Origin of the sequence: Kitasatospora purpeofusca, from assembly GCF_000718025.1 — a bacterium.
GTDB lineage: Bacteria > Actinomycetota > Actinomycetes > Streptomycetales > Streptomycetaceae > Kitasatospora > Kitasatospora purpeofusca.
Genome location: NZ_JODS01000001.1, coordinates 167,179 through 394,158 on the forward strand (window position 1 = coordinate 167,179; position 226,980 = coordinate 394,158).

At 73.2% G+C, this 226,980-nt stretch carries 207 protein-coding genes, 2 tRNA genes and 5 pseudogenes (2 of these 214 cut by a window edge); 106 read left to right on the forward strand and 108 right to left on the reverse strand.

Translation table 11 applies throughout. The annotated features are described in order from the left end of the window. The 3 genes from IF01_RS43410 to IF01_RS41115 form a co-directional block, all read right to left on the reverse strand. Positions 1 to 403: the 5' end (the start) of a choice-of-anchor A family protein gene (locus IF01_RS43410; protein WP_051754792.1), read on the reverse strand. 2,033 nt of this gene lie to the left of the window's left edge; only the first 403 of its 2,436 coding nucleotides appear in the window; its start codon is at positions 401 to 403; its stop codon lies off the left edge, out of view. 152 nt (positions 404 to 555) lie between these two features. Continuing rightward, positions 556 to 807, reverse strand: coding sequence for a hypothetical protein (locus IF01_RS0100800; protein WP_030391225.1), 252 nt, complete (start codon positions 805 to 807; stop codon positions 556 to 558). A 121-nt stretch (positions 808 to 928) separates the two neighbouring features. Beyond that, positions 929 to 1,384, reverse strand: coding sequence for a hypothetical protein (locus IF01_RS41115; protein ID WP_030391226.1), 456 nt, complete (start codon positions 1,382 to 1,384; stop codon positions 929 to 931). A gap of 251 nt (positions 1,385 to 1,635) precedes the next feature. Here IF01_RS41115 and IF01_RS0100810 point away from each other — a divergent pair, with 251 nt between their 5' ends. Beyond that, on the forward strand, positions 1,636 to 2,052 hold the full coding sequence (locus IF01_RS0100810; protein ID WP_030391227.1) for a DUF3592 domain-containing protein: 417 nt from the start codon (positions 1,636 to 1,638) through the stop codon (positions 2,050 to 2,052). Between the two features lie 271 nt (positions 2,053 to 2,323). Next, positions 2,324 to 3,241 (forward strand): SGNH/GDSL hydrolase family protein, encoded by a 918-nt coding sequence (locus IF01_RS0100815; protein ID WP_094745438.1) that lies wholly within the window; start codon positions 2,324 to 2,326, stop codon positions 3,239 to 3,241. A gap of 82 nt (positions 3,242 to 3,323) precedes the next feature. On the opposite strand, the gene IF01_RS0100820 is transcribed toward IF01_RS0100815, so the two are convergent. Both IF01_RS0100820 and IF01_RS0100825 read right to left on the reverse strand, forming a co-directional pair. Continuing rightward, positions 3,324 to 5,747, reverse strand: coding sequence for a DUF8508 domain-containing protein (locus IF01_RS0100820; RefSeq protein WP_030391229.1), 2,424 nt, complete (start codon positions 5,745 to 5,747; stop codon positions 3,324 to 3,326). Positions 5,748 to 6,104: 357 nt separating this feature from the next. Beyond that, complete coding sequence (locus IF01_RS0100825) at positions 6,105 to 7,094, reverse strand: helix-turn-helix transcriptional regulator (protein ID WP_030391230.1); 990 nt, start codon at positions 7,092 to 7,094, stop codon at positions 6,105 to 6,107. Positions 7,095 to 7,466: 372 nt separating this feature from the next. On the opposite strand from IF01_RS0100825, the gene IF01_RS41120 reads away from it, so the two are divergent. From IF01_RS41120 to IF01_RS0100840, 3 genes are all read left to right on the forward strand, one after another. Further along, positions 7,467 to 7,691 carry a hypothetical protein gene (locus IF01_RS41120; RefSeq protein WP_037778601.1) on the forward strand — a complete coding sequence of 75 codons (225 nt, stop codon included), beginning with the start codon at positions 7,467 to 7,469 and terminating at the stop codon, positions 7,689 to 7,691. A gap of 7 nt (positions 7,692 to 7,698) precedes the next feature. Then, positions 7,699 to 7,971, forward strand: a complete 273-nt coding sequence (locus tag IF01_RS0100835) for a hypothetical protein (protein WP_157855133.1) — start codon at positions 7,699 to 7,701, stop codon at positions 7,969 to 7,971. Between the two features lie 233 nt (positions 7,972 to 8,204). Further along, complete coding sequence (locus IF01_RS0100840) at positions 8,205 to 14,411, forward strand: DNRLRE domain-containing protein (RefSeq protein WP_051754793.1); 6,207 nt, start codon at positions 8,205 to 8,207, stop codon at positions 14,409 to 14,411. A gap of 183 nt (positions 14,412 to 14,594) precedes the next feature. Here IF01_RS0100840 and nicT read toward each other — a convergent pair whose 3' ends face one another. Further along, positions 14,595 to 15,698, reverse strand: coding sequence for a Nickel transporter NicT (gene nicT / locus IF01_RS0100845; protein ID WP_030391233.1), 1,104 nt, complete (start codon positions 15,696 to 15,698; stop codon positions 14,595 to 14,597). Positions 15,699 to 15,983: 285 nt separating this feature from the next. Between nicT and IF01_RS0100850 the strand changes: the two genes are divergently transcribed. From IF01_RS0100850 to IF01_RS0100865, 4 genes are all read left to right on the forward strand, one after another. After that, positions 15,984 to 16,916, forward strand: coding sequence for a hypothetical protein (locus tag IF01_RS0100850; RefSeq protein ID WP_030391234.1), 933 nt, complete (start codon positions 15,984 to 15,986; stop codon positions 16,914 to 16,916). A gap of 198 nt (positions 16,917 to 17,114) precedes the next feature. Continuing rightward, the gene (locus IF01_RS0100855) at positions 17,115 to 18,998 is read left to right on the forward strand and encodes a CocE/NonD family hydrolase (protein WP_051754794.1); all 1,884 of its coding nucleotides are present in this window, start codon (positions 17,115 to 17,117) and stop codon (positions 18,996 to 18,998) included. A gap of 41 nt (positions 18,999 to 19,039) precedes the next feature. Continuing rightward, the gene (locus IF01_RS0100860; protein ID WP_037778602.1) at positions 19,040 to 19,522 is read left to right on the forward strand and encodes a hypothetical protein; all 483 of its coding nucleotides are present in this window, start codon (positions 19,040 to 19,042) and stop codon (positions 19,520 to 19,522) included. Then, entirely contained in the window at positions 19,519 to 19,872 is a 354-nt protein-coding gene (locus IF01_RS0100865) for a hypothetical protein (protein WP_030391237.1), read from the forward strand. Before IF01_RS0100860 ends, IF01_RS0100865 begins: the two co-directional genes overlap by 4 nt. 15 nt (positions 19,873 to 19,887) lie before the next feature. Here IF01_RS0100865 and IF01_RS0100870 read toward each other — a convergent pair whose 3' ends face one another. From IF01_RS0100870 to IF01_RS0100895, 6 genes are all read right to left on the reverse strand, one after another. Further along, positions 19,888 to 20,865, reverse strand: a complete 978-nt coding sequence (locus IF01_RS0100870; protein ID WP_030391238.1) for a phosphotransferase — start codon at positions 20,863 to 20,865, stop codon at positions 19,888 to 19,890. Between the two features lie 75 nt (positions 20,866 to 20,940). Further along, positions 20,941 to 22,290, reverse strand: a complete 1,350-nt coding sequence (locus tag IF01_RS0100875; protein ID WP_030391239.1) for a hypothetical protein — start codon at positions 22,288 to 22,290, stop codon at positions 20,941 to 20,943. Beyond that, on the reverse strand, positions 22,280 to 22,804 hold the full coding sequence (locus IF01_RS0100880; protein WP_030391240.1) for a SigE family RNA polymerase sigma factor: 525 nt from the start codon (positions 22,802 to 22,804) through the stop codon (positions 22,280 to 22,282). Before IF01_RS0100880 ends, IF01_RS0100875 begins: the two co-directional genes overlap by 11 nt. An 898-nt stretch (positions 22,805 to 23,702) precedes the next feature. Then, entirely contained in the window at positions 23,703 to 23,837 is a 135-nt protein-coding gene (locus tag IF01_RS50815; RefSeq protein ID WP_255360253.1) for a hypothetical protein, read from the reverse strand. Then, a complete protein-coding gene (locus tag IF01_RS0100890; protein ID WP_030391241.1) occupies positions 23,834 to 24,067 on the reverse strand; it encodes a hypothetical protein in 234 nt (77 codons plus the stop codon). Before IF01_RS0100890 ends, IF01_RS50815 begins: the two co-directional genes overlap by 4 nt. Beyond that, positions 24,064 to 24,438, reverse strand: coding sequence for an ATP-binding protein (locus IF01_RS0100895; RefSeq protein ID WP_051741938.1), 375 nt, complete (start codon positions 24,436 to 24,438; stop codon positions 24,064 to 24,066). The genes IF01_RS0100890 and IF01_RS0100895 overlap by 4 nt, the downstream gene beginning before the upstream one ends. 257 nt (positions 24,439 to 24,695) lie before the next feature. Here IF01_RS0100895 and IF01_RS0100900 point away from each other — a divergent pair, with 257 nt between their 5' ends. The 5 genes and pseudogenes from IF01_RS0100900 to IF01_RS46615 all read left to right on the forward strand — a co-directional run. Further along, the gene (locus IF01_RS0100900) at positions 24,696 to 25,544 is read left to right on the forward strand and encodes a helix-turn-helix domain-containing protein (protein ID WP_030391243.1); all 849 of its coding nucleotides are present in this window, start codon (positions 24,696 to 24,698) and stop codon (positions 25,542 to 25,544) included. Further along, a complete protein-coding gene (locus tag IF01_RS0100905) occupies positions 25,541 to 25,771 on the forward strand; it encodes a DUF397 domain-containing protein (RefSeq protein WP_037778603.1) in 231 nt (76 codons plus the stop codon). The genes IF01_RS0100900 and IF01_RS0100905 overlap by 4 nt, the downstream gene beginning before the upstream one ends. Before the next feature lie 97 nt (positions 25,772 to 25,868). Then, entirely contained in the window at positions 25,869 to 26,669 is an 801-nt protein-coding gene (locus IF01_RS43415; protein ID WP_051754795.1) for a class I SAM-dependent methyltransferase, read from the forward strand. A gap of 769 nt (positions 26,670 to 27,438) precedes the next feature. Next, complete coding sequence (locus tag IF01_RS46610; protein WP_157855134.1) at positions 27,439 to 28,041, forward strand: hypothetical protein; 603 nt, start codon at positions 27,439 to 27,441, stop codon at positions 28,039 to 28,041. A 49-nt stretch (positions 28,042 to 28,090) separates the two neighbouring features. After that, a pseudogene (locus IF01_RS46615) lies at positions 28,091 to 28,228 on the forward strand (IS5/IS1182 family transposase); the annotation flags it as partial. A 34-nt stretch (positions 28,229 to 28,262) separates the two neighbouring features. Here IF01_RS46615 and IF01_RS0100920 read toward each other — a convergent pair. Further along, positions 28,263 to 28,694, reverse strand: a complete 432-nt coding sequence (locus IF01_RS0100920) for a VOC family protein (RefSeq protein WP_030391247.1) — start codon at positions 28,692 to 28,694, stop codon at positions 28,263 to 28,265. A gap of 341 nt (positions 28,695 to 29,035) precedes the next feature. Beyond that, positions 29,036 to 29,644, reverse strand: coding sequence for a hypothetical protein (locus tag IF01_RS0100925; RefSeq protein WP_030391248.1), 609 nt, complete (start codon positions 29,642 to 29,644; stop codon positions 29,036 to 29,038). A 481-nt stretch (positions 29,645 to 30,125) separates the two neighbouring features. On the opposite strand from IF01_RS0100925, the gene IF01_RS48025 reads away from it, so the two are divergent. Continuing rightward, a tRNA-Arg gene (locus IF01_RS48025) sits at positions 30,126 to 30,243 on the forward strand. A gap of 569 nt (positions 30,244 to 30,812) precedes the next feature. On the opposite strand, the gene IF01_RS0100930 is transcribed toward IF01_RS48025, so the two are convergent. Further along, a complete protein-coding gene (locus IF01_RS0100930) occupies positions 30,813 to 31,562 on the reverse strand; it encodes a dienelactone hydrolase family protein (protein WP_030391249.1) in 750 nt (249 codons plus the stop codon). Between the two features lie 174 nt (positions 31,563 to 31,736). Here IF01_RS0100930 and IF01_RS0100935 point away from each other — a divergent pair, with 174 nt between their 5' ends. Continuing rightward, positions 31,737 to 32,615, forward strand: a complete 879-nt coding sequence (locus IF01_RS0100935) for a helix-turn-helix transcriptional regulator (RefSeq protein ID WP_037778605.1) — start codon at positions 31,737 to 31,739, stop codon at positions 32,613 to 32,615. 24 nt (positions 32,616 to 32,639) lie between these two features. Here IF01_RS0100935 and IF01_RS0100940 read toward each other — a convergent pair whose 3' ends face one another. Together IF01_RS0100940 and IF01_RS43420 are read right to left on the reverse strand one after the other, a co-directional pair. Then, positions 32,640 to 34,340 (reverse strand): serine/threonine-protein kinase, encoded by a 1,701-nt coding sequence (locus IF01_RS0100940; protein WP_341845473.1) that lies wholly within the window; start codon positions 34,338 to 34,340, stop codon positions 32,640 to 32,642. Then, positions 34,337 to 35,992 (reverse strand): serine/threonine-protein kinase, encoded by a 1,656-nt coding sequence (locus IF01_RS43420; protein WP_051754796.1) that lies wholly within the window; start codon positions 35,990 to 35,992, stop codon positions 34,337 to 34,339. The genes IF01_RS0100940 and IF01_RS43420 overlap by 4 nt, the downstream gene beginning before the upstream one ends. Before the next feature lie 239 nt (positions 35,993 to 36,231). Here IF01_RS43420 and IF01_RS0100950 point away from each other — a divergent pair, with 239 nt between their 5' ends. Continuing rightward, positions 36,232 to 37,383: a serine hydrolase domain-containing protein gene (locus IF01_RS0100950; RefSeq protein WP_030391253.1), complete on the forward strand. Its 1,152-nt coding sequence runs from the start codon at positions 36,232 to 36,234 to the stop codon at positions 37,381 to 37,383. 187 nt (positions 37,384 to 37,570) lie between these two features. Here IF01_RS0100950 and IF01_RS51760 read toward each other — a convergent pair. From IF01_RS51760 to IF01_RS0100970, 5 genes and pseudogenes are all read right to left on the reverse strand, one after another. Continuing rightward, positions 37,571 to 38,293: pseudogene (locus IF01_RS51760) on the reverse strand (Ig domain-containing protein); the annotation flags it as partial. A gap of 210 nt (positions 38,294 to 38,503) precedes the next feature. Beyond that, positions 38,504 to 39,121 (reverse strand): annotated as a pseudogene (locus tag IF01_RS51765) (trypsin-like peptidase domain-containing protein); the annotation flags it as partial. Between the two features lie 299 nt (positions 39,122 to 39,420). Further along, positions 39,421 to 40,230: a hypothetical protein gene (locus IF01_RS0100960; RefSeq protein ID WP_030391255.1), complete on the reverse strand. Its 810-nt coding sequence runs from the start codon at positions 40,228 to 40,230 to the stop codon at positions 39,421 to 39,423. Between the two features lie 85 nt (positions 40,231 to 40,315). Then, positions 40,316 to 41,566 (reverse strand): serine hydrolase domain-containing protein, encoded by a 1,251-nt coding sequence (locus IF01_RS0100965; protein WP_037778606.1) that lies wholly within the window; start codon positions 41,564 to 41,566, stop codon positions 40,316 to 40,318. A gap of 118 nt (positions 41,567 to 41,684) precedes the next feature. Further along, positions 41,685 to 42,692 (reverse strand): hypothetical protein, encoded by a 1,008-nt coding sequence (locus IF01_RS0100970; RefSeq protein ID WP_149030489.1) that lies wholly within the window; start codon positions 42,690 to 42,692, stop codon positions 41,685 to 41,687. 150 nt (positions 42,693 to 42,842) lie between these two features. Here IF01_RS0100970 and IF01_RS0100975 point away from each other — a divergent pair, with 150 nt between their 5' ends. Continuing rightward, positions 42,843 to 43,967, forward strand: a complete 1,125-nt coding sequence (locus tag IF01_RS0100975; RefSeq protein ID WP_030391258.1) for an alpha/beta hydrolase — start codon at positions 42,843 to 42,845, stop codon at positions 43,965 to 43,967. A 125-nt stretch (positions 43,968 to 44,092) separates the two neighbouring features. Next, complete coding sequence (locus IF01_RS0100980; protein ID WP_030391259.1) at positions 44,093 to 46,573, forward strand: ArnT family glycosyltransferase; 2,481 nt, start codon at positions 44,093 to 44,095, stop codon at positions 46,571 to 46,573. Positions 46,574 to 46,650: 77 nt separating this feature from the next. Here the strand turns inward: IF01_RS0100980 and IF01_RS0100985 are convergent, their stop codons facing one another. From IF01_RS0100985 to IF01_RS0101000, 4 genes are all read right to left on the reverse strand, one after another. Beyond that, positions 46,651 to 48,237, reverse strand: a complete 1,587-nt coding sequence (locus IF01_RS0100985; protein WP_030391260.1) for an alpha/beta hydrolase — start codon at positions 48,235 to 48,237, stop codon at positions 46,651 to 46,653. Positions 48,238 to 48,351: 114 nt separating this feature from the next. Next, positions 48,352 to 50,001 carry an alpha/beta hydrolase gene (locus IF01_RS0100990; protein ID WP_051754797.1) on the reverse strand — a complete coding sequence of 550 codons (1,650 nt, stop codon included), beginning with the start codon at positions 49,999 to 50,001 and terminating at the stop codon, positions 48,352 to 48,354. 61 nt (positions 50,002 to 50,062) lie between these two features. Next, on the reverse strand, positions 50,063 to 50,818 hold the full coding sequence (locus IF01_RS0100995) for an HNH endonuclease family protein (protein ID WP_030391262.1): 756 nt from the start codon (positions 50,816 to 50,818) through the stop codon (positions 50,063 to 50,065). A 142-nt stretch (positions 50,819 to 50,960) separates the two neighbouring features. Then, positions 50,961 to 51,875 (reverse strand): NAD-dependent epimerase/dehydratase family protein, encoded by a 915-nt coding sequence (locus IF01_RS0101000; RefSeq protein ID WP_030391263.1) that lies wholly within the window; start codon positions 51,873 to 51,875, stop codon positions 50,961 to 50,963. Positions 51,876 to 51,996: 121 nt separating this feature from the next. On the opposite strand from IF01_RS0101000, the gene IF01_RS0101005 reads away from it, so the two are divergent. Next, on the forward strand, positions 51,997 to 53,058 hold the full coding sequence (locus IF01_RS0101005; protein ID WP_078879555.1) for a GlxA family transcriptional regulator: 1,062 nt from the start codon (positions 51,997 to 51,999) through the stop codon (positions 53,056 to 53,058). A 7-nt stretch (positions 53,059 to 53,065) separates the two neighbouring features. On the opposite strand, the gene moaA is transcribed toward IF01_RS0101005, so the two are convergent. After that, on the reverse strand, positions 53,066 to 54,160 hold the full coding sequence (gene moaA, locus IF01_RS0101010; RefSeq protein WP_078879556.1) for a GTP 3',8-cyclase MoaA: 1,095 nt from the start codon (positions 54,158 to 54,160) through the stop codon (positions 53,066 to 53,068). A gap of 145 nt (positions 54,161 to 54,305) precedes the next feature. Here moaA and IF01_RS0101015 point away from each other — a divergent pair, with 145 nt between their 5' ends. The 5 genes from IF01_RS0101015 (at position 54,306) to IF01_RS0101035 (ending at position 59,545) form a co-directional block, all read left to right on the forward strand. After that, positions 54,306 to 54,905, forward strand: coding sequence for a nucleotidyltransferase family protein (locus tag IF01_RS0101015; protein WP_030391266.1), 600 nt, complete (start codon positions 54,306 to 54,308; stop codon positions 54,903 to 54,905). Positions 54,906 to 55,116: 211 nt separating this feature from the next. Continuing rightward, a complete protein-coding gene (locus IF01_RS0101020) occupies positions 55,117 to 55,989 on the forward strand; it encodes a hypothetical protein (RefSeq protein ID WP_082558706.1) in 873 nt (290 codons plus the stop codon). A gap of 198 nt (positions 55,990 to 56,187) precedes the next feature. After that, entirely contained in the window at positions 56,188 to 57,030 is an 843-nt protein-coding gene (locus IF01_RS0101025) for a hypothetical protein (protein WP_375340964.1), read from the forward strand. A gap of 214 nt (positions 57,031 to 57,244) precedes the next feature. After that, the gene (locus tag IF01_RS0101030) at positions 57,245 to 58,252 is read left to right on the forward strand and encodes a (2Fe-2S)-binding protein (protein ID WP_106981180.1); all 1,008 of its coding nucleotides are present in this window, start codon (positions 57,245 to 57,247) and stop codon (positions 58,250 to 58,252) included. Positions 58,253 to 58,477: 225 nt separating this feature from the next. Further along, a complete protein-coding gene (locus IF01_RS0101035; protein WP_030391270.1) occupies positions 58,478 to 59,545 on the forward strand; it encodes a DUF2637 domain-containing protein in 1,068 nt (355 codons plus the stop codon). A gap of 134 nt (positions 59,546 to 59,679) precedes the next feature. On the opposite strand, the gene IF01_RS0101040 is transcribed toward IF01_RS0101035, so the two are convergent. Both IF01_RS0101040 and IF01_RS0101045 read right to left on the reverse strand, forming a co-directional pair. Further along, positions 59,680 to 61,929, reverse strand: coding sequence for a SpoIIE family protein phosphatase (locus tag IF01_RS0101040; protein WP_051741945.1), 2,250 nt, complete (start codon positions 61,927 to 61,929; stop codon positions 59,680 to 59,682). A 282-nt stretch (positions 61,930 to 62,211) separates the two neighbouring features. Beyond that, on the reverse strand, positions 62,212 to 62,565 hold the full coding sequence (locus IF01_RS0101045) for an ATP-binding protein (protein WP_030391272.1): 354 nt from the start codon (positions 62,563 to 62,565) through the stop codon (positions 62,212 to 62,214). Between the two features lie 628 nt (positions 62,566 to 63,193). Here IF01_RS0101045 and IF01_RS41130 point away from each other — a divergent pair. The 3 genes and pseudogenes from IF01_RS41130 (at position 63,194) to IF01_RS0101060 (ending at position 66,707) form a co-directional block, all read left to right on the forward strand. After that, positions 63,194 to 63,903, forward strand: a pseudogene (locus IF01_RS41130) (urease subunit gamma). Then, complete coding sequence (locus tag IF01_RS0101055; RefSeq protein ID WP_030391273.1) at positions 63,900 to 65,603, forward strand: urease subunit alpha; 1,704 nt, start codon at positions 63,900 to 63,902, stop codon at positions 65,601 to 65,603. The pseudogene IF01_RS41130 and the gene IF01_RS0101055 overlap by 4 nt, the downstream one beginning before the upstream one ends. 60 nt (positions 65,604 to 65,663) lie before the next feature. Further along, a complete protein-coding gene (locus IF01_RS0101060; RefSeq protein WP_030391274.1) occupies positions 65,664 to 66,707 on the forward strand; it encodes an agmatine deiminase family protein in 1,044 nt (347 codons plus the stop codon). 34 nt (positions 66,708 to 66,741) lie between these two features. On the opposite strand, the gene IF01_RS0101065 is transcribed toward IF01_RS0101060, so the two are convergent. Beyond that, entirely contained in the window at positions 66,742 to 66,966 is a 225-nt protein-coding gene (locus tag IF01_RS0101065; protein WP_030391275.1) for a hypothetical protein, read from the reverse strand. Positions 66,967 to 67,110: 144 nt separating this feature from the next. Between IF01_RS0101065 and IF01_RS0101070 the strand changes: the two genes are divergently transcribed. After that, on the forward strand, positions 67,111 to 67,719 hold the full coding sequence (locus tag IF01_RS0101070) for a TetR/AcrR family transcriptional regulator (RefSeq protein ID WP_051741946.1): 609 nt from the start codon (positions 67,111 to 67,113) through the stop codon (positions 67,717 to 67,719). 15 nt (positions 67,720 to 67,734) lie between these two features. Here the strand turns inward: IF01_RS0101070 and IF01_RS0101075 are convergent, their stop codons facing one another. Further along, the gene (locus IF01_RS0101075) at positions 67,735 to 69,342 is read right to left on the reverse strand and encodes a PP2C family serine/threonine-protein phosphatase (protein ID WP_051754798.1); all 1,608 of its coding nucleotides are present in this window, start codon (positions 69,340 to 69,342) and stop codon (positions 67,735 to 67,737) included. A 293-nt stretch (positions 69,343 to 69,635) separates the two neighbouring features. Here IF01_RS0101075 and IF01_RS0101080 point away from each other — a divergent pair, with 293 nt between their 5' ends. From IF01_RS0101080 to IF01_RS0101090, 3 genes are all read left to right on the forward strand, one after another. Continuing rightward, the gene (locus IF01_RS0101080) at positions 69,636 to 70,184 is read left to right on the forward strand and encodes a hypothetical protein (RefSeq protein WP_149030491.1); all 549 of its coding nucleotides are present in this window, start codon (positions 69,636 to 69,638) and stop codon (positions 70,182 to 70,184) included. Positions 70,185 to 70,318: 134 nt separating this feature from the next. Next, the gene (locus IF01_RS0101085) at positions 70,319 to 70,999 is read left to right on the forward strand and encodes a thioredoxin-like domain-containing protein (protein WP_030391279.1); all 681 of its coding nucleotides are present in this window, start codon (positions 70,319 to 70,321) and stop codon (positions 70,997 to 70,999) included. Next, positions 70,996 to 71,730, forward strand: coding sequence for a DUF305 domain-containing protein (locus IF01_RS0101090; RefSeq protein WP_078879557.1), 735 nt, complete (start codon positions 70,996 to 70,998; stop codon positions 71,728 to 71,730). Before IF01_RS0101085 ends, IF01_RS0101090 begins: the two co-directional genes overlap by 4 nt. Positions 71,731 to 71,896: 166 nt before the next feature. On the opposite strand, the gene IF01_RS0101095 is transcribed toward IF01_RS0101090, so the two are convergent. Further along, positions 71,897 to 73,369 carry an MFS transporter gene (locus IF01_RS0101095; protein WP_030391281.1) on the reverse strand — a complete coding sequence of 491 codons (1,473 nt, stop codon included), beginning with the start codon at positions 73,367 to 73,369 and terminating at the stop codon, positions 71,897 to 71,899. A gap of 142 nt (positions 73,370 to 73,511) precedes the next feature. On the opposite strand from IF01_RS0101095, the gene IF01_RS0101100 reads away from it, so the two are divergent. Further along, positions 73,512 to 74,027, forward strand: coding sequence for a MarR family winged helix-turn-helix transcriptional regulator (locus IF01_RS0101100; protein WP_078879558.1), 516 nt, complete (start codon positions 73,512 to 73,514; stop codon positions 74,025 to 74,027). Positions 74,028 to 74,132: 105 nt separating this feature from the next. Further along, complete coding sequence (locus tag IF01_RS0101105) at positions 74,133 to 74,678, forward strand: GNAT family N-acetyltransferase (protein ID WP_030391283.1); 546 nt, start codon at positions 74,133 to 74,135, stop codon at positions 74,676 to 74,678. 37 nt (positions 74,679 to 74,715) lie between these two features. Here the strand turns inward: IF01_RS0101105 and IF01_RS0101110 are convergent, their stop codons facing one another. Both IF01_RS0101110 and IF01_RS0101115 read right to left on the reverse strand, forming a co-directional pair. Continuing rightward, the gene (locus IF01_RS0101110) at positions 74,716 to 75,228 is read right to left on the reverse strand and encodes a methylated-DNA--[protein]-cysteine S-methyltransferase (RefSeq protein WP_030391284.1); all 513 of its coding nucleotides are present in this window, start codon (positions 75,226 to 75,228) and stop codon (positions 74,716 to 74,718) included. Beyond that, complete coding sequence (locus IF01_RS0101115) at positions 75,225 to 76,796, reverse strand: DNA-3-methyladenine glycosylase 2 family protein (RefSeq protein ID WP_030391285.1); 1,572 nt, start codon at positions 76,794 to 76,796, stop codon at positions 75,225 to 75,227. The genes IF01_RS0101110 and IF01_RS0101115 overlap by 4 nt, the downstream gene beginning before the upstream one ends. 171 nt (positions 76,797 to 76,967) lie before the next feature. Between IF01_RS0101115 and IF01_RS0101120 the strand changes: the two genes are divergently transcribed. Continuing rightward, the gene (locus IF01_RS0101120; protein WP_375340965.1) at positions 76,968 to 77,423 is read left to right on the forward strand and encodes an ASCH domain-containing protein; all 456 of its coding nucleotides are present in this window, start codon (positions 76,968 to 76,970) and stop codon (positions 77,421 to 77,423) included. Positions 77,424 to 77,501: 78 nt separating this feature from the next. Here IF01_RS0101120 and rsgA read toward each other — a convergent pair whose 3' ends face one another. Beyond that, the gene (gene rsgA / locus IF01_RS0101125; protein WP_030391287.1) at positions 77,502 to 78,662 is read right to left on the reverse strand and encodes a ribosome small subunit-dependent GTPase A; all 1,161 of its coding nucleotides are present in this window, start codon (positions 78,660 to 78,662) and stop codon (positions 77,502 to 77,504) included. A 311-nt stretch (positions 78,663 to 78,973) separates the two neighbouring features. Further along, entirely contained in the window at positions 78,974 to 80,269 is a 1,296-nt protein-coding gene (locus IF01_RS0101135) for a YihY/virulence factor BrkB family protein (protein WP_078879560.1), read from the reverse strand. A gap of 313 nt (positions 80,270 to 80,582) precedes the next feature. On the opposite strand from IF01_RS0101135, the gene IF01_RS51320 reads away from it, so the two are divergent. From IF01_RS51320 to IF01_RS0101195, 12 genes are all read left to right on the forward strand, one after another. Beyond that, a complete protein-coding gene (locus IF01_RS51320) occupies positions 80,583 to 80,666 on the forward strand; it encodes a putative leader peptide (protein WP_310593185.1) in 84 nt (27 codons plus the stop codon). Positions 80,667 to 80,862: 196 nt separating this feature from the next. Beyond that, entirely contained in the window at positions 80,863 to 82,587 is a 1,725-nt protein-coding gene (locus IF01_RS0101140) for a nitrite/sulfite reductase (RefSeq protein ID WP_030391289.1), read from the forward strand. Then, the gene (locus IF01_RS0101145) at positions 82,584 to 82,763 is read left to right on the forward strand and encodes an eL43 family ribosomal protein (RefSeq protein ID WP_030391290.1); all 180 of its coding nucleotides are present in this window, start codon (positions 82,584 to 82,586) and stop codon (positions 82,761 to 82,763) included. Before IF01_RS0101140 ends, IF01_RS0101145 begins: the two co-directional genes overlap by 4 nt. Further along, entirely contained in the window at positions 82,744 to 83,445 is a 702-nt protein-coding gene (locus IF01_RS0101150) for a phosphoadenylyl-sulfate reductase (RefSeq protein WP_233290303.1), read from the forward strand. The genes IF01_RS0101145 and IF01_RS0101150 overlap by 20 nt, the downstream gene beginning before the upstream one ends. 50 nt (positions 83,446 to 83,495) lie before the next feature. Beyond that, positions 83,496 to 84,095, forward strand: coding sequence for an adenylyl-sulfate kinase (gene cysC, locus IF01_RS0101155; protein ID WP_255360254.1), 600 nt, complete (start codon positions 83,496 to 83,498; stop codon positions 84,093 to 84,095). After that, positions 84,092 to 85,048: a sulfate adenylyltransferase subunit CysD gene (gene cysD, locus IF01_RS0101160; protein ID WP_030391293.1), complete on the forward strand. Its 957-nt coding sequence runs from the start codon at positions 84,092 to 84,094 to the stop codon at positions 85,046 to 85,048. The genes cysC and cysD overlap by 4 nt, the downstream gene beginning before the upstream one ends. Beyond that, complete coding sequence (locus IF01_RS0101165; RefSeq protein WP_030391294.1) at positions 85,048 to 86,388, forward strand: sulfate adenylyltransferase subunit 1; 1,341 nt, start codon at positions 85,048 to 85,050, stop codon at positions 86,386 to 86,388. Before cysD ends, IF01_RS0101165 begins: the two co-directional genes overlap by 1 nt. 255 nt (positions 86,389 to 86,643) lie before the next feature. Further along, positions 86,644 to 87,825 carry an aliphatic sulfonate ABC transporter substrate-binding protein gene (locus IF01_RS0101175; protein WP_078879561.1) on the forward strand — a complete coding sequence of 394 codons (1,182 nt, stop codon included), beginning with the start codon at positions 86,644 to 86,646 and terminating at the stop codon, positions 87,823 to 87,825. 162 nt (positions 87,826 to 87,987) lie between these two features. Continuing rightward, positions 87,988 to 88,791, forward strand: coding sequence for an ABC transporter ATP-binding protein (locus IF01_RS0101180; RefSeq protein ID WP_030391296.1), 804 nt, complete (start codon positions 87,988 to 87,990; stop codon positions 88,789 to 88,791). Next, complete coding sequence (locus IF01_RS0101185; RefSeq protein WP_030391297.1) at positions 88,778 to 89,689, forward strand: ABC transporter permease; 912 nt, start codon at positions 88,778 to 88,780, stop codon at positions 89,687 to 89,689. The genes IF01_RS0101180 and IF01_RS0101185 overlap by 14 nt, the downstream gene beginning before the upstream one ends. A gap of 10 nt (positions 89,690 to 89,699) precedes the next feature. Continuing rightward, entirely contained in the window at positions 89,700 to 90,503 is an 804-nt protein-coding gene (locus tag IF01_RS0101190) for a sirohydrochlorin chelatase (RefSeq protein ID WP_030391298.1), read from the forward strand. Between the two features lie 41 nt (positions 90,504 to 90,544). After that, complete coding sequence (locus IF01_RS0101195) at positions 90,545 to 90,772, forward strand: hypothetical protein (RefSeq protein ID WP_030391299.1); 228 nt, start codon at positions 90,545 to 90,547, stop codon at positions 90,770 to 90,772. A 7-nt stretch (positions 90,773 to 90,779) separates the two neighbouring features. Here IF01_RS0101195 and IF01_RS0101200 read toward each other — a convergent pair whose 3' ends face one another. From IF01_RS0101200 to IF01_RS0101215, 4 genes are all read right to left on the reverse strand, one after another. Further along, entirely contained in the window at positions 90,780 to 91,190 is a 411-nt protein-coding gene (locus IF01_RS0101200; RefSeq protein ID WP_030391300.1) for a PIN domain-containing protein, read from the reverse strand. Then, on the reverse strand, positions 91,187 to 91,408 hold the full coding sequence (locus IF01_RS0101205; protein WP_030391301.1) for a type II toxin-antitoxin system VapB family antitoxin: 222 nt from the start codon (positions 91,406 to 91,408) through the stop codon (positions 91,187 to 91,189). Before IF01_RS0101205 ends, IF01_RS0101200 begins: the two co-directional genes overlap by 4 nt. A gap of 71 nt (positions 91,409 to 91,479) precedes the next feature. Continuing rightward, positions 91,480 to 91,800: a DMT family transporter gene (locus tag IF01_RS0101210; protein ID WP_030391302.1), complete on the reverse strand. Its 321-nt coding sequence runs from the start codon at positions 91,798 to 91,800 to the stop codon at positions 91,480 to 91,482. Positions 91,801 to 91,805: 5 nt separating this feature from the next. Beyond that, the gene (locus IF01_RS0101215; protein WP_030391303.1) at positions 91,806 to 92,474 is read right to left on the reverse strand and encodes an FMN-dependent NADH-azoreductase; all 669 of its coding nucleotides are present in this window, start codon (positions 92,472 to 92,474) and stop codon (positions 91,806 to 91,808) included. Positions 92,475 to 92,619: 145 nt separating this feature from the next. On the opposite strand from IF01_RS0101215, the gene IF01_RS0101220 reads away from it, so the two are divergent. Continuing rightward, positions 92,620 to 93,234: a TetR/AcrR family transcriptional regulator gene (locus IF01_RS0101220; protein ID WP_051741956.1), complete on the forward strand. Its 615-nt coding sequence runs from the start codon at positions 92,620 to 92,622 to the stop codon at positions 93,232 to 93,234. Between the two features lie 83 nt (positions 93,235 to 93,317). On the opposite strand, the gene IF01_RS0101225 is transcribed toward IF01_RS0101220, so the two are convergent. The 7 genes from IF01_RS0101225 to IF01_RS0101255 all read right to left on the reverse strand — a co-directional run bounded on the left by IF01_RS0101225 (position 93,318) and on the right by IF01_RS0101255 (position 101,130). Further along, complete coding sequence (locus IF01_RS0101225) at positions 93,318 to 93,695, reverse strand: hypothetical protein (protein WP_149030492.1); 378 nt, start codon at positions 93,693 to 93,695, stop codon at positions 93,318 to 93,320. A gap of 42 nt (positions 93,696 to 93,737) precedes the next feature. After that, positions 93,738 to 94,496, reverse strand: a complete 759-nt coding sequence (locus IF01_RS43425; protein WP_244215394.1) for a ricin-type beta-trefoil lectin domain protein — start codon at positions 94,494 to 94,496, stop codon at positions 93,738 to 93,740. Positions 94,497 to 94,538: 42 nt separating this feature from the next. After that, positions 94,539 to 95,309 carry a ricin-type beta-trefoil lectin domain protein gene (locus tag IF01_RS0101235; RefSeq protein WP_030391307.1) on the reverse strand — a complete coding sequence of 257 codons (771 nt, stop codon included), beginning with the start codon at positions 95,307 to 95,309 and terminating at the stop codon, positions 94,539 to 94,541. 48 nt (positions 95,310 to 95,357) lie between these two features. Then, positions 95,358 to 96,083, reverse strand: coding sequence for a ricin-type beta-trefoil lectin domain protein (locus tag IF01_RS51500; protein ID WP_051754801.1), 726 nt, complete (start codon positions 96,081 to 96,083; stop codon positions 95,358 to 95,360). A gap of 513 nt (positions 96,084 to 96,596) precedes the next feature. Further along, entirely contained in the window at positions 96,597 to 98,279 is a 1,683-nt protein-coding gene (locus tag IF01_RS0101245) for a DEAD/DEAH box helicase (RefSeq protein WP_078879562.1), read from the reverse strand. A 157-nt stretch (positions 98,280 to 98,436) separates the two neighbouring features. Next, positions 98,437 to 98,643 carry a cold-shock protein gene (locus IF01_RS0101250; protein ID WP_030391310.1) on the reverse strand — a complete coding sequence of 69 codons (207 nt, stop codon included), beginning with the start codon at positions 98,641 to 98,643 and terminating at the stop codon, positions 98,437 to 98,439. 300 nt (positions 98,644 to 98,943) lie between these two features. Next, positions 98,944 to 101,130, reverse strand: coding sequence for an MMPL family transporter (locus IF01_RS0101255; RefSeq protein WP_030391311.1), 2,187 nt, complete (start codon positions 101,128 to 101,130; stop codon positions 98,944 to 98,946). Between the two features lie 552 nt (positions 101,131 to 101,682). On the opposite strand from IF01_RS0101255, the gene IF01_RS0101260 reads away from it, so the two are divergent. From IF01_RS0101260 to IF01_RS0101275, 4 genes are all read left to right on the forward strand, one after another. Beyond that, the gene (locus IF01_RS0101260) at positions 101,683 to 103,968 is read left to right on the forward strand and encodes an MMPL family transporter (RefSeq protein ID WP_063764113.1); all 2,286 of its coding nucleotides are present in this window, start codon (positions 101,683 to 101,685) and stop codon (positions 103,966 to 103,968) included. A 132-nt stretch (positions 103,969 to 104,100) separates the two neighbouring features. After that, a complete protein-coding gene (locus IF01_RS0101265) occupies positions 104,101 to 104,994 on the forward strand; it encodes a phosphotransferase enzyme family protein (RefSeq protein WP_030391313.1) in 894 nt (297 codons plus the stop codon). Between the two features lie 63 nt (positions 104,995 to 105,057). Further along, positions 105,058 to 105,963 carry a DUF3592 domain-containing protein gene (locus IF01_RS0101270; protein ID WP_030391314.1) on the forward strand — a complete coding sequence of 302 codons (906 nt, stop codon included), beginning with the start codon at positions 105,058 to 105,060 and terminating at the stop codon, positions 105,961 to 105,963. 19 nt (positions 105,964 to 105,982) lie between these two features. After that, on the forward strand, positions 105,983 to 106,837 hold the full coding sequence (locus tag IF01_RS0101275; RefSeq protein WP_157855135.1) for a DUF3592 domain-containing protein: 855 nt from the start codon (positions 105,983 to 105,985) through the stop codon (positions 106,835 to 106,837). Here the strand turns inward: IF01_RS0101275 and IF01_RS0101280 are convergent. Beyond that, positions 106,809 to 107,510 (reverse strand): exonuclease domain-containing protein, encoded by a 702-nt coding sequence (locus IF01_RS0101280; protein WP_030391316.1) that lies wholly within the window; start codon positions 107,508 to 107,510, stop codon positions 106,809 to 106,811. The genes IF01_RS0101275 and IF01_RS0101280 overlap by 29 nt on opposite strands. A 229-nt stretch (positions 107,511 to 107,739) precedes the next feature. On the opposite strand from IF01_RS0101280, the gene IF01_RS0101285 reads away from it, so the two are divergent. The 3 genes from IF01_RS0101285 (at position 107,740) to IF01_RS0101295 (ending at position 110,272) form a co-directional block, all read left to right on the forward strand. After that, complete coding sequence (locus IF01_RS0101285; protein WP_030391317.1) at positions 107,740 to 108,048, forward strand: hypothetical protein; 309 nt, start codon at positions 107,740 to 107,742, stop codon at positions 108,046 to 108,048. Then, positions 108,045 to 109,694 carry an alpha/beta hydrolase gene (locus IF01_RS0101290; protein ID WP_051754802.1) on the forward strand — a complete coding sequence of 550 codons (1,650 nt, stop codon included), beginning with the start codon at positions 108,045 to 108,047 and terminating at the stop codon, positions 109,692 to 109,694. Before IF01_RS0101285 ends, IF01_RS0101290 begins: the two co-directional genes overlap by 4 nt. Before the next feature lie 116 nt (positions 109,695 to 109,810). Continuing rightward, positions 109,811 to 110,272: a hypothetical protein gene (locus tag IF01_RS0101295; RefSeq protein WP_157855136.1), complete on the forward strand. Its 462-nt coding sequence runs from the start codon at positions 109,811 to 109,813 to the stop codon at positions 110,270 to 110,272. On the opposite strand, the gene IF01_RS0101300 is transcribed toward IF01_RS0101295, so the two are convergent. After that, positions 110,269 to 111,534 carry a Dyp-type peroxidase gene (locus IF01_RS0101300; protein ID WP_030391320.1) on the reverse strand — a complete coding sequence of 422 codons (1,266 nt, stop codon included), beginning with the start codon at positions 111,532 to 111,534 and terminating at the stop codon, positions 110,269 to 110,271. The genes IF01_RS0101295 and IF01_RS0101300 overlap by 4 nt on opposite strands. 130 nt (positions 111,535 to 111,664) lie before the next feature. Next, positions 111,665 to 112,945, reverse strand: coding sequence for a DUF5919 domain-containing protein (locus IF01_RS0101305; protein WP_030391321.1), 1,281 nt, complete (start codon positions 112,943 to 112,945; stop codon positions 111,665 to 111,667). 605 nt (positions 112,946 to 113,550) lie between these two features. Here IF01_RS0101305 and glgX point away from each other — a divergent pair. The 4 genes from glgX (at position 113,551) to treZ (ending at position 121,073) form a co-directional block, all read left to right on the forward strand. Beyond that, positions 113,551 to 115,698 (forward strand): glycogen debranching protein GlgX, encoded by a 2,148-nt coding sequence (gene glgX, locus IF01_RS0101310; protein ID WP_030391322.1) that lies wholly within the window; start codon positions 113,551 to 113,553, stop codon positions 115,696 to 115,698. Positions 115,699 to 115,903: 205 nt separating this feature from the next. Continuing rightward, a complete protein-coding gene (locus tag IF01_RS0101315; RefSeq protein WP_030391323.1) occupies positions 115,904 to 116,659 on the forward strand; it encodes a hypothetical protein in 756 nt (251 codons plus the stop codon). A gap of 100 nt (positions 116,660 to 116,759) precedes the next feature. Beyond that, positions 116,760 to 119,300 carry an alpha-amylase family glycosyl hydrolase gene (locus IF01_RS0101320; protein ID WP_051754803.1) on the forward strand — a complete coding sequence of 847 codons (2,541 nt, stop codon included), beginning with the start codon at positions 116,760 to 116,762 and terminating at the stop codon, positions 119,298 to 119,300. Positions 119,301 to 119,354: 54 nt separating this feature from the next. After that, positions 119,355 to 121,073 (forward strand): malto-oligosyltrehalose trehalohydrolase, encoded by a 1,719-nt coding sequence (gene treZ / locus IF01_RS0101325; RefSeq protein WP_030391325.1) that lies wholly within the window; start codon positions 119,355 to 119,357, stop codon positions 121,071 to 121,073. A gap of 84 nt (positions 121,074 to 121,157) precedes the next feature. On the opposite strand, the gene IF01_RS0101330 is transcribed toward treZ, so the two are convergent. Further along, positions 121,158 to 122,051 (reverse strand): transketolase family protein, encoded by an 894-nt coding sequence (locus tag IF01_RS0101330; protein ID WP_030391326.1) that lies wholly within the window; start codon positions 122,049 to 122,051, stop codon positions 121,158 to 121,160. 22 nt (positions 122,052 to 122,073) lie between these two features. Continuing rightward, a complete protein-coding gene (locus IF01_RS0101335; RefSeq protein WP_030391327.1) occupies positions 122,074 to 122,778 on the reverse strand; it encodes a thiamine pyrophosphate-binding protein in 705 nt (234 codons plus the stop codon). A 55-nt stretch (positions 122,779 to 122,833) separates the two neighbouring features. On the opposite strand from IF01_RS0101335, the gene soxR reads away from it, so the two are divergent. From soxR to IF01_RS0101355, 4 genes are all read left to right on the forward strand, one after another. Then, positions 122,834 to 123,343 (forward strand): redox-sensitive transcriptional activator SoxR, encoded by a 510-nt coding sequence (soxR, locus tag IF01_RS0101340; RefSeq protein ID WP_037778608.1) that lies wholly within the window; start codon positions 122,834 to 122,836, stop codon positions 123,341 to 123,343. Between the two features lie 116 nt (positions 123,344 to 123,459). Next, positions 123,460 to 124,299, forward strand: coding sequence for a M23 family metallopeptidase (locus IF01_RS0101345; RefSeq protein WP_030391329.1), 840 nt, complete (start codon positions 123,460 to 123,462; stop codon positions 124,297 to 124,299). A 61-nt stretch (positions 124,300 to 124,360) separates the two neighbouring features. After that, positions 124,361 to 124,873, forward strand: coding sequence for a cupredoxin domain-containing protein (locus tag IF01_RS43435; protein ID WP_051754804.1), 513 nt, complete (start codon positions 124,361 to 124,363; stop codon positions 124,871 to 124,873). Positions 124,874 to 124,935: 62 nt separating this feature from the next. Then, complete coding sequence (locus tag IF01_RS0101355) at positions 124,936 to 125,673, forward strand: AAA family ATPase (RefSeq protein ID WP_030391331.1); 738 nt, start codon at positions 124,936 to 124,938, stop codon at positions 125,671 to 125,673. Between the two features lie 37 nt (positions 125,674 to 125,710). Here IF01_RS0101355 and IF01_RS0101360 read toward each other — a convergent pair whose 3' ends face one another. Then, a complete protein-coding gene (locus IF01_RS0101360) occupies positions 125,711 to 126,565 on the reverse strand; it encodes an oxidoreductase (RefSeq protein WP_030391332.1) in 855 nt (284 codons plus the stop codon). A 67-nt stretch (positions 126,566 to 126,632) separates the two neighbouring features. Between IF01_RS0101360 and IF01_RS0101365 the strand changes: the two genes are divergently transcribed. Next, the gene (locus IF01_RS0101365) at positions 126,633 to 127,301 is read left to right on the forward strand and encodes a helix-turn-helix domain-containing protein (protein WP_030391333.1); all 669 of its coding nucleotides are present in this window, start codon (positions 126,633 to 126,635) and stop codon (positions 127,299 to 127,301) included. 51 nt (positions 127,302 to 127,352) lie between these two features. Here the strand turns inward: IF01_RS0101365 and IF01_RS0101370 are convergent, their stop codons facing one another. Together IF01_RS0101370 and IF01_RS0101375 are read right to left on the reverse strand one after the other, a co-directional pair. Further along, positions 127,353 to 127,691: a hypothetical protein gene (locus tag IF01_RS0101370; protein ID WP_244215395.1), complete on the reverse strand. Its 339-nt coding sequence runs from the start codon at positions 127,689 to 127,691 to the stop codon at positions 127,353 to 127,355. A gap of 237 nt (positions 127,692 to 127,928) precedes the next feature. Further along, positions 127,929 to 128,345 carry an ATP-binding protein gene (locus tag IF01_RS0101375; protein WP_051754805.1) on the reverse strand — a complete coding sequence of 139 codons (417 nt, stop codon included), beginning with the start codon at positions 128,343 to 128,345 and terminating at the stop codon, positions 127,929 to 127,931. Between the two features lie 225 nt (positions 128,346 to 128,570). Here IF01_RS0101375 and IF01_RS0101380 point away from each other — a divergent pair, with 225 nt between their 5' ends. The 4 genes from IF01_RS0101380 to IF01_RS49550 all read left to right on the forward strand — a co-directional run bounded on the left by IF01_RS0101380 (position 128,571) and on the right by IF01_RS49550 (position 130,148). Further along, the gene (locus tag IF01_RS0101380; protein ID WP_051754806.1) at positions 128,571 to 129,425 is read left to right on the forward strand and encodes a helix-turn-helix domain-containing protein; all 855 of its coding nucleotides are present in this window, start codon (positions 128,571 to 128,573) and stop codon (positions 129,423 to 129,425) included. Continuing rightward, a complete protein-coding gene (locus IF01_RS0101385; protein WP_030391337.1) occupies positions 129,422 to 129,613 on the forward strand; it encodes a DUF397 domain-containing protein in 192 nt (63 codons plus the stop codon). Before IF01_RS0101380 ends, IF01_RS0101385 begins: the two co-directional genes overlap by 4 nt. A 43-nt stretch (positions 129,614 to 129,656) precedes the next feature. Further along, positions 129,657 to 129,884, forward strand: a complete 228-nt coding sequence (locus IF01_RS41145) for a DUF397 domain-containing protein (RefSeq protein WP_037778609.1) — start codon at positions 129,657 to 129,659, stop codon at positions 129,882 to 129,884. Between the two features lie 123 nt (positions 129,885 to 130,007). Next, complete coding sequence (locus IF01_RS49550; RefSeq protein WP_279617244.1) at positions 130,008 to 130,148, forward strand: DUF397 domain-containing protein; 141 nt, start codon at positions 130,008 to 130,010, stop codon at positions 130,146 to 130,148. Positions 130,149 to 130,255: 107 nt separating this feature from the next. Here the strand turns inward: IF01_RS49550 and IF01_RS0101400 are convergent, their stop codons facing one another. Continuing rightward, complete coding sequence (locus IF01_RS0101400; RefSeq protein ID WP_078879565.1) at positions 130,256 to 130,714, reverse strand: RICIN domain-containing protein; 459 nt, start codon at positions 130,712 to 130,714, stop codon at positions 130,256 to 130,258. A gap of 396 nt (positions 130,715 to 131,110) precedes the next feature. Here IF01_RS0101400 and IF01_RS0101405 point away from each other — a divergent pair, with 396 nt between their 5' ends. Then, positions 131,111 to 132,196 carry a DNA alkylation repair protein gene (locus tag IF01_RS0101405; protein WP_030391340.1) on the forward strand — a complete coding sequence of 362 codons (1,086 nt, stop codon included), beginning with the start codon at positions 131,111 to 131,113 and terminating at the stop codon, positions 132,194 to 132,196. On the opposite strand, the gene IF01_RS0101410 is transcribed toward IF01_RS0101405, so the two are convergent. Both IF01_RS0101410 and IF01_RS0101415 read right to left on the reverse strand, forming a co-directional pair. Next, positions 132,180 to 132,800, reverse strand: coding sequence for an ATP-binding protein (locus IF01_RS0101410; protein ID WP_030391341.1), 621 nt, complete (start codon positions 132,798 to 132,800; stop codon positions 132,180 to 132,182). The genes IF01_RS0101405 and IF01_RS0101410 overlap by 17 nt on opposite strands. Before the next feature lie 10 nt (positions 132,801 to 132,810). Then, complete coding sequence (locus IF01_RS0101415; protein WP_063764106.1) at positions 132,811 to 134,136, reverse strand: MFS transporter; 1,326 nt, start codon at positions 134,134 to 134,136, stop codon at positions 132,811 to 132,813. Positions 134,137 to 134,198: 62 nt separating this feature from the next. Here IF01_RS0101415 and IF01_RS0101420 point away from each other — a divergent pair, with 62 nt between their 5' ends. The 3 genes from IF01_RS0101420 to IF01_RS0101430 all read left to right on the forward strand — a co-directional run bounded on the left by IF01_RS0101420 (position 134,199) and on the right by IF01_RS0101430 (position 136,724). Next, entirely contained in the window at positions 134,199 to 134,594 is a 396-nt protein-coding gene (locus tag IF01_RS0101420; protein WP_037778610.1) for a MerR family transcriptional regulator, read from the forward strand. A 281-nt stretch (positions 134,595 to 134,875) separates the two neighbouring features. After that, entirely contained in the window at positions 134,876 to 135,610 is a 735-nt protein-coding gene (locus IF01_RS0101425) for a class I SAM-dependent methyltransferase (protein ID WP_030391344.1), read from the forward strand. A 97-nt stretch (positions 135,611 to 135,707) separates the two neighbouring features. Next, positions 135,708 to 136,724, forward strand: a complete 1,017-nt coding sequence (locus IF01_RS0101430; RefSeq protein ID WP_030391345.1) for a hypothetical protein — start codon at positions 135,708 to 135,710, stop codon at positions 136,722 to 136,724. Between the two features lie 178 nt (positions 136,725 to 136,902). On the opposite strand, the gene IF01_RS0101440 is transcribed toward IF01_RS0101430, so the two are convergent. Further along, entirely contained in the window at positions 136,903 to 137,373 is a 471-nt protein-coding gene (locus IF01_RS0101440; RefSeq protein WP_051754807.1) for an SsgA family sporulation/cell division regulator, read from the reverse strand. A 310-nt stretch (positions 137,374 to 137,683) separates the two neighbouring features. Here IF01_RS0101440 and IF01_RS0101445 point away from each other — a divergent pair, with 310 nt between their 5' ends. Together IF01_RS0101445 and IF01_RS0101450 are read left to right on the forward strand one after the other, a co-directional pair. Continuing rightward, positions 137,684 to 139,318, forward strand: a complete 1,635-nt coding sequence (locus IF01_RS0101445; protein ID WP_030391347.1) for an alpha/beta hydrolase — start codon at positions 137,684 to 137,686, stop codon at positions 139,316 to 139,318. Positions 139,319 to 139,400: 82 nt separating this feature from the next. Further along, entirely contained in the window at positions 139,401 to 139,808 is a 408-nt protein-coding gene (locus IF01_RS0101450; protein WP_030391348.1) for a hypothetical protein, read from the forward strand. 4 nt (positions 139,809 to 139,812) lie between these two features. Here IF01_RS0101450 and IF01_RS0101455 read toward each other — a convergent pair whose 3' ends face one another. Continuing rightward, a complete protein-coding gene (locus IF01_RS0101455) occupies positions 139,813 to 140,724 on the reverse strand; it encodes a LysR family transcriptional regulator (RefSeq protein ID WP_030391349.1) in 912 nt (303 codons plus the stop codon). A 77-nt stretch (positions 140,725 to 140,801) separates the two neighbouring features. Here IF01_RS0101455 and IF01_RS0101460 point away from each other — a divergent pair, with 77 nt between their 5' ends. Further along, positions 140,802 to 141,521, forward strand: coding sequence for a CTP synthase C-terminal region-related (seleno)protein (locus IF01_RS0101460; protein WP_030391350.1), 720 nt, complete (start codon positions 140,802 to 140,804; stop codon positions 141,519 to 141,521). A gap of 46 nt (positions 141,522 to 141,567) precedes the next feature. Here the strand turns inward: IF01_RS0101460 and coaE are convergent, their stop codons facing one another. Next, positions 141,568 to 142,161, reverse strand: coding sequence for a dephospho-CoA kinase (gene coaE / locus IF01_RS0101465; RefSeq protein ID WP_030391351.1), 594 nt, complete (start codon positions 142,159 to 142,161; stop codon positions 141,568 to 141,570). A 125-nt stretch (positions 142,162 to 142,286) separates the two neighbouring features. Then, positions 142,287 to 142,925 carry an MBL fold metallo-hydrolase gene (locus IF01_RS0101470; protein WP_030391352.1) on the reverse strand — a complete coding sequence of 213 codons (639 nt, stop codon included), beginning with the start codon at positions 142,923 to 142,925 and terminating at the stop codon, positions 142,287 to 142,289. 61 nt (positions 142,926 to 142,986) lie between these two features. Between IF01_RS0101470 and IF01_RS0101475 the strand changes: the two genes are divergently transcribed. Continuing rightward, entirely contained in the window at positions 142,987 to 143,412 is a 426-nt protein-coding gene (locus IF01_RS0101475; RefSeq protein ID WP_030391353.1) for a MarR family winged helix-turn-helix transcriptional regulator, read from the forward strand. An 84-nt stretch (positions 143,413 to 143,496) separates the two neighbouring features. On the opposite strand, the gene IF01_RS0101480 is transcribed toward IF01_RS0101475, so the two are convergent. Then, positions 143,497 to 145,707: an MMPL family transporter gene (locus IF01_RS0101480; RefSeq protein ID WP_051754808.1), complete on the reverse strand. Its 2,211-nt coding sequence runs from the start codon at positions 145,705 to 145,707 to the stop codon at positions 143,497 to 143,499. Between the two features lie 288 nt (positions 145,708 to 145,995). Then, on the reverse strand, positions 145,996 to 147,486 hold the full coding sequence (rpsA, locus tag IF01_RS0101485) for a 30S ribosomal protein S1 (RefSeq protein WP_030307517.1): 1,491 nt from the start codon (positions 147,484 to 147,486) through the stop codon (positions 145,996 to 145,998). Between the two features lie 414 nt (positions 147,487 to 147,900). Here rpsA and IF01_RS0101490 point away from each other — a divergent pair, with 414 nt between their 5' ends. The 6 genes from IF01_RS0101490 to IF01_RS49555 all read left to right on the forward strand — a co-directional run bounded on the left by IF01_RS0101490 (position 147,901) and on the right by IF01_RS49555 (position 156,423). Continuing rightward, positions 147,901 to 148,755 carry a class I SAM-dependent methyltransferase gene (locus tag IF01_RS0101490; protein ID WP_051754809.1) on the forward strand — a complete coding sequence of 285 codons (855 nt, stop codon included), beginning with the start codon at positions 147,901 to 147,903 and terminating at the stop codon, positions 148,753 to 148,755. Between the two features lie 5 nt (positions 148,756 to 148,760). Further along, positions 148,761 to 151,274 (forward strand): ATP-dependent helicase HrpB, encoded by a 2,514-nt coding sequence (gene hrpB / locus IF01_RS0101495; RefSeq protein WP_030391356.1) that lies wholly within the window; start codon positions 148,761 to 148,763, stop codon positions 151,272 to 151,274. A 58-nt stretch (positions 151,275 to 151,332) separates the two neighbouring features. Next, positions 151,333 to 152,001 (forward strand): HAD family hydrolase, encoded by a 669-nt coding sequence (locus IF01_RS0101500; RefSeq protein WP_030391357.1) that lies wholly within the window; start codon positions 151,333 to 151,335, stop codon positions 151,999 to 152,001. Between the two features lie 99 nt (positions 152,002 to 152,100). Further along, entirely contained in the window at positions 152,101 to 152,223 is a 123-nt protein-coding gene (locus IF01_RS45130) for a helix-turn-helix transcriptional regulator (protein ID WP_078879568.1), read from the forward strand. A 266-nt stretch (positions 152,224 to 152,489) separates the two neighbouring features. Further along, positions 152,490 to 154,163, forward strand: coding sequence for a phospholipase A2 (locus IF01_RS0101510; RefSeq protein WP_051754810.1), 1,674 nt, complete (start codon positions 152,490 to 152,492; stop codon positions 154,161 to 154,163). Positions 154,164 to 154,290: 127 nt separating this feature from the next. Further along, positions 154,291 to 156,423, forward strand: coding sequence for a S8 family serine peptidase (locus tag IF01_RS49555; protein WP_244215397.1), 2,133 nt, complete (start codon positions 154,291 to 154,293; stop codon positions 156,421 to 156,423). Positions 156,424 to 156,525: 102 nt separating this feature from the next. Here the strand turns inward: IF01_RS49555 and IF01_RS0101520 are convergent, their stop codons facing one another. The 4 genes from IF01_RS0101520 to polA all read right to left on the reverse strand — a co-directional run bounded on the left by IF01_RS0101520 (position 156,526) and on the right by polA (position 162,278). After that, a complete protein-coding gene (locus tag IF01_RS0101520; RefSeq protein WP_030391360.1) occupies positions 156,526 to 157,299 on the reverse strand; it encodes a GNAT family N-acetyltransferase in 774 nt (257 codons plus the stop codon). 107 nt (positions 157,300 to 157,406) lie between these two features. After that, positions 157,407 to 158,537 carry a DUF3103 family protein gene (locus tag IF01_RS0101525; RefSeq protein ID WP_030391361.1) on the reverse strand — a complete coding sequence of 377 codons (1,131 nt, stop codon included), beginning with the start codon at positions 158,535 to 158,537 and terminating at the stop codon, positions 157,407 to 157,409. Positions 158,538 to 158,821: 284 nt separating this feature from the next. Beyond that, positions 158,822 to 159,508, reverse strand: a complete 687-nt coding sequence (locus tag IF01_RS0101530) for a hypothetical protein (protein ID WP_030391362.1) — start codon at positions 159,506 to 159,508, stop codon at positions 158,822 to 158,824. 88 nt (positions 159,509 to 159,596) lie between these two features. Further along, positions 159,597 to 162,278 carry a DNA polymerase I gene (gene polA / locus IF01_RS0101535; protein ID WP_078879570.1) on the reverse strand — a complete coding sequence of 894 codons (2,682 nt, stop codon included), beginning with the start codon at positions 162,276 to 162,278 and terminating at the stop codon, positions 159,597 to 159,599. A 419-nt stretch (positions 162,279 to 162,697) separates the two neighbouring features. Here polA and IF01_RS0101540 point away from each other — a divergent pair, with 419 nt between their 5' ends. The 6 genes from IF01_RS0101540 (at position 162,698) to IF01_RS0101565 (ending at position 169,462) form a co-directional block, all read left to right on the forward strand. Beyond that, positions 162,698 to 163,111 (forward strand): PaaI family thioesterase, encoded by a 414-nt coding sequence (locus IF01_RS0101540; protein ID WP_045940274.1) that lies wholly within the window; start codon positions 162,698 to 162,700, stop codon positions 163,109 to 163,111. A 547-nt stretch (positions 163,112 to 163,658) separates the two neighbouring features. Next, positions 163,659 to 164,891, forward strand: coding sequence for a branched-chain amino acid ABC transporter substrate-binding protein (locus IF01_RS0101545; RefSeq protein ID WP_030391365.1), 1,233 nt, complete (start codon positions 163,659 to 163,661; stop codon positions 164,889 to 164,891). A 132-nt stretch (positions 164,892 to 165,023) separates the two neighbouring features. Beyond that, the gene (locus tag IF01_RS0101550) at positions 165,024 to 165,953 is read left to right on the forward strand and encodes a branched-chain amino acid ABC transporter permease (protein ID WP_030391366.1); all 930 of its coding nucleotides are present in this window, start codon (positions 165,024 to 165,026) and stop codon (positions 165,951 to 165,953) included. Positions 165,954 to 165,958: 5 nt separating this feature from the next. Beyond that, complete coding sequence (locus IF01_RS0101555; protein ID WP_063764116.1) at positions 165,959 to 167,896, forward strand: branched-chain amino acid ABC transporter permease; 1,938 nt, start codon at positions 165,959 to 165,961, stop codon at positions 167,894 to 167,896. 7 nt (positions 167,897 to 167,903) lie between these two features. Further along, complete coding sequence (locus tag IF01_RS0101560; RefSeq protein WP_030391368.1) at positions 167,904 to 168,749, forward strand: ABC transporter ATP-binding protein; 846 nt, start codon at positions 167,904 to 167,906, stop codon at positions 168,747 to 168,749. After that, positions 168,746 to 169,462, forward strand: coding sequence for an ABC transporter ATP-binding protein (locus IF01_RS0101565; protein ID WP_030391369.1), 717 nt, complete (start codon positions 168,746 to 168,748; stop codon positions 169,460 to 169,462). Before IF01_RS0101560 ends, IF01_RS0101565 begins: the two co-directional genes overlap by 4 nt. 69 nt (positions 169,463 to 169,531) lie before the next feature. On the opposite strand, the gene IF01_RS0101570 is transcribed toward IF01_RS0101565, so the two are convergent. Further along, on the reverse strand, positions 169,532 to 170,215 hold the full coding sequence (locus tag IF01_RS0101570) for an ANTAR domain-containing response regulator (protein WP_051741984.1): 684 nt from the start codon (positions 170,213 to 170,215) through the stop codon (positions 169,532 to 169,534). Positions 170,216 to 170,311: 96 nt separating this feature from the next. On the opposite strand from IF01_RS0101570, the gene IF01_RS0101575 reads away from it, so the two are divergent. Beyond that, a tRNA-Leu gene (locus IF01_RS0101575) sits at positions 170,312 to 170,386 on the forward strand. Between the two features lie 113 nt (positions 170,387 to 170,499). After that, positions 170,500 to 171,291, forward strand: coding sequence for a helix-turn-helix domain-containing protein (locus IF01_RS0101580; RefSeq protein WP_030391371.1), 792 nt, complete (start codon positions 170,500 to 170,502; stop codon positions 171,289 to 171,291). 130 nt (positions 171,292 to 171,421) lie between these two features. Here the strand turns inward: IF01_RS0101580 and IF01_RS0101585 are convergent, their stop codons facing one another. From IF01_RS0101585 to pyk, 3 genes are all read right to left on the reverse strand, one after another. Then, entirely contained in the window at positions 171,422 to 171,721 is a 300-nt protein-coding gene (locus tag IF01_RS0101585) for a helix-turn-helix domain-containing protein (RefSeq protein WP_030391372.1), read from the reverse strand. 5 nt (positions 171,722 to 171,726) lie between these two features. Then, positions 171,727 to 172,029 (reverse strand): type II toxin-antitoxin system RelE/ParE family toxin, encoded by a 303-nt coding sequence (locus tag IF01_RS41160; RefSeq protein ID WP_208624274.1) that lies wholly within the window; start codon positions 172,027 to 172,029, stop codon positions 171,727 to 171,729. 136 nt (positions 172,030 to 172,165) lie between these two features. Beyond that, positions 172,166 to 173,596 (reverse strand): pyruvate kinase, encoded by a 1,431-nt coding sequence (gene pyk / locus IF01_RS0101595; protein WP_030391373.1) that lies wholly within the window; start codon positions 173,594 to 173,596, stop codon positions 172,166 to 172,168. 274 nt (positions 173,597 to 173,870) lie between these two features. On the opposite strand from pyk, the gene IF01_RS0101600 reads away from it, so the two are divergent. The 3 genes from IF01_RS0101600 to IF01_RS46630 are packed head-to-tail and all read left to right on the forward strand — an operon-like array spanning position 173,871 to position 177,380. Further along, positions 173,871 to 174,998, forward strand: a complete 1,128-nt coding sequence (locus tag IF01_RS0101600; RefSeq protein ID WP_030391374.1) for a substrate-binding domain-containing protein — start codon at positions 173,871 to 173,873, stop codon at positions 174,996 to 174,998. Between the two features lie 29 nt (positions 174,999 to 175,027). Beyond that, on the forward strand, positions 175,028 to 176,671 hold the full coding sequence (locus tag IF01_RS0101605) for a VWA domain-containing protein (RefSeq protein ID WP_030391375.1): 1,644 nt from the start codon (positions 175,028 to 175,030) through the stop codon (positions 176,669 to 176,671). Continuing rightward, complete coding sequence (locus IF01_RS46630; protein WP_030391376.1) at positions 176,658 to 177,380, forward strand: hypothetical protein; 723 nt, start codon at positions 176,658 to 176,660, stop codon at positions 177,378 to 177,380. The genes IF01_RS0101605 and IF01_RS46630 overlap by 14 nt, the downstream gene beginning before the upstream one ends. A gap of 101 nt (positions 177,381 to 177,481) precedes the next feature. Here IF01_RS46630 and IF01_RS41165 read toward each other — a convergent pair whose 3' ends face one another. Further along, positions 177,482 to 180,655 (reverse strand): helix-turn-helix transcriptional regulator, encoded by a 3,174-nt coding sequence (locus IF01_RS41165; RefSeq protein ID WP_051754813.1) that lies wholly within the window; start codon positions 180,653 to 180,655, stop codon positions 177,482 to 177,484. A gap of 723 nt (positions 180,656 to 181,378) precedes the next feature. Between IF01_RS41165 and IF01_RS0101620 the strand changes: the two genes are divergently transcribed. From IF01_RS0101620 to IF01_RS0101640, 5 genes are all read left to right on the forward strand, one after another. Next, a complete protein-coding gene (locus IF01_RS0101620) occupies positions 181,379 to 181,996 on the forward strand; it encodes a helix-turn-helix transcriptional regulator (RefSeq protein ID WP_051742222.1) in 618 nt (205 codons plus the stop codon). Positions 181,997 to 182,298: 302 nt separating this feature from the next. After that, the gene (locus IF01_RS0101625) at positions 182,299 to 184,125 is read left to right on the forward strand and encodes a bifunctional metallophosphatase/5'-nucleotidase (protein ID WP_030391379.1); all 1,827 of its coding nucleotides are present in this window, start codon (positions 182,299 to 182,301) and stop codon (positions 184,123 to 184,125) included. Between the two features lie 121 nt (positions 184,126 to 184,246). Then, positions 184,247 to 184,687: a hypothetical protein gene (locus IF01_RS0101630; protein WP_030391380.1), complete on the forward strand. Its 441-nt coding sequence runs from the start codon at positions 184,247 to 184,249 to the stop codon at positions 184,685 to 184,687. A 382-nt stretch (positions 184,688 to 185,069) separates the two neighbouring features. After that, complete coding sequence (locus IF01_RS0101635) at positions 185,070 to 185,996, forward strand: NADP-dependent oxidoreductase (RefSeq protein ID WP_030391381.1); 927 nt, start codon at positions 185,070 to 185,072, stop codon at positions 185,994 to 185,996. 44 nt (positions 185,997 to 186,040) lie between these two features. Then, positions 186,041 to 186,973: an AraC family transcriptional regulator gene (locus tag IF01_RS0101640; protein ID WP_030391382.1), complete on the forward strand. Its 933-nt coding sequence runs from the start codon at positions 186,041 to 186,043 to the stop codon at positions 186,971 to 186,973. An 8-nt stretch (positions 186,974 to 186,981) separates the two neighbouring features. Here the strand turns inward: IF01_RS0101640 and IF01_RS0101645 are convergent, their stop codons facing one another. Together IF01_RS0101645 and IF01_RS0101650 are read right to left on the reverse strand one after the other, a co-directional pair. Beyond that, complete coding sequence (locus IF01_RS0101645; RefSeq protein WP_030391383.1) at positions 186,982 to 187,941, reverse strand: LLM class flavin-dependent oxidoreductase; 960 nt, start codon at positions 187,939 to 187,941, stop codon at positions 186,982 to 186,984. A gap of 91 nt (positions 187,942 to 188,032) precedes the next feature. Then, positions 188,033 to 188,485 (reverse strand): MarR family winged helix-turn-helix transcriptional regulator, encoded by a 453-nt coding sequence (locus IF01_RS0101650; protein ID WP_030391384.1) that lies wholly within the window; start codon positions 188,483 to 188,485, stop codon positions 188,033 to 188,035. 75 nt (positions 188,486 to 188,560) lie between these two features. On the opposite strand from IF01_RS0101650, the gene IF01_RS0101655 reads away from it, so the two are divergent. Then, the gene (locus IF01_RS0101655) at positions 188,561 to 189,142 is read left to right on the forward strand and encodes a Uma2 family endonuclease (RefSeq protein WP_030391385.1); all 582 of its coding nucleotides are present in this window, start codon (positions 188,561 to 188,563) and stop codon (positions 189,140 to 189,142) included. Here IF01_RS0101655 and IF01_RS0101660 read toward each other — a convergent pair. The 3 genes from IF01_RS0101660 to IF01_RS0101670 form a co-directional block, all read right to left on the reverse strand. Next, positions 189,139 to 189,993 carry an SAM-dependent methyltransferase gene (locus IF01_RS0101660; protein WP_030391386.1) on the reverse strand — a complete coding sequence of 285 codons (855 nt, stop codon included), beginning with the start codon at positions 189,991 to 189,993 and terminating at the stop codon, positions 189,139 to 189,141. The genes IF01_RS0101655 and IF01_RS0101660 overlap by 4 nt on opposite strands. Positions 189,994 to 190,081: 88 nt before the next feature. After that, complete coding sequence (locus IF01_RS0101665) at positions 190,082 to 191,539, reverse strand: aldehyde dehydrogenase family protein (protein ID WP_030391387.1); 1,458 nt, start codon at positions 191,537 to 191,539, stop codon at positions 190,082 to 190,084. Positions 191,540 to 191,628: 89 nt separating this feature from the next. Further along, positions 191,629 to 192,495, reverse strand: a complete 867-nt coding sequence (locus IF01_RS0101670) for a Sco1979 family transcriptional regulator (protein ID WP_030391388.1) — start codon at positions 192,493 to 192,495, stop codon at positions 191,629 to 191,631. Positions 192,496 to 192,828: 333 nt separating this feature from the next. Here IF01_RS0101670 and IF01_RS0101680 point away from each other — a divergent pair, with 333 nt between their 5' ends. Next, positions 192,829 to 193,158 carry a hypothetical protein gene (locus tag IF01_RS0101680; RefSeq protein WP_030391389.1) on the forward strand — a complete coding sequence of 110 codons (330 nt, stop codon included), beginning with the start codon at positions 192,829 to 192,831 and terminating at the stop codon, positions 193,156 to 193,158. A gap of 145 nt (positions 193,159 to 193,303) precedes the next feature. Here the strand turns inward: IF01_RS0101680 and IF01_RS0101685 are convergent, their stop codons facing one another. The 17 genes from IF01_RS0101685 to hisI all read right to left on the reverse strand — a co-directional run bounded on the left by IF01_RS0101685 (position 193,304) and on the right by hisI (position 211,446). Continuing rightward, entirely contained in the window at positions 193,304 to 194,764 is a 1,461-nt protein-coding gene (locus IF01_RS0101685; RefSeq protein ID WP_030391390.1) for a glutamate synthase subunit beta, read from the reverse strand. Further along, a complete protein-coding gene (gene gltB, locus IF01_RS0101690; RefSeq protein WP_199523370.1) occupies positions 194,757 to 199,358 on the reverse strand; it encodes a glutamate synthase large subunit in 4,602 nt (1,533 codons plus the stop codon). Before gltB ends, IF01_RS0101685 begins: the two co-directional genes overlap by 8 nt. 550 nt (positions 199,359 to 199,908) lie before the next feature. Continuing rightward, the gene (locus tag IF01_RS0101695; RefSeq protein ID WP_078879573.1) at positions 199,909 to 200,667 is read right to left on the reverse strand and encodes a VIT1/CCC1 transporter family protein; all 759 of its coding nucleotides are present in this window, start codon (positions 200,665 to 200,667) and stop codon (positions 199,909 to 199,911) included. A 136-nt stretch (positions 200,668 to 200,803) separates the two neighbouring features. Further along, positions 200,804 to 201,832: a prolipoprotein diacylglyceryl transferase gene (gene lgt, locus IF01_RS0101700; protein WP_030391393.1), complete on the reverse strand. Its 1,029-nt coding sequence runs from the start codon at positions 201,830 to 201,832 to the stop codon at positions 200,804 to 200,806. 165 nt (positions 201,833 to 201,997) lie between these two features. Next, a complete protein-coding gene (locus IF01_RS0101705) occupies positions 201,998 to 202,861 on the reverse strand; it encodes a DsbA family protein (RefSeq protein ID WP_030391394.1) in 864 nt (287 codons plus the stop codon). 57 nt (positions 202,862 to 202,918) lie between these two features. Further along, positions 202,919 to 203,380 carry a MauE/DoxX family redox-associated membrane protein gene (locus IF01_RS0101710; protein ID WP_030391395.1) on the reverse strand — a complete coding sequence of 154 codons (462 nt, stop codon included), beginning with the start codon at positions 203,378 to 203,380 and terminating at the stop codon, positions 202,919 to 202,921. 124 nt (positions 203,381 to 203,504) lie between these two features. Next, the gene (locus IF01_RS0101715) at positions 203,505 to 203,837 is read right to left on the reverse strand and encodes a hypothetical protein (RefSeq protein WP_030391396.1); all 333 of its coding nucleotides are present in this window, start codon (positions 203,835 to 203,837) and stop codon (positions 203,505 to 203,507) included. Positions 203,838 to 204,049: 212 nt separating this feature from the next. Next, complete coding sequence (trpA, locus tag IF01_RS0101720; RefSeq protein WP_030391397.1) at positions 204,050 to 204,859, reverse strand: tryptophan synthase subunit alpha; 810 nt, start codon at positions 204,857 to 204,859, stop codon at positions 204,050 to 204,052. A 2-nt stretch (positions 204,860 to 204,861) separates the two neighbouring features. Continuing rightward, positions 204,862 to 206,142: a tryptophan synthase subunit beta gene (gene trpB, locus IF01_RS0101725; RefSeq protein ID WP_051754814.1), complete on the reverse strand. Its 1,281-nt coding sequence runs from the start codon at positions 206,140 to 206,142 to the stop codon at positions 204,862 to 204,864. A gap of 54 nt (positions 206,143 to 206,196) precedes the next feature. Continuing rightward, positions 206,197 to 206,346, reverse strand: a complete 150-nt coding sequence (gene trpM, locus IF01_RS51505; protein WP_369826235.1) for a tryptophan biosynthesis modulator TrpM — start codon at positions 206,344 to 206,346, stop codon at positions 206,197 to 206,199. A gap of 10 nt (positions 206,347 to 206,356) precedes the next feature. Beyond that, positions 206,357 to 207,163, reverse strand: coding sequence for an indole-3-glycerol phosphate synthase TrpC (trpC, locus tag IF01_RS0101730; RefSeq protein WP_030391399.1), 807 nt, complete (start codon positions 207,161 to 207,163; stop codon positions 206,357 to 206,359). Positions 207,164 to 207,424: 261 nt separating this feature from the next. Continuing rightward, positions 207,425 to 207,877, reverse strand: a complete 453-nt coding sequence (locus IF01_RS0101740) for a DUF2752 domain-containing protein (protein ID WP_030391400.1) — start codon at positions 207,875 to 207,877, stop codon at positions 207,425 to 207,427. 84 nt (positions 207,878 to 207,961) lie between these two features. After that, positions 207,962 to 208,219, reverse strand: coding sequence for an HGxxPAAW family protein (locus tag IF01_RS0101745; RefSeq protein WP_030391401.1), 258 nt, complete (start codon positions 208,217 to 208,219; stop codon positions 207,962 to 207,964). A 145-nt stretch (positions 208,220 to 208,364) separates the two neighbouring features. Beyond that, on the reverse strand, positions 208,365 to 209,000 hold the full coding sequence (locus tag IF01_RS0101750; RefSeq protein WP_037778613.1) for a TIGR02234 family membrane protein: 636 nt from the start codon (positions 208,998 to 209,000) through the stop codon (positions 208,365 to 208,367). A 20-nt stretch (positions 209,001 to 209,020) separates the two neighbouring features. Continuing rightward, positions 209,021 to 209,467 (reverse strand): hypothetical protein, encoded by a 447-nt coding sequence (locus IF01_RS43445; protein WP_030391403.1) that lies wholly within the window; start codon positions 209,465 to 209,467, stop codon positions 209,021 to 209,023. A 54-nt stretch (positions 209,468 to 209,521) separates the two neighbouring features. Then, positions 209,522 to 211,036: an anthranilate synthase component I gene (locus IF01_RS0101760; RefSeq protein ID WP_030391404.1), complete on the reverse strand. Its 1,515-nt coding sequence runs from the start codon at positions 211,034 to 211,036 to the stop codon at positions 209,522 to 209,524. Between the two features lie 38 nt (positions 211,037 to 211,074). Further along, complete coding sequence (hisI, locus tag IF01_RS0101765) at positions 211,075 to 211,446, reverse strand: phosphoribosyl-AMP cyclohydrolase (protein WP_030391405.1); 372 nt, start codon at positions 211,444 to 211,446, stop codon at positions 211,075 to 211,077. 180 nt (positions 211,447 to 211,626) lie between these two features. Between hisI and IF01_RS41175 the strand changes: the two genes are divergently transcribed. The 3 genes from IF01_RS41175 (at position 211,627) to IF01_RS0101780 (ending at position 213,932) form a co-directional block, all read left to right on the forward strand. Beyond that, positions 211,627 to 212,316, forward strand: coding sequence for a hypothetical protein (locus IF01_RS41175; protein ID WP_157855137.1), 690 nt, complete (start codon positions 211,627 to 211,629; stop codon positions 212,314 to 212,316). 30 nt (positions 212,317 to 212,346) lie between these two features. After that, complete coding sequence (locus IF01_RS0101775) at positions 212,347 to 212,994, forward strand: TIGR03085 family metal-binding protein (protein ID WP_030391406.1); 648 nt, start codon at positions 212,347 to 212,349, stop codon at positions 212,992 to 212,994. A gap of 152 nt (positions 212,995 to 213,146) precedes the next feature. Then, positions 213,147 to 213,932 carry a VOC family protein gene (locus IF01_RS0101780; RefSeq protein ID WP_030391407.1) on the forward strand — a complete coding sequence of 262 codons (786 nt, stop codon included), beginning with the start codon at positions 213,147 to 213,149 and terminating at the stop codon, positions 213,930 to 213,932. A 77-nt stretch (positions 213,933 to 214,009) separates the two neighbouring features. On the opposite strand, the gene hisF is transcribed toward IF01_RS0101780, so the two are convergent. From hisF to hisD, 8 genes are read right to left on the reverse strand one after another with little or no spacing between them, the layout of a single operon-like run. Continuing rightward, complete coding sequence (gene hisF, locus IF01_RS0101785) at positions 214,010 to 214,780, reverse strand: imidazole glycerol phosphate synthase subunit HisF (RefSeq protein WP_030391408.1); 771 nt, start codon at positions 214,778 to 214,780, stop codon at positions 214,010 to 214,012. After that, a complete protein-coding gene (locus IF01_RS0101790) occupies positions 214,777 to 215,217 on the reverse strand; it encodes a Rid family hydrolase (RefSeq protein ID WP_030391409.1) in 441 nt (146 codons plus the stop codon). The genes hisF and IF01_RS0101790 overlap by 4 nt, the downstream gene beginning before the upstream one ends. Beyond that, positions 215,214 to 215,939 (reverse strand): bifunctional 1-(5-phosphoribosyl)-5-((5-phosphoribosylamino)methylideneamino)imidazole-4-carboxamide isomerase/phosphoribosylanthranilate isomerase PriA, encoded by a 726-nt coding sequence (gene priA / locus IF01_RS0101795; protein WP_030391410.1) that lies wholly within the window; start codon positions 215,937 to 215,939, stop codon positions 215,214 to 215,216. The genes IF01_RS0101790 and priA overlap by 4 nt, the downstream gene beginning before the upstream one ends. 20 nt (positions 215,940 to 215,959) lie before the next feature. Beyond that, complete coding sequence (gene hisH, locus IF01_RS0101800) at positions 215,960 to 216,595, reverse strand: imidazole glycerol phosphate synthase subunit HisH (RefSeq protein WP_030391411.1); 636 nt, start codon at positions 216,593 to 216,595, stop codon at positions 215,960 to 215,962. A gap of 45 nt (positions 216,596 to 216,640) precedes the next feature. Further along, positions 216,641 to 216,778, reverse strand: coding sequence for a CG2302 family histidine operon protein (locus IF01_RS48865; protein WP_037778773.1), 138 nt, complete (start codon positions 216,776 to 216,778; stop codon positions 216,641 to 216,643). Positions 216,779 to 216,789: 11 nt separating this feature from the next. Next, on the reverse strand, positions 216,790 to 217,383 hold the full coding sequence (gene hisB, locus IF01_RS0101810) for an imidazoleglycerol-phosphate dehydratase HisB (RefSeq protein ID WP_030391413.1): 594 nt from the start codon (positions 217,381 to 217,383) through the stop codon (positions 216,790 to 216,792). A gap of 5 nt (positions 217,384 to 217,388) precedes the next feature. Then, on the reverse strand, positions 217,389 to 218,489 hold the full coding sequence (locus tag IF01_RS0101815) for a histidinol-phosphate transaminase (protein WP_030391414.1): 1,101 nt from the start codon (positions 218,487 to 218,489) through the stop codon (positions 217,389 to 217,391). Next, on the reverse strand, positions 218,486 to 219,820 hold the full coding sequence (gene hisD / locus IF01_RS0101820) for a histidinol dehydrogenase (protein ID WP_030391415.1): 1,335 nt from the start codon (positions 219,818 to 219,820) through the stop codon (positions 218,486 to 218,488). The genes IF01_RS0101815 and hisD overlap by 4 nt, the downstream gene beginning before the upstream one ends. 93 nt (positions 219,821 to 219,913) lie before the next feature. Between hisD and IF01_RS0101825 the strand changes: the two genes are divergently transcribed. From IF01_RS0101825 to ybaK, 3 genes are all read left to right on the forward strand, one after another. Beyond that, the gene (locus tag IF01_RS0101825) at positions 219,914 to 221,494 is read left to right on the forward strand and encodes a hypothetical protein (protein ID WP_030391416.1); all 1,581 of its coding nucleotides are present in this window, start codon (positions 219,914 to 219,916) and stop codon (positions 221,492 to 221,494) included. A 101-nt stretch (positions 221,495 to 221,595) separates the two neighbouring features. Next, positions 221,596 to 222,333, forward strand: a complete 738-nt coding sequence (locus IF01_RS0101830; RefSeq protein ID WP_167349717.1) for an LON peptidase substrate-binding domain-containing protein — start codon at positions 221,596 to 221,598, stop codon at positions 222,331 to 222,333. A 62-nt stretch (positions 222,334 to 222,395) separates the two neighbouring features. Further along, on the forward strand, positions 222,396 to 222,890 hold the full coding sequence (ybaK, locus tag IF01_RS0101835; protein WP_030391418.1) for a Cys-tRNA(Pro) deacylase: 495 nt from the start codon (positions 222,396 to 222,398) through the stop codon (positions 222,888 to 222,890). 18 nt (positions 222,891 to 222,908) lie between these two features. Here the strand turns inward: ybaK and IF01_RS44890 are convergent, their stop codons facing one another. From IF01_RS44890 to IF01_RS0101855, 5 genes and pseudogenes are all read right to left on the reverse strand, one after another. Continuing rightward, complete coding sequence (locus IF01_RS44890; protein WP_063764107.1) at positions 222,909 to 223,733, reverse strand: hypothetical protein; 825 nt, start codon at positions 223,731 to 223,733, stop codon at positions 222,909 to 222,911. An 85-nt stretch (positions 223,734 to 223,818) separates the two neighbouring features. Beyond that, the gene (locus IF01_RS0101845) at positions 223,819 to 224,631 is read right to left on the reverse strand and encodes an ABC transporter permease (protein ID WP_030391420.1); all 813 of its coding nucleotides are present in this window, start codon (positions 224,629 to 224,631) and stop codon (positions 223,819 to 223,821) included. Beyond that, the gene (locus IF01_RS51875; RefSeq protein WP_494410585.1) at positions 224,628 to 225,005 is read right to left on the reverse strand and encodes a hypothetical protein; all 378 of its coding nucleotides are present in this window, start codon (positions 225,003 to 225,005) and stop codon (positions 224,628 to 224,630) included. The genes IF01_RS0101845 and IF01_RS51875 overlap by 4 nt, the downstream gene beginning before the upstream one ends. After that, positions 224,994 to 225,500 (reverse strand): annotated as a pseudogene (locus IF01_RS51880) (ABC transporter ATP-binding protein); the annotation flags it as partial. The pseudogene IF01_RS51880 and the gene IF01_RS51875, both read right to left, overlap by 12 nt. A gap of 273 nt (positions 225,501 to 225,773) precedes the next feature. Beyond that, a protein-coding gene (locus IF01_RS0101855) for an NYN domain-containing protein (RefSeq protein WP_030391422.1) crosses the window boundary here: on the reverse strand, positions 225,774 to 226,980 show its 3' portion. It continues 65 nt past the right edge of the window; 1,207 of the gene's 1,272 nt are visible here — the last part of the coding sequence; the start codon falls outside the window, past its right edge; it ends in the stop codon at positions 225,774 to 225,776.

Below are 226,980 nucleotides of genomic sequence, written 5' to 3' on the forward strand. Positions count from 1 at the left end.
CGGCGCCGTCCGGCGGCGGGACCCGGGAGCCGACGCCGGCGATGCCGACGTTGTAGATCGAGCTGACGCCGGCCTCCTTCGCCTGGTCGAAGGCGTTGAGGACGACGACGCGGCCCTCGGCCTCGGCGGCGCGGCCGCGGACCAGGAAGTCACCGCCGACGAAGACGTTGATGCCGTTGTCGCGGCCGGTGAACGGGCCGTTGTTGATAGAGGTGGGGTAAGTGGCGGGGCAGCTGCCGGGCACGCAGGGCCCGAGTCCGCCGGGCAGCGGGGCGGCCGCGGCGCTGATCGCGCCCGGGCCGAGCGCGAGGACGGGGACGAGGGCCGTGACGAGGGTGCACGGTACCGCGAGGGCACCGGCCCTTCGGCGGACGCGGGCGAGCAGTCGGTTGAGGGAAGCCATGCTCGTAGCGTCCGACAGTTTGTGCGAACGCGGTCACCGCTGGGGCGCCCTCCTACGCTGATGCGGTGAGCGGGCGCACCCGGCCGGACCAACCGTCACCGTCCGGAGCGGGGAAAGGGGCGCACCGACGGGGCCCGGGAGGCCCCGCGGCGTCAGGACGCTTCGTCCCAGGGCGAGGCCGCGCGGTTCCCGGTGCCGTCGCAGGTGCGGCAGATCTCGTCGCGGTAGGCGTGCTTGGCACCGCCCGCGTCGACCCGGTAGCGGACGTACACCCCGGTGCCGTCGCAGAGGAAGCAGTTGCCGCCGCCACCGCCGACCTCGGTGGTGCCGGTGCCCTGGCAGGTCCGGCAGCTGAGGCCGGCGGTGCGGCCGGTGCCCGCACAGATGCGGCAGACCGTGGTCATCGTCGTCCTCCTGTCGGCGCGCGGGGCCCGGAGCGTGTCCTTCGGGTCACGCCCTAGGTCATGCTAGGCCAGCCGTCCCCCGCGCGGGTCCGGGTCGGCGGGGTCGGCAGGGTCGGCGGGGTCAGCCCGGCAGGCCCTCGCCGACGCGGCGGGAGACCGAGATCTGCTGGAGGTCGAGCAGCCCCGGCGGTTCGGCGACACCGGGGCCGCCGGAGTGCACCCAGGTGGCGATCTCCTCGATCATGTCGTCCGCCAGGACCCAGCCCAGCCAGACCGGCCGGCCACCGGCCGCGCGGCCCTCGCTGGAGGGTCCGACCACGACGACGTTGGAGTGCGCGCAGGTGTCCAGGCACTTCACGGCGCGGACCCGGCCGGCGTCGCCGACCGCCGCGCGCAGCCGCTCGTACTGGCCGGCGTGGTCGACACCCGGGTGCTTCTCCTGGGTGCCGCAGCAGCAGCCCCGGCAGACGGTGACGGTCACCGGGGCCGCCGGGCCGCGTCCGCCCTGCTTGCCGGCCGAGCCCTGCTTCCCGGCCCCGCCCTGCTTGCCGATCCGGTCGCGCTCGCGACGGCTCATGGTTCCTCGGCCTCCTCGTTCCCCAGGGCCCGCCGCCGCGCCGGTGCGCGCGGCGGCCGCAGGCCGCTGCGGCCGACGATCACGGTGGAGCCCGCCGGCCGGGTGGCACCGGGACGGCAGCCGCAGCCTACCCGGCCACCGCCGAACGGCCGTCCCGGGTGTCCGCGTCGACATGAACTGGGCTCCAACAAAAGGGAGTTGGTGACGCACCTCTGGGCGCGGGCGCGGGCCCGGGCGTAGGCTGCACGACTGTGAACCTTCTCGCCCTCCTGATCGGGACGGTGTTCGCCGGCAGCGCGTACTGGACCGGGTCACGGGCCTCGCGGACGTTCCGGATCAACCGCTACGGCGCCCGCCACCGGGCCCGGGTGGTCTCCGTGACGAGCACGCCCGTGGGCGACGAGGGCGGCTACGAGGACACCGTCCGGGTGCGGTTCGAGGTCGCGGACGGCCCGGCGGTGGAGGCGGACACGTCGATCGCGCTGCGCGGGCCGACCGGGCTCGGCCCCGGCGACCCGGTCGAGGTCGCCCACCTCCCGCGCTTCCCGGAGAAGGTCGTCCTCCTCGGCTTCCCCAGCGCCGACGGCGTCGGGCTGCTGGGGTACTCGTGCGTGCTCTTCACCGTGATGACGGTGTTCTTCTTCTGGGTGGCCGCCCGCATCGCCTGACGACGCGGAACCCCCCACCCCGGCCGCGCCCACTTCCCCGGCGGGGCACCCGAATTCCGCTCCACCCCGTTTCGGAATGCATTTCGACACCCCTCGGAGCGAAATTCGGAATTCCCGCCGGAGCGCCTGCCGAAACCTCTGACGAATTTTCGGAAATGTATGCGCACAGCATGGACGACCGCGAAACCTGCCAGTAACTTACCTGTCAGTAGTAGCTGTGGCCCGGCTCGCACGACCCCCACCCACCCGTTTCTCTCCCCCAGGAGGAACCGTGCTCCGCCGTGCCCGGAATTCCCTGCTGCTCGCTTCCGCCGCGTTGGGCGCCGCACTCGCGATGACCGCCACCAGCGCGCAGGCCGCCACTCCCGCCCCCCACCGCTACGTGGCGCTCGGCGACTCCTACGCGGCCGGTGCGGGGGTTCCGAACCAGTCGGCCGGCCTCTGCCTGCGCTCCGACCGCAACTACGGCCACCTGGTCGCCGCCGCGCTGAACGCCGCCGCCTACCGCGACGTCACCTGCGCCGCCGCCAAGGTGAAGTCGATCACCGAGGCGCAGTACGACGCCTTCATCCGGGTCAACGATCCGCAGATCGACGCGGTGACCGCCGACACCGACCTGATCACCCTGGGGATCGGCGGCAACGACCTCGGCGACAGCGATCTCGGGATCGCCGACGTGATCGCGACCTGCATCGCGGGCGCCGTGGTCAACCCGCTCGGCACCCCGTGCACCGACGTCTACCACCACGGGTACTGGGACTGGTCCAGCTGGTCCTGGCAGTACGGCAACGACGACCTCGCCGACCGGATCGACCGGACCGGGCCGCGACTCGCCGACACCGTGAAGCGGCTGCGCGCCAAGGCCCCGAACGCCCGGATCCTGCTGGTCGGCTACCCCTCGGTGCTGCCCGCCGACGGCGCCTCCTGCGTCCTGCGCCAGCCGATCGCCCCGCGCGACATCCCGTACCTGCACGACGTGCTCGGCCGGCTGAACACGATGCTGCAGTCCACCGCCCGGGCCACCGGCGCCACCTATGTGGACACGGCCACGCCCACCCGCGGGCACGACGTCTGCTCGGCCGACCGCTGGGTGGAGGGCGCGCTGCCCGGCTCCCCGGCCGTCCCCTTCCACCCGAACGCGACCGGCGAGCGGGTCATGGCCGACGCCGTGCTCAAGGCCCTCGGGTAACGCCTCCGAAGAACACGCCCGAAAGCCCCGAGGGGCGGTGACCGGTCCCCGGTCACCGCCCCTCGGTCGTGCTCCGCCGGCCTCACGGCTTGATGCGGACCACCTGCGGGTCGTGGTCGCTCGCCTGCTGGGCGAACTCGGCGTTGATGTGCACCACGTCGTACTTGGCGTACCCGACCTCCGGGCTGACCAGGATGTGGTCCAGCACCTGCGAGTTGCCCTGGTAGACGTACGAGTACTGCTCCTTCTCCGGCAGCTCGTTCACCAGGTCGCGCAGCACGCCGTCCTTGGTGAGCGTGGTCAGCGCGGGCGAGAACTGGTAGTCGTTGAAGTCGCCGACCGACACCACCTTGGCGTTCTTGTCCGCGGCCAGCAGCTTGGCGACGAAGGCCTGCTCCACCGTGGCCTGGGCGACCCGCTGGACCTCCGAGGAGCGGGTCGGGGCCTGGAAGCGGCTGTCGATGCCCTGGTCGCCGCCCTTGCTGTTGAAGTGGTTGGCGATGACGAAGACCTTCTTGCCGCGGAAGGAGAACTGGCCGATCAGCGGCTTGCGGCTGTTGGTCCACGCCGCGTCGGCGGGGGCGATCCGGCCGGGCGAGGCGGTCAGCGAGGCGGCGGAGCCGGTGCCGGCCACGTCGACCGCGGTGGTGGCGGCGCCGCCGGGGATGTCGGTGAAAGAGACCCGCTGCGGGTTGAACAGGAAGACCTGGCGGATGTTGCCGCCGGGCTCGCCGCCGTCCTTGCCGTCCTCCGGGTCCACCGAGCGCCAGTCGTACGCCGGGCCGCCGGCCGCCTTGATCGCGGCGACGAACTTGGCCACGGTCTGGCTCGCGTCCACCGTGCCGTCGCTCTTGGCACCGTTGTTGTCCTGGATCTCCTCCAGGGCGACGATGTCGGGCGAACGCAGGTGGGTGACGACACCGGCGGCCACCTCGGCGAACTTGCTGTCGGGGTTGGTGGCGGCGAGGTTCTCCACGTTGTAGGTGGCGATGGAGAGCTCGCGGTCGGCGGTCGGGACGGTCACCTCGCGCTGGAGGTGGTTGTCCTGGAGCGCGCCGAGGTTGCCGGCGACCAGGGTGTAGCCGCCGAACTGGTTGTAGTCCAGCGGGCCGTTGGTGACGCCGGTCAGCACGTCGCCCACGTTGGCGACCGGGAAGGCCTGCTGGGAGACGGGCGCCTGCTGCTGCACCATCAGCCGGCCGACGTTCGGCTCCGCGTAGGACTCGTAGAGCACGCCGCCGCGCTGGCTCTTCTGGTCCTGCTTGTCGGCGGCGACCCACAGCTCGTTGTACTTGTCGGTGGCCTGGACCACCCGGACGTCGCGGACCTCGACGAGCATGCCCTCCAGCGACTCGTAGAAGTCGAGGGTGTACTTCTCCGGGTCCAGGGCGACGCCGTTGATCGTCCCGTCCGGGCCCGCCGCCGGGGTGTAGGTGCCCGGGATGTTGCGGGTGTCGACGACCACCGGGGCCGGCAGCGGGTTCCCGGAGGAGACCACGGTGACGGCCGGGTTGGTCAGCTGGGTGAGCGACTGCGAGCCGCCGTTGAAGTTCGGGTAGTACTCCGTCACCTTGCCGGTGACCAGCACCGAGTCGCCGACCTTGACGGTCGGGTTGGCGGAGCCGGTGTAGACGAAGACGCCCTCGCTGGTGGCCGGGTCGGCGTCCGGGTTCGGGTCCTGGATCCAGAAGCCCTTGGAGCCGTACGCGCGCACGCCGGTGACGATGCCGGGCACACCGGCGATGGTCTTGCCGGTGCGGTCGGACAGCCGGGTGCGGCCCTGGATGTCGTGGATCCGGACGGTGCCCGGCTCGGTCGGGCCGGTCGGGGTGGAGCCCTCGGCGACCTCGCCCTTGCTGTTGGTCGGCGACGGGGCGCCGGCCGCGAGGTCGGCGGCGTTGTCGTCGGTGTCCGGCAGGCCGGCCCTGCGGGCGACCGAGGCGGTGTTGGAGGCGCCGGCCACCGAGGCGGAGCCCTCGTGGACCACGGCGGTGCCGAAGCCGACCAGGTCGCGCACCCGCGGGTCGGCGGCGCAGTCGGCCGCGGTCTTGCAGGTCAGCGGGTCGGTGCCGCGGACCAGCGCGACGGTGCCGCTGGTGCCGGACAGCGCCAGCGAGCCGACCGCGTCCGGGGTGGGCAGCTCGACGGTGCCGGCCGCACCGGCGCCCTCGGCGACCAGGTAGCGCCCGCCGGGGGCGATCGAACCGGTCAGCGGGGTGACGCCCCACTGGGAGTTGGGGCCGGGAGCGGCCGATATGTACTGGACGCTCCAGCCGTCCAGGCCGAAGGCGGCGCCGCCCTTGTTGGCCAGCTCGACGAAGTCGTTCTTCAGCGTGGCGCCCGAGTTGCCGCCACCGCCGTAGACCTCGGAGATCAGCGCGTCCGCGGAGGGCGCGGCCACGGCGGCGGGCAGCGGGGCCAGCACCAGGGAGGCGGCCAGACCGGCCGGGACGACGGCCGCGCGCAGCAGGGCGCGGCGCGAGCGCGGACGGGGAGCGATGGGCATGGTCACCGGAACGGGGCTCCTAGCTCGGGTGGTGCACGGGGGTGGGTCGGCGGGGCGGGTCGGCCGGACGGGTCGACGGGACGGATCGGCGGAACGGGTCGGCCGGGCGGGTGGGCCGGGCGCATCGGCCGGTGTCCGGCCCGCCGCCCCGCTACCCGCGTAGAAATCCGCGCGGAAGTCGGAACCGCCCCCCGCAGCGCCCCAAAGATACGCGCGTAGAAAATGACCGGACAAGAGCCTGGAGGTGAACTTCTCCAGGATCTCCGGCACCGCGACGGACCGTTACCCCGAAGCTGTGACCCCGGCTACAGACAGCCGCTGCGAACAGCCGCTGCAACCGGCCGCTGCAACCGGCCTCTACAGCCAGCCGCGCTGAGCCGCCTTCAGGCCCGCCTCGAAGCGGCTGGCCGCCTCCAGACGCTCCATCAGCGCCGCCATCTGCCGCCGCACCGTCCGCACCGAGACACCCAGCCGCTTGGCCGCCGCGTCGTCGGTCAGCCCGGTGGAGAGCAGCCGCAGCAGCTCGCGCTCACCGGGGCTGAGGCCGGGGCCGGCGTCCTCGGGGCGCGGGTCCCCGCCGAGCGGGACGGCGGTCTCCCAGGTCTGCTCGAACAGCGCGACCAGCGAGGCGACGATCCCGGGCTCCTCGGTGCACAGGGCGCCGGCCCTGGTGTTCTCCGGGTCGATCGGCACCACGGCGGTGGTGCCGTCGAAGACCAGCATCCGCGGCGGCAGCACCGGGGCGGTGCGCACCCGTCCGCCCAGGCCGGTCATCCACTGGGTGTAGGCGAAGGTCTCCGGGTCGTTGCGGACGCTGTCCTGGTAGATGCTGCGCAGGCTGACGCCCCGTCTCAGCGCGTCCTCGTCCAGTGGGCGGGAGGCGGCCAGGCTGGCGGCGGACTGGGCGCCGCCGGGCATCACCGCCAGGCACTCGGTGGCCAGCCGGGCGGTCAGCGTCTCCAGCTTGGCCTGGATCGCGTCGAGGCCGACCAGGCGCTCGCCGCCGTCCACCAGGGTGGCCGAGCGGAGGGTGGCGTACTCGGCGACGGCCCGTGCCACGGCGGCCTTGGAGACGGCCAGCTCCTGCTGGCGGCGGGCGAGATCCTCCTCCTGGCGGCGCAGCAGCAGCTCCAGCCCGCGCTCCGGGCTGACCGGCCAGAGCGCACCGGGGCGTTCCCGGGAGGCGCGCAGCAGGGTCAGGTCGGCGAGGCGGTCGAGGGCCGCCCGGACGGCGGCCTCGGGGAGGTGGAGCCGTTCGCAGAGTTCGGTCACCCCGCCCTCCGGGTCCGCGAGCATCTCGCGGTAAACGGCTTCCGCGGTGGTGTCCACGCCCAGCAGTTCCAGCACGTCAACGACCCCTGATCGTCACGACATCGCGTCTTGTCGCGGCTCGCGATGGAATTCCGGTCCGCCCCGGCGACCCCCGATCCTTCCTCCGGTGCTCCCGCCGCCACAAGACGTGTTCCGGTCACCCGAACCGGACCGTCCGGTCTGTTCCGCAGAGGGATCGGGCCGCCCGCGCCACCCCGGGACCGCCGTCCCGGGGTTGCAGCAAGCTGCCTGGCCGGATGCTGCCCGGCGAAGCCCCTCCCGGCGCGGACCGTGTGACGGGAGGATGCAGTCTGCGGGCAACCACCCGACAGCGCGCACCGCCGCCCCGCCCCCGCACGACGCACCGCCACCTCGCCCTGAACCACCGTGCACAGAACAGGAACCGCCGTGCCGAAGCCCGTCCGGCTGCTCGCCGCCGCCGCCCTCGCGCTGACCCTCGCCGCCGTCGTCGCCCCCGCCGCCTCCGCGCAGGCCGCCCCGGCCGCCGTCGGCCCCGTGACCGCCCACGCCGACGGGACGGGGATCGGCTGGGACACCCCCGGTGTCCGGGAGACCGGAGGCATCGGCTGGGACTCCTCCCGCGCCGACGGTCCGGGCATCGGCTGGGACTGACCGTTCGGTGTTCGCCGTCCAATTGACTCTCCTGGACGTCTCGTCCGCGCCCGCCGTCGAGGCCGGACCCGCCGACGTCCAGGGCGCCCTGTGGGCGCGGGCGGTTCCGGGCGACGGCCTGGAACACGTCCGCGCCCGCTCCTTCCCGGGGGGCGTCGGCGTCGTGCTGTACGTCCGCGCCCCCGACCGGGAGGCGGCCGAGCTGAGGGCCTACGCCCTGCTCCGCCGCGCACTGGCGGAGGGTCCCGCGCGCCGCTTCACGGTGGCGGCTCCACCGTAGGCCGCGGGGCCCTCCGCCGGGCTCGCTCCCGCCTTCCGTCCTGATTTCGGACGGTTGCTCACTCCCGCAGGTTTGGCCGATTCATGCCTATGGCTTGACCGGCCCATTATTGACATGCCTATGCCCAAAAGCATGCCCGCGCACAGGTCCGGTCCCCGGGCCCGCACGGCCGTGCCCGAACGCGGACGCGTGTCGCCGTCGAACCCCCTCACCACAGATCGTCGAGGAGCTCCATGTCACAGCCGACCGGCACGCCACCCCGGCACCGCGCCGGGAACACCGTGCCAGCCGCCCCCGCGGCACGCCGCCGCAACGGCGTCCTGCGCAACACCGCCGTCGCTCTCGCCGTCGTACTCGCCACCCAGGCCGCCGTCGTCGTCATGACGACCGGCCAGGCCGTCGCGGTCACCCCCGAGGCCCCCGCACCCAAGCCCGGCAAGGCCCTCGGCCCGGCCGAGGCCAAGGACATCGCCACCGCCCACCTCAAGGCCCGGCTGGAGAACCGCCGGATCGAGGTGACCGACGAACGCGGCGAGTCCACCACCACCTGGATCAACCCGGACGGCACCACCACCCTGGACCTCGCCACCGGCCCCGTCCGCTTCAAGGACAAGGACGGCACCCTGCGGCCGATCGACGTGAACCTGGCCCAGCAGGCCGACGGTTCGGTCAAGGCCAAGGGCCACCCGCTCGGCCTCTCGCTGGCCGGTGCCACCGCGCCCGCCGCCGCGTCGAAGTTCAAGGCCGCCGGCGCCCCGGCCGGCGACCAGCAGGCCCCGGCCGTCCCCCTGGTCTCGCTGGACAACGGCAACGGCACCAGCATGTCGCTGTCCTGGCGCGGCACCCTCCCGGCCCCCGTCCTCGACGGCACCAGGGCCCGGTACCGGGACGCGCTCACCGCGACCGACCTGATCGTCGAGTCCACCCGGACCGGCTTCGAGCAGTTCCTGGAGCTCAAGGACCGCAGCGCGGTCGGCGCCAACGGCACCGTCACCATGACCCTGGACGCGGCCGGCCTGCGGGCCCGCCACAACGCGGACAACTCGGTCTCCTTCCTCGACCCGGCGACCGGCGAGGAGAAGGGCCAGCTGCCCGCCCCGGTGATGTGGGACGCCAAGGTCGACGAGCGCAGCGGCGACCACACCCGCACCGCCCCGGTGGGTCTGAAGGTCACCCAGAACGGCAACGCCGTCGACCTGACGCTCACGCCGGACGCCGCCTTCCTCAACGACCCGGCGACCACGTACCCGGTCACCGTCGACCCGGCGGTCAACATCGGCGTCGGCTTCGACACCTTCGTCCAGCAGGGCTACGCCACCGACGTCTCCGCGCAGACCGAACTCAAGCTGGGCAACAACGGCTCCGGCCAGATCGCCCGCTCCTTCCTGCAGTTCCCGATGGCGAAGATCAGCGGGAAGCAGATCACCAGCGGCAAGCTCAACCTGTGGAACTTCCACAGCTGGTCCTGCACCGCCAAGGGCTGGGACGTCTGGGACACCGGCAGCGCCACCACCGCCACCCGGTGGACCGCGCAGCCCGGCTGGAACCGCAAGTGGGCCACCTCCACCTCCACCAAGGGCTACTCCAGCTCCTGCAACGACGGCTGGGTCAACCAGGACATCACCTCGCTGGTGCAGGCCTGGGCCGGCAACGGCAACGCCAACAACACCCTGGGCATCCGCGCCACCGACGAGAGCGACCCGTACGGCTGGAAGAAGTTCAACTCCGGCAACGCGTCCGCCAACACGCCCTACCTGTCGGTGACGTACAACACCCCGCCGGCCGTCTCCACCCTGCTCGCCCCGGCCAACGGCGCGCTCACAGGCGACGCCACCCCGACCCTGTCCGCCAAGGCGACCGACCCCGACGGCGGCAACGTCCTGCTCGACTTCGAGGTCTGGACCGCCAACGGCACCGCCGCGCTGCAGTCCGGCCACACCGCCTACGCGGCCTCCGGCTCCACCTTCACCTGGACCCCCGGCACCGCGCTGCCCGCCGGCGCCTACAAGTGGCGCTCCCGCTCCTGGGACGGCACCGCCAACAGCGCCTGGTCCGCGTTCCGCACCTTCACCGTGGACACCACCGCGCCCGGCGCCACCACGATCGCCTCCGGGGACTTCCCGGCCGGCCAGTGGGCGGGCACCCCGGACGCCAACGGCGACTACAGCGGCACCTTCACCCTCACCCCGCCGGCCACCGACGTGAAGGACGTCCAGTACAAGCTGGACGGCGGCACCTGGGTCACCGCCGCGACCACCGGCGCCCCGGTCACCGCGAAGCTGACCTTCAAGGCCGGCGCCCACACCGTCACCGCGCACAGCCGGGACGCCGCGGGCAACGTCTCCGCCGACCGCACGTACACCTTCTACGCCGGCAAGGGCTCCGCCCTGGTCGCCCCCGGCGCGGGCGAGCGCCCGGCCCGCCGCACCTCGCTGCAGGCCGAGGGCAACAGCACCTACACCGGCGTGCGCTACCAGTACCGCCGCGGCGAGACGGACGCCTGGAAGGACGTCCCGACCGCCAACGTCACCACCACCGGCGGCCAGCCGGTCACCGCCTGGCCGTTCGCCGCCCCCGGCGGCAAGCCGGCCGCGCTGACCTGGAACATCACCGACACCCTGACCGAGAACGGCCCGGTCGACGTCCGCGCGGTCTTCACCGACGGCACCGCCACCGACGCCACCGAGCCCAACACCGTCACGGTGGACCGCAACGCCGGCACCGCCCCGGAGACCAAGGTCGGCCCCGGCGAGGTGAACACCCTCACCGGTGACCTGAACCTGTCCGCCACCGACGCCGAGGCCTTCGGCCTGCACGCCGAGCGCTCCTTCTCCTCCCGCCGGCCCACCAACGGCTCGGCCCAGGAGGGCCAGGCGGCGATCTTCGGCCCGCAGTGGAGCTCCGGCACCACCGCCGAGATCACCGACGCCGACTACTCCTACGTCCGGAAGACCTCGGCGACCTCCCTCTCGGTGGTCTCCGCCGACGGCTCCGAGACCGGCTTCACGGCCACCGGCGCGGGCGGCTGGAAGCCCGAGCCCGGCGCCGAGAACCTCACCCTGACCGGCGGCTTCACCGGGGCCTTCACCCTGAAGGACACCGAGGGCACCACGGTCGCCTTCACCAAGGTCGACCCGGCCGCCACCACCTGGCAGGCCACCTCCTCCTCGCTGCCCAGCGACAACTCCACCACCTCGGTGGTCCCGGAGAAGGTCGTCTCCGGCGGCAAGACCCTGGCCCGGCCGAAGTACGTGGTCGCGCCCACCTCGGCGACCGCCTCCGTCGACTGCGCCGCCGCGCCCGCCACGGCCGGCTGCCGGGTCCTGGAGTACGTCTACGCCGACGCCACCACCGCCACCGCGTCCGCCCTCGGCGACGTGACCGGCCAGGTGAAGCAGATCCGCCTCTGGTCCACCGACCCGGGCGCCTCCGCCGCCACCCCCGTCGTCGTCTCGCAGTACGCGTACGACGAGCAGGGCCGGCTGCGCGAGGTCTGGGACCCGCGCACCGGGACGGCGCAGAAGACCGCGTACGGCTACGACACGGCCGGCCGGGTCACCAGTGTGACCGAGCCCGGCGAGCTGCCGTGGACCCTGGAGTACGGCAAGGCCGGCAACGCGGCCACCGCCGGCGAGGGCATGCTGCTGGCCGCCTCCCGGCCCACCCTGAAGCAGGGCAGCAAGGACGTCACCGACGGCACCGCGACCACCTCGGTGGTCTACGACGTCCCGCTGAGCGGCGCCAACGCGCCCTACCCGCTGGCACCGTCCGACGTCGCGGCCTGGGGCCAGACCGACGCCCCGACCGACGCCACCGCCGTGCTGCCGCCCGACGCCGTCCCGTCGACCCACGACGGCAAGGCGCTCGGCACCGCCGCGTACAACCGGGCCTCGGTGACCTACACCAACGCCTCCGGCCGCGAGGTCAACACCGCCACCCCCGGCGGCGGCATCACCACCACCGAGTACAACGCCTTCGGCAGCCAGGTGCGGACCCTCTCCGCGGAGAACCGCGTCCTCGCCCTGGCCACCACCGGTGACGGCCTCAACAAGCTGCGCGCCCTCGGCATCGCCGGCCGCTCCACCGCGGACCGCGCCCAGGTGCTCTCCTCGACCTCGGTCCACTCGGCCGACGGCAAGCGGCTGCTCGAACAGTTCGACCCGCTGCAGCTGGTCACCCTTGAGCACGACCTCGCCGCCTCCGGCAGCTCCCCGGCGCTCACCGCCGGTGCCGAGGTCGCGGCCCGCGCCCACACCGTGAGCGGCTACGACGAGGGCCGCCCGGTCAACGCCGCCGTCAGCGACAAGGCCACCTCGGTGACCACCGGCGCCCGGATCGACGGCTACGCCGCCGACGCCGACACCCGGAAGACCGCCACCGGCTACGACTGGGCCCAGGGCCTGCCCACCCAGTCGGTCCAGGACCCGGCCGGCCTGAAGATCACCACCGCCACCGGCTACGACGCCAGCGGCCGGGTGACCTCGCAGAGCCGCCCGAACTCCACCGGCTCCGACGCGGCCACCACGGTGACCTCGTACTACGGTCCGACCGGCACCGGCGCCTGCGCCGGCCACCCGGAGTGGGCCGACCTGGTCTGCTCGATCGCCCCGGCCGCCCAGGTCACCGGCGGCGGCAGCAACCCGGCCCAGCTGCCCACGAAGACCTTCCAGTACGACCGCTGGGGCAACGTCTCGGTGCTCACCGAGACCGCCAACGGCGTCACCCGCACCACCACCCGCAGCTACGACGCGGCCGGCCGTCCGGTGAGGATCTCGGTCAGCGGCGGCACCGGCACCGCCGTCGCGGACACCGTGCTCGGCTACGACCCGGCCACCGGTGAGCTCGCCACCATCGACAACGGCCGGGCCACCATCACCCAGGGCTACGACAGGCTCGGCCGCCAGGTCTCCTACGACGACGGCGCCGGCAACGTCACCACCACCGAGTACGACCGGCTCGACCGCGTGGTGAAGAAGTCCGACTCGGTGCCGTCCACCGTCAGCTACGGCTACGACACCGCCAAGGACCCGCGCGGCCTGCCCACCTCGCTGACCGACTCGGTCGCGGGCACCTTCACCGCCACCTACGACGTCGAGGGCCGGCTGGTCACCCAGACCATGCCGGGCGGCAACACCCTGACCAACAGCTACGACAGCCGGGGCATCCAGACCGGCAAGACCTACACCAACCAGGCGGGCACCGTCCTGCTGGCCGACAACGCCGACCACACCGTCCACGGACAGCAGGCCGGCCGCACCCAGTCCGACGGCAACAGCACCACCAGCAGCTACACCTACGACTCCACCGGCCGCCTGACCAGGGCCGCCGACAGCACCGGCCTGGCCTGCGCGACCCGGACCTACACGTTCGACCGGAGCAGCAACCGGACCAACCGCACCACCGTCACCGACGACTGCGACCCGGCCACCCAGGACGCCGTCACCAAGGCCGAGAACCACGGCTACGACACCGCCGACCGCCTCACCGACGCGGGCTACGCGTACGACGCCTACGGCCGCACCACCGCCCTGCCGAAGGGCACCCAGCTGGGCTACTACGTCAACGACCTGGTGCGCACCGAGACCCTCGGCGACACCCGGAAGACCTGGGACCTGGACGCCTCCGGCCGCCTCGCGGTGAGCACCACGGAGACCAGGGGCACCGACGGCACCTGGGCCGCCACCGCCCAGGACACCAAGCACTTCGACGGCGGCACCGACAGCCCGTCCTGGTCCAAGGACGCGGCGGGCAAGCTCACCCGCAACGTGCTGGACCTGACCGGCCAGCTCACGGCCGCCACCGGCACCGACGGCGGCGCGGTCCTGCTGCTGACCAACCTGCACGGCGACGTCTCGGTCCAGATGTCGCCCGACGGCACCCAGGACCTCGCCGTCTACCACTACGACGAGTACGGCAACGTCGTCGACGCCACCGGCTCGACCGAGTACGGCTGGCTCGGCGGGGCGCAGCGCGAGGGCGACAGCCTCTCCGGCCTCACCCTGATGGGCGTCCGGCTGTACGACCCGTCCACCGGCCGGTTCCTGCAGACCGACCCGGTCCTGGAGGGCTCGCCGAACGCCTACGGCTACCCGGTCGACCCGATCACCATGGACGACCTGACCGGCATGTCCTGGCGCAAGAAGTGGGTCGCCTACTTCAGCCGGGCCGAGGGCAACACCATCGGCGTCCTGCTCTACGTCTCCGGCAAGATCAGCCAGGGCATCTCGAAGATCCTGCGGAAGCTCCCGCACTGGGCCGCCCGGGCCGCCGGCTACGTGCTGTGGGCGCTGGCCTACCTGATGAAGAAGGTGGGCAAGCAGTTCATCAAGGCCGCCAACAAGCGGGGCAGCCACGGGGTGCGGTTCACCTTCGGGATCTGGCGCTCCAGCCACTGGTGGGTGCCGGACCGTCCGATCTACCGGGTGGACCCGCGGTACTGAGCCGGACCGCTCGGCGGGTACCCGCGTGGAACCTCTGACCGGGGCTCCTGCGTTGTGACATCGGAAGACAGGTAAGGCCGGGCCCCGGAGGTTCTCCCCCGGGGCCCGGCCGCTTCCCGTTCGCGCGCTGCGGGCGCTGCCGGCGCTACTGCTCGCGCTGTTCCCGCGCCTCGCCGCGTTCGGCTACTCGCCCTTGTCGGCGGCCGCGGCGGCGAGTCCGGCGGACCACTTCTCCTCGACGTTGCCGAGCTTCCAGTAGGCGATCGCCGCCGCCCAGGTCAGCACGAACAGGCCGACGATGGCGTAGCCGACGAGGTTGAGGTCCAGCTCGCCGATCCAGGCGACCGGGCCGCTGCCGATGTCCAGCTTCTCGCCGAGCAGCCCGATCAGCTCGATCGAGCCGATGACCAGGGCCACCAGCACCGAGAGCCCGGTGACGGTCAGGTTGTAGTAGATCTTGCGGACCGGCTTGGAGAACGCCCACTCGTAGGCGAAGTTCATGAACGAGCCGTCGATGGTGTCCAGCAGGCTCATCCCGGCCGCGAACAGGACCGGCAGCACCAGCAGCGCGTACCAGGGCAGCTGGAACGCCGCCGCGCCGCCGGCCAGCACCAGCAGCGACACCTCGGTGGCGGTGTCGAAGCCCAGGCCGAACAGCAGCCCCACCGGGTACATGTGCCAGGGCTTGGTGACGGCCCTGGTCACCCGGCCGAGGATGCGGTTCATGAAGCCGCGCTTCTCCAGCTGGGCCTCCAGCTCGGCCTCGTCGTACTCGCCCTCGCGCATCCGCCGGAAGACCTTGAGGATGCCGTTGAACGCGCCCAGGTTGATCAGGCCGAGCGCCAGCAGGAAGGTGCCGGAGACGGTGACGCCGATCAGGCCGGTCGTCTCGTGCAGGGTGGAGCCGTCCTCCTCGACCTGGCCCGCCAGCGAGCGGATGCCGAGGGCGAGCAGGGCGCAGAGGCCGAAGACGATCGACGAGTGGCCCAGCGAGAACCAGAAGCCGACCGACAGCGGGCGCTTGCCCTGGCCCATCAGCTTGCGGGTGGTGTTGTCGATGGCGGCGATGTGGTCGGCGTCGAAGGCGTGCCGCATGCCGAGCGTGTACGCGGTGAGCCCCATGCCGGCGCCGAAGACCTGGCCGCCGACGTCGTAGTGCTGGGGCGCGATGACCGCGAGCAGGGTGAACCAGCCGATCACGTGCAGCGCGAGGATGAAGCCGCCCATACCTGCCAGGCGGATCCACTCCTCACGGGTGAGCCGGTCGCGCCAGCGGGGGCTGGTCATCGGGGGTCCTTTCGTGGGGCCGTAGCGGCTCCGGGACGCCGGAGCTGGGCCATCTTTCCTTCTGGTCGTAATTAGTTGCAAGTCATGCGCAATTACGACCTGGTTACCAGGTGGCGGACGAACAGGACGCCCCCGGACATGTCGCCGGGCCTTCCACCGGAGGGGCCCTGACAGAGATGGTCATGAACCGTACAAGCAGCCGTAACCCGACGCTCCCGGAAGACGCCGTTCTACGCGCGGATACTCGGTCGTCCCGCACCCCAACCCCTTCCGGAGGGACGGCACATGATGCTCCGTCGAAGCACGCTCGCGCTGGCCGCGTCCGCCCTGCTCGCCACCGGCCCGCTCGCGCTCACCGCCCCCGCCCCGGCCGCCGCCGCGACCTCGGCACTCCCCCACCGCGTCCTGTTCGACAACAGCAAGGGCGAGACCGCCGGCAACGCGGACTGGATCATCTCCACCGCCCAGCCCGACCCGCGCACCCAGAACGCCAACCCCACCACCGAGAAGAGCTGGACCGGCGCCCTCTCCGCCTGGGGCGTCGCCCTCCAGAAGACCGGCCAGTACAGCCTGAAGACCCTCCCGTCCGGCTCCACCATCAGCTACGGCACCGGCGCCGCGCTCGACCTGGCCAACTTCGACACCTTCGTGATCCCCGAGCCGAACATCCGCTTCTCCGCGGCGGAGAAGTCCGCGATCATCCGTTTCGTGCAGAACGGCGGCGGGCTGTTCCTCATCTCCGACCACGACCGGAGCGACCGCAACAACGACGGCTGGGACTCCCCGGCGATCATCAACGACCTGTTCACCAACAACGGTGTGAACAACAACGACCCGTTCGGCTTCTCGGTCGACATCAAGAACATCTCCACCGACAACCCGCGCGCCGTCAACGACGCCACCGACCCGGTGCTGCACGGCCCCTTCGGCACCGTCACCGGCTCGATCCTGCGCTCCGGCACCACCTTCACCCTCAAGCCGGCCGACAACCCCCAGGTCAAGGGCATCGTCTACCGCACCGGCTCGTCCGGGAACGCCGGCGCCTTCTTCGTCACCAGCGGCTACGGCAGCGGCCGGGTCGCCGCCTGGGGCGACAGCTCCCCCGCCGACGACGGCACCGGGCAGTCCGGCAACAACCTGTTCAACGGCTGGGACGACCCGGCCGGCACCAACGCCGCCCTCGCCCTCAACGCCACCGCCTGGCTGAGCAAGGCCTGAGGCCGCCCCGCTCCGGGGTGTCCCGCCCGCCACTTCCCGGAGCACTCCGCCCGCCGCGCGCCCGGCCCGTCCGCCGGGCGCGCGGTTCCCCCGCCGGGCACGCTCCGCCAGGCCTGCGGCCCCTCCCACCGGGCGGGCGTCCGCTTCCTCCCCTACTGTCGGAATGATCCGCACCGACGGGACCCGATGGGAGCGGCCATGCCCTCGTACCCGCACCGCACCACCCGCGAGGACCTGCGCGTCCCCCTCCCCGACGGCACCGAGCTGTACGCCCGCCTCTGGCGCCCCGCGACCGACGCGCCCGTCCCCGTCGTCCTGGAGTACTCCGCCGGCCGCCTCACCGACTGGACCGCCACCGAGGACGCCCGCCGCCACCCCTGGTTCGCCGGCCACGGCCACGCCGCCGTCCGGGTCGACGCCCGGGGCCACGGCAACTCCGCCGGCCTGCCGCCCACCGCCGCCTCCGCCGACCTGCTCGTCGAGGACGGCGCCGCAGTCGTCCGGTGGCTCGCCGGCCGCCCCTGGTGCAACGGACGGATCGGCCTGCTCGGCACCGGCCCGGCCGGGGCCCTCGCCCTGCGCATCGCCGCCCGCGTCCCGGACACCGTGCGTGCCGTCGTCACCGCCTGCCCCGACGGCCCGCACCGCCTCGGCGGCGCCGTCCTCGCCGCCGACGGCCACACCCGCGCCACCGCCCACCTCGCCGACGCCGCCCGCCCACCGGACCCGCTCTACGTCGGCGACGACTGGCGCGCCCTGTGGCTGGCCCGGCTCGACGCCCTCGAACCCCCGCTCGCCGACTGGCTGGACGCCCCCGCCGCCCCCGCGCCGGCCGCCGCCGTCCCCACCCTCGCCGTCGCCGGCTGGTCCGACCCGTCCGCCGCGGCGGTGCTCGCGCTCGCCGAACGGTCCACCGCCGCCACCCCCGTCCGCGCCGTCCTCGGCCCCTGGCCGCACGGACTCCCCGACGAACTCCTCCCCGAGGCCCTGCGCTGGTTCGACCACTGGCTGCGCGACGTCGACACCGGCGCCCCCGCCGCCCCCGCCCTGCGCAGCTGGCTCGGCACCCGCTGGTCCGCCGACGACCCCTGGCCGTCCCCCGGCGTCCGCCAGGTCGGCTACGGCCTCGACGGCCCGCTGCGCGCCGCCGGCACCGCCTCCGAGGACCGCTGGGTGCGCGTCCGCTCCCCCCAGCACACCGGACTCAACGCCGGCTCCTACGTCCCGCACGGCCGCCCCGCCGACCGGCCGCCGGACCAGCGCGAGGAGGACGGCCGCTCGGTCTGCTTCGACTCCCGGCCGCTGCCCGAACCGCTGGAACTGCACGGCTCCCCGACCCTGACCCTGCACCCGGACCCGCTGAGCGGCGGCGCCCTGGTCGCCGCCCGCCTCTGCACCGTCGCCCCGGACGGCACCTCGACCCTGCTCACCCGCGGTGTCCTCACCCTCCCGGCCGACCCCGTCGACCCCGCCGCCCCCGACCCGGTGCTCGCACTCGCCCCGGTCGGCGCCACCGTCCCGCCCGGCCACCGGCTGCGGCTCACCCTCTCCTCCACCTACTGGCCCTGGCTGTGGCCCGACGCCGACCCCGACGGCTTCGCCGTCGACCCCTCCCGCTCCACCCTCACCCTCCCCGTCCACGACCCGGCCACCAGCACCGACGCGGCCCCCTTCCGCTCCCCCACCCTCCCCCTGCCACCCCCGCTGCACCTCACCGAACCGCTCACCGCCCGCCCCGAACGCGTCACCGTCCACGACATCGGCCGCCGCGAATGGCGCACCGAACTCTCCCCCGCCACCGACGGCACCCGCACCCACCCCGACGGCCTGGTACGCGCCGAGCACACCGTCACCGCCTACCGCGTCCTCACCGCCACCCCCCTCAGCGCCCAGGCCCGCACCGACCGCACCCTCCGCCTCGAACGCCCCGCGCTGGGCTGGGACATCACCGTCCACACCCGCACCGAACTCCGTTGCGACGCCACCCACCTGCACGCCCACACCCAGCTCCGGGCGGAGGAGGCCGGCAACGTGGTGTTCGCGAAGGAGTGGCACCAGCGGATCCGGCGCGACGGCGGCTGATTCGACCCCGTCGGGCAGACATCCAAGCTACTGTGGATGTCATGACTGCGGCCTACGAGGAGATCCCGTTCAGCGAGCTGCTCCACCGGCCCGCTGCCACCACCAGCAGACTCGACGCTGTCCGCGCGCTCCGGCTCCGCCGCCGCGACGCCGGCGACCTCGCGCTGATGCGGGTCGACCAGCTGGAACAGGACAGCACCGTCATCGACTTCACCTCTCGGCTGCTCGGCGGACTGGTCCGGACCGGCAATACCGCCGCGCTCCGGGCCGCCCTGCCCGACGCCCTGCCCTGGGTGACATTCCTCCCCGCGGAGGACGTGGACCTGCTCATCGGGGAGCTGGTGGACGTGGCCCGCGGCGCGGTGTCGCTGGACAACCTCGCCCCGATCGCCGTGCTGCTCACACAGTGGCGCCACACCGCCGAGGTCCACGCCGACCCCGCCCTGTACGCCGCCCTGACCCAGGAGCCCGAGGGCGACCTCGGCCCCGCGCCCCTCCCGGGGCTCCCCGGGGAATCCGGGTGAGCCCCAAGCGCGGCGAGCGCGCCGCACCCCCTTCGGTCGGGGACGAGTACGACCTCCGGTTCGCCAACTCCGCTGCTGCCGAAGGATGGGAGCACCTGGCCCGTCACGCACCGACCGGACTCCGCCGCGCCTACGACCGCATCCGCGCCGCTCCGCGGGCCATCGACAACCCGGCCCGGCACCACCGGCTGCAGGGCAGGCTCGCAACCGCCGTATTCAAGGGCCGCGAACTGGAGCGGTGGCAGTACGAGGTCACCGGTGGCGGACGCATCTGGTACCCGGTCGACACCGAGAACAGCATCGCCTGGATCGTCCACGCCGGCCCGGGCCACCCCAAGGAAACAGACTGACGCCGTCCAGTTCCCTCACTCCACCAGGGTCAGCGCCGCCGCCAGGTTGTACTCGGCGATCTCCCGCATCGCGGCGCGGTGCGGGAAGTCGCCGTCGAGGAGGCGCAGCGGTCCGGCGACCAGGGACAGGCGGATCGCCAGCCCGTAGAGGTCCAGACGGTGCCGGTCCAGCCCTTCGGTGCCGCCCAGGCTCGGGTACTGGTCGCCGAAGCGGATCCGCAGGAAGACGTGCTCCCACTCGACGTCGAAGTGCATCAGCCCCTCGATGTCGATCAGCACCGGTTCGCCCGCCGCGTCCACCAGGACGTGGTCCGGGCCGAGTTCGCCGTGCACCAGTCCGTAACCGCCGTCGCGAGGAGCGACGGCCGCCGCGCGGGTGTGCAGGCCGTCCTCCAGGCGCCCCCGGGCGGCCGCGATCCGGTCGTCCCGGCCGGCCGCCTCCGCGAGGTCGGCGAACGCCCGCTCCAGCACCAGCTGGCCCGGTGAACTCCCCTTCGACACACCGCCGTTGTCCAGCAGCGCGAGCTTCCCCCAGTCGGGCGCGCGGTGCCCGGCCAGCACCCGAAGGGTGTCGGCGAGCCGCGCCAGCACCGGCGCCGCGGCCCGCGGGTCCCGCTCCAGCAGCGCCTCCAAACTCTCCCCGCCCGACCCGGTCACGTCCTCGACCACCGCGACGTCCGCCGGGAACCGGGTGCGGCTCCCGTCCAGCAGGTGCACCCGCGGCGTCCGGACCCCGAGCGCGGTCAGCCGTCGGTGCGCCGCCGCGAACAGCGCGACCCCGGAGGCGTGCGCCAACGGGTCGGCGTCGTCGGCCGGTTCGTCCGCGCTCGGCCAGTGGTTCTCGGCCGCGCTCCACACGTACGCGACCGCCGTGCCGCCGTCCTCGAACAGCAGCCGGTGGACACCCTTCTTGCTGCCCCCGCGCAGCCGCTCCGTCCCGGCCAGCCTCCGCCCTCCGCCGAACGCCTCGCGCGCCAACCCGGTCAGGTCCATTGCCGTTCCCCCTTGTCCTGCCGCTCCCCCCGTGCGGAGCGGCAGGACAGCATAGGGGAGGGGTCGGGGGACGGGTCACCTGCGCCAGTCGGGCGCCATGACCATGGCCCTCAGCTGCTCGACCGATAGGGCGGGTTGACCCGGACGGGGCGAAAGCTCGTCCTCGCCGTTCCCTTCACTGATCAGGATGTTCCGCCCGTCCGGGTAGTACACCCACGCCACCCAGTGCAGGAGCGGGTCGACGGCGCTCTTGCCGTTGCCGAACTGGTTCATGACGACCAACGTGCCGTCGGGCAGCTTCTGCCTGACCTCCAGCGGCGTCGGCGTGCTCTCCTCGGCCCCCTTCTTGAACTCGATTCCGCGAGCCCCGGCCGGCTCCACATGGATGGTCAGCCTGCTGGTCCGGCCCTCGTACTCGACCGTCACGGCGCCGTTCTCCGCGTCCCGTCCCACCTCCTTCGCGCCGGTGGGCAGCAGCCCGGCCAGCACCGCGGCCAGCTCCGGCAGCGAATCCCCGGGTGCGGGAGAGGCGATGCCGGGGGACGGCGGGACGGTCACGGGGGACGGCGGGGCGGTGGACGCGGTGGGCGTCGACGGCGGGGCGGTGGGTGTGGCGGCCGTCGAGGACGACTGCGCCGGCCCGGACACCTCGGGCGCGTTCGGGTTCGCCGGTATCTCCGCGACCACCCTCCCCCACTCCGGCGCGGTCACCACGGCGGCGAGCTGTGCCGCGTCCAGCGGCGGCAGCTCCCTGGTCGGGTTCGCCTGGTTCCCGTTGAACTCGACCAGCCTGATCACCGTGCCGTCCGGCCTCGCATAGATGCCCCGCCACTCGCGCTGGCCGGTGAACGTGGCGTCCCGGGCCTTGTCGATCACCAGCACCGACCCGTCCGGCCGAACGGTGCGGTCGCAGGAATCCTTCGGCCTCACCGCCGGGTCGATGCAGACGGCGGCCCACTCGGGCCTCTGCGTTCCGCGTTCGACGAAGTAGTGGATCGAGCTGACGCCCTTGCCGTCGTCGAAGTTGAACAGTCCCAGTGCCAGGTGCGGGTCACTCGACGGGCCCGCATTGCCCGGTGTCGACGCGGTCGCGTCCGTCACGGCGCCCGGCGGGAGGAGACCGGCCACCAGTCGCACCACTTCGTCACCGGTCATCGGCGGTTCCACGGCCGGACCGAACATGCCCAGGCCCGGACCTCCGGTGAACGCCCCCACACTGCCGACCGCCAGCACAGCGATCGCCGCACCGCCCGCCACCGCGGCCCGCCGCCGGTTGCGCCGGCGTCGCCCGAGGCGCTCGGCCCCGGCGGCCAGGGCGAACAGCCGCTCGTCGGGCGCCAGGGTGGCGGCCACGCGCAGCTCCCGGGCGAACCGCTCCTCGAACCCGGTCCCCAGGTTGCTCTCGAAGTCGCTCTCAACCGGCATGACGCAGCACCTCCTTGTCCATGAACGCCGCCCCGAGCTTGTCCCGCATCCGGGCCAGCGCCCGGCTGCTGCGCGAACGGACGGCGACGCTGCTCAGCCGCATCGCCGCCGCCGTCTCCTCCACACTGCGGTCCTCCCAGTAGCGCAACACCAGCACCGCCCGGTCCTGGGGCGGCAGTTCACCGAGCGCCCGGAGGAGGGTGAGCCGCAGGGCAGGGTCCGGATCGGCGACCGCGACGTCCGGCAGCACATCGGTGACCCGCTCGGTGCTGCTGCGCCGACGGCGGTGCGAGAGGAAGGTGTTGACCAGGATTGCTTGCGCGTAGCCGCTGGGATTGTCCATGCGCGAGATCCGACGCCACTTCACGAAGACCCGGCCGAGGGCCTCTTGGACGAGGTCCTCGGCGAGGTGCGCGTCACCACCGGTGAGGAGGAACGCCGTCCGCAGCAGATGGCGCCCCCGCGACGCCACGAAGGCCGGAAAGTCGGGCGGCGCCCCCTGTATTTGCTCCATGCCCTATTAACGCGATCACGCGGCAGTCTTGTGGCACCGGGTTTCCGGCGGCCGCGACGGGTCGAGGCCGCCGGGTCAGCCCGAGGGCTCGGGGAACGAACGCCTCGACCACGGGGGCTCACGTTCGACCCAGCGCTCCCTCCCCTTCGGCGAAGGGGAGGGAGCGCTGAACCTCATGTCGATACCGCGTGCGCCGGGAGAGCTGAGACAGGTCGTGCCGGTGGTCTTGCGACCGACCCCGCGCGTGCGGGGAGCAGTCCCCAGAGGTGCGGTGGCTGGTGAGGGGACCGGGACCAACCCCGCGCTTGCGGGGAGCAGTTGTCTACAACCACACCGGGCAGCCCGAGCCGGGGAGCAACCCCGCGCGTGCGGGGAGCAGCAACCGAGATCAGCGAGATGCTGACCCGCAACGGGACCAACCCCGCGCGTGCGGGGAGCAGACGGGGGTGCCGTCCGGCGCGGTGTGCCCGTAGGGACCAACCCCGCGCGTACGGGGAGCAGTACCGAAGATCGCGGCTTTCCGGGCCGCGCTGGGGACCAACCCCGCGCGTACGGGGAGCAGAGTTCGTGACCTGCCCCTTCAGGCAGCGGAGAAGCCAGTGCTTGCAACTTCTCGAAATTCGGACATCTGATGCATCTCCACCATCACTACCCCAGAAGCCCTGAGGATCAACCGGAGCCTACTCCTCGCCCAACCCCGACCTCAGGCCGACGATGTGAAACCAGGCCGAGTACCCCTGCCCGATTCGACCCCTCCACCTAACGGTCCTCCGGCCAACGTGGTCGCGCAGTGGCCTCGCGGCAACCGCCTTCCGCCAACCGACTCCCACCTGCCGGTCATAAGGTGCCGAGACCGTCCGACGCCTGCCCTCGAACGGCCTTGGTCGGCGCGGCGGCGTCAGTCCGACAACTCGTCGTCCTCCGGCCGCCCGGGCATCCGCAGGACCAGGCGGACGCCGAGCACGACGGTCGCCAGGGCGAGGAGGGCGAGGAAGGAGAGCGCGATCCCGACGAGCAGCCGAGTCGCGGTCACGGCCGGTCCTTCAGCAGGGCGAGGAGGTTGAGGAGGGTGGCGGTCGGGGCGTTGCCGAACCGGACCAGCACCCGGCCGTCGACCACGCCCTCCGTGGTGGCGGAGGGCCAGACGATGCCCAGGGCCTTTCCACGCTCGTGGAGTTCGAGCAGGAGAGCTTCCACCTCGACCTCGGAGTACGTACGGACGCGCGGGTCGTGGGGCTCGATCGGCCCGTCGGCGGCGCTCACGCGGCGGCGTCCAGTTCGAACCAGACGGACTTCCCGGACCTGCGCGGGTCCGCCCCGAAGCGGTCGGTGAGCGAGCGGACGAGGTGCAGGCCGCGCCCGGAGAGCGCGTACGACTCGGCCGCGTCCGCCGCTCTCTGCTCGGGCAGCTTCGAGCACCCGTCCGCGACCGACACCCGGAGCACCCCCTCCAGGAGCACAACGACGACCAGCGGAGCCGGCGACCCCCCGTGCTTCCAGGCATTGACGAACAGTTCACAGAGCGCCAACTCGGCGTCGTCGGCCGTGCCACCGGGCCACCCGGCGCGCACGAGCACCTCGCGCAACTCCTCGCGGGCGACGGACCAGTCGGGGGGCAGGGGAAGCGTGGACATACGGAGACCTCCGTAGGGGCGAATGAGTCTCTGACGGCGAACCCCAGCAGCACATTTGCGCAATCGACGCCTACGCAGAGCACTCGGTTCGCTACGCTCAGCATGTCGCCCATGCGGCATGGAGCGCAACTCATTCGCCACAACTCGCATCTATGCATATCGAACCTGAATTCGGCTGCCTAGACTGCCTGTTGCCGGTAGCGCGGATGCCCACAACGCGGGCAGACTGGTCAACTGACAGCTCAGGAGGGGTCCATATGGCGGTCTCGACCGTTCGTCGACGGAGGCTTGGCGGCGAACTGCGGAAGCTACGGGAGCAGCGCAAGCTCACAGCGGAAGTGGTCGCCGAAGCCACCGGGATGAGTCAGCCCAAACTGACCCGGATCGAGACCGCCCACACCGCAGCCAAGATCGAGGATGTCAACAAACTCCTCGACTTCTACGGCTGTGACGACCAGGACTTCCGCGCCGGTCTCATCGCCATCACCAAGGACGGCAGTAAGCGCGGCTGGTGGCTGAGCTACCGCGATGTCATCAACGCCACCGCGAACGACTTGATCCTCCTGGAGACCGACGCATCGACCTACAAGACCTACGAACCGGCCTTCATCCCGGGTCTTTTCCAAACGCCGGAGTACGCCCGCATCGTCATTGAGCGGCTTCGCGTTCGGTCCGGCGGTACTGTCGACGACCTGGTTCAGGTTCGGATGGCCCGCCAGCACATCCTGACCCGCCCGAATCCGGTTCAGGTGTGGGCGGTCATCCATGAAGCCGCGCTCTGCGCGAACGCCAACCGCCCGGACATCATGGCGCCGCAGCTCGACCGCCTCTTGACTCTGAGTCGGCTTGCGAACGTCAATATCCAGGTCATGCCCACAGGTGCAGCTATTCACCCAGGGATGAGCGGTGCGATGGCACTCATGGGCTTCCCTCAGCGTCAGGACCTCGATGTGGTGCTCGTCGAAGGTCTGATGAGCAGCCTCTGGGTCGAGGAACCTGCCGATGTGGAGTTGTATCGGGGCAAGTTCCAGGCGATCACGGCAGAGGCCCTGCCCGTCGACTCGTCGCTCGACTTCATCACCGCACAGAGAGACAAAATCAAGTGACCCATCCCTCCCCCGACGCTTCCACCTCCGGGCCGATCTTCAGGAAGTCGAGCTACAGCGGCGGCGATGACAACTGCGTTGAGGTCGCCGCGCTACCGGGCGTCCCAGCAGCCTTCTTCCGTGATTCCAAGGAGCGCTCGGGACCTTCACTCTCGTTCACGGCCGAGGCCCACACCTCCTTCATCACCGCAGTCGCCAACGGCGAGTTCGACTTCGACCTCTTCTAAAGGCCCCCTCTCCCGGTCCGGCCCGCGCACCGCACCCGGTGCGCGGGCCGCCCCATTCCGAAGGGACACCATGACCTCCTCCCCCAACCCCCTAGACATGACCCGCCGCCAGGTCTTCGGTAGCGTCGCCGAGATATACGACGCAGCCCGCCCCGGCTACCCCGACGTCCTCGTCTCCGCCGTCCTGGACTACGCCGCCCTCGGCGACCGCCCCGCCCTCGAAGCCGGAGCCGGCACGGGCAAGGCCACCGTCCCGTTCGCAGCCGCCCTCAACAGCCCGCTCACCTGCGTCGAACCCGACGCCCGCATGGCCGAGGTCCTGCGCCGCAACACCGCGGCCCACCCCAATGTCCGGATCGAGGTGAGTTCCTTCGAGGACTGGCAGCCCGGCGACACCCGCTTCGGGCTGCTCTTCGCCGCGACCTCCTGGCACTGGATCGACCCGGCGCGGCGCTGGGACCTCGCCCACGATGTCCTCGCCCCGGGCGGCACAGTCGCCCTCTTCTGGAACCCCCTGGGCATCAGCGACCCGGACCTCCACGCCGCCCTCGCCGAGGTCGACCAGCGCCACGGTCTCACCCACACACCCCACGCCGTCCTCGCCTCCGCCTTCGGCGACACCCCGGGCCACTGGCCCGACATGCTCGGCCACTGGCCGGCCGTCGAGTGCGCGAAGGACGCCCGCTTCACCGACCTCCGCTCCCTACGCTTCCGCGAGGAGGCCCACTACGAGACGGCGGACTACCTCGCCTACCTCTCCTCCCTCTCGATGTACGCCGCCCTCCCCACCGACCACCGCTCCCAGGCCCTCACCGACACCGCCGCCGTCATCGACTCCCACGGCACCGGCGCCCCCGTCGAACGCATCCACGACCTCTTCCTCACCCGCCGCCACTGACCCCGGCCTCCGCACCAGCCAACGGCACCTCGGCATGCGCGGGTAGCAGCTGCTTGAGCTTTCGGATCTTTACGCCGTAAAGGCAACCGTCCCCTCGTTCGCGAGCGGCAGACCTCCACGCCCTCCAACCGCTTCCGCGCGAAGCCGATGCCCGCCCGGGGTTCCGCACAGCTCACAACCTCCGCCCCTCTCCAGGGCGCCGGACCGCAAAGTCGGAGCCCCCGACTTCCCGTGCACTCCCACCGCCTGTCGCCCGCCGGCCGGGACCGGATTCAGGAGCCCTGCTGCCAGTGACCCATCCTCCGACCACGCCCCGACAGCCCAGAGAACCGCCTGCCGGTGTCTCCGCCATACAGCCAAGCTCCAAGGAGCCGAGCGCAGTTGAAATGCGAATCCAGTCGGGGCCTACGTGGTCCACAACTTGGCCCCTGCCGGCTCGGCAGGGGCCAAGTGCCTTGCACAGGAAGTCGGCGCATTCGACTTCCTGCGCCCCGGCAGGACGTCGAACCTCGAAGCGCCAACGCCAGTGGGCTGCGCAGGACCTGGAGAGTGGTGGCATCCGACCTCCAAACCGCTGCCCCGGACGGAGAGCTGCCGTCGAGCAAGGCCCGCGGGCGAGCCGCTCGCCCGGGCCCAGTACCGCGGACGCCGAGTTGTGCCAGTGGGACACGAATCAAGGCGCCCGCCCGATGAGCGATTCGACTAGCTGTGCCGCGTGTACGGCACCCGGCCCGACCGCCTGGGGTACGGCCGTGACTACTTTGGGGCAATGCTGGGACACCTCGAACAGGCCGGCCTGACGGACCTTTTCCCGTTCACGAACGTCGAGTCGAAGGCGGACCTCATCACGCGGATTCGCGGGGCACGCGAGCGCGTCGTGATGTTCGGCCTCACCAGGAACTTCTACGGCTCCGACGAGATAATGCCGATCATCACCTCGAAGTCGCGCGAGGTGCCGGTCCGAATCTTCATCATGGACCCGCACTGCGACAGCCGACGCGACCGGTACCGGCTGGAGCCGGCCGAAGCCGCGATGGAGGACCCCGCACGGTACGAGCGGGAAGTGCTCCGGCCACTCGCCGAGGCAGCCGAGCGGGCAGGCGGTGACCTGAGGATCTACCTCTACAACTTCCCCTGCAGCTTCGCGATGGAGCGGTGTGACGACAGCATCCGGGTCATGCTGTACGGCCACGGGAAGCGCGGCACGGACGGCCCGATCATGACGTTCGACAAGGGTGGCGCGGCAGAGGGCACCTCGTACTGGCAGTACTTCGCCAGCCAGCTCGCATGGGTCCAACGGCTCGCAGACGCCGAGGAGACACCCGAGCCGTGGCGGTCGAAGGACATCGCAGTGCGGGAATACCGAGTCTGACACCCCGCCACAGTGCGTCGGGCAGCTCTGCCGGACGAGACCGGTCCCGCAGGAATCCGGGGCCGAGGCCGCCGTCGGCCGGACAAGCACGGTCGCCGACGGCGGCTACCCCGGAACCGGCCTCGTCATCCCGCACCGCCGACCCCGGGGCGGCGAACTGACGGACTGGCAGAAAGTGCCCGGAAAGCGGCTCCCCACCTCGTCGTCCCGGAGGAGAAGAATCAGGCGAGGCAGAACTCGTTGCCCTCGATGTCCTGCATCGTGATGCAGGACTCGTTGACGCCATCGGCGCGCTGCGTCAGCACGTGCTTCGCGCCGAGCACCGTCAGCCGTGCGCATTCGGCCTCAAGTGCGGCCAGGCGCTCGTCACCCACGAGCCCGACGCCGGCCCGCACATCGAGATGCACCCGGTTCTTGACGACCTTGCCTTCGGGAACCCGCTGGAAGAGCAGGCGCGGGGCCACACCCGAGGGATCAGTGCACGCGAAGTAGACCGCATCCTCGGGCGGCAGCGAGCGGAAGCACTCCTCCCACGTGGCGAAGCCCTCCGGGACCTCCGGCATGACGTACCCCAGCACCTCGCACCAGAAGGCGGCGAGGCCCACCGGTTCCGCGCAGTCGAAGGTCACTTGGAACTGCTTGATCGTTGACATTGGCGCACAATAACAGGGGCCCTGCTCATCTCCCCAGGTCAGGAGGATTGCACGTTGTCGGGAGGGGGGCTGCTACCCACTGTCGTGTCGTGCGGTCGCAGGGGTGAACCGAGGCCGGCGTCTCCCCGAAGGGATCCTGGCCAACCAATCCCGCGCTGTCGAAGACCGGTTACGGGACAAGCTTTCGCGCCCAGAACGAAGAGGCTCCGCAGCAACCTGCGCAGGAAGTCGGCGCATCCGACTTCCTGCGCAGGGGTCCAAAGCCCCAATACACCTGGCCGCGAAGCCGTAGGGCACCACTCGAGGCCTGCCGAAGAATCGGTCCCGGCCGGGCCGGAGCTTCACTGGTACAGACTCCAGTTGCCGAATCGGGCGAGCAGGTCCAGGGTGTCGTCCTCATTGAGACCGAGTGCGGCGGCCGCCTCCTCCGGGCTTGCCTTCGCCCGCACGTCGTGGGCCGGCCAGTACGAGGACCGGACTGCGGTGACCTCCAGCAGGCGGGCGGCTCTCACCGCTGCCAGAGGCGATTGCTGCGCCAACTTCTCGATCTTCTCCGAGACGAGGCGCAGCAGGTCGGTGATGTCCTCCGGGACGGCAATGGCCGACTTCTCCACCGTGGTGGTGTGTCCGTCCCACCATTCCATCTCGCATTCTTCCGCGAGGTCTCCAGCAGCAACCCGAAGGTTCTGCTCACCGATCTGCGCCCAGTCGAGCGGGCGCTCGGTACCGGTCCAGCCGCACGAGCACACGGCACGCAGGGCGTGTGCTCTGGGAGTAAGGCTGAAGCTGCCGTCGTAGACGCTCCACTCCGAGGTGGTCTGCCCTCCCGCTCCGGACGACAGCGGAAAGAAGGCGGGCTCCGGAACTGTGCCGTCGGGCAGTAGTACGCCGACAGAGCCTTCGTGCGATGACCCGAACTCGTCCGTGGTCCATGTTTCCCGTTCAGCCATCGACGGCCCTCCATCGTCGGCCTGGTCGGCACGGCCGTTCGCCGCGCCTCGCGGACAACGATCCCGCAGCGGGTGGCCGTGTATTGGCGGAACACAGAAAGTCTTTTTATTGCCAGGCTGGGGACAGGGAGCGGGTCGCTCTTCGGGGCCAGCACAGCAGTTGGCCGCGCGCCGGGCCGATCGTCGGAAGATCGGCGAACGGCTCAGCTGGGCCAAGCGGGCCCACTGTGGTCACCGCACCCGGTCCCTTGTGGCCGGCACGCCCTCGAAGACGCCACCGAAATCACTGCGCGACCGACACCCAGCAAACACCAGCACCTTGAGACGCCGAGGTCAGTGGACAACTGCCGCCCGACCGGGTCTCGGCTCAACTCCTGTGGTTCTGTGGCAGCGGGTGTCGCTGCTGGATAAGGCATCGCTACGCCAACGCCGTCCCGCTACCGTGTCCCGGAACGGGAAAGCGCGCATTCCCGCAGGCTGCGGTGCCGTGGCAGAGCGGCCCATTGCGATCGACGTGGGCGAGGTCCCGCTCACGTCGACTGACGGAGACGGACGGCCCTGTCCCTATCTGTCCGCGGGTTCGAATCCCGTCGGCGCCGCAGCCGACCTGGAAGTTGTCCAACGCCTCTATTGCAGCACCGGTCCAGGTCCACAGCGGGCGATTGGGGCCCGCGCGTCTCCTACGCCGGGCAACTCGAACCAAGACCCGAAACCCGGCCCACGGGAACGCGAGCCCTTCGCCACGCCGTCCTGCGTGGGAAGTCGGCGTATCCGACTTCCCACGCAGGCACCCAAAGCCACAATCCGTCCCCGCCCCACCGCAAGACTGGTGGGGCAGGGCCAACCCCGCGTGTGCGGGGAGCAGCCTCTCGCCCCACACAGACGTGCCAGCCGAAGTAGGGACCATCCCCGCGTGTGCGGGGAGCAGAGTGGATCGCAACTCCCCACAACTGGCTGCGAGGGACCAACCCCGCGTGTGCGGGGAGCAGAGTTCGTGACCTGCGCGTTCAGGCGGCGAGCGAGCCGGATTTCGCAACTTCTTGGAATTCGGACATCTGGCGCATTCCCTTCATCGCCATCACTACCCCGGAAGCCTACGCCCCCGAACTCCCCCGCCCGGCCCGCCGAGTTCGCCTCGGCGGGCCGGGCCTCACCGACCCCAGCCCCCTCACGCCGCCGGTTCACCGATCCGCACTCCCGTGAAGGCCAGCAGGCGGTGCCAGGCGTCGGTGCAGGCCTCGCTCCAGTCCTCCTCGCTGTCGTCGAAGAACGAGTGCGGGGCGCCCTCGTACACCTTCATCTCGTACTCCTTGCCCGCCCGCTCAAGACCGCCGGTGAACTCCGCGAACTCCTCCCGCGTCGTCACCACGTCCTCCCCCGCCAGCAGCATCAGCAGCGGCGCCGTCAACTGCTCCGTCCGGTCGCCGAAGAAGCGCGGCACGCCGTAGAAGCCCGCCGCGCCGGACAGGCCGAGGTCGGTGGTGGCGAGGCGCCAGGAGTAGGAGCCGCCGAGGCAGAAGCCGACGCCGAACACCGGGGCGTCGCTCCACTCGCGCAGCTTGGTCAGCGCCGCTGCCGCGTCGGCCTCGACGTGGGCGGGCTCCAGGAGGGGCATGTGGACCGCCCAGTCGAAGTCGGCGTCCCTGGGGGTCAGGCCGGCCGAGCGGCCGTAGACGTCGAAGGCCATGACGTGGAACCCGGCCTCGGCGAAGCGGCGGGCGAGGTCCTCGTAGAAGGGGTGCAGGCCGCGACGGTCCGGGAGGAGGAGGATGCTGCGGCCGTTGGGGACGCTCGGGGCGGCGCGGAAGGCATTGAACCGGTTGCCGTCGGCCGCAGTGATCTCCAACCGGCCCTCCTCGGCGACCGTCCCGGTGACGACGGGGGCGGCGGGCGGGCGGCTGTCGGTGGGGTGGCACATGGGTTGTCCCTGAGTATGTGAGGCGGTGCGGGAGCCCGGGGCTCCCTCGAACAAGTCCCAGCCTGTCGGGGCCGCGCCCGACCGCCCAGGCCCCGCTGATACGGGTACTGCCAGGGCCACCCTAGGCACCGGCCGTTCGGCACCGGCCGTTCAGCACCGGTCATACTGGCCCGCATGGACGATCACCATGATTTCGGGGAGTTCCTCCAGGCCCGCCGGGCGCTGATCACCCCGCAGAGCGCCGGGCTGCGCGGTGGCGGACGGCGGCGGGTGCCGGGTCTGCGGCGCGAGGAGTTGGCGCAGTTGGCGGGGATCAGCGTCGAGTACTACCAGCGTCTGGAGCAGGGCCGGGCGAAGCATCCGTCCGACGAGGTCCTCGACGCGCTCGCCGAGGTGCTGCGCCTGGACCGGGTGGAGCGCGAGCACCTGCACCGCCTCGCCCGGCCGGGACGAAAGGTCCGTCCCACCGGCGGGCCCGAGTCGGACCGGGCGGCGAGCGCCCGCCCGGAGCTGGTGCGGCTGCTGGAGCACGTGCGGGTCCCGGCGATGGTGCTGAGCGACCGCCTGGACGTCCTCGCGCTGAACCCGGTCGCCAAGCGGCTGTTCGTCCACGGGGCGTCCGCCGCGCCGGGCAGCTGGAACCTGGCCGTGTTCCTCTTCCTCGCCCCGGAGGCCCGGGAGTTCTACGTCGAGTGGGACCGGCTCGCCGCCGACACCGTGGGCCAGCTCCGCGCCACCGCCGGGCGTCACCCCGAGGACCGGCAACTCGCCCGGCTGATCGACCGGTTGCGTGCGGAGAGCGACACCTTCCACCGGCTCTGGTCCCGCGCGGACGTGGAGGTCCGCACCCACGGCACCAAGAGCTTCCGCCACCCGGCCGTGGGGACGCTCACCTTCACCTACGAGACCCTCGACCTGTCCGGCCCGGAACGCCAGCGCCTGGTGACCCTCACCCCGGTGCCGAACGACCCGACCGAGGCCGCCCTGCACCTCCTCACCACCTGGGCCACGGACCCGACGGTCCCGGCCGCCCGCCAACCCCAGGACGCCTGAACACCGGGACACGACTGCGGACGCTCAGTGCGGCATCGCCGCCAGCGCCGCGCGCGCGACCTCGGCCGCCTGCGCCTCGCAGCGCTCCGCCGGGTGGTCCGGCCCGCCCAGGCCCACCCAGAGCCAGAGGTTGCCGTCCCGGACGGCGAGCGAGCAGCTCTCGCCCTGGCCCGGCGCGTCCCAGAACGCGTCGTCCCCCACACCGATGCCGGGGGCGTTCCGCTTGCCCTTGGCGAAGTCGCCGAAGTCGCTCCGCTGCACCCGGGTGCCGTTGTCGCTGCCGGAGGTGCGCCGGATCTTCCAGGTCACGCTGGCGGCCGCGGTGTCGTCCCAGTAGCGGGCGCCGTCGACCGCGAGGTACGAGCCGTACCAGGCGCACCGGGTGTTGGCGTAGGTGGTCTGTTCGTAGTAGCTGTCCTTCTCCGCCCGGCGCTGCTCGGCGGGAAAGGGCAGTTGGGGGGCCGCCTCCGAACAGATCGGCGCCTTCAGGTACTTGTCCGCGGCGGCCGGGCCGGTACCTGCTCCCCCGCCGTTCGGGTCGTGCAGCAGCAGGTATCCGCCGCCGCCGAGACCGGCCAGCGCGAGCACGACGGTGGCCATCAGGGCGGTGGGCCGACGGCGCCGACGGGGCGGGGCCGATTCCGGTGCCGGTGACGGTGCCGACGTAGCGTCGACCGCGCCACCGGAGCCGGTGACCGCACCGTCCAGGACGGTGCGCAGCGCGGTCGGTTCGGGCTGGACAACGGCGGCGGCAGCAGGCCCGACGGCCGCAGGCGCTCCCGCGCGCAGCACCAGGGTGCGGCCCGGGTCGGCCAGCAGCCGGTCCACCTCCGCCTGCTGCGCGGTGATCATCGTGTGCACCGCGGCCGGCCAGCGCCGGGCGGCGGGGGCGACCGGGCCGAGGAGTTCGAGCAGCCGGGCGGGGGTCGGGCGGGCGGCCGGGTCCTTGACCAGGCAGGCTTCCAGGAACGGACGTGTCTCCGGTGCGACGCCGCCGAGGTCCGGCTCGCTGTGCACGACGTTGTAAAGGGTCCGCAGCGCGGACGCCCCCTCGAACGGGCTGCGTCCGCTCAGGGCCAGCGCCAGCAGGGAGGCGAGCGAGAACACGTCGCTCGCCGGGGTCAGGGCCCGCCCCTCCGCCTGCTCGGGGGACATGAACGCGGGCGAACCGATCACCCCGCCGGTGTGGGTGAGTTCGGCGTCCTCCTCGACCGCCCGGGCGATCCCGAAGTCGATGACCCGCACGCCGTCCTCGGCGAGCAGGACGTTCCCCGGTTTGAGGTCGCGGTGGATGAGCCCGGCCCGGTGGATCTCCACCAGGGCCGTCGCCAGGCCGACCGCGAGCCCGTGCACGGCGTCCGAGGGCAGCGGTCCGCCGGACTCCACCGCGTCCGCCAGCGACGGGCCGACCACGAACACCGAGGCCAGCCAGGGCGTCACCGCCTCCACGTCGGCGTCCATCACAGCCGCCGTGAAGGCGCCGGACACGCGGCGGGAGGCGGCGACCTCGCGCCGGAACCTGGCCCGGAACGCGGCATCGGCGGCGAACCGTTCATGCACCTGCTTGACGGCCACCAGTCGCCCGTCCGGGCCCGCGCCCAGCAGCACCCGGCCCATCCCGCCGCGGCCGAGCTCGGCCAGGACCCGGTACGGGCCGACCTCGGCCGGATCGGACTCCCGGCGCGGCCGCATCGACGGGCCCGGAGCGCCCGTGGGGCCGGTCACTTGAACGCCGGTGTGGTGGCGGACATGTCCGGGGACGCGCCGTTGACCGTCACGTACTTCGCCAGCTCCACCGCCGACGCGGCGAGCGTCCTGGTCGTCTCCTCGCACTGCCCCTTCGGGTAGCCGGCACCCTTCACCGCGAGGAACACGTACAGATTGACGTCCCGGACGTAGAGCACGCAGTTGCTCTCGTCCAGATACTTCGCCGGAAGCCAGAACGCCTCCTCCGCGTAGCCGGGGTCCGCCACGCGCGTACGACCACCGACGTAGAGGCCCTCGTAGTGTTCCTTCGCCCGCGCGGCGCCGCTCACTCCGCCGGGGACGCTCGGGAAGACGTCCCATACGATGCTGACCTGGTCACCGCTGCGGCTGTTCCACTGGCAGGACTTCTCCGGAACCTTCCCGTACGTGTCCGTGGCCTCCCACGTCCCGGGGTTTCCCCACGGCAGCGAGAACTCCGGTGGTGCCGTCACCCTGCGGGCGTCCACGCACGTCGGCACCGCCGGCGCGTACTTGTCCTTGACCTGCGCGAGCGGGACGTTCCCCGGCGTGGGCACCGCCTCCGGGAGCACGAAGTCCAGGTCCACCACCCCGGTGGCGACCAGCCCGCCCGCGACCCCGGCGAGCGCCAGCACCGTCGCGCCCACCGCCAGCGCGATCCGCAGGCCGCGCCGGCGCCGACGAACGGGCGCGGGCTGCGGCACGGTCGGCGGCGGCAGCACGGGCGCGGGCTGCGGCACGGGCCGCGACGCGGTCTGCGTGGGCACCGAGGCGACGACGTGCGGCGCACCGCCACCCATCAACCGGTCCACCTCCGCCCGCTGCACCGCGAGCAGGCCGTGCACCGCGTCGGGCCACGGCCGGGCCGCGGGCTCGATCCGCCCCAGCGCCGCCAGCACCGCCTGCGGGGTCGGCCGGGCCGCCGGATCCTTCGCCAGGCACGCCGCGACCAACGGCCGCAGGCCCGCCGGTACCCCGCTCAGCTCCGGTTCGGCGTGCAGGACGGCGAACAGGATCCGCGGCAACGACTCCCCGGCGAAGGCGGGACGACCGGCAGAGGCCACCGCGAGCGTCGCCCCGAGCGAGAACACGTCGCTGGCGGGCGTCAGCTCACGTCCCTCGACCTGCTCGGGCGACATGAAGCCGGGCGAGCCGATCATCGCGCCGGTGCGGGTCAGCTTGGTGTCCTGCCCCTCGGCCGCCCGGGCGATCCCGAAGTCGATCACCCGTACGCCGTCCTCGGCGAGCAGCACATTGGAGGGCTTGAGATCACGGTGGATCAACCCGGCCGCGTGCACGTCGATCAGCGCCTGCGCCAGCCCGGCCGCCAACCGGCGCGCGGACTCCTCCGGCAGCGCCCCGACCGCGCGCAACGCCTCGTTCAACGCGGGCCCCAGCACGAACTGCGAGGCCAGCCAAGGCGTCCCGGCCTCCGGATCGGCGGCGATCACGGCCGCCGTGTACGCACCGGAGACCCGCCGCGAAGCCTCCACCTCGCGCCGGAAGCGCACCCGGAACCCGTCGTCCCCGGCGAACTCGGCGTGCACCTGCTTCACCGCCACGGCCCGCCCGTCCGGCGCTACCCCCAGCAGCACCTGGCCCATCCCGCCCTGCCCGAGCACCGCCAGCAGCCTGAACGGCCCGATCTGCACGGGACCGTACGGCCCTAGACCCTCCATGTTGACATGCCCCCCACCGCTGCCAGCCTGCGACGGATCATACCGACGCGCCCCGACGCCAGCGTCCCCAACCCCGTTCACCGGAGCTGCACATGATCCTCCGCCGGGAATAGATCCCCAACCACTCGTCTCCGCAAGGGGGTTGCCCCCCGGACCGGCGCGGGGGCGGGCCCGAGCGCGGAACGGGTGTACACGCACGTAGCTTGGGCCGCATGAAGAAACACGCGTTACTCGCGGCCCTCGTCGTCATCGTCGGCGCCACGCTGCCGACCGGGACCGCCACCGCCACGCCCGCGCGCCCCGGCTGCGGCAACCACCGGGCCCTGCAAGCCGCGTTGGACGGGTTGACCGGCGAGCACCGGCTGGCCGGCGCCGTCGTCGAGGTCGTCGAGCCCGGTTGCGGGGCGTGGGCCGGCGCGAGCGGCGTCGCCGACGTACGGACCGGGCGGCCGGCGAGCGCCAAGGACCGGTTCCGGATCGGCAGCGTCACCAAGACGTTCACGGCCACCGTCGTCCTCCAGCTCGCGGCCGAGGGACGCCTCTCGCTGGACTCCACGGTGGAGGACCATCTGCCGGGCGTGGTCCGGGGCGGCGGCTACGACGGGCGCACCATCACCGTCCGCCAACTCCTCCAGCAGACCGGCGGCCTGCCGGACCACGCCGACGCGTTCGCCGACGCGGACGTCGACTGGCTGCGCCACCACCGGTTCGCACCGCGGGAACTCGTCGAGGCCGCGCTCCGCCTGCCGCATCCCGGGCCCGGCTGGCACTACTCGACCACCAACTTCGTCCTCGCGGGCCTCGTCGTCGAGCACGTCACCGGGCGGTCGATCGAGGACGAGGTCACCCGGCGCGTCATCGACCCGCTGCGCCTGCGCGACACCTACTGGCCGGGCACGGCGGAGGACATCCGCGGCCGCCACTCGCACAGCTACTTCACCGCCGAGCGCGACGGCGTGCCGGTCCGGGTCGACGGCACCCGCTGGAACACCTCGGCCGGCGGCGCGGGCGGTGCGCTGATCTCCACGCCGTCCGACGTCAACCGCTTCCTCGCCGCGCTGCTCGGCGGCCGCCTGCTCCCCGCCGCACAGCTCGCCGAGATGCGCACCACCGTGCCCGGCGACCCCGAGCGGCTCGGCAGCGAGGGCCGCTACGGGCTCGGGCTGATCACCGAACCGCTCTCCTGCGGCGGCGTCTGGACCGGCCACACCGGCTCCACCCGGGCCGGCCACCACACCGTCACCGCCATGGCTCCCGGCGGCAAGCAGGCCACGATCGCCATCAACGAGTCCCCGACCACCGACGCGGCCGCGAACGCCGTGCTCGCCGCCCTGGACACGGCGCTCTGCCCGCCCCGGACGTAAGGACGCAAGGAGGCGGGGAGACAGGGAAGCAGGGAGGCAGGGAGGTGCGGCGCAGGAAGTCGGCGGGATCGACTTCCTGCTCCGCCCGTGATGCCGGACGGCCGCGAGTACCGACCGGCCACCGCCCGCGGCGCGGCCCCTCGGAGTGCGCTCCGAGGGGCCGCGCCGTCGGCTCACGCAGCCGGCGTCAGCTGGTGGCGATCGAGGTGTCGTCGATCACGAAGCTGGTCTGCAGCGAGGAGTCCTCGGTGCCGTTGAACTTGATCGTCACCGACTGGCCCGCGTAGCCGGACAGGTCGAAGGTGCGCAGCTGGTAGCCCGCGGCAGCGTCCACGTTGGAGTAGGTCTTCAGCGTGGTGCCGTTGGCCTGGACCGTCAGCTTGTCGTACGCCGTGGTGCCGGACTCGCCGGTGTCGATGTGCAGGTAGAAGCTGAGGGTCGCCTTGCAGCCCGAGGGCACGGTGACCGTCTGCGAGAGGCTGTCGGTGTGGGTGGAGCCGTAGCCGTTCAGCCACGCCTTCCAGCTGCCACCGTGCGGGGCCTGCGAGGAGGAGTTGTCGACGACGCCGCTGGAGGTGGTCCACGGCGCGGCCGTGCCCGTCTCGAAGCCCGCGTTGCCGAGCAGCTGGGCCGGGGTGCAGGTGCCGCCACCGCCGCCGGTGACCACCCAGGTGAAGCTGGTGCTACCGGCCTTGGCGGCCGCGTCCTTCGCCGTCACGGTGACGTTGTAGGTGCCCGCGGTGCTCGCGGTGCCGCTGATGACACCGGTGGAGGCGTTGATCGACAGACCGGCCGGCAGGCCCGTCGCCGAGTAGGTGTAGGGGGTCGAGCCGCCGCTCGCCGTGATCTTGAGGTTGGCCGAACCGCCCACCGCCGTCGACTGGTTGCCCGGGTTGGCGACCGAGACGGAGCCGCTGCCCGCGGGCTTCGTCAGCAGGCAGCCGCTGACGTTGAGGTCGATGACCCGACCGTTGCCCAGGCAGGTGGTGAACCAGTAGGTCTCCTGGCCGTAACTCTGGCCCTGGTGCACCGTGGTGGTGCCGTCGGCGGCGACCTCGCACGGGTTGTTGAGGGTGCACATCTGGCCGTCGTCGTTGCCGGTGTTGTTGATGCCGACGACCTTGCGCGTGGCGGCGTCGACGATCGGCGAACCGGAGGTGCCGTGCGTGGTGTTGCAGCCGGCGCTGTAGCGGATCGAGTCGCGCCAGCTCCAGGCGTCCTCGCGCAGGTCGGTGAAGCCGTTGACGGAGCAGTTCCAGGTCTGCTTCCAGTAGGACGACGGTATGTACATCGCCGAACCGTCGACCGGGTGGGTGTCGTTGATCGTCAGCGCGGTGGCACCGAACTTCGTGGTGATCGACCCGAAGGTGTCGGTGAGCTGGTACAGCGCGACATCGGTGCCGGTCATGGTTGCGTACAGCACCTTGTCGGCCTGCACGGTGCCGAGCGAACCGCCGGAGGCGTTGAGCAGGGTGCCGCTGCGGCTGGCGGTCTGGTTCTGGATGACCTGGCCGGCGGGGGGCATGGTCGGCAGGCAGTGGCCGTTGGTGAGCATCAGGGCCCGGTCGGTGTCGACCGACGAGGGGTAACGCACCAGCGAGGCCGAGCAGTTGCTCAGCGCGATGGTGGACGCCAGGTCACCGGCCTGTACCGCCTGCGCGGGGGCGACTGCCACCGAGGTGAGGACCCCGGCGATGACAGCGCTCGCGGCGGACGCGGCGGCAAGTCTCTTGAGCATGGCTCTCCTTGTGGGGGATGCGGGGCGTACGACCGGTTGCGGACGCCCGCGCCGCACGAAAGTGCCATGGTCACCTCAATCGGTCAACCGATCGGGCAGAAGTCACACCCGCGAATCCACCCGAGCCACCATCAACCGGCCACCTTCCACGCACGGGTGAATGTTCGCCGGGCGGCGTGATGATCCGACCGCGGGCGGGCTACGGCTGCCGGAGCCGCTGGGCGTCGTCCTGGACACGGCCGAGTTCTGACGGCACCGAGGACCCCCGGGCGGCCTGATCGCCCTTGCCGCGGCGGGGGTCAGCGCAGGTCGAGGACCGGGCGGGTGGAGAGGCAGTCGACGAGGTCCTCGCCCTCCTCGCCGTAGACGAAGGCCGCGAGGTCGGGGTGGCGGTTGGCCGTGGCGAGCGGGAGCCAGGACAGGAAGGTGCCGTAGCCGCCGCAGACGGACTCGCCGCCGTCGCCCCCGTGGATCAGGCCGGGCTCGGCGGTGATCTCGGAGCGGTAGGTGTCGTGCGCGATGAGCAGGCCGAAGGCGTTCGGGCCGGCGTGCGGGCCGGTGTCGTCGCCGTAGGGGATGCGGTCGAGCGGGCACTCGTCGCCCCAGCGGAACAGGGTGCGGGCGCCGGCGCCGCAGGCGTGCTCCCACTCGTCGGGCGTCGGCAGCCGGAGGCCCTCGCGGGCGAGGAGGGCCGGCATGTCGGCGGGTGCCTCCTCGATCGGCTCGTCCTCGACGGCCATGAGCAGGGTCGGCACGGTGACCGTCCGGCGCGGGCTGAGCACCCGGGCGAGGTGGGCGTGCAGGTCCTCGTCGCCGAAGCCCTGGTCGACGCTCTCCTCCCGGTAGCCGGCGAGGAGTTCGGCGGACGGCCGCCAGGCCGCCGGGTCGAAGCCGACGGTGACCCGGCCGCCCGGTATCAGCGCGAACATCCGCCCGCCCCGCTCGACCAGCACCCGGTGCAGCGGCGCCCCCAGGTGCTCGACCGTCTCGACCCGCTCCAGCCGCCCGCCCGCGCCGTCGGCGGCCTGGGCCGCGATCCGGGTGGCGGCGGCGAGGTCGAGCCGGCGCCAGGCGGCGAAGGTGAGGGCGGCGAGCGGTTCGGGGGCCATGACGGGAGTGTGGCACGGGCCACTGACAATTGACCGGGAGCGGACCGCGGGCGGCCCACCGGAGGCGGGCCGCCCGGACCGCGGCTCAGCCGAAGTCGGGGATCGGGTGCTCGGGGGCCAGCACGGCGGCGATGCGCTGGGCGACGGTGTGGGCGCTGTGCCCGCCGGACGCGTGCGGCCCGTCGGTGGTGGAGACGGCGATCGCCAGGTGCTCGCACGGCAGGTAGTCCTGGGAGGCGGAGTAGCCGAAGAACAGCGGGTGCTGGGAGATCCAGTCGTTCAGCACCAGCACGCCCATCCCGTAGTGGGTGGCCTCCGTCTGCGGGATGCAGACCGTGTCCGGGCACTTCCCGGTCGCCCCGCCGAGGCCCACCGTCCCCGGGTTCAGCAGTTCGCGGTAGCCGGCCGGGGAGAGCAGTTCGCCCGAGCCGACGCCCGCGGCCGAGCTCGCCAGGTCGCAGATGTCGGTGGTCTGCACCGCACCGGGGGCGGTGGTCCAGGAGGGGTTCCAGAAGGTGGACTCCTCGTACCGGCCCCGGTCGGAGGTGAAGGCGTGCAGGACCGGTGTCGGAATGTCCGGGGTGAAGCTGTTCGCCGTCTCGTGCAGGCCGAGCGGGCCGAGCACCTTCTGCTGGAGCAGGTGGTCCAGCCTGGTCCCGGTGATCCTCTCCAGCGCGGCCCCGAGCAGCACGAAGTTGGCGTGCGAGTAGCTCCAGCTCTCGCCCGGCCGGTACCAGGGGTCCTGACGGGTCGAGATGTCGACGAGTTCCTCGGGCGTCCACTGCCGGAACGGGTCGGCGTAGACGGTCTCGCCGAAGCCGGGGGTGGTGACGTAGTCGACCAGGCCGCTGGTCGAGGCGCCGAGCATCCGCAGGGTGGTCCGGTCGCCGCGCGGCAGGTCGGGCAGCCAGCGCGCGACCGGCTCGTCGAGGCCGACGACGCCCTCGTCGACCAGCCGCAGCAGGGCCGTCCCCAGGTAGCTGATCGCGATGTTGCCGTTGCGGAAGTGCATGTCGGGCCGGGCCGGGACGCCGGTCATCGACTCGCCGAGCGCGGTGGTGAGGAGTTCGCGGCCGTCGGCGGTGACCTTCACGATCACCGATTCGAGGCCCAGTTCGTCCTTGGCCCGCTCGGCGACCTTGAGCACGTCGAGCGCCGGGCCGCCGGTGGGCGGCGGGGTGCCGACGCAGGGCCGGCGGTGCTCGGGGCCGGTGCCGTCCCCGCCGGTCCCGGTGGCACCGCCGACGGCGGTGGCCGGGACGCCCAGGGCGAGGAGCGCGGAGACGGCGGTGACGGTGGCGAGGCGCAGCAGGGCGCTCCTGCGGGAGGGTCTCATGCCCGCAGTATCGGCAGGGCGCCCGCGCGGGCCCGGTCCGGTGGCCGGCGACCCGCGCGAACGTCACCCGTGGGGCCGCCCGGGGCCCGCGCGAACGGGTCCCGGGCGAACGGGGACGCTACGGCTGCGGGAAGTTCTGCTCGTCCACGTCGCTGGTCTTCGCGTTGCCGCCGACCTTCGCGGTCAGCGTGATCGACCAGATCGAGTAGGTCTTGCCGGTCTCGAAGGCCAGCGTCTCGTCGAACTTGGTGTAGCTGCAGTCCTGGGTGAACATCTTCAGCGACGGGTCCCAGTCGATGCCGTCGGAGAAGAACACGTCGTAGGTGCCGTCCTCGATGCCCTTGATCGAGGCCTTCTTCCCCTTGCCGACGTACAGCGAGTGGACGGCCTTGCCGGTCTTGGAGAGCGTGACGACGGAGTCGGTGGTGCCCTCCGCGTTGTCGATGTTCAGCTCGCCCTCGCCGCGCAGCTTGCCCTTGGTGACGAAGGCGCCGTTGTCCAGGCTCCGGGTCTGCTGCTGCGGGGTCTGCGGGACGGCGAAGTTGGTGGTGTAGCCGGCGGCGGTCATCTCGGCGAGGGCGCCGGGGATGGCCTTGAGGCCCTCCGAGAGGCCGACCTGGGCGAAGGCGGAGCCGGTGGTGCAGAAGGACTTCGCCTTGATGTCCGTCCGGATCTTGGTGAGGTCGGTCGCGAGTTGCGAGAGCGCCGTCACAAGTTGGCGCTTGGTGGTGCCGACGGCGACCGGGGTGGTGCTCAGCCCGAGGCCGCTGCTCGCGGAGTTCGCGGCGCCGGCCGCCTCCTGGAGACTGGCCATGAAGCCGGCCAGGTCGGCCGCCGGGTTGATCTTGCCGAGCGCGGTGCTGACCGGGTCGACGTAGCCGGCCAGGACCGGCCCGTACGGCGTGGGCGTCGGCGTGGGCGTGGGTGTCGGTGTGTAGGTCGGCGCGGGCAGCGCGCTGAAGCCGTCCGACGGGCTCGACGCCGCCGAACTGCTGCCGCCGCTGCCCGATCCGCCGTCGCTGCCCCCGGAGCAGGCAGCCAGCAGCATTGCGGCGCCGACCGCCGTGCCGACCTTGATGAAGGACCTCATGGCGTTCCCCCGGATGTTCTCTCGGTGCTCTCTCATGCACGCTCCGTGCAGTCTGCTCGTCCCCGCCGACATGATCCCGACCCGACAAGAGGCGGTCAACAGGGCGCACTTGCAGCGCGTCGAAGCGTATATGGGGCGCATAAAGGGGCGCACGGAGGGGCAGGGCGGGTCAACTACGATCGACGGGTGCTCAGCCTCACGGGACTCCCGCTCCAGATCATCGCCGCCGTGCTCGCGGTCGGCGTCTTCGCCGCCACCATGTGGCTCTGGCCGAAGTTCGGCGGACACGGCTGGAAGGCCTGGACGGGGCGGGTCGGCGCCTTCCTCGCCACCCAGCTCGCGGTGCTGGTCGCGATGGGGCTGATCGCCAACGGCTACTTCGGCTTCTACAGCTCCTGGAGCGACCTGCTCGGCACCAACGGCAAGCCCGGCACCGTCGTCGACCACCAGCCGAACGCGGCCGCCACCCTCTCCGTCACCGGGGAGAAGAACATGTACTCGGCGCAGGGCTCGGCCCGCGACCGCTCCGGGGTGATCCAGGAGGTCTCGGTCCGCGGCACCCGGAGCGGTCTGAGCAGCGACGCCTTCGTCTACCTCCCGCCGCAGTACTTCCAGCCCGAGTACGCGCAGAGCAAGTTCCCGATGGCCCTGGTCCTGGCCGGGTACCCGGGCTCGGCGGAGAAGCTCATCACGCTGATGCAGTACCCGGCCTCCGCCCTCACCGCCATCGAGGAGAAGAAGCTGCCGCCGACCGTCCTGGTGCTGATGCGCCCGACACTGGTCGGCAACCGCGACACCGAGTGCATGGACGTCCCCGGCGGGCCGCAGGTCGAGACCTTCTTCACCAGCGACCTGCCCAATGCGCTGTCCGCCGGCTACCGGATCGGCACCGACCCGGCCAACCGCGCTGTCATCGGCAACTCCACCGGCGGCTACTGCGCCCTCAAGTTCGCGCTGCGCAAGCCGGACGCGTACCGGTCCGCGATCTCGCTCTCCGGCTACTACACCGCGCCGATCGACGAGACCACCGGCGACCTGTTCGCGGGCAACGACCGGCTGAAGCAGGAGAACGACCTGGTCTGGCGGCTGCGGAACAAGCCCGCCGAGCCGGTCGCGCTGCTGCTCGCCACCAGCTACGACGAGAACAACTACGAGGGCACCCAGGCGATGGTCGGCGCGTTCAAGGCACCGACCAAGCTGTCCACCATCACCCTCGACACCGGCGGCCACAACTTCCACACCTGGACCAGGGAGATCCCGCCCGCGCTGGAGTGGCTCGGCAAGCACCTGACGATGCCCCAGCCGGCGTAGCGGCGCCCCGACCGGCGCAACCGGGTCACCCCGGAGCAGCCTCCCGACCAGGGAGAACGAGGATCACAGACGGCTCATACCCGGGTCTCACCGTTCTCTCAGCCGGGCGCCCGAGCGTAGCGCCCATGACCACGACCAGCCTCACCCCGCCGGCCGGCGAGCCCTGGCCGGAGGCCGGGGACTTCCCGCCCCCACTGCTGCCGCCCGCCTCCGCGCCGGAGGGGACGGCACCCGGGCGGCCCGCCCACCCGCCGCTGTTCCCGGAGTTCCCGCTCCCGCCCACCGGCCCCAAGGGCCCGGCCTCCTGGGCCGGACGGCTGCGCACCCTGCCGGCCCGGACCTGGCGGGGACGCCCGGACGACCCGCGCTGGGTCCGGCCCTCGCTGCTCGCCCTGCTGGCGGCCACCGCCGTCCTCTACCTCTGGGGACTCTCCGCCTCCGGCTGGGCCAACTCCTTCTACTCCGCCGCCGCCCAGGCGGGCAGCCGGAGCTGGAAGGCCTTCTTCTACGGCTCCTCGGACGCCGGGAACTTCATCACCGTCGACAAGCCCCCGCTCGCCCTGTGGCCGATGGCGCTCTCGGCCCGGGTCTTCGGTCTCTCCTCCTGGTCGGTACTGGCCCCGCAGGCGCTGATGGCCGTCGGCACGACCGCCACCCTGTACGCGACGGTGCGCCGGCGCTTCTCGCCGCTCGCCGGACTGCTGGCCGGCCTCGCCTTCGCGCTGACGCCGGTGGCGGCGCTGATGTTCCGCTTCAACAACCCGGACGCGCTGCTGGTCCTGCTGCTCACCCTGGCCGCCTACGGGCTGGTCCGGGCGATCGAGGCCGCGGGCACCCGCTGGCTGGTGTTCACCGGGGTGATGCTCGGTCTGGCCTTCCTCACCAAGACCCTGCAGGCGTTCCTGGTGCTGCCGGCCTTCGTGCTGATCTACCTGGTGGTGGCGCCGACCGGGCTGTGGCGGCGGGTCCGGCAACTGCTGGCCGGCGGACTGGCGATGGTGGTCGCGGGCGGCTGGTGGGTCGCGGTCGTCGAACTGGTCCCGGCGTCGGCGCGCCCGTACATCGGCGGCTCGCAGGACAACAGCTTCCTCTCCCTCACCTTCGGCTACAACGGCCTGGGGCGGCTCAACGGCGACGAGACCGGCAGCGTCGGCGGCGGCCGGGGCCGCATCCCGGCCGGGGCCGAGGTGATCTTCGGCAACGGCCCCGGCGGCGTGCCCGCCGGAGGGCCCGGCCGCGGCGGTGGTGGCTGGGGCGAGACCGGCATCACCCGGCTGTTCGACGGCGACATCGGCGGGCAGATCGCCTGGCTGCTGCCCGCCGCGCTGATCCTGCTGGTGCTCGGCCTGTGGGCGACCCGGCGCCACGCCCGGACGGACACGGCCCGCGCGGCCTTCCTGGTCTGGGGCGGCTGGCTCCTGTGCACCGCGCTGACCTTCAGCTTCATGTCCGGGATCTTCCACCAGTACTACACGGTGGCGCTGGCCCCGGCGGTCGCCGCACTGGTCGGCATGGGCGTGGACGGGCTGTGGCGGGCCCGGCACCGGCTGCCGTACGCGGCGGTGCTGGCGGCGACGCTCGCCGTGACGGCGGTGTGGGCGTACGTGCTGCTCGGGCGGAGCTCCGGCTTCCAGCCGTGGCTGCGTCCGACGGTACTGGCCGGCGGACTGCTCGCGGCGGTGGCACTGCTGGTGGCCGGCCCCCTGGGGGCCCGGCTCGCGACCGCCGCCCCCGGCGGTGCTCCGGCGGACGCCCCGACCGGCGCCCCGGCCGACGGGCGCGCCGGGGCGCGGCGGATCGCCGGGCGGGTGACCGCCGTGGCGGGCCTGGTGGGCGCGGCGGCGGCGCTGGGCGGTCCGGCCGCGTACGCGCTGGAGACGGTCGGCACCCCGCACCAGGGCTCGATCGTGCTGGCCGGGCCCTCGGTGGCGGGCGGCTTCGGCCCCGGCGGCATGCGGGGGCCCGGTGCGGGCGGCGACGGGCCGACGCTGTGGCTCAACGGCCGGACGGTGACACCCCAGCAGGACGGCGGTCAGGGTGGTGGCCAGGGCGGCGGCCAGGGCGTCCCCGGCTTCCCGCAGCAGGACGGCGGCCGGGGCACCGGCCGGGTCCCCAACGGCAACGGCGGCGGTCAGGGCGGCCCCGGCGGTCAGGGCGGACAGGGCGGCCCCGGCGGGATGAACGGGCTGCTGAACGGCACCCGGGTGAGCGACGAGGCGGCCGCCCTGCTGAAGCAGGACGCCGACCAGTACCGCTGGGCCGCCGCGACCTCGGGCTCGCAGAACGCCGCCAGCTACCAACTCGCCTCCGACGTCCCGGTGATGGCCCTCGGCGGCTTCAACAGCAGTGACCCGTCACTCAGCCTGGAAGGCTTCCAGCAGTACGTGCGGGACGGCAAGGTGCACTGGTTCATCGGCGGCGGCTCGCGCGGCTTCGGCGGCGGGGAGACGGCCGGGGCGAACACGGTGAACGGCGCGAACGGTCCCGGCGGCGAGTCCTCGCAGTCCCAGACCGCCCGGATCGAGGCGTGGGTGGAGGCGCACTACTCCGCCCGCACGGTCGGCGGGTCGACCTTCTACGACCTGACCGAGCCGCCCACCTCCTGACCGGCCGGACCTGAACGCACAACGGCGGGGCGCCCCGAGGATGTTCACCTTGGCGCGCCCCGCCGTCGGTCCGCCCGCTACCCCCGGTCGCTCGCGCAGCGCGTCCCGGCGGCCGGCACGGTGCCGTCGACCAGGTAGGCACCCACCGCCGCCCGGACACAGGCGCTGTGCCCGTAGCCGGTGTGCCCCTCGCCCTCCCGGGTGAGCAGCACCGCGTTGCCCAGCTGGGCGACCAGCTGCTGGGCGTTGGCGTACGAGGTCGCCGCGTCGCCGGTGGAGCCGACCACCACGATCGGCGTCGCGGCCTTCGAGGCGATCGGGTGTGCCTTCTCCGGCGAACGGAACGGCCAGCTGCGGCAGTCCGGGTCGAACAGCGTCGCCGCCGGCTCGTGCCGGCTGATCAGCGGGGCCCTGGCGGCCATCCGGGCGTAGGCGTCCCGCAGTGCGTCCCCGGTCGGGACGTCGGTGGCCCCGTCGGCGCAGTAGATCGCCGTGTAGGCGTCGGCGGCGGCGCCGTAACGGCCTTCCTCGCCACGCTTGTTGTAGGAGTCGGCGTAGGCGAGCAGGTAGTCGCCGTCGCCCTGGTTCATGGCCCGGTCGATGGCGGCGGCCAGGCCGTCCCAGCCGCCCTCGTCGCCGTAGAGGACGTCCATCACGCCCGCCCAGGCGGCGGAGGAGGTGAGGACCCGGCCGTCGGTGGTGGTGAGCGGCTTGCGCTTCAACCCGTCGAGGAAGTCGGCGGCCCGACCGGCCGCCTTGTCCCGGTCGGTGCCGAACGGGCACGGCGACTGCTGGGCGCAGTGGGCGGCGAAGGCGCGCAGCGAGCGGTCGAAGCCCGCGTACTGCTCGATGTTGGTCTCGGCGATCGGCTTGGCCGGGTCGATCGCGCCGTCCAGGACGAGCCGGCCGACCCGGTCCGGGAACTCCTCGGCGTAGAGACTGCCCAGGTAGGTGCCGTAGGACAGGCCGAGGTAGGTGAGCTTCCGGTCGCCGAGCGCGGCGCGCAGCACGTCCATGTCGCGGGCGGTGTCGCGGGTGCCGAGGTGTTCCAGCAGCTTGCCGTACTTCGCCCGGCAGGCGTCCGCGAGCAGCTTGCCGTGCTCGGGCCCGGGGGTGTCGGTGGTGATCCAGCTGTCCCGGGTCCTGTCGTCCAGGCAGTTGACCGGGGTGGTGCGGCCGGTGGCCCGGGGGTCGAAGCCGACGATGTCGTAGTGGTCGCGCAGCGGACCGTCGTAGTCGCGCTGGCCGAAGAGGACCGCGTCGACGCCGCTGTTGCCCGGCCCGCCCGGGTTGATCACGAGCGACCCGGTCCGCTGCGCGGGCTTGGCGGCGCCGACCCGGGCCACCGCCACGTCGAGGGTGGCGCCGGCCGGGTCGGCGTAGTCCAGCGGCACCTTGAGGGTCGCGCACCGCACGGATGCCGGGTCGACCCCCTCGGTCCTCGGGGCGTCCTTGCAGGCCGTCCAGGCGAGCTTCTGGCCGTAGTACGACCGGAGCGCCGGGTCCGGGGCCGACTGCGCGGCCTCCGCCGCCGCGACGCCCGCCTCGGCGGAGGCGCCGGAGGCGCCCGCACCGGTGCTACCGCCTCCGCCGCCGGTACAGGCCGCCAGCAGCACCGCCGCGGCGACGGCGGGCAGGGCGCGTCGCGAGAGCCGGGTCGTCATCGAGTCCACCGCACACGAATATCACCCGACGATCACCCCGCCGACGGCGCCCCGCCCTCCGTCGCCCCGGCTCAGCCCCGACTCGGCCCGGCTCGGCCCCGGCTCGGCCCCGACTCAGCGTGCGGGGTCGGTCGCGCAGCGCGTCCCGGCGGCCGGCACGGTGCCGTCGACGAGGTAGGAGTGCACGGCGTCCCGGATGCACGCGCTGCGGCCGTACGCGGTGTGGCCCTCGCCCTCGCGGGTGAGCAGCACGCCCTGGGCGAGCGATCCGGCCAGTCGCTCGGACCAGGCGTACGGGGTGGCCGCGTCGCCGGTGGAACCGACCACCACGATCGGCGCGCTGCCCTCGGCCTTGATCGGGTGCGGCTTCTCGGCCGAACGGAACGGCCAGCTCCGGCAGTCCGGGTCGAACAGCGCCGCCGCCGGGTTGTGGGCGGTGACCAGCGGAGCCTTGGCGGCGAGCTCGGCGAGCTGTGCCTGCAGCTCGGCCTCGGTCGGGGCCATCACGGTGTCCGCGCAGTGCACGGCGGTGTAGGCGTCGGCCGAGACCTTGTACCCGCCCTTCTGGTCGCGGCCGGTCGCACCGTCGGCGAGGCCCATCAGGTAGTCGCCCTTGCCCTGGTTCATGGCCATCGTGAGGACGGTCCGCAGGTCGGCGTAGGACTGCTCGTCGTTGAGGCTGTCGATCACGCCGTTCCAGGCCGCGGTGGCGGTCACCTTGCGGCCGTCGGTGGTGGTGAGCGGCTTGTCCTTGAGGCCGTCGAGGAAGTCGGCGAGCTTCTTGGGCGCCGCCTCCGGGTCCTTGCCCAGCGGGCAGGGCGACTTGGTGACGCACCCGGTCGCGAACAGCTTGAACGACCGCTCGAAGCCGATGTACTGCTCGATGTTGTGCTGCACCAGGCTGGTCGACCTGTCGCTGGCCCCGTCCAGGACGAGCCGGCCGGTCCGGTCCGGGAACTCCTCGGCGTAGACGCTGCCGAGGTAGGTCCCGTAGGACAGGCCCATGTAGTTGAGCTTGGGGTCGCCGAGCGCGCCGCGCAGCACGTCCATGTCGCGGGCGGTGTTCCGGGTGCCGACGAAGGGCAGCAGCTTGGCGTACTTGGCCTGGCAGGCGTCGGCGAGCAGCTTGCCGTGGTCCGCGCCGGGAGCGTCGGTGCTGATCCAGGCGTCCCGGGCCTTGTCGTCCAGGCACTTGACCGGGCTGGTGCCGCCGACGCCGCGCGGGTCGAAGCCGACGACGTCGAAGTGGTCGTGCAGCGGGCCGTCGTAGTCCTTCTGGCCGCGCTGGACCATGCCGACGCCGGTACCGCCGGGGCCGCCGGGGTTGACCAGCAGCGAGCCGGTCCGCTGCTCGGGCCGGGCGGCCGGGATCCGGGCGACCGCGACGTCCAGGGTCTCCCCGGAGGACGGATCGGCGTAGTCCAGCGGGACCTTGAGGGTCGCGCACTGGACCGCCGACTCGTCGGTCTTCGTGGTGGCCGGGTCGTCCTTGCAGGCCGCCCAGGCGAGCTTCTGGCCGTAGAAGGCCTGGAGCGCCGGGTCCGCCTGGCCGGTCGGCTTCACGGTCGGGGTCGGCGTCGGGGTGGCGGTCGGGGTGGGCGCGGGGGCGGCCGGGTCCGTGGAGGCCGGGGCCGAAGCGGTGGCCGGGGCGGCGGTGGAGGCCGCGTCGGTGGAGCCGCCGGTGCTGGTGCAGGAGGCCAGCAGGGCGGCTGCGGCGACGGCGGGCAGGGCGCGTCGCGAGAGTCGGGTGATCGTCGAATGCACCGCACACGAATATCACCCGACGATCACACCATCGACGGCGCCCCACCCCCTCGACGGGGCGTCAGCCGCCGCACTGCTGCAGCATCGCCTTCTTGTCGGCCTCGGTGACGGGCAGTTGGTACTTCAGCGACACCTGTGCGAAGCGGACGGCGTACGAGCACCGTATCCGCGGGTCGGCGGGCAGCCAGGCGGACGGGCCGGAGTCACCCTTGGAGGCGTTCTGCGAGCCGTCGGCGGGGACGAGGTTCAGCGGGTCGTTGGCGATCCGGACGCGCTTGGCCTTGTCCCACCCGCTCGCGCCCATCTGCCAGTCGTAGGACAGCGGCATCACATGGTCGATCTGGATCTTCGACGCCTGCTGCTTGCTCCAGCGCACGGTCTTCCCGGTGTACGGGTCGAGGATGGTCATCGCGGTGACCACACACTTCGAGCCGTCCTTGTGCTCGACCGCCGAACCGTCGCGGGCCAGCAGGTCGTTGCGGGTGTCGCAGTTGTTGCGGCCGCCGGGCACGCCGTCCACGCTGTCGGTCCAGGCGGGGCCGAACTCGTTGCGGTCGTAGCCGTCCTTGGGGCCGGTCGCGGCGGTGGCGACCTTGGCGATCAGCTCCCGGCCCGCCTTCTGCTCCTCGGGCGAAGTCAACGGCGCCAGACCGGGCTTGGTGCCGTCCGGGTTGTCCAGCGGACTGGTGCCGGGGCCGACGGCGCCGGCGGGCGCGGCGTCCTCGCTGCGCGGCGTGGCGCCGGAGCAACCGCTCAGCGCCAGGGTGGATATCAGGAAGACGGCGGCGGCCGACAGGACGGTGCGACGGGCGGGCACGGTGGACTCCCCGGATGGGTGGGCGGCTGACGGCGCACCAGCAGACCAGCCCGCCCGCACCCGGTCAAGCCACCACAACCCGGAGCATTTCGATCATGGCGAAGCTCACACAGGGCGCCGCCCCGCCCCCGCTACGGCCGCACTACGACCGCGCGCCGCGGACGATCTCCTCGAGCACCTCCTCGAACGGCGTCGCCGTCACCCCGAGCACCTCCTCGGTGCGCGTCGAGTCCAGCCGCAGCGGCCGGTCGTACAGGTAGGCCATCTCCTCGACCTCGGCGAGGATCTCGTCCCCCAGCTGCACCAGTTCGGCCGGCGCGACGGCGGTGAGCACGGGCTCCGGCGCCCCGGCCGCCGCCGCCAGCCGCCGGGCCACCTCGCGGGCCGGGGCCTCGCTGGTGCTGGGCACGTGCCAGGCCCGGCCCCAGGAGGCCTCGTTGCGGGCGGCGGCGACCAGGGTGGCGGCCACGTCGCCGAGGTGGCTCCAGCTGTGCGGCGCGTCCAGGTCGGCGGGGTAGCCGACCGGCTCGCCGGCCAGCACGGCGGGTACCACCGTGAAGCCGAACAGCGAGGTCGCGCCCCGGCCGAGGAAGTCGCTGGCCCTGACCTCGGTGACGCGCGCCCGGCCCGCCCGGTGCGCGGCGAGCGCCTCCGCCCACAGGGCCGCCCGCAGCGTGCCCTTGCGGCTGGTCGGGGCGGCGGGCAGGTCCTCGGTGAGCGGGCCGTCGACCGGTCCGTAGCCGTACAGGTTGCCGAGCATCACGTAGCCCGCGCCGGTCCGTTCGGCGGCGGTCAGCAGCCCGGCGGCGAGCGGCGGGAACTCGGTGAGCCAGCGGTGGTACGGCGGGGCCGCGCAGTTGACCAGCGACAGCGCGCCCCCGGCCAGCGCGGTGAGGGCGTCGGCGTCGGCGGCGTCGGCGGCGATCCGCTCGATGCCGGGGTGCTCGGGGCCGGTGCCGCGCCGGGTGACCAGCCGGACCTGTTCACCGGAGCCGGCGAGGAGCAGGGCGGTGGCGGTGCCGGTCGGGCCGGCGCCGGTGACGACGTGGAAGGACATGGGAGCTCCCGGGCTGCCGTTGGGGTGGGTGGCGCCGGGGCGTCGGCGCCGTGATCAACTCTCCTTCGGGACCCGGCCGCACGGCAGGGCCCGGGCTGCCAAGGTTCCGGAGGTTCTGGCCATGCCCCGCACCACCCGACCGGCCCCGACCGGGCCTGCGGCCGACTCCCGACCGGCTGCCACCAGGCCGACCGCCGCCCGGCCGACCGGCGTCCACCGGATCGCGGTGGTCGCGGTGCCCCCGGTGACCGCCTTCGACCTCACCATTCCCGACCTCGTCTTCGGCTCCGCCGAACTGGACGGCGACCCGCTGTACCGGGTGCGGATCTGCACCGCCGAACCGGGCCCGGTGACCACCACCGGCAGCCTCCAGGTGGTCGTCCCGCACGGCCTGGAGGCGATCGCCGAGGCCGACACCGTCCTCGTCACCGGGTCCGCCTCCCGCGCCGACGCCGACGAACGGATCCTCACCGCCCTGCGCACGGCGGCGGACCGGGGCGCGCGGATGGCCTCGATCTGCACCGGGGCCTTCGTCCTGGCCCAGGCCGGACTGCTGGACGGGCACAGCGCCACCACCTACTGGGTGCAGGCGGGCGCCCTGGAGCACCGCTTCCCCAAGGTGCGGGTGCTCCCGCAGGCGCTGTTCGTCGACGACGGCCCGGTACTCACCTCGGCCGGGCTGACCGCCGGCATCGACCTGTGCCTGCACATGGTGCGGACCGACCACGGCGCGGCGACGGCCAACGCCGTGGCCCGGCTGGCGGCGCTCTCGGAGGTCCGCGAGGGCGGCCGGGCGCAGATCCTGCCGACCCCGGTCGCCGGCGCGGACGGCAGTTCGCTCGCCGCCACCCGGGCCTGGGCGCTGGCCCGGCTGGCCGAGCCGCTCGCGCTGGCCGACCTGGCCGCGCACGCGGGGGTGAGCGTCCGCACCCTCAACCGCCGCTTCCGGGCCGAGACGGGCACCACGCCGCTGCACTGGCTGCTCACCCAACGCCTGGAGCAGGCCCGTGAGTTGCTGGAGTCCACCGATCTGGCGGTGGACCGGGTCGCCGCCAGGACCGGCTTCGTCACCGCCGACTCGCTGCGCGGCCACCTGCTGCGGCGGATCGGCATGACCCCGCGCGCCTACCGCACGCACTTCGCCCGGTCGGCCGCCGATCCGCGCTCCAGTGAACGCCCCTGACGGACAGTCAGCCTCCGATGGCCGACATCGGACGGGCCGGCCGGACGAAGTCCGCGCCGCCGATGGCGTGGCCGGGGCCCTTGCGGGCGATGGTGGCCCGCCAGGCGGCCTCCACCCGGTCGTCGTCGGCGCCGTCGCGCAGCAGCGCGCGCAGGTCGGACTCCTCGGTGGCGAACAGGCAGTTGCGCAACTGCCCGTCGGCGGTGAGCCGCACCCGGTCGCACCCGCCGCAGAACGGGCGGGTGACGGAGGCGATCACGCCCACCACCGCGTCCGTCCCGGCGATCCGCCACTCCTCGGCCGGGGCGTTGCCGGAGCGGCCGACCGGGTGCAGGTCGAAGCGCTCGCCGAGGCGGGCCAGGATCTCGTCCGCGGTGACCATCCGCTCGCGGTCCCAGGCGCCCTGCGCGTCCAGCGGCATCGACTCGATGAAGCGCATCCGGTAGCCGTGCCGGACGGCGAAGCCGAGCAGCTCGGCCAGTTCGTCGTCGTTGACCCCGCGCACCGGCACCGCGTTCACCTTCACCGGCGCGAGCCCGGCCGCGTGGGCGGCGGCCAGCCCGGCCAGTACGTCGGCGAGCCGGTCCCGGCGGGTGAGCGCGGCGTACCGCTCGGGGCTCAGGGTGTCCAGGCTGACGTTCACCCGGTGCAGTCCGGCCGCACGCAGCGCCTCGGCGGTCCTGGCCAGGCCGATGCCGTTGGTGGTCAGCGACACCTCCGCCCCGAGCTCGGCGATCCGCCCGACCAGGGCGGGCAGTCCGCGCCGCAACAGCGGTTCGCCGCCGGTCAGGCGCACCGACGTGATGCCGAGCCGGCGGACGGCGATCCGCACCAGGCGGACCACCTCGTCGTCGCTCAGCACCTCGGCCCGGGGCAGCCAGTCCAGCCCCTCGGCGGGCATGCAGTAGGTGCAGCGCAGATTGCACCGGTCGGTCAGCGACACCCGCAGATCGGTGTGCACCCGCCCGTACCGGTCCACCAGGGGGTGCGGCGCCCCGGGTCGCCCCGTGACGGCGCGGTCCGGCTCGACGGCGGCCGTCCCCGGCACGGTGGTGCCGGACGCACTGTTCCTCGACGCACTGTTCCTCGACGCGCTGCTCATCCGCCCAGTACAGGGGCCCTGCGACGGGAGCACCAGCGGCCGAACCGCCGGGGCGCGGCAGCCCGCCGCCGCCCCCGCTAGTGCGATCGTCCAACACCCGGCGGCGGGACTGTGCCCCGGCCGTCGGGCCGGGCAGGCTGGGCCCATGGAACAGAGGGACGCGGTCACCGCGCTGGTGCTGGCGGCCGGGGGCGGGCGCCGGTTGGGCGGACGACCGAAGGCGCTGCTGCCGTACCGGGGGCGGCCGCTGGTGGAGCACGCCGCGGCGGCGGCCAGGGCGGGCGGCTGCCGGGAGGTGACGGTGGTGCTGGGCGCGGACCGGGAGCGGGTGCGGTCCACCGCCCATCTGCCGGGCTGCCGGCTGGTGGCCAACCCGGACTGGGAGGGCGGCATGGGCTCCTCGCTGCGGGCCGGTCTGGCCGCGCTGCCCGCCGGCTCCTCGGCGGTGCTGGTGATGCTGGTGGACACACCGGGGGTGGGAGCGGCCGCGGTGGCCCGGCTGCTGGCCGCGCACCGGGCCGGGGCCGGTCTGGCCGCGGCGACGTACGGGGGGCGGCGCGGGCACCCGGTGCTGATCGGCGCCGGGTACCTCGCCGAGGCGGCGGCGGGCGCGCGGGGGGACGCCGGGGCCCGGGCCCTGCTGGCGGCGCACGCCGCGGAACTGGTCCCGGTCGAGTGCGGCGACGTCGCCTCCCCGGACGACCTGGACACGCCCGCCGACCTCGCCCGCTGGGGCGCGGGATGACACCCGCCCGGCACCGGACCGCCGGCGTCCCGCCCCGGCGGGGAGGGGACTCCCGCCCGAGGGGGACCGCCCTCCTCCTCACCGGCGAGGGTTCGGGCGCGCACCCCTGATTCGTCCCTGAGGATTGCCGCATTCCGCGCCGCACCTCCCGGGTTTCGGGGAGCATGGGACACGTCACTCCGCCCCCGATTCGAACGGACGGTACCCCGCGATGGCCGGACTGCCCGACGACTTCACCGGACACGACCCGGCCGGGCGCGGCCCGGGGGCGGCGGGTGGCGCCCGGGCGATCCGCTGCCCCGCCTGCCGGCGGGAGCACCTCTACGAGCCGCCGTCGCTGCCGTGCCCGTGCGGCGCCTCGCTGAAGGTGCCGCTGCTGCGCGGCGGGGTGCCGGTGCAGGTGCGGTTCCGGTCGTGGGAGGACTCCTGGCTGAGCATGCGCTGTCCGCACTGCGGCCGCTCCGACCAGTGGCCGCAGCCCGAGTTCACCTGCAACTGCGGTGCCACCGTGCGGCTCCCGGTGGACCGGACGACCCGGCTGGGCGGCGGGGCGGCGGCCGGCCCGCTGGGTGCCACCGCCGGACCGCGGACCTCCCACCCGCACCCGGCCCGCCCCGCGCACTCCCTGGACGCTCCGCCCGCCGCGGCGCCGCCGGCCACCGGGTCCGGCGGGCAGGCCGCGCAGTGGCGGCGCCGCGCGCCGTTCCGCCCGCACCCGGTGCGGACCTCGCAGGACGCGGTGTTCACCGCCGCCCGCTACCTGGAGTGGCTGGGCTTCGACGACCTCGAACTGACGGAGGCCCAGGAGCGCGACGGGGTGACCCTGCTGGGCAGCCGGATGGTCGCGCAGGTGGACACCTGGACCGAGCCGGCGGACGTGAAGTCGGTCGAGTGCCTGTGGCTGCAGACCCTGCACGCGGAGGAGATGGCCGCCGCGATGTTCACTCTTGCGGGCTATTCGCATCAGGCCACGGTGCGCGGCGAACAGCTGCTGGTGGCCCTGTTCAGCCTGGACCTGGCGGGTGTGCCGCAGCCCGCGAACGGCGCCGCCGAGGCCCTGATGGAGACCGGCTGGACGTCCTGAGGCCTCGTTCGGGCCCCGACCGACCGGCCGCTGATCGTTTAGACGAAAACCCGGCCGCGCGCAACAACCTCCGCTCGTGATCTGGTGCACAAGCTCGCCCCCGTGTTGAATTGCCGCCACAACGCGGGCCTGTGGTGTGTCGTGCCACGGACGGGGAGGGCCCGCGTCCTGCTGGATGGCGCACACAAGGAGGTGGCGTTGTCGGAGCACGGATGGGGCCCGAACGGTCAGGACGCACCGGGGCGCACAGCGCCACCGGAGCCGGGGGACACCGTATGGCGGCTGCGGTCCCGGGCGTGCTGGCGGGAGGCCGCCGACCTACTGCGGCCGGCCGCCGAACGCGACCCGGCGGTGGCACTGATCAGGGCCGAACTCCTGATCGAGCAGTGCCTGTTCACCGCCGCCCACTGGAACCAGGCGGAGCAGGCGCTACGACTGGCCGAGGCCACCGTGACCACCACCGAGCAGCGCGCGGCGGCGGCCTGCGCCCGGGGCTTCCTGGCGTACGTGGCCAGTGTGCTGGGCGCCCGCGACCGTCTCGACGAGGCGCAGGCCGCGCTCGGCCGCACCTCGGCGCTGCTGCCGCCGGACGCGCCGGGCCGGCCGCTGCTGGACTTCCGCCGGGGACTCGTGGCGGAGAACCTGCTCCGCGACCCGACGGCGGCCTGGATCGCCTACCGCCGGGCCCACGACGGCGCGGGCGAGCGCGGCGACGAACTGCTGCGCTCGTCGACCTGGCGGCACCTGGCCGCGCTGGCGCTGGCCGCCGGGGACCACGAGCGGGCCCGGGAGGGCTTCGACGCGTCGCTGCGGCTGCGCGAGCAGCTGGGCTTCACGGTCGGGGTGGCCCCGGCGCTGGCGGCGCTGGCCGAGGTGTCCGAGCCCGAGGAGGCCACCCGGCTGCGGGCGGAGGCGACCAGACTGGTGCAGGCGCTCGGGGGCGTGCCGGTGTGGCTCGCACGCCAGCTGGGCGCGGGGCGCGCGCCGGGCGCTCCCCCGGACGGACGCATCGGGAGGCAGGCGGGGGACCCGATCAGCTAAGGTGACCCTAACCTGGCCGGGTCGAGCAGTGCCCCGGCCAGGTTCGCCTTGCCGTTCCCGGGCTCCGCCGAGCCCCGGCCGGCCGGGTCCGGACGTACGGCGCGACGGCGCCACGGCGCGCCCCGCCACACCGGGCGCGCCGGCGGCGGGCGGGCCCCGGCCCGGGCGCGGACCGGGCGGTCCGGCGCGTCCGGTCGACCCGATGGGGCCCACCATGAGCGCGCACAGCACCCGGCCCACCCCCGTGGCGACGGCCGTCGGACGGCCCGGTCCCGGCACCGGACCCGCCGGCCCGGCCACCGCCGCCTTCACCACCGCCCACAGCACCGCCACCACCGTCCGCGGCACCACCGGGCACGGCACCGCCGGGCACGCCACCGCCGCCGGCCCGGCCGCGTACCGGCGGCTCGGCCAGGTGCTCCCCGCCCTCCGGGTGCGCTGCGCCCCGCCCCGCAGCGGCCGGGGCTGGCTCGCGGGGGCCGACCTGGTGGCCCGGCCGGCGGCGCTGCGCGAGCTGATCTCGCACGACGCCCGGCAGGGCCTGGCCCGTTACGGGCGGCCGCTGCGCCCCGACGTGGCGGCGGGCATCGGGCTGCACCGGTTCGTCTGGCCGGTCGCGCTGCTGTTCACCCTGCCGTGGTTCCTGGAGCGCCGGGTGCCGCTGCTCGCGCCCGGCGACATCGCGCTCCGCCGCCGCACCGGCGAACTGACGGTCCGCCCGGGCGCCTTCCTCTGCCTGCCGGACGATCCGGCGGCCCCGAGCACAACGACCGCGCCACCCCCGCCGAGTGCCCGCACGGTGCCCGACGAGGCGGCCCTGGCCGCCGGGCTCCGCTCGGCGCTGGCGGACTTCCTCACCCCGGTGCTGGACGCCTTCCGCCCCGAGGTGCGGCGCGGCCCGCGCACCCTGTGGGCGATGGCCACCGACGCGGTGGTCGAGGGCCTCTGGTACGCCGGGGGCCTGCTCGGCGAGGAGGAGCGCGCCCGGACGGAGCTCGCCGCACTGTTCGCGCCCGGCGTGTCCGGGGCGTCCGGACCGACGGAGCCACGGGCTGCCCGCCCGGCGCCGGAGTGCGCGCCCTTCACGCCGGGCGCCGGCTTCACCGCCCCCGCGTCCGGCGGCAGCGAACGCTCCGACCGGTGCCGGGCCAGCTGCTGCCTCGTCTACACCGCCCGGGCCGAGGCGATGTGCGCCGGCTGTCCCCGGGTCACGCGGGGTTGACGGAGGTGGACGACGGTGCGGGGCCCGGCCGGGCCGCGACCCCCGGAAACACGGGAATTCCCCGTTGAAATCAATATGACAATGCGACTTATCCCTCGCCAGAAATCCCTCTCGTCAGCGCATTGACAGCGAATCAGCCATTCTCCGGCCGAGCATCCGTCATGATGGTCCCCGCCATCACGACGCAGGAATTTGCGACGCAGGAAAGCGAGGCTGGTCCAGGCGATGAAATTGTCCGACATACCGCTCGGTTGGGCCGTCACCGGCGTTGCCGCGCTGCTGGTCAGCGCGCTCCTGGTGGCCCTGGCCCGGAGCCGGGGATCCGGCGGCGGGACCGCCGCCGATTCCTGGGAGCGTTCCGAGGAACGGCGCCGCCGCAAGGAGTCCCTGTACGGCGGGGCCTCGTACACCCTGCTGTTCTGCTGCGCGGCCGTCGCCGCCGCGCTCTCCTTCCACGGCCTGGTCGGGTTCGGGGTGCAGAACCTCAACCTGTCCGGCGGCTGGGAGTACCTGGTGCCGTTCGGCCTGGACGGGGCGGCGATGTTCTGCTCCGTGCTCGCCGTGCGCGAGGCCAGCCACGGCGACGCCGCGCTCGGCTCCCGGCTGCTGGTCTGGCTGTTCGCCGGCGCCTCGGCCTGGTTCAACTGGGTGCACGCCCCGCGCGGTTTCGGCCACGCCGGCGCGCCGCAGTTCTTCGCGGGGATGTCCCTCTCGGCCGCCGTGCTGTTCGACCGGGCCCTCAAGCAGACCCGCCGGGCCGCGCTGCGCGAACAGGGCCTGGTCCCCCGTCCACTGCCGCAGATCCGGATCGTCCGCTGGCTGCGCGCCCCGCGCGAGACCTACGCGGCCTGGTCGCTGATGCTGCTGGAGGGCGTGCGGAGCCTGGAGGAGGCGGTCGACGAGGTCCGCGAGGACAAGCGCGAGAACGCCAGGGAGAAGGAGCGCCGCAAACTCGCGGGTCGCCGCGAGCGGGCCGAGATCAGGGCCATCAACCGCACCCACAGCGTCTGGCGCCCGCGCGGCGGCGGGTCCGGGGCGTCGTCCCGGCAGCTGGAGCCCGGCCCGGAGTCCGCCATAACGGGCGGCACGGGCGGTCCCGGCGGCCCCGACCGGCCCGCGGTCGAGCCACCGGGACGGGCCGAGGCCGTGGAGGGAGCGGTCGCACAGGCGGGCCTGCCGGCCCGTCCCGAACGGCGCACCATCGACCTCACGCCCGACGACGACACCGTGGCACTGCCCCGGCTGGACTCGCTGGAGCGCAAGCTGAAGGACCTCGAGCAGCAGTTCGGCTGAGGCCGGGGCCGAGGCTGACACGAGGCCGAGGCCGGCACCGAGGCCGTCGCAGGGCCCCCGGGCACCACACCCCGGGGGCCGCCCGCCCCGACGTCACACCCCCGACGTCACACCTGGACGTCACACCCCGGGCGTCACTCCGCCGTCGCCACCGTGAGCTCGAACCACATCCGCTTGCCCGACCCCCGGGGCTCCACGCCCCACCCGTCGGCCAGCGCCTCGACCAGCATCAGCCCGCGCCCGGAGGAGGCCTGCTCCCCCGGCGTGCGGCGGGTCGGCCAGAGGTCCGACTCGTCCTCCACCTCGACCCGGAGCCGGGCCCGGCCGCCGTCCGCGGCCGGCTCCCGGTAGAGCCGGGCGGTGAACATCGCGTCCCGGTCGGTGTGCCGGATCGCGTTGGTGACCAGCTCGGAGGAGAGCAGCTCGGCGGTGTCGATCAGCTCGGCGACGCCCCAGCGGCGCAGCGCGTCCCGCAGCTCCGCCCGGACCTCGGCGATCCGGGCCAGGTCGGCCTGCCCGATCCGGCGGCGCAGCTGCTGGGCGGCCAGCCCGCCCTCGGGGCCGTCCCAGCGCAGCACCAGCAGCGCTATGTCGTCCTCGCGCTCGCTGTCGTCGGCGGCCTGCGAGGCGATCCGGTCGGCCAGCTCCTCCAGCGGGTCGCGGCCGGTCCGGGCGGCGTCCGCGAGCGGCTCGGCCAGCACCGAGGTGAGTCGCGCGATGCCCTCGTCGAGGTCCATCCCGCGGGCCTCGACCAGGCCGTCGGTACAGAGCAGCACCGTCTCGCCCGGGTCCAGGCTGAACCGGGTGACCCGGTACTCCTCGTCGGGGGCGATGCCGAGCGGGAGGCCGCCGGCCACCGGCACGGTGCTCGCGGTGCCGTCGGCGCGCCGCACCACCGGGTCGAGGTGGCCGGCCCGCACCGCGTACACGACGCCGTAGTCGACGTTCACCTCGGCGTAGGTGCAGGTGGCGAAGTGGTCGGTGTCCAGGTCGGCGAGGAAGCGGGAGGCCCGGGCCATCACGGCGGCGGGCGGGTGGCCCTCGGCGGCGTAGGCGCGCAGGGCGATCCGCAGCTGGCCCATGATCCCGGCGGCGTGCACGTCGTGGCCCTGGACGTCGCCGATCACCAGGCCGACGTGCCCGCCGGGCAGCGGCACCACGTCGTACCAGTCGCCGCCGATCTGGAGCCCGGAGCCGGCCGCGAGGTAGCGGACGGCGGTGGTGACCCCGGGTACGGACGGCACGGTGCGCGGCAGCATCACCCGCTGCAGGCCGGCCGCCAGCTCGTGCTCGGCGTCGTGCAGCCGGGCCCTGGCCAGGGACTGGGCGACCAGGCCGCCGAGGGTGGAGAGCAGGGTGCGCTCGTCGGCGTCCAGCTGGCGGTCGTCGTCGAAGCTGACCACGCAGACGCCGATCGCCCGGCCGCTGGCGACCAGCGGCAGGAACGCCCAGGAGCTGCGGCTGGTGCGGCGGGCCTGCTCCCAGACGTCCGGGTAGCGCTCGCGGTACTCCTCGCGGCTGGCGCAGAACACCGGGGCGCGGCCCCGCAGCGCCTCGGCGGCGGGGTGGCTCGGCGGCAGCACCGAGCGGTCGTACCCGGCCAGCTCCTCGGGCCGGTAGCCGGAGGCGCCGAGGATCTGCACCCGGCCGGCCTCGAAGGAGGCCAGCACGAGGCCGTCCGGCGGCAGGCCGGGCAGCGGCAGCTCGGTGAAGACCCGGGCCACGTCGCGTACGGTGACCGCCTCCGAGAGCGCCCGGGCGGCCTCCTTGATGAAGCGGGAGCGCTCCTCGCGCAGCAGGGCCATCCGGTCGGCGCGGTCGCGTTTGTGCAGCTCGACGGTGGCGTCCCAGACGAAGCCGACCATCCGGGAGGCCCGGCCGAAGGCGTCGGCGAGGACCCGGCCGCGGAAGCGGACGGCGCGGGTGGTGCCGTGCGGGCCGACCGTCCGGTAGTAGGCGCCGCACTGGCCGAGCTCGGCGACGGCGCGCTCGACCCGGCGGCGCACCACGGGGGCGTCCTCGGGGTGGAGCAGCGACAGGAAGGAGGCGGAGGTGCGGTCGAAGCGGCCCTTCTCGGCGGAGTCCAGGCCGACGATGGTGCAGGCCCGCTGGTCACCCTCGAGGATGTCGCGGCGGATGTCCCAGTCGAAGGAGCCGATGCCGTTGGCCGCCATCGCCGGCTCCAGCCAGTCCGGCGTGGAGTCGCCCGGGGAGAGCGGCAGGCCGCCGGAGAGCATCGGCGCGAGCCGGCCGGCGGCGAGGCCGGGAGCGGTGCGCAGCGCGTGCCGCCGGGCCGCCTGCGCGGGGGGCCTGGCTCGTCCGGAGCCGGTCGTGGGTGGACCGGACGGGAGGGCCGGCCCCGGTGACTCGGGCTCTGTGGGCATGCTGCTCCTGCCGCTGCCGTGGCGGACCGCGCCGACCGTCCGGACGGGCCGCGTGGCGGTGTGATGGGTGGTGCTCGACGGTCGCGCGCCGACGGGCGGTCATCGGTCGAGACGGTAGGAGTTTCCCGCCGCTTCTCGCTCGTGGGCACACATTCCCACCATCCTGGCCAATGTTCGGCCGAGCGGCAATGGCAACGGGCCGGAAATCTTGCCGATCGCCTTCACTTACGGGCATCGTTCGGTGGCGAACAGTGCTCGTGCGACAAACGGTGGGCCGGGAACTCAGAGTTCGGCGGTGGCGAGTTCGAACCAGGTGACCTTGCCGTCGCCGCGCAGCTGCACGCCCCAGGAGTCGGCGAGCGCCTCGACCAGCATCAGCCCCCGGCCGGAGGTGGCGTACTCCGCGTCCGGGTCGCGCCGGCGGCCGGGGAGTCCGGCCTCGCCGTCCTGGACCTCGATCCGCAGCCGCTGGTCGCCGGTGAGCACCGCGTCGAAGACCGCTCCCCGGCCGGTGTGCTGCAGCGCGTTGGTGACCAGCTCGGAGGTGAGCAGCTCGGCCGTGTCGGCCAGCTCGGGCACGCCCCAGTGGCCGAGCGCGGCGCGCAGCCGGTGGCGGACCGCGCCGACGGCGACCATGTCGGCGGCCTCCAGTGCCAGGTGGAGCCGGCGGTTCAGCGCGCACCCCGGCGCCGGTACGCCCGGCCGGGCGACGCCTGCCGCGCTTGCTGTGACCGCCGGAGCGCCCTGGCCGGTTCCGGTGATCCGGAAGGCGCCCCCCGAACTCGTACGCTGCCGCGGGAATCGCGACTGACCGTCCATCACCCCTGCCCCCACCCTCGCTCCGGGCCGCCGATCCGGGCCCCCGCCGGTCGGTCGGCCCCTTTGGTACTGACCAATCTTCGTCATGCCCACCTTTCGGCATTTGGAACAGTGCGCGGGCGATCACCTGGGGTGAAAGGGGCACGAGGCGGTTCGCGTGATCCAGCCGCCCCCGCCCGACAGGTTTGCGAAGCGTACGGGCGACTTCCGGGCCCCGGAGGGCGTTCGGGGACCGGCGCGGGCCCCCGACCTGGCACGGCGCGAGCCCCCGGCCCCGGCCGCGCGGGCCGCCCGCCCCGGGGGCGACCGGACGCGTCCCGTGTGCCGAAAGGCGCGCGAGCAGCAAGGCTGGACAGGGCGGACGGCTCCGGGTTCAATGGCCGGAGGTGTTTGAACGCCGTTCTAAAAGCCCTCACCCTCTCCTGGCGACCGCGAGCGAGGAACCGTGCGACTGACCCCCACCGAGCGGGACCGGCTGCTGATCTTCACGGCAGCCGAGCTGGCCCGCGCCCGCCGCGCCCGAGGCGTGCGGCTCAACATCCCCGAGGCGACCGCGCTCATCGCCGACGCCGTCTGCGAGGCCGCCCGCGACGGCCGGCGCCTCGCCGAGGCCGTCGAGGCGGGCCGCTCCGTGCTCACCGCCGACGACGTGCTGCCCGGCGTGCCGGACGTGGTCACCGTGGTCCAGGTCGAGGCGGTCTTCGACGACGGAACCCGCCTGGCCGTGGTCGACGACCCGTTCCGCGGCGCCGGCTCGCTCGGCGAGGACGCCCCCGGCGGCGCCCTGCCCGGTGACGGCGCCGGCTACGACCCGGTCGAGGAGACCGTCGTCCTCCCCGTCCACAACACCTCCGGCGTCCCGATCTCCGTCACCTCGCACTTCCACTTCTTCGAGGCCAACCCCCGGCTGGCCTCGACCGCGCCGCCGCCTACGGCACCCACCTCGCCGTCCCGGCCGGCTCCTCGGTGCGCTTCGACCCGGGCAGCACCATCGAGGTCGGCCTGGTGCCGATCGGCGGCGCACGGGTCGCGATCGGCTTCGCCGGGCTGGTCGACGGCCCGCTCGACGCCCCGGGCGCCAAGGAGTCCGCCCTCGCCAAGGCCCGCGCCACCGGCTACCTGACCGGCTTCGACGACGCGGAGGTGGAGTCATGACGTCCATCACCCCGCACGACTACATCTCCGTGCACGGCCCGCGCGTCGGCGACCGGGTCCGCCTCGGCGACTCCGGTCTTGTCGTCCGGGTCGAGTCGGACTCCCAGCGGCCCGGCGACGAGTTCCTGGCCGGATTCGGCAAGACCGCCCGCGACGGCCTGCACCTCAAGCCCGCCGCCGTCCGCGACACCTGCGACGTGGTGATCAGCAACGTGCTGGTGATCGACGCGGTCCAGGGCGTCCGCAAGACCTCGATCGGCCTCGTCGGCGGCCGGATCGCCTCGATCGGCCGGGCCGGGAACCCCGACACCCTGGACGGCGTGGACGTCGTGGTCGGCACCGGCACCACGATCGTCTCCGGCGAGGGCCTGATCGCCACCGCCGGCGCCATCGACACCCACGTCCACCTGCTCTCGCCGCGGATCATGGAGGCCTCGCTCGCCTCCGGCGTCACCACGATCATCGGCCAGGAGTTCGGCCCGGTCTGGGGCGTCGGCGTCAACTCGCCCTGGGCGCTGCGGCACGCCTTCAACGCCTTCGACGCCTGGCCGGTCAACATCGGCTTCCTCGCCCGCGGCTCCTCCTCCGACGAGGCCCCGCTGATCGAGGCCCTCGCCGAGGGCGGCGCGTCCGGCTTCAAGGTGCACGAGGACATGGGCGCGCACACCCGCGCGCTGGACACCGCGCTGCGGGTGGCCGAGGAGTACGACGTCCAGGTCGCCCTGCACACCGACGGCCTCAACGAGTGCCTGTCCGTCGAGGACACCCTCAGGGTGCTCGACGGCCGGACCGTCCACGCCTTCCACATCGAGGGCTGCGGCGGCGGCCACGTCCCCAATGTGCTGAAGATGGCGGGCGTGCCGAACGTCATCGGCTCCTCCACCAACCCCACCCTGCCCTTCGGCCGGGACGCCCTGGGCGAGCACTTCGGCATGATCGTCTCCGCCCACGACCTCAAGACCGACCTGCCCGGCGACGCCGCGATGGCCCGCGACCGGATCCGGGCCGGCACCATGGGCGCCGAGGACGTCCTGCACGACCTGGGCGTCATCGGCATCACCTCCTCCGACGCCCAGGGCATGGGCCGGGCCGGCGAGACCGTGCGCCGCACCTTCGCCCTGGCCGGGAAGATGAAGGCCGAACTCGGCCCGATGGAGGGCGACGGCCCCGAGGACGACAACCAGCGGGTGCTGCGCTACATCGCCAAGCTCACCATCAACCCGGCCGTCGCCCACGGCCTCTCCCACGAGGTCGGCTCGATCGAGACCGGCAAGCTCGCCGACATCGTGCTCTGGCGCCCCGACCACTTCGGCGCCAAGCCGCAGCTGGTCCTCAAGGCCGGCTTCCCCGCCTACGGCGTGGTCGGCGACCCCAACGCCTCCACCGACCGCTGCGAACCCCTCGTGCTGGGACCGCAGTTCGGTGCCCACGGTGCCACTGCCGCCGACCTCTCGGTCGCCTTCGTGGCCCGGGCGGCCGCCGACGGCGCCTACCTGGACCGCGCCGCCGACGGCCTGCCCACCCGGCGCCGCCGCGTCGGCGTCCGCAACACCCGCGGCATCGGCCCGCGCGACATGGTGCGCAACGCCCGGACCGGACAGGTCGAGGTCACAGAGACCGGCCTGGTCTCGCTCGACGGCGACCCGCTGCGCTCCGAACCGGCCGACAGCGTCTCGCTCAGCCGCCTCTACTTCCTCTGACCCGCACCCCCGACCACTACTCCCCCGTACCACTCACCCGCTTCACCGAAGGACCTCGCGATGACCACCCCCGCCCCCGCCTCGCTCGGCTACCGGATGCCCGCCGAGTGGCACCCGCACGACCGGACCTGGATGGCCTTCCCCACCAGCAACCCGACCTTCGACACCCCGGAGAACCTGCACACCGGCCGCGAGGCCTGGGCCGCCGTCGCCAACACGATCGTCCGGTACGAGCCGGTCACCCTGGTGGTCAACACCGGTGAGACCGCGGAGGCCCGCAAGTACGTCTCCGAGCAGGTCGAGATCGTCGAGCGCCCGCTCGACGACGCCTGGATGCGCGACATCGGCCCGTCCTTCCTGATCGACGGCGAGGGCGGGCTGGCCGCCACCGACTGGATCTTCAACGGCTGGGGCGCCCAGGGCTGGGCCCGCTGGGACAAGGACCAGCACATCGCCGAGCACATCACCGAGCTGACCGGCGTCCGCCGCTTCGCCTCCCGGCTGATCAACGAGGGCGGCGGCATCCACGTCGACGGCGAGGGCACCGTGCTCGTCACCGACACCGTCCAGCTCGGCGAGGGCCGGAACTCCGACTGGACCCGCGAGGAGGTCGAGGCCGAGCTGCACGCCTTCCTCGGCACCACCAAGGCGATCTGGCTGCCGCGCGGACTCACCCGCGACTACGACGAGTTCGGCACCCGCGGCCACATCGACATCGTCGCCTCCTTCGTCCGCCCCGGTGTCGTCGTCGCCCACGTCCAGCCGGACCCGGCGCACCCCGACCACGCGGTGTGCCAGGAGCTGGTGGCGATCCTGCGGGCCTCCACCGACGCCCGGGGCCGCGCGCTGGAGGTCGTCGAACTCCCCGCCCCGACCGTCCTGCTGGACGAGGACGGCGAGCCGGTCGACTACTCCTACATCAACCACTACGTCGCCAACGGCGCCGTGGTGCTGTGCGCCTTCGACGACCCGCGCGACCAGGAGGCCGCCGCGATCCTCGCCGAGGCCTACCCCGGCCGCACGGTCGAACTGGTCGACGCCCGCGAGATCTTCGCCAACGGCGGCGGCATCCACTGCATCACCCAGCAGCAGCCGAAGGCCTGATCCGGCCGGGCCGTACCACCGGTGGGGCCCGGCCCTACCGGTGGTACCTGCCCAGGTCGTCGGTGGTGAGGCCGTGGGTACTGTGCATCGCGATGGAGCTGTAGGAGGAGCGCAGGGCCCGCAGCTGGGCGAGGCGCTCCTGCTCGGCCAGCAGCCCGTCGAGGTTCTCGGTCGGGCCGCCACGACGCCGGTGCAGGAACACCGCCAGACCGGCCACCAAGGCGGCGAGGCCGGCGAACAGAAGGACCAGAGCGACCATCGGGCCACCTCCTCCGATCGGGAACACCCCGACCGGTACGTACCCGGAGGAGCGGTAGGTCGAACCGGCCGGGCTCCCGCTCCGTGGCCCGCCGGGCACGGTGGGTATCGTGAAGGCACCTTGAACCCCGGAGGAGCAGCACCGATGGCCGACGCCCGCCCGCGCCGACCGGCCCGCCCGCGCGAGGAGGTCTTCGCCACCGCCCGCGCCGCGATCGCCGAGCACGGGCTGGCCGGCCTCACCATGGCCGGCCTCGGCAAGAAGCTCCAGATGAGTGCGGGCCACCTGCTCTACTACTTCGGCAGCAAGGACCAACTGCTGCTGGAGACCCTCCGCTGGAGCGAGGAGCAGCTCGGCGCCCGCCGCCGGGAGATGCTCGCCGACGGCGCCCGCGACGTCCGGGGGCGGCTGGACGAGTACACCGCGCTGTACCTGCCGGAGGGCCCCGGGGACCCGCGCTGGATCCTCTGGGTCGAGGTGTGGGGCCGCTCCCCCGCCAGCGAGGAGCTGCGGCAGGGACAGCTGGAGATCGAGGGCCCCTGGCAGGCCGACCTGGTCGCCCTGATCGAGGAGGGCACCGCCGTCGGCCGCTTCGGCCCCGGCGACGCCACCGAACGCGCCGTCCAGATCCGCGCCCTGCTGGACGGCCTCGCCGTCCCGATCGCCCTCGGCCTCACCGGAGCACGCCGGAGCCGCGCGCTCCACCTCGCCGGGTCCGCCTGCGGCACCCTGCTGGCCGCCGCACCCGCCTGAGCGGACCGGGTCCGGCTACTCGGTCCAGATCGCGGCGGCGGTCCGGTCGTCGGTGTAGCCCTTGGCGCGGACCTGGACCTGGCGGAGGAAGTCCACGGTGCCCGGCGGGTGCGGGTGCGCCCAATGCGAGGCCAGGAAGTGCGCGACGGCGGGCTCGTCCGCGACCGGGCGGGCCAGCCCCGGGGTGCAGAGCAGCAGGATGTCCCCCGGGGTCGCCGGGACCATCCGGAAGCGGAACGGGCGCGGGCCCGGCACCGGGGACTCCGGCACCGGCGGCTGGCCGTCGGGGTGGTGCAGCAGCCGGGCCGCGTACGCGTCGATCCAGTGGCCGGAGCGCAGCAGGTACAGCCCGCCCGGGCCGACCCCGAACGCCGCCCGGTACCCGGCCTCCGGGTCCAGCGAGGCCAGCAGGCAGTGCAGCGAGGCGGGGGACGGCTCCTCCTCCGCCTCGGCCGCCGCCCGGTCCTCAGCACCGTCCGATGTGCCGACCGGGCTGAGTGCGCGGAGCGGGGCGACGGCGCTGAGCGCGAGCCGCTGGAGGCCGTAGCGGAGGCGGTCGCGGGCGCCGTCGCGCAGGTCCGCGGCGAGTCCCTCGCGGCTGCGGCCGACCGCGGCCGCGAGCTGGCGGCAGGCCTCGGCACTCGCGGTGGCGACCAGGCCGGCGGCCGGACCTGAGTGGTCGAACCCGCCGAGCACCGCGAGCAGCAGCCCGTCCGCGCCCTCGCCGAACCGGGTGACCAGCAGCGAGTCCCGCCGGGGTTCGCCGCGGTAGCGGGCGGAGTCGCCGCGGACGGAGACCGCCCGCAGGGTGGTGGCGGCGTACTGGGCGCCCTCCAGCACGGTGTCGGCGACGATGCCGCCCAGCGCGCCGGGGTCCGCCTCGGGGACGGCGGTCGGTTCGGGGCCGTACGTGGGCGGGCGTTCGCCGACGTGCGGCACGGCGGGCGCAGACGCGGCCCGCCCGGGGCGGGGGTCGGGCCGGGGGGCGGGCGGCGCGGGCGCGGGTTCGGGCGCGGAGGCTTCGGGCGCGGGAACGGGAGCTTCGGGCTCAGGAGCAGGCTCGGGTTCAGGAGCAGGCTCGGGAGCAGCGGCCACCTCGGCCAACGGCTCAACCGGCTCCGGGGCAGGCTCGGGCACGGAATCCGGCTTGGCCCGGGGCTCGGGCACCCGGGGCGCCGGTTCCGCGGCCACCTCCACGGCCTCCGGCAGCTCGGCCAGGGCCGCGGGTCCCGCGTCCGCCCAGGCGGGAGCGGGGAAGCGGCGGGTGTCGTCGGCGCCCGGAGCCTCGTCCGCCGGGTGCTGCGGAGCGATCACGCCGACGGCGGTGTCGAACCAGTCGTCGATGCTGTCCCGTTCCAGCACCTTCTGGTCGGCCCGCACCGGCTCGGGCTCCACGACTGCCCCGGCCTCCCCGGAGTCCGCTGCCGCCCCGGGGGCCCCGTCACCGCCCCGCTGCTGCCCGATGAGTCCCGCCGCCGTCTCGAACCAGTCGTCGACACTGCCCTCCCCCGGTCCGGCGTCCGGGGTGTCGGGGAGGGTGCCGGCCGGTCCCGCGTAGACCGTGTCCCACCAGCCGTCGTCCGGCCGGAGCTGCTGCTGCGCGGGTGCACCCTGTTCGGTCATCTGGCGGCTCCTGGTCACTGCTGCTCGTCGCTCGCTGCTTCTGACGCCGCCCCCGGGCGGGCTCGACGTCATTGTCCCCAAGTGCAACGACGCTGTCCGGGTTTCGGCGACAACCACGCACACATCGGCCGATACCGATCACCGCGTTCGGCGCCCGTTTCGCTTCCGTTCCTCCCGCAGTCGACCGAACCGCCCGGACCAGGGCGTTTCCGGGGTATTCAGGCGGCTCCGCGCCCGAAAATGAGAACCGGGGAGGGGGCTCGCTTCACCCGTTCGGCTGATTAAATGTGCGCATGACCGCGTCGGCCCCCAGCACACCCCGGCCGGGGAGGGCCGCTCTCGCGGTCCGCCCGGTGGGCGTGCTGTGGATCCTGCTGCTGGTCGGGCTGCTGACGGCGCTGCCGTGCGCGGCGCACGCCAAGGCGGCCACGGCCGAGCGATCCGGCTCCCCGGTGACCGTTCCGGCCGACCCCCCGGTGGGGCCGCCGACCGGACTCGGCGCCGTTCCCCGGGCCGACGCACCCCCGTACCTCCTCGGCACCGCCGCCACCGGTCCGGCCACCACGCCGCAGACCCTCGCCGACCGCCTCCGCGCGGAGAGCCACCGGCACTGGACCTGGTGCTCGGTCGACGGCGACCCGCCGCACCGCAACAGCGGCTGTTCCGGCCACCCGTACTGCGCCCAGGACGCCCAGCTCCCCAACCCGCCGCCGCAGCAGCAACCCGCCGCGGCACTCCGGCCGGAGACCGCCGAGGCGCCGCCCCGGGTGGCGCCGGCCGGGCTGCTGGTCGGGCCGCACCCCGTACCCGACCTGCACGAACTCCAAGTACAACGGTCCTGAGCGGAACCCGCCGCCGGCCCCGGCCCTCCCCCGCCGCCCAACACGCGCCGGGCGGGCGGGACCGACGGATCCGCCCCCTCCCACCACCTCTTCAGACCGCCGTGCCCGATGCGCGGTGGGGACAAGGACATCTCATGGGTTCCGCCTCCAAGCAGTCGAACAAGGCCCAGGGCAACAAGCCGAGCGCCAAGCAGGCGAGCAACGACCGCCGCGCCCGGATCGCCGAGCTGCGCGCCGCCGAGCAGCGCCGCGACCGCCGCAACAAGATCATCGCGGGCTCGGTCGCGGGTGTCCTGGTGATCGCCGCGATAGCCACCGGCACCTGGATCGTGGTCGACGCCAACAAGGACAAGAAGGCCAAGGCCGCCGCTGCCGCCGCCCCGATCGACGGCGTCCAGACCTTCGGCGACCTGAGCCGCAACCACGTCAAGGAGAAGGTCACCTACCCGCAGACCCCTCCGGTCGGCGGTGACCACAACGCGGTCTGGCTGGACTGCATGGGCACCGTCTACGACCAGCCGGTCGAGAACGAGCGCGCCGTCCACTCGCTGGAGCACGGCGCGGTCTGGGTGACCTACAACGGCAAGGCCACCCCCGACGACATCAAGACCCTCTCGGACAAGGTGAAGGCCACCCCGTACTCGCTGATGAGCCCGTACCCGGACGAGAAGGGCACCATCACCCTGAACGCCTGGTCGACCCAGCTCGTCGTGGACAGCGCCAGCGACCCCCGGGTGAACCAGTTCTTCACCAAGTACGTCCAGGGCAAGCAGACCCAGGAGCCGGGCGCCTCCTGCTCGATGGGGCAGATGTGACCGCCGCCGAGGCGAACGGCCACGAGACGGACGGCCACGAGGACGCGGTCCCGGACGCCGCTCCGGCGGCCTCGCGCCGACGGATCTGGTGGCCGGCCGCGCTGGCCGCCGCGCTCGCCCTCGCGCTCGGGGTGCCGGCCCTGGTGGCGGGCGGGACGTCGGCCTCCGGCACCTCCTCGCTCAGCGTGCCGGCCGACGACTCCCCGGAGGCCGGGTTCGCCCGCGACATGGCGACCCACCACCAGCAGGCGGTGGACCTGTCGTTCATCGTCCGGGACCGGACCACGGACGAGCCCACCCGCACGCTGGCCTTCGACATCATCAACACCCAGGCCAACCAGCGCGGGATGATGATGGGCTGGCTCGACCAGTGGGGGCTCACCCAGCACTCCCCGGCCAAGCCGATGGCCTGGATGGCGATGGGCGGGCACGGGCACGGCGCCGACTACCAGGCGCACGACGGTTCGCTGATGCCCGGCATGGCCACCAACACCCAGCTCGCCAAGCTCCGCTCGCTGAGCGGGCGGGAGGCCGAGGTGTTCTACCTGCAGCTGATGCTGGAGCACCACAAGGGCGGGGTGGAGATGGCCCAGGGCTATGTCGACATGGCGCACAACGAGTCGGAGAAGCGGCTCGCGCAGTCGATGGTGATCGGCCAGACCTCGGAGATCGGCCTGATCACCGACATGCTCAAGGATCGCGGCGCCGCCCCGGGCGTGCCCGCCTCCTGAGCCGCCCGGCGGTTCAGCGGCACAACGACACAGCGGCACAGCGACACGGCACTATCCGCACCGCGGCACAGCACGGCCGGGGCGGTGGACGGGACTCCCGTCCACCGCCCCGGCCGTTGCCGTGTCCGGACCCGCGCCCCCGTGCCGTCCCTGCCCGGAGCGCCGCTCAGCGCCGCCGCACCGGCCGGGAGAGCAGGACGGCGAGGCCCGCGACGACGGCGAGCGCCAGCAGGACCGCGCGCCCGCCCACCGCCGGGCCGGCCAGGTGGACGCCGAGCACCGGCAGCGCGGTGCCGAGCGCCGTACCGAGGCTGCGGGCCATGTTGACCATGCCGCCGCCGACCGCCGAGCACTCCGCCGGGATCGCCCGCATCACCAGCGCGTTGTTGGCCGGCAGCAGCAGGCCGAGACCGCCGCCGAGCACCAGCAGCGGGCCCGCCAGCAGCACCGCGGGCGCGCCCAGGGCGGGCAGCAGCGCGCAACCGAGCAGCCCGGCCCCGGCGAGGGCCGCGCCGCAGCGGCAGCGGGCGACATCGGACCAGCCGCGCGGCAGCAGCCCGCCGCCGACCGTGGCGGCCACCGCGAACGCGGCCGGGAGCACGGTGATCACCAGACCGGAGCGCGCGGTCGGGAGCCCCGCCTCGGCGAGCAGCACCGGGCCGAGAACCAGCGGGCAGAACAGCAGCAGGTAGCCGATCAGCGCGACCGCGAGGCCGGGGCGGACACCGGGGGTGTTGACCAGGCCGGGAGCGAGGATCGGCCGGGTGGCGCGGCGCTCCTGGCGGACCAGTGCGAGCGCGCACAGCACGGCGGCGGCCAGCAGGGCGGCGACCGCCCAGGCGGGCAGCGGCAGGCCGGAGGCGGCGGAGAGGGCGAGCAGCAGCGCGGTGGTGGAGCCGCCGAGCAGCAGCAGGCCGGCCAGGTCGAAGCGCCCGCCGTCCGGCTCCGGGCCGACGACGGGTCCGATGACGGGTCCGGCGGCGGCACGCGGGAGCGCCGGTGCGGCCTCGGGCCTGGTCCGGGGCAGCAGGAACCACCCGGCCACGATGCCCACCACGGCGACCGGCACATTGATCCAGAACACCCAGCGCCAGGAGGCGTGCGCCACCAGCAGCCCACCGAGGCTGGGGCCCAGCGCCAGGCCGAGGCCCTGCGCGGCGGCCTGCACCCCGAGCGCCCGGCGCATCGCGTGCCCGGGGACACCGCGCGCGACCAGGGCGACGCTGTTGGCCTGCATCATCGCGCCGCCCACGGCCTGGACCGCCCGGCAGGCGACCAGGGTGCCGAGGCCGCCGGCGAACCCGGCCCCGAGCGAGGCCAGCCCGAAGACGGCGAACCCGCCCAGGTACATGGTCTTCCGGCCGACCAGGTCGGACAGCCGGCCGATCGGCGCCAGCAGTGCGACCAGGACCAGCAGGTACGCGAGGGCGACCCACTCGACGGCCGCGAACCCGGCGTCGAACCGGTGCTGGAGCGCCGGGTAGACGAGCGCGGTGACGCTGGCCGTCAGCTGGCCGAGGAACGCCCCCAGGCAGACCGTCCCGACGGCGAGCCAGTGGGCGTACCGGCGGCCGGCTATGCCGCGCGGTCGGGGGCGCTCGGCGAGCAGCCGGGCGGTGAGCGTCGACGCGGCGTTCATACTGCGAAATATATCGGATGCAGATATGTTCGTTCTACGATTTATTCTGGATGCGACCGGTCCGTTACCCAGCGGGACCGGTCGCCCCCGACCGGTCCGCGGCCGTCAAAGGGCACCGGTACCAGGCGCTACGCTGTCGGCCATGCCGTCGTCACCGTCCGTTCCCGAATCCACCGCAGGCCCGCAGGACATCGAGCCGCAGGACACGGAGCCGACGACGATCGAACGCGCCCGCCGGCTCACCGACGCCGTCACCCGGCTCCGCCGCGCCCTTCGCAGCAGCATCCGGACCGACTACCCGTGGGAGTCCCTGCCGATGGCGCAGGTCGAGCTCCTCCAGACGCTCGCCGCCGCCCCGCTCCGGGTCGGCGAACTGGCCGCCCGGCAGCGGCTCGCCCCGAACACCGTGAGCGGACTGGTCGGCAAGCTGCTGGAGGCCGGCTTCGTCGACCGCCAGGCCGACCCCGGGGACCGCCGCACCGCCCGGATCGCGCTCACCCCGGCCGGGCGCCGCCAGCTCGACGACTGGCAGCGCGCCCACGAGCGCCGGATCGCGGGCGCCCTCGACACCCTCTCCACCGCCGACCGCGACGCCGTGATGCACGCGCTGCCCGCCCTGGAGAACCTCGCCCGCGCCCTCGCCGAGCCCCCGGCCTGAAGCCGGCCCGGGCCCGGCATGAGCCCGGCCCGAGCCCGGCCCGAGCCTCGCCCGAGCTGCGAAAACCGTTACCGCCCCCACCGACGGGGCCACTATCGTCCGGCCATGGACGCCCCCGCGCTGCGACTCGAACCCTGGACCGACGCCGATCTCGCCCTGCTGCGGTTGATCAACACCCCGGAGATGCGCCGGCACGTCGGCGGTCCGGAGAGCGAGGAGCGGATGCTCCACCGCCACCGCCGCTACCTCGACTTCGTCCCCTCCGGGATCGGCTGCATGTACCGCGTGGTGCTGGAGACCGAGGACGTGCCCGGCGGGGTGTCCCGGGCGGTGGATGTCGGCAGTGTCGGCTACGCCGAGCGCGCCTGGCAGGGCGGCACCGTCTACGAGATGGGCTGGAACGTGCTCGCGCCCTACCGGGGCCGGGGCATCGCCGCCGCCGCGGCGCGGGCCGCCGTCGAGGCCGCCGCGCGCACCGCGCGCCACCGCCACCTGCACGCCTTCCCCTCGGTGGACCACCCCGCCTCCAACGCCGTCTGCCGCAGGGCCGGCTTCACCCTGGTCGGCGAGACCGACTTCGAGTTCCCGCCCGGCCGCTGGATGCGCAGCAACGACTGGCGGGTGGACCTCGGCGCGCTCACGGGCGCCTGACCCGCACCGGCGGGAACCGGGAGACCGGGCCCCGGGCTCAGAACAGGCTGGTGCCGCCCTCCAGGTCGAGCAGCCAGCGCTTGCGGTCCACCCCGGCGGCGAAGCCGGTGAGGGCGCCGTTGGCACCGACCACCCGGTGGCAGGGGCGGACGATCAGCAGCGGGTTGGCGCCGACCGCGCCACCGACCGCGCGGACGGCGCGCGGGGACTCGCCGGCCAGATCGGCGAGCTGCCCGTAGGTGACGGTCTCCCCGTACGGGATCCGGTCGAGCGCCTCCCAGACCCGCCTGCGGAAGTCGGTGCCGACCGGGGCGAGCGGCAGGTCGAAGGCGGTGCGCTCGCCGGCGAAGTACTCGGTGAGCTGGGTGGCCGCGACCGCGAGCGCGTCCGGGTCGTGCACCCAGTCGTCGGCGGGCTCGGCGAGCGCGTACTTCTGGCCGGGAGCGGTCACGGTGGCGAGCCCGGCCGGCCCGCCGTCCTCCGGCAGGACGCCGCTGAGCAGCAGCCGGCCGAAGGGGCTCTCCAGGAAGGTGAAGACGGTGGTGCTCATGCGGGGGTGTTCTCCGTTCGGGTGCTGAGGTCGTCGGCCGGGGCCGCCCAGAGGCGGTGCACGGCATAGGAGCGCCAGGGGGCCCAGGCGTCGGACGCGAGGGCGGCGGACTTCGGGTCCCCCGGGGCGCCGAGCCGGAGCAGTCCGTGCTTGACGCCGATGTCGCTCGGGAGGAAGACGTCGGGGTCGGCGAGCGCGCGCATCCGCAGGTATCCGACGGTCCACGGGCCGATGCCGGGCAGGGCGAGCAGTTGAGCGGCCGCCTCCTCCCGGTCGACGCCGCCGTCCAGCCGGACGGTGCCCTCGGCGAGGGCGGCGCACAGGCCGGTGAGCGCGCGGCGCCGGGCGGCCGGCATCGCGAAGTCCTCCGGGTCGGCGGTGGCCAGGGCGGCGGCGGTCGGGAAGAGCAGCCGCAGTCCGCCACTGGGTTCGGGCAGCGCGGTGCCGTACTTCTCGGCCAGCCGGCCGGCCAGGGTGCGGGCCGCGCCGACGGTGACCTGCTGGCCGAGGACGGCGCGCACGGCGAGTTCGTGCGGGTCGACGTGGCCCGGCGAGCGCAGCCCGGGGCGGGCCCGGACCAGCGGCCCGAGCAGCGGGTCGGCGCCGAGCTGCTCGTCGACCGCGACCGGGTCGGCGTCCAGGTCGAACAGCACCCGCAGGCGCTGGACGGCGGTCGGCAAGTCGCGCAGGTCGGTGAGGAAGAGCCGGCAGTCGAGCCACCCCCGGGTGGCCGACCGGTCGGTGCCCAGGCCGTCCACCTCGGCGATGCCGGTGCCGTACGGGAGCGCGAGGGTGCGGCGGTAGGTCCGCACCCCGGGGCCCGGACCGGGCACGACCTCCTCCACGCCCGGGACGGCCCGCAGCGCGAGGAAGTCGATCAGGTGGTCGCTGTCCAGGGCGCCCCGGTAGGCGAGCCGCAGGGCGAGGCCGCCGGCCGGGGTGGCGGCGCGCCGGCCGGCCGCGACCTCGGCGCGCAGCCCGCTCGGGGTGCGGTCGTAGATCTCGCGCACGGTGTCGTTGAACTGCCGGACGGAGGCGAAGCCGGCCGCGAACGCGATCTCGGTGACCGGCAGCCCGGTGGTCTGGAGCAGCAGCCGGGCGGTCTGGGCGCGCCGGGCGCGGGCCAGCGCGATCGGCCCGGCACCGAGTTCGGCGGTGAGCTGGCGCTGGAGCTGGCGGGAGCTGTAGCCGAGGCGGTCGGCCAGACCGGCCACGCCCTCGCGGTCCACCACGCCGTCGCCGATCAGCCGCATGGCCCGGCCGACCAGGTCGGCGCGCTGGTTCCACTCGGGCGAGCCGGGGACGGAGTCGGGGCGGCAGCGGCGGCAGGCGCGGAAGCCGGCGTGCTGGGCGGCGGCGGCGCTGGGGTAGAAGGTGCAGTTGACGCGCTTCGGGGTCACGGCCGGGCAGCTCGGCCGGCAGTAGATGCCGGTCGAGGTGACGGCCGTGAAGAAGACGCCGTCGAAGCGGGCGTCCCGGCTGTCCACGGCGCGGTACCGGATGTCGTCGTCGATCACGCTGTCCAGTCTGCGGCACCGGAGGGGCGTCGACCGGCGGAAATCGGACATGGGCGTCGGCCGCTCCCCCGACCGACCGGGGCACCGGGCGCGGTGGAAAACCAGGAGCCCGCGCCCGCTCCGGCCGGGTAGCCTGCCCGACGCCCGACGTGCCACGACATTCCCCGGTGTTCCCCGGTGTTCGCAGTGCTTCCCGATGTTCCCCGACCGACAGGAGATCCCGTGTCCGAGCAGCCCTACTCCGGTCCGGACGACCCCCGGGTCACCGCCCTGCGGGTCGAGGAGTTCGCCTTCCCCGGCCCGCTGCGGGACCAGCTCGTCGACGCCGTGCTGTCCGGGGCCAAGACCAGCACCACCGGCCTGGTCACCCAGTACGAGGCCGAGGACGAGCCGGTGCCGCGGGTCGGGACCCGGAGCGCCGTGGTGGACTCGGCCGGGCGGATCGTCGCGGTGACCGAGACCACCGAGGTCCGGATCGTCACGCTCGACGAGGTCGACCTGCAGCACGCCCTCGACGAGGGCGAGGGGTACACCACGGTCGCCGAGTGGCGGGCCGGGCACGAGCGGTTCTGGCACGGCGACGAAATGCACGCGGTGCTCGGCGACCCGGACTTCACCGTGGAGGACGACACCCGGGTGATCCTGGAGCGGTTCCGGCTGGTCGCCGACTTCCGCTGACGGCCGCCGCCCACCCCCGACCCGCCACCGGCAGCGGCGGCGGGCCGGACGGGCGGGGCGGCAGCCGCCGGCCCGACGTCACCGCTTCACGGGGCCTCCCGCGGCGCGCATCGACTTGGTGATGGTCTTCCACTTCTTCAACCGCTCGGAGGCGAGCCGGGCGTCCGAGCGGGAGGCGATCCACTCGTTCTCCCGCTGGAGCTTGAGGTAGCTGTCCATCCGCCGCTCGGGCAGCGAGCCGTCCTCCAGCGCGGCCCGCACGGCGCAGCCGGGCTCGCCGGCGTGGTGGCAGTCGTGGAAGCGGCACCCCTCGGCCAGTTCCTCGATGTCGGCGAAGGCGAGCGCCACGCCCTCGCCGCCGTAGAGGCCGACCTCGCGCAGGCCGGGGGTGTCGATCAGCACCCCGCCGCCGGGCAGCAGGACGAGCTCACGGGTGGTCGTGGTGTGCCGGCCCTTCTGGTCGCCGGAGCGGGCGGCCTGGACGGTCATCACATCGACCCCGGCGAGCACATTGGTCAGGGTGGACTTGCCGACGCCGGACTGGCCGAGCACGGCGGTGGTGCCGGGCGTGCAGGCGCGCAGCACGTCGATCCCCTCGCCCGTCTCGGCGCTGACCACCAGGACGGTGACGCCGGGCGCGGCGGCCTCGACGTCGGAGCGGATGAAGTCGGCGTCGTCGACCAGGTCGGCCTTGGTGAGCACGACCAGCGGCTCGGCACCGGACTCCCAGGCGAGGGCGAGGAAGCGCTCGATCCGGCCGAGGTCGGGCTCGGCGGCGAGCGAGGCGGCGATCACCACGGTGTCGACGTTGGCCGCGAGCACCTGGCCGTCGGAGCGCTTGCCCGCGACCTTGCGGATGATCGCGGTGGAGCGCGGGAGCAGGGCCGCGACCGCGGGCATGGGCAGCCCGGGCGAGAGGTCGACGGCGACCCAGTCCCCGGTGCACGGGCAGTTGATCATGTCGGCGTCGCCGACCTGCCGGGTGTCGGCGCGGACGGTGCGGAGCTCGCCCGTCCCGGGGTCGACCAGGACGGCGTCGCACCGGCCCCGGTCGATCCGAACGATCCGGGCCGGGACCAGGCCGGCCTCGGCCAGCGGCGCGAACAGTTCGTCGAGCGCGGTGGTCCAGCCGTAGCCGGCCAGCGATCCGGCGGCCTCGGCGGGCGCGGAACCGTCGGCGCCGGCGAAGGCGGTGGAGGGGAAGGAGGAGGAGAACGGAGCGGAGGCAGCGTTGAACAACGCAGTGGGCCCTTCGGGAGGAAAGTGGTCCCGCCGGGCTGCTGCGGCTGCGTGCGCGAAGGGCTACGTCAGCCGGCGGCCGGGAGGGAGAGGTGAACGCGGTCGCTGCCCAGGGCAGCCGTCATGGCAATCGTGGCCACGAGACTCACCTCCTGCTTTCTCTCCTCGGACGGCGCACCACACCGCCCGAACCGGACGTCCAACACGCTAGCGGGGCCGACCGGCCCTGCCAACCGGTTTTTCACCTGCGGTCGCGTCCACCACCTTCGGGGTTCAGTACGCCACCCGCGGGGTCCCGTGCGCCCCGGAGCTCACCGCCGGTCCCACGGCGGGCTCGGCGGACGGCCCGGCAGCGGGTACTCGGGCGGCGGCGCGGTGGGCCGGTCGCTGTCCGGCGGCGGCGGGGCCGGCCGGTGGTGCGGACCGCCGCCGCGCGCCGTGATCCGGCCGCGGACGTTGTCGGCCGCGAGCACGTCGGCCCACCGCTCGGGGTACTCGGAGGGCACGTCGGCGTCCTCGCCGTCCTCCTCCCAGTACTCCTCCTCGCCGCCCTCGGCGAGGCCCAGCTCGCGGGCCCGGCGGGCCCGTTCGACGGCGCGCCGGGCGGCCACCTCGCGGACCACGGCGGCGGCGGCCTCCTCGTGCGCGCGCTCGTTCTCGGCGCGGGCGTCGGCGGTCTCCAGGGTGGGCCAGCGGCGGTCTATGGCCGCGTTCATGGCGGCGCCGATGAGCACCGCGAGCGCGACCACGAAGATCCACAGCAGTACGGCCACCGGCGCGGCCAGCGAGCCGTACACCGAGTGGCCCTCGATCGAGCTGACCAGGTAGAGGCGCAGCGCGACGCTGCAGAAGACCAGCACCACCAGGGCGACCAGCGCGCCGGGGATGTCCTCGCGCCAGGGCGTGGAGACCGGTACCGCCAGGTGGTAGAGCGTCGTCAGCGAGACGATCAGCAGCAGGATCGCGAACGGCCAGTAGGCGGCGTTGATCAGCCCGCCGCTCTCCGGCACGGCGTTGGTCACCAGTTCGGGCCCGGCCATCAGCAGCGGCAGCACCAGCGAGCCGATCACCAGCGCGCCGAGGTAGAGGCCGAGCGACATCAGTCGGGTCTTGACGATGCCGCGCTTGCCGTCGAGCCCGTACATCACGGTGATGGTGTCGATGAAGATGTAGAGCGCCCGGGATCCGGACCAGAGCGACAGCAGGAAGCCGATCGAGATGAGGTCCGGCCTGGTCTGGTCGAAGACCTGGCGGAGCAGCGGCTGGACGACCTGGGTGATGGAGGAGTCCGAGAGCACCGTGCCGGCCGCCTTGACGATGTCGGCCTTCAGCTTGTCGATGGTGCCCGCGCCGAGGAAGTCGTCGAGGTAGCCGAGCGTGCCGGCCAGGCAGAGCAGCAGCGGCGGGATGGAGAGGAGGGTGAAGAACGCCGCCTCGGCGGCGAGCCCGGTGACCCGGTACTCGACGCAGGTGTTGGTGGTGTCCTTGACCAGCGCCCAGACGGTGGTCCGCCAGGTGGCCTGCTTGGCCGCCCGCCGGGACCCCTTGCCCCGACGACGGGAGGGGCGCTCGGGGGCCGACCGGGTCGTTTCGCCTGCTGCTTGCACAGGCCCAACGTTATCGGGCCCGGACCGGTCGGCCGCTCTCCCGGGGCACGGGCGCGACACGGGCGGCGCGCGGACGGTATCCGGGCCGTGCGCGAGCAGGGCCCGGGCGGCGTGCGAGCGGCGTGCGGGCGCTGAGAAGAACGCGGAGAAGAACGCGGAGAGGAAGCGTCCCGCCGGCGCGGAAAAGAAGGGGATCCAGGGGCCGGTCGGCGGGAGCGGCGGGAACGCGCCCGCATCTCGCCATCCGAAACTACGAGGTCCAAAATGCGGACGTTAGTGGACCGCGAGTCGTGCTCCGTGCGAATCTCTTGCCATGCCGAGCGCCGGAACCACCCTAGTTGGTCGACTTCACGTCGATCTCCTTCGCGTGTCCAGCGCCATCTGTCCGGTGACCTGAGCCCAACCCCGCCGCCTCCCACCGCACCCGGCGCCACCTCACCGCCATCCCCGTCGAAGCGGATGCGCAGGCGCCGCCCGGCCGCCGCGAAAGCTCCCCCGGTCCTGAGAAACCCGCAGGTCACAGCAGCTTCGCCGGTCGAGCACGCCCCGCGACCAACTCGGCGTCAGAGCCACCTGCCCCGAAGGACTTCACCATGGCCACCACCCCCGAGACCGCCGAGCCCACGGCCGAGAGCGCCCCGGCGCGCCGCCCCGTCGCAGCTCGCAAGGTGACCCGTCACCGCGGCGAGGGCCAGTGGGGCATGGGTCACTTCACCCCCTTGAACGCCAACGAGCAGTTCAAGAAGGACGACGACGGTCTCAATGTGCGGACACGTATTGAGACGATCTACGCGCAGCGGGGCTTCGACTCGATCGACCCGGCCGACCTGCGCGGCCGGATGCGCTGGTGGGGGCTGTACACCCAGCGCAAGGAGGGCATCGACGGCGGCAAGACCGCGATCCTGGACCCGCACGAGCTCGACGCCGAGTACTTCATGCTCCGGGTCCGGATCGACGGCGGCCGGCTGACGGTCGCCCAGCTGCGCGCCATCGCCGAGGTCTCCGAGGAGTACGGCCGCAACACCGCCGACCTGACCGACCGGCAGAACGTCCAGTACCACTGGATCCGGATCGAGGACGTCCCGGCGATCTGGCAGAAGCTGGAGGCCGTCGGCCTGTCCACCACCGAGGCCTGCGGCGACACCCCGCGGGTCATCCTCGGCTCCCCGGTGGCCGGCATCGCCGAGGACGAGATCATCGACGGCACCCCCGCCATCGACGAGATCCAGCGCCGCTTCATCGGCAACAAGGACTTCTCCAACCTGCCGCGCAAGTTCAAGTCCGCCGTCTCCGGCTCGCCGCTCCTGGACGTCGCCCACGAGATCAACGACATCGCCTTCGTCGGCGTGGTCCACCCCGAGCACGGCCCCGGCTTCGACCTCTGGGTCGGCGGCGGCCTGTCCACCAACCCCAAGCTCGGCGTCCGGCTCGGCGCCTGGGTCCCGCTCGACGAGGTCGCCGACGTCTACGGCGGCGTGATCGGCATCTTCCGCGACTACGGCTACCGCCGGCTGCGCAACCGCGCCCGGCTGAAGTTCCTGGTCGCCGACTGGGGCACCGAGAAGTTCCGCCAGGTGCTGGAGGACGAGTACCTCAAGTACAAGCTGGTCGACGGCCCCGCCCCGGCGGAGCCGAGCGGCCGCTGGCGCGACCACGTCGGCGTGCACCGGCAGAAGGACGGCCGCTACTACGTCGGCTTCGCACCGCGGGTCGGCCGGGTCGACGGCAAGCTGCTCGGGCAGATCGCCGACCTCGCCGAGGCCCACGGCAGCGACCGGCTGCGCACCACCGCCGAGCAGAAGATGATCGTGCTCGACATCCCCGAGGACCGGGTCGAGTCCCTGGTGGCCGGCCTGGAGGCGCTGGACCTGCGGGTCACCCCCTCGCCGTTCCGCCGCGGCACCATGGCCTGCACCGGCATCGAGTACTGCAAGCTCGCCATCGTCGAGACCAAGGAGCGTGGCCGCACGCTCATCGACGAGCTGGAGCAGCGGCTGCCCGGGTTCGCCGAGCCGCTGACCATCAACATCAACGGCTGCCCGAACGCCTGCGCCCGCATCCAGGTCGCGGACATCGGTCTCAAGGGCCAGCTGGTGACGGACGAGCAGGGCAACCAGGTCGAGGGCTACCAGGTGCACCTGGGCGGCGCGCTCGGACTGGAGGCCGGCTTCGGCCGCAAGGTCCGCGGCCTCAAGGTCACCAAGGACGGCCTGCCCGACTACGTCGAGCGCGTCCTGACCCGGTACCAGGAGGACCGCACCGAGGGCGAGCGCTTCGCCCAGTGGGCGGCCCGGGCCAGCGAGGAGCAACTGTCGTGAGTGAGCGTGCCGCCCCCTTCTTCTGCCCGTACTGCGGGGACGAGGACCTGCGTCCGTCCGAGGCCGGGCACGGCGCCTGGGAATGCCACGGGTGCCGCCGGGCCTTCCAGTTGAAGTTCCTCGGCCTGCTGTCACCGAGCAATGGGGGTAACCGGAGTGACCGGCACGACGACTGACTTCGAGGAGCTGGCCACCAGGGCCGGCCGCGAGCTGGAGGAGGCCGAGCCGCAGGAGATCCTGCGCTGGGCCGCCGACACCTTCGGCAAGCGCTTCTGCGTCACCTCCTCGATGGAGGACGCGGTCGTCGCCCACCTGGCCTCCTCGGTGTTCCCCGGGGTCGACGTGGTGTTCCTGGACACCGGCTACCACTTCCCGGAGACCATCGGCACCCGGGACGCGGTGGCCGCGACCATGCCGGTCAACGTCATCACGCTCACCCCGGCGCTGACCGTGGCCGAGCAGGACGCCCAGTACGGGCCGGAGCTGCACGACCGCGACCCGGACCAGTGCTGCGCGCTGCGGAAGGTCGAGCCGCTGAACCGCGGCCTGGGCGGCTACGACGCCTGGGCCACCGGACTGCGCCGCGACGAGTCGCCGACCCGCGCGAACACCCCGGTGGTCTCCTGGGACCCCCGGCGCCGCAAGGTCAAGCTCGCCCCGATCGCCCGCTGGACGCAGGAGGACGTGGACGCCTACGTCAACGCCAACGGCGTGCTGCTCAACCCGCTGCTGTGGGAGGGCTACACCTCGATCGGCTGCTCGCCGCTCTCCTGCACCCGCAAGCCGGGCGAGGGCGAGGACGCCAGGTCCGGCCGCTGGTCCGGCTCCGGCAAGACCGAGTGCGGCATCCACCTCTAGACCCGACCCCGGCAGACCCACCGTCGACCCCCGTTCTAAGGACTTCCACCGTGACCACAGCCGACACCCCGGCCGCCGCCGGAGCCGCAGAGGCGGCCCCCGCGGCCGGTCCCTGCGAGCGCGGCGCCACCGTGTGGCTGACCGGGCTCCCGAGCGCGGGCAAGACCACGCTCGCCTTCGCCCTGGCCGACCGGCTGCGCGCCGAGGGCCACAAGGTCGAGGTCCTGGACGGCGACGAGATCCGCGAGTTCCTCTCCAAGGGCCTCGGCTTCAGCCGCGAGGACCGCCACACCAACGTCACCCGGATCGGCTTCGTCGCCGAGAAGCTCGCCGCCAACGGCGTCAAGGTGCTCGCCCCGGTGATCGCCCCGTTCGCGGACTCCCGCGCGGCGGTCCGCGAGCGGCACGGTGCCAACGGCACCGCGTTCCTGGAGATCCACGTCGCCACCCCGGTCGAGCTCTGCGCCGAACGCGACGTCAAGGGGCTGTACGCCAAGCAGGCGGCCGGCGAGATCTCCGGCCTGACCGGCGTCGACGACCCGTACGAGGCCCCGGAGCACCCGGAGCTGCGGCTGCAGACCCAGGGACGCGAGGTGGCCGACTCCGCCGCCGAGCTGCACGTCTTCCTGACCGAGAGGGGCCTGGCATGACCACCGCGACGGACAGCCTGCTCCGTAACGACGACCCCGACCAGAATCCGGAGGGGCCCTTCGCGCTGTCCCACCTGGACGCGCTGGAGGCCGAGTCGGTGCACATCTTCCGCGAGGTCGCGGGGGAGTTCGAGCGCCCGGTGATCCTGTTCTCCGGCGGCAAGGACTCCATCGTCATGCTGCACCTGGCGCTCAAGGCCTTCCGGCCGGCCGCGATCCCGTTCTCGCTGCTGCACGTCGACACCGGCCACAACTTCCCCGAGGTCATCGAGTACCGGGACCGGGTGGCGGCCGAGCACAACCTGCGGCTGCACGTCGCCTCGGTGCAGGACTTCATCGACGACGGCCGACTGCGCGAACGCCCGGACGGCACCCGCAACCCGCTGCAGACCGTCCCCCTGCTCGACGCCATCGAGAAGGGCCGCTTCGACGCCGTCTTCGGCGGCGGCCGCCGCGACGAGGAGAAGGCCCGCGCCAAGGAGCGCGTCTTCTCCCTGCGCGACGAGTTCGGCGCCTGGGACCCGCGCCGCCAGCGCCCCGAGCTGTGGTCGCTCTACAACGGCCGGCACGCCGTCGGCGAGCACGTGCGCGTCTTCCCGCTCTCCAACTGGACCGAGCTGGACGTCTGGCAGTACATCGAGCGCGAGTCCGTCGAACTCCCGGAGATCTACTACGCCCACGAGCGCGACGTCTTCGCCCGCGGCGGCATGTGGCTGACCGCCGGCGAGTGGGGCGGCCCCAGGGACGACGAGCCCGTCGAGCGGCGGCTGATCCGCTACCGCACCGTCGGCGACATGTCCTGCACCGGCGCCGTCGACTCCGACGCCGCCACCATCCGGGCCGTCATCGCCGAGATCGCCGCCAGCCGCCTCACCGAGCGCGGCGCCACCCGGGCCGACGACAAGCTCTCCGAGGCCGCGATGGAAGACCGCAAGCGCGAGGGATACTTCTAATGAGCACCACCCCGACCGGCACGACCCGGACCGGCACCGCCACCTCGCTGCTGCGCTTCGCCACCGCCGGCTCCGTCGACGACGGCAAGTCCACCCTGGTCGGCCGGCTGCTGCACGACTCCAAGTCGGTGCTCGCCGACCAGCTGGAGGCCGTCGAGCGGGTCTCCCTCAGCCGCGGCCAGGAGACGCCCGACCTGGCGCTGCTCACCGACGGCCTGCGCGCCGAGCGCGAGCAGGGCATCACCATCGACGTCGCCTACCGCTACTTCGCCACCCCCCGGCGCCGGTTCATCCTCGCCGACACCCCCGGGCACGTGCAGTACACCCGCAACATGGTCACCGGCGCCTCCACCGCCGAACTGGCCGTCGTCCTGGTCGACGCCCGCAACGGCGTCGTCGAGCAGACCCGCCGGCACGCCGCCGTCGCGGCCCTGCTGCGGGTGCCGCACGTCGTGCTGGCCGTCAACAAGATGGACCTGGTCGACTACGCGGAGCCGGTCTTCGCCGCCATCGCCGCCGAGTTCACCGCCTACGCGGCCTCGCTCGGCATCGGCGACGTGCTCGCCGTCCCGATCTCCGCACTCGCCGGGGACAACGTCGTCGAGCCCTCCGCGCACATGGACTGGTACGGCGGCCCGACCCTGCTGGAGCACCTGGAGACGGTCCCGGTCGGCAGCGACCCGAGCGCCGAACCGACCCGCTTCCCGGTCCAGTACGTGATCCGCCCGCAGACCGAGGAGCACCCGGACTACCGCGGCTACGCGGGCCAGCTGGCCTCCGGCGTGCTGCGGGTCGGCGACCCGGTCACCGTGCTGCCCTCCGGCCACACCACCACCGTCACCGGCATCGACGTGCTCGGCCGCGCCACCGACATCGCCTGGACCCCCCAGTCGGTCACCGTGCGCCTGGCCGACGACATCGACATCTCCCGCGGCGACCTCATCGCCACCGGCCCGGCCCCCGTCCCCACCAGGGACATCGAGGCCACCGTCAGCCACCTCAACGAGCGTCCGCTGCGGGCCGGCGACAAGGTGCTGCTCAAGCACACCACCCGCACGGTCCGGGCGCTGGTCAAGGAGATCGGCTACCGGATCGACATCGACACGCTGGAGCGGCGCTCCGGCGCCGACGGCCTGAACGTCAACGACATCGGCCGCGTGGTGCTGCGCACCGCCGAACCGCTGGCGCTCGACGACTACACCGACAACCGCCGGACCGGATCGTTCCTGCTGATCGACCCGGCCGACGGCACCACCCTCACCGCCGGCATGGCGGGCGAGGCCTTCGGAACCGTACGCACCACCGACGACAGCGAACCCGACGAGGAGGACTGGGTCTGATGCCCAGCGAGGCGTTCTCGGGCATGGACAAGGAAGGCGGCCGCATCGGCAGCGGCGTCCTCGGCAGCGGCCAGGGCGGCCTGACGCGATGTGCGGGCCGACAGGGCTGAGAAGCGCCCTGTCACCGGACCGACTGCCCCGACCGCAGGCCGGCCCGGCTTGCCCGGCACCCCGCACGGTGCCGCAAGCACAACCTTGACCGAACTTCCGCCCCGAGACCGCTTCCTGACGGTCCGTCCGCGAACAGGACTCACCATGGCACCGAACCAGGCACTGTCGCACGGCCACGACCCGCATCCGACCACTCGCCCCCGCGCCGGCCGGATCAGACGCTCCGCCGTGACCGTCGTGGCCGGCCTCACCGCCGTCGCGCTGCTCTCCGCGTGCAGCTACGGCTCCAAGAACGACGACAAGAAGACCAACACCGCCGCCCCCGCCGCCGATTCCGCCTCCGGCGGGGCCGCGGCCAAGCTCTCCGCCGACACCGTGCGGATCGGCTACTTCGCCAACCTCACCCACGGCACCCCGCTGGTCGGCCTCCAGGACGGCATATTCCAGAAGGAGCTGGGCTCCACCCAGATCAAGACCCAGGTCTTCAACGCGGGCCCGGCCGAGATCGAGGCGCTCAACGCCGGCTCCATCGACATCGGCTGGATCGGCCCCTCCCCGGCGATCAACGGCTTCACCAAGTCCGAGGGCAAGTCGCTGAAGATCATCGGCGGTTCGGCCTCCGGCGGCGTCAAGCTGGTCGCCAACCCGGACAAGATCACCTCGCTGGACGACCTCAAGGGCAAGAAGATCGCCACCCCGCAGCTGGGCAACACCCAGGACGTGGCGCTGCTCAACTACCTGGCCGGCAAGGGCTTCAAGGTCGACGCCCAGTCCGGCGCCGGCGACGTCAGCGTGGTCCGCTCCGACAACAAGGTCACCCCGGACGCCTACAAGCAGGGCTCCATCGACGCCGCCTGGGTGCCCGAGCCGACCGCCTCCAAGCTGGTCACCCTCGGCGCGAAGGTCCTCCTCAACGAGAAGGACATCTGGCCGGACAAGAAGTTCGTGATCACCAACATCATCGTCTCGCAGAAGTTCCTCACCGAGCACCCCGACGTGGTCGAGGCCGTACTGCGCGGCTCGGTGAGCACCAACGCCTACATCAAGGCCAACCCGGACAAGGCCAAGGCCACCGCCAACGAGGCGATCAAGAAGGAGGCCGGCAACGCCCTGGAGCCGGCCATCCTCGACCCGGCCTGGGCCGACATCGACTTCCTGGACGACCCGCTGGCCTCCACCCTGCAGACCGAGGCGGACAACGCGGTCACCGCGGGCCTGCTCAAGAAGCCGAACCTGAACGGCATCTACGACCTCACCCTGCTCAACAAGGTGCTGAAGGAGAAGGGGCAGAGCCCCGTCGCGGACGCCGGCCTCGGCGCCAAGTAGCGCCCGCCGTACCGCAGTACCGCGCCCGAAACCCCGAGGTCCGGCCCCCACCCGTCCGTCCGTTGCCCGCTCGATGCCCCGAGCACGGCCGGGCGGGGCCCGGCCCTCGGCCCCGCTCCCTCGTCGCCAGATGCCAGACCAACCACGCAGGAGGTGCCCGGAATGAGCCCGGCACTGACCACCTCGAACGACGCCGACGGCGTCGGCACCCTCGACGGTGCCCCCGCCGTCCGGATCTCGCACGTGCACAAGACCTTCGGCCGCCCCGGCGCGCAGACCCACGTCCTGGACGACATCACCCTCGACGTCGCCCCGGGCGAGTTCGTCACGCTGCTCGGCGCCTCGGGCTGCGGCAAGTCCACCCTGCTCAACCTGGTCGCCGGCCTCGACAAGCCCACCGCGGGCAGCATCGACGTCCCCGGCGGACGCCCCGCGCTGATGTTCCAGGAGCACGCGCTCTTCCCATGGCTCACCGCCGGCAAGAACATCGAACTCGCCCTCAAGCTCGCCGGCACGGCCCGCGCCGAACGCCGCCCCGAGGCCGAGCGCCTGCTGAAGCTCGTCCGGCTCCAGGACTCCTACGGCAAGCGGGTGCACGAGCTGTCCGGCGGCATGCGCCAGCGCGTCGCACTGGCCCGTGCCCTCGCCCAGGGCAGCCAGGTGCTGCTCATGGACGAACCGTTCGCCGCCCTCGACGCCATCACCCGCGACGTCCTGCACAACGAGATCACCCGGATCTGGGCCGAGCAGAAGCTGTCCGTCCTCTTCGTCACCCACAACGTGCGGGAGGCCGTCCGGCTCGCCCAGCGCGTGGTGCTGCTCTCCTCCCGCCCCGGGCGGGTCGCCCGGGAGTGGACGATCGACCTCCCGCAGCCCCGCCGGATCGAGTCCGCCGGCGTGGCGGACCTGTCCATCGAGATCACCGAAGAACTGCGTGGGGAGATCCGCCGCCATGGCCAGCACTGACATCACCACCAAGGCCGGGTCGGGCCACGGCGGTACCGTCGCCGACTTCGCCGGCGTCGAGGCCGGGCTGGACGCGCTGGACGCCGTCGTCACCCAGCGCAACTCCACCGCCGAGACGCTGCGGCAGAAGGTCCTGCCGCCGCTGCTCGGCGTCCTCCTGGTGCTGGCCCTCTGGCAGGCCGCCTACAGCCTGCACGTCACCTCCGCCTACAAGCTCCCCAGCCCGCTCGACGTCTGGCACGCCGCCGAGGACCTCTGGTACCAGGGCACGCTGTTCTCGATCATCTGGACCAGCGTCTGGCGCGGCCTGTCCGGCTTCGTGGTCGCCCTCCTCATCGGCACCCCGATCGGCCTGCTGGTCTCCCGGGTCAGGCCGGTGCGCGCCGCGGTCGGCCCGGTCCTCTCCGGCCTCCAGTCGCTGCCCTCGGTCGCCTGGGTCCCGGCCGCCGTCATCTGGCTCGGCATCAACGACTCGATGATGTACGCCGTCATCCTGCTCGGCGCCGTCCCCTCGATCGCCAACGGCCTGGTCGCCGGCATCGACCAGGTGCCGCCGCTGTTCCTGCGGGCCGGCCGCACCATCGGCGCCACCGGCCTCGCCGGGGCCCGGCACATCCTGCTGCCCGCCGCGCTGCCCGGCTACCTCGCCGGACTCAAGCAGGGCTGGGCCTTCTCCTGGCGCTCGCTGATGGCCGCCGAACTCGTCGCCTCCTCCCCCGACCTGGGCCTCGGCCTCGGCCGGTTCCTGGAGAACCAGCGCGAGTTCTCCGACATGGCGGGCGTCCTGCTCGGCATCATCCTGATCCTGTTCGTCGGCATCGCCATCGAACTGCTCGTCTTCACCCCGGTCGAGCGCCGGGTCCTGCGCAACCGCGGCCTGCTGGCCGCCGTCAAGTAAGGCCCTCCGCATGACCGAACGACGGCTGTCCGCCGCCCCCGCCACCCCGGTGGCGGCGGGCAGCCCCGCCCTGCTCCTGATCGCCCACGGCAGCCGCGACCCCCGGCACGCCGCCGCGGTGGCCGCCCTGGTCTCCCAGCTGCACCGGCTGCGCCCCGGCCTGGACGTCGCCACCGCCTACCTGGACCACTGCGCACCGCGCATCCCGCAGGTGGTGGACCGGCTCGACCGCGCCACGATCGCCGTCCCGCTGCTGCTCAACCGGGCCTTCCACGCCAAGCACGACATCCCCGCCGCCCTCCGCACGGCCGGCGCCGACCTGCCGCTCGCGGACGTGCTGGGACCGTCACCGCTGCTGCTCGCCGCGCTCGACCGCCGGCTCGCCGAGGCCGCGCCGGAACTCGCCTCCCCCGCCGCCCGCGCCCGCACCGGCGTCGTCCTCGCCGCCGCCGGCTCCTCCGACCCGGCCGCCGACGCCGCCACCAGGGCGGTCGCCGCCGAATGGCGCCGCACCCGCGGCTGGGCCGCCGTCGAGGTCGCCTACGCCTCCGCCGGCGGCCCCCGCGTCCCCGACGCCGTCGCCGCCCTGCGCCGCGCCCCGGCCGTCGAACGGGTCGCCGTCTCCCCCTACCTGCTCGCCCCCGGCCTGCTCCCCGACCGCATCGCCGAGGCCGCCACCGAGGCCGCCGTCGACCACCTCGCCGACGTCCTCGCCCCCACCCCCGAGCTGGCCCGCCTCCTCCTCACCCGCTACGACGAGGCCCGCGCGGCGACCCGCACGGCGACCGGCACACCCCGGGCCCTCACGGCCTGAACGGGCCCCGGGCCCAGCCCCAACGGCAGTATCGTGAGGCCATGAGCGTCGCCCACGACCACTACCCCGAGCTCCATGACCTCATCGACCGGCTGGACCCGGAGCAGGCCGAGGAAGTCCGCCGCCACGCCCTCCGTCTGGTGGGCGAGGGCGAGGTTCCGCCACGCCATCGGCTGAGCTTCACCGGCATAGGAGTGAGTGCCAATCCTGACCTCGGCTCCGAGGCCAAACGAATCGTCCGCTCGGAGCTCCGGGGAGTCGACGAGTAGTTCCCTGTCAATCGTGCGCGAAGATGTTGTGCTCGGTCAGATCGGGGGCGTGGCGAGCCACCGTCCGGTAGTCGGCATCGTCGTGGAGCACGGTGAGCCCGTGGTGCGCGGCTGTGGCGGCAATCATGAGGTCGACGGCAGAGGCGCTCCGGTGCTGTCCGGCGAGGGCCATCCGGCGCTGCACAGTGTCGATCCATCGACCCGCGCCTTTCGGGACCGATACGTCGGGGTAGAGGTCCGCGAACATCTCCGCGACCTCGTCGTACTCCCTGCCGTCGCGCGCGGTGTAGAGGAACTCGGCGCGTTGCGGATAGCACGAGGCGATCGACTGGGCGTCGATCGCCTCGTACCAGGATGTCTGCAGTTTCGGGTCACGCAGCAACCGCACCAGGGCGGAGGTGTCGAGCAGGTAGATCACCGGGCGTCCTTCTCCATCCGGTGCAGACGCTCCGCATCCTCGACGGCTCCCCAGTGGCGGGCCCGTTCGAAGTGGCGGCCGATGCGCGCCGCGCGCTCCTGCTGCTCGGCGTAGTACCGGAGTGCCAGGTTCACGGCTTCCTTCTTGGTCCGGACCCCGGCCAGTGACATGGCACGTTCCAGCGCCTCGTCGTCGATGTCGATCTGCGTCACGGACATCCCGCACCTCCGGCAAACGATGTTGGCGATGTACAAGCCATTGTATTCCATCAACATCTCTACCGACAGCCTCAGCCCGCCGAGCCCAGGTGGACCGTGATCAGCCCCCCGGTGATCAGGGCGAGGCCCGCGAAGGCGGTGGGGGACGGGACCTCGTGGCGGACGAGCAGAGCGGTCAGGACGGTGCCGACAGTGCCGATGCCGGTGAACACGGCGTAGCCGGGGCCGACCGGGAGGTCCTGGAGGGCGCGGGAGAGCAGGTAGACCGCGGCCAGCATGAGCGCGAGGCACAGGGCGCTCTGCGGGAGGCGGGTGAAACCCCGGGTCGGTTCGATCGACTGCGCCCAGGCGACCTCGACCACCCCGGCGAGCAGCAGCCAGAGCCACGGCACGGCGCTCAGTCCTCCCTCGGGATGCGGAAGCCGACCAGCTTGGTGCCGAGTTCGCCGGCCCGGTACAGCGCGTCGGCCAGCGACTCGCGGTGCTGGCCGAGCCGCCCGGCGAGGGCCGGGTCGACCAGGGAGTTGACGAGTTCGGCGGCGATCACCTCGGCATCCTCGACCGCGTAGTGGCCGCGGAAGAAGTCGGTCAGGTAGCGGCCGTTGTGGTCGTAGGGCTCGCGCGGGGCGCCCGGGCCGTAGGCGCCGCCGCGGGCGGCGACCACCACGAACTTGCGCGGCGCGAGCACCATCCGGGGGAAGGTGACCTGGTCGATCCAGGCCTTGAGGGCGGACGGGATGCCGTAGTTGTACATCGGCGCGCCGACCAGGACGGCGTCGGCCGCGACGAGTTCGTCGAGCAGCGGCCGGACCACGGCCCAGGCCGCGCGCTCCTGGTCGGTGCGGACCGCCTCGGGGTAGCGGGCGATGTCGGTGATCTCCTCGCGCTGGAGGGTGTCGCAGATCCGGGTCCAGCCCTCGCGGATGGGCGGAACGGGCTCGGCGGCGAGGTCGCGGTGGGTGACCTCGCCGCCGCCGGCGCGCCAGGCGTCGGCGAAGGCGGCGCCGAGGCGGCGGGTGAAGGAGTCGGTGCGCGCGCTGCTGTCGAGGTGCAGGAGGTGGGACACGGTGAACCCCCGGGACGGTCTGGGCGGGACGGTACCGCCGACTTAAGCGGACACAGCGTCCACTTGTCGACGCGCCCAACAGTAAAGGGAAGCGGACATCGTGTCCACTTCCCTTGGGCGTGCCTTCGTTCTACCGTTGCTCCCCATGACGACCGAGCTCCCCCTGGCCGACGGCCCGCCGCCCCGAGAACGGGCCGACGCCGCCCGCAACCGGGCCAAGGTGCTGGCCGCCGCCGAGCGGCTCTTCGCGTCGGGCGACCCGGCCGCCGTCACCATGGACGACATCGCCCGGGCCGCCGGCATCGGCCGCGGCACGCTCTACCGCCGCTACCCCGACCGCGCCTCGATCGCCCGCGCCCTGCTCGACGAGCACGAACGCGCCCTGCAGGAGCGGCTGCTGCGCGGCGACCCGCCGCTCGGCCCGGGCGACACGGCCGCCGGGACGGTCCCCGCCCCGGCGGAGCGGCTGGCCGCCTTCTACGCGGCGATGGTCGAACTGCTGGAGACCCACGTCCACCTGGTGCTCGGCGCCGAGACCGGCGAGGCCCGCTACCGGACCGGCGCCCACGCCTTCTGGCGGCTGCACGTCGCCCACCTGGTGCGCGAGGCCGGCCGGCCGGACCCGGAGGTCCTGGCCGACCAGCTGCTCGCCCCGCTCGCCCCCGAGCTGTTCCGCCACCAGCGGGAGCGCGGCATCACTCCGGAACGGATCACGGCCGGCCTCGCCGCCCTGGCCCGGGGCGCCCTGGGCCAGGGCTGAGCGGAGGGCGGACCGGCAGGCACCGGACCTGGTCGGCGCAGCCGTCACAGCCCCGGAGCCGGACGGGGTGGTACCGGGCCGGTCTAGCCGGCCAGGGGCTTGGGTCCGAAGACGATCCGAGCGGAGGCCACCCACCCGCCGTAGATGCAGGAGGCGAAGACGGAGCCGTCACCGGTGCCCGGCCCAGCACTCCAGAGCGGCTCGATGACAGGGAAGCCGTTCGCGAATTCCTGGCAATAGCCCGAGATGCCCCAGGTCTGCCGCGGATCGAGGCCCGTACAGGTCCCGACGACGGCGGTGATCCGGCCGGAGAGCGAGCAGTTCTCGGCGGCCACGGCGTCCGCGACCGGCGCGGGCGGCGTGACCTGCGGGCCGCTCCCGGCGGCATTGGCGGCGGGAGCGGTCAGCGCGGCGGCCCCGGCGAGCAGGGCGGTGGCGAACATGGCGGCGGTACGACGCACGGGAAGACTCCTGGGAAGTAGTGGGAGCGGGGCAACGGCACGTCAGGCCGGCAGGTGCCAGACCTGGTTGGCGGCGCCGTTGCAGTCCCAGATCACGATCGGGCTCGCGTTGGCGGTGGAGTACGCGAACAGGTCCAGGCAGCGGCCGGACATCGGGTTGAACAGCGAGCCGTCGGGCCGGGCCTGCCACTGCTGGGCGCCGCCGCCGTTGCAGTCGTAGATCTGCACCGGGGTGCCGATGGCGGTGTTGCCGCCCTGGACGTCCAGGCACTTGCCGAGCGCGTGGATGGTGCCGTTCGCGGCGATCTTCCAGGTCTGGGCGGCGTTGCCCAGGCAGTCGTATATCTGGACCGGGGTGCCGTTGGCGTTGCTGCCGTAGCGGACATCGACGCACTTGTTCCCGTACCCGGTGATCGGCCCCCTCGGCCCGGCCGGGGGCGTGGGCCCGAAGATGATCTGGGCGAAGGCCACATTCCCGCCCTGGATGCAGGACGCGCCGATGGTTCCGTCACCGGTGGTGTTAGGGCCGACGAGCGGCTCCTGGTACAGGACCCCGTTCACCAACTCCTGACACCAGCCCGAGATGCCCCAGAGCTGCTCCGGGTCGAGGCCGGTGCAAGTCCCGTTGACGCCAACGGTGAAAAAGCGCAACGAGCAGTTCTGGGCGGCCGTGGCGGCCGCGACCGGGGCGGGCGGTGCGGCCTGCGGGGCGGCACCCCCGGCCGCCTGGGCGGCGGGCGCGGTCAGCGCGGCGGCTCCCGCGAGCAGAGCGGTGGCGAACATGGCGGCGATACGACGCACGGGGAGACTCCTAGGGAGTAGTGGGGACAGGGCGACGGTGCGTCAGACCGGCAGGTGCCAGACCTGGTTCGCGGCGCCGTTGCAGTCCCAGATGCCGAGCTGGTTGCCGTTCGTGGTGGAGTAGCCCAGGTCGTCCAGGCAGCGGCCGGACTGCGGGTTGAGCAGCGAGCCGTCCGCCCGGGCCTGCCACTGCTGGGCACCGGAGCCGTTGCAGTCGTAGATCTGCACCAGGGTCGCGTTGCCGGTGTTGCCGCCCTGCACGTCCAGGCACTTGCCGAAAGCGCGGACGGTGCCGTCGGTGCCGACCTTCCAGGTCTGGGCGGCGTTGCCCAGACAGTCCCAGATCTGGACCGGGGTGCCGTTGCCGTTGATGCCACCGCGCACGTCCACGCACTTGTTCGCGTAGCCGCTGATCTGTCCGACCGGGCCGGCCGGGACGGCGGGGCCGGCGACGATCCAGCCGGACTGCGGCATCGCGGTGCCGAAGCAGGTGGCGGTGGCGCGGGTGTTGCCGGTGACCCAGCTGCCGTTGGCCGCCGAGTACACGGGGATCCCGTTGGTGCCGATGGTCTGGCAGGTGCCCGCGACCCGCCAGGTCTGCATCGGGTCGATGTCCGTACAGGTGCCGAGGAAGCCGAGGCCGGCCCGGGTGACGGTACAGCTGCCGGCGGTCAGGGCGGCCGGGGCGGCGGCGGCACCTGCGGCACCCGCGACGGCAGGAGCGCTCGTGGCGGCTCCCGCGGTGGCGGGCGCGGTGAGCGCGGCGGCACCGGCGAGCAGGGCGGTGGCGAACATGGCGGTGGTACGACGCACGGGGAAGCTCCTGGGAAGTGATGAGGGACGATCGGGGGGAACGACGCGTCAGGCGGGGACGTGCCAGACCTGGTTGGCGGCGCCGTTGCAGTCCCAGATGCCGAGCTGGTTGCCGTTCTCCGTGGAGAAGCCCAGGTCGTCGAGGCAGCGGCCGGACACCGGGTTGAGGATCGAGCCGTCCGCGCGGACCTGCCACTGCTGTGCGCCGGTGCCGTTGCAGGTGTACAGCTGGACCTTGGTGCCGTTGGCCGTGCCCGCGCCGGTGACGTCCAGGCACTTGTTGAAGGCCCGGACGGTGCCGTCCACGGCGATCTTCCACTGCTGGGCGTTGGTGCCGTTGCAGTCGTAGATCTGGACGGGGGTGCGGTCGGCGCCGCTGGCGCCCTTCACGTCCACGCACTTGTCCGCGTAGCCGGTGATCGGGCCGACCGGACCGGCGGGCGGGACGGGGAGGCGGCCGGCGTAGACGATGTTCGGGAAGCTCAGGGTGTCGTTGATCCCGCAGGAGGCGACCGAGGTGCCGTCGCCGAACACCACGCCGCCCATGGCGGTGCGGTAGAACGGCACGGTGTGGTTGGCGTTCCAGGACTGGCAGGTGACGGTGACGTACCAGCCCTGGAGCGGGTCGCTGCCACTGCAGACGCCGTAGGCGTTCCAACCCCCGGCGTAGGAGTAGCAGTTGGCCGCGGCCGGGGCGGCGGTGGCGGGCGTGGCGAGGGCGGCGGCTCCGCCCAGCAGGGCGGCAGCGCCGAGGAGCGCGGCGGTACGACGCATCGGGAAGGTCCTTCCGAAGACGATGAACCGGTCAACCCGCTGTCGAGGAACCGTGATGACGGTGTATCGGTTGTGCGGGCCGCGTGAAGCCTCGGGGTGATGTACGGCCACGGTCAACATGAGGGGGAGATGATCACGCCAACGGTCCGTCCACGGACGGGCAGCGGTACGAACGGACGCGCGAAAGCGGCCGCAGGCCGGGGCTCCGGACGATACGTCCGGAAACCACCGGCCCACGGCCGCCGCGCCACGCACTCCGAGCCGGCCCGCGCGGCACACGCGCCACTCGGGGCCGATCACCCCCGAGTCCGAGCCTTTTTGCTCGCCGACGGACGTCAACTCATCAACTATTGAATAATACTGACGGACAGTCGGGCCTTTCGGCCGGCGGCCGGCCTCCAGGATCGACCGTCCACCGTCAACACGTCGTGGCCGGGATCCACCTCCGGAAGCACATGCGAACGGCCCGGCTCCCCCACTGGAGGGGAGCCGGGCCGTCGGGAGCCTGGTCGGTCAGTCGCCCTGGCGGCGCTGGCGGCCGGTGCCGTAGTTGGAGCCGGTCTTGGAGCCGCTGCCCGGCTTCGCCCGCCCGGAGGAGCGGCCGATAAAGCCGGCCGCCTGGCGCGACGCGCCGCCGCCCTGTCCGCCGCCCGCGGCGCCGGTGCGCTGCTTGGGCCGGGGCCGGCGCGGGTTGCCGTTCATGTCGACGTCGGTCGGCAGGCCGGAGCGCTTGCCGGAGCGTCGGCGCGGGGAGCCGTTCTTCCCGGCGGCGCCGCCCTCCGCACCGGACTGGGCCGGCGCGGCCGGGGCGGGTACGGCCACGGTGATCGGCACACCGCTCGGGGTGCGGGCACCGGTGATCCGGGTGAGCTCGACGTCGCCCGGGCGGATCTTCGTGGTGGTGGGGCGGATCCCGGCCACCGTCATCAGCCGGCTGACCTCGCGCCGCTGGTCCGGCAGGACGAGCGTGACGACGGTGCCGGACTCGCCGGCGCGGGCGGTGCGGCCGCCGCGGTGCAGGTAGTCCTTGTGGTCGATCGGCGGATCGACGTTGACGACCAGGTCGAGGCCGTCGATGTGGATGCCGCGGGCGGCGACGTTGGTGGCGATCAGCGCGGTGACGTGGCCGTCGCGGAACTGGTCGAGCACCCGGTTGCGCTGCGGCTGGGACTTGCCGCCGTGCAGGGCGGCGGCCTTCACGCCGTTGGCCAGCAGCTGCTTGGCGAGCCGGTCCGCGCCGTGCTTGGTGTGCACGAACATGATCACGCGCCCCTCGCGGGAGGCGATGTGGGCGGTGGTGGACGCCTTGTCCGCCGGGTCCAGCTGGAGCAGGTGGTGGTCCATGGTGGTGACCGCGCCGGCCGAGGGGTCCACCGAGTGGGTCACCGGGTCGGTGAGGAAGCGCTTGACCAGCCGGTCGACGTTGCGGTCCAGGGTGGCGGAGAAGAGCATCCGCTGCCCGCCCTCGGCGACCTGCTCCAACAGCTTGGTGACCTGCGGCAGGAAGCCCATGTCGGCCATCTGGTCGGCCTCGTCGAGCACGGTGATCGCGACGTCGGAGAGGTTGACGTCGCCGCGCCCGATCAGGTCGTCCAGTCGGCCGGGGGTGGCGACCAGGACCTCGGCGCCGCGGCGCACCGCGTTGGCCTGCCGGGTGATCGACATACCGCCGACGACGGTGGCGATCCGCAGGTTGACGGCGGTGGCGTACGGGGTGAGGGCCTCGGTGACCTGCTGGGCCAGCTCGCGGGTGGGCGTCAGCACCAGCGCCAGCGGGTGGCGGGCGTCGGCGCGCCGGCCGGCGGTGCGGGCGAGCAGCGACAGGCCGAAGGCGAGGGTCTTGCCGGAGCCGGTGCGGCCGCGGCCGAGCACGTCGCGCCCGGCGATCGAGTCGGGGAGCGTGGCGGCCTGGATCGGGAACGGCTCGGTGACGCCCTGGCGGGTCAGCGCGCTCAGGATGCCCTTGGGGAGCTCCAGCTCGGCGAAGCTCGCCGCCGGCGGGCGGGCCGGGGTGCCCTCGACCACGGTGAAGTCGGCGGGCTCGGCGACCCGGGGGGCGTTCCGGCGCGGGGGCCGGGAGGAAGCGCCGGTGCGCGGGGCGCCGGTGCGCGGGGCGCCGCCGGTGCGCGGGGCGCCGCCGGTGCGGGGCTTGCGGGAACGACCGCCGTCGCGGGGCGACTGGGCAGGGGTGGTCACAGGATCTCCATCCAGAGCGTGACAGCCCCTGGTGAGGGGCTGGTCCGGCCGTCGGAAAGGAGTTCGCCGCCCCGGCCGTTCGGCGGCATGAGCGAGGGCCCGCACCGTGCGGTGCGGGCCCTCGCTACGCGAAATCGCGCGTCAGCGGAGGCTGACGTCAGCCGATGACGCGGATGTTCTCGGCCTGCGGGCCCTTCTGGCCCTGGGTGACGTCGAACTCGACCTTCTGGCCCTCGAGCAGCTCACGGAAACCCTGAGCCGTGATGTTCGAGTAGTGGGCGAACACGTCCGGGCCGCCAGTCTCCTGCTCGATGAAGCCGAAGCCCTTTTCGCTGTTGAACCACTTCACGGTGCCGGTAGCCATAACCGTCTCCTCTAACTGGGGCATCGGAGCCCACACCTCGTGGACCCCAAGTAGCCGCGATCCCCATCCGGAGGCTGAAACACCGGACAAAACAAATGCGCCTGTTGGTTGGTACCAGCAGGCGCACACATACGTTCATGGGAACCAAAACTGCAACTGATACGACTCTAGCACGTCCGCACCCCGATTGACCGGGGAGTTTCTGCCGCACAGATCACGTTTGCCGGATCGGCGGAACGGGCAAACGGCGCCCGCCGTGAGGCGGGCGCCGTCCGTGTCGCTACCGGCTGGAACGGGCGGTCAGCGCCGTCCGGCCGACTCCGGCAGACCGTGGGCGCTGTGCGCGCCCGCCGCCGGAACGGCCTCGCCGTGGCCACCGGTGGCGTCGCCGCCGTGGCCGGGCCACCAGGCCGCCTTGCCGACCAGCGCGGTGAGCGCCGGGGTGAAGAACATCGCCATCACGAAGGCCGCCAGGGCGATGCCGAAGGCCATGCCGAAGCCGAACTCCAGCATGAAGATGTTGCCCGCGAGCATGAAGGTCGCGAACGACACCGCCAGGATGAAGCCGGCCGCCGCGACGGTCGGGCCGCCGTGGCGCACGGCCTCGCGGGCCGCCTCGCGCGGGCTGCGGCCCGCCCGGGCCTCCTCGCGCAGTCGGGCGATGATCAGGATGTTGTAGTCGGTCCCGATCGCCACCACGAAGAGGTAGATCAGGATCGGCAGCATGAACATCATGCCGTGCTCGCCCTTGATGTTCTGGAACAGCAGGGTCGAGGAGCCGAGGGTCGCGGTGAAGCCGAGGCCCACCGAGGCCATCAGGTACCAGGGCGCGACCACGCTGCGCAGCTGGAGGGCCAGGATCAGCAGGATCAGCAGACCCGCGATCGGGAACACCAGCTTGTAGTCGTGGGACATCGCCAGGTTGATGTCCTTGTAGATCGCGGTGATGCCGCCGACCTTGGCCTCGGTGCCGGACGGCGCCTCGGCGTGGGCGACCTTGCGCAGCTCGGTGACCGTGTCTATCGCGTCGTTGCTGGACGGCTCGTTCTTGAGCAGGACGGTGAAGTCCGCCGTCGCGCCGTCCTTGCTGAGCTGCGGCGTCGCGGGGGCCTCGGCCACGCCGGGGACGGCCGCGAGCTTGGCGGCGTAGCCGCCGAACGCGCCCTGGTCGAGCTTGGCCCCGCCGTCGACCGTCAGGTAGACGTGCGTCGGGTCCGCGGCACCGGCCGAGAAGCCGTTGACCAGCTTGTCCTGGACGACCATCGACTCCGCGGTCTTGGGCATGGAGCTGCCCGCGAGGTCGAAGGTGCCGTTGTAACCGAGGGCGCCGGCGGTCAGGGCCAGCAGCACGCCGCCGGAGGCGACGGCCACCAGGGCCGGCTTCTTCTCGACGACGCGGCCGAGGGCGGCGAACCGGGCGTCGCTCGGCTCGTGCATCCACTTCTTGCCGGGCCAGAACACCCCGCGGGCCGGGATGACCGTGAGCACGGCCGGGGCCAGGGTGAGCGAGGCGAAGGCGGTGACGACGACCGCGATGGCCAGCGCCGGGCCGAGCGCCTTGAACATGCCGAGGCTGGAGAGGATCAGCACCGCGAAGGCGACGGTGACCGCGCCGGCCGCGGAGGCGATCGCCTCGCCGACCCGGGCGACGGCGTTGACCACGGCCTCCTGCCGGGTGTCGCCCGCCCGCAGCCGCTCGCGGTAGCGGAAGGCGAGGAACAGGAAGTAGTCGGTGCCGACGCCGAGGACGACGACGATCAGGATCGCCGACAGCACCGGGGTGGACTTCAGGTCGAACGCCTTGGTGGCGTAGGCGATCAGGCCGTTCGCGGTCGGCATCGCGATCATCAGCGAGAGCAGCACCGGCAGGAGGCCGGCCAGCACGCTGCGGAAGATCAGGCCGACGATGATCGCGACCAGGACGACACTGCTGATGCCGATGACGGCGTCGGCCGCGCCGGAGGACTCCTGCTGGTCCAGCTGCTGGGCGGCCTGGCCGCCGAGCTGGTACTTCAGGTCGGTGCCCTCGGCGAGCTTCTTGCCCTCTTCACGGACCGACTTGGCGACCTCGCCGAACTTCTCCGAGTTCTGGGTCGTCTTGTCGATGGCGATCGGCGCCAGCGCGTACTTGCCGTCCTTGGAGGTCGTCTGGTCGCTGACCGGGACGATCTGCTCGACGTGCTCGATCTTCTTGTCGGTGAGGCCCTGGACGATCTTCGCCACGGCGGCCTTGTCGGCGGCCGTCAGCGGGGCGCCGTCGTTGCGCTCGAACAGGGCGAGCGCGGACGGCGTGAAGTTCGCCGGGAACGCCTTCTCCTGCAACTGCGCGGCCTGGATGGACTCGTAGTGCTTGGGGAGGAATGCGGCCTCGTCGGTCTGGGCCGTGATCTTCGGGGCCGAGACGGCGATGGCGATCATCGCGACGACCCACGCCGCGATCACCCACCAGGCGCGACGGACGACAAAATGTCCTAGTCGGTGGAACATGCTCGTGATGCCTCCTGGGCATGGTTCACCGCAGCCCTCGGGGGACGGGACGTCGGGCGACGGATCGGATCGGCCCGACCTGTGTGGCAGGTCTAGCCGGTCGGCAGGTAAGTACTCAGAGGGACTCATCCTACGGTCACTTGCTAGCCGACCGGCAAGCAGTTTTCCCCGTGACCCCGTTGCCGCAGTCCGACCCCCTCGGGGACGCCGCAAAGTGCCCCCGAGCCATTTTCGCGTGCGGAGGACCGCCTTGACCTCGTACTCGGGGTGGAGACGGCTCCCCCTCAGGGTGGAGCTTGCTCCCCTGACCCCAGGAGGAGATATCAGGGTTGCCGGGTAGGGAAAACCCCACCCCGCCCCCGAGGAAGACCACAGGGCGCACTCCCCCGCCAGCCGGATACCCCGTCACCAGCCGCTTCCCTAGTGTCGATCACGACGCCGGACCGCACCCGGCGCCCCACTCCGGCGGCCGACCACCGCCGCACACCCGGCCCGCGCCCGCCACCGGCGCCGGCCGCTCTTCCAGGGGGAACCGTGAAGACCAAGCCCGGCATGGCCGCCGCCATGGGCGCCTGGAGCGCCCGGCACAGAAAGACCGCCGTCTTCGGCTGGCTGCTGTTCGTCGTCCTCGCCACCTTCCTCGGCGGCCTGCACGGCAGCACCCAGGTCGACGAGGCCGAGGCCATGCCCGGCCAGGTCTCCCGGGCCGCCGAGATCCTCGACCGGGCCGGACTCAAGTCCCCCTCCACCGAGACCGTCCTGATCCAGAGCACCGACCGGACCGCCGACTCCCCCGCCTTCCGCGCCGTCGTCGACCAGGTGATCGCCGGGGTCAACGGCACCGGCAGGGCCGGCGACGTCCGCTCCCCCTACGACACCAGGGCGGTCTCCGCCGACGGCCGCTCCGCACTGGTCCAGCTCACCGTGAAGGGCGACCACGAGGAGGCCACCGCCAACGTCGGCGCCGTGGTCGACGCCGTCGCCGCCGTCCAGAAGCAGCACCCCGACCTCACCGTGGTGGAGCTCGGCGACGCCAGCTCCGGCAAGTGGATGGACGAGCAGTTCGCCGACGACTTCGCCCGCGCCGAGTGGACGGCCGTGCCGCTCGCCCTCGGCATCCTGCTGGTCGCCTTCGGCGCCCTGGTCGCCGCCGTCCTGCCCGTCCTGCTCGCGATCACCGCCTTCGTCGCGGCCGGCGGACTCGTCGCCCTCAGCAGCGGGATCCTGCACACCAGCAACAGCGCCAGCTCGGTGATGCTGCTGGTCGGCCTCGCCGTCGGCGTCGACTACTGCCTCTTCTACCTGCGCCGCGAACGCGAGGAGCGGGCCGCCGGACGCGACCTCGACACCTCGCTGCGGATCGCCGCCGCCACCAGCGGCCGGGCCGTGCTGGTCTCCGGCGTCACCGTGGTGATCGCCATGGCCGGCATGTTCCTCACCGGCATCGCCGAGTTCAAGGCCATGGCGTACGCCACCATCGTGGTCGTCGTCACCGCCGTGCTCGGCTCGCTCACCGTGCTGCCCGCACTGCTCTCGATGCTGGGCGACCGGGTCGACAAGGGCCGGGTGCCCTTCCTCCACCGGCTGCGCCGCCCCGACGCCGCCACCACCGGCGGCCGGTTCTGGAACGCCGTGCTCACTCCGGTGCTGCGCCGCCCGCTGGCCGCCGCCGCCCTGTCCGGCGCCGTGCTGATCGGCCTGGCCGCGCCACTGCTCACCATGCACACCGCCAACCTGACCTTCCAGCAGCAGCTGCCCAAGGGCAACGAGCTGGTCGCCGTCTCGCAGAAGATCGAGGCGGCCTTCCCCGGCAGCCCCGCGCCCGCCTCCGTGGTGATCAAGGCCACCGACATCGACTACCCCGCGATGACCGCCGCGATCGCCGACCTCAAGGCCCGCGCCCTGGCCTCCGGCCGGATGCACGGACCGGTCGACGTCACCGTCCACCCCGAGCAGAACGTCGCCACCGTCGACATCCCGCTCAACGGCAGCGGCAACGACTCGGTGAGCAACGCCGCCCTGCGCACCCTGCGCGAGGAGCTCGTGCCCGCCACCGTGCTCGCGGTGCCCGGCACCGAGGCCCCGGTCACCGGCCGCACCGCCGGCTCCTACGACTTCAACGCCAAGATGACCGGGTCGATGCCGGTGGTCTTCGGCTTCGTGGTGGCCTTCGCCTTCCTGCTCATGCTCACCTCCTTCCGCTCGCTGGCCGTCGCCGGCACCGCCGTGGTGCTCAACCTGCTCTCGGTCGGCGCCGCGTACGGGGTGCTGACCCTGGTCTTCCAGCACGGCGTCGGGGCCTCGCTGCTCGGCACCGCGGGCGTCGGCGCGGTCGAGTCCTGGGTGCCGCTGTTCCTCTTCGTGATCCTCTTCGGCCTCTCGATGGACTACCACGTCTTCGTGGTCTCCCGGATCAAGGAGGGCCGTGACCGGGGCCTGCCCACCCGGGCCGCGATCGCCCACGGCATCCGCTCCACCGCCGGGGTGGTCACCAGCGCGGCCGTGATCATGGTGGCGGTCTTCGCGGTCTTCGGCACCCTCTCCATGCAGGCCATGAAGCAGATGGGCGTCGGCCTCGCGGTCGCGGTGCTGATCGACGCGACGATCATCCGCGCGGTGCTGCTGCCCTCGGTGATGACCCTGCTCGACGAGCGCAACTGGTACCTGCCGCGCTGGCTCGCCTGGCTGCCCGACTTCTCCCACGGCGAGAGCGTCCCGCCGCTCGGCACCGGTGCCCCGCTCGCCCCGGCCGCCGCCGGCGCTGCCGCTGCCGCTGCCGGTTCGACCACCGCAGAACCGCGCGTCCCGCAGGCCCGGCACCGCCGGATCGGGGTCTGACCCTTCCCCACCGGGCCCCCGGGCCCGCAGACCCCGGACAACCGCCGGGCCCCGCGTCGCGCGGGGCCCGGCAGCCGTTTGCCAGAATGATCGCCCACCCCCACCCGGCTGTCACGAAGGAAGACGACCCTCATGCTCCGCTTCGACGAGGGGCGGGCGCGGCTGCTGCTCGCCCTTGCCTGCGAGTCCGCCGGCCTGCCCGACCCCGCCGACGCCCGACTGCTCGCCCTCGGCGAGAACGCCGTCTTCGACCTCGGCGACCCGGCCGTGGTCGCCAAGGTCGGCCGCGCGCCCGAACTGCACGACCGGGCCCGCCGTGAACTCGCCGTCGCCGACTGGCTGGCCGGCCACGGCGTCCCGGTCGTCCGCCCGTACGACGCGCTGCCCGCCGGACCGCGGCTCGCCGAAGGCCACCCGGTCACCTTCTGGCACCGGCTCGCCCCCGCCGAGCGGCCCGCCCGCCCGGTGGACCTCGCCCCGCTGCTGCACGCCGTGCACCGGCTGCCCGAGCCGCCGTTCGCCCTCGGCCGCCGCGACCTGCTCGCCCCCGTCGAACGCTGGCTCGCCTCCGCCGAGGGCCACGTCGACCCGGCCGACGTCGACTTCCTGCGCGACCGCCGGGACTCCTTCACCGCCGCGGCGGCCGCACTCGTCCCGCACCTGCCGACCGGCGTGATCCACGGCGACGCGCTGCCGCGCAACGTCCACGTCGGCCCGGACGGGCCCGTCCTGCTCGACCTGGAGTTCGTCGCCCAGGACCTGCGCGAGCACGACCTGGTGGTACTCGCGCTCAGCCACGACCGGTACGGCGTGCCGGACGAGGACTACCGGGAGTTCACCGCGGCGTACGGCTGGGACGTGCGCGAGTGGCCCGGCTTCGCGGTGCTGCGCGGGGCCAGGGAGACGGCCAGCGCCTCCTGGGTCGCCCAGCAGGCACCGGGCAACCCGGCCGCACTGGCGGAGTTCCGGCGCCGGGTGGACTCACTGCGGACGGGCGCCACCGAGGTGCGCTGGTACCCGTTCTGACGCCCCAACAGGTGGCCGGGGGCGGTCACGGCGGCCTTGGGGCGTCACCCTAGACTCCGCCCCATGGCCACCGATCGCCCCACCGCCCTCGGACCGCGCCTGAGCCGCGGCCGGATCGTCGGACTCGCCGTCACCTCCGTGTTCACCGCGGCCGCCGGGTGGCTCACCGCCACCGGCCTCGTCCGCGCGTTCGCTGCCGACGCCTGCGGCGCCGAACGGTCCTGCGGATCCGTGTCCGTAGTGGCCTGCCTGGCCGCCGGCATTCCGCTATGGCTGCTGTGCCTGGTGGCCGCCGCCAGCACCGCCCACGGCGACGCCCCCACCAGCGAGCCCTCGGCCTCCTCCGACCGGGGCGTCCTGGCCGGCTGCCTCGCCCTCGGCCTGCTGGGCGCGTCCCTCGCCAACGGCGACCCGCACCCCTGGCTGCTCGCGCCCGTCCTCCCGCTCGCCCTGCTCACCGCCGCCCTGGACCGCCGCGGCGCCCGCCGCTGGCGCGCCAACCGGCTGGCCGCCGCACGACAGGACCGGCTGGAGCGGGAGGGCATCACCGTCCCGGCCCTGATCACCCACGTCGCCACCACCGGGGCGACCGACAACGACGACCCCGAACTGCGCGTCACCGTCGGGTTCCGCACCGCCGACGGCGCCGACCGCACGGCCACCACCGTCGACACCTTCCCGGTACACCTCCCCCCGCGGCCCGGCGGCGGGGCCGAAGTCCGCTACCACCCCGCCGACCCGGAGAACCTCCGCATCACCCTCGCCACCCCCGCCGCCTCCCGGGACGGCGACGTGGTCAGCGCCCTCGAACGCCTCGCCGCCCTGCACCGCGAGGGCAGCCTCGACACCGCCGAGTTCGCCGCCGCCAAGGCCCTGCTGCTGACGGGCGACTCCGCCGCGCCGGTCCACCCGCCGTATCCCCCGCGGGACGCCGTCGTTCACCCGGGCGTTCGTCCGGGGGCGGACTGACGGCGCTAGGGTCCGCGCAATGACGAACGCGCGCAGAGTGGGCGGAGCCCGGAAGTTCCTCGTGCTGGTGATCGGCCTCTTCACCGCCCTCGGCGGCTGGACCCTCGGCACGGGCTGGATCCGCTCGGTCGACCACGCTGCCTGCCGCCCGGAGGCGAGCTGCGGCGGCGCCCTCACCGCGTCGGCCCTCGTCGGTGGTGTCTACCTGTGCCTGCTCGGCCTGTTCTGCGCCCTCGTCCTGGCCGAGAACCGCGAACCCGACAAGCCCCAGCGCCTGCCGCTCGGGGCGGCCTCGGCGGGAGCGGTGTCCCTGGCCCTCCTCGGCGCCGCCCTCGGCAACGGCTCTGCGCACCCCTGGCTGTTCGCGGCGGCCGCAGCGTTCGGGCTGCTCACCGTCGTCGCGGGAGTCCGCGGCGAGCGGCGGATCCGGCGCGAGAACCGGGACCACCTGCGCGAGCACACCCTCGCCGCCCGGCTGCACGCCGGCGGCGTCACCGTCACCGGCACGGTCACCGAGGTCGCGTACGCCGGCCGCGAGCAGCGCGGCCGCGGCACCGGGCCGCACCGGCTGCGGCTCACGGTCCGCTACACCGGTCCGGACGGCCGGCCGTACACGCTCGCCCACACCGGGCGGTACCCGGTCTACGCCCTGCCGGCCGTCGGCGGCGAGGTGACCGTCCGCCACGACCCGCTGGACCCGTCGGCCGCGGTGATCCCCGTCGCCGGTGCGGTCGGCCCCTGGTCGCCCGGCAATGAGCTCGCACTCCTCGCGGACCTGCACCGCGAGGGCTCCCTCGACGCCGCCGAGTTCGCCGCCGCCAAGGCCCTGCTGCTGCGGACCGGGCTCAGCGCAGGGGCCAGCGGGGGTCTATGACCGCCTCCGGGTCCTTGGCCCGGCGGAGCCAGGCCTGGAGGTCCTCGGCCCAGGCCCGGTGCCAGTCGATCTGACGGGCGTGGAGCTCGGCCAGCGGTACGGCGCCGACCTGCTCGGGGTAGCGCTCGGCGAGAGCGACCGCGACCCGGACGGCGGCGAGGGCGTCACTGCCCGCCTCGTGGGCGTCGGTCAGCTCGACGCCGTACACCTCGCAGACCCGCTGCAGGGTCCGCGAGCCCTTGCGGTACTTGTCCACCGCGCGGTCGATCACCAGCGCGTCGAGCACCGGCACGACCGGCCCCCCGAGCCGCTCGGCCAGCGCCGGCAGCCCGTGCCGGCGCAGCTCGGCGTCGAGCATCGAGAGGTCGAACGGGGCGTTGAACGCCACCACCGCGTGCCCCTCGGCGAGCCGCGCGCACAGCGCGCCGGCTATCTCGTCCACCGCCTCCTTGGCGGGCCGCCCCTTGGCCCGCGCCAGGTCGTCCCCGATCCCGTGGATCGCCGCCGCCTCGGCGGGGATCGGCACCCCCGGGTCGAGCAGCCACCCGGTGGCATCCAGCCGGCGGTCCCCGACGGTGTCCACGAGGGCGGCCGTGACAATCCGGTCCACGGCCGGGTCGGTACCCGTGGTCTCCAGGTCGAAGCCGACCAGTGGCTGCTGCCACCAGCTCATAGGAATGCGTCCTTCCGTCCTCCACTCGAACAGCCCCTATCATCACCCGCCCCTCCGACAATCCGGCCCCTGGGTCCTCGCCGCACGACCACCGGAGCCTCACAGAACAATCCCGCGGTAGTACTCGTCATACCGAATGAGTAGTCTCGGCCTGACAGAAAGTATTCACGGTTGGGCCTTCGGGGGACGGCTCGGCCCTGTCCGCGCATTTCGCTCCGGGGGGAGACCCATGGCCGACGTCAGGGTCAGTACAGGCGAACTGGACGCCTCCGCGAACCTCGCGGGCACCCTCGCCCAGGAATTCGAGAGTCCGGTCCGTACCGCACTGACCGCGACCACCGCAGCCTCCGGCCGGCTCACCGGCTGGTCGATCGCGGGCGGACTCCAGCAACTCGGGGCCGGCTGGGCCACGCCGCTGGCCACCGTCCGCCAACGCATCGCGGACACCTCGACGAAGCTCCATGCCAACGCCGCGGCACACGCGAACACCGAGCAGGCCGTCGCCGGCACCTGGAGCAAGCCGCAGGGGCCGAAGTGACCGGCGTCTACGAGCTGCTGCTGAAGTTCGACCCGCAGGTACCCCGCGACGCCGCAAAGGGCTGGAAGGCTCTCGCCCACGCGGCCGAGAGCACCGGGAACCGCCACCGCAACCAGGTCAACGGTCCGCTCCACGCCCACTGGACGGGCGCCGACGCCGACGGCGCGTTCCAGTTCATGGCTCGCACCGAGCAGCAACTGGACGTGATCAAGGTGGAGGCCGAGGCCGTCGCCCTGACGCTGAACACGGTCGCCGACCGGATGTACCAGGCGCAGACCAATCTGACGAACGCCGTACACCGTGCCCAGGACTCCGGCCTCGTCGTCTCGGCCGACGGTGTCGTCGGGCTGCCGCCCGAGGAACCCGGGGAGCACAACGACCCTGACGCGCAGGCGGCGCGCCGGACCCTCACGGGCCTCAAGGGCGAGCTCCAGGCACGGATCGACGCCGCTCTGAAGGAGGCCCAGCGGGCGAGCGACCAGGGCAACACCGCACTGGGTCGGCTCGGCGCCGACATCCTCTCCCCCGATCGTACGAGCGGCGCCCTCGCGGAGACCCGAACGGACGCCGCTGACGTCATGAAGGACCTCGGCCTGGCCGACGCCTACATCCCCGACGGCAAGGACCCGAAGCGAAACGCCGAATGGTGGACGGGTCTCTCGGCGGATCAGCAGGAGACGTTCCTGACGCTGAACGCGGCAAGGATCGGGAGCATGGACGGCCTGCCCGCCACCGCGCGGGACGAGGCCAACCGCCTCGTGCTGGACCAGAAGCTCGACGCCCTGGACGCCGGCACCCCGGCGGCCTTCGGCCTCTCCCAGGGCGACTACGACCAGCGCAGGGCTGCACTCAGGACCATCAAGGACAAGCTGGCGGAGACCGCCGACGCCCGGGACGAGGAGCACCGGATGTTCCTCCTCGGCATCGACCCCGAGGCGTACGGCGGCGACGGCCGCGCGATCGTCGCCACCGGCAACCCGGACAAGGCCACGCACACGGCCGTGTTCGTCCCGGGGACGAACACGGAGTTCGCCGGCGTGCCGGGGCAGATCGACCGGATCAGGCAGTTGCAGCGGATCGCCAAGGGCCACGCGAACGCCGGTGAGACCGTTTCGGTGATCTCCTACCTCGGCTACGACACCCCGGAGAGCATTCCGAAGGCGGCCAACCCGCGGCGGGGGATCGACGGCGCCGAGGACATGCGGCGCTTCTCGGACGGACTCCGGGTCTCCCACGGGGAACCCAAGAGTCATGTCACCTATATCGCCCACAGCTACGGCAGTTACGCCGTGGGCGTCGCGGCCAGCGGCGGCGACGGACTGCACGCCGACGACATCGTCACCCTCGGCAGCCCTGGCATGGGTGTCGACAACGCCAAGCAACTGCACATCGACCCGAACCACGTATGGATCTCGGAGGCCGAGGACGACATGACGCGCTTCGCGGGTGGGCTGACCCTGGGCCCCGGCCCGCACACCATCGGGTTCGGCGGCAACAACCTCTACACCGACACCTCCGGCCACGGCGGCTACTGGGACGACAAATCCGACAGCCTCCACAACCAAGGAAAGATCATCGTCCAGCAGCCGCCGAAGGTGGAACCCAAGGAGATCAATATCGGAGGGTTCATCCCCCTCTGGCATTGAGCCCGCTCCGGAGAGAGAAGCCCATGACCCACCCGTCCTTCCGTCGAGCCGGCCGCAGAGGTCGGCCGAGGATCCTGCTGGCCGTCGCACTGATGGCCGCAACCCTTGGAGCCTGCATGTCCAGCACCACCCCCGGAAAAAACGACCCGCTGCCCGTGAAGTCCCGGCAGGAGGCCCTGGACTGGGCGCGGCAGCTCATGGCCCACGTCACGCAGTCGGCCGGCATCCGAATCAACGACGAGCCGGAGGAGATCGGGTTCAACCCGTGCGTCGGCAAGAACGGGGAGTCCGCGCCCGACGACCGCTACACGCTCCTGTACTTCGTCCACAGCGACGTCGCGGGCATCGCCCGGCACAACGAGGTCGTCCGCAGCACCCGTGACCTACTGGCGGGAGAAGGGCTGACGATCACCGAATTCCGGGAGGCGACGGCCGAGAAGCCGTTCGCCGCACTCGGTGCCCGCCACCCCGCTAGCCGGTACTACGCCACGGTCGACAGCACCAGCGACAAGCGCATGGCGCTGAGCGTCACCACCCCCTGCCTGATGCCTACCTCCGGTTCGCAGAACCCCGGCTAGGCCGGGGCGAGGAGGGTGCGGCCGAGCCAGTCGGTGGGGTCCTGGGCGCCGGGGAGGACGTAGAAGTAGCCGCCGCCGGTGGGGCGGAGGAAGCGGGCGAGGGGTTCGTCGATCAGGCGGGTCTGGACCGTCTCGAACTGGCGGGCGATGTCGCGCTGGTAGCAGCAGAAGGCGAGGCCGAGTTCGGGGACGCCGCCCGCGTCGAGGCCGCGGTCGTAGTTGAAGGCGCGGCGCAGGATGCGGTCGGCGCGGGTGGCGTCGGTGCGGGGGTTGGCAAGGCGGATGTGGGAGTCGAGGGCGATCACGGCGCCGTTCGGGTCCTGGGTGTAGTCGGGGGTGTCGCCCTCCTTGGTGCGGCCGAGCGGGGCGCCGTCGGACTTGCGGCGGCCGATGATCCGCTCCTGCTCGCGCAGGGGCAGTTCGTCCCACGGGACGACCAGGGTGCGGATGGCGCGGATCACCTGGTAGGTGCCGCCGACGGCCCAGGCCGGTCCGCCGGCGTCGGCGCCGACCCAGACCAGGGCGTCCATCTGCGGGGCGGAGCCGGTGTCGGGGTTCTGGATGCCGTCCTTGAAGCCGAGCAGGTTGCGGGCGGCGCCGGCCGGGCGGGCGCGGTTCTGGTAGCCGTCGAGCTGCCAGCGCGGGCTGAGCGACTTGCTGGTGGCGCGCAGCAGGTCGCGGATCGCGTGCTGGACGGTGTCCCGGCTGGTGGCGCAGACCTGGAGGGACAGGTCGCCGTGGCACTCGGCGGGGCGAAGGCCGTCGTTGGGGAAGGTCCGCATCGCGGTGAGCCCGGCGGGGCGGGCGTCGGCGAGGCCGTAGCGGGCGTCGAAGAGGGAGGCGCCGACGCCGACGGTGACGGTGAGGTCGTCGGTGGGCAGGGCGGCGGGGCCGAGGGTGCCGCTGTCGGAGGGCGCGGCGCCGGGGCCGAGGTCGGGCGGGGTGCCGCCGTCGGTGAGGAAGCGGATCCGGTCGGTGAGGGTGCGCAGCAGGGCGGCCAGTGCGGCGCGGTCGTTGACGTGGACGTCGAGGGCGAGGAAGGTGCCGTAGCCGGGGGGCGGGTTGAGGATGCCGGCCTGGTGGACGCCGTGGAACGGGATCCGCCCGGTGGTGGCGGGTGCGACCGGGGCGGGTGCCGCCGGAGCGGGGCCGGCGGTGCCGAGGGCGAGGGCTCCGGCGGCTCCGGCGCCGAGCGCGGTGCGGACGAAGCTGCGGCGCGAGGCGGCGGTGGCGCCCGGCCCGGTCGTGTACTGACTGGTCAACGGCGGGCCTTCCGGGGCGGCGGAGCACGGGGGCGGGCGGACCCGGAGCCGGGCCGCTGATCATGGGCCCGACGCTAGCAACGCCCGCGTCGCCCCGCCTCCGCTCGCCTCCGGAAGGAGGAGGACCGGCTCAGGAGACCGGGCGGGAGTCCGCCCAGATGCCCTCGAACTCCTCGCGGTAGACCTCCAGCAGTCCGGCGTCGGTGCCGCCGGGCTCCTGGCCGGCGCCGCCGCGCAGGACCAGGGCGGGCGACTCCATGCCCCGGGCGCGGCGCAGGTACGGCTGGACGACGCCGAGGTCGCGGGTCTGCCGCCGGCCGCCGGGGGCGGTCGCTCCCGCCGGCGTGCCCTCGACCAGGTAGGCGGTGAACCTCGGAGTCTCGTCGAACACCCGGATCTCGAAGCCGCCCTGGTCGCGCAGGGCGGCGCGGACCCGGCGGACGTGCAGGATGTTCATCTGGATGGAGCGGCCCAGCTCGCCGCGGCCGAGGCCGAGTTCGCGCTCGCGGCGGCGGACGGCGCTGCTGGCCGGGTTGAGGAAGAGCAGCCGGACCCGGCAGCCCTCGGTGGCGAGCCGGACCAGCCGCTTGCCGGTGTAGTTCTGGCAGAGCATGCCCAGGCCGATGCCGAGCGCGTCGAGCCGCCGGGCGCCGTCGAGGAGGTCCTCGACCGGCAGGTCGCGCTGGAGCCGGACCCGGTCGGGGTGGACGGCGACGACGTCCGCGTACCGGCCGGCGACCAGGGACTCGACCACGTCCGCGGGCACCGCCCCGGTGCCGCCGTCGAGCAGGGCGAGCAGCCGGGCGGAGGCCCGTTCGGCCTGGGCGAGGACGGTCGGGGTGAGGACGCGGTTGCGGGAGACAACGTGCCGGGTGACCTCCAGCTCGTCGAGGGCCAGCTCGATCTCCCGGCGGTCGGCCAGGTACGGCTCGAAGCAGGGCCAGTGCTGGACCATCAGTTCGCGCAGCTGCGGCAGGGTGAGGAAGACCAGCGGGTCGTCGTCGGCCGGGTCGAGCAGGTAGCCCTTGCGGCGGCTGACCTCGCGGACGGCGCCGGCCCGGTGCGCCCACTCCTCGCCGGCCGGGCCGGCCGCGGCGGTGACCCAGTCCTCGCCGTGGGCGGGCGCGTAGATCGGGTGCAGCACCTCGTCGACGAGCGAGCGGAGCCGCTGCTCGACCAGGTTGAGCCAGACGTAGGCGCGGCCGGAGAGCCTGACCCGCTGGTAGGCGTCCTCCCACTCGGCGCCGGACCAGGCGAGCGCGGGGACCTCGACCGGCCCGCCCTGGGCGGGGACGAGCGAGCGCCCGCCGGTCAGGGCGGGGCGCATGACCACCGTCGGCGCCTCGCTGCGGGCGCCGCCACGGTCGGGGCCGCCGGGCCCACCGCCACGACCGCCGGCGGGGAACACCATGCGCACCTCACCTGGTTCCTGTCGTGAGCCGGCCGGGGCCGCTCGGAGCTGTCTTGCCTGTCCGTCTGTCCGTCTGTCCGCCGTCCGACCGGTCGGCCGCCCGGTGTGCCGGACGACCGGACGACCGGGCGGCGCACCGTCGACGCACCGCCGGTTCGCCGACGGTTCGCCTGATGGATCGCCATGAGTCCCGAACAGCCGGACGATCAAGGGTACTGCCCGCCGCGAACCGCCCGCAGCCGGTTGGGGCACGGCGGCGGCCGGGCCGCCGGGACACCCCAACCGTCTCACCCGCCCCGCTCACCACGAAAGCCCCGGGACGGTGTCACGACGATGCCGCGACCGCACCACGACCGCGCCACGGCGGCCCGGGACGGCCCGGGACGACGCGCGCGGACACCCGTTCGGGCGAATACGGCACAAATGGCCCCGCCGTCGGGGGAAGCGTCGGGGAGTATGCGGACTGTGCCGCCGTGTGCCGTGGGTCACGGTGCCCGAGCGGCGCATGCCCGGCCGCAAGGCCGGGAAGACAGTGCCTCCGAGGTCCGGGCCCGACCATCGGACTCCACATCAGTTCTCCTTCTACGCAAGGAAGTTGAGGAACCATGCAGGTCTGGCCAGGGACCTCCTACCCCCTCGGTGCCACCTACGACGGGGCCGGCACCAACTTCGCCGTGTTCTCGGAGAGCGCCGACCGGATCGAGCTCTGCCTGCTCGACGAGGACGGTTCGGAGTCCTCCGTCGAACTGCGCGAGACGGACGCCTTCGTCCGGCACGCCTACCTCCCGGGCGTCCAACCGGGCCAGCGCTACGGATTCCGCGTCCACGGCCCCTACAACCCGGGGCTCGGCCAGCGGCACAACAGCGCCAAGCTGCTGCTGGACCCGTACGCCAAGGCGATGAGCGGGAACATCGACTGGGACGAGTCGGTCTACGGCTACCACTTCGGCGCCCCCGAGCGCCGCAACGACCTCGACTCGGCCCCCCACACCATGCACTCGGTGGTGATCAACCCGTACTTCGACTGGGGCACCGACCGGCCGCCCCGCACCGACTACCACCGCACGGTGCTCTACGAGGCCCATGTGAAGGGCCTGACCAAACTGCACCCCGGGATCCCCGAGGAGATCCGCGGCACCTACGCGGGCGTCGCCCACCCGGCCGTGATCGAGCACCTCGCCAAGCTCGGCGTCACCGCGATCGAACTGATGCCGGTGCACCAGTTCGTCCGCGACCACCGGCTGCGGGACCTCGGCCTGGCCAACTACTGGGGCTACAACACCATCGGCTTCTTCGCCCCGCACTCCTCCTACTCCTCCACCGGCGACCGGGGCCAGCAGGTGCAGGAGTTCAAGTCGATGGTGAAGGCGCTGCACGCGGCCGGCATCGAGGTCATCCTCGACGTGGTCTACAACCACACCGCCGAGGGCAACCACCTGGGCCCGACGCTCTCCATGCGCGGCCTGGACAACGTCTCCTACTACCGCCTCGCCCGGGACCAGCGCTTCTACGAGGACACCACCGGCACCGGCAACAGCCTGCTGATGCGCAGCCCGCACGTACTCCAGCTGATCATGGACTCGCTGCGCTACTGGGTCACCGAGATGCACGTCGACGGCTTCCGCTTCGACCTCGCCGCCACCCTGGCCCGGCAGTTCCACGAGGTGGACCGGCTCTCCTCGTTCTTCGACCTGGTCCAGCAGGACCCGGTGGTCTCCCAGGCCAAGCTGATCGCCGAGCCCTGGGACCTCGGCGAGGGCGGCTACCAGGTCGGCAACTTCCCGCCGCTGTGGACGGAGTGGAACGGCATGTACCGGGACACCGTCCGCGACCTGTGGCGCGGCGAGAACGCCACCCTCGCCGAGTTCGGCTCCCGGCTCACCGGCTCCTCCGACCTCTACCAGGACGACGGCCGCCGCCCGATCGCCTCGATCAACTTCGTCACCTGCCACGACGGCTTCACCCTGCGCGACCTGGTCTCCTACAACGACAAGCACAACGAGGCCAACGGCGAGAACAACCGGGACGGCGAGTCCTTCAACCGCTCCTGGAACTGCGGGGTCGAGGGCCCCAGCGAGGACCCGGGCACCGAGGAGCTGCGGGCCCGCCAGCAGCGCAACTTCCTCGCCACCCTGATGCTCTCCCAGGGTGTGCCGATGCTCTCCCACGGCGACGAGCTCGGCCGCACCCAGCACGGCAACAACAACACCTACTGCCAGGACAACCCGCTCTCCTGGGTGCACTGGCCGACCGGGGACGGACCGGACGCCCGGCTGCTGGAGTTCACCCAGGGCATGGTCTGGCTGCGCCGCGACCACCCGGTGTTCCGGCGCCGCCGCTTCTTCCACGGCCGCCCGGTCCCGGGGCGGCCCACCGGGGAGGGCGGCGGGGCCGGGGCGTACGAGGACCTCACCGACATCGCCTGGTTCACGCCCGCCGGGGAAGAGATGACCAAGCGCAACTGGGGTGCCAGCTACGCCAAGTCGCTCACCGTCTTCCTCAACGGCTACGCCATCTCGGAGCCGGACCGGCGCGGCGGGCGGATCGTCGACGACTCCTTCCTGCTGATGTTCAACGCGCACTTCGAGCCGCTGGAGTTCACCGTGCCGGCCGGGCACGGGCAGGAGTGGCAGGTCGTGGTGGACACCGCGCAGTCCCGGCTGCCCGCGCCGGGGACGGGCGCGGTGGTCAAGGCCGGGGACGCGCTCTGGCTCACCGACCGCTCGCTGATGGTGCTGCAGCGTCCCGCCTGAGCAGTGGTGCCCGCGGTGCGCCGGTGGGCCGCGGGTACCGGTGGGCCGCGGGTACCGGTGGGCCGCGGGTACCGGTGGGCCTGGCGCCGGTTCCGGCTGCACCGGTGTGCCGACGGCCCTTGCGCATCCGCCGCCGCACCGGCCACCGTGGTCCCCGGGGAGGCCCGAGCCTGCCCGGGGACCGGACCGAGGGGCGGCGGGGGCGATGGCGGGCGATCGGACGACCACGGCGGAGTTCCTGCTCGGGACGCTGCTCTCCGTCCCGGGCCGGGTCGCGGACGCGACCGTCCGGCGCCCGCCCTCGTACCGGTGGGTGCTCGCGCGCACCCGCACCCCCGAGGCGGAGGCCGCCCGGGCCGCCGAACACGCCCTGGTCGAGGGACTGGTCGAACGGCTCGGCGCGGTCGACGGGATCACCTTCGTCGTCGCCCAGCTGGACGACCGCCGGATCACCCCCGGGCTCGGGCTCGACCCCGGCCGCCGGCTGGAGCTGGTCTGCCAGCTCGCCGCGACCGCCTACTTCGCCACCGCGCTGGAGCCGCCGGAGCTGCTGCGCCGGATCGACGCGGCCACCGTCGCCGACTGGGGCGCCGGGACGTACACCGACCCCCGGCTGCCGCACCCGACCGGCTCGGTGGCCGCCGCGCTGGCGTACTACCGCGACGGCGGCCGCCACCCGGACGGGTCGCCGCGCGAGTGGCCCGCGCTGTCCGCGCCGGGGACCCTGGGGGCGCGCCTGACCTGGGACGAGCCGGGCCGGACGCCGGTCGCGGAGCCGAACCCGACCATGTTCAACAGCTCGTTCGCCCAGTACACGAAGGACCCGGCCGCCGCCGAGGCGGTGCGGGCCGCCCGGGCCGAGCACGGCCGGATCCTGTGCCTCGGCCGCTCCGGGGCGGGCGGGCCGCAGCGTCCCGGCTACTTCACGGTGCCCCGGGGGTGGCGCCGCCGCGGCCACTGAGCGCCCGCCACCGGACACACCCGCCCACAACGGGCCCCGCTCACCTGTTCGGTCCAGCAACGGGTCTTGCCCCCGCGCCCCGCCGGGTAGGCATGGAGGCATGACCCACGCCGCCGAGCCCGCGCAGTCCCGCCCGGCCGCCGCCCCCGCCGCCGTGCCGTCGGCCAGCTACCGCCTCCAGCTCCAGCCCGGCTTCACCCTGCACGACGCCACCGCCGCCGTCCCCTACCTGGCCGCCCTCGGCGTCTCCCACCTGCACCTCTCCCCGCTGCTGGCCGCCGCGCCCGGCTCCACCCACGGCTACGACACCGTCGACCACGGCCGGATATCCGAGCAGCTCGGCGGCGAGGAGGCACTCCGGGAGCTGGCCGCCGAGGCGCACCGGCACCACCTGCGGCTGATCGCCGACGTGGTGCCCAACCACATGGCGGTCCCCGTCCCCGAGCACCTCAACCGTCCGCTCTGGGAGGTGCTCCGGCACGGCCCCGACTCGCCGTACGCGGACTGGTTCGACATCGACTGGACCGCCCAGCCGGGCCCGGTGGACGCCCCCGGACGCGGCCGGGTGCTGCTGCCCCTGCTCGGCGACCGGCTCGGCGCCGTCCTCGACGAGCTGGCCGTCGACGGCGACACCCTCCGCTACCACGACCACGTGCTGCCGCTGCGCCCCGGCACCGAGACGCTGCCGCTGCCCGAGCTGCTCGCCCGGCAGTGGTACCGCCCGGCCTGGTGGCGACTGGCCCGCACCGAGCTGAACTACCGGCGGTTCTTCACCGTCAACGAGCTGATCGCCGTCCGGGTCGAGCGTCCCGAGGTGTTCGAGGCCACCCACGGCGTGCTGCTGCGGCTGCACCGCGAGGGCGTGCTGGACGGCTTCCGGATCGACCACCCGGACGGGCTCGCCGACCCGCGCGGCTACCTGGAGCGGCTGGCGGCGGCCACCGGCGGGGCCTACACGGTGGTGGAGAAGATCCTCACCGGCGACGAGCGGCTGCCCGCCGACTGGCAGTGCGCCGGCACCACCGGGTACGACGCGCTGCGCCGGATCGACGGCGTGCTCACCGACCACGCGGGCGCCTGCCGGCTCGCCGGGGCGTACGAGGCGTTCCTGGCCGCCTCCCCCGAGGGCCCCGCCGGCCCGGACCACGGCGTCCCGGAGCCCGGCGAACCGTGCGCCGACCCGCACCCGGCGCTGGCCGCCGCCCGGCGGGGGCGGGCCGACATGACCGGGCCCGGCGGCGAGCTGTCGGCCGAGGTGGAGCGGCTGGTCCGGCTGGCCGTCCGGCTCGGCGCCGCCCACCCGGCGCACGCCGACCACCCGCCGGAGCGGCTGCGCGCCGCCCTGGGCCGGCTGCTGACCGGCTACCCCGCGTACCGCCCGTACGTCCGCCCCGGGGAGCCGCTGCCGGAGGTCTCCGCCGAGCAGCTGCGCGCCGCCCGCGCGGCCGACGAGGGGCCCACCGACGCCACCGACCGGTTCGTCGCCGAGCTGGCGGCGGGCGCGCTCGGGCGCGGGCCGGAGCAGGACGAGTTCGCCGTCCGGTTCGGGCAGACCGCAGCCGCGGTGGCCGCCAAGGGCGTCGAGGACACCGCCTTCTACCGCTGGAACGCGCTGCTGAGCCTCAACGAGGTCGGCGGCGAGCCCGCCCGGCCGGGGGTGCGGCCGGAGGACTTCCACGCCTGGTGCCACTACGTCGAACGGCACTGGCCGCACACCATGACGGTGCTCTCCACCCACGACACCAAGCGCAGCGCCGACGCCCGGGCCCGGCTGGCCGTGCTGGCCGAGCAGCCCCGGGAGTGGGCCGCCGAGGCGGCGGCCTGGTCGACGGCGGCCGGACGCGGCGCGGGCGGCGGCTGGGGCTCGGCCCCCACTGCCGGCCCGGGCCACGACCCGGACAGCGACTGGCTGCTCTGGCAGACCCTGGTCGCCGGCTGGCCGCTCCCCCCGGAACGGCTGGTCGCCGCCGTGCTCAAGGCGGCCCGCGAGGCGAAGCTCCACACCTCCTGGACCACCCAGGACGTCCGCTTCGAACGCGCCCTCACCGACCGGGTCCACGGCGTCTTCGGCAACCCCGGGCTGCTGCCCCGGATCGAGGGGTACGTGGCCGGGCTCGCCCCGTACGCCCGTTCCAACACGCTCGCCGCGGCCCTGCTGCACCTCACCGTGCCCGGGGTGCCGGACCTCTACCAGGGCAGCGAGGAGCCGCTCCACACCCTGGTCGACCCGGACAACCGGCGCCCGGTCGACTTCGGCGCGCTCGCCGTGCGGCTCACCGACTCGCCGACCGCCCGCACCGGCGACCCGGCCCGGGAGAAGCTGCACCTCACCACCACCGCCCTGCACCTGCGCCGGACCCGGGAGTTGGGCCCCTACCGACCGCTCGCCGCCGTCGGCCCGGCCGCCGCCCACCTGCTCGCCTTCGGGCGCGGCCCGAACGTCCTGACCGCCGTCACCCGGCTGCCGTACCGGCTCGCCCGGACCGGCGGCTGGCACGAAACCGTGCTGCACCTGCCCGACGGCCGGGGCTGGACGGACGAACTGACGGACCGTCACTTCCAACCGGGCCCCGTCCCGGTGGGCGAACTGCTGGCCGGCGACCGGCCGGTGGTCCTGCTGACCAGGAGGGGCACGTCATGAGGCGCCGCGCCGAGAAGGACACGTCATGAGGGACCGGGCCGGGAGGGGCACGAAATGAGGTACCAGGTCTGGGCCCCGAACGCCGCCGAACGGGTCGAGGTGGCGGTCGACGGCGCGCACCACCCGCTGGCCCGGGACGCCGTCCGCGCCGGGTGGTGGCAGGGCGAGGCGCCCGCCGGGGACTACGCGTTCGTCCTGGACGGCGGGCGTCCGATGCCGGACCCGCGCTCGCCCCGGCAGCCGCACGGCCCGGACGGACCCAGCCGCGCCGTCGACCATGCCGCGTTCAACTGGTCGCACACCGGCTGGCGCGGCCGCCCGCTGCCCGGAGCGGTGCTGTACGAGCTGCACATCGGCACCTTCACGGCCGCCGGCACCTTCGAGGCGGCCGCCGAACGGCTGGACCACCTGGTCGAGCTGGGCGTCGACTTCGTCGAGCTGATGCCCGTCTGCCCGTTCCCCGGCAAGCACGGCTGGGGGTACGACGGTGTGTCGCTGTGGGCCGTGCACGAGCCCTACGGCGGCCCCGAGGGCCTCAAGCGCTTCGTCGACGCCGCCCACCGCAAGGGCCTGGGCGTGATTCTCGACGTGGTGCACAACCACCTCGGCCCGGCCGGCAACTACCTCCCCGCCTTCGGCCCCTACTTCACCGACCGGCACCACACCCCGTGGGGCTCGGCGGTCAACCTGGACGCGCCCGGCTCCGACGAGGTGCGCGCCTATCTGATCGGCAGCGCGCTCGGCTGGCTGCGCGACTACCGGATCGACGGCCTGCGACTGGACGCCGTGCACGCCCTGGCCGACGACCGGGCGGTGCACTTCCTGGAGGAACTCGCCACCGAGGTCGACCGGTTGGCGGTGGCGACCAACCGCCCGCTGTTCCTGGTCGCCGAGTCCGACCTCAACGACCCGCGCACCACCACGCCCCGCGAGGCCGGCGGGCAGGGGCTCGCCGCCCAGTGGAGCGACGACTTCCACCACGCCCTGCACTGCGCCCTGACCCGCGAGTCCCAGGGCTACTACGGGGACTTCGCCGCCGCGCCGCTCGCCGCCGTGGCCCGGACCCTCACCCGGGGGTTCTTCCACGACGGCGGCTGGTCCTCGTTCCGCGGCCGCCACCACGGCCGCCCGTTCCCGCCCGCCCACGGCCACCGACTGCTCGGCTACCTCCAGACCCACGACCAGGTGGGCAACCGGGCGCTCGGCGACCGGATCTCCACCAGCCTCTCCCCCGGCCGACTCGCCTGCGGGGCCGCGCTGGTGCTCACCTCGCCGTTCACCCCGATGCTGTTCATGGGCGAGGAGTGGGGCGCGTCCACGCCCTGGCAGTACTTCACCGACCACACCGACCCGAACCTCGCCGAAGCCGTCCGCGCGGGCCGGCGGCGGGAGTTCGCCGAGCACGGCTGGGCGGCGGACTCGGTGCCGGACCCGCAGGAGCCGGCCACCGTGCTGCGCTCGGTGCTCGACTGGACCGAGCCCCGGCGCGGGCCGCACCGGGCGCTGCTTGACTGGAGCCGGACCCTGATCCGGCTGCGGCGGGAGCACCCTGAGCTGACCGATCCCGATCTGGCGGCCGTCCGGGTCGAGTTCGACGAGGACGCCGGCTGGCTGGTGGTGCACCGGGGGCCGTACCGGGTGGCGGTGAACCTGGGGACGGCGGCGGCCGCGGTGCCGGCGGCCGGCGAGGTGGTGGCCGCGTTCGGGGGGCACCGCCGCTCCGGGGACCGGCTGACCCTCGACCCGGACTCGGTCGCGGTGGTCCGCCGCTGACGGGCCCCGCTCCGGGTCGGCGGTCGCCGCCGCTGCTTCAGGAAGCGGCTACTTCAGGAAGTCGCTGCTTCAGGAAGGCACCGGTCACTTCAGGAAGCCGTCGATCCGCTCCCGCAGCCCGTGCGCGTCCAGTCCGTACGCCGCCAGGTGCTCGGGGATCGAACCGTACTGCCGGTGCTCCGCCTGCGGCACGCCGAGGGCCAGCAGCCGGTGCGGCCGGTCGGCGAGCGCCTCGTGCGCCGCGTTGGCGGAGGTGCCGGCCAGGTACGGCTCGACCAGCACCACGTCCGCCCGCCGCTGGGTGGCGGCCCGCAGCGCGGCGCCGTCGAAGGGCCGGACGGTGGCCGCGTACAGCACGGTGACGTCCAGGTTGGCAGTGGCGGCGAGCACGGCGTCCAGCATCGGGCCGACCGCGACCACGGCACCCCGGGCGCCCTCGCGGACCACCGTGAACCGGCCCGGCTCGACCTTCACCGCCTGCTCGTTCTGGTGCGCGGACAGCCGGACGTACACCTTGCGGTCGCCGTCGGCCACCGCGTGCCGCAGCAGCCGCTCCGCCTCGTCCGGGTGGCCGGGCACGTGCACCGTCCAGTCGGGCAGGGTGTCCAGCAGGGCGACGTCGCCCGGCGACATGTGGGTGCGGCCGCCGGCCGGCCAGTCGTAGGAGCCGGCCGCGCTCACCAGCACCGCGCCGACACCCTGGTGGTTGAGGTCCAGCTTGACCTGCTCGAACGGCCGCTCGATCAGGAAGCTGGCGAAGGTGTGGGCGATCGGCCGCATCCCGGTGAGCGCCAGTCCGGCGGCGGCGCCGATCAGCAGCTGCTCGCGGATGCCGACGTTGACCAGCCGGTCCGGGTGCCGCCCGGCGGCCTGCTGGAAGCCCGCGGCGCTGATGTCCGCGAGCACGAGGGCGAGCCGGGGGTCCTCGTCCAGCAGGCCGGAAGTGACCTCGATGAAGCGGTCGCGCATGGTGTCCATGGATGATCGGGCCCTTTCCGGCTCAGGAGTTCTTCGGTTCGACGCGGGCGACCACGACCCGCGGCCGGTCCGGGTGCGCGGCGGTGTACGCCGCGTGCAGGGCCTCGTGGTCGCGGCCGTCCACGGTCTCCGCCGACCAGCCCTCGGCGGCGAAGCGGGCCGCGATGCCACCGCGCCAGCCGTGCGTGGCGGAGGAGTTGTCGATCACCAGGGCGTGCAGCCGGTCCAGGCCGTAGGCCCCGGCGAAGGCCACCGCCTCGTGGTTGGAGCCCTCGTCGAACTCCGCGTCGCCGAGCAGCACCCAGACCGCCGGGTCGTGCAGGCCCTGGGCGCGCAGGCCGAGCGCCGTGCCGACCCCGATCGGCAGCCCGTGCCCCAGCGAGCCCGAGCTGATCTCCACCCCGGGGACCAGCAGCCGGTCCGGGTGGTGGCCGAGCGGCGAGTCGTACGCGCCGAAGCTGGGCAGCACCTCCGGGTCGAGGAAGCCCTTGGCCGCCAGCACCGCGTAGTACGCCATCGGGCCATGGCCCTTGGAGAGCAGGAAGCGGTCCCGGTCCTGGTCCTGCGCGGTCTCCGGGGTGACCCGCAGGACCCGGTCGTAGAGCACCCACAGGGCGTCCAGGGTGGAGGTCGCGGCCGGGCCGTGCTTCTCGTCGCCGGTCATCAGCGCCATCAGGCCCGGCAGATCGCCGAAACCGGAGGCCGTGGTTCGGGTGCGGTTCGTCATGCCTCCGATGCTGCAACCTGAAGTCGGCTTCAAGTCAAGCGCTACAGTGTCACCCATGATCGCCAACCGGCCGAGCCGCCACGACCTGCTCACCATCGGCCAGCTCTCCGAGCGGAGCGGCCTCGCCACCTCCGCGCTGCGCTACTACGAGCGACTGGGACTGATCCACGCCACCCGCACCACCGGCAACCAGCGCCGCTACACCCGCGGCACCCTGCGCCGGATCGCCTTCGTCCGCGCCGCCCAGCGGGTCGGCCTGTCCCTGGACGAGGCCAAGGTCGCCCTCGACCGCCTCCCCGAGCACCGCGCCCCCAGCGGCACCGAGTGGGACGGGGTCGCGCAGTCCTGGCAGAGCCGGATCGACGAGCAGATCGCCGAGCTGGAGCGGCTCAAGGCCAAGCTCACCGGCTGCATCGGCTGCGGCTGCCTCTCGCTCACCCGCTGCGGGCTCTACAACGCCGCCGACCGCGCGGCCGCGGCCGGCCCCGGCGCCCGCTACCTGCTCACCCGCGACCCGGCCACCGGCCCCGAGCCCGCCCCGACGGACGGGCCGGACAGCGTCTGACGGGCGCGGCACGGTTTCTGTCCCGGACCGCAACCACCCCGCACCACGCCGCCCCGCACCACGACCCCCCGGACCACGCCCCCCGGACCACGACCGCCCTCGGAAGGACACCGCCGTTGTCGACCCTCCGGAAGTACCACGGCCCGGTCTTCGGCGCCGGCACCCTCTGCATCCTGGTGAACGCCCTGATCGGCACGGGCGGCATCGGCCCGCTCTGGCTGGGCGGGGTCGCGCTGCTGGCCGTCGGCGGACTGCTGCGGTGGTCCGTGGTCCGGTCGCAGCGACCGCGCGGCGAGCAGGAGCCGCGCCCCGTCGCCGTCCCGGTCGAGGGCCGCTGGTCGGCGCTGAACGGCCCGGCCACCAAGGTCCCCAGTCACACCCACAGCCACGCCCAGACCTACGCCATCGACCTCGTCCTCGCGCCGGACGCGGACGAGCCGCAGGGCCCGCCGTTCCGGCTGCTCGCGCCGTTCGGCCACCGCCCCGAGCGCTACCCGTCCTTCGGGCAGCCGGTACTGGCGCCCGCCGACGGCACGGTAATCGCCGTCGAGACGCGGATGCGGGACCACTGGTCGCGGGCGTCCCTGCCCGCCTTCGGCTACCTCTACCTGGAGGGCTTCGTCCGCGGCCTCGGCCGGCCGCGGCACCTCTGGGGGAACTTCGTCCTGCTCGACCTCGGCGACGGGGTGGTCGCCGGCTTCGCCCACCTGCGCCGGGGCTCACCGTGCGTCACGGTCGGGGACCGGGTGCGGGCCGGACAGCGGCTCGGCGCGTGCGGCAACTCCGGCAACTCCTCCGAACCGCACCTGCACTTCCAGCTGATGGACGGTCCGGACCCGGAGCTGGCGCGCGGGGTGCCGTTCCGGTGGCACTACCGGGACGACGCCGGGGAGGAGCACTCGGGGGTGCCCGAGGACGCCACCTCGTTCAGGGCGCTCCCGGCGCGCCCGCTGTGACGGCCACCCGGCGGGCTCTAGCGTGGGCGGGTCGCCGCAGGTAGCGAGGCTGGAGCCGCTGATGACCCGCCGTCCGTTCCGTCCCTCCCGTCCGACCCGGAGCGCCCTCGCCGCCGTGATGTCGGCCTGGCTGCTGCTCGGGGCCGCCGGCTGTTCGAGCAACAGCAGTAGCGGGGGCGGCTCCTCCTCCCCGGCCGTCACCTCCCCGGCCGTCACCTCACCAGCCGTCACCTCACCGGCCGCCACTTCGCCGGCCGCCTCCTCCTCCGCTGCCTCCTCTTCAGCCTCGCCCTCAGCCTCCTCCGCGCCGGCCGGGGCGGTGACCGTGACGATCAAGGACTTCAAGTTCGACCCCGCCACCATCACCGTGGCCCCGGGCACCGCGATCACCGTCACCAACCAGGACTCCGCCGGCCACACCCTCACAGCCCTCGCACCCAACGCCGGGGCGTTCGACACCGGCCTGCTGGAGCAGGGCAAGTCGGCGACGATCACCGCCCCCACCACCCCCGGCTCGTACCCGTTCCACTGCGACGTCCACCCGACCATGACGGGCACCCTCGTCGTCCAGTGACCGTTCGTGTCGGACCCACCGCCTAGCCTCGGGACGGAACCACCCGCAGGAAAGGCTTGCCCATGATCGTTGACCGGATACGCGTCCACCCCCAGCTCGTCCACGCGGACGACCGCGACGAGTGGCCGTGGACGGTGCCGTGCGTGGGCGCGCTGCTCGGGGCGGGGGTGGCGCTGCCCGCGCCGGTGACCTTCCTGGTCGGTGAGAACGGCAGCGGCAAGTCGACCCTGGTCGAGGCGGTGGCGGAGGCGTTCGGGCTGGACTCCTACGGCGGGCGCGGCGGCTCCCGCTACGCCTCGCCGCGCGCGAAGAGCGTGCTCGGCGAGCGCCTCCACCTCGACTACACGCCGCGCGGGCTCGCCATGGCGTCGGGCCCGCGCGCCAAGCGGCGCGGCTTCTTCCTCCGGGCCGAGACTGCGATGGGGATGATGGAGGAGAAGCAGGGCTGGCCCGGCTACTGGGAGGAACGGACCGACCTGATGAGCCACGGCGAGGGGTTCCTCACCGTGTTCGAGTCGATGTTCCAGGGGCCCGGGCTGTATGTGCTGGACGAGCCGGAGGCAGCGCTGTCCTTCACCTCCAGCCTGCGCCTGGTCGCCCTGCTCGCCGAACTCGGCCGCGGCGGCGCCCAGGTGATCTGCGCGACCCACTCCCCGATCCTGGCCTCCGTGCCGGGCGCGGCGGTCCTGGAGGTCGGCGAGCACGGGATCCAGCCGACCCGGTGGCAGGACCTCGCGATCGTCGACCACTGGCGCCGCTACCTGGAACGGCCGGAGGCCTACCTCCGGCACCTGCTCTGAGCCGTGCCGCCGCGGAACGGTCGCGCCGCACACCCGGTCAGGCGCGCAGCTCGGCCAGGTCTTCGGCGCCGAGCACGAGAGCGCCCGCCGCGAGGTTCTCCTCCAGGTGGTCGAGCGACCCGGTGCCCGGAATCGCCAGCACCGACGGCGATTCCGCCAGCAGCGCGCCGAGCGCCACCTGCGACGCGGTCGCGCCCACGCGGGCGGCGACCCGGCCGAGCCGTTCGAGGTCGAGCGGGACCAGGCTCCCGCCGAGCGGGAAGTACGGCACGTACGCGATACCCGCCGCCTCGCAGGTGGCCAGCAGCCCCGCACCGTTCTCGAACGAGTTGTTCTGCACCGCCGCGACGGGCGCGACCGCCCGCGCCTCGGCGAGCTGGGCGGCGTCGACGTTGCTCACCCCCAGGTGCCGGACCAGCCCCTCCTCGCGGAGTTCGGCGAGCGCCGCGAACCGGTCCGCGACAGACTCGGTGTCCGGCCCGGTCAGCCCGCCCACCCGCAGGTAGACCAGGTCCAGCCGGTCCAGCCCGAGGGCCCGCAGGTCCGCCTCCACCAGGCCGCGCAGTTCGCCCGGCCCCGCCTTCCCGGTCGGCACGCCGTCCGGACCGGGCAGCGGACCGACCTTGGTGGCGATCACCAGGTCGTCGCGGTACGGGGTCAGCGCCCTGCGGATCAGCTCGTTCGCGCGCACCGCTCCGCGGTTGTAGAAGCCGGCCGTGTCGATGTGGTTCACCCCGAGCTCGACGGCGCGCCGGAGCACCGCGACGCCGGTCTCCGGATCCCGGGGCGGGCCGTCGAAGGTGCCGGCGGCGAGGCGCATCGCGCCGAAGCCGAGCCGGTTGACAGGGAGGTCGCCGCCGAGGAGGAATGTCGTGTTCGTCGTGGTCGTCATGCGTCCCATGCTGTCCGCCGCCGCGAACCCCGGCGAGACCGTGGCCAGTTGCTGCCAGACTGGACGGATGAGCAACGAGCAGGTGTTCTCGGTCCACGGCGACGCGGAACTGGCCGCCCGCGCCGGCCATCTCTTCGAGTCCGCGCGGACCGAGTTCCTGTGCGCGGCCAGGGACCTCCGCACCTGGTCCCGGCCGGAGGCGAGGGCCGCGGTCCAGGCCCGGATGCGGGACGCCGCCGCGCCCGGCTTCACCGCCCGCAAGCTCCTCAGCCCGGTCGCCCTCGCCGACGAGGAGGCCCGCGTCCACCTGCGGCTGGTGCAGGGAGCGGGCACCCTGGTCCGGATCAGCGGCTCACCGCTGCCGCACGAGACCATCCTCATCGACCGGCGGGTGATGATCCTGGCGGGCCGGGAGAACCCCGCCGGCCGCGAGTACACCGTGACCACCTCGCAGGCCCTGATCGACGGCGTGCACGCGCTCTTCCAGGCCGCCTGGGACAGCGCCGTCGACCTCGACGTCTACCTGTCGGGCGACGTCCCGCACCTCGACGCGGACGGCCGCACGATCCTCCGCTCCCTCGCCTCCGGGCTCACCGACGAGGTGGCGGCCCGGCGGCTCGGCGTCTCGCTGCGCACCTACCGGCGGCGGGTGGCCGAGCTGATGGAACGACTCGAAGCGGGCTCCCGCTTCCAGGCCGGCCTGCGCGCGGGAGAGTTGGGGCTGCGCGGGACGTAACGGCCGCGCCGCCGCCCCCTGAGCCTGGGCGGCGGCGCGCTGTTCACGGCATCACGGGGTGTAGCTGACCCAGCCCTGCTTGGGGGTGGTGTTCGGCGGGCAGTACACGCGGACGTTCTGGAAGGTGGTGTACGGGCCGGCGGTCCGGGTGGAGTTGTCGGAGCAGCTGATGTTCACCCACCACTTGGTGGTGCCGGTGGCCGAGCAGGAGACGTTGTAGTACCACTGGGTGCCGTCCTGGCCGAACGACCCGGTGCTGCAGTTGATGCTGGCGAGCCGGATCGGCGAGCTGCTCTGCGCACTGGCGGCCGGCGCCGTGACGACCGCGGCCGCGGCGACGCCGGCCAGCAGACAGCCGGCCAGGCTGATCCTCTTGGTGTTCCTGCGCACGATGGTTCCGTCCTCGTTGTCGGTGGTGGCAATTCCTGCCGCGGCGAATATAGGGAGGGAGTGTGAAGTTCCGCATATGACATAGGAATTGTCGCCAGGCTCGCCGTACGCTGCTGGTTCGTCCACCCGACCTGGGACGCCCGGCGCGTCCCGCGTCTGACGAGTCGCCCGTTTCGCGGAAGCCGTGCACCAACCACCGGCCCATCGGCCGGAATCCGCCGTTCCCCGACTGTCGGCCTACGGCGCGACCTCCACCCAGACGATCTTCCCCACACCGTCACGCGGGCAGCAACCCCAGCGCTGCGCCAGCAGCTTGACCAGCACCAGGCCGCGCCCGGACTCGTCCTCCCCGGACGCCGCCCTGAGCACCGGGCCGCGCTCACCGCGCGCGTCGTGCACCTCGATCCGGAGACGCCACCGGTCGACGTCGAGCACGAGATGGACGCGGCGCCCCATCGGCGCGCCGTGCAGGACGGCGTTGGTCACGAGCTCGCTGACGAGCAACTGGCCTGCGTCGGCGAACCGTTCACCCCCGGGCGCATCGGCGAGCAGCTTGTCGAGCAGCCGGCGGGCCTCGCCGGGCGAGCGCCGGCTGCGCGGCAGCCAGGCCGAGAGGGAGGTGGAGGGAGAGGGGGAGGAGTTGCAGGAGGACATGGCGGATTCACCTTCCGCGTACAGGGAGTTGAGGCATGGGAATGCCCGGCAACCGACCACTTGATCACTCAGAAGATCCGGGCGGTCACGTCATGTAGTGTGCACCGTGCAGCTGATTGCGCGCAAGCGCATCTCATCTGCAATTGCAGCTTCTGCCATCATGGTTGAGGCTCGAAGAGGGGTGGCAGACTATGCAAGGACCCGAACAGGCAGGGAGTGTGACGCGTGAGCAGTCCGACCGTGCTGCGACGTAGGCTTGGCAGTGAGCTCGGCAAGTTGCGTTCGTCTCGCGACTTGAGCGCCAAGGACGTGGCCGCAGCCCTCGGCTGGTCGGCCTCCAAGTTGAGTCGCATCGAGAGTGGCCTCGTGTCACTACAAGAGCGCGACGCAGCGAAGCTGTTGGCGCACTACGGGATCAGTTCACCCCAAGAGGTGAAACAGTTCCTCAGTCTCACCCGACAGAGCCGTCAGCAAGGTTGGTGGCATGCCTACGGCGATGCCCTGCCGGACTGGTTTCGGGCGTACGTCGGCTTCGAATCGGATGCCACGAAGATCGTCACATACCAGTGCGAGCTCGTCCCGGGGCTGCTTCAGACCGAGACCTACGCAAGGCACGTCATCCGTGCCATGAATCCCACGGAGTCCACGACCGAGGTCGAGCGCCGGGTGGCTCTACGAATGGACCGCCAACAGATCCTCGACCGACCGGATCCACCCCAGTTCTGGGCCATCATCGGCGAGGCGGTCATACGGCGCCCAGTCGGCAACGGGACGGCGATGGCCGAACAGTTGAACCATCTCGCGGCCATGGCCGACGAACGGCCCAACATCACCGTCCAGATCCTTCCGTTCTCGGCAGGTGCACACGCGGCCATGGGCTCCTCATTCTCAGTCCTTTCGTTCAGCGACATCCCTGGCAGCGTGGCCTACTCCGAGGCAACGACAAGCAGCACCTACGCGGAACGGCCGTCCGAGGTCGCACGGCACCAGGACGTGTTCCTTCGCCTCATGGCCTCATCGGTGCAACCCGAGAAATCCATCACGTGGTTGAGGAAAGTCGCAGAGGAGTACGACGAATGAAGCAATGGCGCAAGAGCAGCTACAGCAACGGCCAGGGCGACTGCATCGAAGTCGCCGACAGGCTGTCGGACATAGTTCCCGTCCGTGACAGCAAGGACCCTCACGGACCCACTCTGGCCTTCAGCACCACTGCTTGGACGTCCTTCCTCGCCGCCATCCGCGCCGGTGAACTCCCCGACAAATCGTGACCGCTCAGCAGCTCCTGCGACCACCGCAGGAGCCGCCGACACCATGAGCCACTGGAGGGAAACCGACATGCACGCAATCGCAACCTGGCGCAAGAGCAGCTACAGCGGCAGTGAAGGTGGCAACTGCATCGAAGTCGACGACGAATGCACCGGCGTCGTCCCCATTCGGGACAGCAAAAATCCCGAGGGCCCCACGCTCAGATTCACCGCCACCGCGTGGGTTTCCTTCCTCTCGGCCATCCACGCCGGCGAGTTCCCCGTTCAATCGTGATTACCCGGCGGCTCCTGTGACCTTCACAGGAGCCGCCGACACGACGAGTCGCAGGAGGCAAGCAAAATGCGCCCCATCGCAACTTGGCGTAAGAGCACCTAGAGCATCCACGACGGCGACTGCATCGAGGCCGCCGACAGCCCGACGGACATGGTCCCCGTCCGTGACAGCAAGGATCCCGACGGACCCGCCCTCACCTTCACAGCCACCGCGTGGGCCTCCTTCCTCACCGCACTCCGCGCCGGCGAGCTGCACCCCGGCTGACACGGAAAACGCCCTCCCCGGAGATTGAGGCGCCGGGGAGGGCGTTTTTTCATTTCCTTACCGGGAGAACTCTCCGATCAGGAGGCGGAAATCGCCCCGATCGGGAATCAGTTCCACTTCTGGTAGTTGCCGCCGTTGCCGCCGATGGCGTAGACGTCGCCGTTCACGTTGCTGTCCAGGTAGCGGCCGGTGGCGACGTTCCGGTAGAAGGCGCCGTTGCCGCCCCAGCTCTTGACCCACTTCTGGTAGTTGCCGCCGTTGCAGCCCAGCGTGTAGACCTTGCCGTCACCATTGCTGTCGAGGCAGCGGCCGGTGGCCAGGTTCTTGAAGGTGTAGGTCTCGTTGCCCTCGTCGTTGGCCCACCAGACCTGGTAGGAGCCGCCGTTGGCGCCGAGGGTGTAGACGTTGCCGTTGCCGTTGCTGTCCAGGACGCGGCTGGTGGCGAGGTTGGTCAGGGTGACGTAGCCGGAGGCGGCGCTCGCCGATCCGGTGGACAGGAACGTCAGGCCGCCGGCCAGGACGGCCGTCGAGGCAGCAAGGGCAGCGGTGCGCTTGACGAGCTTCATCGCATTTCCTCCCGATGTCGACCGGTCCGTCTGACCGGTCGACGTCGAACTTATCCGCAGAATCCCTTGGTTGGACCTCCGGATCTCCGGACATGTCCAGCTTCGGCCACCTGGAATTGGGTGATCCGGATTTCTCGGGCCAGAACGGAACAATGCCCGCCGGTACATCGGCGGATATGGCCGGACATTCTCCCGATCAGTGCTGGACAGACCGCGCCGATGCGGGGATGTCATGGCAAGGCCAACACAAAGCGGATAGACCACACATACCCGACTATTCAGCACTCGAAGTCTTCGACCACGAACTTGGCCGGATCCGGCAGAACCGGGCGTTGTCCGACCCGCCGCGTACCGTTCAACGACCACGGCAAACCCGCACGTCACCAGGAGGCAACCGTGCCCACGGCCGCCGAGATGATCGACCAGGACACCGTCGCCGCGCTCGCCCGCTGCCTCGCCCGCACCGGGCACGGCACCACCACGGAGGCCCTCGACCGCTGCGGTGCGGCCCTGGACCCGCTCGGCTTCCGCGAACGCGTCGTGGCGATCCGCGATGCCGTGCTCGCCGATCTCCCGGCCGCCTACCCGGAGTTCGAGCGGGTGCTGCAGGACGCGCTGCGGGACGAGGAGTTCACCGGGTGGATGACCTTCCCGGTCGGTGAGGCCGTCGCCGTGCGCGGCCTGGACGCGTTCGAGCCCGCACTCGCGCTGCTCGCCGCGCTCACGCCCCGGCACACCTCCGAGAGCGCCGTCCGCCCGTTCCTCCGGGCCGACCAGGCCCGCGCGCTCGCCGTTGTCGCCCGGTGGACCGACCACCCGGACCCGCACGTCCGGCGGCTGGTGAGCGAGGGCACCCGGCCGCGCCTGCCCTGGGCTCCCCAACTGCCCGCGCTGATCGCCGATCCGAGGCCCGCGCTGCCACTGCTCGACGCGCTGTACCGGGACGAGTCCGACTACGTGCGCCGCTCGGTCGCCAACCACCTCAACGACATCAGCCGCGACCACCCCGACCTCGCCGTCGAGGCCGCCGGCCGCTGGCTCGCCGATCCGGCGCCGACCACGCCGCAACTGGTCCGGCACGGTCTGCGCACCCTGATCAAGGCGGGCCACCCGGAGGCGCTCACCCTGTTCGGTCACCGCCCGGACGTCCAAGTGACCGTCGAGGGCCCGCAGGTACTGACCCCGGACCTCCGGCTCGGCGAGGACCTGGTGTTCGAGTACGCGGTGACCAACACCCACGACGAGAGCACCAGCGTGGTGATCGACTACGTCGTGCACCACGTGAAGGCCAACGGGGGCCGGACTCCCAAGGTCTTCAAGCTGACCACCCGTTCACTGGCGCCCGGCGAGACCCTGCGGGCGACCCGGCGGCACGCCGTGAAGCCGATCAGCACCCGGCGCTACCACCCCGGCGTGCACCTGCTGGAACTCCAGGTCAACGGCCGCCGCCACGGCGAGGGTTCGTTCACCCTGCACCTGTGACGGGCGGCCGATCGGTGACGGCCGCGAGCACCGCGTCCGCCAGCTCCGCGACGGACCGGCCGTCCCCCGCCTCCAGCGGCTCCGACCCGAGCACCGACAGCTCGGCGAGCAGCAGTTCCTGGTAACGCACCGACCTGGCCAGGAACTTGTCCATCAGGTACCGGCCGTCCGGGGTCGCCTCCGGGTACCGCCCGGCCGTCCGGATCCGGGTACGCAGGACGGCCTCGTCCGCACGCAGCCAGTGGGCGGACACCCTGCCGCCGGTGAGCCGCGCCACCTCGGGCGGCCACAGCGCCGAACCCTCCAGGACGAGGCCCGCTCCTGCACCGTCCACGATCAGCTGCTCGATCCGGGGCCACAGCCGCGCGTAGTGCTCCCGCACCGAGGCGATCAACTCCTCGACGGCGAGGGTCCGGTAGTGCTCGGCCACGTGCGGCGGCACCTCCCACCCCGGCACCGGCCACGGTCGGCCGGGGTGGCGCGCCAGTGTGTCCGTCGTCCGGTACGCGAAGCCGAGCCGGTCCGCCAGCAGCCGGCCGAGCGTCGACTTCCCGGTGTTCGACGTCCCGCCGATCAGCACCACCCGCACACCGTCGTCCGTCATACGGCCGACCCTATCCACCGGTCCCGGCCCGCGCCCGCGGGCGGGAGGTCGGATCCGCCGACTTCCCGCGCGTGGAACGCGCGAGGCGTCCGGCAAGGACCGGCGTTCCGGCCGCGCACACGGCCACGGTGATCATCGCCAGTCCCGCCCCGACCAGCACGGCGCGCGGCCCCAGCACGGCCGTCAGCGGACCGCCCAGGGTCGCGCCCGCCGGGGAGGCCGTCATCAGCACGGACGACCTCAGGGCGAGGACGGAGGTGAGGGCGGGCGGCGGCGTGAGGTCCTGGAACAGGCCGAGCGACAGCGCGCCGTACGGGCCGTACACCAGCCCGACCACGGCGAACCCGGCCACCGAGACCACGGCCGGGCCGGGCGGCGCGAACGACAGCAGGGCGACGCCGTGCGCGGCGACGATCCCCAGCAGCACCCGCCGGACCGCGCCGCGGCGCAGCATGCCGACGGCCAGCGCGCCCAGCACCGCCCCGACCCCGAAGGCCGCCCAGTAGGTGCCGAGCAGACCGGGCCCGGCCGCCAGCTCCTGCCCGACGAACAGCGGCAGCGCGACCTCCACGGGGCCCCAGGCCAGGTTGAACAGCCAGGTCAGAACGAGCAGGGCCAGCAGCTCCGGCCTGGTCCGCAGTACCCGCAGCCCCTCGCCGCGCGGCACGGCCTCCCGCTCCGGCCGGTCCAGAACGGAGGCGGGGACGGCAGCGGGGACGGCGGACAGCCTCCCGGCACCGACCGCCAGCACCGCGAACGACAGGGCGTCCAGCCCGAGCACCCAGGCCGGCGCGACCACCGCCGTCAGCGTCCCCGCCAGCGCCGGTCCGGCGATCATCGCCACCCAGCCGCTCGTGCTGAGCAGCGCGTTGGCCGCCAGCCGCCGATCCGCCGGGAGCACCTCGGCCACCAGGGCGTACCTGGCGCTCGCGCCCCACCCGTGCAGCAGCGAGGAACCGGCCAGCAGGACCAGCAGCAGCCAGGGCCCCAGCACACCGAACGCCCACCCGACGGGGATCGCGCCCAGCAGCGCCGCGCGCGTCCACGCGTCCGCCCGGATCAGGCGCCGCGCGGGCAGTCCGCGCAGCCAACGGCCGAGCAGCAGCGCACCGAGCGCGCCGGGCAGGACGTAGGCGGCGACGGCGGCCCCGACGTACAGCCCGGTCTGCCCGGGCGGGGCCAGTTGCAGCGCGAGCCACGGCACGGCCACGGCGCTCATGCCGTCCCCGAGGTCGGACACCGCGAGCGCGGGGAGCAGCCGGCGGAACGGGCCGGGGGCGAACAGCGGACGGTAGGCCGGGGGAAGCCGCCGGACCAGTGGTGCGGATGAGATCATGCGGGCCAGGCAAGCGGTTCACGCGCGCTTGAAGTCAAGCGGAACCGGGGAACGGGGCGGACGTGCAGGATGTCGGTATCGGGGAGCTGGCCCGGCAGACCGGGCTGCGGCCCTCGGCGCTGCGGTACTACGAGAGCCTCGGCCTGCTGCCCGCCGCCCGGCGCGAGGGCGGCCGCCGGGTCTGGCCGGCGGCCACGCTGCGCCGGGTCGCCCTGATCCGGATGTCCCAGCGGGCGGGCTTCACGCTGGCCGAGATCCGGGGGCTGCTGGACACCTCCACCACCCGCGGCACCACCCGCCAGTGGCGCGCCCTGGCCGAACGCAAGCTCCCCGAGCTCGACCGCGTCGTCCGGCAGACCCAGCAGCTCCGGGACGCCGTCGCGGCCTGCCTCGCCTGCGGCTGCATGAACTTCGCCGACTGCGAACTCCTCTCCGCCGGTGCGGCCGACGGCACCTGAGCGTGACTCGGGACGCGGGCGGAGCGGCCTCCGGAACGTGATCGACATGTGATCCGGCACCCCCGTCCGGCGGGCTCCGGCGGCCCGCCCGAACGCCCTTTCCCGGGCCTGCGGCACGGTGCGGCCGGTCGCCCGTCCCGGGGTCCGGGGGCCAGGACGGAGGACGTCCGACCGGGGCCGCAGCGGGGCTCAACGGCCCTTTCGGCGCAGGGAATCGGGGGTGAGAGTACGGCCGCGGACTCCTAGGCTGGGAGCATCCCACCCCACCGAAAGGCCCGCCCTTGAACCGCGCCATCCGCTCCGTCGACGACGTCCTCGACCTGCTCGACGGGCTCTTCCGCCCCGAGGCGGACCGCTGGACCGACCGGGCCGCCGACTGGTGGGACGGCTTCTACGCCGACCGGGCCTCGGGGCGGCCGTTCTTCGTCGACAAGCCGGACGAGAACCTCGTCGCTCGGCTCGACGGCGGCCTGCTGCCGCCCGGCGCACGGGTGCTGGACCTCGGCTGCGGGGCCGGCCGCAACGCCGTGCACCTCGCCTCGCGCGGCTTCGAGGTGGACGCCGTCGACCTCTCGGCGACCGCCCTCGCCTGGGCGCGCGAGCGCGCGGACGCGGCGGGCGTCGCCCCGCGCTTCCACCACGGCAACATCTTCAGCGCCGAACTGCCCCTCCCCCAGTACGACCTGGTGTACGACTCGGGCTGCCTGCACCACCTCCCGCCGCACCGCCGGATCAGCTACCTGGCCCTGCTGGAGCGCGTCCTCGCACCGGGCGGGTACTTCGGGCTGACCTGCTTCGCGGCCGGCGAGATGGGTTCGGAGCTGCCGGACGCCGAGCTGTACCGCAACGGGCGGCTGGACGGCGGGCTGGCCTTCACACCGGACGAACTCCGTTGGATCTTCGCCGGGTTCACGGAGCTGGAGATCCGGCCGATGGTCCCGCAGGAGCCCGCGTCCCCGCTCTTCGGCCTGCCCGTGCTGCTCACCGGCCTGTTCCGCAGGCCGCTCGCCGGCTGAGGCATGCGGGCGCCACGACCGGGCAGGAAGGAGGGTGGACAGGGCGGGGGCCGGTCGGCCGATCCGCCGGCCGGCAGCGATGAGGGGACGGGACGCGATGTCCGCCGACGAAACGCCGTGGGACGACGCCGTCGGGCGCGGACTGGGCTTCCTCCACCGGGCATTGGGGCCCGCTGGGCTGCCGTCCGCCCGGCCCGGCGCCGACCCGGAGCTGCGCAGACCGCTCAGCGGCGCCGACGGGCGCCGCCACCTGCTCGTCACCCACGGGGAGGATCTCGGGTTCGACCCGGACGACGAGGGCCTCTCCGCGATGTGGGGGCTCGCGCTGCTGCGGCCGGACTCCGGGCGGGCCGAGGAGCGCGAACTGGTCGCCGCGCTGGCGCCGCAGGTCGCCCGGTACCGCGAGCCGGAGGCGCGGCGCTACCGCATCTTCCCGCCCGACCGCCCGTCCCCCGCCGACACGGGCAGCACCGCCGTCGCGGCCGCCGGACTGGCCCGGCACGGGCTGCTCGCACCGGCCGAACTGGACGACCTGGCCCGCGAGCTGCTCGACACCCAGATAGGCCCGGACGACGGTCCGATACCGGCCTACTGGGAGGACAGCGACAGCAGCCCCGCCCGCGGGCGCCGCTACGACGCCGTCTCTGCCGCCAACGTCCTGTTCGCCCTGCACCTCCCGGGCGCCGTCGGCCGGCTGCCGCACCCGGCGGCCGAGGCGACGCTCCGCTACGTCGTCGAGCACCTCAACGGCCCGCGCACCGGCACCCTCAACTACGCCGCCCCGGAGGCCTTCCTGCACGCCGCCGCCCGGGCATCCACCGTCGTGCCCGAACTCGCCGAGCCGGTGCGGCGGGCGGTGGGGCACGTGACCACCCAGACCGCCGACACACCGCTTGCGGTGGCGCTGCTCGTGATCGCCGGCGAGTACGCGGGCGGGACCGCCGAACTGCCCGAACTGCGCCGCCGGTTGGCCGACACCCAGCTCCCGGACGGCTCCTGGCCGGCCGGCGGCTACTTCCGCACCGGGCGACTGCCGCTGTACTTCGGCTCGCCGCACCTCACCACGCTGTTCGCCGTCCGCGCGCTGCGCCCGGAGACCACCGGGCAGGCGTGACCGGACCCGGGGCCGGGGCCGGTGGGAGCGACCCGGTGGCGGCCCTGCTCGCGCCCTACCGGGAGGTGCTGGCCGACCCGGGCGCCCCGGCACCGGGCCGCCGCCCGGGCACTCGCACACCCGGCGGGGGCGCGGGGCAGCGGTAGCGCGCCCCGCAGGCAGTAGCGCGCCCGGTGCCTCACGGACCCGGCGAGGCGGCGCCGCCCTCGTACAACCGCCGCAGCAGGCCGTCCAGGTCGAGGTGGGTGCGCTCCCGCCCGATCGGGACCAGGCTCTCGGTGCGGGCGAGGAACGCCCGGACCCGCTCGGCGGGGGCCCGCAGGACCACGCTGCTCCCCTCGCCGGTGAGGGTGATGAAGACGGAGTCGAGCCGCTCGTCCACGCCGGGGTGGACCGAGACGCTGCCGATCCCGGACCAGCCGTGCAGTCCGGTGGCGAGCAGGTCGCGGGCGAACACCCAGGTGATGGGCGTGGCGAGGTCGGTGTGGTTGTCGAGGAAGACGGCGTAGGGGTCGGCGGTGTGGTATCGCAGCCGGGCCGCGACGGAGACGGTCAGGCCGGGGCAGACGGCGACCCGGAGGTCGAGCGCGACGGCGCAGCCGTCACCGGGGGCGTACTGCGCGGGGACACGCGGGCTGTCGTACGTCATGACCGCCTCCGGATGGTGCGCACCGCCGGAACAGCGACGCGGGCATGCAGAATCGTTTCTTCACAACCGCCACGGGCGGAAAAGTCAGGGCTCACGGCAGGAACAACGAGCCACCCGGACTTCGGCAACCCCTGCGCCCGCCCCTCCCCCGCCGCGCCGGACCACCCGCACGGCCCCCGGCCGACGGCGCGTCGCCCCGCGCCGGGCGCGCCCCGTCCCTAGGCTGACGCCGCAGCAGCCCCGCGGCCGCCACCGCCGCCCGCCCGCAACCCCGCCGCGACCCCGCCGCGATCCCAGGAACGGACCCTCCATGCACCCTGTCGTACGCGGCGCCGGGGCCCTCGGCCTCGCCGCGGTCCTGGCCACCGCCACGGCCGCCTGCGAGAGCGGCACCGGCTCCGGCACCGGCTCCGCGACGTCCGGGCCGTCCACCGCCTCCGCCTCCGCCGCAGCCACTGCTCCCGCAGCCTCCACCAGCGCGGGCGTCCCGCCGCTGCCGGCCTCGCTCACCGGCCAGCAGCTCGGCTGGCAGCCCTGCCCGGCACCCTCCACCGCCCAGGGCGGCGACGGCTCGGCCCCGGGCGCGCCCTGGGAGTGCGCCACGCTCAAGGCCCCGCTGGACTACGCGAAGCCCGACGGTCGGACCATCGACCTGGCCCTGATCCGGGCCGTGGCCACCGGCACCGGCGGGCAGCCCCGGATCGGCTCGCTGATCTACAACTTCGGCGGTCCCGGCGGCTCCGGCGTCGCCACCCTGCCCGCTCTCGCCAAGGACTACGCCGACCTCAACGCCCGCTACGACCTGGTGAGCTTCGACCCGCGCGGGGTCGGCAACAGCGCGGGCGTGCGGTGCCTGGACGACGCCGCCACGGACGCCTCCGCCGCCGTCGACGGTTCGCCCGACGACCAGGCCGAGACCACCGCGCTCGACGCGGCCGGCTCCGCCTACGCCGCCGCCTGCGAGCAGAACTCCGGCGCCGTCCTGCCCCACGTCGACACCGTCTCGGCCGCCCGCGACCTCGACCTGATGCGCCAGGTGCTCGGCGACGCGAAACTGCACTACTTCGGCATCTCCTACGGCACCGAACTCGGCGGCGTCTACGCGCACCAGTACCCGGGCAACGTCGGCCACCTGGTGATGGACGCCGTCGTCGACCCGACCAAGGACCCGGTGCAGAGCGCGCTCGGCCAGGCGAAGGGCTTCCAACTCGCCCTGGAGAACTTCATGAAGGCGTGCGCCGCCCAGGCCGGGCCGTCCTGCCCGACCGGCCAGGGCGGCGACGAGGGCACCCGGCGCATCACCGACCTGCTGAACGGCCTCGACACCGCCCCGCTGCCCACCGACAGCAACCGCAGGCTGACCCAGGACCTCGCGGTCACCGGCATCGCCGCCGCGCTCTACAACCCGAACACCTGGAACGCCCTCTCCATCGGCCTCCAGGAGGCGATGCGGGGCGGCACCGGCACCACCCTGCTCGCGCTCGCCGACGCCTACTCCGGCCGCGACCAGCAGGGCCACTACAGCAACCAGTCCGCCGCCAACCGGGCGATCAGCTGCGCCGACGACAGGTCGCGCTACACCGCCGCCGACGTCCAGGGGCTGCTGCCCACGTTCCGCCAGGCCTCGCCGGTGTTCGGAGACTTCACCGCCTGGGGCCTGACCTCCTGCACCGGCTGGCCGGTCCAGGGGAGCGCCGACCTCCCCGAGGTGTCCGCCGCGGGCTCGGCACCGATCGTCGTCATCGGCAACACCGGCGATCCGGCCACCCCGTACGAGGGCGCCGGGGCGATGGCGCGGCAGCTCGGCGCGGGCGTCGGGGTCCAGGTCACCCTCCAGGGCCAGGGCCACGGCGGCTACGACTCCGGCAACGCCTGCCTCAAGCAGGTCGTCGACCAGTACCTGCTGGCCGACAAGGTGCCGGCCGAGGGCACCACCTGCTCCTAGCCCGGCGATCCGCCCAACACCCCACCCCGGCCGGTGACTTCACCACGTGACACCCTACCGTGGGCCCCGGAAAGGGGACCACATGACCGCCGAGCCGCTACCGCCGCAGGGAAACCGCCGCCTCCTCGACCCCGCGCGACCGTTCCCCGAACGGGTCGCCCGGCTGGTCCGGGACTGGGAGGACGACGGGCGGGCCCGCTACCGCCTGGTCGACGGGCGGCCGTTGCTCGCCCTCTACTGCTGGCACCTGGACGCCGCCCGGCGCGGCACCACCGAGGACGACCCGGCGACCGCGGAGTACGTCGCCGCGGCCTTCGCCGCCAACGGCGGCGCCGACGGGTGGGACGCGCTGCTGCGCGAACGGGCCGACTGCGCCTGCCACGGCCAGAGTTGGCGACTGGAGAACATCTCGGTCTGCCTCGGCTGCCTGCGCTACGTGTGCTACCAGGTCGAGGGGCCCTGCTGTCCCGGCGCCCGCATCGTCGGCTGAGCCGTCACACCTCCGGGCGGGATGCCCCGCCCCGGTCCCCCGCCAGGAGCCGGGCCAGCAGCGCGGCGGGCCCCTCCGGCAGCGCGCCGTGCACCAGTTCCGTCCGGTGCACCAGGCGGGGAGCCCGGACCGGCACCGCCGCCACGTCCGGGACCCCGGCCAGGGCGGTGGCGGGCAGCAGCGCCAGCCCGTGCCCGGCCGCGACCAGGGCGAGCAGCCCACGCACATCGGTGCCCAGGTAGCGGGCGGCGGGCCGGTAGCCCTCGACGCCGGTGGCGGCGCTCAACCGGGCGGCGGTCGGGGCGAGGCCCGGGGCGTCCAGCCAGTGGGCGGCGGACAGGTCCGCGAGCGCCAGGCCGGAGCGCCCGGCGAGCGGGTGGCCGGACGGCAGCGCGACGACGAGCGGCTGTTCGGCGACGGCGACGGTGGCGAGCGGGCCCACGTCCGGCAGCGGGAGCGGGTCGCTGGGCGCGGCCGGGCCGTCGACGAGCGCGAGGTCGACCGCGCCGGTGGCGACCTCGGCGGGCAGCACGTCCTGGGCGACCACCCGCACCGTCAGGTCCACCGCCGGATACGCCCGGCGCACCTCGGCGAGCGCGCGCCCCAGTTCCACCCCGACCGCCAGCGGGGTGGCCCCGACCGCGAGACGGGCGCTCGCGGCACCCGCCAGGCGCGCGATGTCGGCGCGCGCCGCATCAATCCTCAGCAGCAGCGCCCCGGCGTGCTCCAGCAGGCGTTCACCGGCACCGGTCGGCCCGACCGGGCGGCGGTGGAGCACGGCCGTGCCGAGGTCCGCCTCCAGCGCCGCGATCTGCTGGGAGACCGCGGACTGGGTGTAGCCGAGTTCGCGGGCCGCGTCTGAGAACGAGCCCAGCCGGGCCACCGTGACGAAGGTGCGCAGCTGCTGCGGCTCCATCTGCCATCACATCCACTGATCGAGAGGTAAGGAATCATCGTTGGCGCTGATGCCGCGTCGGCGGTCAGGATAACCGCATGACGCATCCCACCTCCCGCCTGGCCCTGGTCGGCGACCGCTCGGCCGCCGTCCGCTCGCACGCCCGCATCCCGGGGCTGCTCGACGCGCTCGCCACCCGCGAGCAGCTCGTCCTGGACGCCTACTGGATCCCCACCGAGGACGCCGCGGCCCCCGGCGCGCTCGACGGCTTCGACGCGGTCTGGCTGCTGCCCGGCAGCCCGTACCGCAGCGAGGACGGCGCGGTCGCCGCCGTCCGCACCGCCCGCGAGCGGCGCATCCCCTTCCTCGGCACCTGCGCCGGCTTCCAGCACGCGGTGCTGGAGTACGCCCGGCACGTCTGCGGCATCGACGGCGCCGCGCACGGCGAGAGCAACCCGGAGGAGGCGGACCGGGTGATCGTGCCGCTCAGCTGCTCCCTGGTGGGGCACGAGGGTGCCGTCCGGCTGACCCCCGGCTCGCTGGCCGAACGGGTGCTCGGCGCACCGCGCACCGTGGAGCGGTACCACTGCGCGTACGGGCTGAACGACGGCTATCTGGAACGTCTTCGCGCGGGAGGTCTGCGGTTCACCGGCGCGGACGACGGGGGCGAGCTGCGGATCCTGGAGCTGCCGGAGCAGGAGCACCCGTTCTTCCTCGCCTCGCTGTTCCAGCCGGAGCTCGCCGGGGACGGCACCAAGGCGCACCCGATGATCCGGGCCTTCGCGGCCGCGGCCGTGGGCCACGCCACCGCGGCCTGAGCGGGGCGAGCCACCCGAGCGGCGCCGGTGCAGGGTCGGCGCGTGGTCAGCGCCGGGCGGTCAGCCGCTCCCAGACCTCGTCGACCCGGGGGGCCAGCTCCGACAGCGGGCCGCTGTTGTCGATCACCAGATCGGCGATCGCCAGCCGGTCCGCCCGGCTCGCCTGGGCCGCCATCCGGGCCCGGGCCTCGTCCTCGGTCATGCCGCGCAGCTCGACCAGCCGGTCGATCCGCACCTCGTCCGCCGCGTCGACCACGACCACCAGGTCGTACAGCGGGCCGAGACCGTTCTCGGCCAGCAGCGGCACGTCGTGCACCACCACCGCGTCCGGCGCGGCCGCCGACTCCAGTTCGGCGGACCGCGCCCGGACCAGCGGGTGGACGATCGCGTTCAGCGCCTTCAGCCGGGCCGGATCGGCGAAGACGACCGCGCCGAGGGCGGGCCGGTCCAGCGAGCCGTCCGCCGCGAGCACGCCCGGGCCGAACTCGGCGGCCACGGCCGCGAGGCCGGGCGTCCCGGGGGCGACCACCTCGCGGGCGATCACATCGGAGTCCACGATCACCGCGCCATGGGCGGCGAGCAGCCGCGAGACCTCGCTCTTGCCCGCGCCGATGCCACCCGTCAGTCCGATCTTCAGCATGGCGTCAGGCTACCGGCGCGCACCGCCCTCCCGTCACCCCGGGACGGCAGCCCGGGGACGTCAGCCCGAGGACGTCACCCCGCGACGTCACCCCGGACCACTCCGCCGCCCCGGGATCCGGGGACTCACCCCACGTCGAGGCTCTCGCCCTCGCCCAGGGTGCGCAGCTCCGCGCCACCCGGTCCGCCCGGGCCGAGCAGCCGGGTGTGCACGGCGAGGCCGACCGGGCTGAGCACCGCGTCGTGCACCGGCACCGCCTGCCGCGCACCGGCCTCCCGGACGTAGTCGACCAGCTCGCCGACCTTGGTCCACGGCGCGGCGATCGGCAGCAGCAGGGTGTCCACCGGAGCCGGCGGGACGAGCAGCGCGTCGCCGGGGTGGAACAGCCGTCCGCCGAACAGGAAGCCGATGTTCCGCACCAGTGGGATGTCCGGGTGGATGACCGCGTGCCACTCGCCGTGCACCGAGACCGGGATCCCGCCGACGTCGAAGGCGTCACCCTCGCCGACCGCCGTCACCCGCCGGCCGACCCCGTCCAGCTTCCCGGCGACATCCGTGTTGGTCCACACCCGCAGCTCCGGATCCGCCTCCAGGGCGGCCCGCAGCCGGGCCTCCTCGAAGTGGTCGACGTGCTCGTGGGTGATCAGGACGGCGTCCGCGCCGGCCAGGGCGGCGGGATCGGTGAACGATCCGGGGTCGACGACCACGGTCGTCCCCCCGTGCTCGAGGCGTACACAGGCATGTCCGAACTTGGTGATCCGCATAGGCAGAACATACAGCAAAGCTGCACAGTTTTGCTGTAGATCTTCGGGGTAGGCTTCTCCCGTGAACAGCCCGCACCCCGAGACCCTCGAACTCGCCGCCGACCTGCGCGGCGCCATCGGCGAACTGGTCCGCGCACTGCGCCCCGACGACACGCTGCCGCAGAACCAGGCCGGCGTACTCGGACTGCTGGTCCGCGACGACCGCGCGTACACCGTCGCCGAACTGGCCGTCCTGCAGCGCGTCCGGCACCAGTCGATGGCCCGCACGGTCGCGCTGCTCACCGAGGCCGGCCTGGTCACCCAGCAGCCGCACACCACCGACCGCCGCAAGCTGCTGGTCACCGCCACCGAGGCCGGCCGCGCCGCCCTGTCCGAGCAGCGCGCCCGCCGCGAGGCGCGGATCGCCGAGGCGATCGAGGCCCGCCTCACCTCCGAGGAGCGCGAGACCCTGCGCAGCGCTGTCGGCCTGCTCCGCCGCCTGCCCTGACCGCGACCGCCCCGACCGCGACCGGGCCCGACCGTCGCCCCCGCCCCGGGAGACCACGGGGCCCGCCGAGCCGGCTCCGGGCGACTACGAGCCGGTGCCGACCAGTTCCTCCGCCGGACGCTGCGCCGGCAGCACGGCCGGGGCCAGCTCCGGCAGCTCGACGTGCTCGCTCAGCCCGAACCGGTCGTGCAGCCGCCGCAGCGGTCGCGGCGCCCACCAGTTGAACTCGCCGAAGAAGCTCATCGCGGCCGGCACCAGCAGACAGCGGACCAGGGTCGCGTCGACCGCCACGGCGACCGCCAACGCGATGCCCATCTGCTTGACCATCAGCATGTCGCCGAGGGCGAAGCCGGCGAAGACGATCACCATCAGCAGTGCCGCCGAGGTGATGATCCGACCGCTGCGCTGGACACCCAGCTCCACCGCCCGGGTGCAGCTGTGGCCCTTGTCCCGCAGCTCCTTGATCCGGGCCAGCAGGAAGACCTCGTAGTCCATCGACAGCCCGAAGGCGAAGGCGAACACCAGGACCGGGATGAAGGTCTCCAGTCCGCCGGTCGGACTGAAGCCGAGCAGGCCGCTGAACCAGCCGTCCTGGAAGACCAGGGTCAGCGCGCCGAGCGAGGCGCCCAGTGAGAGCAGGTTCATCAGCAGGGCCTTGACCGGCATCACCACCGAGCCGGTCATCAGGAAGAGCAGGATCAGCGTGCCGAGGGCGACCAGGCCGAGCGCGATCGGCCCCCGGGTGAGCAGTTCGTCCTGGAAGTCGACCACCGAGGCCGCCCCGCCGGTCACCTGGGTGGTCAGCCCGCCCCGGTCCGCGCGCAGTTCCTCGACGACCTTCTTGGCCTCGCCGCCCTGCGGGTCGCCGTGCACCAGGACGTCAATGGTGGAGACGGTGTCGCTCACCGGGGTGACGGCCCGCACCCCGCTGACGCCGGGCAGCTGGGACACCACGTCGTCCGCGTAGGCCTGGGCGACCGTCGCACCGCTCTGCACCACCACCGTGATCGGGGCGGCCGAGGCCTGCGGGAAACGCTGGTCGACGGTCTCGGCGACCTGCCGGCCGGCCGAGGAGGCGGGCAGTACGGCGGCCCCGGAGTTGCGCATCTCGGCGTGCAGGAACGGCGCCCCGGCGGCCAGCAGCACCCCGGTGCACACCAGCGCGACCAGCACGGCCCGCTTGCGGACCCGGCGCACGGTCCGGCTGAAGAAGCCCTCGTCGGGGACGGGCGCGGAAGGCGTCCTGATCCGGCGCCCGGCGAAGCCGAGCAGCGCGGGCACCAGCGTCAGCGCGGCGGCCACCGCGATCACCACGACGCTCACCCCGGCCGCGGCGACCGCCCCGAGCACCGGGCTGGTGAAGACGAACAGCCCGGACAGGGCGACGGCGACGGTCAGTCCGGAGAAGGCGACGGTGCGCCCGGCGGTGGCGGCGGTCCGCTCCACGGCGGCGGCGATCGGCGCTCCGTGCCCGCGTTCCTCGCGGAAACGATTCACCATGAGCAGCGCGTAGTCGATCGAGAGCCCGAGCCCCAGCACGGTGGCGATCGGCAGCACGCTGGTGTCGATGTCCATGATCCTGCTGAAGCCGAACATGGCCAGCAGTGCCCCGCCCACCGAGGCGACGGCGCCGATCACCGGCAGGCTCGCGGCGGCCAGGCCCCCGAACACCAGGACCATCACGATCAGGGTGAGCGGCAGGGTCACGATCTCGCCGAAGCGGGTGTCCTTCTCGGTCTGCTTCTTGACCTCGTCCTGGAGCACGAGGTCCCCGCCGACGGTGACCTTGCCGCCACCGGGCTGGACCTCGGACTGGATCGCGGCCAGCCGCTGGTTCACGGCGGTGGCCTGCGCGGAGGTACTGGTGTCGGCCATCCGCACCGAGACCAGGCTCGCGGTGCCGTCGGCCGAGCGGAGCGCCTCGGCGCCCGGGCCGGGCCCGTAGGCGTCGACGGCCGAGGAGACGCCGGGCAGGGCCGCGATCTCGGCGGTGGCCCGGGTGACGGCGTCGCGGACGGCCGTGTCGTCCACGGGCCGGCCGTCCACCACGGCGGTTACGGTGCCCCGGGCCGGGTCGGCGGCGGCGACGACGGCGCTGCCCCGGTCCGACTCGGCGGAGGCGGAGGAGGCGCCGGCCACCGTGCCCTCGAAGACCCGTCCGCCGATCAGCACGCCTATGACCAGCACGACCGCCCAGAAACCGAGCACCCAGCGCCGCTGCCGGTAGCAGAACCGGCCGAGGGCGGCGAGACGTCCGGCGACCCGGGGGTCGGCGGACGTCCCGGCGTCGGACATGAGGGGGGAAGCGGAGGTCACGGCAGAGCGACGGCGCATATGCGTGGGGTGCCTAGCGTGTGGGGCCGGGTGAGCGACCCATCGGGCAACTCATCCCAAGGTAGGCCCTAGGTCCCGAATCACCCATAGGCATCCGATGAGCCCCTAATCACAAAAATCCAGCACATAAGGAATAAATAATGAAGGCCGAAAAACAATGAACCCCGCTCGGAAACCGAGCGGGGTTCATCGATGACACCGAGCGCTGATCAGCCGGCGCTAACCGGCCTCAGCGGCAGGGGCAGAGCTTCAGCTCTGGCCGCCGGCCAGCTTCTCGCGCAGGGCGGCCAGGGCCTCGTCCGAGGCCAGGGCGCCCGAGCCCTCGTCGCTGCTGGACGAGTAGGAGCCACCGGCCGCGGCGGCAACGGCGTCGCCACCCTCGGCAGCAGCCTCCGCGTCGGCCTCGCGGCTCTTGATGACCTGGGCCTGGTGCTGCTCGAAGCGGGTCTGGGCCTCGGCGTACTGCCGCTCCCACTCCTCGCGCTGCTTCTCGAAGCCGGGCAGCCAGTCGTTCGCCTCGGGGTCGAAGCCCTCCGGGTAGATGTAGTTGCCCTGGTCGTCGTACGACGCGGCCATGCCGTAGAGGGTCGGGTCGAACTCGACCTCGGCCGGGTTGGCACCCAGCGCCTCGTTGGCCTGCTTCAGCGAGAGGCTGATGCGGCGACGCTCGAGGTCGATGTCGATGACCTTGACGAAGATCTCGTCGCCGACCTGGACGACCTGCTCCGGGATCTCGACGTGGCGCTCGGCCAGCTCGGAGATGTGGACCAGACCCTCGATGCCCTCGTCCACGCGGACGAACGCACCGAACGGAACCAGCTTGGTGACCTTACCCGGAACGACCTGGCCGATCTGGTGGGTACGGGCGAACTGCTGCCACGGGTCCTCCTGGGTCGCCTTCAGCGACAGGGAGACGCGCTCGCGGTCCATGTCAACGTCGAGAACCTCGACGGTGACCTCCTGGCCGACCTCGACAACCTCGGACGGGTGGTCGATGTGCTTCCAGGACAGCTCGGAGACGTGCACCAGGCCGTCGACGCCACCCAGGTCCACGAAGGCACCGAAGTTGACGATGGAGGAGACGACGCCGGAGCGCACCTGACCCTTCTGCAGGGTGGTGAGGAAGGTCTGGCGGACCTCGCTCTGGGTCTGCTCCAGCCAGGCACGGCGGGACAGGACCACGTTGTTGCGGTTCTTGTCCAGCTCGATGATCTTGGCCTCGAGCTCCTTGCCCACGTAGGGCTGGAGGTCGCGGACGCGACGCATCTCGACGAGCGAGGCCGGCAGGAAGCCACGGAGGCCGATGTCGAGGATGAGACCACCCTTGACGACCTCGATGACGGTACCGGTGACGATCCCGTCCTCTTCCTTGATCTTCTCGATCGTGCCCCAGGCACGCTCGTACTGAGCGCGCTTCTTGGACAGGATGAGACGACCCTCCTTGTCCTCCTTCTGGAGAACCAGGGCCTCGATGTTGTCGCCGACGGCGACGACCTCGTGCGGGTCGACGTCGTGCTTGATCGACAGCTCGCGGGACGGGATGACGCCCTCGGTCTTGTAACCGATGTCGAGGAGAACCTCGTCACGGTCGACCTTCACGATGACGCCCTCGACGATGTCGCCATCGTTGAAGTACTTGATGGTCTCGTCGATCGCGGCCAGGAACGCCTCGGCGTCGCCGATGTCGTTCAGCGCGACCTGCGGGGTGGTGCTGAGGGAGGAGTCGGTGGGGCTCGTCATTAGGAAAAGGGCTCCGGTACGGACATGAAAGTCGTAGGTAATGCCACGCGGAGGGCCCGTATCGCTCCCACCGAAAGCCGGACAGCCAAGAACACGGAGCACCGGGAATCCCGCAGCACGGGAGAATCGGCGTCCGTCTTGCGACCGTGGGGTCTTCGACAGATGCGAGCGCGACCTGCTCCGTCCGAGGCGCGCAGGCCCGCAGCGCAACTTGTAGCATACGGGGACGGCCAGGCACGGTCAACGCCAACAACGGCAAGACGGTGGAGCCCGGCATGGAACAGGCCATATCCTCCGATTGCGCACCGTTAGGTGGCGGCCGAAGGGACCCCTTCCCCGGATGCCACCGCCGGGACCCCGGCCCTCTCGGACCGGATCGCGACAGCGGCGCTTCCGCAGACGACACCCTACGCGATGGGCCTTCTCACCGTGACCGGCACCCCCCTCCCCGAGCCCGACGATCTTGACGAGGACGGCGACGACGCGGTAAGGAGGTCCGCCGGCGCCGGCGAGAGCAGCCGCGCCAGCCGCCACTGGTGGGACCGCAACGCCGACGAGTACCAGGACGAGCACGGCGAGTTCCTCGGCGACGACCGCTTCACCTGGTGCCCCGAGGGCCTCGACGAGGCCGACGCCCGCCTGCTCGGCGACGTCGCCGGCCGCAGCGTGCTGGAGATCGGCGCCGGCGCCGCCCAGTGCTCGCGCTGGCTGGCCGCCCGCGGCGCCCGCCCGGTCGCCCTCGACATCTCCTACCGCCAGCTCCAGCACTCCCGCCGGATCGACCTCGCCCGCGGCGCCGCACCCGTGCCCGTGGTCCAGGCCGACGCCGCCGTCCTCCCGTTCGCCGACGGCGCCTTCGACCTCGCCTGCTCCGCCTACGGCGCCGTGCCGTTCAGCGCCGACACCGAGGCCCTGATGCGCGAGGTGCACCGGGTGCTGCGACCGGGCGGGCGCTGGGTCTTCTCGGTCACCCACCCGATCCGCTGGGCCTTCCCCGACGAACCCGGCGTCGAGGGCCTCACCGCCGTCTCCTCCTACTTCGACCGCACCCCCTACGTCGAGGAGGACGAGCAGGGCCGCGCCACCTACGTCGAACACCACCGCACGCTCGGCGACCGGGTCCGCGAACTCGTCGCCGCCGGCTTCCGGCTGGTCGACCTCGTCGAACCGGAGTGGCCGGAAGGACACGAGCAGGACTGGGGCGGCTGGTCGCCGCTGCGCGGGCGGCTCATCCCCGGCACCGCGATCTTCGTCGCCGAGCGGGGCTGAGCCGCTTGTCGAACCCCTCCTGGCACGACCTGCCCGTCCGCACCGCCCTGCCCGCGCTGCACGAGGCGCTGGACGGACCGGGCACCGCCGTCCTCGCCGCGCCGCCCGGCACCGGCAAAACCACCCTGGTGCCGCTCGCCCTGGCCGGGCTGCTCGCCGACGGCCGGCCCGTGCGCCGGGTCCTGGTCGCCGAACCGCGCCGGCTCGCCGTCCGGGCCGCCGCCCGGCGGATGGCCTGGCTGCTCGGCTCCTCCGTGGGCCGCGAGGTCGGGTACACCGTGCGCGGCGAGCGCCGCGTCGGCCCGGAGACCGTGGTCGAGGTGGTCACCACCGGCGTGCTGCTGCAACGCCTCCAGCGCGACCAGGAGTTGCCCGGCGTCGACGTCGTCGTGCTCGACGAGTGCCACGAACGGCACCTGGACGCGGACACCGCGCTCGCCTTCCTGCTCGACGTCCGCGCCGCCCTGCGGCCCGAACTGCGGATCGTCTGCGCCTCCGCCACCTCCGACACCGCCGCCTGGGCCGAACTCCTGGACGGCGCGCCGGTGGTCGAGGCGCACGGCGTCTCGCACCCGGTCGAGGTGGTGTGGGCGCCGCCGCCGCGCGCCGTCCGGCCCGCGCACGGCACCCGGGTGGACTTCGCACTGCTCGACCACGTCGCGGCGGTGGTCCGGCGGGCCCTGGACGAACGGGACGGGGACGTGCTCTGCTTCCTGCCCGGCGTCGGCGAGATCGCCCGGGTCGCCGGGCAGTTGGGCGGGGTCCCGGCCGAGGTGCTGCAACTGCACGGGCGCGCGCCGCAGGCCGTCCAGGACGCGGCGCTCACCCCTTCGCCGGGGCGTCGCGTCGTCCTCGCCACCGCCGTCGCCGAATCCTCCCTCACCGTGCCCGGCGTGCGGATCGTGGTCGACGCCGGACTCGCCCGGGAACCGCGCACCGACCACGCCCGGGGCCTCGCCGCCCTGGTCACCGTGCGCGCCTCGCTCGCCGCCGCCCGCCAGCGCGCCGGCCGCGCGGGCCGCGAGGCGCCCGGCACCGTCTACCGCTGCTGGCACGAGGCCGAGGACGCCCGCGCCGCCCGCTTCCCCACCCCCGAGATCGCGCTCGCCGACCTCACCCCGTTCGCCCTCCAGGTGGCCTGCTGGGGCGACCCGGACGCCACCGGACTCGCCCTGCCCGACGCCCCGCCCGCCGGCGCGATGGCCGCCGCCCGGGAGACCCTGGTCGCCCTCGGGGCGGTCTCCGCCGACGGCCGGGCGACCGAGCGCGGAGTGCGGCTCGCCCGCACCGGGCTGCACCCGCGACTGGGGCGGGCCCTGGTCGACGGCGCACCCGCCGTGGGCGCCCGCCGGGCGGCCGAGGTGGTCGCGCTGCTGTCAGAGGAGCCGCCGCGGGCGCTGGGGGACGACCTCGCCGCGGTGTGGCGCGGGGTTCGTTCGGGCACCGACCCCTACGCCGGACGCTGGCGCGACGAAGTCCGCCGCCTGCAGCGCGCCACCTCCGACGAACCCGCCACCCGACTGCCCGACGCCACCGCCGTCGGCCTCGTCGTCGCCCTGGCCTTCCCGGAGCGCATCGCCCGGGCGAGGGTCGAGCGGCCCGCACCGGGCGAGCGCAGCCCGTACCTGATGGCCTCGGGGACGGCCGCCGAACTCTCCCGCGACACCCGGCTCGGCACCCTTCCCTGGCTCGCCGTCGCGGCGGCCGACCGCCCGGCGGGGTCGCACTCGGCCCGGGTGCTGCACGCGGCGGCGCTCGACGAGGACACCGCGCTGCTCGCGGGCGCGTCCCTGCTGAGCGCACGCGAGGAGGTCCACTGGGACACCCGGCGCGACGAGGTCACCGCCCGCCGGGTGGAGTCCCTCGGCGCCATCGAACTCGCCGAGAAGCCGCTGACCCGGCCCGACCGGGCGCTCGTCCGGGCGGCCGTCGTCGAGGGCCTCACCCGCGAGGGCGTGAGCGCCCTGCTGACCTTCCCGTCCAACCTGCGCGAACGCCTGGCGTTCCTCCACGCGGCGATCGGCGACCCCTGGCCGGACGTGTCCGATTCCGCGCTGCTCGAACGCGCCGAGGAGTGGCTGGAACCCGAACTGTCCCGCGCCCGCCGCCGCGCCGACCTGGCCAGGATCAACACGACGGACGCCCTGCAACGCCTCCTCCCCTGGGCAAGCGGCCAGGCCGGCCGCCTGGACGAGCTGGCCCCCGAACGCATCACCGTGCCCAGCGGATCGAAGATACGGGTCGACTACAGCACCGAACGGCCCGTGTTGGCCGTCAAGTTGCAGGAACTCTTCGGCTGGAAGGCCGCCCCTTCATTGGCCGGCGGAAGGGTCCCGCTCACCGTGCAGTTGCTCTCCCCCGCCGGCCGCCCCGCCGCCATCACCGGCGATCTGGAAGGCTTCTGGAAGAACGGCTACCACGCCGTCAGGGCGGATCTCAGGGGTCGCTACCCCCGCCACCCCTGGCCCGAGGACCCGACCACGGCGGAGCCGACCAAGCGCACCAACGCCAGAAAGTGATCGCGGTCCAGCGGGTACGGTCCCTCGGAAGCCACCCCACCGGAGGACGGAGCGAGCCATGGCACTGACCACCCCGAGCGTCACCGGTTCCCCCACAGCCGAACGTCCCTTCTCCGCCCTCATCCTGGACTTCGTCGGCGTACTCACCGCCAATGCCGGGCCCGCCCACCGCACCTGGTGCCTCGCCCAGGGCCTCGACGCCGACGCATGGCGGCACACTCTCGGCCTCGACCTGGAGGCCGGCCGCCTGTACACGGAGCTCGAAGCCGGGCGGCTCGACCAGGCGGAGTGGAACCGGCAGGTGGCGCCCATCCTCGGCCTCACGGAGCACGAGAACCTGATGGGCCGGGCGTGGGCGGGCGTTCGACCCGCCCACGACATGGTCTCGCTCGCCCACTCGGCGCGGCAGGCCGGCCTGACGGTCGCCCTGCTGTCCAACTCCTTCGGCCTGGCCCCGTACGACCCGTACGAGGCCCTGGGAGTGTGGGACTTGTTCGACGTAACGGTGGTCTCCGAGCGGGAGGGCATCGCCAAGCCCGACCCGGCGATCTACCGGCTCACCCTGGAGCGGCTCGGAATGCCCGGCGAGGCGTGCGTGTTCGTGGACGACCACCCGAGGAACCTGCCCCCGGCCGAAGCGCTCGGCATCACCACCGTCCTCGCCGACGGTGCTCCTGACACGGCCGCCCGCATCGCCTCCCTCCTCGGCATCCCCGCAAGCAGCTGAGAGGCCATCAATCCGGCTGGTCATCGGCTGATTCCGGTTCCGGGAGCGGGACACCGGGGGTACGGTCCGCCTTGAGGCCGCTCACCTTCGGAGGCACCCATGACGCAGTGGTCCGACTACTCCACCGGCCGGCGCATCAAGATGCTGCGGGCCGGGATGACGCAGGAAGAACTCGCCGAGGCCGCCGGGGTGTCCGTGCCGACCATCCGTAAGGCCGAGTAGGAAGGCGGCAGCATCGGGCTGCCGTCCCTGCTCAAGCTGTCCGGCGCGCTGCCGCAGGGATTCGCAGGCCGTGAAGGACCACTCGGCCTCCGGCCCGTCCCGTTGATCGACCCTTCGGCAGAACCTCGCGCCCGCGAAGAATCCTCAGCCGGAGGTGAATCCTTTCCGCACCTCCCCTCCTCCTATGTGCGCACCAGCCGAACAGACCGGCCGAGACCAGCCGGTCGACTCGGACCACTGATCGCCTTTTCACGAGAGGGGAACTCGTGCGCAGCAGAAGCGCGCTTCCCGTGCTGGCCGCGGTGTCCTTGTCCCTGCTGCTTCCGCAGGGCCCGGCCGGAGCCGCACCCGCGGGCGCCTTACCCGCCCTGACAGCCGAGGCCGTCGAACCACCGGTGGCGGACGGCGAGCTCCAGCAGGTCGGCCCCGGTGTCTATTCGACCGCGGACAAGTCGTTCGAGATCCACGAGACCGATGTGGCGGTGGGCCTGATGAGCCGCAGCCACACCGTCACCGTCCAGCCGGACGGTCTCTCCATGCCGTCGTCCGCACCTGCGGCCCGGGCGGACATGGGGGTCTTCGGCCCTGGCTGGGAGGCCGAGTTCGTGGGTGGCCGGCTCAACCGCAAGCTGGAGCAGCGGGGCGACTCCGTCGTCGTCACCGACCTCGGCGCGCACGCCGCGGTCACCTACGCACTGAAGAGCAGCCTCAGCTACCCGGGCGGGGGCTCGGTCAGGAAGTACGCGACCCCCGAGGGTGACACCCTCACCGAGACCACCCGGTTCAACGAGTCGACGGGCACCCTGGTCTCCACCGCCACCGAGGTGTCCGCCATGACCGGGTCGGTGCCGGACACGGACCTGCCCGCCGGCGCCGACACCGATGCCGGCGCCCCGGTCGAACTCGACCGGCTGACACCGACCTACACCTGGAAGCAGGTGGCCGCGGGACCCGACGGCTGGCGCGTCACCGGCCTGGGCACCGTCGCCGACAGCGCCCTCTCCACCGTCACCTACGACAACGCGGGCCGGATCGCCACCGTCAAGGACACCGACGCCGGGGAAACCACCTCCCGGCTGCTGACGGTCGCGTACTCGACCACCACCACCGCCACGGCCTCCACGCCGGGCGAATTCGCGGGCCGGGCCCGGGAGATCACCCTCACCGACGGCGCCACGGTGCAGACGCTCGCCCGGTATTCCTACGACGCCTCCGGGAAGCTCCGTTCGGTGGCCGACCCGGCCTCGGGCATCGAGACCGTCTCCTCGTACACCTACGACGCCGCAGGACGAATCTCCTCCGTCACGTCACCGGCCAACGGCGCCTGGGACCTGGCGTTCCCCGCCGGATCGGCCTCGCCGAGCGCCGCCCCGGTCGGTGCCGCGCGTCCGGCCGCGGACGCGCCGCTGGAGGGCGCGGCCGGGATCACCGACCCCGCCGCGAGCGGCCCGCCGGCGGCGGACTTCACCACCGGGGAGTTCACCGACACCCAGGCCAACCCCCGCTACTGCTCGGGCGCGACGGACTGGATGTGGTACCTCAAGCGGGGCTGCGCGTCCTGGGTCGCGCACTACGGCTGGCACGCCCCGACCTACAAGTACACGCCGACCGGCTTCCGGGTCATGGGCATCAACCACGACGGCTGCACCACCCCCGGACCCAACATCAGCAGGCCGGGCGGCTTCGACTTCCGGCCGGCGTGCGACATGCACGACTACGGCTACGGCCTCATCGGCAACACGTACAAGAACTACCCGTACTACCTCGACCGGAACAAGAAGTCGAACGTCGAGAACGCCTTCTACAGCACGATGAAGAACCAGAGCTGCAACCACTACTTCGTCCTGCGGCGGCCGAAGTGCTACGCCTACGCGTGGACCTACTACAAGGCCGTGAGCAACCACGGCAATCCGAAGAACGGCGCCAACGCGACGAGGTAGCGCGCCGTCCCCTTCCGGCGGCGCTCCCGCGCACGGGCCGGATCGGATGTGCCCGGTCGCAACGGGGCCGGGCGGCGGAACCCCTCCGCCCCCGTCCCCGCCCCGTCCTTGGTCTATGGAGCAACGAGTGACCCCACGTACACGCAGCCTGGTCGTCGCCGCAGCGGCGGCCGCAGTGCTCACCGCGATACCGGTGGGCATCAGCCCCCTGTCCGAAGCAGCCCCCGCCCACGTCCCCGCCTCCGCCTCCGCCTCCGCCGAAGAGGCCGGACCGGTCGATCCCCCGCTGTTCGACAGCACCCGCAACGGCCGCACCGTCCGCGTCAACGTCGTCACCGACCGGCGGACCGACCTGGCCTCCGCCACCGACGCGGGCCCGACCCTCGTCTCGTACGACACCCTGCCGATGGTCACCCTCCGCGTGGGCCAGGAAGGCCTCCGGAAGCTGAACACCCGGCCGGGGGTCGTCAGCGTCACCGAGGACGTCCCGGTCCCGCCCACGCTGAACGAATCCACCGTCAAGATCGGCAGTGACCGGGCCTTCGCCGCCGGGAAGACGGGCGCCGGCACCGCCGTCGCGATCCTGGACACCGGCGTCGCCGTCGACCACCCGTTCCTCTCGGGCCGTGTGAAGACCCAGGCGTGCTTCTCCGTCAACGACGAGGCCGCCGGCGTCACCAGCCTGTGCCCCGACGGCTCCGCCCAGCAGGAGGGCGACGGCAGCGCCGACGCCGGCAGCGGCCCGTGCGCCTCCCTGGGCGCCGAGTGCTCCCACGGGACCCACGTCGCCGGAATCGCCGCCGGCAACGGCGCCGGCACCAGCGGGGCACCCGTACGTGGTGTCGCGCCCGGGGCGGACATCATCGCCGTCCAGGTGTTCTCCAGGTTCAGCTCCGACGAGGTCTGCTGGGTGACCGGGACGAACCCGTGCGTGCTCAGCTACACCAGCTCCCAGCTCAAGGGTCTGGAGAAGGTCCTCGCGCTGAAGCGAGCCGGGACGGACGTGGTCGCGGCCAACCTGAGCCTGGGCGCCGGTCACTGGACCGCGGCCTGCACCCGCGACCCCCTGGCGGCGGTCATCGACGCCCTGCGCGCCGCGGGCGTCGCCACGGTCGTCGCCGCCGGCAACAGCGGCGACCCCGATGCCGTCAGCTCTCCCGGCTGCGTCCCCTCCGCGATCACGGTGGGTGCGACCACCGACGACGACCAGCTCGCCGCCTTCTCCAACCGCGGAGCGCTGTTGGACCTCCTCGCCCCCGGCACGAGCATCGTCTCCTCCGTGCCCGGCGGCTACGCGTCGATGAACGGCACCTCCATGGCCGCCCCCCACGTCACCGGGGCCCTCGCCGTGCTGAGGCAGACCTACCCCGGCCTGAGCATCGACCAGCTCGAAGCGCTGCTCAAGAACGACGGCAAACCCATCGCCTACACCGGTGGCACCACACCGCGGATCCAGCTCGACCGGAGCGCGGTGCCCGCGGCACCCGGCGACATGACCGGCGACCGCAAGCCGGACCTGGTCGCGGTCGACGACACCGGCAAGCTGCGCCTCTACCCCGGCACCGGCACCGGCGGCCTCGGCCCGCACATCGTCATCGGCGCGGGCGGCTGGTCCGGGGCCTCCGTGACACACCGCGGCGACTGGACCGGTGACGGCAAGGAGGACATCGTCGCCCGGGTCGGCAGCCAGCTCCGTGTCTACCCGAACCTCGGCGACGGCACCCTCGGCGCGCCGATCCAGATCGCGAGCGGATTGCCCACCACCGCCCAGGTCGTGGCGGTCGGCGACACCGACCACGACGGGAAGCCGGACCTGGTGGTCCAGCACACCGACAAGCTCTTCCGCTACCCCGGTGCCGTCGTCGGCACCGCCCCGGCCGTCGGCGCCCCCGTCGTCATCGGGACCACGGGCTGGGACGTCATGGACCTGAGCGCCCCCGGCGACGCCGATCACGACGGCCGGGTCGACCTCCTCGCCCGCGACACCCGGGACGGCATCCTGTACCACTACATGGGCCAGCCCGACGGGAAGTCCTTCAGCTCCCGCACCGAGTACGGCCGCGGGTACACCACCACCTACCGGCCCCTGATCGCCGGCGCCGCCGACGCCGACCGGAACGGCACCGCCGACATGTGGGCCACCGCCGGTGACGGCACCCTGAGGTTCTATCAGGGCGGCACCTCGATCCACGGCCCGGTCGACGGCCCGAGCGTCCAGGTCGGCAACGGCGGCTGGGGCGCCATCAAGTCCATCGGCTGACCGGGCCGGTACGGGGGCCGGGCGCCGCCCACCGAGCGCGGGAAGTCGGCCGGGCCGACTTCCCGCGCCGCCCGGGCACCGGCGGGCCCCACGGCCCGACCGCTACGCGTCCGCCGCGGGAGTGGCCCACCAGGTCGACGGTGCCGCGACCGTGTACCCCAGGGACTCGTACAGCGGCCGGCCCAGCTTCGAGGCGGTGAGGGTGGCCGGGAGGTGCGCGACGTCGGCGAGGGCGCCGAGCATGACGGCCCGGCCGACGCCGCGGGAGCGGAAGGCGGAGGAGGTGGCGATCCAGTAGTGGCTGGCGATGCCGTCGGCCGCGACGCTCAGGCCGGCTCCGGCGACCGCGCCGTCGACGGAGGCGAGGAACACGTCCACGCCCGGGTGTTCGACCAGCGACGTCGGGAAGAGCTCGCCGGGGCGGTAGGGCTGGAAGCCGTCGAGGTCGAAAGCCTCGATCACGACCTGCTCGGCCGCCCGGAGGTCCTCGGACTGCCGCACCCGGGTCACGTCCAGGGCCGGGGCGGCGACGGGTCCGGGCAGGCGCAGCATGACCGGCATCTGCCAGGTGCGCATGCCCAGGTGGGCCAGGTCCGTCGAGCTGAACGGGTCCTCGATGGTCACCGGGCCCACCCTGCGGCGGGTCAGCTCGCTCAGCTCGGCCACTTCGCCCGGGTCGAGGTCGGGCTCCTGGATCAGGATCCGCTGACCCGCGCGCTCGTCGCCGTCGACGGCGACGAAGCCGCGGCGCCGGATCACCTCGTGTCCCCGGCTCACGCCGGTGGCGGCCCAGAAGGCGGCGGAGTTGCGGGCCTGCAGCGTCGGCGCCTCGGGCAGGGAGACGGGCCGGTCGGTCGAAGTGGATTCCATGGTCATCGTGCCCACGGTAGTACGAAACTGACTCCGTGACACGGGTCCGTCAACTGCGGGCCGGACCGGCGCAGTGCGGCGAAGCGCTGCGCCGGCCCGGCCCCGTGGGACGGTCAGAGCTGGCCGACCCAGTACGGCTCGACGGTCATCCAGCCGTTGCCGCGGGCGCCATTGAGGCGGCCGGTGCTGGTGCGGGCGAGGGTGTACCAGGACTCCACGTAGTCCGGGTCGTCGGTCCACCAGGAGGAGGGCAGCGCCGCGAGCACGGCGTTGACCAGCGGGATGTAGGCGCCCTGGTCGGCGATGGTGAGCAGAACGGCGGCGACGGCCTGGGCGAGGGCCAGGTAGTTGGTGTCGCCGTCGTCCTCCATCAGGACGACGTCGGCCAGGTTGTACTTGTAGTTCGACCAGTTCACCAGGATCTGGTTCGGGTAGTACACCGTGCCGTCGTACTGGAGGTACGGCATGGCGACGGAGTCGACCCGGACCTTGCCGTCCAGGCCGAAGCCGGAGACCAGGCTGAACATCTCGGCGGCGCCCTTGAACCAGGGCTCCTCGTCGTCGTTCACCTCGACCGAGGTGATCTTGGTGCCCCACCAGCCGGCGGCGGCCTGGGCGGACGGGGCCTGCGGGGCGGCCGGGGCGATCCCGCGGGCGGTCAGCTCCCGCTGGAGCAGGTCCATCCCGGCGGTCAGGGCCTTGGCCGTGTCGATGTCGACCAGGTAGACCGGGCGGGTGGGCAGGGTGGCGGCGTCCAGGCCGCGGGCCCGGCCGGCGGTGTCGTAGGCGCGGACGGTGCGGGCGTGCTCGTCGGTGCCGGCGGTCGCCACCAGCGGTGCGGCGCCGGCGTCCAGGGCGGCCCGCATCGACGGGTCGGCCAGCTGGACCCGCAGCAGCGGGCCGAGGTCGCCGAGGCCCTTCGCGGTGGCCACCGCCCGGTCCGCGCGGGCGGTCGTGGCGGCGAGCCCGCGGGCGGTGGCGCCGGACAGTCCGGCGGCCAGCGGGGTGAGTTCGGCGCCGGCGGGCGCGGCGGCGGTCGCCGTGCGCAGCCGCTCGCGCAGGGCGGGGTCGGCGAGGGAGGCGGCCAGGGTGCGGGCGACCTCGTCCTCGATCGCGGTCACCTTGGAGGCGGCGGCGGGGGCAGGAGCAGGGGCCGGGGCGGCCACGGCCTGGCCCGCGCCGAGCGCGAGCAGGGGCAGGGCCGTCAGCGCGACAACGGCGCGCCGCAGGCGGGACTGGGACATGAGGGGATCTCCAGACTCGTCGGGTGAGGCGTCGGAGCGGTGGAGCATCGGAACGGTGGAGCGGTGGAGCGGTGGAGCGGTGGAGCATCGGAACGGTGGAACGGTGGACCGGTGGACCGGTGGACCGGTGGAGCGTCGGAGCGGACGGTGCCGCGCCCACGACCGAGGGACACGATCAAGGACGGCGGCGCCATGACAAGTGAAGAGGCTCCCTGACCCGGTATCAACCCCCCGGGGCCACCGCCGACGGGAGTTTCCGCGCCGTTCGCCGGGCGCCGACGAGCTCACCCGCCGCCGGAGAACCCCCCGCCGGAGTTGGCCGAACCCGACCCGCCGTACACCCAGCCGCCGGCGGGCACCCGGGGCTCGGGGCGGACGCGACGCTCGGTGCGGCGCACGACGGCGACGCCGGCCGGACCGAGCAGGTCCTCCAGGGAGCGCTGGAGCGCGTCGGCGTCGGTGCCCTTCGGCGCGCTGCGCGGGCCCTCGCCGCCGGTCGAGGTCACCACCGTGACGGCGAGGGTGCGGACGGCCGGCGCGGGGTCGCCCTCGTAGGGCTCCTCCACGGACTCGTCCAACTGGATCCGTCGCAGGCCGGAGAGCGGAGCCCAGGCCCCGGCGCGGGCACCCCGGACGAACCGCAGTTCGGTCGGGGCCCCGGCCGGGGCGAACTGCACCCGGCGGACCGAGCTCAACTCGGCGACCGCGGCGAACGGCCACAGGAGCAGCACGGCGGCCGCCCACAGCGCGCCGCAGACGGTCACCGCGCCCACCAAGGTGGCGCCGACGATCACCGCGACCGCCACCACCAGGATCCCGGCGGGGAGGAAGACGACGCCCAGGGCGAGCAGCATGGCGAGGGCGCGCACCACCAGGAGCGCGGCGGCGGGCCAGGAGCCCCCGCCCGGCTCGAACACGAGGTCGACGGTGGCCCCGTCACGGCCGGGGCGGAGCACCTCATCGGCAGGCATACCCGCCAGGGTAGAACCGCTCCCCCGTGCCGGAAAGGCCCCGGGCACCGCCTCGAAAAAGCTTCGCCCGGGGCCTATTGACGCAGCGTCAGTGTGCAGCGACCTCCCAGTTGACGCCGACGCCGACCGAGACGTCCAGCGGGGCCCGCAGCGGGTAGGCGCCGGCCATCTGCTCGCGGACGACCGCCTCGACCGGCTCGCGCTCGCCCGGGGCCAGCTCCAGCACGATTTCGTCGTGCACCTGGAGCAGCATCCGGGAGGTGAGGCCCGCCGTGCGCAGCGCCTCGTCCACCCGCAGCATGGCGATCTTGACGATGTCGGCGGCCGAGCCCTGGATCGGGGCGTTGAGCGCCATCCGCTCGGCCATCTCGCGACGCTGGCGGTTGTCGCTGTTGAGGTCCGGCAGGTAGCGGCGGCGGCCGAGCAGGGTCTCGGTGTAGCCGGTGGCTCGGGCCTCCTCGACCACCCGGTGCAGGTAGTCGCGCACGCCGCCGAAGCGCTCGAAGTAGGTGTCCATCAGGCCCTGCGCCTCGGCCGGCTTGATGCCGAGCTGCTGGGAGAGCCCGTAGGCGGACAGGCCGTAGGCGAGGCCGTAGGACATCGCCTTGATCTTGCGGCGCATCTCGGCGTCGACGGAGCCGCCGGGGACCTCGAAGACCTGGGAGGCGACGGTGGTGTGGAGGTCCTCGCCGGTGGCGAAGGCCTCGATCAGCGCCTCGTCCTCGGAGAGGTGGGCCATGATCCGCAGCTCGATCTGCGAGTAGTCGGCGGTGAGCAGCGACTCGTAGCCCTCGCCGACCACGAAGGCCCGGCGGATCATCCGGCCCTCCTCGGTGCGGACCGGGATGTTCTGCAGGTTCGGGTCCTGCGAGGAGAGCCGGCCGGTGGCGGCGACCATCTGGTTGAAGGTGGTGTGGATCCGCCCGGCCGGGGAGACCGTCTTGAGCAGGCCCTCGACGGTGGTGCGCAGCTTGGCCTGGTCGCGGTGGCGCAGCAGGATCACCGGCAGCTCGTTGTCGGTCTGGGTGGCGAGCCAGGTGAGCGCGTCGGCGTCGGTGGTGTACCCGGTCTTGATCTTCTTGGTCTTGGGCAGCGCCAGCTCGCCGAAGAGGATCTCCTGGAGCTGCTTGGGCGAGCCGAGGTTGAACTCGTGGCCGGCGGCGGCGTGCGCCTCCTCGACCACGCGCTGGATCTCGGCGGCGAACTGCGCCTCCAGGCCGGTGAGCCAGTCGCGGTCGGCGGCGATGCCGGTGCGCTCCATCCGGGCGAGCAGCGCGGCGATCGGCAGCTCCATGTCGCGCAGCAGCCCGGTGGCGCCGACCTCGGCGAGCCGGGTGTCGAACAGCGCGGCGAGGTCGAGCACGGCGCGGGCCTGGAGCATCAGCGCCTGGGCGCCGGCGGTCGGGTCCTCCTCCGGGGCGTCGAAGGCGAGTTGGCCGGACTCGGCGGCCGGGGCCGGGGTGAGCGAGCGGGCCAGGTACTCCTCGGCGAGCACCTCCAGGGTGAAGGTGCGGCGGCCGGGCTTCTCCAGGTAGGCGGCGAGGGCGGTGTCGGCGACGACACCCTCGATGCTCCAGCCGCGCTCGGCGAAGGCCCGCATGACCTGCTTGGCGATGTGCAGGGCCTTGGGGGCGGCCGGGTCGGCCAGCCAGGCGGCGAAGGCGCGCTCGTCCTCCTCGGCGAGCAGCGCCGGGTCGAACCAGGCGGCCGTCTCTCCGGCGGCGAGCGCGACCTCGGAGACCTCGCCGGCGCCGAGCGCCCAGCGGTAGACGGCGGCCAGCGCGACCGGGGTCTTGTCCGCGGCGTGCTCGCGCAGCCAGGCGGCGAGGGTGCCCGGGTCGGTGAGGAGTTCGCCGTCGACCTCGACGCCGGGGGCGAGTTCGGCGGCCTCGGGCTCGGCGGCGGCCGGGTCGATGCCGTGGACGCGGTCGCGGAAGTTGGCGTTGCGGAACTCCAGCGTCTCCATGAGCGCGGTGACGGCCGGGCCGTCGAACGGCGCGCGGGCCAGGTCGGCCACGCCGAGCGGGAGTTCGACGTCCCGGACCAGCTCGGTCAGGACGCGGTTGCGCTTGACCGAGTCGAGGTGCTCGCGCAGCTTCTCGCCGATCTTGCCCTTGACCTCGTCGGCGCGGGCGACGAGTTCGTCGAAGGAGCCGAACTGGTTGACCCACTTGGCGGCGGTCTTCTCGCCGACGCCGGGGATGCCGGGCAGGTTGTCGGACGGGTCGCCGCGCAGGGCGGCGAGGTCGGGGTACTGGCGGGGGGTGACGCCGTACTTCTCGGCGACCTTCTCCGGGGTGTAGCGGGTCAGCTCGGAGACGCCCTTGGTCGGGTAGAGCACGGTGATGTGCTCGGTGACCAGCTGGAGCGAGTCGCGGTCGCCGGTGACGATGTCGACGTCGTAGCCGGCCGCCTCGGCGGCGGTGGCCAGGGTGGCGATGATGTCGTCCGCCTCGAAGCCCTCGGCGGTCAGCCGCGGTACGTGCATCGCGTCGAGCAGCTCGCCGATCAGCCCGATCTGGCTGCGGAACTCGTCCGGCGTCTTGGCCCGGTTGGCCTTGTAGTCGGGGAACTCGACCGAGCGGAAGGTCTGGCGGGAGAGGTCGAAGGCGACCGCGAGGTGGGTGGGCGCCTCGTCCCGGACGGTGTTGGCGAGCATCGAGGCGAAGCCGTACACCGCGTTGGTCGGCTGGCCGGTGGAGGTGTTGAAGTTCTCCACGGGCAGCGCGTAGAACGCCCGGTAGGCCATCGAGTGCCCGTCGAGCAGCATCAGGCGGGGCCGCGATCCGGCCCCGCCACCACCCGCCGCGCCCTTGTCCGTACTCTGCGTAGCCACGTCAACGTCCGTTCCTGCCGATTCCACTACCGGCCACCGATCCTAGGGCCCGCCACTGACAAAAGGGGCATGCCGGGGGCGGGCGCCCCTCGGGTGCGCTCGCGCCCCGGGCGCCACTCCGGTTTTCTTCCGCCACGGCCTCTACCGCCGAGTAGGACGGTCGTACGATCACAGGCAGCACGACGACGCGACCCCCGAGCGGCAGGAGCTCCCCCATGACCGACCCGGCCCCCGACACCGCCACCGACCCCGCCCCCGGCACCAGCACCGCCACCGGCACCGGTACGGGTACCGGCACCGACGCGGCCCCCGGCACCACCGGGATCTCCCCCCTGATCGACATCCCGCAGGAGATGCTGGACCACTTCGCCAAGCTCGGCGTCGACCCGGCCACCTTCTCCGGCGGCCGGCTGGGCGACAAGCTGGGCATCAGGATCGTCGAGGCCTCGGGCGACCGGGTGGTCGGCACCATGCCGGTGGACGGCAACCAGCAGCCGTACGGACTGCTGCACGGCGGCGCCTCGGCGGCACTGGCGGAGACGCTCGGCTCGGTCGGGGCGATGCTGCACGCCGGTCCGGGCCGGTACGCGGTGGGCGTGGACCTGAACGCGACCCACCACCGCTCGGCGACCTCCGGCCTGGTCACCGGCGTGGCGACCGCGGTGTTCAAGGGCCGCACCGCGGCCACCTACGAGATCGCGATCACCGACGACACCGGCAAGCGGGTCACCAGCTGCCGCCTCACCTGCATGCTGCGCGACCTCTGAGCCGATTCTCCGTCAAATCCCTTGCCCGCCCCCTTGTTTGACCTTCGACAACGTTGGGAAGTCGTTGGTCTGGACAAGGGGGCGGTGGCGTGTCCGGCCGTCCGCGGCGATGTAACCGTGCGTAACAACTAGGAAATCCGAGCAGCCGAGGACCCCGGGGGGTCGGATCCACCCGAAAACAGCGCCCGACGGCGCCCGACGTCCGATATTCGGACGCATACGCCCGACTCCAACGGCGCGGACACTCTCGTCCGGTAATCGGTGAGTTCAGGAGTCACCTGCCGTTCTACGCCTTACATGGCGCGAGTTGGCATGGAAATACTGGGGCCCGAGCGGACCGGTCGAGCCGGAACGACCACATGTTGAGACGACTTCTCCGTGTGCTCATAACAAGAGAATCACAGCCTCGCCGGAGCACTGCCAGAGCCGCCGAGCGCCATCTAGAGTCACGGCCAGTCACCGCGCCACCGGAATGGGCCAGGCCCACCGCGCATCCAGGCTCCCGCCGTTCAGGCGCGGCGCCCTCCTGAACCGAAGGGGACCCCCCGTGCGTCATCGTTCAGCAGTTGTCGTGAGCATTGCCGTCATCGGCGCCCTGAGCCTCACCGCGTGCGGCTCCCGCGACGACAAGAAGTCCGGGGACAGCGGCCAGGCCGGCGGTTCCACCACCGTCACCATCGGCGTCGACGCTCCCCTCACCGGCGACCTCTCCGCCCTCGGCCTCGGCATCCGCAACTCCGTCGAGCTCGCGGTCAAGCAGGCCAACGAGAAGAACGAGGTCCCCGGCGTCAAGTTCCAGATCAAGGGCCTCGACGACACCGGCAAGCCCGCCCCCGGCCAGCAGAACGCCACCCAGCTGGTCGGCGACAAGGACGTCATCGGCGTCGTCGGCCCGCTGAACTCCAGCGTCGCCCAGTCGATGCAGCAGATCTTCAACGACGCCAACCTCGTCCAGATCTCCCCCGCCAACACCGGCGTCGCCCTCAGCCAGGGCGAGAAGTGGGCCAGCGGCGTCAAGGCCCGCCCCTTCAAGAGCTACTTCCGCACCGCCACCACCGACGCCGTCCAGGGCCCGTTCGCCGCGGACTACCTGATCAAGGACGCCAAGAAGACCAAGGTCTTCCTCATCGACGACCAGAAGACCTACGGGGCCGGCCTCGCCGCCACCTTCAAGGGCCAATTCGTCAAGAACGGCGGCCAGATCATGGGCGAGGAGCACGTCAACCCCGACGACCGCGACTTCGCCGCCGTCGTCACCAAGGTCAAGTCCTCCGGCGCCGAGGCGGTCTACTACGGCGGCGAGTACCCCGCCGCCGGCCCGCTCTCGCTCCAGCTCAAGGACGCCGGCGTCAACATCCCGCTCATGGGCGGCGACGGCATCCAGAGCGGCGACTTCATCAAGCTCAACCCCAAGGGCCAGGGCGACCTCGCCACCGCCGTCGGCCTGCCCGTCGAGCAGCTGCCGACCGCCGCCAAGTTCATCGCCGACTACAAGGCGGCCGGCTACAAGGACGCCTACGAGACCTACGGCGGCTACTCCTACGACAGCGCCTGGGCCATCATCCAGGGCGTCAAGGCCGTCGTCGCCGCCAACAACGGCAAGCTGCCCGACAGCCCCCGCGCCAAGGTCGTCGAGGCCGTCCAGAAGGTCTCCTTCGAGGGCGTGACCGGCAAGGTCTCCTTCGACGAGTTCGGCGACACCACCAACAAGCAGCTCACCGTCTACACCGTCAAGGACGGCAAGTGGGCCGTGGAGAAGTCCGGCACCTTCAGCGGCTGACCCGCACCTGACCCGAAGTCAGGAGCGCCACAGAACGTCGGAACCACCGCGCGGGGGCGCCACGAGTGCCCCCGCGCGCACCCACATCCACCACCCACGCGGACACCCCACACGCACAACGGAGGCCCAGCGGTGCACGACCTACCGCAGCAGCTGGCCAACGGCCTGATCCTCGGCGCCCTCTACGGCCTCGTCGCGATCGGCTACACGATGGTCTACGGCATCGTCCAGCTCATCAACTTCGCCCACGGCGAGATCGTCATGGTCGGCGGCTTCGGCGCCCTGACCGCCTACCTCGCCCTCCCCGGCGGCACCACCCTGTGGCTGGCCCTCCCGCTGATGCTGATCGCCGGCATCCTGGTCTCCACCCTCACCGCCGTCGCCGCCGAGCGCTTCGCCTACCGGCCGCTGCGCTCCGCCCCCCGGCTCGCCCCGCTGATCACCGCCATCGGCCTGTCCATCGCCCTGCAGCAGCTGGTCTTCGCCTTCTACCCGGACGCCAAGAAGGCCCGGGTCTTCCCGAAGATCCCCGGCGACCCCTTCGAGATCGGCTCGGTCGCCATCCAGCGCAGCGACATCTTCCTGATCATCGCCGCCCCGCTCTGCATGCTCGCCCTCGGCTGGTTCGTCACCCGCACCCGCTCCGGCCGCGCCATGCAGGCGACCAGCCAGGACCCGGACACCGCCAAGCTGATGGGCATCGACACCGACCGGATCATCGTGATGGCCTTCGCCATCGGTGCCGCCTTCGCCGCCGTCGCCGCCGTCGCCTACGGCCTGCGCAGCGGCCAGGTCGACTTCCGGATGGGCTTCCTGCTCGGCCTCAAGGCCTTCACCGCCGCCGTCCTCGGCGGCATCGGCAACATCTACGGGGCCATGCTCGGCGGCATCACCCTCGGCCTCGCCGAGGCCCTCGCCACCGGCTACATCCAGCACCTGCCCGGCATGCACCTCTTCGGAGGCGGCGCCTGGAAGGACGTCTGGGCCTTCGTACTCCTCATCGTCGTCCTGCTCGTCCGGCCCCAGGGGCTGCTGGGCGAGCGCGTCGCGGACAGGGCGTGAGCACCATGACCACCAGCACCACCGAGACCACCCCGGTCATCGCCCTCCCCGGCCGCACCGCCGCCCTCCTCACCGGCCTCGGCGCCGCCGCCACCGCCGGCTCCGCCCTGATGCCCTGGACCTGGACCTCCGAGTACCCCGGCGACCTGACCTTCTACGGCTCCCCGGCCGGCCTCCAATGGCTCGCCCTCACCGCCGGACTGGTCACCCTCGTCCTCCTCCTCGCCACCCAGGGCGTCCCCGGCCTGCGCTGGGCCGCCCCCCGCCGCAGCAGCAACGCCGTCCTGCTCGCCGCCGCCGGCGCCGTCGCCGTCGGCTGGTTCTCGGTGATCTCCATCGCCACCGACCTCGGCGGCCTCGCCCACCTGGAGCCCGGCGGCTGGGTCCTCGCCGCCGGCTCCCTGCTCGCCCTGGCCGGCTCGCTCGGCCTCCCGCTCGACCGGCGCACCGCCGTCCCGCTGCGCATCCTCGACCGCCGCCTGTTCCTGCTCGTCCCGATCGCCCCCGTGGTCTGGTTCGCCACCCACGCCGTCCCCGAGGACAAGCCGGTCGCCCCGGTGCTCACCGCCCTCGCCGGCGGCCTCGCCATCGCCACCGGCGGCGTCCTGCTGGTCCAGCTCGGCCACGCCGCCAACAGCTGGCTGCGCCTCGGCACCGTCAACCGGCCGCTCCCCGCACCGCGCGCCCTGCCCTCCTGGGTCGAGGTCGCGCTGATCGTGGTCGCCTTCGCCATCGGCCTGTTCGCCATCACCTTCGGCATCGACACCGAGTACGGCGAACTCTTCACCGGCTACCTGCTGCTGGCCGCCTCCGTGGTCGCCTCGCTCGGCCGCTCCGGCCTGCTGCCCCGACTGCGCGCCCTGACCGTCAAGTACCAGACCGTCACCACCGGCGCCGCGTTCGCCGCCGCCGCCAGCTTCCCCTTCACCCAGACCAGCGACCAGTACACCTCGGTCGCCACCAACATCCTGATCTTCGCCACCGTCGCCCTCGGCCTGAACATCGTCGTCGGCCTGGCCGGCCTGCTCGACCTCGGCTACGTCGCCTTCCTCGGCGTCGGCGCCTACAGCGCCGCCCTGGTCTCCGGCTCCCCCGCCTCGCCGATCCACGTCCAGTTCCCGTTCTGGGGCGCCGTACTCACCGGCGCCGTGGTCTCCATGGTCTTCGGCGTCGTCATCGGCGCCCCGACCCTGCGACTGCGCGGCGACTACCTCGCCATCGTCACCCTCGGCTTCGGCGAGATCTTCCGCATCACCATGCTCAACCTCAACGGCACCACCGGCCCGAAGATCACCAACGGCTCCAACGGCATCCCCCGGATCCCCGACCTGGAGATCCTCGGCTGGAACCTCGGCAAGCCCACCACGATCTTCGGCTTCGAGCTCGGCCGGTTCTCCAACTACTACCTGCTGATGCTCCTCGTCACCGCCGTCGTCGTCCTGGTCTTCGCCCGGGTCGGCAACTCCCGCATCGGCCGCGCCTGGGTCGCCATCCGCGAGGACGAGACCGCCGCCGAGGCCATGGGCATCAACGGCTTCCGCCTCAAGCTCCTCGCCTTCGCCCTCGGCGCCTGCCTGGCCGGCCTGGCCGGCACCGTCCAGGCCCACGTCAGCTACACCGTCACCCCCGACCAGTACACCTTCGCCGAGGCCCTCCCGCCCAACTCCGCCTTCCTGCTCGCCGCCGTCATCCTCGGCGGCATGGGCACCATCAGCGGCCCGCTGGCCGGCGCCACCCTGCTCTTCCTCATCCCGAAGAAGCTCGAGTTCCTCGCCGACTACCAGCTGCTCGCCTTCGGCATCGCCCTCATCGTCCTCATGCGGGTGCGCCCCGAGGGCCTCATCCCGAACCGGCGCCGCCAGCTCGAATTCCACGAGGCCGACGCCGACATCCCGGCGCAGGCCACCGGCGACACCGTCGCCCTCTCCAAGGCAGGGGCGTGACCCTCAGATGACCACCACCGACGCCCCCGCCCCCACCCCGGCACCGGCACCGGCCCCCGCCGAGACCCTGCTCGACGTCTCCGGCGTGACCATGCGGTTCGGCGGCCTCACCGCCGTCAACAACGTCTCGCTCACCGTCGGCCGCGGCGAGATCATCGGTCTCATCGGCCCCAACGGCGCCGGCAAGACCACCTTCTTCAACTGCCTCACCGGCCTCTACGTCCCCACCGAGGGCACCGTCACCTACCAGGGCACGGTCCTGCCCCCCAAACCCCACCTCGTAACCCAGGCCGGCATCGCCCGCACCTTCCAGAACATCCGGCTCTTCGCCAACATGACCGTCCTGGAGAACGTCCAGGTCGGCCGACACAGCCGGATGCACCAGGGCCTGCTCTCCGCCGTCCTGCGCGGCCCCGGCTACCGCCGCTCCGAACAGGAGAGCCGCGACCGGGCCATGGAACTCCTCGAGTTCACCGGCCTCGCCGGCAAGGCCGAGCACCTCGCCCGCAACCTCCCCTACGGCGAGCAGCGCAAGCTCGAGATCGCCCGCGCCCTCGCCTCCGACCCCGGCCTGCTGCTCCTCGACGAGCCCACCGCCGGCATGAACCCGCAGGAGACCCGAGCCGCCGAGGAACTCGTCTTCGCCATCCGCGACCGGGGCGTCTCCGTCCTCGTCATCGAGCACGACATGCGCTTCATCTTCAACCTCTGCGACCGCACCGCCGTGCTGGTCCAGGGCCAGAAGATCGTCGAGGGCGACCGCGAGACGGTCCAGAACGACGAACGCGTCATCACCGCCTACCTCGGCGCCCCGCTCGAAGGCACCGCCCCCGTTACGGAGACCGACCAGTGACCGCACTCCTCGAAGTCCAGGACCTCCGCGTCTCCTACGGCAAGATCGAAGCCGTCAAGGGCATCAGCTTCACCGTCAACCAGGGCGAGGTCACCACCCTGATCGGCACCAACGGCGCCGGCAAGACCACCACCCTGCGCACCCTGTCCGGCCTGCTCAAGCCCACCGCCGGCACCATCACCTTCGACGGACAGGCCCTCTCCACCGTCCCCGCCCACAAGATCGTCGCCCTGGGCCTGGCCCACTCCCCCGAGGGCCGGCACATCTTCCCGCGCATGACCATCGAGGAGAACCTCCTCCTCGGCGCCTTCCTGCGCAACGACACCGACGGCATCACCAAGGACGTCGAACGGGCCTACGGCCTCTTCCCCATCCTCGGCGAACGCCGCAAGCAGGCCGCCGGCACGCTCTCCGGCGGCGAGCAGCAGATGCTCGCCATGGGACGCGCCCTGATGTCCCGGCCCAAACTGCTGATGCTCGACGAGCCCTCCATGGGCCTCTCGCCGCTGATGATGCAGAAGATCATGGCGACCATCGTCGAACTCAGGGCCGACGGCACGACCATCCTGCTGGTCGAGCAGAACGCCCAGGCGGCGCTCTCGCTCTCCGACCGGGGCTACGTCATGGAGACCGGCAGCATCGTCCTCCAGGGCACCGGCGCCGACCTCCTGCACGACGAGTCGGTCCGCAAGGCCTACCTCGGCGAGGACTGACCTCCCCGCAGCACGGAACGCAGGAGGGCCCGGCGCGTCACGCGCCGGGCCCTCCCGCATGTCCCGCTGCTACTGCTCCGGGGTCTCCGTGGCGGTACCCGCGGCCGGGGGCTCCTCGGCCTTCTTCCGGTCCTGCGCCGCGCCCTCCTCGATGACCGCCTCGGCCACCGCCGCCATCGTCATCCGGCGGTCCATCGAGGTCTTCTGGATCCACCGGAACGCGGCCGGCTCGTTCAGCCCGAACTTGGTCTGGAGCACGCTCTTCGCCCGGTCCACCAGCTTCCGGGTCTCCAGCCGCTGGGTGAGATCCGCGATCTCCTCCTCCAGCGTCCGCATCTCCGTGTACCGGGACACCGCCATCTCGATCGCCGGCACCAGGTCGCTCTTCGAGAACGGCTTGACGATGTACGCCATCGCCCCGGCGTCCCGCGCCCGGTCCACCAGCTCGCGCTGCGAGAACGCGGTCAGCATCAGCACCGGCGCCAGGTGCGCCTCGTGGATCTGCTCGGCCGCGGACAGCCCGTCCAGCACCGGCATCTTCACGTCCAGGATCGCCAGGTCCGGCTTCAGCTCCTGGACCAGCCGGACCGCCGTGGCCCCGTCCCCGGCCTCGCCGACGACGGTGTACCCCTCCTCCTCCAGCATCTCCTTCAGATCGAGGCGGATCAGCGCCTCGTCCTCGGCGATCACAATCCTGGTGATCTGGGGCGAATCGGTCTCAAGCGGCTCTGCCTGCTCGTCGGCGGTGCTCACGGGGCTCCTCGTTCCGGCGGGGTACTGCATGCACGAGGGTACCTAGACACGGTATGTTTGAGACATGACGCGAAGGCAACCACCTTCGAATCATAGGCCCCGATAGCCCAATCGGCAGCAGGCGATGGTCTCAAACACCATACAGTGTGGGTTCGAATCCCACTCGGGGCACTTTTCCTTCGAATCGAAGGAAGTCGGATCCAGCACAACGATTATGGCCGCTCACTCGTTCGAGTGAGCGGCCATTCATTTGCCCGACAGTCCCGCGATGACACCCCAGGATCGTGCGCATGTACGAACCATCCGTGCGCGAGCAAGCTGTCCAGCTCCTGCGCAGCGGCGTCGGGACTGCGGAGACCGCTCGCCGCCTGGGCGCCCCGCGCGGCACCGTCTCCTGGTGGAAGCACCAGGACCTCGCGAAACACGGCCAACTGCCCGGCCGCAAACAGTCCACCTGCATGCACTGCTTCGGGGATGATCTGAACAGATCGGCCTATTCCTACCTGCTCGGGCTCTACCTGGGCGACGGCCACATCAGCCACCCCGCGCAACACAGGATCCCCAGCCTGTTCATCACCTGCGACGACAAGTGGCCCGGGGTCATGAACTCCGTCGAATCAGCCGTACGGCAGGTCTTCCCGACCCTCAAGCCCTGCCGCGTACGAAGGCCCGGCTGCCACAACGTCAAGGTGTACTCGAAGCACCTGACGTGCTACTTCCCCCAGCACGGGCCCGGCAAGAAGCACGAGCGCACCATAGCCCTGCAGCCGTGGCAGCAGGAGATCGTCGATGCCCATCCCTGGGAGTTCCTGCGCGGGCTGATCCACTCCGACGGCTGCCGGATCACCAACTGGACGACCCGCAAGGTCGGCGGTGTCGAGAAGCGGTACGAGTACCCGCGCTACTTCTTCACCAACACCTCGACCGACATCGTCCGCCTCCTCACCGACACCCTCGACGCGGTCGGCGTGCAGTGGAAGGCCTCGACCCCCCGCCCGACCGGCCAGATCAACGTCTCCATAGCCCGCAAGGCCTGCGTCGCCCTGATGGACGCCCACATCGACCCGAAGCACTGACGCCGGTGCGGCTCCGCCCGGGGCGGAGCCTCACCGGGGCGGTCAGTTGTCCAGGGCGCCCACGTGGTGGACGCGGACGAGGCTGGTGGAGCCGCCGGTGACGACGACGTCGGAGCATCTCCGCGAGCGGTCAGCTCGCCCGGTCCAAAGGCTCCAACTCCACGGTGAGACGCATAACGAGAGCCGAGGCGAGCCGCTCGAGAACAACAATGGTGGGCATCGTGCCACCGGTCTCGAATCGGGCAATGGCGGACTGCTGCATGCCGCACGCCGCCGCGAGTTGGGCCTGCGTCATTCCGAGTGCCTCCCGGCGGAGCCGGACGGCCTCGCCGAGCTCGAACCGAATACGAGTCGCTTCGTAGGCCGCACCCGCACCCGGTCGGCCCAGGATCTCCTCACGCATGGCACGCCAGGACGTCCGGTCGCTCATTCCGCTCACCCCTCCTCGTCGACGGAGTGTCGCTCCGCCACACAGCGCGCCAGTGCCCGCCGGGCCCGGTCGACCTCGGCGGTCTCCCGCATCCGGGTCTTACGGAACACCGTGAGCAGAATGATCCTCCTGCCCGGTGCGATCCAGTAGGTGACCCGCATGTCGAGCTCAACCAGATGGAAGCGCAGTTCGCGGAGCTTGCCGTCCAATTGCCTGCTGTAGGGCTCACCGAGCAACGGGCCGCGGTCGGCGAGCAGGTCAACGTAGAAGGCCACGATTTCCTGCGCGTCCTGGCCGAGCCGGAGGATCCAGTTCCACTTCTCCCCATGTCATAACACGGATGTTATGAAGGCGCCAGCGGTCCGCCACGCCGCCCGAGGCACGAGGAGGGCGACATTCCCCGATACGGGGGATGTCGCCCTCGCACGAATGATCCGGGTTCGGTCAGTTGTCCAGGGCGCCCACGTGGTGGACGCGGACGAGGTTGGTGGAGCCGGCGAGGCCGGGCGGGGAGCCGGCGGTGATGACGACGATGTCGCCCTTCTCGCAGCGGCCCAGGGAGAGCAGGGCGGCGTCGACCTGCTCGACCATCTCGTCGGTGGTGGGCGCGAACGGGCCGAGGAAGGTCTCCACGCCCCAGGTGAGCGCCAACTGGCTGCGCACCGCGGGTTCGTAGGTGAAGGCCAGCACCGGGATCGGCGAGCGGTAGCGGGTCAGCCGGCGGGCGGTGTCGCCGGACTGGGTGAAGGCGATCAGGTACTTGGCGTGCAGGAAGTCGCCGATCTCCGCGGCCGCCCGGGCGACCGCGCCGCCCTGGGTGCGGGGCTTGTTGCTGGGGGTGAGGACGGGCAGGCCGTCGGCGAGGACGTCCTGTTCGGCGGCCTCGATGATCCGGCCCATGGTGCGGACCGTCTCGGACGGGTACTTGCCGACCGAGGTCTCGCCGGAGAGCATCACCGCGTCCGTGCCGTCGAGGACGGCGTTGGCGACGTCGGAGGCCTCGGCGCGGGTGGGCCGCGAGGAGTTGATCATCGAGTCGAGCATCTGGGTCGCGACGATGACCGGCTTGGCGTTCCGCCGGGCGAGCTTGACCGCCCGCTTCTGCACCATCGGCACCTGCTCCAGCGGCATCTCCACGCCCAGGTCGCCGCGGGCGACCATGATGCCGTCGAAGCGGTCGACGATGGAGTCGAGGTTCTGCACCGCCTGCGGCTTCTCGATCTTGGCGATGACCGGGACCCGGCGCCCCTCCTCGTCCATCACCCGGTGGACGTCCTCGACGTCCCGGCCGCTGCGGACGAAGGAGAGCGCGATCAGGTCGGCCCCGGTCCGCAGGGCCCAGCGCAGGTCGGCGACGTCCTTGTCGCTGAGCGCGGGCACCGAGACGGCGATCCCGGGGAGGTTGAGGCCCTTGTGGTCGGAGACGAGCCCGCCCTCGACGACGAGGCAGCGGACCCGGGGCCCGTCGACCTCGACGACCTCCAGGGTGACCCGCCCGTCGTCGACGAGGATCCGCTCACCGGCGGTGACGTCCCCCGCCAGGCCGGGGTAGGTGGTGCCGCAGCCGTTCTGGTCCCCTTCGACGCCCTTGTCGGTGGAGATGGTGAACTCGTCGCCGCGTTCGAGAAGTACGGGGCCCTCGGCGAAGGTCCCGAGGCGGATCTTCGGGCCTTGAAGGTCGGCGAGCACGCCGATGCTGCGGCCGCTCTCGTCCGCGGCCTTGCGGACCCGGCGGTACCGCTCCTCGTGCTCGATGTGGGAGCCGTGGCTCAGGTTGAATCGGGCGATGTCCATCCCGGCGTCGACCAGGGACTTGATCTGGTCGTAGGTGTCGGTGGCGGGCCCGAGGGTACAGACGATTTTTGCTCGGCGCATAGTGCTGAGAGTAGGCATTACCGGCGCGTAACGTCGATGCCGGTCCGGACAACGGGATGGCCGTTGCCGTAAGGAGAGTTGAACAATCTGACACAACGTCGGACCGGAGTGCGAGAGGTTCCCGGAAGTCCGTCCGCACTCGATCCCCGATGCGATTCCGTGAAGGGCTGTTCACCCCTGGTTCACCAGGACTTCCGCCCCTGCTCCCGGCCCGGCGGGACGCTCGTCACCCGGGTGGGGAGAGAACGTTGTGACGAGGGGGGAAGCTTCCGGAATGAAGCGCGTGATCGGAGTACTGACGGTACTTCTGGTGCTCGGGGGGCTGGTGTTCGCGGTCGTGAACAGAAAGCCGGGCCCCAAGCCCGGTCCGAACGACATCACCCTCACCGGCATGGTCGGCTCGGAGAAGGGCGCGTTCTTCGACGACCAGCAGGTCAAGGACGCCTTGAAGGCCCGAGGGCTGGTGGTGAACACCCAGAGCGCCGGCTCCTGGCAGATGGGCGATCTCAAGAACGACAACCTGGACTTCGTCTTCCCGGCGAGCCAGCAGCCCGCCGAGGCGATCAAGGCGGACCACAATCTGAAGAGCACCCCGACCCGGCCGTTCTACTCACCGCTGGTGATCGTCACGTACAAGTCGACCGCCGAGGTACTGAGGCAGAACAACCTGGCGTCCCAGGACGAGACGAGCCACGTCTGGAAGTTCTCGATGAAGGGCTTCCTCGACGGCGTCGAGAACAAGACGACCTGGCAGAAGCTCCCGAATCCGCCCGCGAACGAGAAGCCGGGCGACCTCGTCGGGTCCATCTTCCTGACCACCACCAACCCCGAGACGTCCTCCTCGGGCGCCCTGTACCTCGCCATGGTGTCCTACCTGCTGAACGCCAACCAGGTGATCCCGGCACCGGCGGGGGTGACGCAGCAGATCGGCGAAAAACTGCAGGCGGTCATCTCCCCGCAGGGGGTCATGAAGAACTCCACCGAGGAACCGTTCATGGACTTCGTGTCCGGCAACGGCCGCCCGCTGGTGCTGGCGTACGAGTCCCAGGCGCTCGAACTGGTCCTGAAGAAGAAGGCCCCGGCGGACATGGTGATGCTCTACCCGGACACCACCGTGGTCTCCGACCACACGATCGTCGCCTTCAACGACAAGGGCCAGCGGCTCGCCGACGCGCTGGCCGACGACCCGGCGCTGCGCGAACTGGAGATCAAGTACGGCTTCCGGCCGTCGGGCGCGGCGGGAGCGGCGGCGTTCGCCGCCAAGGTCCACGAAACGCAGAGCAGCATCCCGGAGGCGCGGTTCGCGTTCGCACCCGACCTGGGTGTCGCGAAGGTCTCGCAGGCCACGGTGCCGACCCCGGCGGTCATGAAGCAGCTGGTCGACGCCGCGAAGGCCAAGTGATGGGGGACATGAGGACAGGAGCGAGCACGATGCGCAGGAGTGGTGTGCGGGGCCTGATAGCCGGTCTGGCGCTGCTGGTGGCGACGTCGGTGGCGGCGTGCACGTCGTCGCCCGCGCCGCCGCCGAAGACCGGGCCCAGTGATCCGCCGGCGGCCAGCGCGCAGCCGGGGGTGCTGCGGGTGCTGGCCGGCAGTGAACTCCAGGACCTGGCGCCGGTGCTGGAGGAGGCCCAGAAGGCCACCGGGGTGACGGTGCAGTTCGCCTGGACCGGTTCGCTGGACGGTGCGGACGCGGTGTCCGCGGGCCGGACCGACGGCAAGTACGACGCGATCTGGTTCCCGTCGAACCAGTACCTGCACCTGGACGAGGGGAGCAAGTCGAAGCTGCTCTCGGAGACGCCGATCATGGCCTCGCCGGTCGCGTTCGGCATCCGCTCCGCGGTGCTGGGCGACCTGGGCTGGGGCGACGGCTCCAAGGTGACCTGGGGCAACCTGGCGGAGGCCGCGTCCGGTGGCAAGCTGTCGTACGGTATGGCGGACCCGTCGCGGTCGAACTCCGGCTTCTCGGCGCTGGTGTCGGTGGCCTCGGCGTTCTCGGGCGCGAATGCAGCGCTGACCGAGGCGGATGTGCAGAAGGCGACGCCGCAGCTCAAGCAGTTCTTCACCGGCCAGAAGCTGACCTCGGGTTCCTCGGGCTGGCTGGCGCAGGCGTACAGCCGGGCGGAGCGGGGTTCGATCGGCGCGCTGGTGAACTACGAGTCGGTGCTGCTGTCGATGAACAAGACGCTGGCCGCCGACCAGCAGCTCACCGTGGTCCGCCCGACCGACGGCGTCATTTCGGCGAACTACCCGCTGACGTTGCTGAGTTCCTCGGCGCAGCGGGAGCGGGAGTCGTTCCAGCGACTCACCTCCTACCTGCTCAAGGAGGACGTGCAGAAGCGGATCTCCGAGCTGACGCTGCGCCGTCCGGTGACGGCGGGGGTGGCTCCGGCGGCTGGGCTGCCGACGGATCGGCGGCACGAGCTGCCCTTCCCCGGCACCCGGGCGGTGGCGGACGGGCTGCTGTCCTCGTACCAGAACGAGCTGCGCCGCCCCTCGCGCACGGTGTACGTGCTGGACACCTCGGGCTCGATGGCCGGGCAGCGGCTGAGCTCGCTGAAGTCGGCGATGGGCCGGCTGACGGGTGCGGACGACACCCGGGGGGTGCGGCGGTTCCGGGACCGCGAGGAGGTCACGCTGATCTCCTTCGCCTCGAAGGTGAAGTCGACGAAGACGCACTCGGTGCCGACCGGCGCGGGGGCGCAGCAGGAGCTGGCGTCGATCAACGGGGATGTGCAGGCGTTGTCGGCGGACGGCGGGACGGCGGTGTACTCCTCGCTGCAGGAGGCGTACCGGGTGATCCAGCGGCAGCAGTCGGCGGCCGGGGACGACCGGTTCACCTCGATCGTGCTGATGACGGACGGGGAGAGCAACGAGGGGGCGTCGGACAAGGACTTCCGGACCTTCTACGAGGGGCTGTCCTCCGCGCAGAAGGCGACGCCGGTGTTCCCGATCCTGTTCGGCGACGCCGCGAAGGGGCAGTTGCAGGGGATCGCCGATCTGACCGGCGGCAAGCTGTTCGACGGGACGGGTTCGTTGGACGGGGCGTTCGAGGAGATCCGTGGCTACCAGTAACGGTGGCGGGAACGGCTCCGGCGGGCCGGGTGGGCGGGTCTGGGCGTACCTGACCTCCGCCAAGCACTATGCGGCGGGTGCGGCGGCCGTGGCCGGGGCGGGGGCGGCGATCGGGCTGCAGAGTCCGGTGGCGCTCTCGGCGCTGCTGGTGGCGGGGCCGTACGTCGCGACGGTGGCCCTGTGGCCGCGCAAGCCGGACGAGCCGCCGGACGAACCGCCGGGCGGGGAGGGTCCGCCCGCGCCGCCGGTCCCCGAAGAACCGGAGCCGGAGTCGGAGTCCGGGTCGGGGCCGGAGTCCGGGCCGGAGTCGGGGCCGGGGCCGGCCGGGCGGACGTCGCCGCTGGGTGTCGCGCTGCACGCCCGGCGGGCGGCACCCCGGGCCGCGTCCCCGGCCGCGTCCCCGGTGTCGGCGGCACCTGCGGCGCCGCCGGCCCCGCCGATGCTCTGGCCCCAGTTGGAGGAGTTGGCGGCGTTCGTCGGCTCGGCGCCGCTGCCGCCGTCGGCGAACGTGCCGGGGCTGCTGGAGCGGCTGCGTACGGCCGGGCCGGGGCCGACCACCGAGCCGATCGTCCGGCGGCGGCTGCCGCTGGCGGTGGACGGCTATCTGCGGGCGCTGACCTGGCAGCCGTGGGCGGCGGACGGGGCCGACCCGGCGGCCGAACTGGCCCGGGCGGTGGACGAGATGGCGGCCCTGGTGCCGGCCTCCTGACAGCGTCGAGACAGCAGTCGTACGGCCCCGGTCCCCTGCGGACCGGGGCCGTTCGCATGTCCGGCCGGCCTCCGCCGCCCGTCCGTCGGGCGCCCGTCCCGTCAGGCCTCCAGCGCGCCGGGCAGTTCGAGCCGGCGCCGCACCCCCAGCTTGCGGAAGCTGTTGGTCAGGTGGGTCTCCACCGTCCGCACCGCGAGGTGCAGCATGGCGGCGATCTCGGCGTTGGAGTGCCCGGCGGCGGCGAGCCGGCAGATCCGCAGTTCGCTGTCGGTGAGCGCCTCCGCCCCGGCGTGGTCGCCGCGGCCGATGCGGGCGCCGGAGGCCCGCAGTGCCTCCAGTGCGGCGGCCCGCTGCCGGACGGCGCCGAGGCGTTCGGCGCGCCCGGCGGCCTCGCGCAGGGCCCGCCGGGCGGCGCCGCGCCGGCCGCCGTCGCCGAGCAGCCGGCCGTAGGTGATGAGGGCGGGGACGAGTTCGGTGTCGATCTCGGCGGTGCGCAGCAGTTGGACGGCCTCGGCGGCGAGGTCGAGGCCGTGCCGGCCGCCGGTGGCGGCGGCGAGGGTGCGCAGGGCGCGGCCGACGGTGCGCGGGGTGCCCCAGATCCGGGCGAGGCGGAGTTCCTCCTCGGCGAGGGCGACGGCGGGGCCGGGTTCGCCGAGTTGGAGGTGGCATTCGGCGGCGGCGGTGCGCCAGGGGGTGACGATGGGGCTGTGGACCTGGCGTTCGCCCTGGCGGCGGCCGCATTCCAGGAGGTCGGCGAGGGCTTCGGCGGGTTCGCCGGAGGCGAGCCGGAGGAGGCCGCGGGAGTAGAGGTACTCGTTCCACTCCCAGGAGTCCCGGGCGCGGTCGGCGGCGACGGCGCGGGCGAGGCCGTGGGCCTGCCAGAGCCGGCCGGTCTCGACGAGGGCGATGACGGCCTGGGCGACGAGGTGGGCGTTCTGCTGGCCGAGGAGTTCGGCGTAGCGGCCGGGGCCGGTGTCCTCGGCGGCGGGGCGGGCGTCGGGGGCGGCCTGGGCGGCCTGGGCGGCCGGGGTGCTCCAGGTGGGCAGCCGGGGCAGTCCGGGCGGGCCCCAGGGGGTGGGCGGGAGGGACTGGCGGGGGGGGGTCCGGTCGGTCGGGGTGGGGCCGGCGGAGGAGCCGGGGGCGGTGAGGGCGTAGTCCTCCAGCAGGGCCTGGTACTCGCCGCGCATGATCCTGGCCTCGGCGCGGACGCTGAGCAGGCACTGGTAGCCGGGGTCGAGGGGGCCGCCGCGGAAGGAGGTGAGGCCGCGGACGGCCAGTTCGTCGGCCTCGTCGAGCAGGTCGGCCCACTGGCAGAGGGTGGCGAGGGAGATCAGCAGGTAGGAGCGGCAGAGCGGGTCGACGGGGGAGGCTTCGAGTTCGCGGACGCGTTCGCCGACCTCGGTGGCGGCGAGCAGGCCGCTGGTGGCGTCGAACTCGGTGAGCAGCGCGTAGGCGGGCGGCGCGAGCCGGTGCGGGGTGCGGGCGGCGAGGCGTTGGAGTCCTTCGACGACCTGGAGCCAGCTGCGGCCGTCGTGGGCGGCGATCTGGGCGGTGGCGGCCTGGACGGCCTGCAGCACGTCCTCCTGGTCGGCGAAGCGGTGCGCCAGCTCGTCCATGAGTTCGATGGCGGCGGCGGTGTCGCCGCGGGTGGCGAGTACGGCGCCGAGGGTGCCGGCGGCGCGGAAGACGCCTTCGTCGGTCTGCTGGAGGTGGACGGCCTCGGCGAGGTGGCGCAGGCCGATGGTGCGTTCGGCGGGGCCGAGGGTGACTTCGAGGCTGCCGAGTTCGGAGAGCAGCAGTCCGCGTCGGCGGTCGCTGAGGGGTTCGGCGAGGACGCGGCGCAGCAGGGCGACGGCGTCGGCGGGGCGGTCGGTGTCGGCGGCCCCGCGGGCGGCGCGGCGCAGGGTGTCGGCGGCCCAGTGGGGGGCGGGGGCGGGGGTGAGCAGGAGGTGGCCGGCGACGAGTTCGTCGGGGGCGCCGGCGTGGTGGAGGTGCTCGGCGGCGGCGAGGTGGACGTCGGCGCGGTGGCCGGGGGCGTGGCCGGTGAGGACGGCGTCGGCGAGCAGGGGGTGGGCGAAGCGGGGCCAGCGGCCGGCGTCGGAGGTGTCGAGGTGGTGGTGGGCGGTGAGGTCGGCGAGCCAGCCGGTGAGCCGGCCGGGGTCGGCGGCGGCGAGGTGGGCGAGCAGGGGGACGGGGTCCAGCGGCGGGGTGCCGGGGGTGGGGGCGGCGTCGGCGGCGGGGTGCTCGTGCATCCGGGCGAGGACCCGGGCGGCGGTGACGGCGCGTTCGCCGGCGCCGTGCAGCCAGGTCTCGACGGCTTCGGCGAAGGCGCCGCCGGGGAGGGCGCCGCACCGCTCGGGGAGGGCCGGCGGCAGCGTCCGGGCCGGCGGCAGCGTCCGGGCGGGCGGCAGTGTCCGGGCCGCTGTCGCGGGGGGCACGGCGGCCTCGTGGCTGCCACCCTCCGCGCTCTCCCCGTCCTCCGCACCGTCCCCACCATCGCCGCCGTCCGCACCCTCGCCGCCGCCGTCCGCCGCCGCGAGGTCGGCGAGCAGCGCGGTGAGCAGCAGCGGGTTGCCCCCGGTGGCGCGGGCGCAGTCGGCGGCCAGGCCGGGGGGCGTGCCGGGTCCGAGCCGCTGTCCGGCGAGCAGGACGGCCGCCGGGGTGCCGAGCGGGGCGAGCCGCAGGGTGGTGGCGAGCTCGGGCGGCAGGTCGCGGGCGAAGCGGTCGGTCCCGCCGGTGAGGGTGGCCTGCCGGCGTTCGGTGGCCACCAGCAGGGCGGGCAGGCGGTCGATCCGGCGGGCGACCTGGCGCAGCCAGCGGCGGGAGGGCTCGTCGGCGAGGTGGATGTCGTCGATCGCCAGCAGCAGCGGGTGGTGGGTGCCGTGCAGCCGGAGCAGGGACCAGAGGGTGGACTCGGCGGTGTCGGGCTCGATGCCGCCGGCGGCGGCCTCGGCGGGGCCCGCGGCTGCGGGCCGGGGGGCCCAGGCGGTGTGGACGTAGGGGCCGGCCGGGGTCGGGCCGGTGTCGAAGAGCTGGCGGGCGGCCGCGTAGGGGGTGGTGGCCTCCTCGGCGGAGCAGCGGGCGCGCAGCACGGTGGTGCCGTCGGCGGCGGCCCGGCGGGCGGCCTCGGCGAGGAGCGCGGTGCGGCCGGTGCCGACGGCGCCGGTGAGCAGCAGGACGTGGCCGGTGCCGCGGCGGGCGCCGGCGGCCCGGTCGGCGATCAGCCGCAGCTGCGGTTCGCGGTCCACGAGGCGGGTGGACGTGGCGGTGCTCATCCAGGTGCTCCTCTTTGCCCTTCCCGGGTCTTCGTCGGTGTCCGAACGGGCACCGCCTGTCGTTCTACCGGGAAAACGGCTTGACGTACTAACCACGCGTTACTGGCGAGTCAGGTTTCCGCGCCCGCGGACGGGGTTTCCCGCCCGGACCGCTGCGGGCCGGTCCGGGCCGCTCCGACCGCCCGATTCGACGGTTTCGCGGTGTTCCGGCGGCCCCTCGACCCACCTCTCCGAACTTCCAGACCACCTGGGGGGCCGAAAACGTTGCCTCCCCCGATCGGCGGGGACCGCTCGGCGGGCCCGATCTCGTGGTGGACCACGATGGCCGGGAGCCTGCCCGGGCGGGAAGCATGGTGGTTGATTCCGGGGCACGGGCAGCGCTCCCGGATCGCCGTCGAAACGGTCGGCCGACCCGGGTGGGGCGCCACGCCCTGACGTTCGGGGTCCGCCGGGTGGCCGGCCGGCTTCTCCAGGAGGGGGCCAGATTTGACTGTTCTGCACACCGAGTACGACCGCCGGGGCACGGCGGTGGGGTCGTCCGGGTCGGCGTCCGCCACCCGTACGGTCCCGCCGCAGCGCCCGACGGCGTCCCGCTCGGTCACCACGAACACCCATGCCGTCGGTACCGCCGCGGCAGCCGTCCATCCGCAGGCCGCCGTCGCCGTCCGCGGTGCGGCCGGGGCCGGGCGGGCGGTCGCCGCGGCGGCCGCCCGCAGCTCGACGGTGCCGGTCGCCGTCCAGGCCGCCGATCCGCTCTCCCGGGCGGGGGCGGAGGCGCAGCTGCGCCGCTTCCCCGGGGTGGCGGTGGTCGACCCGAGCGGTGCGGCCGGTCCGGGCACGGTCACCGTGCTGGTCGCCGAGTCCGCCGACGCGGCCGCGACGGCGGCCCTGCGCCGGCTGGTCCGCGGTGCCGGGCAGCGGGTGGTGCTGGTGGTCGAGCGGCTTCGCGAGACCGAGCTGATGGAGGCCGTCGAGTGCGGGGTGGCGGCGATCCTGTGGCGACGGGAGGCGACGCCGGAGCGGCTGGGCCGGGCGGTGCTGGCCGCGGCCCGGGGCGACGGCGACCTGCCGGCCGACCTCCAGGGGCGGCTGATCGCCCAGGTGGGGCGGCTGCAGCGGTCCGTCCAGGGCATGCCGGGCCAGGCTCCGACGGGTCTGTCGGAGCGTGAGTCGGACGTGCTGCGGCTGGTCGCCGAGGGCTGGGACACCGGGGAGATCGCGGCCCGGCTGTCGTACTCCGAGCGCACCGTGAAGAACGTGCTGCACGGTCTGACGACCCGGCTGCAACTGCGCAACCGGGCGCACGCGGTGGCCCACGCGGTGCGCGAGGGCTACATCTAGGCAGCCCACGCGGTACGCGAGGGCTGCGTCCAGGCAGTCCCCGCGGTGCTCCGCCAGGAGGACGGCGGTGCTCCGCCGCGGTCCGGGCGGGCGGGTGCGGTACCCGCCCGCCCGGGTCACGAACGAGTCGCCAAGATCTCACCTGTTGGAAAGGTCCGGGGACTATCCGCCGGAGGGGAGCGCACGGCAGACTTCTACGCGCGTACTTCTACGCGCGTCAACGCGCCTTCCCGCCGTCACCGGCGGCGATCCCGGCCGTCGTTGACGGTCCGTTGCCGCCGTCCCCACCGGGAGAGTCGTCCATGCCCCTGAACCGCCGTGACTTCGTCACCCGGTCCGCCGCCACCGCCGCCGGAGCCGCCCTCGTGAGCGGCGGCGCCCTCGCCGCCGCCTCCCCCGCGGCCGCGGCCGGACCGGACGAGGCCCGCGCCAAGGGCCGGACCAAGCGCCAGGCCTTCACCGTCATGGGCACCACCGACCTCCACGGCCGGGTGCTCAACTGGGACTACTTCACCGACGCCGTCTACGCCGACAAGGCGCACAACGAGGTCGGCCTCGCCAAGATCTCCACGCTGGCCAAGCAGGTCCGCGAGGAGAAGGGCTGGGACCGCTGCCTGCTCATCGACGCCGGCGACACCATCCAGGGCACCCAGCTGACCTACTACTACGCCCGGGTCGAGCCGATCGCCACCGAGGCCGACACCGCGCCCGAGCACCCGATGGCGCTCGCCATGAACACCATGGAGTACACCGCCGCCGCGCTCGGCAACCACGAGTTCAACTACGGCATCGACACCCTGCGCGCCTACGAGGAGCAGCTGGACTTCCCGCTGCTCGGCGCCAACGCGCTGAACGCCCGCAACGACAAGCCGGCCTTCCCGCCCTACGTCATCCGCAAGGTGAAGCTCGGCAGCGGCCCGGCCCTCAAGGTCGGCATCGTCGGCCTGACCAACCCGGGCATCGCGATCTGGGACAAGGCGAACGTCGCCGGAAAGATGACCTTCCCGGGCATCGTCGAGACGGCGAGGATCTGGGTGCCGAAGGTCAGGGCCGCCGGCGCGGACGTCGTCGTGATCGCCTGCCACTCCGGCATGGACGAGGCCACCTCCTACGGCGACCAGTTGCCCTGGGGCGAGAACGTCTCGGTCGCGCTGGCCGAGCAGGTGCCCGGCATCGACGCCGTCCTGGTGGGCCACGCCCACAAGGAGATCCCGCAGCGCCTGGTCGTCAACAAGGAGACCGGCAAGAGCGTCGTGCTGTCCGAGCCGCTGTGCTGGGGCCAGCGGCTGACCTGCTTCGACTTCGAGGTCGAGCTCGACGGCGGCGCGTGGAAGGTCGTCTCGCTCTCCTCCCGGGTGCTGAACTCCAACACCGTCCCGGAGGACCCGGAGATCGTCGACCTGATGACCGAGCAGCACAAGAAGGTCGTCGAGTACGTCAACCAGGTCATCGGCACCGCCAAGATCGCGCTGTCCATCGCCGACGCGCCGTTCAAGGACACCCCGATCATCGACCTCATCGGCCGGGTCCAGGCCGACGTGGTGCGCGCGGCGCTGGCCGGCGGCCAGTACGCCAAGCTGCCGGTACTCGCCCAGGCCGCGCCGTTCAACCGCACCGCCGTCATCCCGGCCGGCCAGGTCAAGCTGCGCGACGCGGCCGGCCTGTACATCTACGAGAACACCCTGGAGGCCCGGATCCTGACGGGCGCCCAGATCAAGGACTACCTGGAGTTCTCGGCCAAGTACTACAACCAGCTCGCCCCGGGCGCGCCGGTCGACAAGGCCACCCTGACCAACGCCCAGAACACCCCGGACTACAACTACGACTCGGTGTACGGCGTTTCGTACGACATCGACATCGCCCAGCCGGTCGGCTCGCGGATCGTCAACCTCAGCTTCGAGGGCCGTCCGATCGACCCCACCGCCCAGTTCGTCCTCGCGGTGAACAACTACCGCGCCAACGGCGGCGGCAACTTCCCGCACGTCGCGGCCTCCCAGAAGGTGTGGGCCAACTCGGACGAGATCCGCAACGCGATGATCGCCTGGGTGAAGGCCAAGGGCGTCATCGACCCGGCCGACTTCGCCGCCGACTCCTGGCGCCTGGTCCGGGCCGGCCAGCCGGTCTTCTGACCGACCCGGTCCCACGGCCGGAACGCCCGACCGGCCCGCACGGCCGGAACAGCCCCCGGGGCCCGTACCCCGGGGGCTGTTCCCCCTTCCCCGCCCAACCCTCGCCGGTAGCCTGGCCCGTATGCGGACCACCATCGCCGCCTGGCCCCTGGACGCCCCGCCCCCGGCCGATGTGCCGACCGGGTTCCACATCCCCTGCGCCCGCGTCGGGCGGGACCTGCGCCACCTGCCGGCCGGCGCCCGACTGCCGGCCGGTGCCTGCTGGGAGCTCTCCGAGGAGCCCTGGTCCGGCTTCCTGCTCGGCCTCGGCAGCGCCCGAGGCCTGCGGTACACCCTCGAAGTGGACCCCTACCTGCCGCCCGGGCCGCTCACCGCGCTCGTCGCCGAACAGGTGCAGGACCACGTCACCGGCTACGAGTTCCTCCAGTGGCCGACCTGCCCCGGCCACGTCCACCTGCTGGTACCGGCCGCGGACCCGGACGACGGGGAGCGGGCCTGGTGGCACTGCCGGCGGTCCGGCCGGCCCCTCGTCCGCATCGGGGACCTGAGCGCCGACTCCTGAGCCGGACCGGCTCCGCCATCGCCTCCCGCTCGATCCGGGACGGCTCCGTCGTCCGGGCGGCCAGGGGCAGTTGGCGGCCCGGGTCGGCGGCAGCAGCCCGGTGTCGCCGTAGTGGCGGAGCTGTTCGACGCCCAGCCGGCAGAGCCGGGCGAAGCGCCCGACGGTGCGGAGCGTCCTGTTCGCGCACGCCGCCGCGGTGGACCCTCCCGCCGTGGGAGGGGCCACCGCGGGAGCCGTCCGAGGGACGGAACGCCAGGACGACCGGCCGGCGAGACGCTGGGACATCTTCCCGAGACCGCAGGATATTCAGCCGCGCGCCCGCCCTGCCTACCGTTGACCACGTCACCGAGAGCAGCACACCGCACCGACAAGGAGCAGTCCCATGCGCGCAGTTGTCCAGAAGTCCGTCGGCGGCCCCGAGGTCCTGGAGGTCGTCGAGACCGACCGGCCCGCCCCGCGCGGCGGCGAGGTGCTCGTCCGCGTCCACGCCAGCGGCGTCAACCCGGTGGACGTGGCGGTCCGTTCGGGCGCCTACCCGCTGCTCGGCGAGCCGCCCTTCGGCGTCGGCTGGGACATCTCGGGCGTCGTCGAGGTGGCCGGTCCGGGTGCCCGGTTCAAGGCCGGCGACGAGGTGTTCGGCCTGCCGTTCTTCCCCCGGGCCGCCACCGGCTACGCCGAGTACGTCGCGGTGCCGTCCCGCCAGGTGGCCCGCAAGCCCACCGCGCTGAACCACGTCGAGGCCGCCGCGCTGCCGCTGGCCGCGCTCACCGCCTGGCAGGGCCTGGTGGACGCGGCGGGCCTGTCCGAGGGGCAGCGGGTGCTGATCCACCGCGCGGCCGGCGGCGTCGGCCACCTCGCCGTCCAGATCGCCAAGGCCCGCGGCGCGTACGTGATCGCCCTGGCGAGCGAGCCCAAGCACGAGTTTGTGCGCGGCCTGGGCGCGGACGAGGTGATCGACTACCGCACCGAGGGCTTCCTGTCGGCGGTCGGCCAGGTGGACGTGGTGCTCGACTCCTCCTCGCAGGGCACCGCCTCGTTGGAGGTGCTGCGCGAGGGCGGCGTCCTGGTCTCGATCATGGAGCACTGGAACACCGCGCTGGCCGCCGAGGTCGAGGCCGCCGGCCGCCGGTTCGCCGGCATCTCGGTGGAGCCGGACTACGCCTCGCTGGAGGCGATCGCCGAACTGGTCGAGCAGGGCCGGATCCGGCCGCACATCGCCGAGACCTTCCCGCTGGAGGAGGCCGGCAAGGCGCACGAGCTGATCGCCACCGGCCGCACCCAGGGCAAGATCGTCCTCACCGTCGCCTGAGCCGTAGGGTTCCGGTGGAACACGTACCGACCGGGGGAGGCGGCATGGACATCCTGACCGAGGCACTGGGTTCGATGCGGACGGGGCAGCCCGCCTCCGTCCGCACCGAGGGCCGGGCCCCGTGGGGACTGCGGCTGCCCCCGGTCGCCGGCGCCGGGTTCCACGTCGTCCTCTACGGGACCTGCTGGCTGGTGCCGCTGGAGGACGACACGGCCGAGCCGATCGCGCTCAGCCCGGGGGACGTGGTCTTCCTGCGGGACGGCCGGGGCCACGTCCTCGCCGACCGGCCGGACACCCCGGCCTTCCCCGAGCAGCCCTCGCAGTTCCGGCCGAGCCTGCCGATCGGCACCGTCACCGTCGGCGGGGACGGGCCGCGCACCAGCCTGCTGTGCGGCAACTACCACCTCGACCAGGCGCGCCCGCACCCGCTGGTGCGGCAACTGCCGGAGATCGTCCACCTGCAGACCCGGCACGGCCGCCACCCCGAGCTGAGCGCGGCCGTCCAACTCCTCGGCGCCGAACTGGAGAACCCGCGGATCGGCTCGGCCGGCATCGTCCCGGCGCTGATCGACTCACTGCTGCTGTACATCCTGCGGGCCTGGTTCGAGGAGCAGCCGCCCGCCACCGCCGCCGGCTGGGCGGCGGCGCTCGGCGACGCGGCGGTGGCACCGGCGCTCACCGCGATCCACGAGGCTCCGTCCACGCCGTGGACCGTGGAGTCGCTGGCCGGCCGGGCCGGCCTCTCCCGGGCGGCCTTCGCCCGCCGGTTCACCGCCCTGGTCGGCGAGCCGCCGATGGCGTACCTGACCCGCTGGCGGATGACCACGGCGGCCCGCCTGCTGCGCGAGTCCGAGGCCCCGCTCACCGCCGTCGCCGCGAAGACCGGCTACGGCTCGGAGTACGCCTTCGCCAAGGCCTTCAAGCGCGAGTTCGGCCTCGCCCCGGGCGGCTACCGCCGCGAGGCCCGCACGGCCTGAGGGCGGGCTCAACCCTTCCCGTGCGCGTCCCCGACCGCTTCACCCGCTTCACCCGCTTCGCCCCCGACCGCCTCCCGGACCGCCGGGGCGACCTCCCGCGCCCACCGGCCGAGGGTGACCGGGTCCGGCGAACCGTGGTCGGCGGCGAAGAGGGTGAAGCCGGACGCGCCGTGCTCCAGCACCGCGCCGGTCAGCTCCTCCACCCACTGGCCCACCGAGCCGCCGAGCCACCTGCCGTCCGCGTCGCGGGTCGCGGCGAGCGGCCGGTCGGTGATCCGGCCGGGCAGGTTGTAGACGGTGCGGATCTCGCGCGGGTCGCGTCCGACGGCGGCGGCCGCCTCGTCGACGACCGGCCGCGAGGTGCGGTAGCGCTCGCTGAGCCAGTCCGCCGCGTGGCCGGGGATCCAGCCGTCGGCGACCCGGCCGGTGGCGGCCAGCGACTTGCGGCCGTTGGAGCCCGTCCACACCGGCGGCGCGGCGACGGGCGACGGCTCGATCTCCCGGACGCGGTAGTGCCGCCCCTCGTGGGTGACCGGCGGGCCGCCGCCCGACAGCCGCTTGACCAGCACGATCGCCTCCTCGAAGGCCTCCACCGCCTCGCCCGGGGTGAGCCGCTCGACGCCCAGGTCGGTGATCCGGTCCCAGATCCCGCCGGCGCCCATCCCGAGCACCACCCGCCCGCCGGACAGCGCCGACAAGGAGGTGACGGTCCGCGCCAGCATCGGCGCGGGCCGGCTCGGCAGGTTGGTGACGTTGGCGAAGCCGCTGATCCGCCCGGTCCGCCCGAGCAGGAAGCCGAGCGCGGCGTACGCGTCCACCCGCCCGCCGACGTACGGGTGGTCGGACAGCGAGAAGTGGTCCAGCCCGTCCCGGTCGGCCTGCTGGACGACGTCCAGCAGGCTCGCCGTGCCGGCGAGGTCCCCCGGCGCGCCGAATCCGAAGACGACGCCCGCGTTCCCGATGCTCATCGTTCCCCCAGAAGCAAAAAGGAGCTGAAGTTCGTAGCACGAACATATTAGTTCGTTGCGCGAACTTCAACCCCTTCCGGCCCCCGGCCGCCTACTGCTCCCCGAACACCGGGGGCACCTTGTTGTCCAGCACCACCCGGCCGAGCAGCCCGCCCAGCAGCTCCCGCTCCGCCTCGGAGAGCCCGGCCGGCAGCTCGTCGATCCGACGACAGGTCTCCGCGTAGAAGCGCTCCGCCAGCACCTCCCCCTCCGCCGTCAGCAGCACCCGCACGGCCCGCCCGTCCCCCTCGCAACTCTCCCGCCGCACCAGCCCGTTGCGCTCGCTCCGGTCGACCAGGCCGGTCAGGCTCGACTTGGCCAGCCGCAGCACACCGCCCAACTCCCCCATCACATAGGACCGCCCCAGCAGCACACAGAGCAACTGCCCCTGCTGCGGCGTCAGCCCGAACTCCCGCGCCGACTCCGCATACACCGCGTCCACCAGGAACGCCGCCCGCACCAACGCCCCCACGACGCCGCTGCCGCCACCCTCGCTCTTCGCCATCCGACCAGCCTAACAGCCGTAATTCGCACCACGAACTACTCCGACCGAGCACACCCAGGATGGCAGGATGGCCCCATGATCGAGCCGCGGATCCCCGAACGGCAGGCCCAACTGCTGGCCTACGCCCAGGGCCTGACCCCGCCGTCGGGCTGGAAGGTCGAGGTCTCGGGCGACGCGATCATCGTGACGGCCGGGCCCCCGGTGATCCACCAGCGCAATCTGCTGCTCGTCCGCGAGCAGCTCGACGCGCACCGCCCCGCCGACCTGATGCCCAGCGAGAACACCGACCTCGCCTCCCCGCACACGGGCAGGCTCCGCAATCCCGACCTGACCTACATCCCGCTCGCCACCGTCGAGCTCGGCGGCAACCAGGTCCCCGCCGAGCTGGCCGTGATCGCCGTCGAGATCGTCTCCCCCTCCAACCCGGAGAACGACCTGGTCGGCAAGGTCCGCGACTACCCGCGGATGGGGATCCCGCTCTACCTGGTGATCGACCCGCGCGAGGGCACCCTCACCCTGCACTCCGAGCCCGGCAACGGCGTCTACCACCGCCGGTGGACCGGGAAGTTCGGCGACGCCGTGCCGGTCCCGGAGCCGTTCGCCTTCGAGCTCGCGACCTCCGAGCTGCTCCGGTACCCGGCCGACCGGAACGGCTAGGGCTTCTCCGCCACGCCCGCCCAGATACCGACCTGGGAGTCGGTGGGCTGCTCGGGGGTGTCGGGGCGCCATAGGGGGGCGGTGACCAGGCCGGGGTCGGTGAGCTTCAGGCCCTCGAAGAAGCGCAGCACCTGTTCGCGCGAGCGCATGGTGAGCTGGGCGGAGGCGTTGCGGTAGACGGCCGGGCCGCGGCCGGCGTCGGCGGTGGGGGTGAAGTCCAGCGTGCCGTGGGAGAGGACGAGCCGGCTGCCGGACGGCAGGGCGTCCACCAGGGTGCGCACGATGCCGTAGGGGTCGTCCTGCTCGTCGACGAAGTGCAGCACCGCGACCAGCAGCAGCCCGACCGGTTCGCCCGGGTCCAGGGCCTGCCGGACCTCCGGGGCGGCCAGGATCCCCGCCGGGTCGCGCAGATCGGCCTGGACCACCGCGGTGCTCTCCGGCGTGGTGCCGCTCAGCAGCGCGCGGCCGTGCACCAGCACGATCGGGTCGTTGTCGAGGTACACCACCCGGGCGTCGGGCCGCACCCGCTGAGCGATCTCGTGGGTGTTCCCGGCGCTCGGGATGCCGGTGCCGATGTCGACGAACCGGCGGATGCCGTCCTCGGCGAGGTGCCGCACCGCGCGGCCGAGGAAGGCCCGGTTGGCGAGGGCGCTGAGCCGCACCATCGGGCTGATCGCGAGCACCCGCTCGGCGGCCTCGCGGTCGGCCGGGAAGTTGTCCTTGCCGCCTATGTAGTAGTCGTACATCCGGGCGGGGTGCGGGACTTCGGGGCGCAGATCGGCGGGCGGCCGCGCACCGCCCTCACCGTCGCCGGTGAGCCACTCCCGGCCGATCTCCTGAAACCCGGTCACCCGGCCACCCCTTCGATCCGTCGAACATCTGCCACCGCGGGGGACCCGGCCGCCCCCTCCACGGGGCCGGCCGGGTCCTCGGACCCGCTCAGAACGGGAAGCGGCTGCGCCCGTGCTGGATCGAGATCCACTTCACCGTGGTGAAGGCGTCCACCGTGGACTCGCCGTTCAGCCGGCCGACGCCCGAGCTCTTCTCGCCGCCGAACGGCACCACCGGCTCGTCCGCGATGGTCCCGTCGTTGACGTGGATCATGCCGGTCTCGATCCGCTGCGCGACCCGCACCCCGCGCTCGACGTCGGCCGTGTGCACCGCGCCGCTGAGCCCGAACGGCGTGTCGTTGGCGATCCGCACCGCCTCGTCCTCGCCGTCGAACTCGACCACCAGCACCACCGGCCCGAACAGCTCGCGCTGCAGGATCGGCGCGCCGGCCGGCAGGCCGCCGAGCACGACCGGGTCCATCAGGCTGCCGACGGTGGTGCCGCGCAGCAGCGCGGTGGCGCCGTCGGCGACGGCCTGGTCCACCTGCGCGGAGATGGCGTCGGCCTGGACCGGGTTGATCAGCGGGCCGATGTGGGTGGCCGGGTCCCTCGGGTCGCCGACCTTCAGGGTGGCGACCTTGGCGACGAACTTGCGGGTGAACTCCTCGGCGACGCTGCGGTCGACGAGCACCCGGTTGGCGGCCATGCAGACCTGGCCCTGGTGCACGAAGCGGCTGAACACGGCCGCGTCCACGGCGTAGTCCAGGTCGGCGTCGTCCAGCACGATCAGCGCGCTGTTGCCGCCGAGCTCCAGCACGGTCCGCTTGAAGTGGGAGGCGGCGACGGTGGCGACGTGCCGGCCGACCTTGTCGGAGCCGGTGAAGGAGATCACCTTGGCGAGCGGGTGCTCGATGAACGCGTCACCGATCTCGGCGATGTCGGTGATGACGACGTTCAGCAGGCCGGCCGGCAGGCCCGCCTCCTCGAAGATCTTGGCGATCAGGGTGCCGCCGACCACCGGGGTCTCCTGGTGCGGCTTGAGCACCACGCCGTTGCCGAGCGCCAGCGCCGGGGCGACGGCCTTCATCGACAGGAACAGCGGGAAGTTGAACGGGCTGATCACCCCGACGACGCCGACCGGCAGCCGGTAGAGCCGGTTCTCCTTGCCGTCCACCGGCGAGGGCAGCAGCCGCCCCTCGGCCCGCAGGGACAGCTGCATCGCCTCGCGCAGCATGTCCTTGGTGAGGGAGAGCTCGAACCAGGCCTTGACGGCGGTGCCGCCGAGCTCGGCCATGATGTCCCGGGTGATCTCCTGCTCGCGGTCCTCCAGGATCCGCAGCGCGCGCTCGAAGACCAGCCGCCGGGTGTAGGGGTTGGTGGCCGCCCACTCCTTCTGCGCCTTCGCCGCGGCCCGGTAGGCCTGGTCGACCTCGTCGACGGTGGCCACGGTGATGCTCGCGAGCTTGTCCCCGGTGAAGGGGTCGACGTCGACGATGTCCCAGGAGCCGCTGCCCTCGCGCCACTCGCCGTCGATGTACTGCAGCGCCAACTCGGAAAGGTAGGACATCCGATCCCTCTCATACCGTTCGGGAACGCCCGCGATGCTCCAACGGTCGTTCGCGATCAGAACTGATCGGGCCTCATCGTACTTACCTGCTACAGCTCCTGGCGTACGGAGCGGAGAACTTCTCGTGTCCGGTCAGGAGAAAGGCTGTCCGCCACCAGACCGTCCATCGCGCCCGCGTACTCGGCGACCTCGGCCGGCTTGTCGAGGTAGAGGGCCGTGGTGAACTGCTCCAGATAGACGATGTCCGGCAGTTCCTGCTCGTCGAAGGCGAGCACCGAGAACGCCCCGCCCTCGGCCCGCAGTCCGCCGAAGCCCAGCGGCATCACCTGGAGCACCACGTTGGGGAGTTCGGTCAGCTCCAGCAGACGGTCGATCTGCGCCCGCATCAGCTCCGGACCGCCCCAGGGACGGCGCAGCGCGGCCTCGTCCAGCACCGCGACCAGCCGCGGCGCCCGCTCGGCGCCCAGCACCTGCTGCCGCTTGAGCCGTACCTCCACCCGCCGCTCGATCTCGGCCGCCTCGTGGACGTGACCGCCGTGGGTGATCACCGCCCGCGCGTAGTCGGCGGTCTGCAGCAGCCCGTGGACGAACTGGACCTCGTAGCTGCGGATCTCGGTGGCGGCCTCCTCAAGTCCCAGGTAGTTCTGGAACCAGCCCGGCAGGACGTCCCCGTACCCCTGCCACCAGGAGGTCGCGTTGGCCGCCCGGACCAGCCCGAGCACCGAGGCCCGCTCCGGCTCCGCGTCCACCCCGTACAGGGTCAGCAGATCGGCGACGTCGCGCTCCTTGAAGCCGACCCGGCCGAGCTCCATCCGGCTGATCTTCGACTCGGAGGCCCGGATCGAGTACCCGGCCTCCTCCCGGCTGACCCCGCGGGCCTCCCGGAGCCGCCGCAGTTGCGACCCCAGCAGCAGACGCCGCACCGTGGCACCGCCACCCGCCTGAGTCGCACTCATCGCCTCAACCTCCGCACGTCAGCAGCCCCCCGGCCGTGGCCGCAGTCTTCCACCAGGGACCGACGAACAACAGTCCTCGGAACGCCCTCATCGGGATCTTCCGCCCCCACGGGGCCGCCCGGACGAGCAGCGTCCGGATACGCGCGGTAGCCGAACCGTAGCTCCCCGGAACGCACTCTAGTCCCCCGCCGCCGCGATGCACATCCCCAACCCCCGCCACCACCCGTAGGTGGACCACAACTCGGCCGGAACCGACAACAGTTGACGGAACCCGCACGCGCGGCCGAACATCCCCGACGTTGTGCTGAGACGACTGTCCATCGCCGCACTCCGATGGACCTGGGGGCGGACTTCCCGGCCCCGCGCGGCCGCGGCACGGTCTCCTTCCCGGACGGAAGAACGCTGCCCCTGCCGCTGACGGACCCGCGCGCCCACTACGAGCAGTACCTCGCCCAACCGCGCGCCACCTGCACCTCGGAGCCCTGCAACACCCGGATCACCGTCACCGCCGTCCGGTCGGCGACCCGCCCGCAGGTCACCAGTCGCGGGACGGCTACTGTCCCGGTCCGGCGGGACCCCCGATTCGCCTTCACCCGCCCCCTCGGCGACCGGGTGGTCCTCAACCTCGCCGGCCGCCCCGTCCACTTCCCGGCCGGCCCCTGAACCGCCCCCGGGTACGCGAACGGCGCCTGCCCCCAAACTGGTCGGGGATGTGGGCAGGCGCCAGGGACCGCGGTGGCCCGGCGACGCTGACGGGGTGCGGCTCGGTGCGACCCGGCGAGTGCAGCGCCGGGTTACCTGGACCGGATCAGACCACCAGAGGGCGGTCCGTCGGCCGGATCGGTGCGGGCAGCGGGGTCTTGCCGCCCAAGTAGGTGTCGACCGCCGCAGCGGCCGAGCGGCCCTCCGCGATGGCCCAGACGATCAGCGACTGGCCACGGCCGGCATCGCCGCAGACGTAGACGCCATCGACATTGGTGGCGAACTTCGCGTCCCGGGACACATTACCGCGTGCGTCGAGGTCCACGCCCAGCTGCTCGACCAGACCGTTCCGGACGTCCGTGCCGGTGAAGCCCATCGCCAGGGTGACCAGCTGCGCCGGGATCGCCCGCTCGCTGCCCGGCACCTGCTCGAACTTGCCGTCCTTGAACTCCACCTCGACGAGGTGCAGCTCCTGGACGTTGCCCTCCTCGTCGCCGCTGAAGTGGGTGGTGGAGACGGAGTAGATCCGCTCGCCGCCCTCCTCGTGCGCGGAGGTGACCTTGTAGGTCATCGGCATGGTCGGCCAGGGCTGGCCGGCCGGCCGCTCCTCGCCCGGTCGCGGCATGATCTCCAGCTGGGTGACCGACGCCGCCCCCTGGCGGTGGGCGGTGCCGACGCAGTCCGCGCCGGTGTCGCCGCCGCCGATGACCACGACGTGCTTGCCCTTGGCGCTGATCGGCGGCTCGACGAAGTCGCCCTCCTGCACCTTGTTGGCCAGCGGCAGGTACTCCATCGCCTGGTGGACGCCCTTGAGCTCGCGCCCGGGCACCGGCAGGTCGCGGGCGGTGGTGGCGCCGGCCGCGACGACGACCGCGTCGAAGCGCTCGCGCAGCTGCTGCCCGGTGATGTCCTCGCCCACGTGCACACCGGTGCGGAACCGGGTGCCCTCCGCGCGCATCTGCTCGACGCGGCGGTTGATGTGGCGCTTCTCCATCTTGAACTCGGGGATGCCGTACCGCAGCAGGCCGCCGATCCGGTCGGCCCGCTCGTACACCACCACGGTGTGCCCGGCCCGGGTGAGCTGCTGGGCGACGGCCAGGCCGGCCGGCCCGGAGCCGACCACGGCGACCGTCTTGCCGGACAGCCGCTCCGGCACCTGCGGGGTGACCCCGCCGCGGTCCCAGGCCTTGTCGATGATGGTGACCTCGACGTTCTTGATGGTCACCGCGTCCTGGTTGATGCCGAGCACGCAGGCCGACTCGCAGGGCGCCGGGCAGAGCCGCCCGGTGAACTCCGGGAAGTTGTTGGTCGCGTGCAGCCGCTCGATCGCGCCGGACCAGTCGTCCCGGTAGGCGAGGTCGTTCCACTCGGGGATGAGGTTCCCGAGCGGGCAGCCGTTGTGGCAGAACGGGATGCCGCAGTCCATGCAGCGGCCGGCCTGCTTGGTGATGATCGGCAGCAGGCTGCGCTCGACGTAGACCTCGTTCCAGTCCCGGATGCGCACGTCCACGGGACGCCGCTCGGCGAGCTGCTTGGGCGTGGTCAGGAAGCCCTTGGGGTCAGCCACGTGCCGCCTCCATCATCTTGCGAGTGGTCTCGGCCTCGGAGAGGCCATCGCGCTCAGCGGCGTCCTTGGCGGCGAGCACTGCCTTGTAGTCGGTCGGCATGATCGTGGAGAAGCGGGAGACCCCGCTGCCCCAGTCCGCCAGGAGCTCGGCCGCGACCGTGGAGCCGGTCTCCTCGTAGTGCTGCTGCACCGTCTCGCGCAGCCATTCGCGGTCGGCGGCACCGGGGGCCTCGATGCCCACCATGCCGCTGTTGACGTTCGCCGGGCGCAGGTCCAGCACGTAGGCGACACCGCCGGACATGCCGGCCGCCAGGTTGCGCCCGGTCTCGCCGAGGATGACGACCCGGCCGCCGGTCATGTACTCCAGCGCGTGGTCGCCCACGCCCTCGACGACCAGGGTGGCACCCGAGTTGCGGACGGCGAACCGCTCGCCGGCCTTGCCGCGCAGGTGGATCCGGCCGCTGGTGGCGCCGTAGCCGATGGTGTTGCCGGCGATGACGTGGTTCTGCGCGTCGTTGCCGATGGCCGCCGCGTCGCGGGCCGGGCGGACCACCAGCACACCGCCGGACAGGCCCTTGCCGACGTAGTCGTTGGCGTCGCCCTCCAGCCGCAGCGTCACGCCGCGCGGCACGAAGGCGCCGAAGGACTGGCCGGCCGAGCCGGTGAAGGTGACGTCGATGGTGCCCTCGGGCAGGCCCTCGCCGCGGTACCGCTTGGTCACGTGGTGGCCGAGCATGGTGCCGACGGTCCGGTTGACGTTGCGGATCGGCAGCTGGATGCGGACGGCGTCGCCGTTCTCCAGGGCGTCCTGGGCCAGGTCGATCAGCTGGTTGTCCAGGGCCTTGTCCAGCGAGTGGTCCTGCGTGGTGGTGCGGTGCAGGGACGCGCCCTCGGGCAGCTCGGGCACGTGGAACAGCGGGGCCAGGTCGAGCCCGGCGGCCTTCCAGTGGTCGACCGCGGCCTCGGCGTCGATGTGCTCGGCGTGGCCGACGGCCTCCTCGATCGAGCGGAAGCCCAGCTCGGCCAGGATCTCCCGGACCTCCTCGGCGATGAACTCGAAGAAGTTGACCACGAACTCCGGCTTGCCGGAGAAGCGCTCGCGCAGCACCGGGTTCTGGGTGGCGACGCCGACCGGGCAGGTGTCCAGGTGGCAGACGCGCATCATGATGCAGCCGGAGACCACCAGCGGAGCGGTCGCGAAGCCGAACTCCTCGGCGCCCAGCAGCGCGGCGATCACCACGTCGCGGCCGGTCTTCAGCTGGCCGTCGGTCTGCACCACGATCCGGTCGCGCAGGCCGTTCAGCAGCAGGGTCTGCTGGGTCTCGGCGAGGCCGAGCTCCCAGGGGCCGCCCGCGTGCTTGAGCGAGGTGAGCGGCGAGGCGCCGGTGCCGCCGTCGTGTCCGGAGACCAGCACGACGTCCGCGTGCGCCTTGGAGACGCCGGCCGCGACCGTGCCGACGCCGACCTCGGAGACCAGCTTCACGTGGATGCGGGCCTCGGGGTTGGCGTTCTTGAGGTCGTGGATCAGCTGCGCCAGGTCCTCGATCGAGTAGATGTCGTGGTGCGGCGGCGGCGAGATCAGACCGACACCCGGGGTGGAGTGCCGGGTCTTGGCGACCCACGGGTAGACCTTGTGGCCGGGCAGCTGGCCGCCCTCGCCGGGCTTGGCGCCCTGGGCCATCTTGATCTGGATGTCGTCGGCGTTGACCAGGTACTCGGAGGTGACGCCGAAGCGGCCGGAGGCGACCTGCTTGATCGCCGAGCGGCGCTCCGGGTCGTACAGGCGGTCCGGGTCCTCGCCGCCCTCACCGGTGTTGGACTTGGCGCCGAGGCGGTTCATCGCGATCGCCAGCGTCTCGTGCGCCTCGAGGGAGATCGAGCCGTACGACATGGCGCCGGTGGAGAACCGCTTGACGATCTCGGAGACCGGCTCGACCTCCTCGACCGGCACCGGGGTGCGGCCGAGTCCGTCCAGCTTGAACAGGCCGCGCAGCGTCATCAGCCGCTCGGACTGCTCGTTCACCCGGTCCGTGTACTGCTTGAAGATGTCGTACCGGCGGTTGCGGGTGGAGTGCTGCAGCCGGAAGACGGTGTCCGGGTCGAACAGGTGCGGCTCGCCCTCGCGGCGCCACTGGTACTCGCCGCCGATGTCCAGGGCGCGGTGCGCGGCCGGGATGCCGGAGGCCGGGTACGCCTTGGCGTGCCGGGCGGCGGTCTCCTTGGCGACCTCGTCCAGGCCGATGCCGCCGAGCTTGCTGGTGGTACCGGCGAAGTAGGCGTCGACCAGCTCCTGGGCGAGGCCGATGGCCTCGAAGACCTGCGCGCCGCGGTAGGAGGCGACGGTGGAGATGCCCATCTTGGACATCACCTTGAGCACGCCCTTGCCGAGCGCCTTGATCAGGTTCTTGATCGCCTTCTCGGCCTCGACACCGGTCAGGAAGGTGCCCTGGGCGACGAGGTCCTCGACCGACTCCATGGCCAGGTACGGGTTGACCGCGCCGGCGCCGTAGCCGATCAGCAGCGCGACGTGGTGCACCTCGCGCACGTCGCCGGCCTCGACCAGCAGCGACACCCGGGTGCGCTGCTTGGTGCGGATCAGGTGGTGGTGGATCGCCGAGGTGAGCAGCAGCGAGGGGATCGGGGCGTGCTCGGCGTCGGAGTGCCGGTCGGAGAGCACGATGATCCGGGCGCCGTCGGCGATCGCGGCGTCCGCCTCGGCGGCGATGGCGGCGAGCCGGGCGGCCAGGCCCTCGCCGCCGGTGGCGACCCGGTACAGGCCGGACAGCGTGACGGCCTTGAGGCCGGGCTGGTCGCCGTCCGCGTTGATGTGGACCAGCTTGGCCAGCTCGTCGTTGTCGATCACCGGGAAGGTGATGCCGACCGAGCGGCAGGACGCGGCCTCGGCGGCCAGCAGGTTGCCCTCGGGGCCGAGGTTGGACAGCAGCGAGGTGACGAGCTCCTCGCGGATGGCGTCCAGCGGCGGGTTGGTGACCTGCGCGAAGAGCTGCACGAAGTAGTCGAACAGCAGTCGCGGCTTCTCGCTCAGCGCGGCGATCGGCGAGTCGGTGCCCATCGAGCCGAGCGCCTCGGCGCCGGTCTTCGCCATCGGCGCCAGGACGACCCGCAGCTCCTCCTCGGTGTAGCCGAAGGTCTGCTGGCGGCGGGTGACGGAGGCGTGGGTGTGCGCGATGTGCTCGCGCTCGGGGAGCCTGGTGAGCTCGATCTGCCCGCCCTCGACCCACTCCGCGTAGGGGTGCTCGGCGGCCAGCGCCGACTTGATCTCCTCGTCCTCGACGATCCGGTGCTCGGCGGTGTCGATGAGGAACATCCGGCCGGGCTGCAGCCGGCCCTTCTTGACCACCCGGGTCTGCTCGATGTCGAGCACGCCGACCTCGGAGGAGAGGACGACCAGGCCGTCCTCGGTGATCCAGTAGCGGGCGGGGCGCAGGCCGTTGCGGTCCAGCACGGCGCCGATCCGGGTGCCGTCGGTGAAGGTGACGCAGGCCGGGCCGTCCCAGGGCTCCATCAGGTTGGAGTGGTACTGGTAGAAGGCGCGGCGGGCCGGGTCCATCGTGACGTGGTTCTCCCACGCCTCGGGGATCATCATCAGCACCGCGTGCGGCAGCGAGCGGCCGCCGAGGTGGAGCAGCTCCAGGACCTCGTCGAAGGAGGCCGAGTCGGAGTGGTCCGGGGTGCAGATCGGGAAGATCCGCTCCAGGCCCTGGCCGTTGCGGTTGGCCGGGATCAGGTCGGTGACGAGCTGGGACTCCCGGGCGGTCATCCAGTTCCGGTTGCCCTTGACCGTGTTGATCTCGCCGTTGTGCGCGACGAAGCGGTACGGGTGGGCGAGCGGCCAGCTCGGGAAGGTGTTGGTGGAGAAGCGCGAGTGCACCAGGCCGAGCGCGGAGGCGTAGAGCCGGTCCGACAGGTCGGGGAAGAAGGGCTCCAGCTGGCCGGTGGTCAGCATGCCCTTGTAGACGATGGTGCGCGCGGACAGCGACGGGAAGTAGACCCCGGCCTCGCGCTCGGAGCGCTTGCGGACCACGAAGGCGACCCGGTCGAGCTCGATGCCGCTCCGGTCCGCGCCGGCGAGGAACAGCTGGCGGAACCGGGGCATGACGCCGCGGGCGGTGGCGCCCAGCAGGTCCGGGGTGACCGGGACGTCGCGCCAGCCGAGGACGGTCAGGTCCTCCTCGGCCGCGATGGCCTCGATCCGCGCGACGGCGGCGGCGTCCTGGTCGTCGGCGTCGGGCAGGAAGGCGATGCCGACCGCGTAGGAGCCGGCGGCCGGGAGTTCGAAGTCGACCTTGGCGCGCAGGAAGGCGTCGGGGACCTGGGTGAGGATGCCGGCGCCGTCACCGGAGTCCGGCTCGGCGCCGGTGGCGCCGCGGTGCTCCAGGTTGCGCAGCACGGTCAGTGCCTGCTCGACGACGGTGTGGTCGGCGATGCCGGTCAGCGTGGCGACGAATCCGACGCCACAGGCGTCGTGCTCGTTTCGCGGGTCGTACAGGCCCTGAGCAGCAGGTCGCGCATCCGGAACGAGCGCGTACGGCGGGCGGGCGGCGCCGGCCTGGGGCTCGTTGGCGGAGTGCATGGATGCAGACAGCATCGGCTCTCCCGTCGTCGTCTTTGGAGGCTGGTGCAGTAGGGACGACGTTGGCCCTGATGCGATTTCGTGCAAGTTACATGATGCCGAACATCCCGGGAAGCGGGATACCTCGTCCACATCGCGGGACGGATCCGCAGGTCACGGGTGCTGCGGGAGGGCGTGCCGCGCCGCACGCCCTGACGATTGTGCCCGGCCGTCGACCGCCTGAAACAGGGGCGACATCCGCCCGCCACGGGCATTGACCAGGGGCGCCTGCGAATCCATTCCCACACTCGATCGGCAGATGCGATTCCTCGGCCCGATCGGCTCGAATACTGAGACAAGCCAGGCGGAGCCGGAGCCCCATGTGCGCAATGTCACCCAGGGGTATGCATAACCATGCAACAGCACAGCGTGCCGTCCCCCCGCCGACCGGACCCGCTCCCCGACCCTCGACCCCCGCCCCCGGCCCCCCGGCGCGCGCCTCCGCAGGTCCGGACCGGGACTTTGCAAAGTCCCGGCAGACTTTGCAAAGTGCACTTTGCAAAGTGCGGCCCTAGCCGATCTGCCCGCCGATCAGCCACCCCAGCAGATACGTCACCCCGGCGGCCACCCCGCCCAGCAGCAGCTGCCGCAGCCCGCTGAACCACCAGCTGCGCGCGGTCACCCGCGCCACCACCGCGCCGCAGGCGAACAGCCCGGCCGCGGAGAGCAGCAGCGCCGGCACCAGCGAGGTCGCGCCCAGCAGGTACGGCAGCAGCGGGAGCAGCGCGCCCACCGCGAAGCAGACGAAGGAGGACCCGGCCGCCACCCAGGGCGAGGGCAGGTCGTTGGGGTCGACGCCCAGTTCCTCCCGGGCGTGCACCTCCAGCGTCCGGTCCGGGTCGGCGGACAGCTGCCGCGCCACCTCGTGGGCGAGCTCCGGTTCCACTCCGCGGTCGACGTACACCTGGGCCAGCTCGGCCAGCTCGCCGTGCGGGTTGCGGCTCAGCTCCAGCCGCTCCGCCTCGATCTCGGCCTGTACCAGCTCCCGCTGGGAGGCCACCGAGGTGTACTCCCCCGCCGCCATCGAGCAGGCGCCGGCGGCCAGCCCGGCCAGGCCGGTGAGCACCACCGTGCTGCTGGAGACGGCGCCGCCGACGACGCCGGTCATCAGCGCGAAGTTGGAGACCAGTCCGTCCATCGCGCCGAACACCGCCGGCCGCAGCCAGCCGCCGTTGACGTCCCGGTGGTGCCCCGCCGCGGGTATCCGCGGGTGCTGCCCGGCCTCGTGCTCCAGGATGGTCGCGGTCACGACTCTTCCCCCTCCGTCCATTGGTCCGATCGCCTTACTTACTGACCGTAGCCCTGTTGACCTGGGCATTTCCAGCAAAGTAAGGCTGTCCGAACATGACGGCGGCCGCCCTCCGCACAGGGTGCGGAGGGCGGCCGGGGGCCTGGATCGGCGCAGCTCAGGCGGGGTTCCCGGCGTCCTTCTTCTCCAACTTGTCGAGCTTCTCGGCGAGGGCGTCCTGGGCCTTCCCGCCCGACTTCCGCTCCGACTCCCCGTCCGGCTTCCCGCCCGACGCGTCGCCCGGCTTCTCGTCCGACGTGCCACCCGGCTCGTCGGCGGTCCGGTCGGCCGGCGCGGCCACCGCCCGGTCCTCCGCCGCCGCCATCGGGTCGATGCTCGCCGGGTCCTCGCGGCCGGGGTGCTTCTTCCCGACGATCACGAGGTACGCGACGGCGCCGAGGAAGACGAAGATCGCCACCCAGTCGTTCAGCCGCAGGCCGAAGATGTGGTGCGCGTCGTCGATGCGCAGCCACTCGGTCCAGAACCGGCCCACCGTGTACGCGGCCACGTACAGCGCGAAGGCCCGGCCGTGGCCCAGGGTGAAGCGCTTGTCCGCCCAGATCACCAGCGCCGCGACGCCCACGCACCAGAGCGACTCGTAGAGGAAGGTCGGGTGGTAGATCCCGGTGACGACCTCACCGCTCGGCAGCGTCTTCTTGATCTCCAGGCCCCACGGCAGGGTGGTCTCGCGGCCGTAGAGCTCCTGGTTGAACCAGTTGCCCCAGCGGCCCAGCGCCTGGGCGAGCGCGATGCCGGGGGCGATCGCGTCGGCGTAGGCGGGCAGCGGCACGCCCCGGCGGCGGGCGCCGATCCAGGCGCCGACCGCGCCCAGCGCGATCGCGCCCCAGATGCCGAGGCCGCCCTCCCAGATCTTGAAGGCGTTCCAGGGGTTCTTGCCCTCGGCGAAGTACAGCTGGTGGTCGGTGATCACGTGGTAGAGCCGGCCGCCGACCAGGCCGAACGGCACAGCCCAGACGGCGATGTCGCCGACCGTGTGCTTGCCACCACCGCGGGCGACCCAGCGCTTGCTGCCGAGCCAGACGGCGACGACGACACCGAGGATGATGCAGAAGGCGTAGGCGCGCAGCGGGACGGGTCCGATTTCCAGGACGCCCCGCGACGGGCTGGGAATGTAGGCGATATCCATGGCAGCTCCGACGCTACAGGGTCGACGGCCCGTCCAGGACACCCCGGCGGGTCACAGTCGGTGCACAGATCGGTGCACCGATCGGCGGCGGGCCCGGAGCACGGCCCGCCGCCGCCCCCTCCGGCCGGGGAGGGGACGGCGGCGGCCGCGGCGCGGGCGTCCGGCTCAGCCGGCCTTCGGCGAGGGGTTGTTGCTCTCCGAGGCGGTGCTGGTGGGGGCCGGCGACTGTCCGTGGGTGCCCGGGGTGCCCAGTGTCTTGCCCTGGTTGGCGGCGTCGACCCACTTCACCAGGTTCGCCGGGGTGATCTCCTCGTTGTTGTACTTCGGGTAGATCGGCTGTCCGTTGAGCAGCACGGTGGGCGTGGACTTGTAGCTCGACTTGTCGAAGTCCTGCTGGACCGCCGACACCCATCCGCTGTACGTGGAGTTGTTGACGCAGGCCTCGAAGGCGGGGGTGTCGAGGCCGTTGACCTGCTTGCCGAGGCTGATCAGGGTCGCCTTGTCGCCGAAGGCGTCGCTGGTCTCGTCCGGCTGGTTGCGGTAGAGCACGTCGTGGTAGTCGCGGAAGTGCCCGGCGTCCTGGGCGCAGGCCAGCGCGTTGGCGCCGTAGCGGGAGCCCTTGCCGGGCACGGCCCGGTCGATGAACGAGACGATGTGGTAGTTGGTGTAGATCTTGCCCGCGTCCTCGAGCTGGCTGATGGTGGAGGAGAACTCCCGCTCGAAGGTGCCGCAGGCGGGGCAGCGCGGGTCCTCGTAGACGGTGAGGACGGCGGGCGAGTTGTCGGAGCCGACCGGGATCACCAGGTTCTTGTCCCCGATGGTGCCGGCCGGGGCGGCGGTGGGGGTCTCCGGCTTGGAGCGCTGGTCCTGCACCACCACGCCGGTGACCACGGCGGCGGCGATCACCGCGAGTGCCACCCCGCCGATGATCAGCTTCTTCTTCTTCCGGCCGCGGGCCTCGTCCGCGGCCCGGTCCGCCAGCATCCGCTCGCGGGCGGTGCGCTTGCCTTCTCGGTTCTTCTCGCTCATCAGCCTTGGACATTCCAGATTCGGGGGCGGGGGTGGTGCGGTGGGAGGACGGGGCGCTCAGCGCGCCAGCCAGCCGTCCACCGAGAACTTGGTGCGGGGCCACCGGAGCAGCCAGCCGGCCAGCAGCAGGAACCCGGTGTCGCGCAGGATCTCCTGCAGGTACTCGGTCTGCGAGGAGTCGACCGCCCCGCCGCCGCCGAAGCATCCGCAGTCGATGGAGATGCCGCGCGCCCAGGCGGAGGCGATCCCGGCGATGAAGGCGAGCAGCAGCCCCGCCGAGAGCGCCGCGACCAGGCGCGTGCCCAGGCCGACCACCAGCAGCAGCGCGAGCGCCAGCTCCAGGAAGGGCAGCCCGTGGCCGACCGGTTTGACCAGCGCCTCGGGCAGGATCTCGTACGCGCGCACCGCCTGGGCGGCCTCCGCCGGGTCGGCGATCTTCGCCAGCCCCGCCCAGCCCCAGACCACGGCCAGGCTCAACCGGGCCGCCGTGCCGACCCACTCCGTCACCGGCCCGGCCATCCGGACAACCCCCTCGGGAAACACCGTCACGCCCTATGAACCGCCGACGGTGACGCCGGGTTCCTCCGGTTTCGCGAATTAAGCCGAAAGAGTGAACATTGATAGTTGTTGACCCGGTTTCACCCTAACGAGTGGTCGGGTCGCAGCCGGGCGGCCACCCCAGGTCGTACCGGTCGACCTCGTACCTCCCGGGGCCGTACCTCCCAGCCTCGGATCTCCCGGCCTCGGACCGGCCGTCGCCGAGGAGCGCCGGCCGCCCCTGCGGGTCCGAGCGGCCGGCCCGGACCACCGCCTCCATCCGGACCGCCTCGGCACACACGTACGCGTCCCGCTCGGCCCGCTCCACCCCCCTCTTGGCCAGGGCCGGGACGACCGCCGCCTGCGCCCCGAGCGCGGCGCCGAGGGCCAGCGCGGCCGCGGCCGCCCGTAGCAGCACGGCTCGCTGAAGACCGGGCATCGGCCGACCCCTTCCGCTCGCTCCCGCGCCCCCGGGGGCGCGTGGTTCGTGCACTCGTCCCTCCACTCAACGCCGGTCAACCCCCGCTGATGCGCGCGCCCCGCAGTGTTCACCCGTTCGGGTCCGACCGGCCGCCCGCGCCCGGCGGAACGCCGACGGCCCGCCACCTCCGAGGAGATGACGGGCCGTCGGTGACAGAACCGAAAGCGGATCTAGCTGCGGCGGACGCCCTGCGCCAGCTCGCCGGCCAGCTCGCGGACCGCCGCCAGCGCGGCCCCCTCGTCCCCGTCCGCGTCCAGGATCCGCTGGACGAAGGCCGAACCGACGATGACGCCGTCCGCGAACCCGGCGACCTGCGCCGCCTGCTCACGGGTCGACACCCCGAGGCCGACGCAGACCGGCAGCTCGGTGGTGGCCCTGGTCCGGGCGACCAGGTCCTCGGCGAGGTCGCCGACCTGGGCCCGGCTGCCGGTCACGCCCATCACCGCGGCCGCGTACACGAAACCGCTGCCGGCCGCGGTGACCTCCGCGAGCCGGCGGTCCTTGCTGCTCGGCGCGACCACGAACACGGTGTCCAGACCGTGCTCCTCGGCCGCCTTGCGCCACTCCACGGACTCCTCCACCGGCAGGTCCGGCAGGATGCAGCCCGCCCCGCCGGCCGCGGCCAGGTCGGCGGCGAACCGCGCGACGCCGTACCGGTCCACCGGGTTCCAGTAGGTCATGACCAGCACCGCCGCGGCGGGGTGCGCCGCGGCCACCTCCTGGACGGTGCGCAGCACGTCCTTGATCCGCACCCCGCCCCGCAGCGCGATGTCGTCCGCGGTCTGGATGGTCGGGCCGTCCAGCACCGGGTCCGAGTGCGGCAGGCCGATCTCGACGATGTCGCAGCCGCCCTCGATCAGCGCGCCGACGGCGCGGATGCCGCCGTCCACGGACGGGAAGCCGGCCGGCAGGTAGCCGATCAGCGCGGCGCGGCCCTCCGCCTTGGCGGCGGCCAGGATGCCACTGAGCTTGGAAGCCATGGTCACTTACCCCCGTGGGCGGAGCCGGCGCCCGGCTCGTCGTAGAGGCCGAAGTACTCGGCGGCGGTGTGCATGTCCTTGTCGCCGCGGCCGGACAGCGAGACCAGCACGGTGGCCCCGGGTCCGAGCTCGCGGCCCAGCTCCAGGGCGCCGGCCAGCGCGTGCGCGCTCTCGATGGCCGGGATGATGCCCTCGGTGCGGGACAGCAGCCGCAGCGCCTGCATGGCGGCGTCGTCGGTGACCGGGCGGTACTCGGCCCGGCCGGTGTCCTTCAGCCAGGCGTGCTCCGGGCCGACGCCCGGGTAGTCGAGGCCGGCCGAGATCGAGTGCGACTCGATGGTCTGGCCGTCCTCGTCCTGCAGCACGTACGTCCGGGAGCCGTGCAGCACCCCCGGGTCGCCCTTGGTCAGGGTGGCGGCGTGCCTGGGCGTCTCGGCGCCCTCGCCGGCCGCCTCGCAGCCGATCAGCCGCACCCCGGCGTCCGGGATGAACTCGTGGAAGATGCCCATCGCGTTGGAGCCGCCGCCGACGCAGGCCACGACCGCGTCGGGGAGCCGGCCGGTGCGGTCCAGCACCTGCTGGCGCGCCTCGATCCCGATGACCCGGTGGAAGTCCCGGACCATCATCGGGAACGGGTGCGGGCCGGCCACGGTGCCGAACAGGTAGTGGGTGGAGTCGACGTTGGCGACCCAGTCGCGGAACGCCTCGTTGATGGCGTCCTTGAGCGTCCGGCTGCCGGAGGTCACGGAGACCACCTCGGCGCCCAGCATCCGCATCCGGGCGACGTTGAGCGCCTGGCGCTGGGTGTCGACCTCGCCCATGTAGATGGTGCAGTCGAAGCCGAACAGGGCGCAGGCGGTGGCGGTGGCCACGCCGTGCTGGCCGGCGCCGGTCTCGGCGATGATCCGGGTCTTGCCCATCCGCCTGGTGAGCAGGGCCTGCCCCAGGACGTTGTTGATCTTGTGCGAGCCGGTGTGGTTGAGGTCCTCGCGCTTGAGCAGGATCCGCGCGCCGCCGGCCTCGGCGGAGAACCGCCGCACATCGGTCAGCGGGCTGGGGCGGCCGGTGTAGTCCTTCAGCAGCGCGTCGAGCTCGGCGGCGAAGGCCGGGTCGGACTTGGCCTTCTCGTACTCCTCGGCGACCTGCTCCACGGCGGCGACCAGCGCCTCCGGGATGAAGCGGCCGCCGTACGCGCCGAAGTAGCCGCGCGCGTCGGGCACCTCGGTGCCGGGCAGGTGGTCCCGCTCGGGCCCCGCGGAGGGGTTCTCGGACTTTTCGGACATGGTGAAGTCCTTCGGGGTGATGTCGACGGATGACGTGACGTCTGATGGCTGCGGTCAGCCGGACGTCGGACGCCATCGCTTCCCGGGGACCTGTCCGGGCTCGCAGCCGATGACGTACCGCACCCGCCGCCCCAGCACCCGGCGCGCGGGCGCGCGGCAGCCGCGCGGGCGGCAGCCGGGGGCGAGACGAGTGGCGATCTTCATGGCGGCGGGATCAGTCCTTGTGCCGGATCGCCGGGTGGGCGCCGGCCGCGACCAGGTCGGCCACGGCGGCCCGCGGGTCCTTGCCGGTCACCAGGGACTCGCCGACCAGGACCGCGTCCGCGCCCAGGTTGGCGTAGGAGATCACGTCCAGCGGACCGCGCACCCCGGACTCGGCGATCTTGACGATGCCGTCCGGGATCGCGTGGACGACATTGCCGAAGGTGTTGCGGTCCACCTCGAGGGTCTTGAGGTTGCGGGCGTTGACGCCGATGATCCGCGCCCCGGCGTCCACCGCGCGCTTGATCTCCTCCTCGTCGTGCACCTCCACCAGCGGGGTGAGGCCGATCGACTCGGCGCGCTCGATCAGCGACACCAGGGCCGGCTGCTCGAGGGCCGCGACGATCAGCAGCGCGAGGTCGGCGCCGTGCGCGCGGGCCTCCCACAGCTGGTAGGCGGTGACGATGAAGTCCTTGCGGAGCAGCGGGGTGTCCACGGCGGCGCGGACGGCGTCCAGGTCCGCCAGCGAGCCGCCGAAGCGGCGCTGCTCGGTCAGCACGCTGATCGCGGCGGCACCGCCGGCCGCGTAGTCGGTCGCCAGGGAGGCCGGGTCCGCGATCGTGGCCAGCGCGCCCTTGGACGGGCTGGAGCGCTTGACCTCGCAGATCACCCGGATGCCGTCGCCGCGCAGTGCGGCCACGCCGTCCTTGGCGTCCGGGGCCTTGGCGGCGAGCTCCTTGAGCTCGTCCAGCGAGACCCGGGCCTGTCGCTCGGCGAGGTCCTCGCGGACCCCTTCGACGATCGAGTCGAGCACACTCACTCGGGCGCCCCCATCATGATTTGCCGGTACTGACTGGCGAGGAGCCGGGGCCAATGGGCCTCCGGCCCTTCGATGGTATCGGCACGGGGGGGCGCACAGCGCATCCGCCCGGCGCGCGTCTCGTGGTACGGACACCGTCCGGGGGCTCCGGCCTGCGCCTTCACCGCTCCGCCACCCCGCCCGGCCGCACCACCGGGGGAAGGCCCGGGCGCTCCGCGACTCGAACCGGCTCGAACCGACTCGGACCGGCCGGGACCGGGCTCAGACCGACGGCGGGGCCAGACCGGCGCCGACCGGCAGGTTGCGGACCACCGTGAAGACCAGCACGAACAGCGCCACCAGCACCCAGCGCCGGGGCCCGAGCGCCAGCCGCGGCCCGGGCAGTCCGCGCAGCGCCGCCCAGAGCCAGCGCGCCCAGAGCACCGCCAGCACCACGAACAGCAGCACCGCCACCGCGTTGTCGTGCAGGGCCCCGTTGAAGTCCCCGTGGGTCAGCGCGTGCACACAGCGCAGCCCCCCGCAGCCCGGGCACCACCAGCCGGTGGCCGCGAGGAAGGGACAGTCCGGGTAGTGCCCGGGGTTGTTCGGGTCCACCGCGGCGATGTACCCGGCGGGGACGGCCACGGCGACCGCGGCGGCCAGCGGCGGAACCAGCCGGCGGGGGCCGGACGGCCGGGCGGCGGCGGTGGGGGCGGGGGCGGCGTTCACGCCCATGATTGTGCCCCTCCCGGCGCCGTCGCGGGAGAAACGAAACGGCGGGCCTGCCGCCCGCCGTTCACGTGAGGAGGTCCGACCGGGTCAGGCCGCGCTGCCGGCCAGCGCCGCCTGCTCCTCCGGGGTGTAGACGTGGGCGCTGGGCTGCGCGCCCATGCCCGCCATCGACATGGCCTTGCCGACCACGCCGCCCAGCACGACGACCGCGAGGCCGCCCCAGACCAGCAGCACCGACGGCAGGATCATCGCGACACCCGCGATGGCGAAGCCGATGAAGGAGATCGTCACGCCGGTCCAGGCGGCGACGGTGTGGCCGCTGGCGGCCTTCGTTCCTGCAGACATCAGATGGTGCTCCTACGCTCTCGGGGCCCCGGCCGGGCCTGCGGGCCCCTGGCGGGTTGACGTCTCCATTGTGCCGGGCCGTACAGCGGCGGCCCAAAGCGGGTGGCGGGTCTATCGCGTCACAGTGCGACCCGCTCCGCCCGGCTCACCGCGCGGTCGGGTCCTCGCCCCGGTCCAGCGCCTTCCACAGGTCCGCCGGGGTCTCGGCCGCCGCCGAACGCCGGTCCGGCGCCCCACCGGTCGGCGCCTCGTAGCGGCTGCCCATGGCCGGCCAGCCGCGCCCGTAGCGGACGGTCAGGAAGCCGGCCAGTGCCAGCAGCAGCCCGCCCAGCAGCGCCACCCACGGCCAGGCGGTGTGCCCGACCCCGGTCGCGGCGGAACCGGTCAGCGCCAGCTTGCGGGCCGCCTCGGCGTCCAGCGCGGCGGTGTCCCCGGCGCCCGCCGCGGCGGCCGCGGCCGCGCCCAGCCCGGCCAGCACCGTCAGCGCCCCGACCGCGAGCCGGCCGGCGCCGCGCGCGGCGAACACCGCGACCGCCGCCGCCAGGGCCACCAGGGCCAGCCCGGCGGGCAGTTCGGAGATCTTCCCACCGGTGACGGACACCTCCAGGGTGCCGGCCAGGCCCTCGGCCCAGACCCTCCCGGCGGCGGTCAGCACCAGCACCGCGCCCAGCACGGTGAGCAGCAGCATCACCCCGAGGGTGCGCCGGCCGGCCCGCGCGGCGGGCGCCGGGGCGGCGGCGGGGTCGGCGGACACGGCGTCGGTACGGGCTTCAGCGGTCACCGGACCAGTGTCCCCCGTCCTCACCCCGCCGCCGCACCCGGGGTCGGCGGCCCGACCGGGAAGTCGCCCGTCTCCAGCACCAGCGTCCCCTCCCCCAGCGGCAGGAAGAGATCGTTCCCGAACGGCACCCGCTCCGCCTCCCGGTACCCCACCCCCGGCAGCGGCCGACTGTGCACCGTGCAGACCGCCTCCCCGGGGTCCACCAGGACGTACAGCGGGACCCGCGCGTCCGCGTGGGCGCGGTGGCCCCCGGTCGGCTCCGGCACCGGCGCGACCTCCAGCACCACCAGCGCGTCGGCGGTCCGGTAGCCGCCGGCGGCGTCCGAGGACGCCCCCGGCGCCAGCACCAGGAGCCGGCTCTCCCGCCCGTCCCCGCTCAGCACGGAGCGCACACCGCCGTGGCCGCCGGACTGCCGCAGCAGCTGCTCCCTGGCGGCGGCCACGATCCTCCGCTGCACGTCAGGCATGCTGTCGTCCCTTCCGCTGCGGCGGCCCCGCGACGCGCGCGGGGCCCCTGGGGCCTACGGCCTACGCAGCGTATTCGCGGTGGCGACCGCCCGCAGGACGGCGGCGGCCTTGTTGCGGCATTCGGTGTCCTCGCCGTGCGGGTCGGAGTCGGCGACCACGCCGGCGCCGGCCTGGACGTAGGCCGTGCCGTCGCGCAGCACCGCGGTGCGGATCGCGATCGCGGTGTCCGAGTCCCCCGCGAAGTCCAGGTAGCCGACGCAGCCGCCGTACAGGCCGCGGCGGGTGGGCTCCAGTTCCTCGATGATCCGCATCGCCCGCGGCTTGGGCGCGCCGGAGAGCGTGCCGGCCGGGAAGCACGCGGTCAGCACGTCGAAGGCGGTCCGCCCCTCGGCGACCTTCCCGGTCACCGTGGAGACGATGTGCATGACGTGGCTGTAGCGCTCGATCTGCATGAAGTCGACCACCTCGACGCTGCCCGGCTCGCAGACCCGCCCGAGGTCGTTGCGGCCGAGGTCCACCAGCATCAGGTGCTCGGCCCGCTCCTTGGGGTCGGCGAGGAGTTCGGCGGCCAGCGCGGCGTCCTCGTGCGGGGTGGCGCCGCGGTGCCGGGTGCCGGCGATCGGGTGCAGCATCGCCTCGCCGTCGGTGACCTTGACCAGCGCCTCCGGGCTGGAGCCGACCACGTCGAAGCCGCCCTCGGCGCCGCCGTCCGGGCCGGGGAAGCGGAACAGGTACATGTACGGGCTGGGGTTGGTGGTGCGCAGCACCCGGTAGACGTCCAGCGCGGAGGCCGGGCAGGGTGCCTCGAAGCGCTGCGAGGGCACCACCTGGAACGCCTCGCCGGCCCGGATCCGCTCCTTGATCTCCTCCACCGCGGCCCGGTAGGGCGCCCCGCCGAACGGCGAGCGGACCTCGCCGGGGCCGGTCGGGGTGAAGGTGGCCAGGCCCGGGTCGACCGGCCTCAGCAGGTCGGCCTCCATCCGGTCGAGCCGGGCGACGGCGTCCGCGTAGGCCTCGTCCACCCCGCTCTCCAGGTCGTTGTGGTTGACCGCGTTGGCGATCAGCAGCACGGTGCCGTCGACGTGGTCGAGCACGGCGAGGTCGGTGGCGAGCAGCATGGTGAGCTCGGGCAGCCGCAGGTCGTCCGGGTTGAGGTCGGGCAGCTTCTCCAGGCGCCGCACCACGTCGTAGCCGAGGTAGCCGACCAGTCCGCCGGTGAGCGGCGGCAGGCCGTCGTCGGGGTGCCGCGGGGTGTGCAGGGTGCGCAGCGCGGCGCGCAGCACCTCCAGCGGGTCGCCGGTGGTGGGGATGCCGACCGGCGGGGCGCCGAGCCAGCGGGCGTCGCCGTCGGGGCCGACGGTCAGGGTGGCGGCGCTGCGGACCCCGACGAAGGAGTAGCGCGACCAGCTGCGGCCCTGTTCGGCGGACTCCAGCAGGAAGGTGCCGGGGCGCTCGGCGGCGAGGCCGCGGTAGAGGCCGATCGGGGTGAGGCCGTCCGCGAGGAGCCTGCGGGTGACCGGGATGACCCGGGTGTCGACGGCGAGCTTGCGGAAGGCTTCGAGGTCCATGCGGGCGGCACCTTACGGGGAGGGGCGGAGCGGGCGGTTCAGCCGAGCGGAAGCACGTCGGCGTCGAAGCAGGTGCGGTCGCCGGTGTGGCAGGCCGCGCCGGTCTGGTCGACCTTGACCAGCAGGGTGTCGCCGTCGCAGTCCAGCGCGACGGACTTGACCAGCTGGACGTGGCCGGAGGTGTCGCCCTTCACCCAGTACTCGTTGCGGCTGCGGCTCCAGTAGGTGCAGCGGCCGGTGGTGAGGGTGCGGTGCAGCGCCTCGTCGTCCATCCAGCCGAGCATCAGCACCTCGCCGGTGTCGTACTGCTGGGCGACGGCCGGGAGCAGTCCGTCCGCGGTCCGCTTGAGCCGGGCGGCGATCTCGGGGGCCAGGGCGGTGGAGCCGGGAGCGGCGGGTGTGGTGGACATGGGGCCATTGTGACAGCCCGCTCCGGCCGCCAGGGCCGCCGTCCGGATCGCGGCCGGGCCCGTGGGCGCAGGTCGGGGCGGGCGCGCGCGGGGGCGGCGCCCGGCCGGGAGGACCATCCGATCGAACGAGTTGTGCCAACCGCCTGCCGGGTGCCCCCGCTCTGCGCCATTCTCGTGGTCATGACCTCCGAGCAGCACTCCGCCGGGCCCGCCGAGCCGCCCGGCCGCGACCGGTCCGCGGCCGAACGGTCCGCCGCCGACCGCCCCGGCGGGCGCCCGGACGGGCTCACCGGCGAGCGCCCCGGCGGCGAGGACGCCCGGCCGTCCCGGGGCCTGCGGGTCGGCGTCGCGGCGGTGCTGGTGCTGCTGCTCGCGGTGGTCGCCACGGTCCTGCTGTGGCCGGCGGACGACCCGGCCCCCGCGCCGCCCCCACCCTCCCCCACCGCGACGCCGACGCCCACCCCGACACCCACGCCCACGCCGACCCCCACACCGACCCCGACACCGACCAAGGTGGTCCCGTACAGCTTCTTCACCGTCGGCACCTGCCTGGACCACCCGCAGCTGAGCCGGACGGTCACCAAGCCGGAGGCCCGCCCCTGCGAGGGCAAGCACGACGGCGAGGCGATCGCCGACCAGCTGCTGCCCGACGGGCTGACCGGCGACTACCAGGTCGCCAACGCGATGCGGGACGGCTGCAAGGACGCCCAGGCCGCCGCCGAGGCCCGGCAGGGCGGCGGCGGGCCGTACTACAGCTACCCGGTGGGCCCGAGCTACGCCTTCTACCAGCAGGGCTGGCGCGACTACACCTGCATCCTGACGGCGGGCAACCGGCCGGACACCGGCAAGCTCACCGGACACCTGCGCTGACCCCCCGTCGGCACTCGTAGGGTGGGCGGCATGTCTAACCACGCTCTCGCCGAGCGCCACCGTCTGGCCGAACTGCTGGCCGCCGCCGGGCCGGACGCGCCCACCCTCTGCGCCGGGTGGTCCACCCGCGACCTCGCCGCCCACCTGGTGATCCGCGAGCGGCGGCCGGACGCCGCCGCCGGCATCCGGATCGGCCCGCTGGCCGGCTGGACCCACCGGGTGCAGGAGTCCTACGCCGGGCGGCCGTACGAGGAGCTGGTCCGGATGTTCCGCGCCGGTCCGCCCCCGTTCTCGCTGTTCTCGCTGCCCGGCGCGGACGAGGCGGGCAACACCGTCGAGTACTACGTGCACGCCGAGGACGTCGCCCGGGCCGGCGACGGGCCGGCGCCGACGGCGGTGCCGGCCGGCCGGGCCGAGGCGCTCTGGCGCCGGCTGTCGCTGCCCGCCCGGATGGAGGCGGGCCGCCGCTCCCCGGTGCGGCTGGAGCTGTGCCACCCCGACGGCCGGACCCTGGCCGTCGGCCCGGCCGGACCGGCGACGGTGCGGATCACCGGCGAGCCGGGCGAGCTGGTGCTGCTGGCCTTCGGCCGGGGTGCCCGCACCCGGGTCGAGGTGGACGGCCCGCACGACGCCGTCGAGGCGCTGCGGCACGCCCTCCCGCTCCCCGAGCGCGAGTAGCGCCGGCAGGGCCGGCGGTCCCCGCCCCGGCTGCGGATGTCGGTGGCGGGGTGCAGACTCGCAGGTGGCCGGGAGGGGCGTCGCCGGGCCCACGGCGGCGGCCGTCCGGCCCCTGCCCGTCGTTACCGTCTCCCTCGAAGGGACGCGACACCATGCTCACCACCGACTTCCCGGCCGGCTCCCCCTGCTGGATCGACCTCGGCAGCCCCGACCCGGCCGCCGCCGCCACGTTCTACGGGGCGGTGTTCGGCTGGACCTTCCGGTCGGCCGGCCCGGAGGCCGAGGGCTACGGCTTCCTCCAGTCGGACGGCCGGACGGTCGCCGCCGTCGGCCGGCTCACCGAGGAGGGCGCGCGCTCCGCCTGGACGACGTACTTCCGCACTCCGGACGCCGAGGCCACCGCCGCCGCCGTCGAGCGGGCCGGCGGCACCGTCCGGGTCCCGGCCTTCGACGTGATGGAGGCCGGGCGGATGGCCCAGCTGACCGATCCCCAGGGCGCGCAGTTCGCGGTCTGGCAGCCGGGCGCCGTCACCGGCCTGGACGCCGTGTCCGAGGACGGCGCGCTGATCTGGATCGAGCTGCACACCGGCTCCGTGGACGCCGGCTTCGGCTTCTACCGGACGGTGTTCGGCTGGCGCGAGGAGGACTTCCCGGCGCCCGGCATGACGTACAAGGTGCTCTCCCCGGCCGAGGGCGACCTGCGGGCCACCACCTTCGGCGGCATCGCCCCGGTGATGGCCGACTCCGGGCCGCCGTACTGGACGCCGTACTTCGGCTCCTCCGACGTGGACGCGGTGGTCGCCCGGGCCACCGCCGCCGGGGCGAGCGTGCTGATGGGCCCGGAGAGCGTGCCGGACGTCGGCCGGATCGCCTGGCTGGCCGACCCGTTCGGCGCCCCGTTCGCCCTGATCAAGGGCGAGCCGCCGAAGGACGCCTGACGGGTGGCGCCCCCGGTCCGGCGCGCGACCGCCCGGCCGCGCGCCGGACCGGACCGGGCAGGCCGCGCACCGCACACTCAGCGGACCGGGTGCCCGGCCTCCCGCAGCGCGTCCTTGACCTCGCCGATCCGCAGGTCCCCGAAGTGGAAGACGCTGGCGGCCAGCACCGCGTCCGCGCCGGCCTCCACCGCGGGGGCGAAGTCGGCGAGCTTCCCGGCGCCGCCGGAGGCGATCACCGGGACGGACACGGCCGCGCGGACGGCCCGGATCAGCTCCAGGTCGTAGCCGTCCTTGGTGCCGTCGGCGTCCATCGAGTTGAGCAGGATCTCGCCCGCGCCCAGCTCGGCGGCGCGGCCGGCCCACTCGACGGCGTCCAGGCCGGTGCCCTTGCGGCCGCCGTGGGTGGTGACCTCGAAGCCGGAGGCGGTCTCGGTGCCCTCGGCGCAGCGGCGGGCGTCCACCGACAGCACCAGCACCTGGCGGCCGAACCGTGCGGCGATCTCGCGGACCAGCTCGGGGCGGGCGATGGCGGCGGTGTTGACGCCGACCTTGTCGGCGCCGGCCCGCAGCAGCTTGTCGACGTCCTCGACGGCGCGGATGCCGCCGCCGACGGTGAGCGGGATGAACACCTGCTCGGCGGTGCGGCGGACCACGTCGTAGGTGGTCTCGCGGTCGCCGGAGGACGCGGTGATGTCGAGGAAGGTCAGCTCGTCGGCGCCCTCGGCGTCGTAGAGCCTGGCCATCTCGACCGGGTCCCCGGCGTCCCGCAGGTTCTGGAAGTTGACGCCCTTGACCACACGGCCGGCGTCGACGTCCAGACAGGGGATGACACGTACTGCGAGGGTCACGGCTGCTTGCCTTCCAGAGCTTCCAGGGTGGCGGCGAGTCCGGCGCGGTGGGCGTCGAGCTCGACCTCGACGAGCAGCCGCGAGTCGACCAGGCTCTGCACCACCACGACGGTGGCCACCGGGCGCACGGCCCCGAAGAGTTCCTGGTGGGCGCGGCCCGCCGCGTCGATGTCACGGGAGTGGGTGAGGTACACCCGGGTGCGGACCACGTCGTCCGCCGTCAGACCGTACGCGGCCAGGGCCTCCAGCGCGTTGCCGAAGGCGGCCCGCACCTGCTCGTAGGGGTCGCCCTCGCCCTGCAGCACGCCGTCCACCAGCGGCCTGGCGCCGGCCACGTGGACGTGGTCCCCGACGGCGATCGCCTGCGACGCGCCGAGGAGTTCCTCCCAGGGGGAGAACCCGTCGACCCGGCCGCGCACGATCCGACGTTCCGTCATCCCGAAACCGCCTCCAACGCCTCTTCGAGGGTGAACTTCTGCTCGTAGAGTGCCTTGCCGACGATCGCGCCCTCGACTCCCTCGCCGACCAGGCCGGCGATCGCGACCAGGTCGTCCAGCGAGGAGACGCCGCCGGAGGCGACCACCGGACGGTCGGTGGCGGCGCACACGTCGCGCAGCAGCTGGAGGTTGGGGCCGGTCAGGGTGCCGTCCCGGTTGACGTCCGTGACCACGTAGCGGGCGCAGCCCTCGGCGTCCAGGCGGGCCAGCACCTCGAAGAGCTGGCCGCCCTCGCTGGTCCAGCCCCGGCCGCGCAGGGTGGTACCGACCACGTCCAGGCCGACGGCGATCCGGTCGCCGTGCTCGGCGATGACCTTGGCGACCCAGTCCGGGCTCTCCAGGGCGGCGGTGCCGAGGTTGACCCGGGTGCAGCCGGTGGCGAGGGCGGCGGCCAGCGAGGCGTCGTCGCGGATGCCGCCGGACAGCTCGACCTTGATGTCGAGGGTCTCGGTGATCCCGCGGACCAGCTCGCGGTTGGAGCCGGTGCCGAAGGCGGCGTCGAGGTCGACCAGGTGCAGCCACTCGGCGCCGGCGCTCTGCCAGGCGAGGGCGGCGGCGAGCGGCTCGCCGAAGGAGGTCTCGGTGCCGGAGGCGCCCTTGACCAGGCGGACGGCCTGCCCGTCCCGGACGTCGACGGCGGGCAGCAGTTCGAGGCGGCTCATGAGGTACACGTCTTCCGTGGTCAGAGGGTGTTGACCCAGTTGGTCAGCAGGGCGGCGCCGGCGTCGCCGGACTTCTCGGGATGGAACTGGGTGGCCCAGAGCGGGCCGTTCTCGATCGCCGCCACGAACGGCTGCCCGTGCGTGGCCCAGGTGACCAGCGGCGGGTTGATCCGCGCGCTGTGCGTCTCGAGCTCCCAGTGCCGCACCCCGTAGGAGTGGACGAAGTAGAAGCGGGCGTCCGCGTCCAGGCCGGCGAACATCCGGTTGCCCTCGGGGGCGTCCACGGTGTTCCAGCCCATGTGCGGGACGACCGGGGCCTCCAGCGGCTCCACGGTGCCCGGCCACTCGTCGCAGCCGGCGGTCTCCACCCCGTGCTCGACGCCCTTCTCGAAGAGGATCTGCATGCCCACGCAGATGCCCATGACCGGTCGGCCGCCGGCCAGCCGGCGTCCGACGATCCAGTCCCCGCGGACCGACTTCAGTCCGCGCATGCAGGCCTCGAAGGCGCCGACGCCGGGGACGAGCAGGCCGTCGGCGTCCATCGCCTTCTGGTAGTCGGAGGTGACGGTGACGGTGGCGCCGGTCCGCTCCAGGGCGCGCTGCGCCGAGCGGAGGTTGCCGGAGCCGTAGTCGAGCACCACGACGTTCTTGCCCATGTTCAGGTGTCCAGTCTTTCGTTCGCCGGTCTTCGTCCGCCGCGGTTACAGGCGCATCAGGCCGGCGCCCAGGCACATGGCCGAGCCCAGCGCGAGGACGAGGATGACGCCCTTCGCCTGCTTCTGCTTCCAGAACGAGATCACGCCGCCGGCCAGGAAGAGCCCGACGAAGATGAGGATCATCGCGGTGTTGCTCACAGCGCACCCTTGGTCGACGGGAGGATGCCGGCCGCGCGCGGGTCGCGCTCGGCGGCGTAGCGCAGGGCCCGGGCCAGCGCCTTGAACTGGCACTCCACGATGTGGTGGGCGTTGCGCCCGTACGGCACGTGGACGTGCAGGGCGATCCGGGCCTGGGCCACGAAGGACTCCAGGATGTGCCGGGTCATGGTGGTGTCGTAGGCGCCGATCATCGGCGCCATGTTCTCCGGCTCGGTGTGCACCAGGTAGGGGCGGCCGGAGAGGTCGACGGTCACCTGGGCGAGCGACTCGTCCAGCGGGACGGTGCAGTTGCCGAAGCGGTAGATGCCGACCTTGTCGCCGAGCGCCTCCCGGAAGGCGGCGCCGAGCGCGAGGGCGGTGTCCTCGATGGTGTGGTGGCTGTCGATGTGCAGGTCGCCCTCGGTCTTCACGGTGAGGTCGAAGAGGCCGTGGCGCCCGAGCTGGTCGAGCATGTGGTCGTAGAAGCCGACGCCCGTGGAGATCTCGGTCCTGCCGGTGCCGTCGAGGTCTATTTCGACCAGGACGGACGTCTCCTTGGTGGTGCGTTCGACGCGTCCGATGCGGGTCATACGGGTTACAGCTCCTTGATCACTGTGGCGACGGCGGCCAGGAAGGCGTCGTTCTCGGCGGGGGTGCCGGCGGTGACGCGCAGCCACCCGGGGACGCCGTTGTCCCGGACCAGGACGCCGTGGTCGAGAATGGCCCGCCAGACGGCGTGGGTGTCGGCGAAGCGGCCGAACTGGACGAAGTTGGCGTCCGAGTCGGTCACCTCCAGGCCGAGTCCGCGCAGGGCCCCGACCAGCCGGTCGCGCTCGTCCTTGAGCCGGCCGACGTAGCCGAGCAGGGTGTCGGTGTGCTCCAGGCAGGCCAGCGCGGTCGCCTGGGTGACGGCCGACAGGTGGTACGGCAGGCGCACCAGCTGGACCGCGTCGACGACCGCCGGGTCGGCGGCCAGGTAGCCCAGGCGCAGCCCGGCCGCGCCGAAGGCCTTGGACATGGTGCGGGTGACCACCAGGTTGGGGCGGCCCTCGATCAGCGACAGCAGCGACTCGCGGTGCGAGAACTCGACGTACGCCTCGTCGACCACCACCAGGCTGGGCCGGGCGGCCTGCGCGGCCTCGTACAGCCGCAGCACGGTGTCGGCGGCGACGGCGGTCCCGGTCGGGTTGTTCGGCGAGCAGACGAACAGCACGTGCGGCCGGTGCTCGGCGATCGCCGCGGCGGCGGCGTCCAGGTCGATGGTGAAGTCGTCGTTGCGCGGGCCGGAGATCCAGCCGGTGCCGGTGCCCCGGGAGATCAGCGCGTGCATCGAGTACGAGGGCTCGAAGCCGAGCGCGGTGCGGCCGGGGCCGCCGAAGGTCTGGAGCAGCTGCTGGAGCACCTCGTTGGAGCCGTTGGCGGCCCAGACGTTCTCCCGGGCGACGGCGAAGCCAGTGGTCCGGGTCAGGTAGGCGGCCAGGCCGTCGCGCAGCTCGACCGCGTCCCGGTCGGGGTAGCGGTTGAGGTGGCGGGCGGCCTCGGCGACCCGCTCGGCGATCCGCGCGACCAGCTCCTCGGGGAGCGGGTACGGGTTCTCGTTGGTGTTCAGCTGGACCGGGACGTCGAGCTGCGGGGCGCCGTAGGGCGACTGGCCGCGGAGCTCGTCCCGGACGGGAAGGTCGTCGATCGTGGTCACGTGCCGGAAACCGTCCACTCGCTCCGCCAATTCTGCTCGTCTCCGACGAAACGCGCCTTGATCGCGTCGCCGTGACCGGGCAGGTCCTCGGCGTCCGCCAGGGTGACCACGTGCGCGGCGATGCCGGCCAGCGCCTCGCGGTCGTACTCGACGACCTGCACGCCGCGCAGGAAGGTCTGCACGGACAGGCCCGCGGAGTGGCAGGCGCAGCCGCCGGTGGGCAGCACGTGGTTGGAGCCGGCCGCGTAGTCGCCGAGCGAGACCGGGGTGTACCGGCCGATGAAGATCGCGCCCGCGTTGCGGACCTTCGCGGCGACCGCGTGCGCGTCCCGGGTCTGGATCTCCAGGTGCTCGGCCGCGTAGGCGTTGACCACGGCCAGGCCCTGCTCCAGGTCGTCGACCAGGATGATGCCGGACTGCCGGCCGCCGAGGGCCTCGGCCACCCGCTCGCCGTGCTTGGTCCGGGCGACCTGGACCTTCAGCTCGGCCTCGACCGCGTCGGCGAGCGCCACCGAGGCGGTGACCAGCACCGAGCCCGAGGTCGGGCCGTGCTCGGCCTGGCTGATCAGGTCGGCGGCGACCTCCGCCGGGTCGGCGGTGTCGTCGGCGAGCACGGCGATCTCGGTCGGTCCGGCCTCGGAGTCGATGCCGATCCGGCCCGCGAAGTAGCGCTTGGCGGCGGCGACGTAGATGTTGCCGGGGCCGGTGACCATGTTCACCGGCTCGCACTCCTCGGTGCCGAGCGCGAACATCGCGACCGCCTGGGCGCCGCCGACCGAGTACACCTCGGTGACGCCGAGCAGCGCGCACGCGGCCAGGATGGTCGGGTGCACCCGGCCGCCGAAGGCCTTCTGCGGCGGCGAGGTCACCGCGATCCCGGCGACGCCCGCCTCCTGGGCCGGCACCACGTTCATCACTACGGAGGACGGGTAGACGGCCAGACCGCCCGGTACGTACAGCCCGACCCGGTCCACCGGCACCCAGCGCTGGGTCACCGTGCCGCCGGGCACCACCTGGGTGGTGTGCCCCTCGCGGCGCTGGTCGGCGTGGACCAGCCGGGCCCGGCGGATCGACTCCTCCAGTGCGGCGCGCACCTTCGGGTCCAGCTCCGCGAGGGCCTCGGCGAGCTGCTCGGCCGGGACCCGGGTGGACTCCAGCCGCACGCCGTCGAAGCGTTCGGTGATCTCGATCAGCGCCGCGACCCCGCGATGATGCACGTCCTCGGCGATCGGGCGCACCTTCTCCAGGGCGGCCGCGACGTCGAAGTCGGCACGGGGCAGCAGGCCGCGCGGGTCGTCGAGCGAGCCGCGCAGATCGATTCGAGAGATCACGCCCCCCAGTGTAAGGAGTGGCCGGAACCCGCGATCCCGCATTTCAGTCCGTGATACGAAGAGCGAGACAACCGGGGGACACGGGGGGACGGCATGGCGGAGCGGGCACCGGACGGCTGGACGGCGGCCGAGCAGGCACTGTGGCAGGCGTTCCGGCACGGCCGGACCCTCGATCTGCGCACCGGCGACGCCGCGGCGGACGACCCCTTCGGCGAGGCCGTCTGGGACGCCCGGCGGACGGTCCGGGCCGAGGTGCTCTCCCGGCTGCTGCTGGACGGGCCCGCCCCGGTGCCCGGCCGGGTCGCCTCGCTGAAGCTGACCGGCGCGCTGGTCACCGGTCCGCTGCGGCTGGCCGGCGGCACCATCGGGCACTACGTCGAGCTGCACGACTGCCGGTTCGACCAGAAGATCCTGATGTCCGAGGCCGAGGCCGGCACCCTGCGCTTCATCAACTGCCTCGTGCCCCGGCTGGAGGCCTCCCGGCTGGTGACCTCCGGCGACCTGCACCTGGCCCGCTGCCGAATACGCCAGGGCGTCCGGCTCACCGACGCCCGGATCGGCACCGACCTGCTGCTCAACCAGGCCGTGCTGGGCGGCGACCGGTTCGGCCGGGCGCTGTCCGCCGACGGCATCGCGGTGAACCAGGACTGCGAGGCCGACCGGCTCGCCACCGACGGCGAGGTCAGCCTGCGCACCGCCCGGATCGGCGGCCGGCTCTCGCTGCGCGGCGCCCAGCTGCACGCCGTCCCGGGCAACCGCAACGCCCTCAACGCCGTCCGGCTCACCGTCGGCCACACGCTGTACCTGAGCGGCTCGGCCGACGGCGGCTGGTTCGGCTCGCAGACCTACTACGGCTCCGGGTACGGCGAGGTGCCGCCGGCGGGCTCGCCGAGCACGCCGTTCCGCGCCTTCGGCCAGGTCCGGCTGTCCGACGGCCGGTTCGAGAACGCCTGTCTGCTCTCCGACGCCGAGTTCCACCTCGACGAGGGCGACGAGGTCACCCTGCGCCGGATCCAGACCCCGGAGCTGCGGTTCACCTGCCGCTTCCCGGCCGGCGGCACGGTCTCGCTGTCCCGGGCCCGGATCGGCAACCTGGTCGACGCCCCCGGCTCCTGGCCGCAGGGCGGCACCGTCGGCCTCACCGGCTTCACCTACGAGTGCCTGCGCCCGGCCGTGCCGTTCCCCGTCCACCAGCGGATCGCCTGGCTGGAGGGCGCCGCGGTGGAGTTCCAGCCCGAGTCCTACGAGCAGCTCGCCGCCGCGCTGCGCCGCGACGGCGCCGACGACGACGCCCGCGAGGTGCTCCACGCCAAGGAGCGCCGCCGCCGGCAGACCCTGCCGCTGCCGGCCCGGATCTGGGGCCGGGTCCAGGACGCCACGGTCGGCTACGGCTACCGGCCCGGCCGGGCCGCGCTCTGGCTGCTGCTCGCCTGGGCGCTCGGCAGCCTCTACTTCGCCACCCACGCGCTCCAGCCGCTCAAGGCCGACGAGCGGCCGCACTGGAACCCGGTGCTGTACGCGCTCGGCCAGCTGCTGCCGGTCGTCGACCTCGGCCAGGGCGGCTGGAACCCCGGCGGGGCCTCCCAGTGGGTCTCGGCGGGCCTGGTCGTCATCGGCTGGGTGCTCGCCACCACCGTCGCCGCCGGCGCCAGCCGGATGCTCCAGCGCGGATAGCCGCAGGCAACGGCGGACACTCCCGCGCGGACGGCCGCCGGCGGCCGCGGACGCGCTCGCACGGATAACCCCGGAGCGCTCGCACCGCCCGGGGAACTACGCTGTCCGCCGTGACAGAACGGCTGCCGCTCTTCCCGCTGAACAACGTGCTCTACCCGGGCCTGGTCATGCCCCTGAACGTCTTCGAGGAGCGCTACCGCCGTCTCGTCGCCGATCTGGTCGACGGGCCCGAGGACCGGCCGCGCCGCTTCGGCGTGCTCGCCATCAAGGACGGCCGCGAGGTCGCCCCGGTCCGCCCCGAGGACGGACCGGCCGGCCCGCTGGACGGCCTCGGCACCGCCACCGGCGACCCGCTGGAGGCGCTGCACCACATCGGCTGTGTCGCGGACGTCACCTCCGTCCAGCCGCAGCCCGACGGCCGCTACGAGCTGCTGGTCACCGGCACCACCCGGTTCCGGCTGCGCTCGGTCGACGTCGGCGGGCCCTACCTGGTCGGCGAGGCCGAACCGATCGAGGAGCGCACCGGCGAGGGCTCCGGGGCCCTGGCCGCCGAGGTCGAGCGTGCCTTCCGCACCTACCAGCGGCGGCTCGCCGGCGCCCGGGAGGCCAGCACCGTCGGCCGCCAGGAGCTGCCCGACGACCCGCAGGTGCTGTCCTACCTGGTCGCGGCCGCGGCCGTGCTGGAGGTCCCGCTCAAGCAGCGGCTGCTCGCCAGCCCGGACAACGCCCAGCGGCTGCGGGCCGAACTCGAGCTGCTGCGGCGCGAGAGCGCGGTGCTCGGCTGGCTCCCCTCGCTGCCCGCCGTCAACCTGACCCGCCAGTCCTTCAGCCCCAACTGAACCGGCCCGACCGAACCGGCCCCACCATCCGACCCCAGCCCCGACCGACCACCGGAGGCCCCGTGGCCACGAAACCGAAGAAGGGCGGCCGGGGCACCCCCGCGACGGTCGCCCTGGAGACCGCCGAGGTGCCGTTCACGGTGCACGCCTACGAGCACGACCCGGCGGCCGCCTCGTACGGGGAGGAGGCCGCCGAGGCGCTGGGCGTGACCGCCGACCGGGTCTTCAAGACCCTGGTCGCCGACGTCGACGGCGTCCTCACGGTCGGCGTGGTCCCGGTCTCCGGGCAGCTGGACCTCAAGGCGCTGGCCGCGGCGGTCGGCGGCAAGCGCGCCGCGATGGCCGACCCGGCGGCCGCCGAGCGCAGCAGCGGCTACGTCCGGGGCGGCATCTCCCCGCTCGGCCAGCGCCGGGCGCTGCGCACGGTCGTCGACGAGAGCGCGCTCGGCCATCCCACCGTCTACGTGTCCGCGGGCCGCCGGGGCCTGGAGGTCGAGCTCTCCCCCGCGGACCTGGTCACCCTGACCGCCGCCCGCACCGCCCCCATCGCCCGCTGAGCCGGGCCGCGCGGGCGGTCAGCCCTCGCGCCGGTCCTCCCGCCACTCCTGCGGCCGGTCCTCGCGCCGGTCCTCCGGCGGGGCGGCCGGGTGCGCGGCCGGGTGCGCGGCCGGAAGGCCCGCGCCCGGGACCGGCGGCCCCGGGACCCAGTACGGCGGCGGGTCCTCCTCGCGCTTGCCGAACGCCGCCGACAGCGCGAGCAGCAGCACCATGGCCGCCATCGGCCAGGCCAGCACCGCGCCGTACGCCCCGAGGTCGATGTCCGCCGAGAAGTGCCCGCCGTTGCCGACCCGCCGCGCCTGGGCGACCAGGTCGCTGCTCGGCCCGAGCCAGCGTCCGAGCCCCCACGCGCCGACCGAGGCCAGCAGTCCGCCGACGGCCAGCCCGACCGCCACCGAGATCCCGCCGCCCCGCCTGCGGGTGAACAGGAACGCGCCCAGCGCGGTCAGCAGGCCCGCCCCCAGGCCGAGCAGTACGAAGACGCTGTCGGCCCCGGCCCGCTGCTCGCCCTCGGGGTCGGCGTAGAGGATCTTGTTGCCGTCGACCACCAGCGGCACCTTGGGCGCCAGCCAGACCCACAGCGCGCCCATCACGACCCCGAGCACCAGGCAGGCCAGCACCGTGGCCGCCCCGACCCTCAGCTCGGGCAGCAGCCGCTGCGCGACCGGCTCGGCCGACCGGCCCTTCGCGGCCGTCGGGTCCACCCCGGGCGGCAGCCCGTACGGCTCGGACGCGGGCCCGGGCGCGGCGTACGGATCACGGTCGGCGGCGTACGGGGCGGGCACGGCATCGGTGACACCGTCGGCGCGCGCGGGATCCGGAGGTGTGTTCGGTACGGTCACGCCCCCATCGTTTCACGCTCGCCGCTGCCACGACCCGGCCACCCACCGAACCGACGGGGGCCCCGCGTGATCGGCAAGACGGTCCCTAGCGGCGGGTCGCCCGCCGGTACGCCCAGGTGGCCACGGCCAGCGAGACCACGCCCACCCCCGCGCACACCCCGAGGTCCGCGACCACCGCCGCCCAGTCGGGGTCCGGCCGGAACGTCCGGGCGAACGCCTCCACCCCGTAGGTCGACGGCAGCAGGTCGCGCAGCCACAGCACCGGCTGCGGCAGGTGGTCGACCGGCAGGACGCCGAGCAGCAGCGCCGCCGACATGCCGAGCTGCCCCAGCATGGTGGCGATCTCCTGCCGGGGCGCGAGCAGCCCGCAGGCCGCGCCCAGCCCGGCCAGCGCCGCCCCGGCCAGCGGCACCACGGCGAGCAGCACCCACAGCTGCCCCAGCGGCAGTCCGAACATGACCGCGCCCGCGGCCGCCGTGACCAGCGCCCCCGGCAGGGTGAACGAGGCGAACGCGGCGGCCGCGCCGAGCACCACCGAGGCGGCCGGCACCGGCAGCGTCGCGTAGTGGTCCAGGCCGCCGCTGGCCCGCAGCCGCCCGAAGTACTGGGCGAGCAGGTTGAGCGCCACGAAGGCGACCACCAGCACGCTGGAGCCGGCCACCACGTACTGGGCGGCCGAGGTCTGCCCGGAGTCGACGACGCCGCGCATCATCACCAGGATGCCGAGCGACTGGAAGGTGGCCACGAACAGCAGCGGGATCCGCGCCACCCTGGCCCGGGCGAGCTGCGCCCGGTAGACGGCCGCGAGGGCGGGCAGCAGCCGGGCGGCGGGGGCGAGCGGAGCGGGTCCGCCGGCCGCGGCCGGGGTGGTCCGCGGCGGTGCCGAGAGCAGCGTCACTTGGCCAGTCCTCCGTGGCGGCCGCCCAGCTTGAGGTACGCGTCCTCGAGGCTCGGGGTGGCCAGGGTGAAGTCGTCCAGGGCGGCGAACGCCGGGCCGGTGGTGACGGCCGAGACCAGTTCGCGGGCCTGCTCGGGAGTGGTGCGGACGGTCCAGCGGCGGCCGGTGCGCTCGGCCCGCTCGGCCAGCGCCGCCACGGCGGGGACGCCCAGCGGCGCCTCGTCCCGCCAGACCAGGTCGAGCCGGACGTCGCCGTCGACCAGTGCCTTGAGCCCGCCGGGGGTGTCGCAGGCGATCACCCGGCCCTCGTCGATCACGGCGACCCGGTCCAGTACGGTCTCCGCCTCGATCACGTTGTGGGTGACCAGCAGCACGGTGGTGGAGCGTTCGGCCCGGCGGCGCTCGACCGCCGACCAGACGGCCCGCCGGGCGACCGGGTCCATGCCGGTGGTCGGCTCGTCGAGGACGAGCAGCGGCCGGTCGCCGACCAGGGTGGCGGCGAAGCAGGCGAGCCTGCGCTGCCCGCCGGAGAGCTTGGCGAGCGGCCGGTGGGCGAGCGGTTCCAGGCCCAGTTCGGTGATCACCGCGTCCGTCGCCGCCCGGGCCCCGGTCCGGGTGAGGCCGCGCAGCCGCCCGGTGGTCTCGGCGGCGAGGGCGACGGTCAGCTCGTCGAGCGCGGTGGACTCCTGGCCGAGGTAGCCGAGCAGCCGGGCGGCCCGTTCGGGGTGCCGGACCACGTCGTGGCCGAGGATCTCGATACTGCCGGAGTCGGGCCGCAGCAGGCCGGTGAGCTGGCGGACCAGGGTGGACTTGCCCGCGCCGTTGGGTCCGAGCAGGCCGAAGATCTCGCCCTGCCGCACGGTCAGGCTGATGCCGTCGTTGGCCCGGACCGTCTCGGCGGCGCCGCCGCGCCCGGCGCGGTACGTCCTCACCAGGTCCCGTACGGCGCAGCACGGCGCGGTGTCCTGGGGTGCCCGCCCGGCCGACTCGCTCACGACCGAAGACTCTACGCGGTGCAACCGGCGAACCGGACAACGGGGCCCGTTCCGCCCCGGTCCCGGTCGCCCGCCGGGGTCGGCCGCCGGCCGCGGCCGGGTTCCCGCCAGGGTCGATCACCGACCGCAGCCGGGTTCCCGCCCGGCTCAGTCGTCGACCACGATCAGGTTCCCGCCGGGGACCCGGGTGGCGAGCTCCTTCCAGAACCCGGCCCGGATCGCGTACCGGTCGTGCTCGTCGATCTGGTCGTCCTTGTGCGCGAGCAGCCCGAACCGGGCGGCGTAGCGCAGCAGCTCGCCGTCGACCCGGTGCGGGATCCGGGGGTAGTCGGGCCACAGCACGGTGAGCCGTTCGACGTCGCCGACCCGGGTGGTCCAGCGGCGGGCGAAGACCTGGCCGACCTCGTGGGCGTCGCCGCCGATGGAGGTGATGTCCTCCTCGCGGTCGGCCCAGCGCTGCTCGGCCGTGGTGAGCTGGGCGAGGGTGGGCAGGCCGTCCCCGGCGGTGACGGCGGGCTCCTGGGCGGGCCGTTCGATCCAGCCCCGGTCCGATGACCAGCGCAGCACCGGGCCGCTCTGGTGGCGGTCGGCGGCGGTGGCCTGCCGGTCGGCGCTGCGTCCGGCGAGGTCCTTGGGGGTGGGGACGACCTTGAGTCCGACGGCGGAGGCCGGCTGGGCGCGTCCGTCGGCGACCGGGCCGGCGGCGACCGAGGCGGCGGCCGCCGCGGCTGGCGCCCCGGCGGCGGGACGGCCGGGCACCGGCTCGGCGGGCAGCGGGCCGGGCAGTCCGGCCGGGGGCGCGGCGGGCGGGGCGGCGAGGATCTTGGCGATGTCGTGCCGGGCGCCGGGGGCGGGGAACACGCTGGAGGTGTCGCGCAGGCTGAACGATCCTTCGATCCACTCGCGGTCCAGCACCCGGCGTTCGTCGGCCTCGCCGACCAGGTCCTCGGACTGGTTGAAGTCGCCGTCGGCGGCCTGGAGCGCCCAGAGGTGGACGACCACGCCGTGCTCCTTGGCGGACATCATGCCGGGCAGCAGGTCCCCGTCGCCGGTGATCAGCACGACGTCGGCGCAGGCCCGGTTGCGGGCGAGTTCGGAGAGTTCGGCGTGCATCGCGGCGTCGACGCCCTTCTGCACCCAGCGGCCCTCGGCCCGGGTGAGCGCGCCGAGCCGCACGGTGACCCGGGGCAGTACCCGCAGCCTCCGGTGCTCGGGCATCGGGCGGCGCTCGGGCGCGGCGTCGAACCAGTAGATCCGCAGCAGGGGGAGGCCGGTCTCGGCCTCGGCGCGTTCGCGCAGGGCGGCGATCAGCGCGATGTGGTCGACGGTGACCTTGGAGCGGGACGGGTCACCG

Coding starts and splice junctions, on each gene's coding strand:
- IF01_RS0101335 (WP_030391327.1), bottom strand. CDS start 122,778: ATGACGAACCGCACCCGAACCACGGCCTCCGGTTTCGGCGATCTGCCG.
- IF01_RS0101400 (WP_078879565.1), bottom strand. CDS start 130,714: ATGAAGCTCGTCAAGCGCACCGCTGCCCTTGCTGCCTCGACGGCCGTC.
- IF01_RS0101445 (WP_030391347.1), top strand. CDS start 137,684: ATGCACCCTGTCGTACGCGGCGCCGGGGCCCTCGGCCTCGCCGCGGTC.
- IF01_RS0101710 (WP_030391395.1), bottom strand. CDS start 203,380: ATGGCCGGGCCGGTGACGGAGTGGGTCGGCACGGCGGCCCGGTTGAGC.
- trpA (WP_030391397.1), bottom strand. CDS start 204,859: ATGGCTTCCAAGCTCAGTGGCATCCTGGCCGCCGCCAAGGCGGAGGGC.
- IF01_RS0101375 (WP_051754805.1), bottom strand. CDS start 128,345: ATGTCCTCCTGCAACTCCTCCCCCTCTCCCTCCACCTCCCTCTCGGCC.
- IF01_RS0101645 (WP_030391383.1), bottom strand. CDS start 187,941: ATGAGCATCGGGAACGCGGGCGTCGTCTTCGGATTCGGCGCGCCGGGG.
- IF01_RS0101065 (WP_030391275.1), bottom strand. CDS start 66,966: ATGGTCGCTCTGGTCCTTCTGTTCGCCGGCCTCGCCGCCTTGGTGGCC.
- priA (WP_030391410.1), bottom strand. CDS start 215,939: ATGAGCCGCCTCGAACTGCTGCCCGCCGTCGACGTCCGGGACGGGCAG.
- IF01_RS0101460 (WP_030391350.1), top strand. CDS start 140,802: ATGACGCATCCCACCTCCCGCCTGGCCCTGGTCGGCGACCGCTCGGCC.
- IF01_RS0100900 (WP_030391243.1), top strand. CDS start 24,696: ATGGCGGTCTCGACCGTTCGTCGACGGAGGCTTGGCGGCGAACTGCGG.
- glgX (WP_030391322.1), top strand. CDS start 113,551: ATGCAGGTCTGGCCAGGGACCTCCTACCCCCTCGGTGCCACCTACGAC.
- IF01_RS0101255 (WP_030391311.1), bottom strand. CDS start 101,130: ATGTTCCACCGACTAGGACATTTTGTCGTCCGTCGCGCCTGGTGGGTG.
- IF01_RS0101315 (WP_030391323.1), top strand. CDS start 115,904: ATGGCGGGCGATCGGACGACCACGGCGGAGTTCCTGCTCGGGACGCTG.
- IF01_RS0101055 (WP_030391273.1), top strand. CDS start 63,900: ATGACGTCCATCACCCCGCACGACTACATCTCCGTGCACGGCCCGCGC.
- IF01_RS0101530 (WP_030391362.1), bottom strand. CDS start 159,508: ATGCCTGCCGATGAGGTGCTCCGCCCCGGCCGTGACGGGGCCACCGTC.
- IF01_RS51500 (WP_051754801.1), bottom strand. CDS start 96,083: ATGCGTCGTACCGCCGCGCTCCTCGGCGCTGCCGCCCTGCTGGGCGGA.
- IF01_RS0101105 (WP_030391283.1), top strand. CDS start 74,133: ATGGACGCCCCCGCGCTGCGACTCGAACCCTGGACCGACGCCGATCTC.
- IF01_RS0101500 (WP_030391357.1), top strand. CDS start 151,333: ATGGCACTGACCACCCCGAGCGTCACCGGTTCCCCCACAGCCGAACGT.
- IF01_RS0101070 (WP_051741946.1), top strand. CDS start 67,111: ATGGCCGACGCCCGCCCGCGCCGACCGGCCCGCCCGCGCGAGGAGGTC.
- IF01_RS0101195 (WP_030391299.1), top strand. CDS start 90,545: ATGAGCGTCGCCCACGACCACTACCCCGAGCTCCATGACCTCATCGAC.
- IF01_RS0101760 (WP_030391404.1), bottom strand. CDS start 211,036: ATGGACCTCGAAGCCTTCCGCAAGCTCGCCGTCGACACCCGGGTCATC.
- IF01_RS0101045 (WP_030391272.1), bottom strand. CDS start 62,565: ATGGTCGCCGTCGGCGCGGTCCGCCACCGGCTGCGCGCCGCGCTCGGC.
- IF01_RS0101825 (WP_030391416.1), top strand. CDS start 219,914: ATGGCGGAGCGGGCACCGGACGGCTGGACGGCGGCCGAGCAGGCACTG.
- IF01_RS0101270 (WP_030391314.1), top strand. CDS start 105,058: ATGGCCACCGATCGCCCCACCGCCCTCGGACCGCGCCTGAGCCGCGGC.
- IF01_RS0100820 (WP_030391229.1), bottom strand. CDS start 5,747: ATGCCCATCGCTCCCCGTCCGCGCTCGCGCCGCGCCCTGCTGCGCGCG.
- IF01_RS0101220 (WP_051741956.1), top strand. CDS start 92,620: ATGACGACCGAGCTCCCCCTGGCCGACGGCCCGCCGCCCCGAGAACGG.
- IF01_RS0101260 (WP_063764113.1), top strand. CDS start 101,683: ATGGCCGCCGCCATGGGCGCCTGGAGCGCCCGGCACAGAAAGACCGCC.
- IF01_RS0101035 (WP_030391270.1), top strand. CDS start 58,478: ATGAAATTGTCCGACATACCGCTCGGTTGGGCCGTCACCGGCGTTGCC.
- IF01_RS43445 (WP_030391403.1), bottom strand. CDS start 209,467: ATGCCTGACGTGCAGCGGAGGATCGTGGCCGCCGCCAGGGAGCAGCTG.
- IF01_RS0101455 (WP_030391349.1), bottom strand. CDS start 140,724: ATGGAGCCGCAGCAGCTGCGCACCTTCGTCACGGTGGCCCGGCTGGGC.
- pyk (WP_030391373.1), bottom strand. CDS start 173,596: ATGCGCCGAGCAAAAATCGTCTGTACCCTCGGGCCCGCCACCGACACC.
- IF01_RS48865 (WP_037778773.1), bottom strand. CDS start 216,778: ATGATCCTCATCTTCGTCGGGCTCTTCCTGGCCGGCGGCGTGATCTCG.
- IF01_RS0101250 (WP_030391310.1), bottom strand. CDS start 98,643: ATGGCTACCGGCACCGTGAAGTGGTTCAACAGCGAAAAGGGCTTCGGC.
- IF01_RS41115 (WP_030391226.1), bottom strand. CDS start 1,384: ATGAGCCGTCGCGAGCGCGACCGGATCGGCAAGCAGGGCGGGGCCGGG.
- IF01_RS0101480 (WP_051754808.1), bottom strand. CDS start 145,707: ATGTCCGACGCCGGGACGTCCGCCGACCCCCGGGTCGCCGGACGTCTC.
- IF01_RS41175 (WP_157855137.1), top strand. CDS start 211,627: ATGACCTCCGAGCAGCACTCCGCCGGGCCCGCCGAGCCGCCCGGCCGC.
- trpB (WP_051754814.1), bottom strand. CDS start 206,142: ATGTCCGAAAAGTCCGAGAACCCCTCCGCGGGGCCCGAGCGGGACCAC.
- IF01_RS0101265 (WP_030391313.1), top strand. CDS start 104,101: ATGCTCCGCTTCGACGAGGGGCGGGCGCGGCTGCTGCTCGCCCTTGCC.
- IF01_RS0101275 (WP_157855135.1), top strand. CDS start 105,983: ATGACGAACGCGCGCAGAGTGGGCGGAGCCCGGAAGTTCCTCGTGCTG.
- soxR (WP_037778608.1), top strand. CDS start 122,834: ATGATCGCCAACCGGCCGAGCCGCCACGACCTGCTCACCATCGGCCAG.
- IF01_RS0100870 (WP_030391238.1), bottom strand. CDS start 20,865: ATGGACCTGACCGGGTTGGCGCGCGAGGCGTTCGGCGGAGGGCGGAGG.
- IF01_RS0101790 (WP_030391409.1), bottom strand. CDS start 215,217: ATGACGGAACGTCGGATCGTGCGCGGCCGGGTCGACGGGTTCTCCCCC.
- IF01_RS0101100 (WP_078879558.1), top strand. CDS start 73,512: ATGCCGTCGTCACCGTCCGTTCCCGAATCCACCGCAGGCCCGCAGGAC.
- rpsA (WP_030307517.1), bottom strand. CDS start 147,486: ATGACGAGCCCCACCGACTCCTCCCTCAGCACCACCCCGCAGGTCGCG.
- IF01_RS0101625 (WP_030391379.1), top strand. CDS start 182,299: ATGCCCCTGAACCGCCGTGACTTCGTCACCCGGTCCGCCGCCACCGCC.
- IF01_RS0101320 (WP_051754803.1), top strand. CDS start 116,760: ATGACCCACGCCGCCGAGCCCGCGCAGTCCCGCCCGGCCGCCGCCCCC.
- IF01_RS0101630 (WP_030391380.1), top strand. CDS start 184,247: ATGCGGACCACCATCGCCGCCTGGCCCCTGGACGCCCCGCCCCCGGCC.
- IF01_RS0101525 (WP_030391361.1), bottom strand. CDS start 158,537: ATGTCCCAGTCCCGCCTGCGGCGCGCCGTTGTCGCGCTGACGGCCCTG.
- IF01_RS0101205 (WP_030391301.1), bottom strand. CDS start 91,408: ATGTCCGTGACGCAGATCGACATCGACGACGAGGCGCTGGAACGTGCC.
- moaA (WP_078879556.1), bottom strand. CDS start 54,160: ATGAGCAGCGCGTCGAGGAACAGTGCGTCGAGGAACAGTGCGTCCGGC.
- IF01_RS0101365 (WP_030391333.1), top strand. CDS start 126,633: ATGAGCAACGAGCAGGTGTTCTCGGTCCACGGCGACGCGGAACTGGCC.
- trpM (WP_369826235.1), bottom strand. CDS start 206,346: ATGAAGATCGCCACTCGTCTCGCCCCCGGCTGCCGCCCGCGCGGCTGC.
- IF01_RS0101440 (WP_051754807.1), bottom strand. CDS start 137,373: ATGACGTACGACAGCCCGCGTGTCCCCGCGCAGTACGCCCCCGGTGAC.
- IF01_RS0101640 (WP_030391382.1), top strand. CDS start 186,041: ATGGACATCCTGACCGAGGCACTGGGTTCGATGCGGACGGGGCAGCCC.
- IF01_RS43435 (WP_051754804.1), top strand. CDS start 124,361: ATGACCCGCCGTCCGTTCCGTCCCTCCCGTCCGACCCGGAGCGCCCTC.
- IF01_RS0101450 (WP_030391348.1), top strand. CDS start 139,401: ATGACCGCCGAGCCGCTACCGCCGCAGGGAAACCGCCGCCTCCTCGAC.
- IF01_RS0100950 (WP_030391253.1), top strand. CDS start 36,232: ATGAAGAAACACGCGTTACTCGCGGCCCTCGTCGTCATCGTCGGCGCC.
- IF01_RS0101330 (WP_030391326.1), bottom strand. CDS start 122,051: ATGGACACCATGCGCGACCGCTTCATCGAGGTCACTTCCGGCCTGCTG.
- IF01_RS0101005 (WP_078879555.1), top strand. CDS start 51,997: ATGCCCCGCACCACCCGACCGGCCCCGACCGGGCCTGCGGCCGACTCC.
- IF01_RS0101115 (WP_030391285.1), bottom strand. CDS start 76,796: ATGTCCGATTTCCGCCGGTCGACGCCCCTCCGGTGCCGCAGACTGGAC.
- hisI (WP_030391405.1), bottom strand. CDS start 211,446: ATGTCCACCACACCCGCCGCTCCCGGCTCCACCGCCCTGGCCCCCGAG.
- gltB (WP_199523370.1), bottom strand. CDS start 199,358: ATGCACTCCGCCAACGAGCCCCAGGCCGGCGCCGCCCGCCCGCCGTAC.
- IF01_RS0100895 (WP_051741938.1), bottom strand. CDS start 24,438: ATGTCCACGCTTCCCCTGCCCCCCGACTGGTCCGTCGCCCGCGAGGAG.
- IF01_RS0101190 (WP_030391298.1), top strand. CDS start 89,700: ATGACCGAACGACGGCTGTCCGCCGCCCCCGCCACCCCGGTGGCGGCG.
- IF01_RS0101095 (WP_030391281.1), bottom strand. CDS start 73,369: ATGAACGCCGCGTCGACGCTCACCGCCCGGCTGCTCGCCGAGCGCCCC.
- IF01_RS0100935 (WP_037778605.1), top strand. CDS start 31,737: ATGGACGATCACCATGATTTCGGGGAGTTCCTCCAGGCCCGCCGGGCG.
- IF01_RS0101705 (WP_030391394.1), bottom strand. CDS start 202,861: ATGAGCGAGAAGAACCGAGAAGGCAAGCGCACCGCCCGCGAGCGGATG.
- coaE (WP_030391351.1), bottom strand. CDS start 142,161: ATGCTGAAGATCGGACTGACGGGTGGCATCGGCGCGGGCAAGAGCGAG.
- IF01_RS0100800 (WP_030391225.1), bottom strand. CDS start 807: ATGACCACGGTCTGCCGCATCTGTGCGGGCACCGGCCGCACCGCCGGC.
- IF01_RS0100970 (WP_149030489.1), bottom strand. CDS start 42,692: ATGAGAGAGCACCGAGAGAACATCCGGGGGAACGCCATGAGGTCCTTC.
- IF01_RS0100880 (WP_030391240.1), bottom strand. CDS start 22,804: ATGGAGCAAATACAGGGGGCGCCGCCCGACTTTCCGGCCTTCGTGGCG.
- IF01_RS0101040 (WP_051741945.1), bottom strand. CDS start 61,929: ATGCCCACAGAGCCCGAGTCACCGGGGCCGGCCCTCCCGTCCGGTCCA.
- IF01_RS0100930 (WP_030391249.1), bottom strand. CDS start 31,562: ATGTGCCACCCCACCGACAGCCGCCCGCCCGCCGCCCCCGTCGTCACC.
- IF01_RS0101665 (WP_030391387.1), bottom strand. CDS start 191,539: ATGTCCTACCTTTCCGAGTTGGCGCTGCAGTACATCGACGGCGAGTGG.
- hisB (WP_030391413.1), bottom strand. CDS start 217,383: ATGACCCGCATCGGACGCGTCGAACGCACCACCAAGGAGACGTCCGTC.
- IF01_RS0101490 (WP_051754809.1), top strand. CDS start 147,901: ATGGGCCTTCTCACCGTGACCGGCACCCCCCTCCCCGAGCCCGACGAT.
- IF01_RS0101175 (WP_078879561.1), top strand. CDS start 86,644: ATGGCACCGAACCAGGCACTGTCGCACGGCCACGACCCGCATCCGACC.
- IF01_RS0101680 (WP_030391389.1), top strand. CDS start 192,829: ATGGACCTGGGGGCGGACTTCCCGGCCCCGCGCGGCCGCGGCACGGTC.
- IF01_RS0100850 (WP_030391234.1), top strand. CDS start 15,984: ATGATGCTCCGTCGAAGCACGCTCGCGCTGGCCGCGTCCGCCCTGCTC.
- IF01_RS0101740 (WP_030391400.1), bottom strand. CDS start 207,877: ATGGGCGTGAACGCCGCCCCCGCCCCCACCGCCGCCGCCCGGCCGTCC.
- IF01_RS0101165 (WP_030391294.1), top strand. CDS start 85,048: ATGAGCACCACCCCGACCGGCACGACCCGGACCGGCACCGCCACCTCG.
- IF01_RS0101715 (WP_030391396.1), bottom strand. CDS start 203,837: ATGCCCGGTCTTCAGCGAGCCGTGCTGCTACGGGCGGCCGCGGCCGCG.
- IF01_RS0101360 (WP_030391332.1), bottom strand. CDS start 126,565: ATGACGACCACGACGAACACGACATTCCTCCTCGGCGGCGACCTCCCT.
- IF01_RS0101020 (WP_082558706.1), top strand. CDS start 55,117: ATGGCCGGACTGCCCGACGACTTCACCGGACACGACCCGGCCGGGCGC.
- hisH (WP_030391411.1), bottom strand. CDS start 216,595: ATGGGCAAGAACGTCGTGGTGCTCGACTACGGCTCCGGCAACCTCCGC.
- IF01_RS0100985 (WP_030391260.1), bottom strand. CDS start 48,237: ATGACGACCCGGCTCTCGCGACGCGCCCTGCCCGCCGTCGCCGCGGCG.
- IF01_RS0101605 (WP_030391375.1), top strand. CDS start 175,028: ATGCGCAGGAGTGGTGTGCGGGGCCTGATAGCCGGTCTGGCGCTGCTG.
- IF01_RS41145 (WP_037778609.1), top strand. CDS start 129,657: ATGAGCCACTGGAGGGAAACCGACATGCACGCAATCGCAACCTGGCGC.
- nicT (WP_030391233.1), bottom strand. CDS start 15,698: ATGACCAGCCCCCGCTGGCGCGACCGGCTCACCCGTGAGGAGTGGATC.
- IF01_RS0101015 (WP_030391266.1), top strand. CDS start 54,306: ATGGAACAGAGGGACGCGGTCACCGCGCTGGTGCTGGCGGCCGGGGGC.
- IF01_RS0101080 (WP_149030491.1), top strand. CDS start 69,636: ATGACCGCGTCGGCCCCCAGCACACCCCGGCCGGGGAGGGCCGCTCTC.
- IF01_RS46610 (WP_157855134.1), top strand. CDS start 27,439: ATGCTGGGACACCTCGAACAGGCCGGCCTGACGGACCTTTTCCCGTTC.
- IF01_RS0100925 (WP_030391248.1), bottom strand. CDS start 29,644: ATGGCTGAACGGGAAACATGGACCACGGACGAGTTCGGGTCATCGCAC.
- IF01_RS0101670 (WP_030391388.1), bottom strand. CDS start 192,495: ATGAGTGCGACTCAGGCGGGTGGCGGTGCCACGGTGCGGCGTCTGCTG.
- IF01_RS0100980 (WP_030391259.1), top strand. CDS start 44,093: ATGACCACGACCAGCCTCACCCCGCCGGCCGGCGAGCCCTGGCCGGAG.
- IF01_RS0101355 (WP_030391331.1), top strand. CDS start 124,936: ATGATCGTTGACCGGATACGCGTCCACCCCCAGCTCGTCCACGCGGAC.
- IF01_RS0101085 (WP_030391279.1), top strand. CDS start 70,319: ATGGGTTCCGCCTCCAAGCAGTCGAACAAGGCCCAGGGCAACAAGCCG.
- IF01_RS0101695 (WP_078879573.1), bottom strand. CDS start 200,667: ATGGACGGAGGGGGAAGAGTCGTGACCGCGACCATCCTGGAGCACGAG.
- IF01_RS0100960 (WP_030391255.1), bottom strand. CDS start 40,230: ATGGCCCCCGAACCGCTCGCCGCCCTCACCTTCGCCGCCTGGCGCCGG.
- IF01_RS43415 (WP_051754795.1), top strand. CDS start 25,869: ATGACCCGCCGCCAGGTCTTCGGTAGCGTCGCCGAGATATACGACGCA.
- IF01_RS0101410 (WP_030391341.1), bottom strand. CDS start 132,800: ATGACGGACGACGGTGTGCGGGTGGTGCTGATCGGCGGGACGTCGAAC.
- IF01_RS0101470 (WP_030391352.1), bottom strand. CDS start 142,925: ATGCGGATCACCAAGTTCGGACATGCCTGTGTACGCCTCGAGCACGGG.
- lgt (WP_030391393.1), bottom strand. CDS start 201,832: ATGGATATCGCCTACATTCCCAGCCCGTCGCGGGGCGTCCTGGAAATC.
- IF01_RS0100965 (WP_037778606.1), bottom strand. CDS start 41,566: ATGAGACCCTCCCGCAGGAGCGCCCTGCTGCGCCTCGCCACCGTCACC.
- cysD (WP_030391293.1), top strand. CDS start 84,092: ATGACCACCGCGACGGACAGCCTGCTCCGTAACGACGACCCCGACCAG.
- IF01_RS0101185 (WP_030391297.1), top strand. CDS start 88,778: ATGGCCAGCACTGACATCACCACCAAGGCCGGGTCGGGCCACGGCGGT.
- IF01_RS0101280 (WP_030391316.1), bottom strand. CDS start 107,510: ATGAGCTGGTGGCAGCAGCCACTGGTCGGCTTCGACCTGGAGACCACG.
- IF01_RS0100875 (WP_030391239.1), bottom strand. CDS start 22,290: ATGCCGGTTGAGAGCGACTTCGAGAGCAACCTGGGGACCGGGTTCGAG.
- IF01_RS0101555 (WP_063764116.1), top strand. CDS start 165,959: ATGACCACCAGCACCACCGAGACCACCCCGGTCATCGCCCTCCCCGGC.
- IF01_RS0101075 (WP_051754798.1), bottom strand. CDS start 69,342: ATGACCGAACAGGGTGCACCCGCGCAGCAGCAGCTCCGGCCGGACGAC.
- IF01_RS45130 (WP_078879568.1), top strand. CDS start 152,101: ATGACGCAGTGGTCCGACTACTCCACCGGCCGGCGCATCAAGATGCTG.
- IF01_RS0101745 (WP_030391401.1), bottom strand. CDS start 208,219: ATGTCTGCAGGAACGAAGGCCGCCAGCGGCCACACCGTCGCCGCCTGG.
- IF01_RS0101060 (WP_030391274.1), top strand. CDS start 65,664: ATGACCACCCCCGCCCCCGCCTCGCTCGGCTACCGGATGCCCGCCGAG.
- treZ (WP_030391325.1), top strand. CDS start 119,355: ATGAGGTACCAGGTCTGGGCCCCGAACGCCGCCGAACGGGTCGAGGTG.
- IF01_RS0101285 (WP_030391317.1), top strand. CDS start 107,740: ATGGCCGACGTCAGGGTCAGTACAGGCGAACTGGACGCCTCCGCGAAC.
- IF01_RS0101635 (WP_030391381.1), top strand. CDS start 185,070: ATGCGCGCAGTTGTCCAGAAGTCCGTCGGCGGCCCCGAGGTCCTGGAG.
- IF01_RS0101030 (WP_106981180.1), top strand. CDS start 57,245: ATGAGCGCGCACAGCACCCGGCCCACCCCCGTGGCGACGGCCGTCGGA.
- IF01_RS0101520 (WP_030391360.1), bottom strand. CDS start 157,299: ATGACCATGGAATCCACTTCGACCGACCGGCCCGTCTCCCTGCCCGAG.
- IF01_RS0101560 (WP_030391368.1), top strand. CDS start 167,904: ATGACCACCACCGACGCCCCCGCCCCCACCCCGGCACCGGCACCGGCC.
- IF01_RS0101385 (WP_030391337.1), top strand. CDS start 129,422: ATGAAGCAATGGCGCAAGAGCAGCTACAGCAACGGCCAGGGCGACTGC.
- IF01_RS0101000 (WP_030391263.1), bottom strand. CDS start 51,875: ATGTCCTTCCACGTCGTCACCGGCGCCGGCCCGACCGGCACCGCCACC.
- IF01_RS0101655 (WP_030391385.1), top strand. CDS start 188,561: ATGATCGAGCCGCGGATCCCCGAACGGCAGGCCCAACTGCTGGCCTAC.
- IF01_RS0101775 (WP_030391406.1), top strand. CDS start 212,347: ATGTCTAACCACGCTCTCGCCGAGCGCCACCGTCTGGCCGAACTGCTG.
- IF01_RS0101140 (WP_030391289.1), top strand. CDS start 80,863: ATGGCCACCACCCCCGAGACCGCCGAGCCCACGGCCGAGAGCGCCCCG.
- polA (WP_078879570.1), bottom strand. CDS start 162,278: ATGCTGCTCGACGGGCACTCGATGGCCTACCGGGCGTTCTACGCGCTG.
- IF01_RS0101780 (WP_030391407.1), top strand. CDS start 213,147: ATGCTCACCACCGACTTCCCGGCCGGCTCCCCCTGCTGGATCGACCTC.
- IF01_RS0101415 (WP_063764106.1), bottom strand. CDS start 134,136: ATGATCTCATCCGCACCACTGGTCCGGCGGCTTCCCCCGGCCTACCGT.
- IF01_RS0100840 (WP_051754793.1), top strand. CDS start 8,205: ATGTCACAGCCGACCGGCACGCCACCCCGGCACCGCGCCGGGAACACC.
- IF01_RS51320 (WP_310593185.1), top strand. CDS start 80,583: ATGCCGAGCGCCGGAACCACCCTAGTTGGTCGACTTCACGTCGATCTC.
- IF01_RS0101110 (WP_030391284.1), bottom strand. CDS start 75,228: ATGAGCACCACCGTCTTCACCTTCCTGGAGAGCCCCTTCGGCCGGCTG.
- IF01_RS0101585 (WP_030391372.1), bottom strand. CDS start 171,721: ATGAGCGACCGGACGTCCTGGCGTGCCATGCGTGAGGAGATCCTGGGC.
- IF01_RS0101295 (WP_157855136.1), top strand. CDS start 109,811: ATGTCCAGCACCACCCCCGGAAAAAACGACCCGCTGCCCGTGAAGTCC.
- IF01_RS0101305 (WP_030391321.1), bottom strand. CDS start 112,945: ATGGTGTTCCCCGCCGGCGGTCGTGGCGGTGGGCCCGGCGGCCCCGAC.
- IF01_RS0101430 (WP_030391345.1), top strand. CDS start 135,708: ATGTCCGCCGACGAAACGCCGTGGGACGACGCCGTCGGGCGCGGACTG.
- IF01_RS0100855 (WP_051754794.1), top strand. CDS start 17,115: ATGCCCTCGTACCCGCACCGCACCACCCGCGAGGACCTGCGCGTCCCC.
- IF01_RS0100920 (WP_030391247.1), bottom strand. CDS start 28,694: ATGTCAACGATCAAGCAGTTCCAAGTGACCTTCGACTGCGCGGAACCG.
- IF01_RS0101540 (WP_045940274.1), top strand. CDS start 162,698: ATGCTGGACCACTTCGCCAAGCTCGGCGTCGACCCGGCCACCTTCTCC.
- IF01_RS41165 (WP_051754813.1), bottom strand. CDS start 180,655: ATGAGCACCGCCACGTCCACCCGCCTCGTGGACCGCGAACCGCAGCTG.
- IF01_RS0100860 (WP_037778602.1), top strand. CDS start 19,040: ATGACTGCGGCCTACGAGGAGATCCCGTTCAGCGAGCTGCTCCACCGG.
- IF01_RS0101180 (WP_030391296.1), top strand. CDS start 87,988: ATGAGCCCGGCACTGACCACCTCGAACGACGCCGACGGCGTCGGCACC.
- IF01_RS0101650 (WP_030391384.1), bottom strand. CDS start 188,485: ATGGCGAAGAGCGAGGGTGGCGGCAGCGGCGTCGTGGGGGCGTTGGTG.
- IF01_RS0101600 (WP_030391374.1), top strand. CDS start 173,871: ATGAAGCGCGTGATCGGAGTACTGACGGTACTTCTGGTGCTCGGGGGG.